General features: G+C 65.9%; 207 protein-coding genes, 3 tRNA genes, 1 pseudogene and 1 riboswitch (1 of these 212 cut by a window edge). Of the genes and pseudogenes, 111 read left to right on the top strand and 100 right to left on the bottom strand.

Annotated features, from left to right (window positions below):
- Positions 1-380, bottom strand: partial view of a DUF4399 domain-containing protein gene (locus JTE92_RS24935; protein ID WP_063241790.1) — the 5' portion only. It extends 46 nt beyond the left edge of the window; 380 of the gene's 426 nt are visible here — the first part of the coding sequence; its start codon is at positions 378-380; the stop codon falls past the left edge of the window.
- A gap of 835 nt (positions 381-1,215) precedes the next feature.
- On the opposite strand from JTE92_RS24935, the gene JTE92_RS30815 reads away from it, so the two are divergent.
- Positions 1,216-1,866, top strand: coding sequence for a formylglycine-generating enzyme family protein (locus JTE92_RS30815; RefSeq protein WP_371136932.1), 651 nt, complete (start codon positions 1,216-1,218; stop codon positions 1,864-1,866).
- Between the two features lie 12 nt (positions 1,867-1,878).
- On the opposite strand, the gene JTE92_RS24945 is transcribed toward JTE92_RS30815, so the two are convergent.
- Entirely contained in the window at positions 1,879-3,930 is a 2,052-nt protein-coding gene (locus tag JTE92_RS24945) for a protein kinase domain-containing protein (RefSeq protein ID WP_063241788.1), read from the bottom strand.
- Between the two features lie 427 nt (positions 3,931-4,357).
- On the opposite strand from JTE92_RS24945, the gene JTE92_RS24950 reads away from it, so the two are divergent.
- From JTE92_RS24950 to JTE92_RS24970, 5 genes are all read left to right on the top strand, one after another.
- Positions 4,358-4,627 carry a hypothetical protein gene (locus JTE92_RS24950; protein WP_063241787.1) on the top strand — a complete coding sequence of 90 codons (270 nt, stop codon included), beginning with the start codon at positions 4,358-4,360 and terminating at the stop codon, positions 4,625-4,627.
- Between the two features lie 43 nt (positions 4,628-4,670).
- Positions 4,671-4,940 (top strand): hypothetical protein, encoded by a 270-nt coding sequence (locus tag JTE92_RS24955; protein ID WP_063241786.1) that lies wholly within the window; start codon positions 4,671-4,673, stop codon positions 4,938-4,940.
- A 91-nt stretch (positions 4,941-5,031) separates the two neighbouring features.
- Positions 5,032-5,304 (top strand): hypothetical protein, encoded by a 273-nt coding sequence (locus JTE92_RS24960; protein WP_063241785.1) that lies wholly within the window; start codon positions 5,032-5,034, stop codon positions 5,302-5,304.
- A gap of 126 nt (positions 5,305-5,430) precedes the next feature.
- Positions 5,431-5,682, top strand: a complete 252-nt coding sequence (locus JTE92_RS24965) for a hypothetical protein (RefSeq protein ID WP_063241784.1) — start codon at positions 5,431-5,433, stop codon at positions 5,680-5,682.
- 862 nt (positions 5,683-6,544) lie between these two features.
- Positions 6,545-8,467 carry a DEAD/DEAH box helicase gene (locus tag JTE92_RS24970; RefSeq protein ID WP_063241783.1) on the top strand — a complete coding sequence of 641 codons (1,923 nt, stop codon included), beginning with the start codon at positions 6,545-6,547 and terminating at the stop codon, positions 8,465-8,467.
- A gap of 85 nt (positions 8,468-8,552) precedes the next feature.
- Here the strand turns inward: JTE92_RS24970 and JTE92_RS24975 are convergent, their stop codons facing one another.
- Positions 8,553-9,812, bottom strand: a complete 1,260-nt coding sequence (locus JTE92_RS24975; protein ID WP_063241782.1) for an SUMF1/EgtB/PvdO family nonheme iron enzyme — start codon at positions 9,810-9,812, stop codon at positions 8,553-8,555.
- Positions 9,813-9,953: 141 nt separating this feature from the next.
- The gene (egtD, locus tag JTE92_RS24980; RefSeq protein ID WP_063241781.1) at positions 9,954-11,060 is read right to left on the bottom strand and encodes an L-histidine N(alpha)-methyltransferase; all 1,107 of its coding nucleotides are present in this window, start codon (positions 11,058-11,060) and stop codon (positions 9,954-9,956) included.
- Positions 11,061-11,598: 538 nt separating this feature from the next.
- Between egtD and JTE92_RS24985 the strand changes: the two genes are divergently transcribed.
- The 4 genes from JTE92_RS24985 to ilvA all read left to right on the top strand — a co-directional run bounded on the left by JTE92_RS24985 (position 11,599) and on the right by ilvA (position 15,512).
- On the top strand, positions 11,599-12,303 hold the full coding sequence (locus tag JTE92_RS24985) for a TerC family protein (RefSeq protein WP_063241780.1): 705 nt from the start codon (positions 11,599-11,601) through the stop codon (positions 12,301-12,303).
- Positions 12,304-12,434: 131 nt separating this feature from the next.
- On the top strand, positions 12,435-13,229 hold the full coding sequence (locus JTE92_RS24990; RefSeq protein WP_063241779.1) for a thymidylate synthase: 795 nt from the start codon (positions 12,435-12,437) through the stop codon (positions 13,227-13,229).
- The gene (locus JTE92_RS24995; protein ID WP_063241778.1) at positions 13,226-13,726 is read left to right on the top strand and encodes a dihydrofolate reductase; all 501 of its coding nucleotides are present in this window, start codon (positions 13,226-13,228) and stop codon (positions 13,724-13,726) included. The genes JTE92_RS24990 and JTE92_RS24995 overlap by 4 nt, the downstream gene beginning before the upstream one ends.
- 214 nt (positions 13,727-13,940) lie before the next feature.
- Positions 13,941-15,512 carry a threonine ammonia-lyase, biosynthetic gene (gene ilvA, locus JTE92_RS25000; protein WP_063241777.1) on the top strand — a complete coding sequence of 524 codons (1,572 nt, stop codon included), beginning with the start codon at positions 13,941-13,943 and terminating at the stop codon, positions 15,510-15,512.
- A 70-nt stretch (positions 15,513-15,582) separates the two neighbouring features.
- Here the strand turns inward: ilvA and pmbA are convergent, their stop codons facing one another.
- On the bottom strand, positions 15,583-16,950 hold the full coding sequence (gene pmbA / locus JTE92_RS25005; protein ID WP_063241776.1) for a metalloprotease PmbA: 1,368 nt from the start codon (positions 16,948-16,950) through the stop codon (positions 15,583-15,585).
- A 57-nt stretch (positions 16,951-17,007) separates the two neighbouring features.
- On the opposite strand from pmbA, the gene yjgA reads away from it, so the two are divergent.
- Both yjgA and mog read left to right on the top strand, forming a co-directional pair.
- Entirely contained in the window at positions 17,008-17,622 is a 615-nt protein-coding gene (gene yjgA / locus JTE92_RS25010; protein WP_063241775.1) for a ribosome biogenesis factor YjgA, read from the top strand.
- Positions 17,619-18,266, top strand: a complete 648-nt coding sequence (mog, locus tag JTE92_RS25015; RefSeq protein WP_063241774.1) for a molybdopterin adenylyltransferase — start codon at positions 17,619-17,621, stop codon at positions 18,264-18,266. The genes yjgA and mog overlap by 4 nt, the downstream gene beginning before the upstream one ends.
- A 47-nt stretch (positions 18,267-18,313) precedes the next feature.
- On the opposite strand, the gene JTE92_RS25020 is transcribed toward mog, so the two are convergent.
- Positions 18,314-19,195: an AEC family transporter gene (locus tag JTE92_RS25020; RefSeq protein ID WP_063241773.1), complete on the bottom strand. Its 882-nt coding sequence runs from the start codon at positions 19,193-19,195 to the stop codon at positions 18,314-18,316.
- Between the two features lie 99 nt (positions 19,196-19,294).
- Positions 19,295-19,933 (bottom strand): oligoribonuclease, encoded by a 639-nt coding sequence (orn, locus tag JTE92_RS25025; RefSeq protein WP_063241772.1) that lies wholly within the window; start codon positions 19,931-19,933, stop codon positions 19,295-19,297.
- A gap of 96 nt (positions 19,934-20,029) precedes the next feature.
- Between orn and JTE92_RS25030 the strand changes: the two genes are divergently transcribed.
- The 3 genes from JTE92_RS25030 to JTE92_RS25040 are packed head-to-tail and all read left to right on the top strand — an operon-like array spanning position 20,030 to position 22,593.
- A complete protein-coding gene (locus JTE92_RS25030; RefSeq protein WP_063241771.1) occupies positions 20,030-21,277 on the top strand; it encodes a M48 family metallopeptidase in 1,248 nt (415 codons plus the stop codon).
- The gene (rsgA, locus tag JTE92_RS25035; RefSeq protein ID WP_063241770.1) at positions 21,274-22,233 is read left to right on the top strand and encodes a ribosome small subunit-dependent GTPase A; all 960 of its coding nucleotides are present in this window, start codon (positions 21,274-21,276) and stop codon (positions 22,231-22,233) included. Before JTE92_RS25030 ends, rsgA begins: the two co-directional genes overlap by 4 nt.
- A 54-nt stretch (positions 22,234-22,287) precedes the next feature.
- Positions 22,288-22,593, top strand: coding sequence for a putative signal transducing protein (locus JTE92_RS25040; protein WP_063241769.1), 306 nt, complete (start codon positions 22,288-22,290; stop codon positions 22,591-22,593).
- A gap of 36 nt (positions 22,594-22,629) precedes the next feature.
- Here the strand turns inward: JTE92_RS25040 and JTE92_RS25045 are convergent, their stop codons facing one another.
- Complete coding sequence (locus JTE92_RS25045) at positions 22,630-23,622, bottom strand: CobD/CbiB family protein (protein WP_063241768.1); 993 nt, start codon at positions 23,620-23,622, stop codon at positions 22,630-22,632.
- Between the two features lie 170 nt (positions 23,623-23,792).
- Positions 23,793-24,491: a pirin family protein gene (locus JTE92_RS25050; protein WP_063241767.1), complete on the bottom strand. Its 699-nt coding sequence runs from the start codon at positions 24,489-24,491 to the stop codon at positions 23,793-23,795.
- Positions 24,492-24,652: 161 nt separating this feature from the next.
- Here JTE92_RS25050 and JTE92_RS25055 point away from each other — a divergent pair, with 161 nt between their 5' ends.
- Both JTE92_RS25055 and gluQRS read left to right on the top strand, forming a co-directional pair.
- On the top strand, positions 24,653-25,573 hold the full coding sequence (locus JTE92_RS25055) for a LysR family transcriptional regulator (protein ID WP_063241766.1): 921 nt from the start codon (positions 24,653-24,655) through the stop codon (positions 25,571-25,573).
- Between the two features lie 10 nt (positions 25,574-25,583).
- On the top strand, positions 25,584-26,489 hold the full coding sequence (gluQRS, locus tag JTE92_RS25060) for a tRNA glutamyl-Q(34) synthetase GluQRS (RefSeq protein ID WP_063241765.1): 906 nt from the start codon (positions 25,584-25,586) through the stop codon (positions 26,487-26,489).
- Positions 26,490-26,519: 30 nt separating this feature from the next.
- Here the strand turns inward: gluQRS and JTE92_RS25065 are convergent, their stop codons facing one another.
- Positions 26,520-28,016, bottom strand: a complete 1,497-nt coding sequence (locus tag JTE92_RS25065; RefSeq protein ID WP_174544896.1) for a DEAD/DEAH box helicase — start codon at positions 28,014-28,016, stop codon at positions 26,520-26,522.
- 343 nt (positions 28,017-28,359) lie between these two features.
- Between JTE92_RS25065 and JTE92_RS25070 the strand changes: the two genes are divergently transcribed.
- The gene (locus tag JTE92_RS25070) at positions 28,360-28,497 is read left to right on the top strand and encodes a hypothetical protein (protein ID WP_167525713.1); all 138 of its coding nucleotides are present in this window, start codon (positions 28,360-28,362) and stop codon (positions 28,495-28,497) included.
- A gap of 683 nt (positions 28,498-29,180) precedes the next feature.
- Here JTE92_RS25070 and JTE92_RS25075 read toward each other — a convergent pair.
- The 3 genes from JTE92_RS25075 to rpoD all read right to left on the bottom strand — a co-directional run bounded on the left by JTE92_RS25075 (position 29,181) and on the right by rpoD (position 32,135).
- The gene (locus JTE92_RS25075) at positions 29,181-29,534 is read right to left on the bottom strand and encodes a DUF1428 domain-containing protein (RefSeq protein ID WP_063241763.1); all 354 of its coding nucleotides are present in this window, start codon (positions 29,532-29,534) and stop codon (positions 29,181-29,183) included.
- Positions 29,535-29,769: 235 nt separating this feature from the next.
- A tRNA-Ile gene (locus JTE92_RS25080) sits at positions 29,770-29,848 on the bottom strand.
- A 10-nt stretch (positions 29,849-29,858) separates the two neighbouring features.
- Positions 29,859-32,135: an RNA polymerase sigma factor RpoD gene (rpoD, locus tag JTE92_RS25085; RefSeq protein ID WP_063241762.1), complete on the bottom strand. Its 2,277-nt coding sequence runs from the start codon at positions 32,133-32,135 to the stop codon at positions 29,859-29,861.
- Between rpoD and JTE92_RS25090 the strand changes: the two genes are divergently transcribed.
- The gene (locus tag JTE92_RS25090; RefSeq protein WP_232353317.1) at positions 32,125-32,511 is read left to right on the top strand and encodes a hypothetical protein; all 387 of its coding nucleotides are present in this window, start codon (positions 32,125-32,127) and stop codon (positions 32,509-32,511) included. The two genes, rpoD and JTE92_RS25090, sit on opposite strands and share 11 nt — an antisense overlap.
- 92 nt (positions 32,512-32,603) lie before the next feature.
- On the opposite strand, the gene dnaG is transcribed toward JTE92_RS25090, so the two are convergent.
- The 3 genes from dnaG to JTE92_RS25105 form a co-directional block, all read right to left on the bottom strand.
- Entirely contained in the window at positions 32,604-34,424 is a 1,821-nt protein-coding gene (gene dnaG, locus JTE92_RS25095; RefSeq protein WP_063241760.1) for a DNA primase, read from the bottom strand.
- A 201-nt stretch (positions 34,425-34,625) separates the two neighbouring features.
- A complete protein-coding gene (locus JTE92_RS25100) occupies positions 34,626-35,075 on the bottom strand; it encodes a GatB/YqeY domain-containing protein (protein ID WP_063241759.1) in 450 nt (149 codons plus the stop codon).
- A 254-nt stretch (positions 35,076-35,329) separates the two neighbouring features.
- Positions 35,330-36,589 (bottom strand): BaiN/RdsA family NAD(P)/FAD-dependent oxidoreductase, encoded by a 1,260-nt coding sequence (locus JTE92_RS25105; RefSeq protein ID WP_063241758.1) that lies wholly within the window; start codon positions 36,587-36,589, stop codon positions 35,330-35,332.
- A gap of 156 nt (positions 36,590-36,745) precedes the next feature.
- On the opposite strand from JTE92_RS25105, the gene tsaD reads away from it, so the two are divergent.
- Positions 36,746-37,780 (top strand): tRNA (adenosine(37)-N6)-threonylcarbamoyltransferase complex transferase subunit TsaD, encoded by a 1,035-nt coding sequence (tsaD, locus tag JTE92_RS25110; protein ID WP_063241757.1) that lies wholly within the window; start codon positions 36,746-36,748, stop codon positions 37,778-37,780.
- Between the two features lie 66 nt (positions 37,781-37,846).
- Here the strand turns inward: tsaD and folE2 are convergent, their stop codons facing one another.
- From folE2 to JTE92_RS25130, 4 genes are all read right to left on the bottom strand, one after another.
- On the bottom strand, positions 37,847-38,650 hold the full coding sequence (gene folE2, locus JTE92_RS25115; protein WP_063241756.1) for a GTP cyclohydrolase FolE2: 804 nt from the start codon (positions 38,648-38,650) through the stop codon (positions 37,847-37,849).
- Positions 38,651-38,908: 258 nt separating this feature from the next.
- Positions 38,909-40,825, bottom strand: a complete 1,917-nt coding sequence (gene dxs / locus JTE92_RS25120; RefSeq protein WP_063241755.1) for a 1-deoxy-D-xylulose-5-phosphate synthase — start codon at positions 40,823-40,825, stop codon at positions 38,909-38,911.
- 43 nt (positions 40,826-40,868) lie between these two features.
- Positions 40,869-41,753 (bottom strand): polyprenyl synthetase family protein, encoded by an 885-nt coding sequence (locus tag JTE92_RS25125; RefSeq protein ID WP_063241754.1) that lies wholly within the window; start codon positions 41,751-41,753, stop codon positions 40,869-40,871.
- A complete protein-coding gene (locus JTE92_RS25130) occupies positions 41,750-42,061 on the bottom strand; it encodes an exodeoxyribonuclease VII small subunit (RefSeq protein ID WP_063241753.1) in 312 nt (103 codons plus the stop codon). Before JTE92_RS25130 ends, JTE92_RS25125 begins: the two co-directional genes overlap by 4 nt.
- A 390-nt stretch (positions 42,062-42,451) precedes the next feature.
- Between JTE92_RS25130 and JTE92_RS25135 the strand changes: the two genes are divergently transcribed.
- From JTE92_RS25135 to JTE92_RS25145, 3 genes are all read left to right on the top strand, one after another.
- The gene (locus JTE92_RS25135) at positions 42,452-43,555 is read left to right on the top strand and encodes an aromatic ring-hydroxylating oxygenase subunit alpha (RefSeq protein WP_063241752.1); all 1,104 of its coding nucleotides are present in this window, start codon (positions 42,452-42,454) and stop codon (positions 43,553-43,555) included.
- 170 nt (positions 43,556-43,725) lie between these two features.
- Positions 43,726-44,649 carry a DMT family transporter gene (locus JTE92_RS25140; RefSeq protein ID WP_063241751.1) on the top strand — a complete coding sequence of 308 codons (924 nt, stop codon included), beginning with the start codon at positions 43,726-43,728 and terminating at the stop codon, positions 44,647-44,649.
- Positions 44,650-44,715: 66 nt separating this feature from the next.
- Complete coding sequence (locus JTE92_RS25145; protein ID WP_063241750.1) at positions 44,716-45,570, top strand: sulfurtransferase; 855 nt, start codon at positions 44,716-44,718, stop codon at positions 45,568-45,570.
- A 23-nt stretch (positions 45,571-45,593) separates the two neighbouring features.
- Here the strand turns inward: JTE92_RS25145 and JTE92_RS25150 are convergent, their stop codons facing one another.
- The 4 genes from JTE92_RS25150 to polA all read right to left on the bottom strand — a co-directional run bounded on the left by JTE92_RS25150 (position 45,594) and on the right by polA (position 51,912).
- Positions 45,594-46,412, bottom strand: coding sequence for a ZIP family metal transporter (locus tag JTE92_RS25150; protein WP_232353318.1), 819 nt, complete (start codon positions 46,410-46,412; stop codon positions 45,594-45,596).
- Positions 46,413-46,605: 193 nt separating this feature from the next.
- A complete protein-coding gene (locus JTE92_RS25155) occupies positions 46,606-47,484 on the bottom strand; it encodes a dienelactone hydrolase family protein (protein ID WP_063241748.1) in 879 nt (292 codons plus the stop codon).
- Between the two features lie 123 nt (positions 47,485-47,607).
- Complete coding sequence (locus tag JTE92_RS25160) at positions 47,608-48,933, bottom strand: NAD(P)/FAD-dependent oxidoreductase (RefSeq protein ID WP_063241747.1); 1,326 nt, start codon at positions 48,931-48,933, stop codon at positions 47,608-47,610.
- Positions 48,934-49,095: 162 nt separating this feature from the next.
- Positions 49,096-51,912 (bottom strand): DNA polymerase I, encoded by a 2,817-nt coding sequence (polA, locus tag JTE92_RS25165; RefSeq protein WP_063241746.1) that lies wholly within the window; start codon positions 51,910-51,912, stop codon positions 49,096-49,098.
- Positions 51,913-51,916: 4 nt separating this feature from the next.
- Here polA and JTE92_RS25170 point away from each other — a divergent pair, with 4 nt between their 5' ends.
- From JTE92_RS25170 to JTE92_RS25185, 4 genes are all read left to right on the top strand, one after another.
- A complete protein-coding gene (locus JTE92_RS25170) occupies positions 51,917-52,864 on the top strand; it encodes an LOG family protein (RefSeq protein WP_232353319.1) in 948 nt (315 codons plus the stop codon).
- Between the two features lie 211 nt (positions 52,865-53,075).
- Positions 53,076-53,489 (top strand): hypothetical protein, encoded by a 414-nt coding sequence (locus JTE92_RS25175; protein ID WP_063241745.1) that lies wholly within the window; start codon positions 53,076-53,078, stop codon positions 53,487-53,489.
- Positions 53,490-53,631: 142 nt separating this feature from the next.
- On the top strand, positions 53,632-54,624 hold the full coding sequence (locus JTE92_RS25180) for a homoserine kinase (RefSeq protein ID WP_063241744.1): 993 nt from the start codon (positions 53,632-53,634) through the stop codon (positions 54,622-54,624).
- A 6-nt stretch (positions 54,625-54,630) separates the two neighbouring features.
- Positions 54,631-55,428, top strand: a complete 798-nt coding sequence (locus JTE92_RS25185) for a BPSS1780 family membrane protein (RefSeq protein ID WP_063241743.1) — start codon at positions 54,631-54,633, stop codon at positions 55,426-55,428.
- A gap of 87 nt (positions 55,429-55,515) precedes the next feature.
- On the opposite strand, the gene JTE92_RS25190 is transcribed toward JTE92_RS25185, so the two are convergent.
- Together JTE92_RS25190 and JTE92_RS25195 are read right to left on the bottom strand one after the other, a co-directional pair.
- The gene (locus JTE92_RS25190; RefSeq protein WP_116386808.1) at positions 55,516-56,628 is read right to left on the bottom strand and encodes an IS481 family transposase; all 1,113 of its coding nucleotides are present in this window, start codon (positions 56,626-56,628) and stop codon (positions 55,516-55,518) included.
- Between the two features lie 105 nt (positions 56,629-56,733).
- Positions 56,734-57,492, bottom strand: a complete 759-nt coding sequence (locus JTE92_RS25195; RefSeq protein WP_063240423.1) for an IclR family transcriptional regulator — start codon at positions 57,490-57,492, stop codon at positions 56,734-56,736.
- A gap of 178 nt (positions 57,493-57,670) precedes the next feature.
- On the opposite strand from JTE92_RS25195, the gene sauS reads away from it, so the two are divergent.
- The 3 genes from sauS (at position 57,671) to JTE92_RS25210 (ending at position 62,174) form a co-directional block, all read left to right on the top strand.
- Positions 57,671-59,128, top strand: coding sequence for an acylating sulfoacetaldehyde dehydrogenase (gene sauS, locus JTE92_RS25200; RefSeq protein WP_063240424.1), 1,458 nt, complete (start codon positions 57,671-57,673; stop codon positions 59,126-59,128).
- Positions 59,125-60,654, top strand: coding sequence for an acyl--CoA ligase (locus tag JTE92_RS25205; RefSeq protein WP_063240425.1), 1,530 nt, complete (start codon positions 59,125-59,127; stop codon positions 60,652-60,654). Before sauS ends, JTE92_RS25205 begins: the two co-directional genes overlap by 4 nt.
- 227 nt (positions 60,655-60,881) lie before the next feature.
- Positions 60,882-62,174, top strand: a complete 1,293-nt coding sequence (locus JTE92_RS25210; RefSeq protein ID WP_063240426.1) for an MFS transporter — start codon at positions 60,882-60,884, stop codon at positions 62,172-62,174.
- A gap of 520 nt (positions 62,175-62,694) precedes the next feature.
- Here JTE92_RS25210 and JTE92_RS25215 read toward each other — a convergent pair.
- The 3 genes from JTE92_RS25215 to JTE92_RS25225 all read right to left on the bottom strand — a co-directional run bounded on the left by JTE92_RS25215 (position 62,695) and on the right by JTE92_RS25225 (position 66,497).
- Positions 62,695-63,438, bottom strand: coding sequence for a hypothetical protein (locus JTE92_RS25215; protein WP_147318575.1), 744 nt, complete (start codon positions 63,436-63,438; stop codon positions 62,695-62,697).
- Positions 63,439-63,441: 3 nt separating this feature from the next.
- On the bottom strand, positions 63,442-63,978 hold the full coding sequence (locus JTE92_RS25220; RefSeq protein WP_063240427.1) for a PAAR domain-containing protein: 537 nt from the start codon (positions 63,976-63,978) through the stop codon (positions 63,442-63,444).
- Between the two features lie 170 nt (positions 63,979-64,148).
- Positions 64,149-66,497 carry a UvrD-helicase domain-containing protein gene (locus JTE92_RS25225; protein WP_063240428.1) on the bottom strand — a complete coding sequence of 783 codons (2,349 nt, stop codon included), beginning with the start codon at positions 66,495-66,497 and terminating at the stop codon, positions 64,149-64,151.
- Between the two features lie 265 nt (positions 66,498-66,762).
- Between JTE92_RS25225 and JTE92_RS25230 the strand changes: the two genes are divergently transcribed.
- Entirely contained in the window at positions 66,763-69,630 is a 2,868-nt protein-coding gene (locus tag JTE92_RS25230) for a valine--tRNA ligase (protein WP_063240429.1), read from the top strand.
- 122 nt (positions 69,631-69,752) lie between these two features.
- Positions 69,753-70,643, top strand: coding sequence for a UTP--glucose-1-phosphate uridylyltransferase GalU (galU, locus tag JTE92_RS25235; protein WP_063240430.1), 891 nt, complete (start codon positions 69,753-69,755; stop codon positions 70,641-70,643).
- Positions 70,644-70,753: 110 nt separating this feature from the next.
- Here galU and JTE92_RS25240 read toward each other — a convergent pair whose 3' ends face one another.
- From JTE92_RS25240 to JTE92_RS25265, 6 genes are all read right to left on the bottom strand, one after another.
- Positions 70,754-70,981, bottom strand: a complete 228-nt coding sequence (locus tag JTE92_RS25240) for a sulfurtransferase TusA family protein (RefSeq protein ID WP_029045528.1) — start codon at positions 70,979-70,981, stop codon at positions 70,754-70,756.
- A 40-nt stretch (positions 70,982-71,021) separates the two neighbouring features.
- On the bottom strand, positions 71,022-71,606 hold the full coding sequence (locus tag JTE92_RS25245; protein WP_063240431.1) for an NUDIX domain-containing protein: 585 nt from the start codon (positions 71,604-71,606) through the stop codon (positions 71,022-71,024).
- 73 nt (positions 71,607-71,679) lie between these two features.
- Complete coding sequence (locus JTE92_RS25250; RefSeq protein ID WP_063240432.1) at positions 71,680-72,711, bottom strand: threonine aldolase family protein; 1,032 nt, start codon at positions 72,709-72,711, stop codon at positions 71,680-71,682.
- A 22-nt stretch (positions 72,712-72,733) separates the two neighbouring features.
- Entirely contained in the window at positions 72,734-72,922 is a 189-nt protein-coding gene (locus JTE92_RS25255) for a 4-oxalocrotonate tautomerase (protein ID WP_063240433.1), read from the bottom strand.
- A gap of 53 nt (positions 72,923-72,975) precedes the next feature.
- Positions 72,976-73,752, bottom strand: a complete 777-nt coding sequence (locus JTE92_RS25260; RefSeq protein ID WP_063240434.1) for a class II aldolase/adducin family protein — start codon at positions 73,750-73,752, stop codon at positions 72,976-72,978.
- 140 nt (positions 73,753-73,892) lie between these two features.
- Positions 73,893-75,167 (bottom strand): YbfB/YjiJ family MFS transporter, encoded by a 1,275-nt coding sequence (locus tag JTE92_RS25265; protein WP_084254709.1) that lies wholly within the window; start codon positions 75,165-75,167, stop codon positions 73,893-73,895.
- Positions 75,168-75,310: 143 nt separating this feature from the next.
- Here JTE92_RS25265 and JTE92_RS25270 point away from each other — a divergent pair, with 143 nt between their 5' ends.
- The 3 genes from JTE92_RS25270 to JTE92_RS25280 all read left to right on the top strand — a co-directional run bounded on the left by JTE92_RS25270 (position 75,311) and on the right by JTE92_RS25280 (position 78,596).
- The gene (locus JTE92_RS25270; RefSeq protein ID WP_063240435.1) at positions 75,311-76,207 is read left to right on the top strand and encodes a LysR family transcriptional regulator; all 897 of its coding nucleotides are present in this window, start codon (positions 75,311-75,313) and stop codon (positions 76,205-76,207) included.
- Between the two features lie 101 nt (positions 76,208-76,308).
- Entirely contained in the window at positions 76,309-77,829 is a 1,521-nt protein-coding gene (locus tag JTE92_RS25275; protein WP_063240557.1) for an NfeD family protein, read from the top strand.
- Positions 77,830-77,831: 2 nt separating this feature from the next.
- Positions 77,832-78,596: a slipin family protein gene (locus JTE92_RS25280; RefSeq protein WP_063240436.1), complete on the top strand. Its 765-nt coding sequence runs from the start codon at positions 77,832-77,834 to the stop codon at positions 78,594-78,596.
- Positions 78,597-78,656: 60 nt separating this feature from the next.
- Here JTE92_RS25280 and alaS read toward each other — a convergent pair whose 3' ends face one another.
- Positions 78,657-81,290 carry an alanine--tRNA ligase gene (gene alaS, locus JTE92_RS25285; protein ID WP_063240437.1) on the bottom strand — a complete coding sequence of 878 codons (2,634 nt, stop codon included), beginning with the start codon at positions 81,288-81,290 and terminating at the stop codon, positions 78,657-78,659.
- 308 nt (positions 81,291-81,598) lie between these two features.
- Between alaS and JTE92_RS25290 the strand changes: the two genes are divergently transcribed.
- The 6 genes from JTE92_RS25290 to JTE92_RS25315 all read left to right on the top strand — a co-directional run bounded on the left by JTE92_RS25290 (position 81,599) and on the right by JTE92_RS25315 (position 87,584).
- Positions 81,599-82,819, top strand: coding sequence for a CaiB/BaiF CoA transferase family protein (locus tag JTE92_RS25290; RefSeq protein WP_063240438.1), 1,221 nt, complete (start codon positions 81,599-81,601; stop codon positions 82,817-82,819).
- Positions 82,820-82,944: 125 nt separating this feature from the next.
- Positions 82,945-83,400, top strand: a complete 456-nt coding sequence (locus JTE92_RS25295) for a DUF2214 family protein (protein ID WP_063240439.1) — start codon at positions 82,945-82,947, stop codon at positions 83,398-83,400.
- A 40-nt stretch (positions 83,401-83,440) separates the two neighbouring features.
- Positions 83,441-84,472: a tripartite tricarboxylate transporter substrate binding protein gene (locus tag JTE92_RS25300; protein ID WP_063240440.1), complete on the top strand. Its 1,032-nt coding sequence runs from the start codon at positions 83,441-83,443 to the stop codon at positions 84,470-84,472.
- Positions 84,473-84,954: 482 nt separating this feature from the next.
- Positions 84,955-85,416: a tripartite tricarboxylate transporter TctB family protein gene (locus JTE92_RS25305; RefSeq protein WP_063240441.1), complete on the top strand. Its 462-nt coding sequence runs from the start codon at positions 84,955-84,957 to the stop codon at positions 85,414-85,416.
- 13 nt (positions 85,417-85,429) lie between these two features.
- Complete coding sequence (locus JTE92_RS25310; protein ID WP_063240442.1) at positions 85,430-86,932, top strand: tripartite tricarboxylate transporter permease; 1,503 nt, start codon at positions 85,430-85,432, stop codon at positions 86,930-86,932.
- A 178-nt stretch (positions 86,933-87,110) separates the two neighbouring features.
- Positions 87,111-87,584, top strand: a complete 474-nt coding sequence (locus JTE92_RS25315) for an aminoacyl-tRNA deacylase (protein ID WP_063240443.1) — start codon at positions 87,111-87,113, stop codon at positions 87,582-87,584.
- 139 nt (positions 87,585-87,723) lie between these two features.
- Here the strand turns inward: JTE92_RS25315 and katG are convergent, their stop codons facing one another.
- Entirely contained in the window at positions 87,724-89,988 is a 2,265-nt protein-coding gene (katG, locus tag JTE92_RS25320; protein WP_063240444.1) for a catalase/peroxidase HPI, read from the bottom strand.
- A 333-nt stretch (positions 89,989-90,321) separates the two neighbouring features.
- Positions 90,322-91,206, bottom strand: a complete 885-nt coding sequence (locus JTE92_RS25325; RefSeq protein WP_063240445.1) for a LysR substrate-binding domain-containing protein — start codon at positions 91,204-91,206, stop codon at positions 90,322-90,324.
- Positions 91,207-91,374: 168 nt separating this feature from the next.
- Between JTE92_RS25325 and JTE92_RS25330 the strand changes: the two genes are divergently transcribed.
- The 4 genes from JTE92_RS25330 to JTE92_RS25345 all read left to right on the top strand — a co-directional run bounded on the left by JTE92_RS25330 (position 91,375) and on the right by JTE92_RS25345 (position 95,799).
- Positions 91,375-92,352, top strand: coding sequence for a Bug family tripartite tricarboxylate transporter substrate binding protein (locus JTE92_RS25330; protein ID WP_063240446.1), 978 nt, complete (start codon positions 91,375-91,377; stop codon positions 92,350-92,352).
- Positions 92,353-92,438: 86 nt separating this feature from the next.
- The gene (ggt, locus tag JTE92_RS25335) at positions 92,439-94,064 is read left to right on the top strand and encodes a gamma-glutamyltransferase (protein WP_063240447.1); all 1,626 of its coding nucleotides are present in this window, start codon (positions 92,439-92,441) and stop codon (positions 94,062-94,064) included.
- A gap of 168 nt (positions 94,065-94,232) precedes the next feature.
- Positions 94,233-95,093, top strand: a complete 861-nt coding sequence (locus JTE92_RS25340) for a PhzF family phenazine biosynthesis protein (RefSeq protein ID WP_063240448.1) — start codon at positions 94,233-94,235, stop codon at positions 95,091-95,093.
- 88 nt (positions 95,094-95,181) lie between these two features.
- Positions 95,182-95,799: a pyridoxamine 5'-phosphate oxidase family protein gene (locus tag JTE92_RS25345; RefSeq protein ID WP_063240449.1), complete on the top strand. Its 618-nt coding sequence runs from the start codon at positions 95,182-95,184 to the stop codon at positions 95,797-95,799.
- Here the strand turns inward: JTE92_RS25345 and JTE92_RS25350 are convergent.
- Positions 95,796-97,232, bottom strand: a complete 1,437-nt coding sequence (locus JTE92_RS25350) for a CoA transferase (protein WP_063240450.1) — start codon at positions 97,230-97,232, stop codon at positions 95,796-95,798. The genes JTE92_RS25345 and JTE92_RS25350 overlap by 4 nt on opposite strands.
- Before the next feature lie 256 nt (positions 97,233-97,488).
- Here JTE92_RS25350 and JTE92_RS25355 point away from each other — a divergent pair, with 256 nt between their 5' ends.
- From JTE92_RS25355 to JTE92_RS25385, 7 genes are all read left to right on the top strand, one after another.
- A complete protein-coding gene (locus JTE92_RS25355) occupies positions 97,489-99,246 on the top strand; it encodes a glutamine--tRNA ligase/YqeY domain fusion protein (protein WP_063240451.1) in 1,758 nt (585 codons plus the stop codon).
- Positions 99,246-99,482, top strand: a complete 237-nt coding sequence (locus JTE92_RS25360; protein ID WP_063240452.1) for an RNA-binding S4 domain-containing protein — start codon at positions 99,246-99,248, stop codon at positions 99,480-99,482. Before JTE92_RS25355 ends, JTE92_RS25360 begins: the two co-directional genes overlap by 1 nt.
- 60 nt (positions 99,483-99,542) lie before the next feature.
- Positions 99,543-99,926 (top strand): MAPEG family protein, encoded by a 384-nt coding sequence (locus JTE92_RS25365; RefSeq protein ID WP_063240453.1) that lies wholly within the window; start codon positions 99,543-99,545, stop codon positions 99,924-99,926.
- 3 nt (positions 99,927-99,929) lie between these two features.
- Positions 99,930-100,529 (top strand): YceI family protein, encoded by a 600-nt coding sequence (locus JTE92_RS25370; protein ID WP_063240454.1) that lies wholly within the window; start codon positions 99,930-99,932, stop codon positions 100,527-100,529.
- A gap of 100 nt (positions 100,530-100,629) precedes the next feature.
- The gene (locus tag JTE92_RS25375) at positions 100,630-100,938 is read left to right on the top strand and encodes a hypothetical protein (RefSeq protein ID WP_063240455.1); all 309 of its coding nucleotides are present in this window, start codon (positions 100,630-100,632) and stop codon (positions 100,936-100,938) included.
- A 151-nt stretch (positions 100,939-101,089) separates the two neighbouring features.
- Positions 101,090-101,638 carry a YaeQ family protein gene (locus tag JTE92_RS25380; protein ID WP_063240456.1) on the top strand — a complete coding sequence of 183 codons (549 nt, stop codon included), beginning with the start codon at positions 101,090-101,092 and terminating at the stop codon, positions 101,636-101,638.
- 73 nt (positions 101,639-101,711) lie between these two features.
- On the top strand, positions 101,712-102,059 hold the full coding sequence (locus tag JTE92_RS25385; RefSeq protein ID WP_018008195.1) for an FKBP-type peptidyl-prolyl cis-trans isomerase: 348 nt from the start codon (positions 101,712-101,714) through the stop codon (positions 102,057-102,059).
- A 138-nt stretch (positions 102,060-102,197) separates the two neighbouring features.
- Here the strand turns inward: JTE92_RS25385 and JTE92_RS25390 are convergent, their stop codons facing one another.
- Positions 102,198-102,518 (bottom strand): hypothetical protein, encoded by a 321-nt coding sequence (locus JTE92_RS25390; protein WP_063240457.1) that lies wholly within the window; start codon positions 102,516-102,518, stop codon positions 102,198-102,200.
- Positions 102,519-102,784: 266 nt separating this feature from the next.
- Between JTE92_RS25390 and JTE92_RS25395 the strand changes: the two genes are divergently transcribed.
- Positions 102,785-103,576: a gamma-glutamylcyclotransferase gene (locus tag JTE92_RS25395; protein ID WP_063240458.1), complete on the top strand. Its 792-nt coding sequence runs from the start codon at positions 102,785-102,787 to the stop codon at positions 103,574-103,576.
- A gap of 17 nt (positions 103,577-103,593) precedes the next feature.
- Positions 103,594-104,391 (top strand): ankyrin repeat domain-containing protein, encoded by a 798-nt coding sequence (locus JTE92_RS25400; protein WP_084254710.1) that lies wholly within the window; start codon positions 103,594-103,596, stop codon positions 104,389-104,391.
- A 247-nt stretch (positions 104,392-104,638) separates the two neighbouring features.
- Here JTE92_RS25400 and JTE92_RS25405 read toward each other — a convergent pair whose 3' ends face one another.
- Complete coding sequence (locus JTE92_RS25405) at positions 104,639-106,333, bottom strand: long-chain fatty acid--CoA ligase (RefSeq protein ID WP_063240459.1); 1,695 nt, start codon at positions 106,331-106,333, stop codon at positions 104,639-104,641.
- Positions 106,334-106,531: 198 nt separating this feature from the next.
- On the opposite strand from JTE92_RS25405, the gene trxA reads away from it, so the two are divergent.
- A complete protein-coding gene (trxA, locus tag JTE92_RS25410) occupies positions 106,532-107,377 on the top strand; it encodes a thioredoxin (RefSeq protein ID WP_063240460.1) in 846 nt (281 codons plus the stop codon).
- Between the two features lie 17 nt (positions 107,378-107,394).
- The gene (locus JTE92_RS25415; protein ID WP_063240461.1) at positions 107,395-107,772 is read left to right on the top strand and encodes a cupin domain-containing protein; all 378 of its coding nucleotides are present in this window, start codon (positions 107,395-107,397) and stop codon (positions 107,770-107,772) included.
- 31 nt (positions 107,773-107,803) lie between these two features.
- Here JTE92_RS25415 and JTE92_RS25420 read toward each other — a convergent pair whose 3' ends face one another.
- Positions 107,804-108,244 (bottom strand): bacteriohemerythrin, encoded by a 441-nt coding sequence (locus JTE92_RS25420; protein ID WP_063240462.1) that lies wholly within the window; start codon positions 108,242-108,244, stop codon positions 107,804-107,806.
- A 136-nt stretch (positions 108,245-108,380) separates the two neighbouring features.
- Between JTE92_RS25420 and JTE92_RS25425 the strand changes: the two genes are divergently transcribed.
- Positions 108,381-108,959: a P-loop nucleotide/nucleoside kinase family protein gene (locus JTE92_RS25425; RefSeq protein ID WP_063240463.1), complete on the top strand. Its 579-nt coding sequence runs from the start codon at positions 108,381-108,383 to the stop codon at positions 108,957-108,959.
- A 13-nt stretch (positions 108,960-108,972) separates the two neighbouring features.
- Here JTE92_RS25425 and tcdA read toward each other — a convergent pair whose 3' ends face one another.
- On the bottom strand, positions 108,973-109,887 hold the full coding sequence (gene tcdA, locus JTE92_RS25430; protein ID WP_084254711.1) for a tRNA cyclic N6-threonylcarbamoyladenosine(37) synthase TcdA: 915 nt from the start codon (positions 109,885-109,887) through the stop codon (positions 108,973-108,975).
- 237 nt (positions 109,888-110,124) lie between these two features.
- On the opposite strand from tcdA, the gene JTE92_RS25435 reads away from it, so the two are divergent.
- The 5 genes from JTE92_RS25435 to JTE92_RS25455 all read left to right on the top strand — a co-directional run bounded on the left by JTE92_RS25435 (position 110,125) and on the right by JTE92_RS25455 (position 117,311).
- A complete protein-coding gene (locus JTE92_RS25435; RefSeq protein WP_063240464.1) occupies positions 110,125-112,476 on the top strand; it encodes an AsmA family protein in 2,352 nt (783 codons plus the stop codon).
- A 338-nt stretch (positions 112,477-112,814) separates the two neighbouring features.
- Positions 112,815-114,005: an MFS transporter gene (locus JTE92_RS25440; RefSeq protein WP_063240465.1), complete on the top strand. Its 1,191-nt coding sequence runs from the start codon at positions 112,815-112,817 to the stop codon at positions 114,003-114,005.
- 158 nt (positions 114,006-114,163) lie between these two features.
- Positions 114,164-114,802 (top strand): pyridoxamine 5'-phosphate oxidase, encoded by a 639-nt coding sequence (pdxH, locus tag JTE92_RS25445; RefSeq protein WP_063240466.1) that lies wholly within the window; start codon positions 114,164-114,166, stop codon positions 114,800-114,802.
- Between the two features lie 212 nt (positions 114,803-115,014).
- Positions 115,015-116,256, top strand: a complete 1,242-nt coding sequence (locus JTE92_RS25450; RefSeq protein WP_063240560.1) for a class I SAM-dependent methyltransferase — start codon at positions 115,015-115,017, stop codon at positions 116,254-116,256.
- A gap of 20 nt (positions 116,257-116,276) precedes the next feature.
- Entirely contained in the window at positions 116,277-117,311 is a 1,035-nt protein-coding gene (locus JTE92_RS25455; protein ID WP_063240467.1) for a DUF72 domain-containing protein, read from the top strand.
- 7 nt (positions 117,312-117,318) lie between these two features.
- Here JTE92_RS25455 and msrA read toward each other — a convergent pair whose 3' ends face one another.
- The 5 genes from msrA to JTE92_RS25480 form a co-directional block, all read right to left on the bottom strand.
- Positions 117,319-117,861, bottom strand: coding sequence for a peptide-methionine (S)-S-oxide reductase MsrA (gene msrA, locus JTE92_RS25460; RefSeq protein ID WP_063240468.1), 543 nt, complete (start codon positions 117,859-117,861; stop codon positions 117,319-117,321).
- A gap of 127 nt (positions 117,862-117,988) precedes the next feature.
- The gene (locus JTE92_RS25465; RefSeq protein WP_063240469.1) at positions 117,989-119,530 is read right to left on the bottom strand and encodes a class I adenylate-forming enzyme family protein; all 1,542 of its coding nucleotides are present in this window, start codon (positions 119,528-119,530) and stop codon (positions 117,989-117,991) included.
- Entirely contained in the window at positions 119,527-120,780 is a 1,254-nt protein-coding gene (locus tag JTE92_RS25470) for an acyl-CoA dehydrogenase family protein (protein ID WP_063240470.1), read from the bottom strand. Before JTE92_RS25470 ends, JTE92_RS25465 begins: the two co-directional genes overlap by 4 nt.
- 78 nt (positions 120,781-120,858) lie before the next feature.
- Positions 120,859-121,677 (bottom strand): alpha/beta fold hydrolase, encoded by an 819-nt coding sequence (locus tag JTE92_RS25475; RefSeq protein ID WP_063240471.1) that lies wholly within the window; start codon positions 121,675-121,677, stop codon positions 120,859-120,861.
- Positions 121,674-122,744 carry a 2,5-dihydroxypyridine 5,6-dioxygenase NicX family protein gene (locus tag JTE92_RS25480; protein WP_063240472.1) on the bottom strand — a complete coding sequence of 357 codons (1,071 nt, stop codon included), beginning with the start codon at positions 122,742-122,744 and terminating at the stop codon, positions 121,674-121,676. Before JTE92_RS25480 ends, JTE92_RS25475 begins: the two co-directional genes overlap by 4 nt.
- Before the next feature lie 153 nt (positions 122,745-122,897).
- On the opposite strand from JTE92_RS25480, the gene JTE92_RS25485 reads away from it, so the two are divergent.
- Entirely contained in the window at positions 122,898-123,458 is a 561-nt protein-coding gene (locus JTE92_RS25485; protein ID WP_063240473.1) for a flavin reductase family protein, read from the top strand.
- A gap of 16 nt (positions 123,459-123,474) precedes the next feature.
- The gene (locus JTE92_RS25490; protein WP_063240474.1) at positions 123,475-123,912 is read left to right on the top strand and encodes a MarR family winged helix-turn-helix transcriptional regulator; all 438 of its coding nucleotides are present in this window, start codon (positions 123,475-123,477) and stop codon (positions 123,910-123,912) included.
- Here the strand turns inward: JTE92_RS25490 and JTE92_RS25495 are convergent.
- Entirely contained in the window at positions 123,909-124,394 is a 486-nt protein-coding gene (locus JTE92_RS25495; protein ID WP_063240475.1) for an Lrp/AsnC family transcriptional regulator, read from the bottom strand. The two genes, JTE92_RS25490 and JTE92_RS25495, sit on opposite strands and share 4 nt — an antisense overlap.
- Positions 124,395-124,541: 147 nt before the next feature.
- Between JTE92_RS25495 and kynB the strand changes: the two genes are divergently transcribed.
- The 3 genes from kynB to kynA are packed head-to-tail and all read left to right on the top strand — an operon-like array spanning position 124,542 to position 127,384.
- Positions 124,542-125,192, top strand: a complete 651-nt coding sequence (gene kynB, locus JTE92_RS25500) for an arylformamidase (RefSeq protein ID WP_063240476.1) — start codon at positions 124,542-124,544, stop codon at positions 125,190-125,192.
- 36 nt (positions 125,193-125,228) lie between these two features.
- Positions 125,229-126,485, top strand: coding sequence for a kynureninase (gene kynU / locus JTE92_RS25505; RefSeq protein WP_063240477.1), 1,257 nt, complete (start codon positions 125,229-125,231; stop codon positions 126,483-126,485).
- Between the two features lie 14 nt (positions 126,486-126,499).
- Positions 126,500-127,384 (top strand): tryptophan 2,3-dioxygenase, encoded by an 885-nt coding sequence (gene kynA, locus JTE92_RS25510; RefSeq protein WP_063240478.1) that lies wholly within the window; start codon positions 126,500-126,502, stop codon positions 127,382-127,384.
- 79 nt (positions 127,385-127,463) lie between these two features.
- Here the strand turns inward: kynA and JTE92_RS25515 are convergent, their stop codons facing one another.
- Positions 127,464-128,273: an IclR family transcriptional regulator gene (locus JTE92_RS25515; protein ID WP_029045474.1), complete on the bottom strand. Its 810-nt coding sequence runs from the start codon at positions 128,271-128,273 to the stop codon at positions 127,464-127,466.
- 224 nt (positions 128,274-128,497) lie between these two features.
- Between JTE92_RS25515 and JTE92_RS25520 the strand changes: the two genes are divergently transcribed.
- The gene (locus tag JTE92_RS25520; RefSeq protein WP_063240480.1) at positions 128,498-129,691 is read left to right on the top strand and encodes an acyl-CoA dehydrogenase; all 1,194 of its coding nucleotides are present in this window, start codon (positions 128,498-128,500) and stop codon (positions 129,689-129,691) included.
- 159 nt (positions 129,692-129,850) lie between these two features.
- Here the strand turns inward: JTE92_RS25520 and JTE92_RS25525 are convergent, their stop codons facing one another.
- A complete protein-coding gene (locus JTE92_RS25525; protein ID WP_063240481.1) occupies positions 129,851-130,492 on the bottom strand; it encodes a peroxiredoxin in 642 nt (213 codons plus the stop codon).
- A gap of 251 nt (positions 130,493-130,743) precedes the next feature.
- Here JTE92_RS25525 and JTE92_RS25530 point away from each other — a divergent pair, with 251 nt between their 5' ends.
- From JTE92_RS25530 to JTE92_RS25540, 3 genes are all read left to right on the top strand, one after another.
- Positions 130,744-131,070, top strand: a complete 327-nt coding sequence (locus tag JTE92_RS25530; protein WP_306431118.1) for an ElaB/YgaM/YqjD family protein — start codon at positions 130,744-130,746, stop codon at positions 131,068-131,070.
- A gap of 172 nt (positions 131,071-131,242) precedes the next feature.
- Positions 131,243-131,623 carry a phage holin family protein gene (locus tag JTE92_RS25535; protein WP_063240482.1) on the top strand — a complete coding sequence of 127 codons (381 nt, stop codon included), beginning with the start codon at positions 131,243-131,245 and terminating at the stop codon, positions 131,621-131,623.
- Positions 131,620-132,132, top strand: coding sequence for a DUF3318 domain-containing protein (locus tag JTE92_RS25540; RefSeq protein ID WP_063240483.1), 513 nt, complete (start codon positions 131,620-131,622; stop codon positions 132,130-132,132). Before JTE92_RS25535 ends, JTE92_RS25540 begins: the two co-directional genes overlap by 4 nt.
- Before the next feature lie 84 nt (positions 132,133-132,216).
- On the opposite strand, the gene JTE92_RS25545 is transcribed toward JTE92_RS25540, so the two are convergent.
- The 10 genes from JTE92_RS25545 to ybgC form a co-directional block, all read right to left on the bottom strand.
- Positions 132,217-132,292, bottom strand: a tRNA-Lys gene (locus JTE92_RS25545).
- A 67-nt stretch (positions 132,293-132,359) separates the two neighbouring features.
- On the bottom strand, positions 132,360-133,475 hold the full coding sequence (locus tag JTE92_RS25550; RefSeq protein WP_063240484.1) for a YeeE/YedE family protein: 1,116 nt from the start codon (positions 133,473-133,475) through the stop codon (positions 132,360-132,362).
- A 46-nt stretch (positions 133,476-133,521) separates the two neighbouring features.
- Positions 133,522-134,205: a 7-cyano-7-deazaguanine synthase QueC gene (queC, locus tag JTE92_RS25555; RefSeq protein WP_063240485.1), complete on the bottom strand. Its 684-nt coding sequence runs from the start codon at positions 134,203-134,205 to the stop codon at positions 133,522-133,524.
- Between the two features lie 137 nt (positions 134,206-134,342).
- Positions 134,343-135,101 carry a tol-pal system protein YbgF gene (gene ybgF / locus JTE92_RS25560; protein ID WP_063240486.1) on the bottom strand — a complete coding sequence of 253 codons (759 nt, stop codon included), beginning with the start codon at positions 135,099-135,101 and terminating at the stop codon, positions 134,343-134,345.
- Positions 135,102-135,119: 18 nt separating this feature from the next.
- On the bottom strand, positions 135,120-135,626 hold the full coding sequence (gene pal, locus JTE92_RS25565; RefSeq protein ID WP_063240487.1) for a peptidoglycan-associated lipoprotein Pal: 507 nt from the start codon (positions 135,624-135,626) through the stop codon (positions 135,120-135,122).
- Positions 135,627-135,641: 15 nt separating this feature from the next.
- Positions 135,642-136,994 (bottom strand): Tol-Pal system beta propeller repeat protein TolB, encoded by a 1,353-nt coding sequence (tolB, locus tag JTE92_RS25570; protein WP_063240488.1) that lies wholly within the window; start codon positions 136,992-136,994, stop codon positions 135,642-135,644.
- A gap of 206 nt (positions 136,995-137,200) precedes the next feature.
- Positions 137,201-138,259, bottom strand: coding sequence for a cell envelope integrity protein TolA (gene tolA, locus JTE92_RS25575; protein ID WP_063240561.1), 1,059 nt, complete (start codon positions 138,257-138,259; stop codon positions 137,201-137,203).
- Between the two features lie 93 nt (positions 138,260-138,352).
- Positions 138,353-138,796, bottom strand: coding sequence for a protein TolR (gene tolR, locus JTE92_RS25580; protein WP_063240489.1), 444 nt, complete (start codon positions 138,794-138,796; stop codon positions 138,353-138,355).
- Positions 138,797-138,854: 58 nt separating this feature from the next.
- Positions 138,855-139,538, bottom strand: coding sequence for a protein TolQ (gene tolQ / locus JTE92_RS25585; RefSeq protein WP_063240490.1), 684 nt, complete (start codon positions 139,536-139,538; stop codon positions 138,855-138,857).
- Positions 139,535-139,939 carry a tol-pal system-associated acyl-CoA thioesterase gene (ybgC, locus tag JTE92_RS25590; protein ID WP_063240491.1) on the bottom strand — a complete coding sequence of 135 codons (405 nt, stop codon included), beginning with the start codon at positions 139,937-139,939 and terminating at the stop codon, positions 139,535-139,537. The genes tolQ and ybgC overlap by 4 nt, the downstream gene beginning before the upstream one ends.
- A 154-nt stretch (positions 139,940-140,093) precedes the next feature.
- Positions 140,094-140,195: riboswitch (ZMP/ZTP riboswitch) on the top strand.
- Between the two features lie 133 nt (positions 140,196-140,328).
- On the opposite strand from ybgC, the gene glyA reads away from it, so the two are divergent.
- Positions 140,329-141,576, top strand: a complete 1,248-nt coding sequence (glyA, locus tag JTE92_RS25595; RefSeq protein ID WP_063240492.1) for a serine hydroxymethyltransferase — start codon at positions 140,329-140,331, stop codon at positions 141,574-141,576.
- 157 nt (positions 141,577-141,733) lie between these two features.
- A complete protein-coding gene (gene nrdR, locus JTE92_RS25600) occupies positions 141,734-142,198 on the top strand; it encodes a transcriptional regulator NrdR (protein ID WP_063240493.1) in 465 nt (154 codons plus the stop codon).
- Between the two features lie 16 nt (positions 142,199-142,214).
- Here the strand turns inward: nrdR and JTE92_RS25605 are convergent, their stop codons facing one another.
- From JTE92_RS25605 to JTE92_RS25630, 6 genes are read right to left on the bottom strand one after another with little or no spacing between them, the layout of a single operon-like run.
- A complete protein-coding gene (locus JTE92_RS25605; RefSeq protein WP_275440465.1) occupies positions 142,215-142,679 on the bottom strand; it encodes a type IV pilin protein in 465 nt (154 codons plus the stop codon).
- Complete coding sequence (locus JTE92_RS25610) at positions 142,676-146,293, bottom strand: pilus assembly protein (protein ID WP_084254712.1); 3,618 nt, start codon at positions 146,291-146,293, stop codon at positions 142,676-142,678. The genes JTE92_RS25605 and JTE92_RS25610 overlap by 4 nt, the downstream gene beginning before the upstream one ends.
- Positions 146,290-146,904 carry a pilus assembly PilX family protein gene (locus tag JTE92_RS25615; protein WP_169834841.1) on the bottom strand — a complete coding sequence of 205 codons (615 nt, stop codon included), beginning with the start codon at positions 146,902-146,904 and terminating at the stop codon, positions 146,290-146,292. Before JTE92_RS25615 ends, JTE92_RS25610 begins: the two co-directional genes overlap by 4 nt.
- A 12-nt stretch (positions 146,905-146,916) precedes the next feature.
- Entirely contained in the window at positions 146,917-147,741 is an 825-nt protein-coding gene (locus JTE92_RS25620; protein WP_063240497.1) for a PilW family protein, read from the bottom strand.
- Positions 147,714-148,304: a type IV pilus modification protein PilV gene (gene pilV, locus JTE92_RS25625; RefSeq protein ID WP_063240498.1), complete on the bottom strand. Its 591-nt coding sequence runs from the start codon at positions 148,302-148,304 to the stop codon at positions 147,714-147,716. Before pilV ends, JTE92_RS25620 begins: the two co-directional genes overlap by 28 nt.
- Positions 148,295-148,924: a GspH/FimT family pseudopilin gene (locus JTE92_RS25630; protein ID WP_063240499.1), complete on the bottom strand. Its 630-nt coding sequence runs from the start codon at positions 148,922-148,924 to the stop codon at positions 148,295-148,297. Before JTE92_RS25630 ends, pilV begins: the two co-directional genes overlap by 10 nt.
- A gap of 426 nt (positions 148,925-149,350) precedes the next feature.
- On the opposite strand from JTE92_RS25630, the gene JTE92_RS25635 reads away from it, so the two are divergent.
- From JTE92_RS25635 to JTE92_RS25690, 12 genes are all read left to right on the top strand, one after another.
- The gene (locus tag JTE92_RS25635; RefSeq protein WP_063240500.1) at positions 149,351-149,647 is read left to right on the top strand and encodes a hypothetical protein; all 297 of its coding nucleotides are present in this window, start codon (positions 149,351-149,353) and stop codon (positions 149,645-149,647) included.
- Positions 149,644-150,546, top strand: coding sequence for a PilW family protein (locus tag JTE92_RS25640; protein WP_063240501.1), 903 nt, complete (start codon positions 149,644-149,646; stop codon positions 150,544-150,546). The genes JTE92_RS25635 and JTE92_RS25640 overlap by 4 nt, the downstream gene beginning before the upstream one ends.
- Positions 150,540-151,115 (top strand): pilus assembly protein, encoded by a 576-nt coding sequence (locus JTE92_RS25645; protein WP_063240502.1) that lies wholly within the window; start codon positions 150,540-150,542, stop codon positions 151,113-151,115. The genes JTE92_RS25640 and JTE92_RS25645 overlap by 7 nt, the downstream gene beginning before the upstream one ends.
- Positions 151,112-152,911: a pilus assembly protein gene (locus JTE92_RS25650; protein WP_063240503.1), complete on the top strand. Its 1,800-nt coding sequence runs from the start codon at positions 151,112-151,114 to the stop codon at positions 152,909-152,911. Before JTE92_RS25645 ends, JTE92_RS25650 begins: the two co-directional genes overlap by 4 nt.
- A complete protein-coding gene (locus JTE92_RS25655) occupies positions 152,908-153,342 on the top strand; it encodes a type IV pilin protein (protein WP_063240504.1) in 435 nt (144 codons plus the stop codon). The genes JTE92_RS25650 and JTE92_RS25655 overlap by 4 nt, the downstream gene beginning before the upstream one ends.
- A gap of 1 nt (position 153,343) precedes the next feature.
- On the top strand, positions 153,344-153,880 hold the full coding sequence (locus JTE92_RS25660; protein WP_063240505.1) for a GspH/FimT family pseudopilin: 537 nt from the start codon (positions 153,344-153,346) through the stop codon (positions 153,878-153,880).
- Positions 153,881-153,943: 63 nt separating this feature from the next.
- Positions 153,944-155,059 (top strand): bifunctional diaminohydroxyphosphoribosylaminopyrimidine deaminase/5-amino-6-(5-phosphoribosylamino)uracil reductase RibD, encoded by a 1,116-nt coding sequence (ribD, locus tag JTE92_RS25665; protein WP_063240506.1) that lies wholly within the window; start codon positions 153,944-153,946, stop codon positions 155,057-155,059.
- Positions 155,060-155,108: 49 nt separating this feature from the next.
- On the top strand, positions 155,109-155,747 hold the full coding sequence (locus JTE92_RS25670) for a riboflavin synthase (protein ID WP_063240562.1): 639 nt from the start codon (positions 155,109-155,111) through the stop codon (positions 155,745-155,747).
- A gap of 246 nt (positions 155,748-155,993) precedes the next feature.
- Positions 155,994-157,115, top strand: a complete 1,122-nt coding sequence (gene ribBA, locus JTE92_RS25675; RefSeq protein ID WP_063240507.1) for a bifunctional 3,4-dihydroxy-2-butanone-4-phosphate synthase/GTP cyclohydrolase II — start codon at positions 155,994-155,996, stop codon at positions 157,113-157,115.
- Between the two features lie 97 nt (positions 157,116-157,212).
- Positions 157,213-157,710 (top strand): 6,7-dimethyl-8-ribityllumazine synthase, encoded by a 498-nt coding sequence (gene ribH / locus JTE92_RS25680; RefSeq protein ID WP_029045447.1) that lies wholly within the window; start codon positions 157,213-157,215, stop codon positions 157,708-157,710.
- A complete protein-coding gene (gene nusB, locus JTE92_RS25685) occupies positions 157,703-158,230 on the top strand; it encodes a transcription antitermination factor NusB (RefSeq protein WP_063240508.1) in 528 nt (175 codons plus the stop codon). The genes ribH and nusB overlap by 8 nt, the downstream gene beginning before the upstream one ends.
- 125 nt (positions 158,231-158,355) lie before the next feature.
- Positions 158,356-159,537, top strand: a complete 1,182-nt coding sequence (locus JTE92_RS25690) for a pyridoxal phosphate-dependent aminotransferase (protein WP_063240509.1) — start codon at positions 158,356-158,358, stop codon at positions 159,535-159,537.
- Between the two features lie 74 nt (positions 159,538-159,611).
- Here JTE92_RS25690 and JTE92_RS25695 read toward each other — a convergent pair whose 3' ends face one another.
- A complete protein-coding gene (locus tag JTE92_RS25695; RefSeq protein ID WP_063240510.1) occupies positions 159,612-160,688 on the bottom strand; it encodes a lytic transglycosylase domain-containing protein in 1,077 nt (358 codons plus the stop codon).
- Between the two features lie 669 nt (positions 160,689-161,357).
- Here JTE92_RS25695 and ubiD point away from each other — a divergent pair.
- Together ubiD and JTE92_RS25705 are read left to right on the top strand one after the other, a co-directional pair.
- Positions 161,358-162,887 (top strand): 4-hydroxy-3-polyprenylbenzoate decarboxylase, encoded by a 1,530-nt coding sequence (ubiD, locus tag JTE92_RS25700; protein WP_063240563.1) that lies wholly within the window; start codon positions 161,358-161,360, stop codon positions 162,885-162,887.
- A gap of 120 nt (positions 162,888-163,007) precedes the next feature.
- Positions 163,008-165,032 (top strand): acetoacetate--CoA ligase, encoded by a 2,025-nt coding sequence (locus tag JTE92_RS25705; protein ID WP_063240511.1) that lies wholly within the window; start codon positions 163,008-163,010, stop codon positions 165,030-165,032.
- 15 nt (positions 165,033-165,047) lie between these two features.
- Here JTE92_RS25705 and JTE92_RS25710 read toward each other — a convergent pair whose 3' ends face one another.
- Positions 165,048-165,701: a glutathione S-transferase family protein gene (locus tag JTE92_RS25710; RefSeq protein ID WP_029045441.1), complete on the bottom strand. Its 654-nt coding sequence runs from the start codon at positions 165,699-165,701 to the stop codon at positions 165,048-165,050.
- A 9-nt stretch (positions 165,702-165,710) separates the two neighbouring features.
- Positions 165,711-165,851: a hypothetical protein gene (locus JTE92_RS25715; protein ID WP_157096929.1), complete on the bottom strand. Its 141-nt coding sequence runs from the start codon at positions 165,849-165,851 to the stop codon at positions 165,711-165,713.
- A gap of 91 nt (positions 165,852-165,942) precedes the next feature.
- Between JTE92_RS25715 and JTE92_RS25720 the strand changes: the two genes are divergently transcribed.
- Together JTE92_RS25720 and JTE92_RS25725 are read left to right on the top strand one after the other, a co-directional pair.
- Positions 165,943-167,157: a polyhydroxyalkanoate depolymerase gene (locus JTE92_RS25720; protein WP_063240512.1), complete on the top strand. Its 1,215-nt coding sequence runs from the start codon at positions 165,943-165,945 to the stop codon at positions 167,155-167,157.
- A 100-nt stretch (positions 167,158-167,257) separates the two neighbouring features.
- Positions 167,258-168,160, top strand: a complete 903-nt coding sequence (locus JTE92_RS25725) for an aldose epimerase family protein (protein ID WP_063240513.1) — start codon at positions 167,258-167,260, stop codon at positions 168,158-168,160.
- Positions 168,161-168,182: 22 nt separating this feature from the next.
- Here the strand turns inward: JTE92_RS25725 and JTE92_RS25730 are convergent, their stop codons facing one another.
- From JTE92_RS25730 to JTE92_RS25740, 3 genes are all read right to left on the bottom strand, one after another.
- Positions 168,183-168,560: a DUF5594 family protein gene (locus tag JTE92_RS25730; protein WP_063240514.1), complete on the bottom strand. Its 378-nt coding sequence runs from the start codon at positions 168,558-168,560 to the stop codon at positions 168,183-168,185.
- A gap of 71 nt (positions 168,561-168,631) precedes the next feature.
- A complete protein-coding gene (locus tag JTE92_RS25735; protein WP_063240515.1) occupies positions 168,632-169,765 on the bottom strand; it encodes a CoA transferase in 1,134 nt (377 codons plus the stop codon).
- An 8-nt stretch (positions 169,766-169,773) separates the two neighbouring features.
- A complete protein-coding gene (locus JTE92_RS25740) occupies positions 169,774-170,787 on the bottom strand; it encodes a Bug family tripartite tricarboxylate transporter substrate binding protein (protein ID WP_063240516.1) in 1,014 nt (337 codons plus the stop codon).
- Between the two features lie 89 nt (positions 170,788-170,876).
- On the opposite strand from JTE92_RS25740, the gene JTE92_RS25745 reads away from it, so the two are divergent.
- Positions 170,877-171,896 carry a LysR family transcriptional regulator gene (locus tag JTE92_RS25745; RefSeq protein ID WP_116386810.1) on the top strand — a complete coding sequence of 340 codons (1,020 nt, stop codon included), beginning with the start codon at positions 170,877-170,879 and terminating at the stop codon, positions 171,894-171,896.
- A gap of 300 nt (positions 171,897-172,196) precedes the next feature.
- Here JTE92_RS25745 and JTE92_RS25750 read toward each other — a convergent pair whose 3' ends face one another.
- Positions 172,197-172,673: a hypothetical protein gene (locus tag JTE92_RS25750; protein WP_147318576.1), complete on the bottom strand. Its 477-nt coding sequence runs from the start codon at positions 172,671-172,673 to the stop codon at positions 172,197-172,199.
- A complete protein-coding gene (locus JTE92_RS25755) occupies positions 172,670-173,344 on the bottom strand; it encodes a hypothetical protein (protein WP_147318577.1) in 675 nt (224 codons plus the stop codon). Before JTE92_RS25755 ends, JTE92_RS25750 begins: the two co-directional genes overlap by 4 nt.
- Positions 173,345-173,705: 361 nt before the next feature.
- On the opposite strand from JTE92_RS25755, the gene JTE92_RS25760 reads away from it, so the two are divergent.
- On the top strand, positions 173,706-174,725 hold the full coding sequence (locus JTE92_RS25760; protein WP_198065748.1) for a toll/interleukin-1 receptor domain-containing protein: 1,020 nt from the start codon (positions 173,706-173,708) through the stop codon (positions 174,723-174,725).
- A 447-nt stretch (positions 174,726-175,172) separates the two neighbouring features.
- Here the strand turns inward: JTE92_RS25760 and JTE92_RS25765 are convergent, their stop codons facing one another.
- The 5 genes from JTE92_RS25765 to JTE92_RS25785 form a co-directional block, all read right to left on the bottom strand.
- A complete protein-coding gene (locus tag JTE92_RS25765) occupies positions 175,173-175,361 on the bottom strand; it encodes a hypothetical protein (RefSeq protein ID WP_063240519.1) in 189 nt (62 codons plus the stop codon).
- Positions 175,361-175,774 carry a hypothetical protein gene (locus JTE92_RS25770; RefSeq protein ID WP_063240520.1) on the bottom strand — a complete coding sequence of 138 codons (414 nt, stop codon included), beginning with the start codon at positions 175,772-175,774 and terminating at the stop codon, positions 175,361-175,363. The genes JTE92_RS25765 and JTE92_RS25770 overlap by 1 nt, the downstream gene beginning before the upstream one ends.
- Before the next feature lie 145 nt (positions 175,775-175,919).
- Complete coding sequence (locus JTE92_RS30820; protein WP_371136933.1) at positions 175,920-176,237, bottom strand: hypothetical protein; 318 nt, start codon at positions 176,235-176,237, stop codon at positions 175,920-175,922.
- Positions 176,238-176,656: 419 nt separating this feature from the next.
- Entirely contained in the window at positions 176,657-179,686 is a 3,030-nt protein-coding gene (locus tag JTE92_RS25780) for a plasmid replication protein, CyRepA1 family (protein WP_063240521.1), read from the bottom strand.
- A 100-nt stretch (positions 179,687-179,786) separates the two neighbouring features.
- The gene (locus tag JTE92_RS25785; RefSeq protein WP_147318578.1) at positions 179,787-180,764 is read right to left on the bottom strand and encodes a hypothetical protein; all 978 of its coding nucleotides are present in this window, start codon (positions 180,762-180,764) and stop codon (positions 179,787-179,789) included.
- A gap of 329 nt (positions 180,765-181,093) precedes the next feature.
- Here JTE92_RS25785 and JTE92_RS25790 point away from each other — a divergent pair, with 329 nt between their 5' ends.
- Positions 181,094-182,236, top strand: coding sequence for a tyrosine-type recombinase/integrase (locus tag JTE92_RS25790; RefSeq protein ID WP_063240523.1), 1,143 nt, complete (start codon positions 181,094-181,096; stop codon positions 182,234-182,236).
- Between the two features lie 127 nt (positions 182,237-182,363).
- Here the strand turns inward: JTE92_RS25790 and JTE92_RS25795 are convergent, their stop codons facing one another.
- The 5 genes from JTE92_RS25795 to JTE92_RS25815 all read right to left on the bottom strand — a co-directional run bounded on the left by JTE92_RS25795 (position 182,364) and on the right by JTE92_RS25815 (position 189,035).
- Complete coding sequence (locus tag JTE92_RS25795) at positions 182,364-183,119, bottom strand: SIR2 family NAD-dependent protein deacylase (protein ID WP_084254714.1); 756 nt, start codon at positions 183,117-183,119, stop codon at positions 182,364-182,366.
- Positions 183,120-183,189: 70 nt separating this feature from the next.
- The gene (locus tag JTE92_RS25800; RefSeq protein ID WP_147318579.1) at positions 183,190-183,891 is read right to left on the bottom strand and encodes a hypothetical protein; all 702 of its coding nucleotides are present in this window, start codon (positions 183,889-183,891) and stop codon (positions 183,190-183,192) included.
- A gap of 274 nt (positions 183,892-184,165) precedes the next feature.
- Positions 184,166-184,915 (bottom strand): c-type cytochrome, encoded by a 750-nt coding sequence (locus tag JTE92_RS25805; RefSeq protein ID WP_084254715.1) that lies wholly within the window; start codon positions 184,913-184,915, stop codon positions 184,166-184,168.
- A gap of 1,299 nt (positions 184,916-186,214) precedes the next feature.
- The gene (locus JTE92_RS25810; RefSeq protein WP_063240525.1) at positions 186,215-186,823 is read right to left on the bottom strand and encodes a response regulator transcription factor; all 609 of its coding nucleotides are present in this window, start codon (positions 186,821-186,823) and stop codon (positions 186,215-186,217) included.
- Positions 186,810-189,035, bottom strand: a complete 2,226-nt coding sequence (locus JTE92_RS25815; RefSeq protein WP_063240526.1) for a CHASE domain-containing protein — start codon at positions 189,033-189,035, stop codon at positions 186,810-186,812. Before JTE92_RS25815 ends, JTE92_RS25810 begins: the two co-directional genes overlap by 14 nt.
- Positions 189,036-189,319: 284 nt before the next feature.
- Between JTE92_RS25815 and JTE92_RS25820 the strand changes: the two genes are divergently transcribed.
- Positions 189,320-189,658: a helix-turn-helix domain-containing protein gene (locus JTE92_RS25820; RefSeq protein WP_232353320.1), complete on the top strand. Its 339-nt coding sequence runs from the start codon at positions 189,320-189,322 to the stop codon at positions 189,656-189,658.
- Positions 189,659-189,730: 72 nt separating this feature from the next.
- Here the strand turns inward: JTE92_RS25820 and JTE92_RS25825 are convergent, their stop codons facing one another.
- From JTE92_RS25825 to JTE92_RS25835, 3 genes are all read right to left on the bottom strand, one after another.
- Positions 189,731-190,057 carry a hypothetical protein gene (locus JTE92_RS25825; RefSeq protein ID WP_232353321.1) on the bottom strand — a complete coding sequence of 109 codons (327 nt, stop codon included), beginning with the start codon at positions 190,055-190,057 and terminating at the stop codon, positions 189,731-189,733.
- A 41-nt stretch (positions 190,058-190,098) separates the two neighbouring features.
- Positions 190,099-190,320: a hypothetical protein gene (locus JTE92_RS25830; RefSeq protein ID WP_063240528.1), complete on the bottom strand. Its 222-nt coding sequence runs from the start codon at positions 190,318-190,320 to the stop codon at positions 190,099-190,101.
- 814 nt (positions 190,321-191,134) lie between these two features.
- Positions 191,135-192,109, bottom strand: a complete 975-nt coding sequence (locus tag JTE92_RS25835; RefSeq protein ID WP_084254717.1) for a DNA-methyltransferase — start codon at positions 192,107-192,109, stop codon at positions 191,135-191,137.
- A gap of 277 nt (positions 192,110-192,386) precedes the next feature.
- Between JTE92_RS25835 and JTE92_RS25840 the strand changes: the two genes are divergently transcribed.
- Positions 192,387-193,127 carry a hypothetical protein gene (locus JTE92_RS25840; RefSeq protein ID WP_063240531.1) on the top strand — a complete coding sequence of 247 codons (741 nt, stop codon included), beginning with the start codon at positions 192,387-192,389 and terminating at the stop codon, positions 193,125-193,127.
- A 204-nt stretch (positions 193,128-193,331) separates the two neighbouring features.
- Here JTE92_RS25840 and JTE92_RS25845 read toward each other — a convergent pair whose 3' ends face one another.
- The 3 genes from JTE92_RS25845 to JTE92_RS25855 are packed head-to-tail and all read right to left on the bottom strand — an operon-like array spanning position 193,332 to position 196,608.
- Positions 193,332-194,411 carry a serine/threonine-protein kinase gene (locus tag JTE92_RS25845; protein ID WP_084254718.1) on the bottom strand — a complete coding sequence of 360 codons (1,080 nt, stop codon included), beginning with the start codon at positions 194,409-194,411 and terminating at the stop codon, positions 193,332-193,334.
- Positions 194,408-195,469, bottom strand: coding sequence for a serine/threonine-protein kinase (locus JTE92_RS25850; protein ID WP_084254719.1), 1,062 nt, complete (start codon positions 195,467-195,469; stop codon positions 194,408-194,410). Before JTE92_RS25850 ends, JTE92_RS25845 begins: the two co-directional genes overlap by 4 nt.
- Positions 195,466-196,608 (bottom strand): PP2C family protein-serine/threonine phosphatase, encoded by a 1,143-nt coding sequence (locus JTE92_RS25855; RefSeq protein ID WP_147318580.1) that lies wholly within the window; start codon positions 196,606-196,608, stop codon positions 195,466-195,468. The genes JTE92_RS25850 and JTE92_RS25855 overlap by 4 nt, the downstream gene beginning before the upstream one ends.
- A gap of 287 nt (positions 196,609-196,895) precedes the next feature.
- Here JTE92_RS25855 and JTE92_RS25860 point away from each other — a divergent pair.
- A tRNA-Gly gene (locus JTE92_RS25860) sits at positions 196,896-196,970 on the top strand.
- 75 nt (positions 196,971-197,045) lie between these two features.
- Entirely contained in the window at positions 197,046-197,843 is a 798-nt protein-coding gene (gene trmB, locus JTE92_RS25865) for a tRNA (guanosine(46)-N7)-methyltransferase TrmB (RefSeq protein WP_063240534.1), read from the top strand.
- A gap of 70 nt (positions 197,844-197,913) precedes the next feature.
- Here trmB and JTE92_RS25870 read toward each other — a convergent pair whose 3' ends face one another.
- From JTE92_RS25870 to JTE92_RS25880, 3 genes are all read right to left on the bottom strand, one after another.
- Positions 197,914-198,795: an undecaprenyl-diphosphate phosphatase gene (locus JTE92_RS25870; RefSeq protein ID WP_063240565.1), complete on the bottom strand. Its 882-nt coding sequence runs from the start codon at positions 198,793-198,795 to the stop codon at positions 197,914-197,916.
- Positions 198,796-198,885: 90 nt separating this feature from the next.
- On the bottom strand, positions 198,886-199,446 hold the full coding sequence (locus JTE92_RS25875) for a DUF1439 domain-containing protein (protein ID WP_063240535.1): 561 nt from the start codon (positions 199,444-199,446) through the stop codon (positions 198,886-198,888).
- Positions 199,447-199,499: 53 nt separating this feature from the next.
- Complete coding sequence (locus JTE92_RS25880; protein WP_063240536.1) at positions 199,500-199,805, bottom strand: hypothetical protein; 306 nt, start codon at positions 199,803-199,805, stop codon at positions 199,500-199,502.
- A 286-nt stretch (positions 199,806-200,091) separates the two neighbouring features.
- Here JTE92_RS25880 and JTE92_RS25885 point away from each other — a divergent pair, with 286 nt between their 5' ends.
- From JTE92_RS25885 to JTE92_RS25930, 10 genes are all read left to right on the top strand, one after another.
- Positions 200,092-200,874 (top strand): TetR/AcrR family transcriptional regulator, encoded by a 783-nt coding sequence (locus JTE92_RS25885; RefSeq protein ID WP_063240537.1) that lies wholly within the window; start codon positions 200,092-200,094, stop codon positions 200,872-200,874.
- Positions 200,875-200,988: 114 nt separating this feature from the next.
- Positions 200,989-201,642 (top strand): protein-L-isoaspartate O-methyltransferase family protein, encoded by a 654-nt coding sequence (locus JTE92_RS25890; protein ID WP_063240538.1) that lies wholly within the window; start codon positions 200,989-200,991, stop codon positions 201,640-201,642.
- A 13-nt stretch (positions 201,643-201,655) separates the two neighbouring features.
- On the top strand, positions 201,656-201,979 hold the full coding sequence (locus tag JTE92_RS25895; RefSeq protein ID WP_063240539.1) for a rhodanese-like domain-containing protein: 324 nt from the start codon (positions 201,656-201,658) through the stop codon (positions 201,977-201,979).
- A gap of 113 nt (positions 201,980-202,092) precedes the next feature.
- Complete coding sequence (locus JTE92_RS25900) at positions 202,093-203,598, top strand: TolC family outer membrane protein (protein ID WP_063240540.1); 1,506 nt, start codon at positions 202,093-202,095, stop codon at positions 203,596-203,598.
- A 622-nt stretch (positions 203,599-204,220) separates the two neighbouring features.
- The gene (locus JTE92_RS25905; protein WP_239477820.1) at positions 204,221-206,746 is read left to right on the top strand and encodes a type VI secretion system Vgr family protein; all 2,526 of its coding nucleotides are present in this window, start codon (positions 204,221-204,223) and stop codon (positions 206,744-206,746) included.
- Between the two features lie 72 nt (positions 206,747-206,818).
- The gene (locus JTE92_RS25910) at positions 206,819-207,634 is read left to right on the top strand and encodes a DUF4123 domain-containing protein (RefSeq protein ID WP_239477823.1); all 816 of its coding nucleotides are present in this window, start codon (positions 206,819-206,821) and stop codon (positions 207,632-207,634) included.
- Positions 207,621-208,244 carry a DUF3304 domain-containing protein gene (locus JTE92_RS25915; RefSeq protein WP_084254720.1) on the top strand — a complete coding sequence of 208 codons (624 nt, stop codon included), beginning with the start codon at positions 207,621-207,623 and terminating at the stop codon, positions 208,242-208,244. The genes JTE92_RS25910 and JTE92_RS25915 overlap by 14 nt, the downstream gene beginning before the upstream one ends.
- Positions 208,241-208,966, top strand: coding sequence for a DUF3304 domain-containing protein (locus JTE92_RS25920; RefSeq protein ID WP_232353322.1), 726 nt, complete (start codon positions 208,241-208,243; stop codon positions 208,964-208,966). Before JTE92_RS25915 ends, JTE92_RS25920 begins: the two co-directional genes overlap by 4 nt.
- Complete coding sequence (locus JTE92_RS25925; RefSeq protein ID WP_063240543.1) at positions 208,963-211,296, top strand: T6SS phospholipase effector Tle1-like catalytic domain-containing protein; 2,334 nt, start codon at positions 208,963-208,965, stop codon at positions 211,294-211,296. Before JTE92_RS25920 ends, JTE92_RS25925 begins: the two co-directional genes overlap by 4 nt.
- A complete protein-coding gene (locus JTE92_RS25930) occupies positions 211,293-211,430 on the top strand; it encodes a hypothetical protein (RefSeq protein ID WP_198065749.1) in 138 nt (45 codons plus the stop codon). The genes JTE92_RS25925 and JTE92_RS25930 overlap by 4 nt, the downstream gene beginning before the upstream one ends.
- Before the next feature lie 89 nt (positions 211,431-211,519).
- Here JTE92_RS25930 and JTE92_RS25935 read toward each other — a convergent pair whose 3' ends face one another.
- The gene (locus JTE92_RS25935) at positions 211,520-212,353 is read right to left on the bottom strand and encodes an META and DUF4377 domain-containing protein (RefSeq protein WP_084254721.1); all 834 of its coding nucleotides are present in this window, start codon (positions 212,351-212,353) and stop codon (positions 211,520-211,522) included.
- 312 nt (positions 212,354-212,665) lie between these two features.
- Between JTE92_RS25935 and JTE92_RS25940 the strand changes: the two genes are divergently transcribed.
- Positions 212,666-213,703 (top strand): glycosyltransferase family 4 protein, encoded by a 1,038-nt coding sequence (locus JTE92_RS25940; protein ID WP_063240567.1) that lies wholly within the window; start codon positions 212,666-212,668, stop codon positions 213,701-213,703.
- A gap of 1 nt (position 213,704) precedes the next feature.
- Here the strand turns inward: JTE92_RS25940 and waaA are convergent, their stop codons facing one another.
- From waaA to JTE92_RS25955, 3 genes are read right to left on the bottom strand one after another with little or no spacing between them, the layout of a single operon-like run.
- On the bottom strand, positions 213,705-215,003 hold the full coding sequence (waaA, locus tag JTE92_RS25945; protein WP_063240544.1) for a lipid IV(A) 3-deoxy-D-manno-octulosonic acid transferase: 1,299 nt from the start codon (positions 215,001-215,003) through the stop codon (positions 213,705-213,707).
- Entirely contained in the window at positions 215,003-216,148 is a 1,146-nt protein-coding gene (gene waaC, locus JTE92_RS25950; RefSeq protein WP_063240545.1) for a lipopolysaccharide heptosyltransferase I, read from the bottom strand. Before waaC ends, waaA begins: the two co-directional genes overlap by 1 nt.
- A complete protein-coding gene (locus JTE92_RS25955) occupies positions 216,129-217,514 on the bottom strand; it encodes a phosphomannomutase/phosphoglucomutase (RefSeq protein ID WP_063240546.1) in 1,386 nt (461 codons plus the stop codon). Before JTE92_RS25955 ends, waaC begins: the two co-directional genes overlap by 20 nt.
- A gap of 331 nt (positions 217,515-217,845) precedes the next feature.
- On the opposite strand from JTE92_RS25955, the gene JTE92_RS25960 reads away from it, so the two are divergent.
- Genes JTE92_RS25960 through JTE92_RS25975 form a run of 4 tightly spaced genes read left to right on the top strand, consistent with a single transcriptional unit; the run spans position 217,846 to position 222,723 of the window.
- Positions 217,846-218,985 carry a glycosyltransferase family 4 protein gene (locus JTE92_RS25960; RefSeq protein ID WP_063240547.1) on the top strand — a complete coding sequence of 380 codons (1,140 nt, stop codon included), beginning with the start codon at positions 217,846-217,848 and terminating at the stop codon, positions 218,983-218,985.
- Complete coding sequence (locus JTE92_RS25965; protein WP_063240548.1) at positions 218,985-220,304, top strand: sugar transferase; 1,320 nt, start codon at positions 218,985-218,987, stop codon at positions 220,302-220,304. The genes JTE92_RS25960 and JTE92_RS25965 overlap by 1 nt, the downstream gene beginning before the upstream one ends.
- A gap of 20 nt (positions 220,305-220,324) precedes the next feature.
- Complete coding sequence (locus JTE92_RS25970; protein WP_063240549.1) at positions 220,325-221,467, top strand: glycosyltransferase; 1,143 nt, start codon at positions 220,325-220,327, stop codon at positions 221,465-221,467.
- Positions 221,464-222,723 (top strand): lipopolysaccharide biosynthesis protein, encoded by a 1,260-nt coding sequence (locus JTE92_RS25975; protein WP_063240550.1) that lies wholly within the window; start codon positions 221,464-221,466, stop codon positions 222,721-222,723. The genes JTE92_RS25970 and JTE92_RS25975 overlap by 4 nt, the downstream gene beginning before the upstream one ends.
- Positions 222,724-222,966: 243 nt before the next feature.
- On the opposite strand, the gene JTE92_RS25980 is transcribed toward JTE92_RS25975, so the two are convergent.
- A complete protein-coding gene (locus JTE92_RS25980) occupies positions 222,967-225,000 on the bottom strand; it encodes a hypothetical protein (RefSeq protein WP_147318581.1) in 2,034 nt (677 codons plus the stop codon).
- 104 nt (positions 225,001-225,104) lie between these two features.
- Positions 225,105-225,522, bottom strand: a pseudogene (locus JTE92_RS25985) (transposase); the annotation flags it as partial.
- Positions 225,523-225,710 lie beyond the last annotated feature (188 nt).

Here is a 225,710-nt window from a genome sequence, read left to right on the forward strand (position 1 = left end):
AACGGTATGTGCTTGGCGTCGCCCATCAGCAGTTGCAGGGTGTGCTTGCCCGGCGGCAGTTCGATGCGCGCATCGGTCTCGCCCGCGCCGAAGTGCAGGTGGTTCCGGTCGTTCGGGATTTCCTTGTCCAGCGGCGGCAGCTCGACGTCGATCAACAGGTGGTGGTGGCCGCAGCGCGGCAGCTCGATGCCCTTGGGGCACACGCCCATGTTGCGCAGCCCCATGCGGATCCAGAACTTGCCGCCGGTGATCACCGTGCCGTCGTGCGGCCAGATGATGTAGGCCTCGGCATTGGGTGGAGCGGCTGTCGACAGGGACAGCGATGGCGCGGCGGCGAACACGGCAGCCGCCGCCAGGCGGAACAGGAATCGTCTGGACATACGCCCTCCCCGGAGATCTGCCCGAAACCCGATCACGTTGTCCCGTCAGCCCATTCTTGTTGCTTGTTGGCCAGCGCTCGGCGATTCGTCATTCAGGTTAGGACGCAAGCCCGGAAAATGCGACCCCGGCGAAGCGTGGCGGCTTTGCAATGCTTCGCCCGGGACACAGGCGCTGTGCTATCTTGAAGCAAGCCGGTCGAGGTCTCGGCAACACCACAATGCGCCCGCAGGGCATGTGCCGGCATGCAACGGGTTCGCTGCCGTCCGACGAGGTGTGAAGATGTGGCGCAATCTACCAGTCGTGCATCTGGCCGCGATGGCCGGGATTCTCGCCTCCACAGCCCTTTCCATGGGTGCGGCGTCTGCTGCGTCCGCGGACCCGCTGCTGCTGGCCGGCATCATGCCGAAGAATACCGACGAGCAGTACGAGCTCAGCTTCTGGGAATCGATCAAGAACAGCAACTACGCGAGCGACTACGAGGCATACCTGAAGCAGTATCCCAACGGGCGCTTCGCGGTGCTGGCCAAGGCCAGGCTCGAGCGGCTGCGTGCGTCGGCACCGGCGCCGGCACCGAAGGCACAGCAGCAGCCCGCGCCGCCACCCCGCTCCGGCACTTCCTCGGGCGGGCAGGTTTCGCGCGCGCCGGCTGCGTCGGCACCTGCTGCCCGTTCGGCGCCCGCTCCTGCTCCGGCTCCGCCCTCGGCGGCAGCGCCCAAGGCCGCCACCGCTGCCGGCGGCGCGGTCAGTGTTGCGCCACCGCCAATCCGCACCGGCGAAATTCGCGATTGCCCTGCCTGTCCGGTGCTGATCGCACTGCCCGGCGGCAGCTTCACCATGGGCAGCAACACCAGCGATCCGGCGGAAAGGCCGCCGCACCAGGTCACCATCAGCCAGCCGTTCGCGATCGGCCGCTTCGAAGTCACGGTCGAGCAGTGGAGTGCCTGTGTCGACGCCGGCGGCTGCCAGCGCGTGCCGACCATTGCTGAAAGCGCCAAGAACTCACCGATGCGCGATGTCAGCTGGGATGATGCGCAACAGTACGTGGAGTGGCTGAGCAAGACCACCGGCAAGGCCTACCGCCTGCCGACCGAGGCGGAATGGGAATACGCGGCGCGCGGCGGCACCGCCAGCGCGTTCTGGTGGGGCGACCAGATGCGCAAGGGCAACGCCAACTGCAAGGAATGCGGCGATCCGTGGAGCGGCGATGCGCCGGCGCCGGTGGGCTCGTTCGCCGCCAACCCGTGGGGCCTGCATGACGTCAACGGCAGCGTGTGGGAATGGGTCGCCGACTGCTGGCACAGCTCGTACAAGGGCGCGCCCGTGGACGGGCGCGCATGGAACGAGAACGCCTGCGGCGCGCGCGTGATACGTGGCGGCTCCTGGCGCGAAGGGGTCAGCTACATGGTGTCCTCCACGCGCTTCAAGTACAGCCCGAGCGTGCGGCAGTCGCAGAACGGCTTCCGCGTCGCGCGCGACATGAAATAGCGCGTGGCGCCGTCAGCGCGCACGCGTCGAAATCTGCACTACGTCCGCGCTGATGCGGTCGCTGCCATAGGTGCGCGCCATCTGCGCCAGCGGCCTTTCCAGCGCGCGCAGGTAATCCTGCTGCCCTTCCACCTCGGTGCGGCGCCCTTCGAACAGCGGCACCGGCGTCGTCAGCAGTACCACCAGCTCCGTGCCGAAGGGAGCCGACACGACCCAGGCGCCGCCTTCTCCGATCGTCGCCTGGTGGCCTGCGGGGGCCTGGTGGGCCGACACCCGGCTGCTTGGCACCATGTGCGCGACCTTGCCGTCGGCCGCGAAGTAGTCGACGTAGACATACGACTCCTGCGCCGGCGTACGCAGCTCCAGCACCAGCGGCGAGCCATCGGTCAGCTGCGAGCTCTTGCCGCGCAGCCGCAATGACGAGGCGCTGCCGCCTTCGCGATTGCCGGACCAGTATGGCGCGACCAGCTTGGCGACATCGCACTTGTCGGCGGCAAAGGGCTGGGTCTCGACGGTCACGCCCTTCACGCCCGGCAACGCCGCGAGCTGCTCGCGCAGGCGCGCCTGCCCCACGCTTTCGGCCAGGAAACCGCGCACGCGCAGCGTATGGGCTTTCTCACTGGCGCTGAGCAGCGAACACGGCACGGCGGCGAGCGCCCTGGTGACATCGGCCATGGAGAACACCGCGGGGCGCGCCGGGGCAGGCGTTACCGGCGTTGCCGCCGGCACCGGCGCGGATGGCGTGGCAGGCGCTTCCGCACGTGTCTCGGCGGGCGGCGCGGCGGGCTGCCGCTGCACATGCCAGGCGTAGTAGCCGATTGCCGACACCCCGGCAAGCACGGCGGCGACACCGCCGATCATCACCGGCGAGCGCTGCGACGGCGTGGTCATCGGCACCGCGCTCATGCCGTGCAGGAAGCGTGCGACGGTTGGCGTGCGCGTGGCGCGATCCAGCGACAATGCCTCGCGCATGGTCTTCCACTGCGTGCGGCTGAGCTGCGGCGGCTGCGGCGGCTTGACGCCCGCTTCGCGCGCCTGGTTGGCCGACATGCGCTGGTACGGGTGCTTGCCCGTGATCAGTTCGTAGGTCACGCAGGCCAGCGCGTAGATGTCGTCGCGCGGGTCGGGCTCGCGATGCTCGAACATCTCGGGGCTCGCATACGCCGGCGTCATGCCGCCCAGCGAACCGGGGTCGAACACGGTCCGGTCCGACTCGTCGGCCGGCGGCAGGAAGCCGCGCGCGATGCCGAAGTCGATCACCTTGACCTCGCCGCTGTCGGTCAGGAACACGTTGGCGGGCTTGAAGTCGCAATGCACGAAGCCGCGCTCGTGCGCATAGGCCAGTGCGTTGCCCATGCCGTTGATGATGGGCATGGCGCGCGCCATCGGCATGCCGCTGAAGCCGGGCGCCTTCAGCACATGGTTGAGCGAATTGCCCGACAGGTATTCCATGGTCAGGAAGACCACCGGCCCGTCGCGGTCGAAGTCGTAAACGGTGACGATATTCCGGTGCGCCAGCGTCTGTGCCTTGCGCGCCTCGCGCTGCAGCGCGATCAGAGACTTGGGGTGGCCGCTGAACTGCAGGTTCAGCACCTTGATGGCGATATAGGGCTTGCGGTCAGACGCTTCCAGCTTGCGCAGGTCGAGCGCCTTGTACACCGTGCCCATGCCGCCCACGCCCAGGCACTCTTCCAGCACGAAGCGGCCATTCAGCGTATCGCCCACGCCCTTGGCATGCGCCGCCGGCGGCAGCGTGCCGGCCTCGGGCGAGGTCGCGTAGAGCGAGCCTGTCTGCGGCCCGCTGGCCATGCGCGTGGCTTCGGTGACGCCCTCGTACCGGGTGGCGCTGCGGCGCTCGATGCGCCGCATCACTTCGGCATAGACCGCGGGCGGAAACGGGAAGCGCGTGTTTTCCTCGATCACCACGCGCGCCGCCTGGCTGGGCGAGGTGGGATCCTGGGCCAGCGCCGTCTCGAACGACGCAACGAATTCGTCGTCGGACAGACCGCCGTTCTGGAACTTGCGGATCAGGTCTTTGAGACTGGTCACGGCTCGCCCTGACATGGTTTTTCGGGCAGGGTCGCCCGCGCAGTGTGCAGTGCGAAGTTGCCCTGTCTTCGATGGATACTAGTGCGCACCCATGGCATGCGCAATCCGTGCGCTTGCGCCGCGCTGCCGGCACGCAACGCCGTGCGCATGCGGCGTCGGCGTGCGTCGGCCGCGATCGGCGCCGACTGTCGCTGCCGGGCCAACACCGGCGCCACAGGTGTTGGCCCGGCACCGCCATCCAAGGCGCTGCATCGGCGCGCGCGATCGGTGCCGCCAAGCCGACATGCAGTCAAAAAACCCCTTGTTTTCAGGTATTTGCGCGCGGCGCGCGCCGCTGGCCGCAGCGCTGGCACGCTCCCTGCGATATCCCAACCGAGCGCGACACCAACCCGATGCTCGAATCCAGACCCAAACGCAATACCTTCCGCCATTGGAGACCATCATGACCACGCTGACCATCAAGGACCTGTCCTCCGCCGAAACCCTGGACCGCAAGGGCATGCAAGCCGTGCGCGGCGGCATGACCTACATGCCGTTCGCCGCGGTGTACAGCCCGCTGAAGCTGTCGTTCGACAGCAGCATCACCGCCGTGCAGGAAATCGCGCAGATGCAGACCGTCACCAACATGAACGGCAATGGCTCGGCCTTCCTGGATCACGTCAAGTCCAACGTGCACACCAACCAAAACGCCACCAACAACATCTCGCGCTAAGCCCCAACGCTGCCAACGCATCCACCGAGACCCGGAGACCATCATGACCACGCTGACCATCAAAGACCTGTCCGCCGCCGAAACCCTCGACAGCAAGCGCATGCACGCCGTGCGCGGCGGCCTCGCCTACCTGCCCTTCGCGGCCGTCTATGCCCCGATCAAGCTCAAGCTCGACAGCAGCATCGACGCCACGCAGTCGATCGCGCAGATGCAGTCCGTCACCAACCTGAACGGCAACGGTTCGGCCTTCCTGGATCACGTCAAGTCCAACGTGCATACCAACCAGAACGCCACCAACAACATCTACGGCTGATCCAGCCACGGCCGCGGCGCGCGGTGGACCTATGCAACCCCCGCGCCAGCCGCCCCGGAACACTCATCGCATTGCCTGAAGGAGCACCATCATGTCATCGATCATCGTTCGCGACCTCGCCGTCAGCAAAGACCTCGACCGTGCCTCGCTGCGCGCCGTGCGCGGCGGCAATTCCTGGCTGACCCGCGGTATCGGCAACGTCGGCCCGCTGGCCAACGTCACCGTCAACGTCAACCAGAACATCGCCCAGCTGCAGAGCATCAATGTCAACACGCTCAACAACAGCTTCGTCGGCCACGGTGTCGGCCCGGTGAAGGTCGACGTCAACCCGTCGCAATGGGCCGGCAACTTCGCCGCGGTCTGAGCACCTGGGTATTACGGGGAGCGGCGGCAGGCCCGCGGCAAAGCACCGCGGGCCGACGCCTATACTGAAGCGGTTCCGCGGCCGCATGGCCGTGGCGCCGCGTAACCGGAAACAGCGGAGACAGCCATGGCAGTAATCGTCATCAAGGATTTGTCCGACAGCATGGATCTCGACCGGCAGGCCATGACCGCCATCCTGGGCGGCGGGCGCACTGCCGGCGGCCGGGGATGGCATGGGCTGCGGCGCAGCGGACCGGCGCGCATCGTCGATTACCCGGGCGGCCTGCCCGGCAATCGCCATGTGATGCCACGGGAGGTCCCGCTGGGCCGGCTGCCCCGAAAACCGGCAGGGCCGGCAGACAAGGGCACGGGCGGCTAAGCGCGGGCGGCAACGGGTAGAGAGAAAACGGTCGATCAAATGAAAAGCCCGCCAGTCACTGGCGGGCTTGGTTGCGGACGGGCCCGGACCTTCTGGGTCACGCGGTCAACAGTTCGGTCATTCTTTTGCCAGGCAGGCTTCCCATGATTCCGCCCATGACGCGGACGCCCATCCGGACCACCCGGAGAGTCGCAGGAAGACTGGCGCTTGGGGCAATGACCGCAATGCTTGCCGCTAGCAGTGGCGCAATGCCGCTGGAGGAGGTCAAAGCGGGAACGTTTTCGTCCGCCCCGTGCGGGCATCCTGTATGCTCGCGCCTCCAGTATAGGCAGGGGCCGCGGGCTTTCAACCCGGCTGGCGCCTGCGACGCGCCAGTGTGGCGCCTGCGACGCATGCAGGTGACGCCAGGCTGACATATCTGGTTACGCTTTCGCAGTGCAACAAAAATTTCCCACTCTGCTATAATCCGCGCCGTGAGTTTCGCAACTGTGAGATCCGCCAACCGCCCGGCACCAGCTTCACCTCAATGCCGCGGCGAATCCGCTGCCCTCCCAAGCTCTGTTTCCTCGCTGCCGGACGCCTAGTTGTTGTTTGCGCCAGCCGCCCAGCAGAACGCACCGCTCACCTGACGTCGCCTCGTCTCCGATCCTGTTGAACAGCCTTTAACCTTGAGCTGTTTGCCTGCCAGGGACATGGCCGGACCGCCCCGCGGAACCAGCCAACGCCCTGCCTGCCGCCGTACTGCCAGCTGTGTCTGTCGTAACGGCCTCACCGATTGGCGCCGAAGCCTTTTTAAGACTTTGCACTGCGCCCACCCCATTCTGCGATTCGGGGTGCCATGCATTTATTTGATCCTTACGACATGACCCAGCACGACATTCGTGCGGAGCAAGCTATTGCCTCCGCGACCGACGCTTCGATCACTTCCGACGCTGCCCAGATTATCGAGAGCCCGCTCGACAAGCTCGACGCCATGCTCAACGGCAACCCGGCAGCCGAAGCTGCGGCCGCCACGGAAACCACGCCGACTGAAAGCGGCTTTGCCAGGCTTGGCCTCGACGCGGCCATCCTGCGCGCGCTTTCCGAACTGAACTACAACACGCCGACCCCGGTGCAGGCGCAGGCCATCCCGGCCTTCCTGGCCGGCCGCGACCTGCTGGTGTCGAGCCAGACCGGCTCGGGCAAGACCGCCGCGTTCATGCTGCCCGCGATCCAGCGCATCAGCGAAATGCCGGCGCCGCAGCGCCCGACCGAGCCCGCCAAGCGCATGAAGGGCAAGCGCCCCCGTCCGTCGCCGGCCCAGCCCGCCCTGCTGGTGCTGACCCCGACGCGCGAACTGGCGCTGCAGGTGACCGAAGCTGCCGCCAAATACGGCCGCAACCTGCGCCGCATCGTCTGCGCCAGCATCCTGGGCGGCATGCCCTACCCCAAGCAACTGGCCGCGCTGGCCAAGATGCCTGACATCCTGGTGGCAACGCCGGGCCGCCTGCTCGACCATATCGACGCCGGCCGCATCGACCTGTCGGCACTGCAGATGCTGGTGTTCGACGAGGCTGACCGCATGCTGGACATGGGCTTTGCCGACGACATCGACGCCATCGTCAACGCCACCCCGGCTTCGCGCCAGACGCTGATGTTCTCGGCCACGCTGGATGCGCGCATCGCCCAGCTCGCCTCGCGCCAGCTGAAGGATCCGCAGCGCATCGAGATCGCCGCGGCCCGCGCCGACCAGAGCCATATCGAGCAGCGCCTGCACTACACCGACGACATGTCGCACAAGGAGCGCCTGCTGGACCACCTGCTGCGCGACGTCGGCCTCAAGCAGGCCATCGTCTTCACCGCGACCAAGCGCGATGCCGACTCGCTGGCCGAGCGCCTGTCCGACACCGGCTTTGCCGCCGGCGCGCTGCACGGCGACATGACCCAGGGCGCGCGCAACCGCACGCTGACCGCATTGCGCCGCGGCAACCTGCGCATCCTGGTGGCCACCGACGTGGCTGCGCGCGGCATCGACGTGCCCGACATCACCCACGTGGTGAACTTCGACCTGCCCAAGCAGGCCGAGGACTACGTGCACCGCATCGGCCGCACCGGCCGCGCGGGCCGCTCGGGCATCGCCATCAACCTGGTCAACCACGGCGACGTGTTCCAGTGGCGCCGCATCGAGCGCTTTACCAACCAGCGCATCGACGCTTCGGTGATCGAAGGCCTGGAGCCGCGCCGCTCGCCCAAGCCGCGCTCGAACTTCGGCGGCAAGCCGGGCGGCCGTGGTGATTTCCGTGGCAATGGCGGCGGCTACCGTGGCGGCGAACGCAGCTTCGGCGACCGCAAGTTCGGCGGCGGCGAGCGCAGCTTCGGTGACCGCAAGTTCGGCGGCGAAAGCCGCGGCTTCGGCAACCGCACCGAAGGCGCACGCCCGTTCGGCGATGACAACCGCGGCGGCTTCGGCAACCGTGAAGGCGGCTACCGTGGCCAGGGCGGCAACGGCGGCTACCGCAGTGCCAATGACGGCGCCCGTGGTTTCGGCAACCGCGAAGGCGGCCGCGAAGGCGGCCGCAGCTTCGGCGACGACAACCGCGGCGGCTTCGGCAACCGCGATGGCGCCCGCAGCTTCGGCGACGGCAATCGCAACAGCGGCGGCTACCGTGGCAACGGCGAAGGCCGCAGCTTCGGCAACCGTGACGGCAACCGCGGCTTTGGCGGCGGTTACGGTGGCAATGGCGGCAATGGCGGCAATGGCGGCAATGGCGGCAACCGCAACAGCCGCTCGCGCTACGAGCGTTGATGAGCCGGTGCGCTGAGCGCACCTTGCCGCCGGCAGCAAGAAGGGCACCCTCGGGTGCCCTTCTTGCATTCGCGCGGGACAGACGCTACAGCGCGCAGGTCCGGAAGCCGACGAACGCCAGGTCATCCTCCGGCATCAGCGCCCAGCGCGCCCGCGCATGGCGCAGCCGCGACGGACTGGCGAACGATACGCCGCGCACCGCCTGGTGCGTGCCGAAGCGGCCGACAAACTCGCCGTCCGACGGCGCCGCGGTGAAGCCCGCGTAAGGCTCATACGGCGTCGCCGTCCACTCGCGCAACGCGCCCCACTGCAGCCCGCGGTTCTGCGTGGCCGCCAGCTCCCATTCCGATTCCACCGGCAGGCGCCGGCCGGCCCAGGCACACCACGCCTGCGCTTCGAACAGCGTCACGTGGCGCACCGCCTCGTCGGGATTGAGCGTGCGCAGCGTGCCGAAGCGCTCCACCATCCATTGGCGCGAGTCCGGGTGGCGTGACCAGTAGCGCGGGGACGAGCGCTCCTGCGTCATCAGCCACTGGCGGCCCGACGCCGACCACCACACGGGCCGCTCGTAGCCGCCGTCTTCGATGAATTCCAGGAACTGCGCGTTGCTGACCGGCGCGACATCCATCTCAAAGGCCGGCACATAGGTCGGTTGCGGCGGCAGTTCGTCGGGCCACGCAAAGCCGTCCGCCTCGCTCCAGCCCAGCGTGAAGCGCCCGCCCGGGAACTGCAGCGTGCCGCCGTGCCCGGCCGGCCGGGCAGCGGCCGTGGAAGGCGCCGATTCCGCGGGCGCCATGCCCAGCGCCTGCAGCAGCGCGGCCAGCCCCTCGCCCTGCGCATCTTCATGGAACAGCGCGCGGCGGTACGGGTACAGGGTCAGGTCGTTGTCGTCGGGCAGCAATGCCACCCGGCGCAGCAAGCCGTCGAGCACCTCGGCGGCATAGCGCTTGACCACGGCCACGTCGGGCAGCGTGACCTCCCAGCGCTCGTCCGGGCCGATGCGGTCGGGATCGAACCATTCATCGGCGCCGTCGAGCAGCGAGGGCTCGGACGCCACCGGCACCGGCACGCCGCCGCGGTCGACCTGGCGCACGCCGCGCAGGCACCACCACTCGGCATGCCAGGCAACATGGCCCAGTGTCCACAGCGGCGGGTCGGCATCGTACTGGCGCGGCACATCCCAGGCGCGGCGGGTCTGGCCGAACGGTGCCAGCCATGCCAGCGTGCGGTTGCGCGTCTCGACCAGCGCCTGCGCCAGGCCTTCGCGCGGCAGCCGGCGCGGGTCGGACCAGGCCGCCTTGCCGCCGGTGAAATAGAGATCGGGAAGCATGGGAAAGCCGCTCATCGGAAGGTCCGCGCAGGGGGATTGGAGGTGGTGGCCGCACCGGCGTGCAGCCTGCAGCGCACGCCGGTGCGGCCATTATGACACCACCTGCCGGCCCGGCCCGAAGGCGGCCCGAAGGCAGCCCGAGCCTGTCCGGCAGCCTCAGCCGCGCGCGTGGAACACCGCGAACCAGCCGCGCGGATCGGTCCAGCAGACCGGGTCGTCAAACCCCGCGGCCTCGAGCAGCAGCGCGAAGTCGTCCTGCTTGTACTTGTACGAGTCTTCGGTATGGATGCGCTCGCCCGCGCCGAACTCGCGCGCGCCGCCGTCCCACTGCACGCGCACGTCGCGGCATGCCTCCAGGTGCATCTGGATGCGCGACGCCTCGCGGTCGAAGCTGGCCACGTGGCGCCAGTCCGCCAGCACGAAGTCGGTGCCGACGATCCGGTTCACGTTGCGCAGCATGTTGCGGTTGAAGGCGGCCGTGACGCCCAGCGCATCGTCATAGGCGGACACCAGCGCGGCCTCGTCCTTGTGCAGGTCGATGCCGATCAGCACGCCATCGCCGCGCCCGGCCGCGCCGCGCAGCCGCTGCAACAGCGCCAGCGCTTCCATCGGGGAGAAATTGCCGATGCTCGAGCCCGGGTAGAAAAACAACCGCCTGCCATGCCTCACGTTGCGCGGCAGGTCGAACGGCGCGCACAGGTCGGCGCCCAGCCCCAGCATCGGGATGCCAGGATGTTGCTGCTGTAGCGAGGACAGCGTCGCGCGCAGGAAATCGACCGAGATATCCAGTGCCACATACTGTGCCGGACGCAGGCTGCCGAACAGGCGCGCGGCCTTCTCGCAATTGCCGGCGCCCAGGTCCACCAGCACGCAGCCGCTGCCGGCGCGTGCCGCGATGGCGGGGGCGGCGCTGGCAAAGATGGCCGCCTCGGTGCGCGTCGGGTAGTACTCGGGCAGATCGGTGATCGCCTCGAACAGGCGCGAGCCGAGCACGTCGTAGAAGAACTTGGGACTGATCGCCGCCGGCTCGGCGCACAGCCCGGCCAGCAACTGCCGGCGCAGCGCGCCGCTGTCCTCGCAATACTGCTGCACGAACTCGGGCTGTGGCGGCGGCCGGTGCGCGTGGCCGTTGGCCAGTGCGACCAGCGCGGGCTGGGCGCCGGGCGCCGGCGACACGGCATGGCCGTTGTGGTGATGGTTGCGGGGAGTAGTCTGCGGGGTCTGCTGGGAAGAGGCGTTCGGCGGATTCGGGACAGCCGGCATGACGTTTCCTTGTGTGGTCGCGAATGGTTACTGCTTCACTGCGTATTCCCCAAGGCCGCGCTGTGCATGTCGTGCGCGCCGGTCTCCGCAACCCGCCCCTGTGCTGTCCGGTGCGCATCGGGCGGAGCCGAGCTTCAAGGATAGGTGCATCCGGCGGATTGCGCACCGTTGCATGTCCGGACGGGCATGATGCAGCACATGCAACGACTTGAGTCGGTATCTCCCCCAATGGGCCACACCGGCAACAGTTCGTTTATAATGCCGCCCAGCGCGGCCTCAGTGGCCCGCGACCCTCAAAGGGGAGTAGCTCCGGGGCCCGATGCCCTTAGCACAATCGTCATTCCGGGACTCGCGTCCCCGGTTGTGCTGACCGCCGGTGCGCATACCGCACCTGTGGTCGAGCAAGACCTTTGCAACCTGGACTTCATGGTTTGCAAAGGCGCCCCCATGCTCCCGTGCTCCACGAATCCAGGCGAACCAACGTTAAGCGTGCGCATCTGCGCTGTTTTATACCCTGATTTGTACCTGAGGAGAGTTCATGGAGTGGCTTACCGATCTGTTCACGATGCAGTTCCTGACGGCGCTGCTGTCGATTGTCGTCATTGACCTGGTGCTGGCCGGCGACAACGCCATCGTGATCGCACTGGCGGCACGCAACCTGCCGCCGCACCTGCAAAAGAAGGCCATCATCTGGGGCACCATCGGTGCCGTGGTGGTGCGCTCGGCCATGACGATCGGCGTGGTCTGGCTGCTGAAGATTCCGGGGCTGCTGCTGGTCGGCGGCCTGGCGCTGGTGTGGATCGCCTACAAGCTGCTCTCCGACGACAGCGGCGAAGAAGGGCACGGCGCGGGCGCCGCGACCCTGTGGGGCGCGATGAAGACCATCATCATCGCCGACGCGGTGATGGGCGTGGACAACGTGCTGGCCGTGGCCGGCGCCGCGCACGGCAGCTTCCTGCTGGTGGTGCTGGGCCTGCTGATCAGCATCCCCATCGTGGTGTGGGGCTCGAGCCTGGTGCTCAAGCTGATGGCGCGCTTCCCGGCCATCATCTACGTCGGCGCGGGCGTGCTGGCCTTCACGGCGGTCAAGATGATCGTGCACGAGCCGCTGGTCAAGGCCTTCTTCGAAGCCAACCCGGTGGTCAACTGGGGCCTGTACGTGCTGATCATCGGCGGCGTGCTCGGTGCCGGCTACCTGGTGCAGAAGCGCCGCGACCAGCAGGAGCCGGCCGGCAGCCACTAAGGCTTGCCGCCGCGCCGGGGCAGCCGCCCCGGTCCGCTGAAGGAAGGGCCGCCCGGAGGGGCGGCCCTTCTTGCTTTAAAATGCCTGCTTTGCGGGTCCAGCGCCCGCGTCACATCCCCTGCCCCGCGCCGATGAAACAGTATCTCGACTTCATGCGCCATGTGTACCAGCATGGCACCGACAAGGCCGACCGCACCGGCACCGGCACGCGCTCGGTGTTCGGCTACCAGATGCGCTTCGACCTGCGCGAAGGCTTCCCGGTGGTGACCACCAAGAAGCTGCACCTGAAGTCCATCATCCTGGAACTGCTGTGGTTCCTGCAGGGCTCGACCAATGTGCGCTGGCTGCAGGAAAACGGCGTCAGCATCTGGGACGAATGGGCCGACGAGAACGGCGAACTGGGCCCGGTGTACGGCTCGCAGTGGCGCTCGTGGCCGGCGCCGGACGGCCGCCATATCGACCAGATCTCCGACCTGATGGCGCAGATCCGCGCCAACCCGGACTCGCGCCGGCTGATCGTGTCGGCCTGGAACGTGGCCGATATCCCGCGCATGAAGCTGCCGCCCTGCCACGCGTTCTTCCAGTTCTATGTGGCCGACGGCAAGCTGTCGTGCCAGCTGTACCAGCGCAGCGCCGACATCTTCCTGGGCGTGCCGTTCAATATCGCCAGCTATGCGCTGCTGACGCACATGATCGCGCAGCAGGCCGGGCTGGAAGTGGGCGACTTCATCTGGACCGGCGGCGACTGCCATCTCTACAACAACCACTTCGAGCAGGTGCAGACCCAGCTGGGGCGCTCGCCGCTGCCGCTGCCGCGGCTGAAGATCCTGCGCAAGCCCGACAGCATCTTCGACTACCGCTATGAAGACTTCCAGCTGGACGGCTACCAGTCGCATGCCGCCATCAAGGCACCGGTGGCCGTATGACGATCCTGACCCTGGTTGTCGCCAAGGCCCGCAACGGCACCATCGGCCGCGACAACACGCTGCCGTGGCGCCTGCCGGAAGACCTCGCGCATTTCAAGCGCACCACCATGGGCGCGCCGGTGATCATGGGCCGCAAGACCTGGGACTCGATCGGCCGCCCGCTGCCGGGCCGGCGCAATATCGTGGTCAGCCGCAATCCGGACCTGCGCATCGAAGGCGCCGAAGTGGCAACGTCGCTGGAGGACGCGCAGCGCTTGTGCGTGGGCGCCGACCAGATCTTTCTGATCGGTGGCGCGCAGCTGTATGCCGAGGCGATGCCGAGTGCCGACAGGCTGGTCGTGACCGAGATCGATGCCGACGTGGAAGGCGACGCGTTCTTCCCGCCGATCGACCGCACGCAATGGCTGGAAACCGCGCGCGAGACGCATCATTCCGAGGCCAACGGCTTCGATTATGCGTTTGTCACCTATGATCGGCCGCCTTCGGAAGAGTCCTGAGCCGATGGCGGCGGCATTGACAAATCCCGCCGCATCGCCCAGAGTCTGTGCCATGGACCGCCGTCACTTCCCCATCGCGCGAATTATTCGCACCATTCTCCGAATGGTGGGTTAGCGCGCGTCCAGAACCAGTTTTCCGCAAACACCCGCCCTGCAGGCGGGTGTTTTGTTTTCCGGCTCCAGGGCAACCGACAACGAACCCCGGAGCCGCACCATGCATGCCACCGCCGAAGTCGCCGAAGTCGCCACCGACGACGCCGCATCCGACCATCACGCCTACCTGAAGCGCATCCTGACCGCGCGCGTCTACGATGTGGCGCGCGAGACCGAACTGGACTTTGCCAGGCACCTGTCCGCGCGGCTGCACAACAAGGTCTACCTCAAGCGCGAAGACACCCAGCCGGTGTTCTCGTTCAAGCTGCGCGGCGCCTACAACAAGATGGCACACTTGAGCCCCGAGGCACTGCGGCGCGGCGTCATCACCGCCTCGGCGGGCAATCATGCGCAAGGCGTGGCGCTGTCCGCGGCGCGGCTCGGCGTGCGCGCGCTGATCGTGGTGCCGACCACGGCGCCGCAGGTCAAGGTCGACGCGGCGCGCGCGCACGGCGGGCCCACCGTCGAGGTGGTGCAGGCCGGCGACTCCTATACCGATGCCTACCGTCATGCGATGCAGCTGCAGGCCGAGCAAGGGCTGACTTTCATCCCGGCATTCGACGACCCCGATGTCATCGCCGGTCAGGGAACCGTCGCAGCGGAAATCCTCAACGCGCACCGCGGCCCGATCCACGCGATCTTCGTGCCGATCGGCGGCGGCAGCCTCGCTGCCGGCGTGGCCACCTACGTCAAGGCGGTGCGGCCGGAGATCAGGGTCATCGGCGTGCAGACGGAGGACTCCTGCGCGATGGCGCAATCGATCCGCGCGGGACGGCGCGTCGAACTGGAGGAAGTGGGACTGTTCTCGGACGGCACCGCGGTCAAGCTGGTCGGCGCCGAGACCTTCCGGCTGTGCCGCCGCTACCTGGACGAGATCGTCACCGTCGACACCGACGCGCTGTGCGCGGCGATCAAGGACGTGTTCGAGGACACCCGCAGCGTGCTGGAGCCCGCCGGCGCGCTGGCGGTGGCCGCGGCCAAGCAGTACGCGGCGCGCGAGGGCCTGTGCAACCAGACGCTGGTGGCTGTGACCTCCGGCGCGAATATCAACTTCGAGCGCATGCGTTTCGTCGCCGACCGCGCCGAACTGGGCAACGCGCGCGAAGCCATGTTCGGCGTGACCCTGCCCGAAGCCTGCGGCGCGTTCCGCCGCCTGTGCGCACGCGTGGGCGACAGGCAGATCAGCGAGTTCACCTACCGGATTGCCGATGCGCACACCGCGCACGTCTTTGTCGGCATGCAGCTGCGCGCGGCCGGCGAGGCGACGGAGATCCTCGACACGCTGCACGCCGACGGCCTCCCGGCGATCGACCTGACCGCCGACGAGGTGGCCAAGGAGCACGTCCGCCACATGATCGGCGGCCGCTCGCCGCTGGCGCACGGCGAGCGCCTGTTCCGCTTTGAGTTCCCCGAGAAGCCCGGGGCATTGATGGCCTTCCTGTCGACGCTGGCGCCGGACTGGAACATCAGCCTGTTCCACTACCGCAACCAGGGCGGCGATACGGGGTCGGTGCTGGCCGGCATCCAGGTGAGCGACGGCCAGGCGCAGGCGTTCCGCGAGCGGCTGGCCACGCTGGGCTATCCGTGGCAGGAAGTCAGCGACAACGCGGCGTACCGCATGTTCCTCGCGTAAGGAAGGGGAAACGCAAGCGAGCCGCCCGCAGGCGGCTCGCCATGTCCGTCAGTTGCCGATCAGTCGCCGATCAGTTGCCGGCGATGGTCATCTGCTCGATCAGGATCGAGCCGGTTTCCTTGGTGCCGCGGATCAGCGAATCGGCGCCGATCGCGACGATCTGCCGGAACATCTCGGCCATATTGCCGGCAATGGTGATTTCCTCCACCGGGTACTGGATCACGCCGTTCTCGACCCAGTAGCCCGACGCGCCGCGCGAATAATCGCCGGTCACGTAGTTGACGCCCTGCCCCATCAGCTCGGTCACCAGCAGGCCGGTGCCGAGCTTGCGCAGCATCGCCGGGAAGTCGTCGCCGGGCTCGGTCAGGTTGCTGTGCAGCGTCAGGTTATGCGAGCCGCCGGCATTGCCGGTGGTCTTCATGCCGAGCTTGCGCGCCGAATACGTCGACAGGAAGTAGCCCTGCACCACGCCGTCGCGAACCACGTCGCGCTCGCGCGTACGCACGCCTTCTTCGTCGAACGGGGCGCTGCCCATCGCGCCCGGGGTGTGCGGCTGCTCGTGGATCTGCACGTGCGGCGCGAATACGGCCTTGCCCAGCGTATCGCACAGGAAGGTGGACTTGCGGTACAGCGCGCCGCCCGACACCGCCTGCACGAAGGCGCCCAGCAGGCCCGCGGCCAGCGGCGCCTCGAACAGCACGGGGCAGCGGCGCGTGGACAGCTTGCGCGCCTGCAGCCGCGCCAGCGCGCGCTCGGCCGCGTAGCGGCCGATGTCCTCGGGGTTGGCCAGTGCCAGCGGCGAGCGCTTGGACGAGTACCAGTCATCGCGCTGCATGCCGCCGCCGCTGCCGGCGATCGGCGCGCACGAGATGAAATGGCGCGAATACGGATAGCCGCCCGAGAAACCGCGCGTGGTCGCCAGCACGAACTGCGAATGCTGCGCCGACACGCTGGCGCCGTCGCTGTTGCGGATGCGCGGCGACACCGCGAAGGCGGCGGCCTCGGCGCGGGTGGCGATGTCGATGGCGGCCTCGGCATCGATGGTCCAGGGATGGAACAGGTCCAGGTCCTGCGGCGAGCGCTCCAGCAGTTCTTCCTCGGCCAGGCCCGCGCACTCGTCTTCCGCGGTGAAGCGGGCGATGTTGTAGGCCGCCTCGGCAGTGGCGCGCAGCGCGGCCGGCGAGAAGTCCGAGGTGCTGGCGTTGCCCCGGCGCTTGCCGATCATCACCGTCACGCCGACCACCTTGTCGCGGTTCTGCTCGATCGTTTCCACCTGTCCCTTGCGCACCGATACGGACAGCCCGCTGCCTTCGGAGATCTCCGTGGCGGCATCCGTCGCGCCCAGTTCGCGTGCCACACGCAGCACATCGGCGGCCATCTCGCTGAGCTGGGCCTGGGTGTAGGTGAAATGCGCGGTCTGTTCTGCGATCTGGTCCATGGGGGATCCGTGCCTGGGGGTCATCAAAAGTCCAAGCGGGAATCATAGCAAGATAAAATGCCGGTCATGACGCGAAATTCCCGTAATTCCCAAGGCTCGCGCTTCCCCGGCGCGTTTTCGCCGGAGCCCGAAGACGACGAACCGAAAAGCAAGTCGCAGCGCAAGCGCGACATGACCGCCCTGCAGGACCTTGGCGCCGAGCTGGAAAGCCTGGCCAAGGACCGGCTGGCGCGCGTGCCCATGCCCGAGACGCTGGCCGATGCCATCCACGAGGCGCGCCGCATCACCAGCCACGAAGGCAAGCGCCGCCAGATGCAGTACGTGGGCAAGGTCATGCGCGGCCTCGACGACGACGAGGTCGAGGCGATCCGCGCCGCGCTGGAAGGCTTCAAGGGCACCAGCAAGGCCGAGACCGCGCGCATGCACCTGATCGAGCGCTGGCGCGAGCTGCTGCTGGCCGACGATGCGGCGCTGACGCGGTTCCTCGGCGAGCACCCGGTCGCCGACGTGCAGTCGCTGCGCAACATCATCCGCAACGCACGCAAGGAGAAGGAGCAGGCCAGGCCGCCGCGCTACTTCCGCGAACTGTTCCAGGCCATCAAGGCAGCGCTCGACGCCAAGGACGGCGCTGCCTCCAGCGACGCAGCCCCTTCCCCGGAGCCCGAGGCATGACCCAGACCACGCAGTCCACGCAGCCGGTATCCCGCAACCATCCCGACGAGCTCGTCGTCGGCTTTGTCTCGGTCTCGGACCGCGCCTCGGCCGGCACCTACCAGGACGAAGGCATCCCGGCGCTGCGCGAGTGGTTCGGCCGCACGCTGACCTCGCCGTGGCAGGCGGTGGAGCGGCTGATCCCCGATGAGCAGGCGCAGATCTCGCGCACGCTGATCGAGCTGGTGGACGTGGCCGGCTGCGACCTGGTGCTGACCACCGGCGGCACCGGCCCGGCGCGACGCGATGTCACGCCGGAGGCCACGCTGGCGGTAGCCACCAAGGAAATGCCGGGCTTCGGCGAGCAGATGCGGCAAGTGAGCCTGCACTTCGTGCCTACCGCGATCCTGTCGCGCCAGGTGGCCGTGATCCGCGAGACCGCCAGCCGCGCCGCGCTGATCATCAACCTGCCCGGCCAGCCGCGCGCCATCCGCGAGACGCTGGAAGGCCTGCGCGATGCAGACGGCAAGCCGGTGGTGCAAGGCATCTTTGCCGCGGTGCCGTATTGCATCGACCTGATCGGCGGGCCTTACATGGAAACCGACGAGGCCGTGGTCAAGGCCTGGCGGCCTAAGAACGCCGTGCGCGCCAAGCCTGCGGGCTGATCTCCCGGCGAACGTCGTTCCCGCGCAGCGGGAACGACAGCAAGGACTCAGCGCAATCCCAGGTACAACCCCACCGGCACGAACACCACCGCGGCAATATTGCCGAGCAGCACGATCGACGCGACCTGGTCGGGCTCCTGCCGGAAATGGTCGGCGATCAGGAAGTTCAGCACCGCCGGTGGCAGCGCCGCGAAAACGAACAGCAGCCCGCGCTGCAGTTCTGTCAGCGGCACCCACTGCGCCAGCAGCAGCGCCACCGCGACGCCGGTCAGCGGGCATGCCACCGCGCCCACCACGCCCATGCCCCAGTTGCGCAGGCTCACGTCCTTCATGCGCACGCCCAGCGCGAACAGCATCAGCGGCACAGTGGCATCGCCCAGCAGCTTGACCGACTGGTAGACCGGGTCCGGCAAGGTGAACCAGGGCCGCGCCAGCGACAGCCCGACGCCGGCTACCGTGGCCAGCACCATCGGGTTGCGCGCGATCTGCGCCATCGACGCATGCCGGTTGACGATCTTCAGGCCGAGGGTGAAGTGCATCAGGTTCGACGCCGCGAACAGCGCCACCGCCGGGGCCAGCCCGGCGTGGCCGAAGGCAAAGACCGACAGCGGCAAACCCATGTTGCCGCAGTTGTTGAACATCATCGGCGGCACGAAGGTGCGGGGATCGACCTTGAGCAGCCGCGCCACCGCCCACGCCAGCACGCCCGAACCCAGCACCACCGCCACCGCGCAGGCCAGCAGCACCAGCTGGTCGGCCAGCACGAATTCCTTGCTGACAAAGGCCGATACGACCAGCAGCGGCGCGATCACATCGAGCGTGGCGCGGTTGATGCCGGCCATGTCCGGATGGGCCTTGCGCCCGTACAGCCACCCGACCAGGATGATCAGGATGACCGGCGTGATGATGGATACGATGCGCTCGAACATGGCAGGCTCGACGGGAGGTGCCCGGGAGGGCAGCGCGCGCCCCGTCGGTGGTGGTTGGTTGTTGTTGTCGGAGGCCGGGAAGCCGCTTGTTGCGCCGGCTTATTGTGCCGGGGTGTCGGCAGCCGGGGTGTCGGCAGCCGGAGCAGCGGCGGCCGGTGCGCCCGGCGGCGTGTGACGGATAAAGTGCGTGCGGTAGTAGCGCAGCTCTTCCACCGATTCCAGGATGTCGGCCAGCGCCGTGTGCAGCTGGCGCTTGACGAAGCCCTTGTGGATGACCGGCTCCCAGCGCTTGCACAGCTCCTTGAGCGTGGACACGTCCAGGTTGCGGTAGTGGAAGAACGCCTCCAGCCTGGGCATGTAGCGCGCCATGAAGCGGCGGTCCTGGCAGATCGAGTTGCCGCACATCGGCGACTTGCCGGCCGGGACCCAGCGCTTGAGGAAGGCCAGCAGCTCGGCCTCGGCCTGCTCCTCGGTCAGCGTGGACGCCTTGACCTTGTCGATCAGGCCGGAGCGGCCGTGGGTGCCCTTGTTCCAGTTGTCCATGCCGTCGAGCACGGCATCGCTCTGGTGGATCACCAGCACCGGGCCCTCGGCCAGGATGTTCAGTTCGGAGTCGGTAATGACGATCGCGATCTCGATGATGCGGTCGGTATCCGGCTGCAAGCCGGTCATTTCCATGTCCAGCCAGATCAGGTTGTGTTCGCTCTTGACGGACTTGGCGGCGGCGTGGGTGGTCATCGGGACTGCTGAGAAAGGGATTTGGGGAAGCGGCCGCGGCGGAGGCGGACACGAACAACTTATAATTCTCGCATATCCGTCCCAAGGCTCTTGCCGATGTTCACGATTGTCTTCCTCGCCGCGCTGGTGCTGATGGTGCTGACCAAGCTCTGGCTGGCCGCGCGCCAGGTGCGCCATGTGGCACAGCACCGCAACGCGGTGCCGGCGCGCTTTGCCGACACCATCTCGCTCGACTCCCACCAGAAGGCGGCCGACTACACCATCGCCCGCACCCGGCTGTCGATGCTCGAAGTGCTGGCCGGCGCCGCGGTGCTGATCGGCTTCACCATGCTCGGCGGGCTGCAGTGGCTCAACCAGGCCTGGCTGGAAACCTTCGGCCCGGGCTATGCGTATGGCGTGGCGCTGGTGGCCAGCGTGGCGGTGATCGGCGGGCTGGTCGACCTGCCCTTCTCGCTCTACGGCCAGTTCGGCATCGAGGAGCGCTTCGGCTTCAACAAGATGATTTTTGGCCTGTGGCTGGCCGACATGGTCAAGATGCTGCTGGTTGCGAGCGTGCTGGGCCTGCCGCTGCTGCTGGCGGTGCTGTGGCTGATGGAGCGCGCCGGCTCGCTGTGGTGGCTGTGGACGTGGCTGGTGTGGATGGGCTTCAACCTGTTCCTGCTGGTGGTGTTCCCGACCTTTATCGCGCCCCTGTTCAACAAGTTCGAGCCGCTCACCGACGAAGCGCTGCGCCAGCGCATCGAGGGCCTGATGCAGCGCTGCGGCTTTGCCAGCAAGGGCCTGTTCGTGATGGACGGCAGCAAGCGCAGCGCGCACGGCAATGCCTACTTCACCGGCTTCGGCGCGGCCAAGCGCATCGTCTTCTTCGACACGCTGCTGGCGCGGCTGTCGGGCGACGAGATCGAGGCGGTGCTGGCGCACGAACTCGGCCACTTCAAGCGCCGCCACGTGGCCAAGCGCATCGCGGTCACCTTCGCACTGAGCCTGGTGTTCCTGGCGCTGCTGGGCTGGCTGGCGACACGCACGTGGTTCTACACTGGCCTCGGCGTGGCGCCCAACCTGGGCGTGTCCAACCATGCGCTGGCACTGGTGCTGTTCTTCCTGACGCTGCCGGTGTTCACCTTCCTGCTCGGCCCGCTGTCGAGCCAGTCGTCGCGCCGCCATGAATTCGAGGCCGACGCCTTCGCCGCCGACCAGACCAACGCCGGCCACCTGGTATCGGCGCTGGTGAAGCTGTACAAGGACAACGCTTCGACCCTGACGCCCGATCCGCTCTACAGCGCCTTCTACTACTCGCATCCGCCCGCCGCGCAGCGGATCGACCGGCTGCTGGCGCACGCATGAGCCGCACCTCCCGACACCGCGGCGCCAATGCCGACACGAACGCCGAACCCGCGCTGATCATCGCCGCGCACGGCCGCCACTATGTGGTCGAGCTGGCCGACGGCACGCGCATGCATGCCTTCCCGCGCGGCAAGAAGAGCGACAGCGCCGTGGGCGACCATGTCAGCGTCGAGCGCGCCGCGGCCGACCAGTGCGTGATCACCAGGGTGCAGGCGCGCAAGAACCTGCTGCATCGCTCGGACCAGTTCAAGTCCAAGCTGCTGGCAGCCAATATCGACCAGGTCATCATCGTGCTGGCGACCGAGCCGGGCTTCTCCGAAGACCTGCTCGGGCGCGCGCTGGTATCGGCCGAGGCGCTCGAGATCCGGCCGCTGATCGTGCTCAACAAGACCGACCTGCCCGAGCGGCTGGACGAGGCGCGCCGGCGCCTGGCGCTGTACCGCGAGCTGGGCTACGACACGCTGGAACTGTCGGTGCGCGCCGACCCCGAACAGGCGCTGGCGGCGCTGCAGCCGCGGCTGGCCGGGCTGTCCAGCATCCTGATCGGCCAGTCGGGCATGGGCAAGTCGTCATTGCTCAACCTGCTGATCCCGGGCGTCGATGCGCAGACGCGCGAGATCTCGGCCAAGCTCGATTCCGGCAAGCACACCACCACCTTCACGCGGCTGTACCACCTGCCGGCGGACTGGGGCACGGTCGACGGGCGCCAGGGTGCGCTGATCGACTCGCCCGGCTTCCAGGAATTCGGCCTGTACCACCTGAGCGAAGGCATGCTGGAGCGCGCCTTCCCGGAGTTCCGGCCGCGGCTGACAGAGTGCCGCTTCTACAACTGCCACCACACCAACGAACCCGGCTGCGGCGTGCTGGCGGCGGTGGCATCCGGCGCGATCGCGGAGCGCCGCCACCAGCTCTACGCGCAGCTGCTGCACGAATCCAGCCAGCAGAAGCCGTGGTGAAACCCTGGCAGGGCCGTGGTAAGGTAAGCGCACCTGGGTAACCGGTGCGCCGCCATGAAACTGCTGCTGTCAGCCACCTCGCTCGTCCACGCCGCCCATTGCCAGAACGTCCTGCAGGCCGCCGGCATCCGGGCAGAGCTACGCAACACCTGGCTGGGCGGCGCCACCGGCGAGATTCCGTTCCGGGAAAGCGCGCCGCAGGTCTGGCTGGTCGATGACGAGATGGAAGCGCAGGCGTGGGCGGCGCTCAATGCCGCGGCCAACCCCGTGCCGGGACCGAGCTGGCAATGCCGCCACTGCAAGGAATGGCACGAGGCCCAGTTCGGCGCCTGCTGGCGCTGCGGCGCTGCGCGCGACTAGCCGGCAGCCGCTTTTACATACTTGCGCACGCCGGTATCAGCCCACCCACAGCGCCAGCGACACCATGGCAAGCAGCAGCATCCACAGCACCACCGCCCGCCATACCAGCCCGACAGCCGACTGCAGCGTGCGCACGCTTGGCTCGGCGCCGAATTCCGGCGCCGACGGCTCAGGACCGTTGTCCTCTTCCATGCCGGGCGCATAATCCACCGCCGGGCCGACCACGCTGGCGCGCAGCACCACGGTGGAGTCATCCTCGGCCAGCGGCGTGCCCAGGCGCACGCCCAGCGCCCCGCCGCCGCTGGCGAGCAGGATGCCGTTGACCGCATCGTTCCACTTGCGCGCATGGTTGCGCCACGCGTACACCGCATCCTCGAAATTGCCGACGATGGCAAAGCCGATCGCGGTCAGGCGCGAGGGGATCCAGTCGAGCAGGTAGAACGCGCGCGCGGCGAAACGGCCCAGCGCGGGGCTGCGCTCGGTCGACGGCTCGTTCCAGTGGCGGGCGAGGTATTCCGCGACGCGGTACAGCACCACGCCGCCGGGCCCGACCGGCACCAGGAACCAGAAGAACACGCCGAACACATGCCGGTGCACGGCGATGATCGCCGCCTCCAGCGTGTGCCGCACGATCTCGGTGACCGGCATCTCGACCGTGTCGAGGCCGGTCCACTCATGCAGCAGCGTGCGCGCGGTATGGACGTCGTCGCGGTTCAGCGCCTCGTGGATGTCGGTGAAGTAGTGGCTGAACTGGCGGAAGCCCAGCGTCAGGTACAGCACCAGCACGTTCCAGGCGAGGGTCAGCGCCACGCTGATCGAAGCCAGCAGGTAATGCACCACGACCACGGCCAGTGTCAGCGGCAGCACTACGGTAAACCAGGCCAGCGCGGCATCGCGGGGGCGGCCGGTGTCGAAGGCGTGCTCGGCGCGGTCGCCGAGTGCGCGCACGATCTCGTGGATCGGGTTGTTGCGGCCCAGGGCGCGGAACTGCTCGGCGATCAGCGCCAGGAGAATGGAAACAAAGGTCATCTTGGTACGGGTGTTCCAAGGGGGCGCGCCCGCCCGATGTGCCGGTGCAGGCGCAATGCATAGCGAGAAGATAGCACAGCGGTACCTGACCCTACCCGTTGCGATACAAAAAGCAAAAGCCCGCCGGTGGGCGGGCAGGACTTCCTCGATCGAATCTACGCGTGGCGGGGTCAGGGCAAATCGAACACCAGCACCTCGGCCTCATCGCCACCGGACAGCGCGACCTCGCCGACCGATTCCAGCCTGGCCGCATCGCCCGCTTCCAGCGCCGTCCCATTGACCAGCACGCGGCCGCGCGCCACATGGACATAGGCGCGGCGGCCCGGCGCGAGGGCCAGCGTGGCAGCCTCCTGGCCGTCGAACAGCCCGGCGTACAGGCGCACGTCCTGGTGCACTACCACCGAACCGCCGGCGCCGTCCTGGCTCGCCACCAGGCGCAGCTTGCCGCGCTTGTCGGCCGCCGCGAAGTGCTTTTCCTCGTAGCCCGGCTCGATGCCATTCTGCGCAGGCATGATCCAGATCTGCAGGAAGTGAGTCGTATCGTGCGCCGCGTGGTTGTACTCCGAGTGCCGCACACCGGTGCCGGCGCTCATGCGCTGCACGTCGCCCGGGCGGATCACGCTGCCGTTGCCCATGCTGTCCTTGTGCGCCAGCTCGCCTTCGAGCACGTAGCTGATGATCTCCATGTCGCGGTGGCCGTGCGTGCCGAAGCCCATGCCCGGCGCGACGCGGTCCTCGTTGATCACGCGCAGCGGCCCGAACTGCACATGCTGCGGATCGTAGTAGTCGGCAAACGAGAACGAATGATAGGACTTCAGCCAGCCGTGATCCGCATAACCGCGCTCTGCAGACTTTCTGATTTCAATCATTTTGATGGCCCTCCTAGGCCTACTTCCGTGTCGCCACCGGCAGCGGAACTGCTTGCAACCGTTTGGCGGCATGTATTGCGTTGTCGATGCTAGGAAGTTTAGGCCCCGACGCGTATATTTACGGGGACCACCTTAGAAGCATTCATTCAGTTTTTCTGAATATGCCACTCTCACTCGAATCCCTCGAAGTCCTGGACGCCATCGAGCGCAAGGGCAGCTTCGCCGCCGCCGCCCACGAGATGGGCAAGGTGCCCTCCGCGCTGACCTATGTGGTGCGAAAGCTGGAGGAAGACCTGGACGTGCTGCTGTTCGACCGGCGCCGCCACCGCGCCGAACTGACCCCGGCCGGACGCGCACTGCTCGACGAAGGCCGCCACCTGCTGCACGCCGCCGACGACCTGGCGCGCCGCGTCAAGCGGCTGGCCACCGGCTGGGAAGCCACGCTGACCATCGTGGTGGACGACCTGATCAATTTCCGCGCGCTGCTGCCGGTGATCCACGACTTCTATGCCGAGAACACCGCCACGCGGCTGCGCTTTGCCAAGGAAGTGCTGGGCGGTGCCTGGGACGCGCTGGTCAGCAACCGTGCCGACCTGGTGATCGGCGGCGCCTACGATGCGCCGAGCACGCAGGGCTTCCAGATCCGGCCGCTGGGCACGGTACCGTTCGTGTTCGCGGTGGCGGCGCACCATCCGCTGGCCACCGAGGAAGGCCCGCTCACCACCATCCAGATCGCCAGGCACCGCATCGTCGCGGTGGGCGACACCTCGCGCAACCTGCCGGCGCGCACCCATGGCGTGCTGGCCGGCCAGGACGTGCTGGTGGTGCCGACCATGCGCGACAAGCTGGAAGCGCAGATCCGCGGCCTGGGCTGCGGCTGGCTGCCGGCGCCGATGGCACAGCCGCATATCGAAAGCGGCGTGCTGCAGGTGCGCGAAACGGTCGAGGTGCGCGCCCCGGGCAACTTCAAGGTGGCGTGGCGCACCAGCAACCGCGGCAAGGCGCTGCAATGGTGGGCCGGCAAGCTGGAAGACCCGCGCCTGGCGCAGGCGCTGCTGCTGCAACCCGAACTCGCCGGCTGAGGGTGTCCGCATGGCAGTGACGGCTGCAATGTTTGCCGCGGCGGCCGGCTACCGCGGCCGCTTTGCCCCCTCGCCGACCGGCCCGCTGCATATGGGCTCGCTGGTCACCGCGCTGGCCAGCTGGCTGGATGCGCGCGCGCACGGCGGCCAGTGGCTGGTGCGCATCGAGGACATCGACATGCCGCGCTGCGTGCGCGGCGCCGACGAAGACATCCTGCAGACGCTGGCGCGCCTGGGCATGACGCCGGACGAGCCGCCGGTGTGGCAGAGCCGGCGCGAGGCGCACTACGCCGAAGCGCTGCGCCGGCTCGACGCCGCCGGACAGCTCTACCCCTGCGGCTGCTCGCGCAAGGAGATCGCCGACTCGCTGGTGCACGTGCGGGAGCGGCACCAGACGCTGGGCTACCCCGGCACTTGCCGCCACGGCCTGAACGGCAAGCTGCCGCGCGCGTGGCGCGTGCGCGTGCCGGATGGCCCAGCCGCCACGATCTGCTTCGACGACCGCTGGCAGGGGCGCCAGTGCCAGGACCTCGAAACCGAGCTGGGGGACTTCGTGCTGCGCCGGGCCGACGGACTATGGGCCTACCAGCTGGCGGTGGTGGTGGACGATGGCCTGCAGGGCATCACGCATATCGTGCGCGGCGCCGACCTGCTCGACTCGACGCCGCGGCAGATCCACCTGCAGCACCTGCTGGGCCTGCCCACGCCAAGCTACCTGCACGTGCCGGTGGTGGTCAACGAGATCGGGGAAAAGCTGAGCAAGCAGAGCGGCGCGCAGGCGATCGACACCGGCGCGCCGCTGGAGGCGCTGCGCCAGGCGGGCAGGCACCTGGGCCTGGCGAACAATGAAGGGAATGTGCAGGACTGGCTGGCGCGCGCCACGGAGGAGTGGCGCCAGCGCATGGCGGCGGCCTGACCTGCAGGCCGCCTCAGCAGGATCGCCCGATCAGGACTTGCGCGGCACGCCGCCCAGCAGCGCCGCGACCGGGCGCTTGGGCGCCTGGCGGCCACGGCTCAGCGCGGCGGCGATTTCCTCCGACGGCTTGACCTGCGAACTGCTGGCGCTGGGCTCGTACGGGCGCGAGAAGAACGGATCGTCGGACGGACGGAACACCTGGCGGCTGCCGCTGTGCTCGTGGCGGCGCGGCCGCTCCTCGTCGCCGTTGCCGCGCGCGCGGCGCAGGTCGCCGCGCTGGCGGCGGCGCTCCGCCTCGTCCTGGCGCGACTTCTCGCCGGTCGGGTCGAAGCCCTCCAGCTTGCCACGCGGAATGCTGCGCTTGATCAGCTTCTCGATGTCGGACAGCAGGCGCTCATCGTTGCCCGGCACGAAGATCGACAGCGCATCGCCGCTGGCGCCGGCACGGCCGGTGCGGCCGATGCGGTGCACGTAGTCCTCGGCGCTGTACGGCACATCAAAGTTGATCACGCACGGCATGTCGGGGATATCGAGCCCGCGCGCCGCCACGTCGGTGGCAACCAGCGCGTCGATGGTGCCGCTCTTGAAGCCGTCCAGCGTCTGCATGCGCTCGGTCTGGGTCTTGTCGCCGTGGATCGCGGAGGCGTTGATGCCCTCGCGCTCCAGGTGCCGCGCCAGGCGCGAGCAGCCGATCTTGCTGTTGACGAAGACGATGCACTGGCGCGACAGCCCCTGCTCGGCCCGCTGCTTGAGCAGATGCACCACCGCCGCCTGCTTGTGGCCATCTTCGACCTGGTACACGGTCTGGCGCACGTTCTCGTTGGTGGAGTTGCTGCGCGCCACCTCGATGGTGACCGGCTGCTTCAGGTAGCTGGCGGCCAGCCGCTTGATTTCCGCCGAGAACGTCGCCGAGAACAGCAGCGTCTGGCGCTGCGCCGGCAGCAGGTTGATGATGCGCTGCAGGTCCGGCAGGAAGCCCATGTCGAGCATCCGGTCGGCCTCGTCCAGCACCAGCATCTGCACCTGCGACAGGTTGACCGACTTCTGCTGCACGTGGTCGAGCAGGCGGCCCGGCGTGGCCACCAGGATTTCGACGCCGCGGCGCAGGGCATCGGTCTGCGGATTCATGTCGACGCCGCCGAACACCACCGTGCTGCGCAGGTCGGTGTGCTTGGCATAGCGGGCGACGTTGTCGTAGACCTGGTCGGCCAGTTCGCGCGTGGGCGTCAGCATCAGCGCGCGCACCGGGTGGCGCGCCGGCGAGGCGCTGGCGTTGGCCAGCGGCAGCAGGCGCTGGATGATCGGCAGCGCGAAGCCGGCGGTCTTGCCGGTGCCGGTCTGCGCGGCGCCCATCACGTCCTTGCCGAGCAGCACGACGGGAATGGCCTGCGCCTGGATCGGCGTGGGCGTGGTGTAGCCCTGGTCGGACAAGGCACGCAGGATGCGCGCGTCCAGGCCAAAGCTCTCGAAGGTCTGCACCGCGGTCTGCCCGGCGGTGGTGGGTTCTGGTGCGGTCGTAGTGGTCATGGGTATCGGTGTCTGGCGGGAGGCGAACCCGGCACAAACGGATACGCGTCTGGAACTCATCTCGCCCTGGCTCTCGGCTGGCACCGGAGCGGCGCCGGCGCGGCCACGCCGCGTGCATCGGGCTTGCGGCTTTTGACCAAGAGAATCAAAGACTTAAATTTTAGCATTTCTGCCCGCACAGTGACCAGCACGGCGCGGGCGTGCGGGCGCCGCGACGGGGTGCGGCCACGCTGGGGCGTTTTAAAGAAGCTGTCACATCGACGATGGATGATGCCGGCGGCACCGTAGACAAGGCGAGCCCGAACCGGCCGCGCGGACGCCACCTTCGACCACCGAGACCAATATGGACTTCGAGCAATTCCGCCAGACCTGCCAGCAATTCCTGCGCACTTCGAGCCAGTTCCTTGGCCTCGCCGCCGCCCTGCCCTTGCCGCCGCGGCCGGCGAGCCAGCCGGCCCCGCCTGCCCGGCAGGCGGCCTGACAGGGGATCCGCCGGACCGCCAGCACGGCATCCAGGTGACTCAATCGCCGCGGATGCCGTTGCCCCACTGGTCGAGGGGTGCTCGATGCCGAGTCGGTGGTGCTGGTGGCCCGCGAAGAGCCACGCCAGCTGCTGCGCGTCGAGGTTGCCGCAACGGAAAAAGCCCCGCGTGCCGGGGAGGGCAGCGGGGCCTGAGTGGTAGCGGAGCAACCTTTCGATTACCCACGCCGTGATCTTGTCTGATCGCGCCGAGGACCACATCACCCAAATGTGGGTTTATGTACGGCCCGCAACATAGCGCCGGACGGCGGCTCTGACGTCACCCGCAGAGCCTGTCGATCATCACCCGCACTCGCCTGGCCTGGAATCGGGGTTTTCTCCGAGCGGGTTTCCGCCAGCTTCCCGTCACGCCGCGCATGCGGTCTACTGGTATCACATTGACAGGGCATCGCCAACGCGGCGTATCGCCGCAGTCGATGAAGCACCAAGAGGTTCCAATGACCGGGAGACAGACCATGGTGACGAAAAAAGAAGACGCATTCGTACTGAAGAACCTTCTCGCCCTCGCAGCAGTGGAAACCGTGGGCGGCGCGATCGCCCTAAGCATGGTCTTCCACCTGATCTGATCTGAACCTGCCCGGACACCGCGCCGCCACGCCGGCGCGGTGTTGGTTGCCCCGGCGTTACTCGTCGACAATCACCTCGAAGCCGCCGTAGATCATCCGCTGGCCATCGAACGGCATCGGGTCCATCCCTTCCTTCAGGCGCGGGTCTTCCATCGCCGCCTTCATGCCGGTGTCGCGCTTCTCCTTTGACGGCCACACGATCCAGGAGAACACCACCGCCTCATCATCCTTGCGCTTGACCGCCATGGTGAAGGACGTCACCTTCCCCTCCGGCACGTCATCGCCCCAGCATTCCACCACCTTCAGCGCGCCGTACTCCTTGAACACCGCCGCGGCCTTCTGCGCCACCTGGCGGTAGGTTTCGCGATTGGCCTGCGGCACGGCCAGCAAGAATCCGTCGATATAGGACATGGATCTGACTCCTCTTCGGGTTGAACGGGTGCGAACGGGTCGCGTCCGAATACCTTAGGCCGTCGTTATGAGGGCCAAAGTTCCAGGTGCTTGCCCGCAGTCAGCGGCAGGTAGAGGTGTTCGGACCGGGGCTGGACTGGAGAACGAGGCGGCGTTGCCACATGTGGGGTTCTGGAAGTAACCCGCGAAAGCAAAAAGGGGTTACGGCGTTCACCGTAACCCCTTTTTGCAGCATTGGTGGGCCTCCCGTGAGTCGAACACGGCACCAACGGATTATGAGTCCGCTGCTCTAACCAGGCATGAGCTAGAGGCCCTTGGAAGCGTTTAGTTGCCTTCCAGGAAACTCTTCAGCTTGTCGGAGCGGCTCGGGTGGCGCAGCTTGCGCAGTGCCTTGGCCTCGATCTGGCGGATCCGTTCACGCGTGACGTCGAACTGCTTGCCGACCTCCTCCAGCGTATGGTCGGTGCTCATTTCAATGCCGAAGCGCATGCGCAGCACCTTGGCTTCGCGCGGCGTCAGCGAGTCCAGCACGTCCTTGACGACGTCGCGCATGGAGCCGTGCAGCGCCGCTTCGGCCGGGGCCAGCGTGTTGGTGTCCTCGATGAAGTCACCCAGATGGGAGTCGTCGTCGTCACCGATCGGCGTTTCCATGGAGATCGGTTCCTTGGCGATCTTCATGATCTTGCGGATCTTGTCTTCCGGCATCTCCATCTTCTCGGCCAGCGTTGCCGGATCCGGCTCATTGCCGGTTTCCTGCAGGATCTGGCGCGAGATGCGGTTCATCTTGTTGATCGTCTCGATCATGTGCACCGGAATGCGGATGGTGCGTGCCTGGTCGGCGATCGAGCGCGTGATGGCCTGGCGGATCCACCACGTCGCGTACGTCGAGAACTTGTAGCCGCGGCGGTATTCGAACTTGTCCACCGCCTTCATCAGGCCGATGTTGCCTTCCTGGATCAGGTCGAGGAACTGCAGGCCGCGGTTGGTGTACTTCTTGGCGATCGAAATCACCAGGCGCAGGTTGGCCTCGGTCATCTCGCGCTTGGCTTCGCGGGCACGACGCTCGCCCTCGGCCATCTTGCGGTTGACGCCCTTCAGCTCCTTCAGCGGCAGCACCACGCGCGACTGCAGGTCGATCAGCTTCTGCTGGAGTTCATGCACGGCCGGCACGTTGCGCTCGACGATGGCGCTGTAGCCCTTGCCGTCGGCCACCACGGTGCTGATCCACTCGAGGTTGGTCTCGTTGCCCGGGAAACGGGCGACGAATTCCGAGCGCGGCATGCCGCACTTGTCGACCACGATATTCAGGATCGAGCGCTCGAGCTTGCGCACTTCGTCCACCTGGCCGCGCAGCGTGTCGCACAGGCGCTCGACATTGCGGGCGGTGAAGCGGATGCCCATCAGTTCGGCCTGGATGGCTTCCTGCGCCTTGACGTAAGGCTTGGACTTGTAGCCCTCCTTCTCGAAGGCACGGCGCATCTTGTCGAACTGCTCGGCGATCACGCGGAATTTCTCCAGCGCGTTCTGCTTCAGCTCTTCCAGCTGGCGAGCGGAGGCGCCGGCGCCGGCATCGCCTTCGTCGTCATCGTCCTCGTCGCCTTCCTCGTCGCCTTCCTCGTCACCTTCCTCGTCGTCGTCGGACGCCGCGGCCGGGGCCGCGGGTGCTTCAGGGGCTTCGTCGGCGTTCGGGTCGATCAGGCCGTCGACGAACTCGTCGATCTTGATCTCGTCGTTGGCCACGCGCTCGGCGTGGGCCAGGATCTCGGAGATGGTGACCGGGCAGGCCGAGATCGCCATCACCATGTCCTTCAGGCCGGCTTCGATGCGCTTGGCAATCTCGATCTCGCCCTCGCGGGTCAGCAGCTCGACCGTGCCCATTTCGCGCATGTACATGCGCACCGGGTCGGTGGTGCGGCCGAACTCCGAATCCACCGTGGACAGGGCCGCCTCGGCCTCCTCCTCGGCTTCTTCCTCGCTGGTGGCGGACGGCGCGTTGTCGTTGAGCAGCAGCGTCTCGGCATCCGGCGCCTGTTCGTAGACAGCGATGCCGATGTCGTTCAGCGTCGCGACCAGCGTGTCGATCGTTTCCGAATCGACCATGTCGTCCGGCAGGTGATCGTTGATTTCCGCGTAGGTCAGGTAGCCGCGCGACTTGCCGAGCTTGATCAGCGCCTTGAGCTTCTGGCGACGCAGTTCGAGCTCCTCTTCGGTCCCCTGCTGGGTCGAGGCGAACTCCTTGAGCAGGGCCTTTTCCTTGGCCTTGCGGTCCTTGGCCTTCTGCTTCTCGGTCTTCGGCGCGGCCGCGGGCGTCGCGGCGCGCACGTCGTTCTCGTAAAACTCTTCAGTCACGTCGTCTGTTGTGCTGTCGTCGTGCTGCATCTCGGCCTTTGGCTTGCGGCCGCGCTTTTTCGGCTCCGGCTTGATTGCCGGGGCAGCGGGACGCTCGGATGCAACGGATGCAGGGGTCGCGGTGCGCGCCTTGGATGCCGTCGCGGTGCTGTCCGCCTTGGCGGCTCCGCTCCTGGCGCCGGCTGCTGCCGCTCGCTTGCTCTCGACTTCGGTCTTCTGCTGTTTCGCCACGGTGATACTCTTGCCTTTCACTGGTGCAGACACGGCAACCTTGCCGCTCGTACTGGCGCCCTCGCGTGCCGAAGTCGAGGCCTGTGTTTCCTTGGATGTGCGAGTCCTGGCAGGAGTGGTCACGGCGGGCGCTTGCGCGCTACGCACTGACTTGGATGGCGCAGACCGGGCTGGTGTCCTGACTGGCGCGGTCGATGTCTTCGCCGCCGTCGTTTTTGCAGACGCCTTGCCGCTCCCTGATTGGGGAGCCTTCGTTGTAACCTTTTCGGTTGCTTTGGCCTTTGCCATTGGCACGCTCACTTTCACCAGAACTGGGAAGAAAGATTTCGCAATCCAAACCGGCTATTGTAGCACGCCACGGATAGCCGGCTTCCTGTCAGGTGAGGTTTTCACCTGAAAAATCAAGGCTTAAGCTCGGCGATGCCGGCCTGGCCCCTCATCCAACGCCTGATACTGCCTCCAGGTTGATAGCCGTTGCACCATGGCGCTTCAGCCAAGTTGACGCCGCCGGTGGATCTCGCCCACCAGCCAGCGCATGCGCTGCTTGGCCGCCTCATCGGCGGTCCCCGCCACCACTTCAGCCTGAAGCATGTCGAGTTCGCGCCGCAACGGCTCGGCCAGCAGCTTGGTGATGGCGGCATCGAACTCCTGCGTGGCAGGCGCCTCTTCAATCTCTTCCTTCAGCACGGCGGTGCGCGCGGCAGCATACATCTCGGCGTACGGCGACTGGGCAAGGTGCTCGCTGAATGCCGCGAAATTCACCTCGCCCTGCAGGCCGTCGCACGCTGACACGAGGTGAGTCAGCACTTCGCTCTCTGCCCCCATGCCGCCCTCGCCATCCAGCAGCAGGGCACGCGCGTCGTCATCGAGCCGCGCCGACAGCGCCGGATAGCACATCAGCAGCTGGATCACGCGCTGCTCCAGGCCCGTCGGCGCCTGCCGCCTTGCCCGCGGGCGCGGCTTCTCGAAACGGCCCACCCGGGCCGGATCGCTGCGCAGGCCGCAGATGGCCTCGATCTCGGCAGGTGTCGTACCCGTAGCATCGGCAAGTTCGCGCACAATCTGTAGCCGCAGGCCGCCAGCCGGCATCGCCTGCAGCAGCGGCTTGGCCTCGTACTGGGCGCGGGCGCGACCCTCTGGCTGGCGCAGGTCAAGCTCCTCGGTCACCGACTGCAGCAGGAAGCGCGACAGCGGCATGGCGTTGCGCACCTGCGTGGCAAAGGCCTCGGTGCCCTCTTCACGCACATAGCTGTCCGGATCGTGCTCGGCCGGCAGGAACAGGAAGCGGATGGTCTTGTTGTCCGCCACATGCGGCAGGCAGGCTTCGAGTGCCCGCCGCGCCGCACGGCGGCCGGCGGCATCGCCATCGAACGAGAACACCACGGCGTCGGTCTGGCGCAGCAACTTCTGCACGTGCACGGGGGTGCACGCCGTGCCTAAGGTAGCGACGGCATTGGCAAAACCGAGCTGGGCCAGTGCCACGACGTCCATATACCCTTCGACCACCAATACGTAGCCGGTTTCCCGGATGGCATGGCGCGCCTCGAACAGCCCGTAGAGTTCGGTCCCCTTGCTGAACAGCGGGGTTTCGGGCGAGTTCAGGTACTTGGGCTCGCCCTGCCCCATCACGCGGCCGCCAAAGCCGATCACGGCCCCCTTGGTGTTGCGGATGGGGAACATGATGCGGTCGCGAAAGCGGTCATAGCGCCGCGGCTTGCCGTCGGGGTCGCGCTTGTCGCTTTCGATCAGCAGGCCGGCCTCGACCAGCGGTGCGGCGATATTGTCGTCGCGATAGCTGCCGAACACCGCTTCCAGCCCTTGCCAGTCGTCTGGCGCATAGCCCAGGCCGAACTGCGCGGCGATCTCGCCGGTCAGCCCGCGCCCCTTCAGGTACTGGATCGCCTGCGGCGCGGTGCGCAGCTGGCGGCGGTAGAAGTCGGTCGCGCGGGACATGGCGTCTGACAGCGCCACCGAGCGCGACTGCTGCTCGGCGCGCTGGCCCGGCGGCAGGCGGTCGCGCTCTTCCGGCACGGTCATGCCGACCGACTGGGCGAGCTCACGCACCGCCTCCGGGTAGGACTGCCCGGAATATTCCATCAGGAAACCGATGGCCGAGCCATGCGCGCCGCAGCCGAAGCAGTGGTAGAACTGCTTGGTCGGCGAGACCGTGAAAGATGGCGATTTCTCGTTATGGAAGGGGCACAGCCCCATGAAATTCGCGCCGCCCTTCTTCAGCTGCACATACTTGCCCACCACATCGACAATGTCGACACGGTTGAGCAGGTCCTGAATAAAGGATTGCGGAATCACCCGACTGACCGTCCTGAGGCTTGGCCGTCCCGCGACGGGAGGCAATTTCTAGGAATGCGTGACCGGTACGACGCCCGGTTGCTTATCGGAATATTGTAGTGCAGCGCGTCCAGGCTGCCCGCAATGTTATCAACTCCGTGCATCTACGCCGAACCCCAGGGATTCGGCGCGCATCATACTCATAACTGATTAAATCAGCATTTACTTCGGAGCTAGCGCGGCCTTGACCAGCGCCGACACGGCGGTCATGTCGGCACGGCCGGCGAGCTTGCCCTTGAGCACGCCCATGACCTTGCCCATGTCCTGCGGGCCGGCCGCCCCGGTGGCGGCAACCGCCAGTTGGACCTCGGCGGCGACTTCCGCCTCGGACAGCGCGGCGGGCATATAGACCTTCAGCACCTCGACTTCGGCCAGTTCCTTGTCGGCCAGATCGTTGCGGCCAGCCTGCTGGAACTGGGAGATCGAGTCCTTGCGCTGCTTGATGAGCTTCTCGACCACGGCCAGCACGGCGGTATCGTCAAGCTCCGTGCGCTCATCGACCTCGCGCTGCTTGATCGCGGCCAGCAGCAGTCGGATGGTGCCGAGGCGCTCCGTTTCGCGGGCACGCATGGCGTTCTTCATGTCTTCGCTGATACGGGCTTTGAGGGACATCGTGATCTTCCAGAAAGTGGGCGGACACTCACAGGTGGTGGCAAGAGCCGCTCGCTGCAAGGCCAATAACGCAAAAACCCGCCGAAGCGTGCGCCACAGCGGGTTGGTGCAAGCGCGAGGCCCGGTTCGGTACAGCTTCGATTTTCGGGATAGCGGCTTTACGAAGTTCTCGATTGTATCACCAAGCCCGGAGCGCCGAAGTGGCGCTCAACACACACTGAAAAAGCGACGTCCGGGGCTCAGCCAAACCGGGATCAGGCCACTGACTGCCCGGCGGCCGCGCTGCGGCTGGCCTCCGCCACCGCCTTGCCTGCCGCGACGGCGGACGCCCAGGCCCACTGGAAGTTGTAGCCGCCCAGCCAGCCGGTCACGTCCACCACCTCGCCAATGAAGTAGAGCCCTGGCACCTCCCGCGCCATCATCGTGGTCGAGGACAGGGCGCGCGTATCGACGCCGCCGATCGTCACTTCGGCCTTGCGGTAGCCTTCGGTACCCGACGGCACGATGCGCCAGTCGTTGAGCGATGCGCCAAGCTTGCGCAGGCCCTTGTCCGTGACATCGTGCAGCGGCATGGCGGCATCGACGCCGGCGGCCGCGCACCATGCATCGGCCAGCCGCGCCGGCAGCCGCTGCGCCAGCAGGTTGCCAAGGTGCTTGCGGCTGCCGCTTTTCTGCTCCAGCAGCCATGCCGCGGCGTCTTCGCCGTCGAACAGGTCGATGGCGATCGGCGTGCCCGGCTTCCAGTAGCTCGAGATCTGCAGCACCGCCGGCCCGGACAGCCCGCGGTGGGTCCACAGCAGGTCTTCGCGGAACGCGCCGGCCGCCTTGCCGTTGCCGGTGGCGACATCCACTTCCAGCGACACCCCGGCCAGCGGCGCGAACGGGGCCCAGTCCTTGCCGTCGAAGGTCAGCGGCACCAGCGCCGGCCGGGTTTCGACGATGCCCAGCCCGAACTGGCGGGCGATGCGGTAGCCGAAGTCGGTGGCGCCGATCTTCGGGATCGACAGCCCGCCGCTCGCCACCACCAGTGCGCCGGCGCGGATCATGCCGGTGGAGGTCAGCAACACGAAGTCATCGCCCTCGCGGCGGACTTCCGCCACCGCACAGCCGGTCTGCCAGCGTACGCGGCCGGTGTCGCATTCGGCGCGCAGCATGGCGATCACGTCCTCCGCGCTGTCATTGCAGAACAGCTGGCCGCGATGCTTTTCATGCCAGGCGATGCCGTGGCGGCGCATCAGGTCGAGGAAGTCCTGCGGGGTATAGCGCGCCAGCGCCGAACGGCAAAAGTGCGGATTGGACGACAGGTAGTTGGTTGGTCCCGCCTGCAGGTTGGTGAAATTGCAGCGGCCGCCGCCGGAGATGCGGATCTTCTCGGCCAGCCTGGTGGCGTGATCGACCAGCACCACGCTGGCGCCGTTCTGGCCGGCGACGGCGGCGCACATCATGCCGGCCGCGCCCGCGCCCAGCACGGCCACGTCGTACCGGCCCGTCCGGGTTCCCGTCGCCCCGCTCATTGCTCGCCTCGCCAATCCATCTGTTGCCACCGCTCAAGAAAGGGCAGATTGTAGCGAAAAGCGCGCGGCGCCCCGCTGTGCTACCCTGCGCGCTTCCTGCAACCTGTTGTTTCAACGTCCGTTTCGCCTTTTTCGGCGGCGTTCGGCTTCTTTCCCATGCTTGTCCTCGGCATCGAATCTTCCTGCGACGAAACCGGGCTGGCCCTCTACGACACCGAGGCCGGCCTGCTGGCGCATGCCCTGCATTCGCAGATCGCCATGCACCGCGACTACGGTGGCGTAGTCCCCGAACTCGCCTCGCGCGACCATATCCGCCGTGTGCTGCCGCTGCTCGAGCAGGTGCTGGCCGACGCCGGCCGCACCCGCCGGGACATCGACGCCATCGCCTTCACCCAGGGGCCGGGCCTTGCCGGCGCGCTGCTGGTCGGCGCCTCGGTGGCCAATGCACTGGGCTTCGCGCTGAACGTGCCGATGGTCGGCGTGCACCACCTGGAGGGCCACCTGCTGTCGCCGCTGCTGACGCGCGAGCCGCCGCCGTTCCCGTTCGTGGCGCTGCTGGTGTCCGGCGGACATACCCAACTGATGGATGTGCGCGGCGTCGGCGACTACACGCTGCTGGGCGAGACGCTGGACGATGCCGCGGGCGAGGCCTTCGACAAGACCGCCAAGCTGCTCGGCCTGGGCTACCCTGGCGGGCCGGAAGTGTCGCGGCTGGCCGAGTTCGGCACGCCGGGCGCGTTCGCGCTGCCGCGGCCGATGCTGCATTCGGGCAATCTCGATTTTTCCTTCGCCGGGCTGAAGACCGCGGTGCTGACGCAAACCCGCAAGCTGTCCAATACCTGCGAGCAGGACCGGGCCAACCTGGCGCGGGCCTTTGTCGATGCGATCGTCGATGTGCTGGCGGCCAAGTCGTTCGCCGCGCTGAAGCAGACCGGCCACAAGCGGCTGGTGGTGGCCGGCGGCGTCGGCGCCAACCGGCAGTTGCGTGAGCGGCTGGACCTGCTCGGCAAGCAGCGCAAGGTTGAAGTCTATTATCCGGACCTGGCGTTCTGCACCGATAACGGCGCGATGATCGCGTTTGCCGGCGCGATGCGGTTGCAGGCGGCGCCTGAGCTGGCGCGGCGCGAGTATGGCTATGGCGTGACGCCGAGGTGGGACCTGGCGGATATCCGGCTGCCGTCCGCAGCCTGACGGCTCTCTCGCCAAGGAAAAAGCCACCGCATGCGGTGGCTTTTGCTATTTCAGCGACCAACAGGATCAGCTCACCCGCTTGTCCCGCTCGATCACCGCATACGCGCTGTGGTTGTGGATCGACTCGAAGTTCTCGGCCTCCAGCACATAGGCCACGATGCGGTCATCCGCATTCAGCCGCATCGCGATATCGCGCACCAGGTCCTCGACGAACTTGGGGTTCTCGTACGCACGCTCGGTGACGAACTTCTCGTCGGGGCGCTTGAGCAGCCCCCACAGTTCGCACGATGCCTCTTCCTCGGCCATCCGCACCAGCGCTTCCACCGGCAGTTCTCCGGCCAGTTCCACGTCCATCGTGATGTGCGAGCGCTGGTTATGCGCGCCATACTGCGAGATCTTCTTCGAGCACGGGCACAGGCTGGTCACCGGCACCATCGCCTTCAGGAACACGCGCGCCTGGCCGTTGCGCACTTCGCCGGTCAGCGTGACCTCGTAGTCCAGCAGCGACTGCACGCCCGACACCGGCGCGATCTTGCTGATGAAGTACGGGAAGGTGACCTCGATGCGGCCCGCCTCGGCTTCCAGCTTTTCCAGCATCTTGTCGAGCAGCAGGCGGAAGCTGGCCAGTTCCAGCGGCGCGCGCTCTTCTTCCAGCAGCGCGACGAAGCGCGACATATGCGTGCCCTTCTGGTCCGCCGGCAGGTGCACGTCGAGATTGAAGGTACCCACGCTCGGCACGATGCCGGCCGGGGTCTTCAGGGTCACGGGATATCGCACGCCCTTGACACCGACACGCTGGATGGGGATCTGGCGGGTGTCGAGGCTCGACTGGACGTCGGGCATCACGAAGGCGGGATTGATGTCATTCATCTAACGGTTTCCTCCAGGGCTGCGCCAGGGGACGGCGCTGACCCTTACGGTCGCGGCATTTTCGCAGTCCATCCATGCCGCGCAACGAGTGTGAAACCACGGGCCCCGGCACAAGGCGCGCCGACCCGCAGCTGCGAACACAAAAAGGGGGAGTTTAAGGGAATTCGGGCGCACTCGTTGCCGAGGGCCGAATCCCCTTGCCCGGCGCGGGTGATCCCGGCCACCCGCCGGGATCACGCCGGAACACGCCGAACGTGGTCAGGCCACGCGCGAAGCGACAGTAACCTTGGGCTGGTCCAGGCCGAAGCGCTGCCGCACCGAGCGCTCGATGCCGGCCGCGTCGAGCCCGCACTGCTGCAGCAGGTAGGCCGGGTCGCCATGGTCGACGAAGCGGTCGGGCAGGCCCAGCACCAGCACCGGGATATCGATGCCGGCTTCGGCCAGCGCCTCAAGCACGGCGCTGCCCGCGCCGCCCATCACGCTGCCCTCTTCCACCGTGACCAGGAAGTCGTTCCCGGCGGCCAGCCGCTTGACCAGCTCCACATCGAGCGGCTTGACGAAGCGCATGTCGGCAACGCTCGCATCCAGCGCCTCGGCCGCGCCCAGGGCCGGATGCAGCATCGAGCCGAAGGCCAGGAAGCCGACCCGCTGGCCGGCGCGCGCAGCGCCTTCGCGGCGCACCACGCCCTTGCCGACCGGCACGCCGGCCAGTTCGGCGGCGATCGCCGCGCCCGGGCCGGAGCCGCGCGGATAGCGCACCGCGGTCGGGCAAGCCTGGTGGAACGCCGTGGTCAGCAGCTGGCGGCACTCGTTCTCGTCCGACGGCGTCATCACCATCATGTTGGGGATGCAGCGCAGGTAAGCGATATCGTAGGCACCCGCATGGGTGGCGCCGTCTGCGCCGACCAGACCGGCGCGGTCCAGCGCGAACACCACCGGCAGGCCCTGCAGCGCCACGTCGTGGATCAGCTGGTCATAGCCGCGCTGCAGGAAGGTGGAGTAGATCGCCACCACCGGCTTCAGGCCCTCGCAGGCCAGGCCGCCGGCGAAGGTCACCGCGTGCTGCTCGGCGATGCCGACGTCGTAGTAGCGGTCCGGGAAGCGCCTCTCGAACTCGACCATGCCCGAGCCTTCGCGCATCGCCGGGGTAATGCCGACCAGGCGCTTGTCGGCGGCGGCCATGTCGCACAGCCATTCGCCGAACACCTGCGTATACGTCTTGCGCGCCGGCTTGGCGGCCGGGCGGATGCCCTCGGCCGGGTTGAACTTGCCCGGGCCGTGGTACAGGATCGGGTCGGCCTCGGCCAGCTTGTAGCCCTGCCCCTTCTTGGTCACCACGTGCAGGAACTGCGGGCCGGCGCCTTCCAGCGCGCGCTCGCGGATATTCTGCAGCGTGGGCACCAGCGAGTTCAGGTCATGGCCGTCGATCGGGCCGATGTAGTTGAAGCCGAATTCCTCGAACAGCGTCGCCGGCACCATCATGCCCTTGGCGTGTTCCTCGAAGCGCTTGGCGAATTCCAGCACCGGCGGCGCCACCGACAGCACCTTCTCGATGCCCTTCTTGGTGGCGGCATAGAACTGGCCGCTCAGCAGCCGGGCCAGATGGCGGTTGAGCGCGCCCACCGGCGGCGAGATCGACATGTCGTTGTCGTTGAGCACCACCACCAGCGGCAGGTCCTTGTACACGCCGGCGTTGTTCAGCGCCTCGAAGGCCATGCCCGCGGTCATGGCGCCGTCGCCGATCACCGCCACCGAGACGCGTTTTTCGCCCAGCGTGCGCGCGCCCAGCGCCATGCCCAGCGCGGCCGAGATCGAGGTCGACGAATGCGCGGTGCCGAAGGTGTCGTACTTGCTCTCGCTGCGGCGCGGGAAGCCCGAGATGCCGCCCCACTGGCGCAGCGTGCCCATGCGCTCGCGGCGTCCGGTCAGGATCTTGTGCGGGTAGCTCTGGTGGCCCACGTCCCACACCAGCCGGTCATCGGGAGTGTTGAAGACGTAATGCAGCGCGATGGTCAGTTCGACCGTGCCGAGGTTCGAAGAGAGGTGCCCGCCGGTCTGCGAGACCGATTCCAGCACGTAGGCGCGCAGCTCTTCGGCCAGCGTCTGTAGCTCGCGCCGGTCCAGCTTGCGCAGGTCTGCGGGGGCGTCGATCTTCTTGAGGAGTGCGTAGGTCATGATTTCCGTTCGGCCGCCGGTTTCTTTCGTCCGGCTCGTCATTTCAGTGTGTGCGCAGCACGATCAGGTCCGCCAGGCCGGCCAGGCGGGCCGCGCGGCTGCCGAAGCCGGCCAGCGCCGCATGTGCCTCGGTGCGCAACGCCCCGGCCAGGTCGCGCGCCGCTGCCAGCCCCATCAGCGACACGTAGGTCGGCTTGTCGTGCGCGGCGTCCTTGCCGGCGGTCTTGCCCAGCGTGGCGGTATCCGCGGTGACGTCCAGAATATCGTCAACCACCTGGAACGCCAATCCCACCGCCGCCGCATACTTGTCCAGCGCGGCCAGCCCGCTGGCGTCGATTTCGCCACACAGCGCGCCCATGCGCACGCTGGCCCGCAGCAGCGCACCGGTCTTCATCCGGTGCATGGCCTCGAGCGCGTCGCGCGTCATGGCGCGGCCCACGTTCTGCAGGTCGATCGCCTGGCCGCCGGCCATGCCGGTCGAACCCGATGCCTGCGCCAGCTCGGCCACCAGCTTCAGCCTTGCCATGGTGGGCAGTACTTCGGCGCCGGCCAGCACGACAAAGGCCTGGGTCTGCAGCGCATCTCCCACCAGCAGCGCGGTGGCCTCGTCGTAGGCCTTGTGCACGGTAGGCCGGCCGCGGCGCAGGTCATCGTCGTCCATGCACGGCATGTCGTCGTGGACCAGCGAGTAGGCATGGATCATCTCCACCGCGCAGGCCGCGGCATCGCAGGCCGCGGGATCGGCCCCGCTGACCTCGCCGGCAGCGTGCACCAGCAGCGGCCGCACGCGCTTGCCGCCGCTCAGTGCAGCATAGCGCATGGCTTCGTGCAGCGTATGTGGCACGGTGTTGGCATCGGGCAACACTGCCTGCAGCGCGGCTTCGGTACGGGCGCCCTGCGCCTGCATCCACTGGGCGAAATCGGTCATGCCTCCTCTCCCCCCTGTACTCCCTGCGCATCGTTGGCGCCGTTGCCTTCGCCGGCGAGCGGCTTCAGCACCTCGCCTTCCAGCACCCTGACCTGCTGCTCGACGCGCTCCAGCTTCTGCTGGCAGTAGCGCACCAGCTCGGCACCCCGGCGGTAGGCCGCCAGCGATGCCTCGAGCGGCAATTCGCCGCTCTCCATGCTGGCCACCAGGGTCTCGAGCTCGGCCATCGCCGCTTCATAGGAAGCGGGCGGCGCGGAGGCCGTGGTGGTGTCTTCGGTCTGGACCGCAGCGGTCGTCGTCTTTGGCATGTAGGGCCCTGAAAATATGGCGCCGGGGGAAAACCCGGATGGGGAAGCCCGGATTTTACGCCAAAGCCGGCGCTTGCCCCATCCTTGAGCATGCGCGAGCGGACAGCAACGGGGTGGCGACGGAGTGCCTCCGGGACATATGTGACTTGTGCGCTCGGGTCGTCTTTCCGAATGCGCCCGGTACGGCACCCCGATGACGACCCGGGTCGACTTTTTCGCTAAAAAGGCAAAAAAATCAGTCCCTTAACTTTTTGGGTCGGGTACAATCCCCCGTTCGCCGCAGGGGTCCGATGGAATGCTTCCAACCCGCGGCCGTGTTTCCCAAATCGATTCAATTTTCGATGGTTGGGTTGTTCACTGCTTTCACCTGTTCATCTGGGAGTGGGGATAATGTCCAATCTCAGCACCGCGCTCAAGCTGGCGCCGGCTGATACGCAACTGCCCGTCGGCGTCTACTTCGACGAAACGCTGCATCAACAAGAACTGGAACTGCTGTTCAGGCAAGGTCCGGGCTACGTCGGCCACGAACTGATGGTTCCCGAGGTCGGCGACTACCACACGCTCAAGGCCGAGGACGAGGGGCGCATGCTGGTGCGCAACGCCGCCGGTGTCGAGCTGATGTCCAACGTGTGCCGCCACCGCCAGGCCATCATGCTCAATGGCCGCGGCAACAAGCAGAATATCGTCTGCCCCCTGCACCGCTGGACCTACGACCTCAAGGGCGAACTGCTCGGCGCGCCGCATTTCGACCAGCAGCCGTGCCTGCACCTGAAGCGCTCGCCGCTGCAGAACTGGAACGGCCTGCTGTTCGACGGCAAGCGCGACGTGCGCGCCGACCTGGCCAGGCTGGGCGTGGCGCAGGACCTGAACTTCGACGGCTACATGCTCGACCACGTCGAGGTGCACGACTGTGATTACAACTGGAAGACCTTCATCGAGGTCTACCTGGAGGACTACCACGTCGTGCCGTTCCACCCGGGGCTCGGCAGCTTTGTCTCGTGCGACGACCTGAAGTGGGAGTTCGGCGAATGGCACAGCGTGCAGACCGTGGGCCTGCATGCCGGCCTGAAGCGCCCCGGCAGCCCGACGTACCAGAAATGGCACGACGCGGTGCTGCGCTTCAACAATGGCGTGCTGCCCAAGCACGGCGCGATCTGGCTGACCTACTACCCCAACATCATGGTGGAGTGGTACCCGAACGTGCTGGTGATCTCGACGCTGCACCCGCTCGGTCCGCGCAAGACCCGCAATGTGGTGGAGTTCTACTACCCCGAGGAAATCGCGCTGTTCGAGCGCGAGTTCGTCGAGGCCGAGCGCGCCGCCTATATGGAAACCTGCATCGAGGACGACGAGATCGCCGAGCGCATGGACGCCGGCCGGCTGGCGCTGATGAAGCGCGGCACCAGCGAGGTCGGGCCGTACCAGTCGCCGATGGAAGATGGCATGCAGCACTTCCACGAGTGGTATCGCCGCGCCATGTCATACCAGGGCTAGTGCGATAACCGCACGGCTTGCGCCATCACGGACTGCCGCGGCGGTCCGTTTTGCTTTTTGGCCCGATGTGCGCTGATAGAATCATTGCTCCGCAATGCCGCGCGGCGCCGCCGTCCGTGCCTTTCGCAAGTCCCCCGCAATACCACGCCACTCCACGCTCCGCCCCCACCATGCAATCGCTCTGGATGCTGTTCGCCGCCTTCTCGTTCTCGTTGATGGGGGTGGGCGTCAAGCTGGCATCCGACCTGTACACCACCGGCGAGATCGTGTTCTACCGCGGCCTGATCAGCGTGGTCATCATGTGGGCGCTGCTGTCGTCGCGCGGCGTGCCGGTGCGCACCCCGTACATGCTGTCGCATATCAAGCGCAGCGTCTTCGGCGTCACCGCGCTGATGCTGTGGTTCACCTCGATCACGCTGCTGCCGCTGGCGACCGCGATGACGCTGAACTACATGTCGCCGGTGTGGATCGCGCTGATCCTCGGCGCCAGCGCCGCCCTGGCCGGCACCGCCGGCAATGCCGACCGGCGCCTGGTGCTGGCGATCCTGCTGTCCTTCGCCGGCGTGATCTGCCTGCTGCAGCCCTCGGTCGGCAAGGACCAGCTGACCGGCGGCCTGGTCGGCCTGATCTCCGGGGTCTTTACCGCACTGGCCTATGTCGAGGTTCGCCAGCTCGGCCAGCTGGGCGAGCCCGAGGGCCGCATCGTGTTCTATTTCTCGCTGGTCGGCATGATCGCCGGCCTGGCGTGGATGCTGATCAGCGGCGTCAGCCCGCATACCTGGTATGGCGTGGGCCTGCTGCTGGCCATCGGCATCCTGGCGACGCTGGGCCAGACCGCGATGACGCGCGCCTACAAGCGTGGCAACACCCTGCTGACCGCCAACCTGCAATATGCCGGCATCGTCTTTTCCAGTGTCTGGGGCATGCTGATCTGGTCCGACCAGCTCAACTGGCTGTCGTGGCTGGGCATGGGGCTGATCATCGCCAGCGGCATCGCCACCACGCTGATGCGCGCCCGCCAGGGCACCGACGCCAAGCCGACGCCGGCCACCCCGGTCAAGTCGCCGGAGGCCGAGGTGCATCCCGAGGTGTAGCATCCCGAGGTGCAGCAATCCAACATGCTCTCATTCCCTTCGCTCGCTACAGGATTCAGGATTCCCATGCAGAAACCGCTGATTTCCGTCACCGCACTGCAGGCGCTGCTGGCCGGCAACGGCCGCTGCGTCGTGATCGACTGCAGCTTCGACCTGGCCAGCCCCGCCGCCGGGCGCGAGGCGTACTACGCCGGCCACCTGCCAGGCGCGTTCTACCTGCACCTGGACAACGAACTATCGGGCCGCAAGACCGGCAGCAACGGCCGCCACCCGCTGCCCGACGCCGACGACTTCGTCGCACGGCTGCAGGCGCTGGGCGTGGAAGACGACACCCCGGTGGTGGCCTACGACGCGCAGGGCGGCATGTTCGCCGCGCGCCTGTGGTGGCTGCTGCGCTGGATCGGCCATGACGAGGTCGCGGTGCTGGATGGCGGCAAGGACGCCTGGGTCAAGGCCGGCATGCCGCTGGAGCATGAGGCCACCCCGGAGCCGGAGTTTCCCGGCAAGATTTCGCGCCGCGAGTCGCTGGTGCCAACGGTGGATGCGGCCGCCCTGCTCGACAACCTCGACCGCGCCGCGCTGCTGGTGGTCGACGCGCGCGCGCCCGACCGCTTCCGCGGCGAAAACGAAACGCTGGATCCGGTCGGCGGCCATATCCCGGGCGCGGTCAACCGCTTCTTCAAGGACAACCTCGACGCCGAGGGCCGCTTCAAGTCGCCGGAAACACTGCGCGCGGAATTTGGCGCAGTGCTGGGCCGGCATGCGTCCGCGCAGACGGTGATGCAGTGCGGTTCCGGCGTCACGGCGTGCCACAACCTGCTGGCGCTGGAAGCGGCCGGCCTGGGCGGCGCGGCGCTCTACCCGGGCTCGTGGAGCGAATGGTGCGCCGACCCGGCGCGCCCGGTGGCGACCGCCACCTGACGACCCCGACCTGGCGCTCCGGCTCAGTGTGAGTGTGACGTTGCCACCGGCGCGGCGCCGCCGTGCCCGTGGCCGTGCCGCTCGTGCACGCCGTTGGTGATAAAGACGATCGCCGAAATCCCCGCGGCCACCAGCACCACCTGGATCGCCGACTCGCGCCAGCGCGGCTTGCGCTGCATCTGCGGCATCAGGTCGCTGACGGCGATATAGAGGAAGCTGCTGGCGGCGATCACCAGCACGTAAGGAATCCAGCCGCTCATCTCGTCGAGCAGGAAATACCCGACCAGGCCGCCGGCGATGGCCGCCACGCTCGACAGCAGGTTGAAAGCGAAGGCGCGCGCCTTGGAGAAGCCGGCGTTGAGCAGCACGATGAAGTCGCCCACTTCCTGCGGGATCTCGTGCGCGGCGATCGCCAGCGCAGTGACCACGCCGATATGCGGGTCGGCCAGGAAGGCCGCGGCGATCACGATGCCGTCGGCAAAGTTGTGGAAGGTATCGCCCACCAGGATGGTCAGGCCGCTGCGCCCCGCTTCTTCGCGGTCATGGCCGTGGTGGTGGTGGTGCCCGTCGCCCTCGTGGTGGTGCGAGTGGCGCAGCAGCGAGATCTTCTCCAGCAGGAAAAAGCCCAGCAGCCCCGCCAGCAGCGTGCCGAACAGCGCGCGCGGGTCGGCGCCGGACTCGAACGCCTCCGGCAGCGAATGCAGCAGCGCGGTGGCAAGCAGCACGCCCACCGAGAAGCTCACCATGCGCTCGACCACGCGCGACGCCACCGTCAGCGACAGCAGCGCCGCCCCGAAGATGCTGCCCACGCCCGAGATCGTGGCGGCGAGCAGGATGTACACAAGCGTCGAATGGATGATGGGCTCCCAGGTGGCGACGCTGCCGGCCTTTCGGCCATCCGTTCAGCAGCCACGCCGTTCCGCCCGCATTGCGCCGGGCGGCTAACGCAACAATGTTGCAATAACTCAAAGGCCGCATTGTACGTATCCGCCGGGACTTTGCAATCCTGCTGTCGGCCGGGTCACCCCGAAAGGATCACGCCACGCCGTGCTGCTTGAACCAGGCCAGGCATTTCTGCCAGCCATCCCTGGCATCGGCCTCGCGGTAGCTCGGCCGGTAGTCGGCGTGAAAAGCGTGGCCCGACTCGGGATAGACGACAAAGCGCGAAGCCTTGGCGGCCGGGGCGGACGAAGCCGCCAGCGCCGCCTTCATCTTCTCCACATGCTCCAGCGGGATGCCGGTGTCCTTGCCACCGTACAGGCCGAGCACCGGCGCGTGCAACTGGCCGACAAGGTCGATCGGGTTCTTCGGCTTGAGCGGCGTCGGCTCCGGCGACAGCTGGCCGTACCAGGCCACGGCAGCCTTGAGTTGCCGGCTGTGCGCCGCGAACAGCCAGGTGATGCGGCCGCCCCAGCAAAAGCCGGTGATGCCGAGCCGCGACACGTCGCCGCCATTGGCGCCGGCCCAGGCCACCGCGGCGTCGAGGTCGCCCATGACCTGGGCGTCCGGAACCTTGGCGATCACCTCGCGCTGCAGTTCCTGGATGGAGCCGAAGCTCTGCGGGTCGCCCTGGCGCGCGAACAGTTCGGGCGCGATCGCCAGGTAGCCGAGCCTGGCGAAGCGCCGGCAGATATCGGCGATGTACTCGTGCACGCCAAAGATCTCGCTGACGACCAGCACCACCGGCAGGTTCTTCTTGCCTTCCGGCTGGGCGCGGTAGACCGGCATGCTGAAGCCGCCGGACGGAATCGTGACCTCGCCGGCGGTCAGGCCGGCGAAATCGGTCTTGATCGCTTGCTGGGCCATCACCGGCAACGCGGCGGCCGCAAAGGCGGAACCGAGCGCGGTCTTGACGAAGCCGCGGCGGTCGAAGGTCTGGCCGGGGACGAGGCTTTCCACTTCAGGTTTGAGCATGCATGTCTCCAGGAACGTGGGTGGCTGGCGCGCCAAAAATCGCCAGCCACCGATTCTAAGCAGACATGACGCGTCGTGCTCATGCCTGCACGACATTCCCCTCAGTGCCGCCTCAGTGCCACCTCAGTGCAATTTCACCCGCGGGCTGGTCTTGCTGCGCAGCCAGTGCGACACCGTATCCAGCGCCATGCCGACCGCGCCGTGCAGCGCCATCACGTGCATCCGGTACAGCGAGGTGTACATGACCCGCGCCATCAGCCCTTCGATAAACATCGAGCCGCCGATCAGCCCGCCCATCAGGCTGCCCACCGCGCTGAAGTGCCCCAGCGACACCAGCGAGCCGAAGTCCTTGAAGGTGAACGACGGCAGCGGCTTGCCTTCGAGCCGCGCACACAGCGCCTGGTAGAGGAAGGTCGCCTGCTGGTGCGCCGCCTGCGCGCGCGGCGGCACCGAGGCCTGCTTTTCCGGCCACGGGCAGCTGGCACAGTCGCCGAAGGCGAAGATGTCGGGATCGCCCTCGCTCTGCAGCGTCGGGCCGACCACGATCTGGCCCTGGCGGCTGGTCGGCAACCCCAGCGTGGCCAGCACCGCCGGCGCGGTAATGCCCGCGGCCCACACCGTCAGGTCGGCATCGATGGTCTTGCCGCTGGCGGTCAGCACGGCCTGCGGCGTGACCTCGGTGACGCGCTCGCTGGTAAAGACATCGACATCGAGCTTTTTCAGCAACTTGGCGGTCTCTGCCGAGACGCGCTCCGACAGCGCCGGCAGGATACGCGGGCCGGCCTCGATCACATGGATGCGCACGTCGCGGCGCGGGTCGAGGCGGTGCAGGCCATAGGCGCTGAGCACATGCGCGGTGTTGCGCAGTTCGGCCGACAGTTCGACGCCGGTGGCGCCGGCACCGATGATGGCCACGTCCACGCGCGGGCGGCCGTCGTCGCCCATGCGCCCGCGCCCGTTCTGCGCGCGCACGCAGGCGGCGATCAGGCGCTTGCGGAAGCGTTCCGCCTGCGCCACGGTATCGAGCGCGATGGCATGTTCGGCGGCGCCGGGCACGCCGAAGAAATGGGTGACGCAGCCGATCGCCAGCACCAGCGTGTCGTACGGCAGCTCGCGCGCGGGCAGCAGTTCGGCACCGTCCTGGTCGTAGCAGGCCGATACCGCGATGATCTTGCGCGTGCGGTCGATGCCGGTCAGCTCGCCCTGCTGGAACTCGAAGTGATGCCAGCGCGCCTGCGCCGCGTATTCGAGCTGGTGCGTGTTCGGATCCATGCTGCCGGCGGCAACCTCATGCAGCAGCGGTTTCCAGATGTGGGTGGGCAGGCGGTCCACCAGGACCACTTGCGCCGTTCCCTTCTTGCCAAGCTTGTCGCCAAGCCTGGTTACCAGTTCCAGCCCTCCTGCCCCGCCGCCGACGACAACGATGCGGTGTGCCTTTGCTTCTGTCATGGTCTACCCGATGCGTATTGTGAAATCCGTGCCTGAGGCATGGCCACAGTCTGCTGCATTGCAGCATGCATGGCAAGCCGCATAGCCTGACTCAGCAGTCGCTTCAATCGATACCACCATGCAGCGGCGGGCGGAGGTTGTCAGTTCAACTTCAGTGCGGCTTCAGTGCGCTTCTTCCCAGTTGGCGCCGCTGCCCACCTCGGCCACCAGCGGCACGCGCAACTGCGCCACCGTGCACATCAGCTCCGGCAGGCGCGCCTTCACCAGCTCCAGCTCATGCTCGGGCACTTCCAGCACCAGTTCATCGTGCACCTGCATGATCTGGCGCGTCTGCAGCCCGTCGCGCTCCAGCCAGCCCTGCACCGCGATCATCGACAGCTTGATCAGGTCGGCGGCCGTGCCCTGCATCGGCGCGTTGATGGCGGCACGCTCGGCGGCCTGGCGGCGCGGGCCGCTGCCGCCGTTGATATCCGGCAGCCACAGCCGGCGGCCGAACACGGTCTCGACATAGCCTTGCTCGCGCGCGGTCTGCCGGGTTTCTTCCATGTAGTGCGCCACGCCCGGGTAGCGCATGAAGTAGCGGTCGATATAGTGCTTGGCCGCCTCTCGCTCGATGCCCAGGTTGCTGGCCAGCCCGAACGCGCTCATGCCGTAGATCAGGCCGAAGTTGATGACCTTGGCATAGCGGCGCTGCTCGCTGCTGACCGCGTCGCGCGCCACGCCGAAGATCTCGGCGGCGGTGGCGCGGTGGATGTCCTCGCCATTGGCGAAGGCGCGCAGCAGGTTCTCGTCGCCCGAGATATGGGCCATGATGCGCAGCTCGATCTGCGAGTAGTCGGCCGACACGATCACGCTGCCCGGCTCGGCGATAAAGGCTTCGCGGATGCGGCGGCCTTCCTCGGTGCGCACCGGGATGTTCTGCAGGTTGGGGTCGGTCGATGCCAGCCGGCCCGTCACCGCGGTCGCTTGCCCATAGCTGGTGTGCACGCGGCCGGTGCGCGCATTGACCATCCTGGGCAGCTTGTCGGTGTAGGTGGACTTGAGCTTGGCCAGGCCGCGGTAGTCGAGCAGCAGCTTGGGCAGCGGGTAGTCCTCGGCCAGCTTCTGCAGCACCTCTTCGTCGGTCGACGGTGCGCCGCTGGCGGTCTTCTTCACCACCGGCAGCTTCATCTGGTTGAACAGGATCTCGCCGATCTGCTTGGGCGAACCCAGGTTGAACGGCTGGCCCGCGGCCTCGTAGGCGGACTGCTCCAGCGCCAGCATGCGCTGGCCCAGCTCGGCGCTCTGCGCGGCCAGGCGTTCGGCGTCGATCAGCACGCCGTTGCGCTCGATCTTCTGCAGCACCACCGAGACCGGCATCTCGATCTCTTCGTACACGCGGCGCAGCCCTGCGGCGGCTTCCACCTGCGGCATCATCTTGCGGTGCAGGCGCAGCGTCACGTCGGCGTCTTCGGCGGCGTACTCGGTGGCGCGCGCCAGGTCGATCTGGTCGAAGCAGATCTGGCCGGCACCCTTGCCGCACACTTCTTCGTAGGTGATGGTCTTCAGGCTGAGCAGCCGCTCGGCCAGGCTGTCCATGCCGTGGTTGCGGTGCGAGGCCAGCACGTAGCTCTGCAGCATGGTGTCGTGCGCCACGCCGCGCAGCGTCACGCCGTGGTTGGCGAAGACGTGGATGTCGTATTTCAGGTTCTGGCCGAGCTTGGGGCGGCTGGCGTCCTCGAGCCAGGCGCGCATGCGCTCCAGCACGAATTCGCGCGAGAGCTGGCCATGCTCGGGCAGGCCGGCCACGTCGGGGCCGCGGTGCGCCACGGGGATGTAGCAGGCTTCGCCCGGCGTCGCCGACAAGGAGATGCCGACCAGCTGCGCCTGCATCGGGTCGAGCGAATCGGTCTCGGTATCGATCGCCACCAGCGGCGCGGCCTCGATGCGCCGCATCCAGTCGTCCAGCACGCCCTGGGTGGTGACCGTCTCGTAGCGGATCTCGGTCGGCGCACTGTCTTCTGTTGCCTGGACCGCACTGCCTGCGGCTGCCGCCGGCGCATCGAACAGGCCGCCCTGCGACGGCGCCGCGGCCGCGCGGGCGCGGGCCTGCGCGCGCGCGTCGGGCAAGCGTTCGCCCGTGGCTTCGCGCAGCCAGGTCTTGAAGCCGTAGCGCTGGAAGAAGTCGACCAGCTTGTCCTTGTCCTCGCCGGTCTCGCGCAGCGCATGGAAGTCAGCCACGGACTTGCTCAGGTCGCAGTCGGTCTTGACCGTCACCAGCCGGCGCGCCATCGGCAGCCAGTCGAGCGTGTTGCGCAGGTTCTCGCCGACCACGCCCTTCATGCCCGGCGCGGCGGCCATCACGCCGTCGAGCGAGCCATGCTCGGCCAGCCATTTGACCGCGGTCTTGGGACCCACCTTGGGCACGCCGGGGACGTTGTCGACCGCATCGCCAATCAGCGACAGGTAGTCGATGATGCGCTCGGGCGGCACGCCGAACTTGGCCGCCACGCCCGGGGGATCGAGCACTTCGCCGCTCATGGTGTTGACCAGCGTGACCTGGTCGTTGACCAGCTGCGCCAGGTCCTTGTCGCCGGTGGATACGACCGTACGCACGCCCTGCTCGGTGGCCTGGCGCGACAGCGTGCCGATCACGTCGTCGGCCTCGACGCCGTCCACCACCACGATCGGCCAGCCCAGCGCGCGCACGGCCTCGTGGATCGGCTCGATCTGGCGGGCCAGGTCTTCCGGCATGGACGGGCGGTGTTCCTTGTAGGCCGGATACATGTCGTCGCGGAAGGTCTTGCCCTTTGCGTCGAACACGCAGGCGCTATACTCTGCCGGGTAATCGTTGCGCAGCTTGCGCAGCATGTTGATCATGCCGTAGATTGCCCCTGTGGGCAGACCCTCTCCATTCCTCAGGTCCGGCAGTGCGTGATAAGCGCGATACAAATAGCTCGATCCGTCGACGAGCAAGAGTGTTTTTGGACTATCCGACATTCCCATGGACTCAAAATTGACTGGTGCCGCTGCGGGCGGTGCGTCGACCGCCCCCCTCGCTGATCCGGATGTTTCCGATATCTCCGGTGATACCGTACAACCCCCGCCGGAGGCCGCTTCCGAACACGCGGCGGCGGTAGCTGCCGCGGCCGATGCTGCGGCCGCTGGCCATCCGCCCGAAGTGGCAGCTGAAAAAGCCGCCGCCGCCGCCGCGCGCGCCAATCCGCGCAAGATGATCCCCAGCCTGCGTGCGCTGGCCGACGAAGACCGCGCTACCGCAAAGAAGGCGCGCGCATCGTGGCAAATGTTCACGATTATGGCAGAGTTCATCGAGGCGACCGAGTACCTTTCGGAGATCCGCCCGGCCGTGTCGATCTACGGCAGCGCGCGCCTGCGCGAGGATTCGCCCTACTACCAGCGCACCATCGAGATCGCGCGGCTGTTCTCCGATGCCGGCTTTGCCGTCATCTCCGGCGGCGGCCCCGGCATCATGGAAGCGGCCAACAAGGGCGCGCACGCCGGCAAGTCGGCCAGCGTGGGCCTGAACATCGAACTGCCGCACGAGCAGCAGGGCAATCCGTACCAGGACATTGCCATGCGCTTCCGCCACTTCTTCACGCGCAAGGTCACCTTCGTCAAGAACTCGGACGCGTTCATCGTGATGCCGGGCGGCTTCGGCACGCTGGACGAGCTGGCCGAGGTGCTGACGCTGGTGCAGACCGGCAAGTCGCGCTCGGTGCCGGTGGTCATGTTCGGCAGCCGCTTCTGGAAGGGCCTGCTGGACTGGTTCCGCTTCACGCTGCTGCCGATGGGCCTGATCGCCGAACACGACCTCGACCTGATGAAGATCGTCGACGAACCGCATGAAGTGCTCGAAGCGGTCTACGACTACTACGAGCGCCGTGGCGGCGACAAGCCGATCCCGCCCAAGGAAGAGATGTTCTACCTGTAAGCGCGCCGCCCCAAGCCACGCGTCCGGCACACCGGGCGTTGCGCGGGTGCGCCGCGGGGCACGGGCCGGCCTCCGGGCACGGCAGAATTGCTAGAATGGAACCTGTCCGTTCTGCCAAGCCCGGCGCCGCCGGGTTGCAGCCAACCGCCGCATGCCGCGGCGCCGCCCCTTATTGCCCTTATGGCGCGGCGACGCCGCACAGGAGCCCCTGATGACCTCCCGTTCCACCCGGTCGTGCCGTTCTGCCCGGCCCGAAGACCCCCTGCCCGCAGGCCTGCGCCTGGTGGCCGCAGCCGTCGCCGCATTCGCGCTGGCGGCGCCCGTGCTGGCCCAGGGCAACCAGGAAAGCAGCGCACTGACGCAGCAGGAACTGAACCAGATCAACAACCAGCCGATCGCGCCGGCAGCCAAGACGCAGCTGAACCAGCCGCGCCAGCCGAGCTTCCAGCTCAACGAGCGCGACGGCACGCAGGTGCGCGAGTACCGCGACAAGGGCCGGGCTACCGATATCCAGGTCAAGTCCGGCTTCGGCACCAGGTACGAGATGAGCAAGCCGGAGGACAGCTCGCCGCGGATCCGCGAGCACGATGTCAACCGCGTGCCCTCGGTCAACCTGAAGTTCTGACCACGCAAGCGCCCTGCCGCAACGGCGGCGGGACGCTGACCCACGGCCCGGCGTGAGCGGGCCGCGCCGGCCCTCCGGCAGTCATGCCGCGGCGGCGGCCCTGGTTTTGCCGCCGCTTTCCGATTCGCTTCACACAACGAGTATGGCCGTATTCACCACGGTCTCGCAGGACGAGATCGCCAGCTGGCTGCTTGATTTCGACCTTGGCGAAGTGCGCGAACTGCGCGGCATCGCCTCGGGCATCGAGAACAGCAATTTCTTCCTTACCATGGAGCAGGATGGCCAGGCACGCCAGTACGTGCTGACCATCTTCGAGCGGCTGTCGTTCGCGCAGCTGCCCTATTACCTGCACCTGATGGCGCACCTGGCCGAGCGCGGCATCCGCGTGCCGGCGCCGATCCCCGCGCGCGACGGCGAGATCCTGCGCCCGCTCAAGGGCAAGCCCGCCACCATCGTCACGCGCCTGCCCGGCGCCTCGCAGCTGGCGCCGGACGCGCAGCACTGCGCCGAGGTGGGCGACATGCTGGCGCGCATGCACCTGGCCGGCCAGGACTACCCGCGCCGCCAGCCCAACCTGCGCAGCCTGGCCTGGTGGCAGCAGACCGAGCCCGAGGTCCTGCCCTTCCTCGATGCCGGCCAGCGCGCGCTGCTGCAACAGGAAATCGCCCATCAGGCCGCGTTCTTCGCCAGCGCGGACTACGCCAGCCTGGGCGAAGGCCCCTGCCACTGCGACCTGTTCCGCGACAACGTGCTGTTCGAGGAAGACGGCAGCGGACGCCACCGTCTCGGCGGCTTCTTCGATTTCTACTTTGCCGGCAACGACAAGTGGCTGTTCGACCTGGCGGTCACCGTCAACGACTGGTGCATCGACCTGGCCAGCGGCGAACTCGACCACGCGCGGGCGCAGGCAATGCTGCGGGCTTATCATGCGGTCAGGCCGCTGACCGGCACCGAGGCCGCGCACTGGCAGGACATGCTGCGCGCCGGCGCGCTGCGCTTCTGGGTGTCGCGGCTGTGGGATTTCTACCTGCCGCGCGAAGCCGACATGCTGCAGCCGCACGATCCCACCCATTTCGAACGCATCCTGCGCCGGCGCCTGGACGCCAGTCCCGCGCACCCGCTCCCCTGGATCTGATCCGTCATGCAACTACTGGAAGTTCCTGCCAAGGAAGGCTACGTCTGGTTCCGCCAGGGTATCTGGCTGTTCCGCAAGAATCCGCTGACTTTCCTGATGCTGCTGTTCATCTACCTGATCGCCGCGCAGCTGGCCATCGTGGTGCCGCTGATCGGCATCATCGCGCTGCTGGTGGTCACGCCGGGCCTTTCGGTCGGCGTGATGACCGCGTGCCGCGACGTGATCCAGAACAAGCGCGTGCTGCCCACGGTGCTGCTGGCGGGCTTTCGCGCCAACGGCAAGGAAGCGACGCGCAGCCTGCTGGTGCTGGGGGGCATCTACGCCGGGCTGGTGTTCGTGCTGGGGCTGATCGCCGGCTCGGTGGTCGACATGAGCGCGCTGGTGCCGATCGTGCTGAAGGAAGAAGCGCCCTCGGCCGAAGCGGTGCGGCAGCTGTACTACGCGATGATGATCGGCGCGCTGCTGTACACGCCGATCGCGATGATGTTCTGGTTCGCGCCGCTGCTGGCGGCCTGGCACGGCGTGCCGCCGGTCAAGGCGCTGTTCTTCAGCTGGACCGCGTGCTGGCGCAACCGTGGCGCGTTCTTTACCTACATCGTGCTGTTCGCGATGCTGCTCGTGGCGATCCCGTTTTTCCTGGAAGCGGTGTTCAGCGCGTTCGGGGCGGAGACGGTGCTGTCGTTCCTGGTGACGCCGTATTCGCTGCTGATGCTGGCGATCTTGTATTGCTCGTTCTATGCGACGTACCGCGGTTGCTTCAACGTGACGCCGCCGGGCGTGGAGCCGACGGCGCCGGCGGTCTAAGGCCCCTGCCCCTCTCCCGCAAGCTGTATAGACCGGGGACATGGGTAACACATGTGCCGGGACATGGGTAACAGTCCAGTCATCAGTTTAGTCGGCCTGCTGTAGGTCTATTGTGGCCACCTTTTGATGGCAGAAGTAGACGTCAAAGGTGCCGTCCAGATCCACGCGAGGGCGCAACGCTACGGGCGTTCCGATCAAGGCTCGTCCGACCCGGAACGTCTTTCCTCGGAAGCAGATGCGCCCACCGTCGCCTACCTTTCGCACGATGTCATCGCTGCCGTACTCGATGGGCGGGAGTTCGTGCGGCATCGCCCGTGGACTAGGCGCATAGCGGCTTGCGGGTGTCTCCATATCCAGCGCGTGGTGTGGGCGCTTGAAGTTGTACACGTGGCGCCAATGGCTGAAGTGATGCTGCGCATCATCCAGATCCCGGAAGCGCTGGTTGGCCAGCAGCTCTGCCTGCATGGTTCGATGGAAGCGCTCGTCCTTACCGTTGGTCTGAGGATGGCGAGGTCGGCTATGACTGAGCCGCACGCCCAGGCGAATCAGCCAAGCGCCCAACGTGGTAAGTGCCCGGGGCACCGGAGAACCCCAAGGTGGGCCATTGTCTGCATTGATCCGCTCGGGCAGCCCGTAGCGCGCGAACGCGTTCTCTAACGCTTCCTGTACGGATTCAAACTGTTCGTTGCCCAAGGCCCTGAGCAGCACATTGAAGCGGGAGTGATCGTCCAAGACTGTGAGCGGATGGCACCGCTGCGTGTCGGTGGCGAAGTGGCCTTTAAAGTCAATTTGCCATAGTGCATTGGGCCGGTCGTGCTCGAAGCGCTGCCATGCTGTAGCGGCCGCACTGGCGGCCGGATCGATCAAGCCATGGCGGCGCAGCACCCAATTGACTGTGCTGGGAGCGATTTGGACGCAGTGGTCACGTTCCAGCACGCGTGCGATCTTGCGGGCGCCCCAAGCCGAATGTTCGGCTCGTATCGCTAGCACGCTCTCTTCGACTGCCGCTGGAGTTCGGCCGGGAGAGCTATGTGGCCGCCGAGTTCGGTCGTCCAGATCTTCTCGGTTCAACCACTTGTAACCGGTCTTGCGACTGATGCAGAAGCGGCGGCAAAGCTCCGCAATATTGGCGTCCGCCTGGCGTGCCAGGCGGACGAACTCTTCTCTTTGCTGCTTCACGGTGATTTGGCTCCAGGGCAACGTTGTCCTCCCGCTGACTAAGCGGGAAAAGTGTTACCCATGTCCTGGCACACCTGTTACCTTTGTCCCCGGTCCATACAGCAAGCGGGAGAGGGCGCAAACCCCCTACTCCCCAAACGTCTTCACCATCGCGTCCGCCGCCATGCGCAGGTCGGGCACGAATCCCATCAGCCGGTCCATCGTCATCCGCGCCAGCGGCGCCTGCACCGCGATCGCCGCGCACGCGCGGCTGCGGTTGCGCATCACCGGCACCGCCACCGCGATCATCCCCTCAAGGTTTTCCTGGTTGTTGATGCCCAGGCGCCGCCGCCGCGTCTCTGCCAGTTCCGCATGCAGTGCGGCAGCGTCGGTGATGGTACGGGCCGAATGCGCCCGCAGCGGCAGGTTTGCCACCAGACGCTCGCGCTGCGCGCATGGCAGGAACGCCAGCAGCAGCTTGCCGCTGGCGGTGCAATGCAGCGGCACGCGCGAGCCCGGCTGCAGGTGCATGCGCAGCGGCCATTGCGTTTCCACCCGGTCCAGATAAACCACGTCGTCGCCCGACAGCATGGTCAGGTTGCAGGTCTCGCCGACCTTGTCGACCAGCTGCTGCAGGATCGCGTGGCGCGCCGCGGCCGGCCCCGCCTGCATCAGCACGTTGACCGCAAGCTGGCGCACGCGTGACGAACATTCGTAGCCAGGGCTGCCCGCCGTGCGCGATACCAGCCAGGTGCTTTCCAGCTGCTTGAGGATGCGGTGCACGGTCTGCTTGGGCAGTCCGATCTCCTCAACGATGGCGCACAGCGGCATGGGCCCGTCGGCGGCGGACAGGATCTCCAGGATGCGGAAGGCGCGCACCGCGGCGGCGTTCGAGTGATTGCTCATGGGTGCAATTTAGCGGATTCCGGGACGCCATGGCGTCCCGAAAACTGCGTTACCGGTTGCAGCCCGCAGCTGTGCTCGCGAAAGCGCACAAATTGGGACGGCATGCCTGTCCGGGTTCACTAGATTCGATCCGGGGCCGCCACGGCGGACCCACCCGATCCAACCCCGGAGCCGATCCATGAGTGTGCAACTACTGCAGCGCCAGCAGTCCCATTCCACCGATGTGCCCGTGCAGGAATATCCGGCAGACCACGCGGTCGATGCGATCGTGGCGCGCGCCCGGCAGGCGCAGCGCGCGTTCGCGCGGGCCGGCCAGGCCACCGTCGACACCGCCGCGGCCGCCGTCGCGTGGGCCATCATGGAGCCCGCGCGCAACCGCCAGCTGGCCGAGCGGGCCGTGGCCGACACCGGCCTTGGCAACGTCGACGACAAGATCCGCAAGAACCATCGCAAGACACTGGGCCTGCTGCGCGACCTGCACGGACGCAAGACCGTCGGCGTGATCGCGCGTGACGCGGCCACCGGCATCACCGAGATCGCGCGGCCGGTCGGCGTGGTCGCCGCGATCACGCCGTCGACCAACCCCGGGGCGACGCCTGCCAACAAGATCATCAACGCGCTCAAGTGCGGCAACAGCGTGGTGGTGGCGCCCTCGCCCAAGGGACAGGGCACGTGCGCGCTGCTGCTGTCGTTCATCCACGCCGAATTCGCGCGTGCCGGCCTGCCCGCCGACCTGGTGCAGATGCTGCCCGCGCCGGTGTCGAAAGCCTCCACCGCCGAGTTGATGCGCCAGGCCGACCTGGTGGTGGCCACCGGCTCGCAGGCAAACGTGCGCATGGCCTACACCTGCGGCACGCCGGCGTTCGGCGTCGGCGCTGGCAACGTGGCGGCCATCGTCGACGCCGGCGCGGCGCCGGGCGATGCGGCGGCAAGGATCGTCCGCTCCAAGACCTTCGACAACGCCACCAGCTGCTCGTCGGAGAACAGCCTGGTGATCCTCGACGCGGTCTACCAGCCCATGCTGGAAGCGCTTGCCGCCGTCGGCGGCGTGCTGCTGACCGCCGAGGAAAAGGCGCGGCTGCAGGCGCTGATGTGGCGGCACGGCAAGCTCGCCGGCGACATGACCGGCCAGAGCGCGCCGCGCATTGCCGAACTGGCGGGCCTGGCACGCGTGCGCGCGCTGCAGCCGACCATGCTGCTGGTACCGGAGACCGGCGTCGGCAGCGACTATCCCTTCTCCGGCGAGAAGCTTTCGCCGGTGCTGACGCTCTATCGCGCCGCCGATTTCGACGCCGCCGTGGCGCGCGTGGCGAGCCTCTACGACTACATGGGCGCGGGCCACTCGGTCGGGCTGCATACGGCCGATTCCGGGCAGGCGCTGCAACTCGGGCAGGAACTTCCGGTGGCGCGCGTGATCGTCAACCAGGCGCACTGCTTCGCCACCGGCGGCAATTTCGACAACGGCCTGCCGTTCTCGCTGTCGATGGGCTGCGGCACCTGGGGCGGCAACAACTTCTCCGACAACCTCGGCTGGCGGCAATACCTCAACATCACCCGCATCGCCGAACCCATTGCCGAGCACGTGCCCGACGAGCGCGAGCTGCTGGGCGACTATTTCGCGAGGGTCGGCCAATGAACGCGCGCATCCGACCCGAAGTGCTCGACACCGTGGCCACGCTGCTGGCCGCCCGTGCCGCGCAAGTCCCCGACAAACCCTACCTGCTGTCTCCCGACAGCGGCCGCGCGCTCAGCTTCGGCGCACTGGCCGCCGACGCCGATGCGCTCGGCCGCCGCTACGCCGAGGCTGGCCTCGCCAGCGGCCAGACGGTGTCGGTGTACCTGCCCAACGGCGAGCAGACCGCGCGGCTGCTGCTCGGCACCATGGCGTGCGGGCTGGTGGCCAATCCGCTCAACCTGCTGTGCCAGCCGGCGCAACTGCGCTACATCCTCGGGCACTCCGACACGCGGATCGTTTTCACCTCGCCCGAAGGCGAAGCCACGATCCGCACGGCGATGGCCGAAGCCGGCGTGGAGGTGCCGGTGGTGGTCACCGCGCCGGACGACAGCGCCTTGCCCGCGCTGCCGGCGCTGCAGCCCGGCGCCGCTCCCCTTCCGCCGCCGCAGCCACACGATCCGGCGCTGCTGATGTACACCTCCGGCACTACCGGCACGCCCAAGGGCGTGCTGCTGACCCACCGCAACCTCGCCGCCAACGGCGCCAGCGTCAGCCGCGAGCATGCGCTCGGCGCGGGCGATCGCGTGCTGGCCACGCTGCCGCTGTACCACATCAACGGGCTGGTGGTGACCGCGATCGCGCCGCTGGTGCATGGCGGCTCGGTGGTGATGCCGATGCGCTTCTCGGCCAGCGCGTTCTGGCACGACATCGCCCGCCATGGCTGCACCTGGCTCAACGTGGTGCCGACCATCATCGCCTACCTGCTCAACGATCCCGCCGGCCGCGCGCCGGCCGGCGTGCGCTTCTGCCGCTCCGCTTCCGCCGCGCTGCCGCCCGAGCACCACCGCGCGTTCGAGCAGCGCTTCGGCATCGGCGTGATCGAGACCATGGGCATGACCGAGACCGCGGCGCCGGCCTTCAGCAATCCGCTCGATCCGCAGCAGCGGCGCATCGGCAGCATCGGCCGGCCCTCCGGCACGCAGGCTCGCGTGCTGGGGCGCGACGGGCAGCCGCTGCCCGACGGCGAGATCGGCGAGATCGTGCTGCAAGGCGAGAGCGTGATGGCGGGCTACTACAAGGCACCCGAGGTCACGCGCGCGGCCTTCACGCCCGACGGCTGGCTGCGCACCGGCGACCTCGGCTACCGCGATGCGCAGGGCTATTTCTACATCACCGGCCGCGCCAAGGAACTGATCATCAAGGGCGGCGAGAACATCGCCCCGCGCGAGATCGACGAAGCGCTGCTGCGCCATCCGGGCGTGCTGGAAGCGGCCGCGGTGGGCGTGCCCGACCCGGCCTACGGGCAGGAGATCGTCGCCTTCGTCGTCAGGCGCGAAGCCGTGGCCTGTGACGACGCGGCGCTGCGCGCGCACTGCCTGCGCGAACTGGGCCGCTACAAGACGCCCAAGGAATTCCGCTTCATCGCGGAATTGCCGCGCGGGCCCTCCGGCAAGGTGCAGCGGCTGAAGCTGCTGGACCCTGCCTGACCTGACGCATCGTCCTTTCCCACCCCTCGCCAAGGAGCCCGCTCACCCGCCACCACGACATCCGGAGACACGAACAGAGACATAAAGCTGATTGCTCAAGGACGGGGCAGCGCAGCCAGCACTTACCACTGGCGCGCCTCGGCGAACCGCAAGCGCATGGCGATGGATCATGCGCCGGCCGCCGCCCCGCTCATGCCACGCGCGCCCGCCGCGCATAGGAGGTGGTTATGCAGCAACGCATCAAGACCCGTCACATGATCCTCGGCGTCATGTGCCTGATGTATTTCATCGCCTATATCGACCGCGTCAACATCTCGGTCGCCGCCCCGCTGATCCGTGAGGAGATGGGGCTCACGTCCTCGCAGCTCGGGCTGGTGTTCTCGGCCTTTGCCTATCCCTATGCCGCCATGCAGATCCTGGGCGGCTGGATGTCCGACAAGTTCGGGCCCAAGAAGGTGCTGATCGTGCTGTCGCTGATCTGGGGCGTGGCCACGGTGCTGACCGGCTTTGCCGGCAGCGTGATGATGCTGGTGGTGCTGCGCTTCGTGCTGGGCATCGGCGAAGGCGGCGCGTTCCCGACCGCCACGCGCGCCTTCACCTACTGGATGCCGGTGGCCGAACGCGGCTTCGCGCAGGGCATCACGCACAGCTTCGCGCGGCTGGGCGGCGCGATCACGCCGCCGATCGTGCTGGCCATCGTCGCCGCGGCGGGATGGCGCGAGGCCTTCGTCGTGCTGGGTGCGGTGAGCCTGGGCTGGACCGTGCTGTACGCGCTGACGTTCAAGGACACGCCCGACAAGCACAAGCGCGTCACCCCGGAAGAACTGCAGGAAATCGGCTACCGGCGCGGCGATTCGCAGCAGGCAGCCAAGGCGCCTACGCCGTGGCGCCGGCTGTTCCGCCGCATGTGGCTGGTGACCTTCGTCGACTTCTGCTACGGCTGGTCGCTGTGGGTCTACCTGACCTGGCTGCCGTCGTACCTGAAGGAAGCGCGCGGTTTCGACCTGAAGCAGCTGGCGCTGTTCACCGCGCTGCCGCTGATGGCCGGCGTGGTCGGCGATACCCTCGGCGGCGTGCTGTCGGACCGCATCTACCGGCGCACCGGCAACCTGCGGCTGGCGCGCGGCGCGATCCTGTTCGTCGGGCTGGCCGGCTCGCTGATGTTCATCGCGCCGATGACCTTTACCGCCGATGCCGTCAACGCGGTGATCCTGCTGTCCCTGTCGTTCTTCTTCCTGGAGCTGACCAATGCCGTGCTGTGGAGCCTGCCGCTGGACATCGCCGGCAAGTACGCCGGCACCGCGGGCGGCATGATGAACACCGGCTTCGGCCTGGCCGGCATGGTGTCGCCGGTGGTGTTCGGCTACCTGATCGAGCGGACCGGCAGCTATGACCTGCCGTTCATGATCTCGGGGGCGTTGCTGGGCGTCGGTGCGGTGGCGTCGCTGTTCATCAATCCCTTGCTGACCGTGGACAGCCCCGAACCCAAGGCCGGCGAGGTGCGGCACGCGCTGTCCTGAGCCGGCGAGTGGCGCTGGCCCGGCCGGCGTCGCTGCCATCGCCCTCCAGCGCGGTGATCACGCCTTCGCCAAACTTGTTGTGGAACACCGACTGGCCCACACAGAAGCCGGTGCCCGCCTCGCGTTTGGCGTCGGTATGTGGCGGTTGAACCAGGCGGGCAGAACTCAAGGAACGGTGCCCTTATACACGGGCACCGGTATATCCCATTTCCTTATACTCCCGTGTACCGACCTATCGCATATGACATTCACATGTTCACCGGCACGCCCTCGGTGTTTGTCTAACCATGCCGATCTCAATGGAACGGCACAGCGAGGCACTAACGTCTTTGCATTCGGATCAACGACCACGTAATTGCTACCGTGCTCGGCATTCCATTTCCTTACAAAGGCACGCGCCTCTTCCCTCACTTCATACAGCCCCTGCACATCAGCGCGGGTTCTATCCGTATCGATGACTGTCCCGGGTAAGTTTTGAGCCGTGGCGCACCCTGCCCCTAATAGAAACAGGCCCAAAGCCCTATTCAATCGCGATGACCCCAACATACTTGCCCTCAGCATCGAGTCGATTGGAAATCAAATATTTGTACAGGCTTTCCCACATCTCCAGCTGGTACACCGTCACACAGCCCTCCGACAAATGGCCAACATGCACAAAATTGCTGTAATTGGTGGGAGCATACTCCACGAGGAACCACACCGTGTGGTAATTAACGCCGTAGAATGCTGTTGCACCGGCGTTTCCGGCCGCCTCCGGGGCGCGAATCTTGTAAGTCCCCTTTGGTAGTGGTTTTGAATGTTTGATCCCTATTTCACGTCGTGTTTGCGGGTCAAACTCCATGAAGTCGACATCCGAATCCAGAGTAATCGTTGCCTTTTTGCCATCAAAATAAAGCACCGCAAGTAGTTGGTTACTTGAATCACCCCTCTTGTCGGAGCGGAGCAATTTTCTACCCTGTATTTTTGCAACCAATTTCGCGCCGGCGCCGCGCCGCGCGGAAATCAAGCATCTTTCTTTGTATTCACCCTTGAGGCTCGCGCGCTTTCCTTTGTAGCGCCCTTCAAGGACCGTAAAATAATAGCGGCCGTCCTTCTCCCCAACCCCGGATACCCTCACGAATTCCGGGACCGTGACAATCCTGTCATCAACACGAATCGCAAGCCATCCGCCCTGGTCAATTGATTTCGTGTAAAGCAGCTTGTGAAATGAATCCTGAACACTTCCGCTGTTGCTATTACTTGTTCCTGTCGGTCTTTGAGGCATGCTTTATCCCTCAAAGTGACCAAGATGGACGATGAGGGGCTCGGGCTCGACGGTGTAGTAGCGACGCGTTCTTCCTTGCTCATCGGTGATGCCGCGCACCATGGTTCCGTCTTTGAATTCAACGGTGTACGGCATCGCCGCAAGGATTTCGCCTGTATCGTGGTCCTTGAGAATGAATTGCTCGTCGTAATCGCCATAGCCATAAGAGCAATCAGAACCATTCGCGGCAGGCTGAGCGCCTGCGCCTTTGCGATTAACCTCAATGGTAAAGTCCATTTGCGAGTGAATTACGACGGGGCGCGTTTGGCATCTGCAATAGACGCGCGCACCGCTCACCAGCACTTGTTTTCCATCTATGTCGAAGGCGGGATAACAGTCGTTCTTGACCGTACCGCCCACCTTGCATGCCGGGCAGGTCGCATAGTCCCCTTCGACACCAATGGTCGTGTCATGGTGGAACACACTGCGGCCAGTAGCTATGAGCGCTCCGCCTGTACTGGTGTGGTCGCCATTCTTCAGCGCAAAGCGCATATCAGCCATGCAAGCTCTCCCGTTTCGACACAAGGAATCGGCCCCTATCAAGGGGCCGGCAGTGACGGACGGATGTAAATCCTCCGACGCAAACGAGAGTGTCAGATGGTGCGCTAAAGCGTTATCAGAGGCATCCTAAATTTGCCCGGGAAACTTCCAAACCTCCCTCCGTCGGCCACTCAGTCGATCGCATCCAGCTTCGCCACCGACAGCGCCAGCCACTTGGCGCCGTGGCGCTTGAACTTGATGTTGGCGCGGGCGTCGTTGCCTTCGCCCTCCAGCGCGGTGATCACGCCTTCGCCGAACTTGTTGTGGAACACCGACTGGCCCACGCGCAAGCCGGTGCCCGCCTCGCGCTTGGCGTCGGCATAGCCGTTGCCCTTGTCCATGCCGCCGGTCGGGCGCGTGCCGGTGTAGGGAACATCTTCCGGCTTGCGGAACCAGTCGCGGCCCCAGGCGTTGTCGCGTTCCTGGCGGCGTACGCCGCCATAGCTCTGCACCGCGGGCGTCAGCCACTTGAGCGCTTCCTCGGGCAGTTCCTCGAAGAAGCGCGAACGCACGTGGTACTTGGTCTGGCCGTGCAGCACGCGGCTCTGCGCGAACGACAGGAACAGGCGCTTGCGCGCGCGCGTGATCGCCACGTACATCAGGCGGCGTTCTTCTTCCAGCCCGTCGGGATCCATCATGCTGTTCTCGTGCGGGAACAGCCCTTCTTCCAGCCCGGTGATGAAGACCACGTCGAACTCCAGCCCCTTGGCCGCGTGCACGGTCATCATCTGCACCGCGTCCTGGCCGGCCTGGGCCTGGTTGTCGCCGGCCTCCAGCGAGGCATGCGTCAGGAACGCAACCAGCGGCGTCATCACCACCGGCAGCGCCTCGGGGTCGAGCACCTGCTGGGACTGGTCGCCGTCGGCCAGCACCGGCGTGGCGGGGGCGCGATCCGCGGGGATCACCGCGGCGAGCGCATCCAGCCCGTAGCCCTCTTCCACCACGAAGGCCTGCGCGGCGGTCACCAGTTCCTGCAAGTTCTCGATGCGGTCCTGGCCCTCCTTCTCGCCCTGGTAGTGGGTGATCAGGCCGCTGGTGTTGATCATGTACTCGACGGTCTCGGCCAGCGTCATGCGGCGGGTGTCGTCGCGCATTTTGTCGATCAGGCGCGTGAACGCGGCAAGCTTGCTGCCGGCCGCGCCGGGCACGTAGGCCACGGCCTCGGACAGCGCGCAGTCATACTGGCGCGCCATGTCCTGCAGTACCTCCAGCGAGCGCGCGCCGATGCCGCGCGCCGGGAAGTTGACCACGCGGCCGAAGGCGGCATCGTTGCGCGGGTTCTCCAGCAGCTGCATATACGCCAGCGCGTGCTTGATTTCGGCGCGCTCGAAGAAGCGCAGGCCGCCATAAACGCGGTACGGGATGCCGGCGGAGAACAACGCGTGCTCGATCACGCGCGACTGCGCGTTGCTGCGGTACAGGATGGCGATCTCGGCGCGGCTGGCGCCCTGTGCGATCTGGTCGCGGATTTCCTCGATGATCCAGCCCGCTTCCTGGCCGTCGGAGCCGGCCTGGTACACGCGCACCGGCTCGCCGTGGCCGGCGTCGGTGCGCAGGTTCTTGCCCAGGCGGCGCGCGTTGTGCGAGATCAGGTGGTTGGCCGAATCCAGGATATGCCCGTGCGAGCGGTAGTTCTGCTCCAGCTTGATCAGCCGGCGCACGCGGAACTCATGCTCGAAGTCGCGCATGTTGCCGACGTTGGCGCCGCGGAAGGCGTAGATGCTCTGGTCGTCGTCGCCCACGGCGAACACCGCCGCCGGATTCTGCGTGCCATGGCCGGCCAGCAGCTTGAGCCACTGGTACTGCAGCACGTTGGTGTCCTGGAACTCGTCGACCAGCACATGGCGGAAGCGGTGCTGGTAGTGCTGGCGGATGGCGTCGTTGTAGCGCAGCAGCTCGTAGCAGCGCAGCAGCAGCTCGGCGAAGTCGACCACGCCCTCGCGCTGGCATTGCAGGTCGTAAGCGGCGTAGAGATCGACGAAGCGCTTGTTGAAGTCGTCGTTGGCCTCGACGTCGGCCGGGCGCAGCCCCTGCTCCTTGGCGTTGTTGATGAAGTACTGCAGGTTCTTGGCCGGGTACTTCTCGTCGTCGACGTTGAGCGACTTGAGCAGCCGCTTGAGCGCCGAAAGCTGGTCCTGGCTGTCCAGGATGGCAAAGGTCTGCGGCAGCCCGGCGTCGCGGAAATGCGCGCGCAGCATGCGGTTGCACAGGCCGTGGAAGGTGCCGATCCACATGCCGCGGGTGTTGATCGGCAGCATCGACTGCAGCCGCGTCTGCATTTCCTTCGAGGCCTTGTTGGTGAAGGTCACCGCCAGGATGCCCGCCGGCGAGACCCGGCCGTTCTGCAGCAGCCAGGCGATGCGCGTGGTCAGCACGCGGGTCTTGCCGCTGCCCGCGCCCGCCAGGATCAGCGCCGGCTCGTCGGGCAGGGTGACGGCGGCAAGTTGTTCGGCATTGAGGTTGGCGAGCAGGTCGGACATCGGAGGGGCCTTGTGGAATGGCGCCAATTATACCGATGGGCCCTGTCCGATCCGTCACATCCGAGGGACGAAAACTGCCCTGCATGCGGACGTGCGCAGGCCCTGGCCAGCCTTTCCGGGCCGGGGCCACTGTCTTCAAAATAGGCAGCGACCGGCCCGCCCCCGTATAATTTGAGGTTTCACTGGCGCAAGGCCGCCAGGCGCAGGCTGCCGCACCCCGCTCCAGCCCTGCGACGCATCCAGACGCCAACCTCGACATCCCAGCATGACCGCCCAAGACCAATCGCTTGCCAAGAGCTTCGAACCCGCCGCCATCGAGGCGAAATGGGGCCCCGAGTGGGAGAGCCGCGGCATCGCCAAGCCGACCTTCGACCCTGACCGCCCGGACTTCGCGATCCAGCTGCCGCCGCCGAATGTGACCGGCACGCTGCACATGGGCCATGCCTTCAACCAGACCATCATGGACGGCCTGGCGCGCCATGCGCGCATGCTGGGCGCCAATACGCTGTGGGTGCCGGGCACCGACCACGCCGGCATCGCCACCCAGATCGTGGTGGAGCGCCAGCTCGAGGGCCAGGGCGTGTCGCGCCATGATCTCGGCCGCGAGAAATTCACCGAGAAGGTGTGGGCCTGGAAGGAAGAATCGGGCTCGACCATCACCCGCCAGGTGCGGCGCATGGGCGCGTCGATCGACTGGAGCCGCGAGTACTTCACCATGTCGCCGGAGATGTCGAAGGCGGTGACCGAAGTGTTCGTGCGCCTGTACGAACAGGGCCTGATCTACCGCGGCAAGCGCCTGGTCAACTGGGACCCGGTGCTGGGCACCGCCGTGTCGGACCTGGAAGTCGACAGCGTCGAGGAAGAAGGCTCGCTGTGGCATATCCGCTATCCGCTGGTCGAGGCTGACGCCAAGGGCGGCCTGACCCACCTGACCGTGGCCACCACGCGCCCGGAAACCATGCTGGGCGACGTGGCCGTGATGGTCCACCCCGAAGACGAGCGCTATGCGCACCTGATCGGCAAGTCGGTGCACCTGCCGCTGACCGGCCGCCAGATCCCGGTGATCGCCGACGAATACGTCGACCGCGAGTTCGGCACCGGCGTGGTCAAGGTGACCCCGGGCCACGACTTCAACGACTACGCCGTGGGTCAGCGCCACAACCTGCCGCAACTGTCGATCCTGACGCTGGACGCGAAGATCGTCGCCGATGCGCCGGCCGCGTACGCCGGCCTGGACCGCTTCGACGCGCGCAAGGCCATCGTCGACGACCTGGACAAGCAGGGCCTGCTGGCCGAGGTCAGGAAGCACAAGCTGATGACCCCGCGCAGCGAACGCACCGGCAGCGCGATCGAGCCGATGCTGACCGACCAGTGGTTCGTCGCCATGAGCAAGCCGGCGCCGGCAGGCACCTTCCAACCCGGCCGCTCGATCGCCGAGGTGGCGCTGGAAGCCGTGCAGAGCGGCGAGATCAAGCTGGTGCCGGAGAACTGGATCAGCACCTACAACCAGTGGCTGGGCAATATCCAGGACTGGTGCATCTCGCGCCAGCTGTGGTGGGGCCACCAGATCCCGGCGTGGTACGACGATGCCGGCAACTGCTTCGTCGGCCGCACCGAAGAGGAGGCGCTCGCCAAGGCAAAGGCCGCGGGCAGCACCGGCGCGCTGCGCCGCGAGGAAGACGTGCTCGACACCTGGTTCTCGTCGGCGCTGGTGCCCTTCTCCTCGCTGGGCTGGCCCGAGGAAACCCCGGAGCTGAAGCACTTCCTGCCGTCGTCGGTGCTGGTCACCGGCTACGACATCATCTTCTTCTGGGTGGCGCGCATGGTCATGATGACCAAGCACTTCACCGGCAAGGTGCCCTTCCATACCGTCTACGTACACGGGCTGGTGCGCGATTCGGAAGGCAAGAAGATGAGCAAGTCCGAGGGCAACACGCTCGACCCGGTGGACCTGATCGACGGCATCGACCTCGACACGCTGCTGACGAAGCGCACCACCGGCCTGCGCCGCCCCAAGGACGCGCCCAAGATCGAGAAGAAGACGAAGAAGGAATTCCCGGAGGGCATTCCCGCCTTCGGCGCCGATGCGCTGCGCTTCACCTTCGCCTCGCTGGCCACGCTGGGCCGCAACATCAACTTCGACACCGGCCGCTGCGAGGGCTACCGCAACTTCTGCAACAAGCTGTGGAATGCGACCCGCTTCGTGCTGATGAACACCGAGGGCCATGACTGCGGCATGGGCCCGTGCAACCACGACTGCGGCCCGGACGGCTACCTGCACTTCTCGCAGGCCGACCGCTGGATCGTGTCGCTGCTGCAGCGCGTGGAGGCCGACGTCGAGAAGGGCTTTGCCGAGTACCGCTTCGACAATATCGCCAACGCGATCTACAAGTTTGTCTGGGACGAGTACTGCGACTGGTACCTGGAGCTGGCCAAGGTGCAGATCCAGAACGGCACCGAAGCCCAGCAGCGCGCCACCCGCCGCACGCTGCTGCGCGTCCTGGAAACCGTGCTGCGACTGGCGCACCCGATCATCCCGTTCATCACCGAAGAGCTGTGGCAGAAGGTGGCCCCGCTGGCGGGCCGCGCCAGGGGCGACGGCAGCGAGACCATCTCGCAGCAGCCCTACCCGCTGGCGGCCATCGCCAAGATCGATGAAGACGCCGAGCAATGGGTCGCGCGCCTGAAGGAAGTGGTCGATGCGTGCCGCAACCTGCGTGGCGAGATGAACATCTCCCCGGCGCAGCGCATCCCGCTCTATGCCGAAGGCGACAGCGAATTCCTGAAGGCGGCCAGCGCACATATCCAGGCGCTTGCGAAACTTTCCGAGGTGCGCGTCTTCGAAGACGAGAGCACCCTGCAAGCCGAAGGCGCCGGTGCCCCGGTGGCCATCGCCGGCGGCAACCACCTGCTGCTGAAGATCGAGATCGACGTCGCCGCCGAGCGCGTGCGGCTGTCCAAGGAGATCGAACGCCTCGGCGGCGAGATCGGCAAGTGCCGCGGCAAGCTCTCCAACGAAAGCTTTGTCGCCAAGGCGCCGCCCGCGGTGGTGGCGCAGGAGACACAGCGCCTCGCCGATTTCGAGCAAACGCTGGCCAAGCTGCAGGGCCAGCTGCAACGGCTGCCGGCCTGACCGGCAGCCGATGACGCCCCTGCCAGTCTGGTTCCTGTCCGGCCTCGTCGGACGGAACCGGACAGACGGCGCCGGCCATGGCTGGCAGGGTTATGAACCAGCATCTGAGAGGTACACCTGATATGGAAAATCGCGTCACCAAGGCCGTCTTCCCGGTCGCGGGCCTGGGCACCCGCTTTCTGCCAGCCACCAAGGCCAGCCCGAAGGAAATGCTGCCGGTGGTGGACAAGCCGCTGATCCAGTACGCCGTGGAAGAAGCCATGGCCGCCGGCATTACCGAGATGATCTTCGTCACCGGCCGCTCCAAGCGCGCCATCGAGGACCATTTCGACAAGGCCTTCGAACTGGAAGTCGAGCTGGAAGCCAAGAACAAGCAGGCGCTGCTGGACGTGGTGCGCTCGATCAAGCCCGCCAACGTGGAGTGCTACTACGTGCGCCAGCCCGAGGCACTGGGCCTGGGCCACGCGGTGCTGTGCGCCGCCAAGCTGGTCGGCGACACCCCGTTCGCCATCATGCTGGCCGACGACCTGATCGACGGCAACCCGCCGGTGATGAAGCAGATGGTGGATACCTACAACCACTACAACTGCTCGGTGCTGGGCGTCGAGGAAATCTCGCCGGAACAGAGCCGTTCCTACGGCGTGATCGATGGCCGCGAGTGGGACGAGGGCGTGATCAAGGTGTCGGGCATCGTCGAGAAGCCGGCGCCGGAAGACGCACCGTCGAACCTGGGCGTGGTCGGCCGCTATATCCTGACGCCGCGCATCTTCGACCACCTGCGCGAACTGAAGCCCGGCGCCGGCGGCGAGTTCCAGCTGACCGACGCGATCCAGTCGCTGCTGGGCCAGGAGCAGGTACTGGCGTACCGCTACCAGGGCCGCCGCTATGACTGCGGCAGCAAGCTGGGCTACCTGAAGGCGACCGTGGAGTTTGCGCTGAAGCACCCGGAAGTGGGCGCCGAATTCAGCGCCTACCTGGAGTCGCGCGAGCACCTGACGCGGCCGAACAGCTGAGCGTTCGCCTCGCCCTAGAGAAAAAAAGCCGCTTTCGAGCGGCTTTTTCTTTACCGTCGTTCCCGCCTGCGCGGGAATGACATGAAGGCTTATCGGAGGTCGACGCAAATTTACCGCCGGCGCATGTAGAACACGAACACCTTGTCGACTTCCGAATGCGACAGCAGCTCGTTGCCGGTCTGCTTGGCAAAGGCCTGGAAATCGCGCGTCGCACCGGGATCGGTCGCCAGCACTTTCAGCACTTCGCCGCTGGCCATATCGGCCAGCGCCTTCTTGGTGCGCAGGATCGGCAGCGGGCAATTCAGGCCGCGCGCATCCACTTCTTTCTGGAACTCCATTCGTCTCTTCCTTCTGTTTCAGGGGCTATTCGGGTGGCTATCACCAGCGGTATTGTAGCGAAGCCCCGACCTGGCTGAAGTCATGCGGGCGGCGCGGGTCGGAGATGTCCTCGCCGCTCTGCCGGTCGAAGAAGCGCACCGGATAGCCGCGCGCGGCCAGCCAGTCGGCCACGGCGAAGCCGGTGCCTGCCGACCACACGCGCACGTCCTCGGGCGCCACCAGCTTGTATTCGGCCAGCTCCTCGGACAACTCGACGGTGCCGCTCGCCTTGACGTGATAGGCGATGATCAGCTCGTTCTTGCGCATGAACTCGTAGACGCCGATCAGCGAGACCGACTCGGTGTCGAGGTTGGTCTCTTCCTTCAGCTCGCGTGCCACGCCCAGCTCGGGCGGCTCGTCGCGCTCCAGGAACCCCGTCACCAGCGCAAACATCTGCTGCGGCCAGGCCGCGTTGCGCGCCAGCAGCAGCTTGTCCTGGTACTCCACCACCGCGGCCAGCACCGGCAGCGGGTTGTTCCAGTGCACGAAGCCGCATTCATGCTGCACGCAGGCGTGGCGTTCGCGCCCGGACAACGGCAGCACCTCGAGCGGCGCGCCGCATTGCGGGCAGAATCGGTATTGCATCTGGGGCTCCTCTAGGGGTCTCGTTATCAGTATGATCGCGCTGCCGCGTTCAGGCACCTGTTCGGGCACCCGTTCAAGCCGCGCACGCCGCGCGCATGTCGGCGGCGAGCGCCTCCACCGTCTGCGGCTGCAGGTCCCACGCACACATGAAGCGGCAGCCGCCGGCGCCGATGAAGGTATAGAAGCGCCAGCCCTGCGCGCGCAGTGCCTCGATCGCCGGTAGCGGCAGCTCGGCGAAGACGGCGTTGGACTGCGTCGGGAACATGATGCGCACGCCGGGGATGTCGGCAATGCGCTGCTGCAGCAGTTGCGCCATCGCGTTGGCATGGCGCGCGTTGGCGAGCCACACATCGTTCTCGAGCAGGCCCAGCCACGGCGCCGAGATAAACCGCATCTTCGACGCCAGCTGCCCGGCCTGCTTGACGCGGTAGGCAAAATCCTCGGCTAGGCGGCGGTCGAAGAACACCACCGCCTCGCCCACCGGCAGGCCGTTCTTGGTGCCGCCGAAGCACAGCACGTCGACGCCGGCGCGCCAGGTGATCTCGGACGGATGCACGCCCAGCGACGCCACCGCATTGGCAAAGCGCGCGCCGTCCATATGCACGCGCAGCTGCCGGCGCTTGGCGATGGCCGCGATCGCGCGCACCTCGTCCACGCTGTACACCGTGCCGACTTCGGTCGACTGCGTCAGCGACACCACCTTGGGCTTGGGGTAGTGGATATCCGAGCGGCGCGTCACCAGCGCCTCGATCGCATCGGGCGTGAGCTTGCCGTTCTCGCCGGGCGCGGTCAGCAGCTTGGAGCCGTTGGAGAAGAACTCCGGGCCGCCGCACTCGTCGGTCTCGATATGCGCCAGCTCGTGGCAGATCACCGAGTGGTACGACTGGCACAGCGCCGACAGCGCCAGCGAGTTGGCCGCCGTGCCGTTGAACACGAAGAAGACTTCGCAATCGGTCTGGAACAGGTCGCGGATGCGGTCGCAGACCTTCTGCGTCCAACTGTCGTCGCCATAGGCCTGCTCGTGGCCGCTGGCGTTGGCTTCCAGGAAGTACTTGAGCGATTCCGGGCAGAAGCCGGCGTAATTGTCGGAGGCGAAGTGCTGCATGGTGTTCAGGCCGTTCAGTGCCTTACTTCTTGTCGGCCCAAAGCTCGCCGCCGGTGGCCCAGTTCTCGCGCTTGACGTCGGTGATGATGATGTCGACGGCCGAGGCCGAGCAGCCCAGCGTCTCGCAGGTGACGCGGGTCACTTCCTCGACGAACTTGCGCTTCTGCTCGATGGTACGGCCTTCAAACATTTCGACGTGGAAAGTCGGCATGCAATGCTCCTTGTGATGATTGGTGTTCTGGAAATTCGCTGGGGACGTGAAGATCAGTCCCGGTAGGAAGGATCGATTCTATCGAGTTTGCGCAGCAGCGCGGGCCACTCCATCACGCCCTCGATGGCGCCGTTGTCGAACAGCTGGCCGGATGTCTTGTGCGCGACCGCCTCATCCGGCTGCACCAGGGCGCCGCCCGCCTGCGCGGCGATCTGGATCTCGCAGGCCTTGATCAGCGTCGCCATCAGCACGTAGGCCTCGGCCACGGTGCGGCCCACGGTCAGCGTGCCGTGGTTGCGCAACAGCATGGCCGGATGCTCGCCGAGCGATGCGGTCAGGCGTTCGCCCTCGGCAGGCGTGAAGGCCAGGCCCTCGTAGTCGTGATAGGCCATGCGGCCGTAAAAGCGCATCGCATGCTGCGACAGCGGCAGCAGGCCGGCGGCCTGCGCCGACACCGCGATGCCGGCGGTGTTATGCAGGTGCATCACGCACATCGCGTCGGGCCGGGCCGCGTGCACGGCGGCGTGCAGCGCGAAGCCGGTGACGTTGACCGGGTGCACCGTTTCGCCGACCACCTCGCCGCGGCTGTTGATCTTGACCAGGTCGCCGGCGCGGATCTCGTCGAAGGCAAAGCCGAACGGGTTGATCAGGAAATGGTCGGGCTCACCGGGCACGGTGGCCGAGATATGGGTGTAGATCAGGTCATCCCAGCCCGCGCGTGCGGCCAGCCGGTAGGCGGCGGCAAGGTCGACGCGCACGCACTGCTCTGCGGCGGAGACAGGCTGCGGGGAGGCGCCCGCGGCACGCGCGGGCTGCAAGGCAAAAGACATGGGGCTCGCTCCTGCGCCGCCCGGTCTCGCGTGCCGGGGTCGGCCCCGGCCTTCTGTGCTGCGCCACGGGGCTGCGGCGCACGCGCGGCAGCCGCGATGCGTGGCGCGTCAGGCGGCAAAGGCGATACTGTAGCGCACCTTCACGATCCGCTCCGCGCGGGCGCCAGCGGCCAGGCGCGGCGCATCCATGCGAACACCAGCGCGCCCGCCAGCAGCGCCGCCGCCGCGCACGCCAGCGAACTGGCGAAGCCGCCGGTACGCGCCACGAGCGCGGTCGCCAGCGGCGGGCCGGCGATCTGGCCGAGGCCGTACGACGCGGTCATCAGCCCCATCAGTCGCGGCGCGTGCGGGCCCCACAGGCGCCGGGCCTCGCGCATGGCGAAGGCCACCAGCGCGGTGAATGGCAGGCCGGCCAGCAGGCTGCTGAGCGCAAAGCCCGCCACCGTCGGCCACAGCACCGCGATCGCCACCCCCAGCGCCTGCATGCCGTAGGAGAGCGTCAGCAGCTTGCGGCTGTCATGGGCCATGCTCACCCGCGTCGCCAGCAAGGCGCCGAGCGCCACGCCGGCGCCGAAGATCGGCCAGAACAGGTCGGCCCAGACCGTGCCCGGCAGCGCCTCGCGCGCAATCACCGGCAGGAACGTGGCGGTGATGATGTAGCCGAAGCCGGCCAGGCCGTAGGCCAGCGTCAGGGCCCAGGTCTGGGCGTCGAGCCGCGCGGCGGCACCGGCTGGCGCCGCGGCGCCAGCCGGTGCCTGGCCGGCGCCAGCGGCGACCGGCGTGGCCACGAAAATGCGCCACACCAGGGCCACCAGCACCGCGGCCAGCACCGTGAAGGCCAGCCAGCCATGGTCGGCATGCCAGCCCGCGCCAACCATGCCGGAGGCGCCGAGGCCCGTGGCGACGATGCCCAGCCCCGGCCCGCAGAAGATCAGCCCGCCCAGTTCCGGCTTGCCCAGTTCAGCCAGCCGTTGCAGGCACCAGCCGGCGGTATAGACCAGCACCACCGCGCTGGCCACGCCGGCGGCGAAGCGCCACAGCGACCACGCCGGCATGCCGCCCGGCAGCGCCATGCCCAGCGTCAGCAGCACTGTCGCCACCAGCCCCCAGCGCACCATGCGCAGGGCGTCGGGGCGGATAACCATGCACAGCGCGGCGCCAAGAAAGTAGCCGATGTAGTTGACCGTCGCCAGCCAGCCGCCCTGGTGCAGGTCGACGATGCCGTCGTGCAGCATCATCGGCAGCAAAGGCGTAAAGGCGAAGCGGCCGATTCCCATCACCACCGCCAGCGACACCAGGCCGGCCACCGCCACCGCCACCGGGCCGGCATGACGAATGCCGGGCTGCTCGGCTTGCATCGGGCTGGCAGCGCCGGCGGCGGCCTGGTCGGGGTCAAGGCTGTGGAGCTTGGACATTGGCTCTGGCTGTAGAGGCAGCGGTTGCATGGCAATCCCTGTATGCTACGCTGGGCAAACCATCCCTAAAAATGAATTATAAAGATGCAATGCATCCCTGATAGAGATGGATGTCCTCGGATCACGTTCCGGAGCCCATAGCCATGGACCTGGCCGCACTTGAGATCTTCCGTGCCGTCGTCGAAGCCGGCGGCATCACCCGCGCGGCAGAGCGGCTGCACCGCGTGCAATCCAATGTCACCACGCGCATCCGCCAGCTGGAGCAGTCGCTCGGTGTCGAATTGTTCGTGCGTGACGGCCGGCGCATGGTGCTGACGCCGGCGGGACAGACCCTGTTCGACTACGCCTGCCGCATCCTGCAGCTGACCGAGGAAGCGCGCCAGGCGGTGCAGCCGGCACGTCCGAGCGGCCGCCTGCGCATCGCCTCGATGGAGAGCACCGCCGCCAGCCGGTTGCCCAATGTGCTGGCCGCGTACCACCAGGCGTGGCCCGAGGTGCAACTGGAGCTGGTGACGCTGCCGACCCGGCAAGCGCTCGATGCACTGGCGCGCTTCGAGGTCGATTGCGCCTTTGTCGCCGAGCCGCTATCCGAGCCGGGACTGGAAGCCATTCCGGCCTTCGAGGAAGAGCTGGTGGTGATCGCGCGGGCGGGTCATCGCCCGATCCACGCCTCCTCCGACCTGGAAGTGCCGACGCTGCTGGCGTTCGAGCCCGGCTGCAACTACCGCGCGCGGGTCGAGGCCTGGTATGCCGGCGGCGACACCGCGCCGCCGCCGCGTGTGCTGGAACTGGGCTCCTACCATGCCATCGTCGCCTGCGCGGCGGCCGGCATCGGCGCCGCGATCGTGCCGCGCTCGGTGCTGGGCCTGTACCGCGACCTGCCCGCGATCAGCCAGCACGGCCTCGGCGCCGCCGGCCGCGTGCGCACCCTGCTGGCCTGGCACCCGGCCATGGCGAGCGCGGCCCTGCATGCGCTGGCAGACGCCCTGGGTACGCAGGCGCCCGGCCCCGCCGGCAAGCCGGAACTGGCAGCCGCCTGAATGGCCGGACACCGGGCGCGGCGACCATCCCGTGCAAGATGTGGCCGGTGGTCTACACTGGAAATGGCACCACCACCGCACCCTGTGTGCCCGCCCACGTGATGAAACCTGCCACCGTGCCCCCGCGGGCCCTTCGGCGTCTGCCTCACTGGCTGCTGGCCGGCCTGGCCCTGGCGTGCTGCCTTGCCGGGCTGGCCGGCCTCCTCGCCAGCGCCGTCGCCGTGCCGCCCGCCCGCGCCGCGCCACCGTCCGGGGCGTCCGCCCCGGCTGCGGGCGCCGTCGCGCCGGTCTACGCGATCCCGCTCAAGGGCGCGGTCGGCCCGGCCAGCGCCAGCTTCGTGCTGCGCAGCATGGCGCGCGCCCGCGACGCGGGCGCCCAGCTGGTGGTGCTGGAGATGGACACGCCGGGCGGGCTGGATGCGTCCATGCGCGAGATCATCCAGGCGATCCTGGCCTCGCCGGTGCCGGTCGCCACCTACGTCTATCCGGGCGGCGCGCGCGCCGCCAGCGCCGGCACCTACATCCTCTATGCCAGCCATGTCGCGGCGATGGCGCCCGGCACCAACCTGGGCGCGGCCAGCCCCGTGCAGATCGGCATTGGCGGCCCGCAGCGCCCCGACGCCGTGCCCGGCGCAAACCCGGCATCGGCCCCCGCCAGCGAGCCCTCCACCGCCGACACCATGGCCCGCAAGCAGATGCACGACGCCTCCGCCTATATCCGCGGCCTGGCGCAACTGCGCGGGCGCAACGCCGAGTGGGCCGAGCGCGCGGTGCGCGAGGCGGTCAGCCTGTCCGCCGACGAGGCCCTGGCGCAGCGCGTGATCGATGTGGTCGCGTCCGACCTGCCCGCGCTGCTGCGCCAGATCGACGGCCGCCAGCTCACCGCCGGCGGCAAGGCCAGCGTGCTGCACACCCGCGATGCGACGGTGGTCGACATGGAACCGGACTGGCGCAGCCGCTTCCTGGCGGTGATCACCGAACCCAGCGTGGCGCTGATGCTGCTGATGATCGGCATCTACGGGCTGATCTTCGAGTTCTCCACGCCGGGCATGATCGTCCCCGGCGTCGCCGGCGCGATCTGCCTGCTGCTGGCGCTGTTCGCGCTGCATATGCTGCCGGTCAGCTACGCCGGCCTGGCGCTGGTGGCGCTGGGCATTGCCTGCATGGTGGCGGAGCTGTTCCTGCCGAGCTTCGGCGCGCTGGGCCTGGGCGGCATCATCGCCTTCGCCTTCGGCGCGGTGATGCTGATCGACACCGACGTGCCGGGCTTCGGCGTGCCGCTGCCGATGGTGGCGATGCTGTCGGCCATGTCGGCGGCATTGCTGCTGGGCATGTCGGCCATGCTGATGCGCTCGCGCAAGCGGCCGGTGGTCAGCGGCGCCGACACGCTGATCGGCAGCCGCGGCGAGCTGCTGGAAGACCTGCGCGACGAGGGCTGGGCCACGGTGCGCGGCGAGAACTGGCGCGTGCGCAGTGCCAGCCCCATGGCGCGCGGCACACCGGTGGTGGTCACCGCACGGCATGGCCTGATCCTTGACGTGATCGCCGCCGGCAACGCGCCGGGCGCTCCGGCTCCACCCCGACCGACCCAACCCCAACCGACCCCAGACAAGGGAGCCTGACCATGGCCTTCGGATTCAGCTTCGGCGGTTTGATCTTCCTGTTGGCGCTGCTCATCATCGCGGCGTTCCGGGTGCTGCGCGAGTACGAGCGCGGCGTGGTCTTCATGCTCGGCCGCTTCTGGAAGGTCAAGGGCCCGGGGCTGGTGCTGGTCATCCCGGCGGTGCAGCAAATGGTGCGGGTGGACCTGCGCACGATCGTCATGGATGTGCCGTCACAGGACGTCATTTCACGCGACAACGTCTCGGTGCAGGTCAATGCCGTGGTGTACTTCCGCGTGGTGGATCCGGAGCGCGCCATCATCCAGGTCGCGAACTTCCTCGACGCCACCAGCCAGCTTGCGCAGACCACGCTGCGCTCGGTCCTGGGCAAGCACGAACTGGATGAAATGCTCGCCGAGCGCGAGAAGCTCAATCTCGACATCCAGCAAGCGCTGGACGCGCAGACGGACGCCTGGGGCATCAAGGTATCGAACGTCGAGATCAAGCATGTCGACCTGAACGAAACCATGGTCCGGGCCATCGCGCGGCAGGCGGAAGCCGAACGCGAGCGGCGCGCCAAGGTGATCCATGCCGAAGGCGAGCTGCAGGCTTCCGAGAAGCTGCTGGAAGCGGCGCAGATGCTGGCGCGGCAGCCGCAGGCGATGCAGCTGCGCTATATGCAGACGCTGACGCAGATCGCCGGGGACAAGAGTTCGACGATTGTGTTTCCGTTGCCGATGGATTTGCTGACGACGCTGCGGAATGCTACGGGGAACGCCGAGAAGTAGAAAATCAGAAGGGGCGCCAGTGGCGCCCCTTCTTCATCGGCTTGCGGTACGGTCAAGCCATCAGACCTTCGCTGCCACCCACTCGCCGACACCCGCCAGTGCCTGCGGCAGCTTGCCCGGCTCGGTGCCGCCAGCCTGCGCCATGTCCGGCCGTCCGCCGCCCTTGCCACCCACCTGCTGGGCAACGAAGTTCACCAGCTCCCCGGCCTTGACCTTGCCGGTCGCATCCGCCGTCACGCCGGCGATCAGGCTGACCTTGCCGTCGGCCACGGCCGCCAGCACAATGGCCGCGCTCTGCAGCTTGTCCTTGAGCTTGTCCATGGTCTCGCGCAGCGTCTTCACGTCGGCGCCGTCGAGCTGGGCCGCCAGCACCTTCAGGCCCTTGATGTCGACGGCCTGGGCAGCCAGCTCATCGCCCTGCGACGCCGCCAGCTTGCTCTTCAGGCGCTCCAGCTCCTTCTCCAGCGCGCGCACCTGGTCCTGCACCTGGCCGATGCGCGGCACCAGCTCGGACGGCTGCGCCTTCAGCACGGCGGCGGCTTCATTCAGCTTCGCATCCAGGCTCTGCAGGTAGTGCAGCGCGTTGTCGCCGGTGATCGCTTCCACGCGGCGGATGCCGGCCGCCACGCCGCCTTCCACCACGATCTTGAACAGGCCGATATCGCCGGTGCGGTGCACGTGGGTGCCGCCGCACAGTTCCTTCGACGTGCCGATCGACAGCACGCGCACGTCGTCGGCATACTTCTCGCCGAACAGCGCCATCGCGCCGCTCTTGACGGCATCGTCGAACGGCATGATCTCGGCGTGCGTATCTTCGTTGCGCAGGATCTCGGCGTTGACGATCTCTTCGACCCGGCGGATCTGGTCTTCGGTCAGCGCCGCATTGTGCGAGAAGTCGAAGCGGGTCTTGTCCGCATCCACCAGCGAGCCCTTCTGCTGCACATGCGTGCCCAGCACTTCGCGCAGGGCCTTGTGCATCAGGTGCGTGGCCGAGTGGTTGCGCACGGTGCGCGCGCGGCGCAGCGCATCGACCTGGGCCGACACGGCGTCGCCCACCTTCAGCGCGCCGCCTGCCAGCGTGCCCTGGTGGCCGAACACGTCGGCCTGGACCTTGGTGGTGTCGGCCACGGCGAAGACCGCACCATTGCCGTCCACGGCCTTGAGTACGCCCTGGTCACCGGCCTGGCCGCCGGACTCGGCGTAGAACGGCGTGTTGTCCAGCACCACCACGCCGGTCTGGCCCGGCTGCATGGTGTCGACCGACGCGCCGTCCACATACAGCGCGGTGATCAACGCCCGCGGCAGCTCCAGCTTTTCGTAGCCATGGAACACGGTCTTGTCGCCCGTGTACTCCAGGCCGGCGGCCATCTTGAACTTGCCCGCGGCACGCGCCTGCTCGCGCTGGCGGCTCATGGCGGCGTCGAAGGCGGCCTCGTCCACGCCGATTTCCTGCTCGCGGCACACGTCCTGCGTCAGGTCCAGCGGGAAGCCGAAGGTGTCGTGCAGCTTGAAGGCCAGTTCGCCATCCAGCGTCTTGCCGCCCTTGAGCTTCAGGTCGGCCAGCGCGGCGTCCAGGATCGACATGCCGTTCTCGATGGTCTCGAAGAAGCGCTCTTCCTCGGCCTTCAGCACTTCGGTCACGCGCGACTGGGCTTCGGCCAGTTCCGGATAGGCCTCGCCCATCTGCGCGACCAGGTCCGGCACCAGCTTGTGGAAGAACGGGGTCTTCTGGCCCAGCTTGTAGCCGTGGCGGATGGCACGGCGCACGATGCGGCGCAGCACGTAGCCGCGGCCCTCGTTGCCGGGGATCACGCCGTCGACGATCAGGAACGAGCACGCGCGGATATGGTCGGCGATGACCTTCAGCGAGTTCTGGTTCAGGTTGTCGATATGGGTCTCGCGCGCGGCGGCCTTGATCAGTGCCTGGAACAGGTCGATCTCATAGTTGCTGTGCACGTGCTGCAGCACCGCGGCGATGCGCTCCAGGCCCATGCCGGTGTCCACGCAGGGCTTGGGCAGCGGCGTCATGTTGCCCTGCTCGTCGCGGTTGAACTGCATGAACACCAGGTTCCAGATCTCGATGTAGCGGTCGCCGTCTTCCTCCGGCGATCCCGGCGGGCCGCCCCACACGTCCGGGCCGTGGTCGTAGAAGATTTCCGAGCACGGGCCGCACGGGCCGGTGTCGGCCATCTGCCAGAAGTTGTCCGAGGCGTAGCGCGCGCCCTTGTTGTCGCCGATGCGCACGATGCGCTCGGTCGGCACGCCCACTTCCCTGGCCCAGATGTCGTAGGCCTCGTCGTCTTCCGCGTAGACCGTCACCCACAGCTTCTCGGCCGGCAGCTGGTAGGTCTTGGTCAGCAGTTCCCATGCGTACTGGATGGCTTCGCGCTTGAAGTAGTCGCCAAACGAGAAGTTGCCCAGCATCTCGAAGAACGTATGGTGGCGGGCGGTGTAGCCCACGTTCTCCAGGTCGTTGTGCTTGCCGCCGGCGCGCACCGAGCGCTGCGACGAGGTCGCGCGGCTGTACGGGCGCTTGTCGGTGCCCAGGAACACGTCCTTGAACTGCACCATGCCGGAATTGGTGAACAGCAGCGTCGGGTCGTTCGCCGGCACCAGGCTGGACGAGCGGACCACGGTATGGCCCTTCGATTCGAAGAACTGCAGGAACTTGCTGCGAATGTCTGAGACTTTCATGGGATGGCGGACGCTCCCGCGGCTGGGCCGGGCGCGACGAGTCAGTTTTGGATTTGCAAACCGTTGATTATACGGGCAAGGCAGCACCAGCAGGGCATGCCCGGCCGGCCGCCCGCCTTGCCATGGGGCCGGCCGGCTATCGCCCAAATCCAGCCGCAAAGAGCGGCCTATGAATCACTCCATGGCACGCCTGCGCGAGCCCCGGTGGTACAGTGCAGGCAACCCGCATCGCCCCGCCCGAGACCGGGCGCCGGCAGCCGGATTTCCGATCCTTCCCCCCTGCCCTACCTCTGCATTCCAATACCGCCATGGGAGCCTTAAGCCATCTCCGCGTCCTCGACCTGACCCGTGTCCTTGCCGGGCCCTGGTGCGCCCAGAACCTTGCCGACTTCGGCGCCGATGTGATCAAGATCGAGCGCCCCGGCGCCGGCGACGACACCCGCACCTGGGGCCCGCCCTGGCTCAAAGACGAAGACGGCCGCGACACCGCCGAGGCCGCCTACTACCTGGCCGCCAACCGCAACAAGCGCTCGGTCACCTGCGACATCAGCACGCCCGAAGGCCAGCAGATCGTGCGCGACCTCGCCGCGCAGAGCGACGTGGTGCTGGAGAACTACAAGGTCGGCCAACTCAAGAAATACGGGCTGGACTACGAGTCGCTCAGGCAGGTCAAGCCCGACCTGATCTACTGCTCGGTCACCGGCTTCGGCCAGACCGGCCCGTACGCCGCGCGCCCCGGCTATGACTTCATCATCCAGGGCATGGGCGGCTTCATGAGCCTGACCGGCGAGCGCGACGACCTGCCCGGCGGCGGCCCGCAGAAGGCCGGCGTGGCGATTTCCGACCTGATGACGGGCCAGTACGCCACCATCGCCGTGCTGGCGGCGCTGGCGCATCGCGAGCGCACCGGCGAAGGCCAGTACATCGACATGGCGCTGCTGGACGTGCAGGTGGCCATGCTGGCCAACATGAACACCAACTACCTGGCCAGCGGCGAGGCGCCGCGCCGCTGGGGCAATGCGCACCCCAACATCGTGCCCTACCAGACCTTCCAGGCCGCCGACGGCTGGATCATCGTCGCGGTGGGCAACGACGGGCAGTTCCGCAAGTTCGTCACCGACGGCGGCATGCCCGAACTGGCCGACGATCCGCGCTTTGCCAAAAACCCGCAGCGCGTGGCCAACCGCGACGTGCTGGTGCCGATCCTGGCCGAGATGGTGCGCCCGCGCACCCGCGCGCAGTGGATCCGCGACCTGGAAGCCGCGGGCGTGCCGTGCGGCCCGATCAACACGCTCGACGATGTGTTCGAGGACGACCAGGTCAAGGCGCGCGGCCTGCGCGTGGACCTGCCGCACCCCAGCGCCGGCGAGGTCAAGCTGGTCGCCAGCCCGATCAAGATGAGCGCGACGCCGCCGCAGGCGCTGCGCCACCCGCCGCTGCTGGGCGAGCACACCGACACGGTGCTGGCCGAGACCCTGGGCTACAGCGCCGGGCAGATCGCGGCACTTCGCGCAAAAGGTGTGCTGTAAGATTCTCCTGCTGCGTGTGGCAGGCCAGTCCTGCCGCAGGTGCTTTCCGGAAGTTCAGTCCCCACTGAAGTACTTTCCCCGGGCCCGCGCTCCCGCGCGGGCCTGCGCAAAGCAAAGGAGAACCCATGCTGACCGACGCCATCCTGGCCTTCCTGCATTTCCTTGCGATCTTTGTCCTGATCACGCTGATGGCCGCCGAGGCTGTGGCGCTGCGCCCGGACCTCACCCCGGCCACCGTGCGGCGCCTGTCGCTGTACGACCTGTTCTATTTCCTGTCGGCGGTCCTGGCGCTGGCGACCGGCCTGCTGCGCCTGTTCTACGGCGCCAAGGGCGTCGACTTCTACCTGCACAACCCGTGGTTCCACGCCAAGATGGGCGTGTTCGTGCTGATCGCGCTGTGCTCGCTGCCGCCGACCCTTGCCATCGCGCGCTGGCGCAAGCAGGCGCGCAGGCTGCCCGATTACGTGCCGCCGCCGTCCGAGATCAAGGCGGCGCGGCGCTGGGTCATGATCGAATCGCACCTGGTGATCCTGCTGCCGCTGTGCGCCGTGATGATGGCGCGCGGCATCGGGGCCCGCTAAGCATCCCGCCAGGAATTTCAATCCCTCTGTCCTCCGCAACATGCTGAAGAAACTGCTTGCCGCCGCGCTGAGCGCGGCGCTGATGCCCGCCGCCGCCATCGCGGCCACCAACACGGCCACCAACGCGACCACCAACGCGGCCACCAACGCCTACCCCACCAAGCCCGTCCGCTTCGTGGTGCCCTATCCCGCCGGCGGCCCGCTCGACACCGTGGCGCGCGCCATCGGCGACAGGCTGCGCGACAGCCTCGGCCAGCCCGTGGTGGTGGAAAACAAGCCGGGCGCCGGCGGCAACCTGGGCGCGGACTACGTCGCCAGGCAGCCGGCCGATGGCTACACCATCGTCATGGGCGCGGTGGCCACGCATGCCATCAACCCGACGCTGTTCAGCAAGATGCCGTATGACCCCGTGAAAGACTTCGCGCCGGTCACGCTGGTCGCCGACGTGCCCAACGTGCTGGTGATGCACCCCGGCAAGGCCGCCGAACTGCACATCAACAACGTGCGCGACCTGGTCGCCTATGCGCGCAAGAACCCGGGCAAGCTGGACTACGCCTCGGGCGGCAACGGCAGCGCCGGGCACCTGTCGGGCGAGCTGTTCAAGAGCATGGCGAAGATCAGCATGGTCCATATCCCCTACAACGGCGCGTCGCCCGCACAGCTGTCGGTGCTGTCGGGCCAGACCGACCTGATCTTCGACAACCTGGCTTCGGCGTCGGCCAATATCAGGGCGGGCAAGCTCAAGGCCTTCGCCGTGACCACCGCCGGCCGCGCGGCCGCGTTCCCCGAGCTGCCGACCATTGCCGAGGCCGGCAAGGGACTGGGGCTGGAAGGCTTCGATATCTCGACCTGGTTCGGCGTGTTCGCGCCGGCCAATACGCCGCGCGAAATCGTGGAGAAGCTGAACCACGAGATCGTTGCGATCCTGAAGACGGACGACATGAAGGCGCGCCTGGCCCGCATCGGCGCCCAGCCGGCGCCGACCACGCCGGAGCAGTTCGGGGCGTTGGTGCAGAAGGAGCTGAAGAAGTATGCGCAGATCGTGAAGGTGTCGGGGGCCAAGGTCGATTAAAGACAAGTCCTCGCAGCACCAACGGTTCCGGGTGCGCCCAAGCCGCCCGAAGTGGCCTGAGCAGGGTGTTCTCCCTTTTCCCTCAGGCCCCTCGGCGCTGCCTCTCCAGGCTGCGCCTTGCATCACATAGGGTTCCTTGCCGGAACCTTTCAAACCTTACAGGGCTTTCAGGCCGGCACCCCCGCGGAAGCTGCCGTACGGATGCGCGTGCTGCCCGGGTGATAGCGCAGCGCTATCTGCCGCCTCGCCCGCCAGCCCGCCTCCAGACTGGCTTTGCAGACCGGCCAGGCGCCTTTTAAGCGCCATCCCACTAGGGGATACCCGAACCATGACCCTGTTTGCAGACATCTGAAAGGTAGCTGAAAGGTCGCCCCCTTAACTTCCACCCTGCCCGCTGGAGGGCCCTTCGTTGCAGACCGCATTGACGCGGCGCAACAAAGGGTCAACCGTAGATTTCAAGCGTCTTATCGAGGAGATTCACTTTGCGCATACGTAGCCAAAAGGACTTCGCCTCCGGCCTGATGTTCATCCTGGTCGGATTCGGCTTTTCCTGGGTCGCACGCGGCTATTCCATGGGAACCGCCGCAAAAATGGGACCGGGATACTTCCCGTTCTGGCTCGGCATCGTGCTCGCCCTGCTGGGCGCGCTGGTGCTGTGGGGCTCGCTGTCTTCCAAGGCGGAAACAGACCAGCTGGCCCGCTGGGATATCAAGACGCTGCTGTGGATTCTCGGCTCGGTGGTGCTGTTCGGCCTGCTGCTCAAGCCGCTCGGCATGGTGCTGTCGGTGCTGGTGCTGGTGCTGGTGTCGTCGATGGCCAGCCACGAGTTCAGCTGGAAGGGTGCGATCCTGAACGCCATCATCCTTGTGCTGATCAGCCTGGGGGCGTTCGTATACGGCATCAACCTGCAGATGCCGGTGTGGCCGGCTTTCCTGGCAAGCTAAGGAGGCCGCCAACATGGAACTACTCACTAACCTGGGCCTGGGCTTCTCCACCGCCCTGACCTTCCAGAACCTGGCGTACGCCTTCCTCGGCTGCGTGCTGGGGACGCTGATCGGCGTGCTGCCGGGCCTGGGGCCGCTGGCCACCATCGCCATGCTGCTGCCGGTGACCTACACGCTGCCACCGGTGGCCGCGCTGATCATGCTGGCCGGCATCTACTACGGCGCCCAGTACGGCGGCTCGACCACCGCCATCCTGGTCAACCTGCCGGGTGAATCGTCGTCGGTGGTGACAACCATCGATGGCTACCAGATGGCAAGACGAGGACGAGCGGGGGTGGCGCTTGCCACCGCCGGCCTGGGCTCGTTCTTTGCCGGCTGCGTGGCCACCATGATCCTGGCCGCGTTTGCCGCACCGCTGTCTGAACTGGCCTTCAAGTTCGGCCCCGCCGAGTACTTCTCGCTGATGGTGCTGGGCCTGATCGGCGCCGTGGTGCTGGCCTCGGGCTCGCTGGTCAAGGCCATCGCCATGATCGTGCTGGGCCTGCTGCTGGGCCTGGTGGGTACCGACGTGAACTCGGGCGCCGCGCGCTTCTCGTTCGACGTGCCGGAACTGACCGACGGCCTCAACTTCGTTTCGGTGGCAATGGGTATCTTCGGCTTCGCTGAAATCATCGCCAACCTGGAACAGAAAGAGCAGCGCGAGACCTTCACCGACCATATCACCAACCTGTTCCCGACCAAGGAAGACTTCAAGCGCATGTTCCCGGCCGTGCTGCGCGGCACCGCACTGGGCTCGGCGCTGGGCATCTTGCCGGGCGGCGGCGCCTCGCTGGCTTCGTTCGCGGCGTATTCGCTGGAGAAGAAGACCTCCAAGTACCCGCAGGAATTCGGCAAGGGCGCGATCGAAGGCGTGGCCGGTCCGGAATCCGCCAACAACGCGGCTTCGCAGACCTCGTTCATTCCGCTGCTGACGCTGGGCATTCCGCCCAACGCGGTGATGGCGCTGATGGTGGGTGCGATGACCATCCACAACATCCAGCCCGGCCCGCAGGTGATGACCAGCAACCCGGCGCTGTTCTGGGGCCTGATCGCCTCGATGTGGATCGGCAACCTGATGCTGATCGTGCTGAACCTGCCGCTGATCGGTATCTGGGTGAAGCTGCTGAAGGTGCCTTACCGCTACCTGTACCCGGCCATCCTGACGTTCTGCTGCATCGGCGTGTACTCGGTCCAGAACACCACCTTCGACGTGTTCCAGACCGCGGCCTTCGGCGTGGTGGGCTACCTGTTCATCAAGCTGCGCTGCGAACCCGCTCCGCTGCTGCTCGGCTTCGTGCTGGGGCCGATGATGGAAGAGAACTTCCGCCGCTCGCTGCTGCTGTCGCGTGGTGATTTCACCGTATTCGTGACGCGTCCGCTGTCGCTGGGCCTGCTGATCGCCGCTGCCGTGCTGGTGATGGTCGTGGCAATGCCGTCGATCAAGGCCAAGCGCGAAGAAGCGTTCCAGGAAGAATAAGCAGGACTTGCCGCCGGCCTGCGGGCCGGCTCGCAATGCAACACTGGGGGGCACCGCGAGGTGCCCTTTTTTTGTTGCCGGGAATTGACACGGTGGCACGCCTCCACCGGGCCCGCAGCGACCTATAGTATTAGCACCCGGACAACTGTCGCGATGAGCGCGTCGGAGGTTTGAGATCATGACCATGGCTAATACGCTGGCGAAATGCCTGAGCACGAGGCACAGCCAGTTCGACACCGTTCGGCACCCCTACAGCCTGAGCAGCATGGCCACTGCACACGCTGCACACATTCCCGGAGACCGCCTGGCCAAGACCGTCCTGCTGGAAGACGACAGCGGCTATGTCGCCGCGGTGATTCCCTCCACGCACCACCTGAAACTGGCGGAGATCCGCGAGCAGACCGGCCGCAACCTGTCGCTGGCGCACGAGGATGGCGTGCGCGAAGTGTTCAGGGACTGCGACCACGGCGCGATCCCGCCGGTCGCCATGGCGTATGGCACGCAGACCTGGCTGGACGACAGCCTGCTGGCGCATGCCGACGTCTATTTCGAAGCGGGCGACCACCAGGAGCTGGTGCACATGAGCACCGACCAGTTCATGGAACTGATGGCCGATGCCAAGCGCGGACACTTCGCGCACAGGATGATGTAGGACGCAAGGCCATATCATCGCGGCCGGCGCATGCCGGCCGTTTTTTTTGCGCCGCCGGTCGGTGACGGCGCACGAACGCGGACCCCGGCACGGCATGGCACCGTGACGGAATCCGCGCTGGCAGCTCAGGCAACAGGCATCAATCCAGCAGGTCGAAGCGGTCGAGGTTCATCACCCTGGCCCAGGCCGCAACGAAATCCCTGACGAACTTTTCCTGCGCATCCGCGCTGGCATAGACCTCGCAAAGCGCGCGCAACTGCGAGTTCGAACCGAACACAAGGTCGACACGCGTGCCGGTCCACTTCTTGTCGCCGGTCTTGCGGTCGCGTCCTTCGAACAGTTCGCGCTCGTCCGACAGCGGCTTCCATTCCAGCCGCATGTCGAGCAGGTTGCGGAAGAAGTCGTTGGTCAGCGTTTCGGGGCGGTCGGTGAGGACGCCATGCGCATCGGGCCCGGTATGCACGTTCAGCACGCGCAGGCCGCCGATCAGCACCGTCATCTCGGGCACGGTCAGCGTCAGCAGCTGCGCCTTGTCGATCAGCAGGTGCTCCGGCGGGATGCTGTACTTCGCCTTGACGAAGTTGCGGAACCCGTCCGCCTTCGGCTCGAGCGCCGCCATCACGTCGACGTCGGTCTGTTCCTGCGACGCATCGGTGCGGCCCGGCGAGAACGGCACGGTGACCTTGTGGCCGGCCTTCTGTGCCGCCTGCTCGATGGCCGCGCCACCGGCCAGCACGATCAGGTCGGCCAGCGAGATCTTCTTGCCGCCGGATTGCGCGCCGTTGAACTCGGCCTGGATGCCTTCAAGCGCCTTGAGCACCTTGCCCAGTTGTTCGGGCTCGTTCGCGGCCCAGTCCTTCTGCGGCGCCAGCCGGATGCGCGCGCCATTGGCGCCGCCCCGCTTGTCCGAACCGCGGAAGCTCGATGCCGAGGCCCAGGCGGTCTGCACCAGCTGCGACAGCGGCAGGCCTGACGCCAGCACCTTCTGCTTGAGCGCGGCGACATCCTGGTCGTTGACCAGCGGATGGTCGACCTTCGGCACCGGGTCCTGCCAGAGCAGCTCTTCCTGCGGGACTTCCGGGCCCAGGTAGCGCGCGAGCGGCCCCATGTCGCGGTGGGTCAGCTTGAACCAGGCGCGGGCGAAGGCATCGGTCAGTTGGTCCGGATGCTCCAGGAAGCGCCGCGAGATCTTCTCGTATTCGGGGTCGAAACGCAGCGACAGGTCCGTGGTCAGCATCGTCGGCCGCAGTTTCTTCGACGGATCGAACGCATGCGGGATGGTCTCGCCGGCGTCCTTGGCAACCCACTGGTTGGCGCCCGCAGGGCTCTTGCTCGGTTCCCAGTCGTGGCCAAACAGGTTTTCCAGGTAGCTGTTGCCCCATTGCGTCGGCGTCTTGCTCCAGGTCACCTCCAGCCCGCTGGTGATGGTATCGGCGCCCCTGCCGGTGCCGAAGCTGCTCGACCAGCCCAGGCCCTGGAGTTCGAGATCCGCGCCTTCCGGTTCGGCCCCGACGTTGTCCGCCGGTCCGGCACCGTGCGTCTTGCCGAAGGCATGCCCGCCGGCGATCAGCGCGACGGTTTCCTCGTCATTCATGGCCATGCGCGCGAAGGTCTCGCGGATATCGTGCGCCGCGGCAAGCGGGTCCGGGTTCCCCTCCGGGCCTTCCGGGTTCACATAGATCAGGCCCATCTGCACGGCGGCCAGCGGGTTCTCCAGGTTGCGGCCATGATCGGTGCGGCTGGCCTCGGCGCCATGCATGTCCTCGTCGGCAACCAGCACGCCGGCGTCGTCGTACTTGCCCGCGGCACCCTTGCCATAGCGCACGTCACCGCCGAGCCAGGTCTTTTCATCGCCCCAGTACACGTCGCCGTCAGGTTCCCAGGTGTCTTCGCGTCCGCCGCCGAAACCGAAGGTCTTGAAGCCCATGGTCTCCAGCGCGACGTTGCCGGTCAGCACCAGCAGGTCGGCCCACGAGATGTTCTGGCCGTACTTCTGCTTGATCGGCCACAGCAGCCGGCGCGCCTTGTCCAGGCTGACGTTGTCCGGCCAGCTGTTGAGCGGCGCGAAACGCTGCTGCCCGCGCCCGGCACCGCCGCGGCCGTCGCCGATACGATAGGTGCCGGCGGCGTGCCACGCCATGCGGATGAACAGCGGGCCGTAGTGGCCAAAGTCCGCCGGCCACCAGTCCTGCGAATCGGTCATCAGCCCCGCCAGGTCCTTCTTCACCGCGGCCAGGTCCAGCTCCTTGAACGCCTTGCGGTAATTGAAGTCCGGGCCCAGCGGGTTGGACTTGGCGGAATGCTGGCTGAGCAGGTCCAGCCGCAGCTGCTTTGGCCACCACTCGCGATTGGTCGTACCGCCGCCGGCGGTATGCGTGAAGGGACACTTTGCTTCGTTAGACATACGTTCTCTCCTTATGGGGACGTACTGCATACGCCTGCCGCGATGGCGTCAGCGGTCGCTCGATTGCGTGTTGTTGCCCGATAGCTTTCTGACTTCTTCGATCCCGCTCCGGCGCTACCCGCCGGACGTTCCTGCAACGCAGTCCGGCTGGTTGCCGCCGGTGCGCAGACGCGCCGGTGTGACGATCCGGGCGCGTGCGGGGGCAAAGCCGCGTTGGTCTGACTTCCGCGGCGGGTGTCCGCAACCAAAATATATGCACAGCTCGGCCCGAGGAGAATGCGATTCTGTCTATCTGGCCGATAGACCGCGCTTATGGCGCCGGCGCGACCTGCATCAGGCGCCAAACAGTTCGCCGCACGCCGCCCGCACTGCCGCCGTCACCTGCCCGCGCCCGTGGTCGCGCCGCTCCAGCATGCCGATGTGGCGCATGACTGGCTCGCCGTTGACCAGCAGCGGCAAGATGCGCAGCGCCTCGTCGTCGTGCCAGCGCGCGCGCCGCAGCAGCGGCACCACCGTCACGCCCACCTCCTGGCGCACCAGCTCGACCAGCGCCTCGATGGCGTTCAGTTCCAGGAACTCATTGACCTTCAGGTGCGCGCGGCGCAGCGCGCGCTCGACCAGCACGCCGGTGCGCTGGCTGCGGTCGAAGCGCAGGTAGGGGTTCTGCGCAAGCGCCTCGCGCGCATCCCGGCCGGGACTGCCGCGTGCCGCGATCGCCACCAGCGGCTCCTGGTATAGCGGCGTCCAGCGCAGCGTGCCGGGGATCCGCGTGGCGCCTTCCACTAGGATCGCCGCGTCGAGCTCGCCGGCCTCGACCTGTGCCGCCAGCTCGATCGACTTGGCGCCGACCAGGCGCACGTCGAGCGCCGGGTAGGTGCGCTTCATGCGGGCCACCGCGTGCGACAGGCCGCCCATCACCGACACCACCGCGCCCACGGCCACGGCACCGGCCATGGCCTGGTCCGATGCCAGCGGCAGCCGCATCTCGTCATACAGCGCGAGCAGGCGCCGCGCCTGCGGCAGCAGCGCGCGGCCATCGGCATTGAGCACCGCGACGCGGCCGTTGCGGTCGAACAGCTCACGCCGCAGCTCGCTTTCCAGCGCGCGCATCTGCAGGCTGACAGCAGCCTGGGTCAGGGCCACCTGCCCGGCCGCTGCGGCGAAGGAGCCCTGTTCGGCTACGGCGACGAAAGTACGGAGGAATCGGATAGTGCTCATCGGTGCCCGTGCGCAAGGCTGGCGAAGCCGCGCGGATACTTAAGTTTTTCTTGTGACATCGGAAAGAAATATTAGCTTTCTTTGTGACCGGCGGCGCGGAATAATTAAGCGGGCTCTTCAATCCCTGCCCGCTTTATACAGGTCCCAAGCCTGACTCCGGAGACACGCATGAAATCCTGGCTGCGCCTCGCCGGCATCGCCGCCGCCTGCGGCATGTGCCTGGCCGCCACGCCCGCACTGGCCGACAACTATCCCGGCAAGCCGATCCGCCTGATCGTGCCCTTCCCGGCCAGCGGCGCGACCGACCTGCTGGCGCGCGCCATTGCCCAGAAGGTGGGCGCCAACATCGGCCAGCAGATCGTGGTGGACAACCGCCCCGGCGCCGGCGGCGCGATCGGTTCCGACATGGCGGCCAAGGCCGCGCCGGACGGCTACACGCTGCTGATCGCGACCACCAGCACGCACTCGATCGGCCCGTACATCAACACCCGCCTGCCGTACAACACCGAGACCGACTTCACCCCGGTCGGCCAGGTGGCGATCGCCACCAACGTGCTGGTGGTGCCGAACACCCTGCCGGTGAAGAATGTGCACGAACTGGTCGACTACGCCAGGAAGCATCCCGGCGAGCTCAACTACGCCTCCAGCGGCAATGGCACCGTGGTGCACCTGACCGCCGAGGCCTTCAAGGCGCAGGCCGGCGTGTTCATCACCCACATCCCCTACCGCGGCACCGCGCTGGCCGTGCCCGACCTGATCTCGGGCAAGGTGCAGGTGCTGTTCGACAGCATCGTCTCGGGCCTGCCGCACGTGAAGGACGGCAAGCTCAAGGCACTGGCGGTGACCAGCGCGAAGCGCTCGCCGCTGGCACCGGAGATCCCCACGGCCAGCGAGTCGGGACTGCCCGGCTTTGAGTCGGATACATGGTTCGGCATCTATGGGCCCAAGGGGATGCCGGCGGACATCGTCAATCGCCTGAATGCCGAGTTCAACAAGGCCATCCAGTCGCCCGAGGTCAAGGAGCGCCTGGGCAAGCTGGGCGCCGAGCCGGTCGGTGGCACGCCGGCGCAGTTTGCCGCCATGGTGAAGAAGGACAGCGCCCGCTGGGGCAAGCTGATCAAGGATCGCAAGATCACGGCAGAATAAGGGCGCAAAGAGCGCCAATGAGGCCGGCGCCGCTCGCCGATCACCGATAAGAGGCCCGGCCGCTTCCTGAAACGACAGACAACGCCATGCAGAACTTCAACTGGACCAACCCCTATCCCTCCGTGCGCATCCCGCTGTTTGCGCGCAACGTGGTGTCGACCTCGCACCCGCTGGCCGCGCAGGCCGGCCTGCGCATGCTGCTCAAGGGCGGCAATGCCGTCGATGCCGCCATCGCCGCGGCGGCCGCGATCACCATCGTCGAGCCGGTCTCGTGCGGCCTGGGCAGCGATGCCTTCGCCATCCTGTGGGACGGCAAGGAACTGCATGGGCTGAACTCGTCGGGCGTGGCCCCGGCCGCCTGGAACCCGGAGTACTTCAGGAACAAGTACGGCACCGACGCCAACGGCCTGGCCAACCGCCCGATCCGCGGCTGGGACTCGGTCACCGTGCCCGGCGTGATCGCCGGCTGGGCGGCGATGCACGAGCGCTTCGGCAAGCTGCCCTTCGCCGACCTGATGGAGCCGGCGATCGAGATCGCCGAGCGCGGCTACGCCGTGCCGCCGGTGGTGGCGCACAAGTGGGCCGCCGCGGTGCCCGAGCTGAAGGACCAGCCGGGCTACGCCGAGACCTTCATGCCCAACGGCCGCGCGCCGCTGGTCGGCGAGAAGTTCACCATGAAGGCCGCCGCCGAGACGCTGCGCAAGATCGGCGAGACGCGCGGGCGCGCCTACTACGAAGGCGAGATCGCCGAGAAGATCGCCGCCTTCAGCCAGCAGTGCGGCGGCGCGATGACGCTGGACGACCTGCGCAACTATCGCCCCGACTGGGTCAAGCCGATCAGCCAGGCCTACCGCGGCTACGAGCTGCACGAGATCCCGCCCAACGGCCAGGGCATCGCCGCGCTGGTGGCGCTGGGCATCCTCGGCCAGTTCGACATGGCCTCGATCCCGGTCGACTCGGTCGATTCACAGCACCTGCAGATCGAAGCGATGAAGCTGGCCTTCGCCGACCTGTACCGCTACGTGGCCGATCCGCGCAGCATGGAGGTCACGCCCGAGCAGATGCTGGACGACGCCTACCTGAAGTCGCGCGCGAAGCTGATCGACATGCAGCGCGCCACGCATTTCAACTTCGGCATGCCCAAGGTGGGCGGCACCATCTACCTGACCGCCGCGGACGAAAACGGCATGATGGTCTCGTTCATCCAGTCAAACTACATGGGCTTCGGCTCGGGCGTGGTGGTGCCGGGCACCGGCATCAGCCTGCAGAACCGCGGCGTGGGCTTCTCGATGGATCCCAAGTCGGCCAACGCCGTGGCCGGCGGCAAGCGCCCGTTCCACACCATCATCCCGGCCTTCCTGACCAGGGACGGCCACCCGGTGATGAGCTTCGGCGTGATGGGCGGCGACATGCAGCCGCAGGGCCATCTGCAGACGGTGGTGCGCATGCTGGACTACAACCAGCAGCCGCAGGCCGCATGCTGCGCACCGCGCTGGAAGGTCAACCGCGATTTCACGCTGGACGTGGAAGGCACCATGGACCCGGCCACGGTCGAAGGCCTGAAGGCGCGCGGGCACCAGTTGAAGTCGGTGGACGATCCGTACATGGACTTCGGCTCCGGCCAATTCATCTGGCGCCTGTCGGACGATCCGGAGCAAGGTTACGTGGCGGCCAGCGACAGCCGGCGCGACGGGCAGGCGGTGGGTTTCTGAGCCCGCCGGCCTGGACTGCCAACGACATGCAAGACGCCCCGAAAGGGGCGTTCTTGCTTTCCGCCCCCCATCCCGCAACTGGCCCGCTCGCGATCGCGGCAACTGTTCATGGCGCGCGCGCCACGGCTCCGTACACTGTTTCCCCGACAAGCCTCCGGAGCCTGCATCATGCCCACCTACGCCTTCCGCCTGCTCAACGTCTTCGCCGAGTCCACCTTCGGCGGCAATCCCCTGTGCGTGTTCGAAGACGCGCGCGGCATGGACGAGGCCACCATGCAGGCGCTGGCGCTGCAGTTCAACCTGTCGGAAACCACCTTCATCCTGCCATCGGACAACGCCAGCGCGCGCGTGCGCATCTTCACGCCCGGCTATGAGATGCGTTTTGCCGGCCACCCCACGCTGGGCACCGCGCACGTGGTGCGCGAACTGGCCGGCACCGGCGACACGCTGACGCTCGAATTCCTCGCCGGCGTGGTCCCGGTGACGGCGCAGGACGATGTCTGGACCTTCACCGCGCCGCACAGCGGCATGCCGAAGACCGCCCCGGCGGGCCTGCCCGATGCCGAACTGGCAAGCCTGCTCGGCCTGCAGGAAAGCGACCTGCTGGTGTCGCCGCTGTGGGTGGACACCGGCGCCGACCAGCTGCTGGTGGCCGTGAACAGCACCGATGCCGTGCGGCGCGCCAATCCCGACAGCGCACGGCTCGACATCTGGCCGCAGAGCAGCCTGGGCCGCAAGACCGCTTACGTGTTCGCCTTCGATCCCGGGCAGCCGGGCCGCGTGCTGTCGCGCTATTTCTTCACCAAGCAGGGCGGCGGCGTGGCCGAGGACCCGGGCACGGGCTCGGCCTGCGCCAACCTGGGTGGCTGGCTGCTCGCCACCGGCCGGGCGCTGCCGGCCGAATACCTCATCGACCAGGGCGAGGCCGTCGGCCGTCCCTGCCGGTTGCGCCTGTCGGTCGGCGCGGGCGGCGCGATCCGCGTGGGCGGCCGCGTGCTGGAGATCGGCCGCGGCACCGTGACGCTCTGAGCGCACGGCGCGTCACGATGCCGCCCCGCCGGCTGCGCTACATTGTCGGCTTGCCCCGCCAATCTTCCCGCCCTCGCCCCGATCCGCCATGACCTCGCACGCCATCACCTCCCTGGCCGAACTGGAAGCGCTCTACGCCCAGCCCGCGGCGCCGTCGCTGTCAAAGGAAGTCGACTACCTGCATCCGCACTACCGCGCCTTTATCGAGGCCGCCCCGTTCTGCCTGCTGTCGACGGTCGCCGACGACTGGGCCGAATGCTCGCCGCGCGGCGACATGCCCGGTTTCGTGCAGGTGCTGGACGAACACACGCTGCTGCTGCCCGACCGGCGCGGCAACAACCGCATCGACAGCCTGCGCAATATCGTGGCCGATCCGCGCGTGGGCCTGCTGTTCGTGATCCCCGGCGTGAACGAGACCATCCGCGTCAACGGCCGCGCGCAGATCAGCGTCGACCCGGCGCTGATCGCGCGCTGCGTGGTCGACGGCAAGGCGCCGACCACGGTGCTGGTGATCACGGTGCAGTCGGTGTTCTTCCAGTGCGCCCGCGCGCTGATCCGCTCGCGCCTGTGGGCCGCGGATGCGCAGGTCGCGCGGCAGTCGCTGCCGAGCAACGGCGAGATCCTGGCCACGCTGAGCGAGAACGCCATCGACGGCGCCGCCTATGACCGCGACCTGCCCGAACGGCAGCGTAATTCTCTGTACTAGCGTGGCAGCCACTCCGGCGCATGCGTGCCGAGCGGCTCGGACGGCAGCGCCCAGCGCGCCGGCGTCCCGGACAGCTGCGCCGCGTGGCGCACCACGGTCAGCATGCCGAAGCCGGACGGCACCGCTTCGAGCAGGTCGGCGACATCGTCGATCTTCTGCTCGGGCGCCTTCAGCCCCTGCGGCACCCGCCCCAGCCCGCGCAGCCACTGCCCCACCTGCGCCAGCGACACGCGCACGTGCCAGCTGCCGCCTTCCAGCGCGCGCCGGTGCAGCGCGGCCATCGCGCCGAATGCCAGCAGGTAGCCCGCGGCATGGTCCAGCACCTGCGCCGGCAATGGCCGCGGGGTGTCGCTGCCGGCCGCTTCGGCCTCGGCGTGGTTGAAACCGGTGGCGGTCTGCACCAGCGAATCGAAACCGCGCTTGTGCGCCCACGGCCCGACGTGGCCGTACGCGCTCAGCGACACATAGACGATGCCCGGCCGCGCCCGCGCCGCGGCTTCCGGGCCCACGCCCAGTTCGGCCAGGCCGCCGGGCCGGTAGCCCTGCACCATCACGTCGGCGCCGTGCAGCAGCTTGTGCAGCGTGCGCTTGTCGTCGGGATCGCGCAGATCGAGCTGGCAGCTGCGCTTGCCGCGGCCGGTGTCGATCACCAGCGGCGCGATCGACGGCAGGTGCGCGGCGGTCACCAGCAGCACGTCCGCGCCATGCGCGGCCAGCGTGCGACCCGCCACCGGGCCGGCGATGATGCGGGTGAAATCGAGCACGCGCACCCCTGACAGCGGCTGCGCATCGGGGGATGCGGGCGCCGCCAGCGGCTGCGGCGGCGCGTCGCCGATGCGCTCCAGCGTCACCGGCGGCAGGCCGCGCAGCGCCGCGGCCTGCGGATGGCGGTCCCATTCGTCGAAGCTGCGCAGCGCAGCGACCACCAGCCCGGCATCGGAGGCGGCGGTTTCGAACGTCTCGGCTTCCCGCTTTTCCAGCGCCGCCTGCACCGCCGCCTTGTCATAGGCGCAGCCCAGCAAGCGCAGCACGCCGTCGCGGTGGTGCGGGAAATTGGTGTGCAGCCGGACCCAGCGGCCGTCGCCGCAGCGGTAGATCCCGGCGATCTTGTCCCACAGCTCGGGCGCGGGGCCACCGTCGACGCGCAGGTAGCGCTCGCTGCGGAACTCGGCGATGGCATGGCGCATGTCGACGCTGACGTCCTGCCAGCGGCCGCTGCGTCCTTGCCACAGCGTGGCGGCGGCCAGCGCCGATGCGGCCAGGCTGGCCTGCGCCGCGGTCCCCACGGCAAAGCTCGAAGGCAGCACCGGCTCGGCGCCGTCCAGGCGCAGGTGGGCCAGCGCCTCGGCGGGCAGGCCGGCATCGCGCCACAGCGCGGCAACGACATCGTGGGGCATGGGCGGCACTTGTGCCGCATCGGGATGGGCGTTCATGGACGTTCCTGCTGCGATGGACGACAGCCGGCCATGGCCGGCACGGGTCTCCATGCTACTCCGGCGCGTCACTTTCGGTGCGGCCAACCCGCGCCGGCAACGGACAAGACCACAAATGAGCCGATGCTCACGGCGTGCGGCGCCGCCGGCACGGTAAAATCCCGGTATTGGCATTCCGCCACGCAATCTGACGACCCGACCGGCCACCGAATCGATCCAACCCATCGATCCATCCGGCCGGCCAACCGGCGCCACCATGAGCCACGACAACAAGCCTACCGACAGCACCCCAGCCGCCTCCAACTTCCTGCGGAGCATCATCGACCAGGACCTCGCCGCCGGCACCTACGCCGGCCGCCAGGACAAGCAAGGCGAGCCGCTGCCGACCGTCATCACCCGCTTCCCGCCGGAGCCCAACGGCTACCTGCATATCGGCCATGCCAAGAGCATCTGCCTGAACTTCGGGCTGGCGCGCGACTACGGCGGCCGCTGCCACCTGCGCTTCGACGACACCAACCCGGTCAAGGAAGACACCGAATACGTCGATTCGATCATCGACGCCGTGCACTGGCTCGGCTTCTCCTGGGACAGCGAAGGCAAGGACGGCCAGAAGCAGCCGCACCTGTACTACGCCAGCGACTACTTCGACCAGCTCTACGCCTTTGCCGAAACCCTGATCGAGCGCGGCGCCGCTTATATCGACAGCCAGTCGGCCGAGCAGATCGCCGCCAGCCGCGGCAACTTCTCGGAGCCGGGCAAGCCCTCGCCCTACCGCGACCGCACCGTCGAGGAAAACCTGCAGCTGTTCCGCGACATGCGCGCCGGCAAGTACGCCGACGGCGAGCACGTGCTGCGCGCGAAGATCGACATGACCGCGCCCAACATCGTGATGCGCGACCCGGTGCTCTACCGCATCCGCCACGCGCATCACCACCGCACGGGCGACAAGTGGTGCATCTACCCGATGTACGACTTCACCCACTGCATCTCGGACGCGCTGGAAAATATCTCGCACTCGCTGTGCACGCTGGAGTTCGAGAACAACCGGCCGCTGTACGACTGGGTGCTGGAGCACCTGCGTGACGCCGGCGTGTTCCGCGACCCGCTGCCGCACCAGTATGAGTTCGCGCGCCTGAACCTGACCTACGCCATCACCAGCAAGCGCAGGCTCAAGCAGCTGGTGGACGAGAACCGTGTCGACGGCTGGGACGACCCGCGCATGCCCACGCTGGTCGGCGTGCGCCGCCGCGGCTATACGCCCGAATCGATCCAGCTGTTCTGCGACCGCGTCGGCGTGGCCAAGGCCGACAGCTGGATCGACATGAGCACGCTCGAAGGCGCGGTGCGCGACGACCTGGACGGCCGGGCCGCGCGCGGCGTGGCCGTGCTGGACCCGCTCAAGCTGGTCATCGACAACTACCCCGAGGGCCAGAGCGAGGAATGCTCGGCCCCGGTCCATCCGAAGAAGCCGGAACTGGGCAAGCGTGTGTTCCCGCTGTCGCGCGAGTTGTGGATCGAGCGCGAGGACTTCAACGAGACCCCGCCCAAGGGCTATTTCCGCCTGTTCCCGGGCAACAAGGTGCGGCTGAAGTACGGCTACGTGATCGAGTGCACCGGCGTGGACAAGGACGCTGACGGCAACGTCGTCGCCGTGCATGCCAGCTACCTGCCCGACACCAAGAGCGGCACGCCGGGCGCCGACAGCGTCAAGGTCAAGGGCGTGATCCACTGGGTCAGCGCGGCGCACGGCTACGAGGCCGAAGTGCGCCTGTACGACCGCCTGTTCAGCGACCCCAACCCGGACGCCGGCGGCAAGAACTTCCTGGACGCGCTCAACCCCGATTCCAAGAAGGTGGTCACCGCCTACCTGGAGCCGGGCCTGCGCGAGGCGCAGCCGGAAGACCGCTTCCAGTTCGAGCGCCACGGCTACTTCGTTGCCGACCGCACTGATTCGCAGCCGGGCAAGCCGGTCTTCAACCGCATCGTCGGGTTGAAGGACAGCTGGGGCAAGTGATGGGCAAGGCAACTCCGGTACAGAGCATCACCTTCCCGCTCGAGGGCGAGTTCATCGCCCTCAACGACCTGCTCAAGCTGGCCGGCGTGTGCGACAGCGGCGGCGCCGGCAAGGCGCTGGTCGCCGCCGGCGAAGTCTCGGTGGACGGCGCGCCCGAATCGCGCAAGACTGCGAAGATTCGCGCCGGCCAGGTGGTTGGCCTGGCGGGCATCGAGATCCGCGTGGTCGCCGCCTGACCGCGCTACCGGCCGCAGCGGCCGCCGGGCCGCTGCGGCGCTGTAACAAGGACCGAAACCATGCCGATCGCGTTCTGGTGCGTCTTGCTGGCCGGCGTGCTGCCGCTTGCCACGGTAGCCATCGCCAAGGCCAGCGGGCCCGGTTTCGACAACCATGACCCGCGCGGCTGGCTCGACAAGCAGTCCGGGCGCGCGCGGCGCGCGGACATGGCGCACCGCAACCATTTCGAGGCTTTTCCCTTCTTTGCCGCGGCGGTGCTCACCGCAAGCTTTCTGCAAGCGCCGCAGGCGCGCATCGACGAGCTGTCGATGGTCTTCATCCTCGCCCGCATCCTCTACACCGTGTGCTACCTGACCGACCGGGCCACGCTGCGCACACTGTGCTGGACCATCGGGTACCTGTCGGTGGTGGGGATTTTCCTGCTGCCGGTGTTCGTGCACTGAGCCATGGCAGCACCCGTTCGTCGGCTGGCCGCCGTGGCGATCGCCATGCTGGGCAACGCCGGCGCCAGCGCCGCGCCGGTGGAATACACGCTCGACCCGGTCCACACCTCCGTCTATTTCGGCGCCAGCCATTTCGAGCGCAGCTCGGTGCGCGGGCGCTTCGGCAAGATCGACGGGCGCATCGTCTACGACGCCGACAGCGGCGCCGGCGCGATCGACGTGACCGTCGACCTGGCCTCGGTCGACACCGGCAACCGCACGCTCGACGGCGTGCTGCGTTCCGCACAATTCTTCGATATCGCGCAGTTTCCCCTGGCGCGGCTGCGCGCCGATCGTTTTATCAGCGACGGCGGCCGGCTTGTGGCGGTGGAAGGCGAGCTGAGCCTGCACGGCGTCACCCGTCCGGTCCGGCTGCAGGCCGAGCGCTTCCGCTGCGGCGAGATCACGCTGTTCGGCGTGTCTCGGCAAGTGTGCGGCGGCGACTTCCGCGCCGAAGTGCCGCGCAGTGCCTTCGGCATGACCCGCTTCCTGCCCGATGCGGGTGACATCGTGACGCTCCATGTGGCGGTCGAGGCATCGCCGGCGAGCAGCCCCGCGCGCTAGCCCAACGCGTCACCTGCCGGAAAGGTTTCTCTTGTAGAATCAGCGCTTTGCCCAATCCCTGCCACGCCCGCCGCGTGTGCGGCAACGCGAGACAGAGACCATGTTCGAGATCCATTCCGGCGACATCGTCGCGGCCGCCCTGGCCGCCGCTGGAGCCTGCCTGCTGTGCAGCATTCCAGGCGATTTCCTGCGCCGCTTCCCGCTGTGGGCGGTGCAGACCTATGGCCGCGGCGCCCTGCTGATGCCGTTCCTGGCCATGATGGTCGGCACGTGGCTGTTCCGCCTCGGCGTGGCCGGCCAGCTCGATACCGACGCCGGCCAGGCGCTGGTGGTGGCTGCCGGCTTCCTGACCACGCTGCTGCTGTCGGCCCTGCTGCGCTTCTACCTGAAGGAATACCGCAAGCGCTGAGGCGCCTCCGGCCTGCATCCCGGCCGGCCATTTGTGCCGGCTGGCCCACCTTGCCCTGCCCGCGCGCGTACGGCTGCGCCGCCGAATCGCGTATGATGCGGCCTTTCGCGCTCCGCGCCGCCGTGCCGGACGCAGCCGCACATCTTTCTCCATGGCGCTCAAGTCCACCATCTTCAAAGCCGAACTGGCCGTCTCCGACATGGACCGGCCCTACTACGGCAGCCACAGCCTCACCATTGCCCAGCATCCGTCCGAGAACGACGCGCGCATGATGGTGCGCGTGCTCGCCTTCGCCTGCGAGGCCACCGAAACGCTGGCATTCACCCGCGGCCTGGACGAGCCGGACGAGCCCGACCTGTGGGACAAGCGCCTGACCGGCGACATCGCCCACTGGGTCGAGCTGGGCCAGCCCGACGAAGCGCGCCTGAAGCGCGCCGCCGCCCGCGCCGAGCGCGTGACCGTCTACACCTACAGCGGCGCCAGCGCGCGCGAGTGGTGGAAGGGCATGGCGGGCAAGGCCGGCAAGCTGCGCAATGTCACCGTCTACAATGTCCCGACGGAAGCGGTCGACGCGCTCGCCGCGCTGGCGCAGCGCGCGATGCGCCTGTCGGTGACGATCCAGGACGGCGATATCTGGGTCGCCGACGACGACCGCAACGTGCAACTGCAACTGGACGTGCTGCAGCGCGCCCAGGATTGAACGAGGCGGCCACCGCCGCGCTCCCGATTCACCTCGACTGGTCCCTGCCAGTTTCTATCGGAAGGAAATCACCATGCAAACCACGCCCTCTGGCCTGCAATACGAAGACACCACCGTCGGCTCCGGCGCCGAAGCCACCGCCGGCAAGCACGTCACCGTGCACTACACCGGCTGGCTGTACGAAAACGGCCAGGCCGGCCGCAAGTTCGATTCGAGCAAGGACCGCAACGATCCGTTCGTGTTCCCGCTGGGCGCCGGCCACGTGATCCGCGGCTGGGACGAAGGCGTGCAGGGGATGAAGGTCGGCGGCGTGCGCCGCCTGGTGATCCCGGCCGACCTCGGCTACGGTGCGCGCGGCGCCGGCGGCGTGATCCCGCCGAACGCGACGCTGCTGTTTGAAGTGGAACTGCTGGCGGTTTAACGGCCGTCGCTCCCGCGCAGGCGGGAGCCCCGTGTCTTTATTCAGCGCATGCGCTGGCTGAAAGACGCTGGGTTCCCGCCTGCGCGGGAACGACAACCGAGCGTTGTATCAGATATCGGGCGCCGTTCCCAAGGCGCCTCAGAACCCGATGGCGGCGTTGCCGACATCGACCCGGACCTTGTCGCGGTCCAGCAGCCGCGCCGCATGGCGCGCATAGTCCTGCGCCCAGGCAGGATCGCCGGAGAAGCGCGACTCCCCGGAAAACTTGGCGACATTCAGGATCTTGTCGATCACCAGCACCTTGCCGACCGGGCTCGACGCCTGGCAATCCAGCTCGGTGTACTCCCGGTCGAACCAGCGCCACGCCGCATCCTCGCCCACCGCGGCCAGCTCGTCCGCGCCGATCGTGAAGTCATACTCCTTGCCGCTACCGAACACCACCGTAAGCGTACGCGCCATCGCAGGTTCCTCCTGGTCGGATTGAGGCTCCCATTGTAAAGACTGCCCGCCACTGCGGGCCAGCAAAACGCCCCCGGCTGACCGCGGACAAGCGTGCGCGGTCACGGCTCGATCCCGATCACGCCGGGTGGCAAGGCCGCCACGCGGCGGCGACCGTTGCCTAACGCCCACACCAATGCCTCCGCCTCAGGCATTTCCGGGAAAAACTGGCACTTATGTCATTTCCCCCACCTGCCCGGGACGTTGCTTTGATTTATGCTTGCAGCATGGCCATTACGCGACAGGACCTCGAATCCGACCGGCTGCGCACCTCGCTGTGCAGTACCCCGGTCGCGTCCTCGCTGTTGCCCGAGCACGTGCTGGAGCAGTCCCTCTGCGACGCGCTGGCATGCAAGCCCGATGATCCCGCGCTCGGCGGCGATGTCTGGGTGTTCGGCTATGGCTCCCTGATCTGGAACCCGATGGTGGTGCACACCGAGCGCCGGCGTGCGACCGTGCATGGCTACCACCGCGGCTTCTACCTCTACTCCCGCATCAACCGCGGCACCTGGGACAACCCGGGGCTGGTGCTGGGCCTGGATCGCGGCGGCTGCTGCCACGGGATGGTGTTCCGGATCCCCAGCCACGTGGTCGAGCAGGAATTCCGCGTGCTGTGGCGGCGCGAGATGCTGACGGGCGCCTACCACCCGCGCTGGCTGCGCATCCGCACCGGCGGCAATGGCCATGGCGATGGCGATTGGGGGCCGGAGCAGCGCGCCCTGGCCTTCGTCATGAACCGCGCGCACGAGTCCTACGCCGGCCGGCTGCCGGACACCAGCGTGGTCGAGCGGCTGCGCCACGCCGCCGGGCTGTACGGCCCGGCGCGCGAATACCTGCAGCAAACCCTGCTGGGGCTGGCCACCAACGGCGTCGACGATCCCTACCTGGGCCGGCTGTGGCGCCAGGTCCAGGCGGACGATGCCGCCGACGCCGAAAGTGCCGCCGCCAGGGCCGGCACCGCCGGCACCGGCATGGACGATACCCCACCCTCGCCGGCCCGGCCTCGCGAAACCGTCTGAGCCCAGGAGCTCCCGCCATGACGCGCCCCGCCGTCCGCAGCCGCAGACAAGCACTCCATGAGATGCTGGGGCTGATGGGCTTGCTGGTTGGGGGCAGCCTGCTGGCGGCGCAGGGCGGCCAGACTTTGCCCGCACGGCCCAGGGCGGGCGCGGCCACCGAGAGCGGCGCCGCGCGGCCGCGCGCCACGGCGCGCGTACCGCTGCGCAGTGAAGGCCTGAGCGCGCTCGACCGCAACCTGATCACCGCCGCCGGCATCGGCGACCAGGACATGGTGGCGCGCCTGCTGGCCGCGGGAGCCACCGCGCGCGCGGCCGACGAACGCGGGCGCAGCGCGCTGCAGGCCGCCGTGCAGAGCCACCACGTCGAAGTCGCGCGGATGCTGATGCTGGCCGGTGCGGACGTGAACCACAAGGACGCCGACGCCAACAGCCCCTTCCTGCTGGCCGCCGCCAGTGGCCAGGCCGAGATCGTCCGGCTGGCGCTGGCGCATGGCGCGGACCTGGGCAGCACCGACCGCTACGACGGCACCGCGCTGATCGTCGCGAGCCAGCAGGGCCATGTGGAAGTGGTGAAGCTGCTGCTGAAAGCCGGCATTGCCGTCGACCACGTCAACAACCTAGGCTGGACGGCGCTGCTTGAGGCGGTGGTGCTGGGCGATGGCAGCACGCGCTACGAGGAAACGGTGCAGCTGCTGCTGGATGCCGGCGCCGACGCCAACCTGGCAGACCGCGAAGGCGTGACGCCGACCCGCCACGCCCGCGAGCGGGGATACAAGACGATGGTGAAGATGCTGATGCGGGTGCGGGGGCATTGAGCCTCGCCCTGGGGCGGTTCGGACGCCAATTGGGTGCTCCCTCTCCCGCGCGCGGGAGAGGGTTGGGGTGAGGGCCGGGCGCTGGCCGGAGCCACCATGCTGGACAAAACCGTTGGCCTTGCTTGTTGTGGTTCCTCGCTAATCCACCCCTCACCCCGGCCCTCTCCCCGTGAGGGGGGAGAACACCTTGCTGAGGCTAGTTCGGGCGGCTTTGGCGCATCCGAAACCGTTGGCTTCGCTATTTGCCCTAGACTGCCGCCCGCGCGTTCTCGCTCTCCTGCAGTTGCCGCCACATCACCTTGCCGGTCCCAGACTTGGGCAGCGCGTCCACGAACTCCACCACCCGCGGGTACTTGTACGCGGCCATGTTCTCCTTGGCCCAGTCGATGATCTCGTCCGGCGTAGTCTTGCCCCTGGCATGGGCGCGCAGCACCACCACCGCCTTGACGGTCTCGCCGCGGTACGGGTCGCGCGTGCCGATGATGCAGGCCTCCTGCACGTCCGGATGCTTGTACAGCAGGTTCTCCACCTCGGCCGGCCAAACCTTGAAGCCCGACGCGTTGATCATGCGCTTGAGGCGGTCGGTGATGAAGTAGTAGCCCTCCTCGTCCATGCGCCCCAGGTCGCCGGTGCGGAAGAAGGTCTTGCTCTCGAACTCGAGGAAGGACTCGCGCGTGGCGTCTTCCTTGCCCCAGTAGCCCTTGAACACCTGCGGGCCGCTGACGATGATCTCGCCGATCTCGTTGGGCGGCAGTTCCTTGAGCGTGACCGGGTCGATCACGCGCGCGTCGGTGTTGAAGGTCGGCACGCCCAGGCACTGCAGCTTGGGCCGGTCCGACGGGTTGCTGTGCGTCGGCGCCATGGTCTCGGACAGCCCGTAGCCTTCCAGGTAGTTCAGCCCGAACTGCTCGCGCAGCCGTTCGGCCACGGCCTGCGGCATGGCCGCGCCGCCACCGCCGATATAGCGCAGGCTCGACAGGTCGAACTGTGCCAGGTTGGGGCTGGCCAGGAAGTCGATCACCATGGTCGGGATATTGGTCCAGTGCGTGACCTGGTAGCGCGAGATCAAACGGCCGGCCACCTCGCGGTCCCAGCGCGGCAGCATCACCACGGTGGCGCCGCTGTAGATCGGGCCGTTCATGCCGTACTGCATGCCGGTGACGTGGAACAGCGGCAGCACCGACAGGATCACCGATTCGGCGCCCGAGCCCGACCAGGTCGCGCCGCCGACGATGTTGTGCATGACCGAGCGGTGCGTATGGATGCAGCCCTTGGGAAAGCCGGTGGTGCCGGACGTGTACGGCATCACGGCCATGTCGTCCGGCCCGGCCGTATGCGGCCCCGGCTGCAGGCCGGCGCCCAGCGCCTCGGCCCATGCGGTCGCGCCGGCGGGCAGCGCGTGCGGCGTTGTCAGCCACGCGGGCGGTGCGTCTTCGGGGTGCTCGTGCGCGGGCGGCAGCGCGTCGGCGTACTGCGTCACCAGCAGGTGCTGCAGGCGCTCGGCCGGCGCCAGTTCCGCCACGGCCTGGTCCACGCCGGCGGCCAGGTCGGCCGTGCAGATCGCCACGCGCGCCTGCGCATCGGTGACGTAGTGCTTGAATTCCTCGGCGCGGTTCATCGGGTTGACCGGCACCACCACAGCATCGGCGCGCAGGATCGCGTAGTAGCTGACGATGAACTGCGGGCAGTTCTGCATGTACAGCAGCACCCGCTCGCCCTTCTTCACGCCCGCCTTCTGCTGCAGCCAGCCGGCCAGCGCGGTGGCCTGCGCTTCCAGTTCGCGGAAGGTGATGGCGTTGCCGAAATAGCGGATCGCCGCCTTGTCCGCATAGCGGAGCGCCGACACTTCCAGGTTGTACCAGAGCGACGTCTCGGGCAGCACGATGGCGGTCGGCAGGCGCTTTGGCCAGAACTGGAAATGCGGACGGACTGGGTTCTGCATGAAACGTCTCCTGTGCGTCGGTCTTCGGACCGGGTCTGTCGGTATGGTCAAGGACTATAACTGAACGATCGTTCTATTTTCAACCGGTGACTTTCCCCAACGCCGGTGTGCGGCTACGGCGGGCGACTACGGGCAGCCGTTGTATTTGGCGCCTTCGCCCTCACAATAGATAGATCTCCGCCTCTTTCAGGACTGTTCATGAGCGACGTCAACCTGCAGAATTTCGAAACCGAAGTGATCGACGCCTCGCACCAGGCGCCGGTGCTGGTCGATTTCTGGGCGCCCTGGTGCGGCCCCTGCCGCACGCTGGGCCCGATGCTGGAACGGCTGGAGGCGGAAGCGGCAGGCAGCTGGAAACTGGTCAAGGTCAATGTCGACGAGAACCAGGAACTGGCCGCGCATTTCGGCGTGCGCAGCATCCCCCATGTGGTGGCGATCGCCGACGGACAGGCCGTGGACCAGTTCACCGGCGTGCTGCCGGAGTCGGGGCTGCGCGAGTTCCTGGGCCGGCTGGCGCCGGGCCAGGCCAGGTCGCCGCTGGCCGAGGCGCAGGAACTGGCCGCCGCCGGCAACCGCGACGGCGCCGAGACCCTGTTCGCCGACGCGATTGCCGCGGACCCGGAATCCGACGCCCCGCGGCTGGCCTATATCGGCTTCCTGCTGGACGGCAATGACGTCGGCCGGGCCAGGGCGGAATTCGCGGCGCTGTCGCCGCGCGCCGGGCAGGAAGATGGCTATGGCGCCCTGCGCACGCGCATCGAAGCCATGGAAAACGCCGCCGGCCTGCCCGATGAGGCCACCCTCACCGGCCGCATCGCCGCCGATCCGCGCGACCTCGCGGCCCGGCTGGACCTGGCGCGGCTGATGATCGCGCACCAGCAGTACGAGCCGGCGCTGGAACAGCTGCTGGCGATCGTGCGCACCGACCGCGGCTTCGAGGACGATATCGGCCGCAGGACCATGCTGTCGGTATTCGAGATGCTGGCCGACCGGCCCGAGGTGGTGTCGCGCTGGCGCCGCCAGTTGAGCACATCGCTGAACTGAGCGGGGAGCCAAGCGCCATGTCCACGCCCCGCCTGGTCGATTTCAGGACCGAACCCGCCCCGACCCACGACCGCCCGCGGCCCGACCGGCTGGTGTCGGGCAACCCCGACCGCACCACCTGGACGCACTACAGCGCCGGACACGGCGATTTCGATTGCGGCATCTGGGCCTGCGAGCCCGGCGCGTGGCGCATCGCCTTCCCGGCGGGCAAGGAAGAGTTCTTCCATGTGATCAGCGGCCGCATCCGCATCAGCGACGAGGCTGGCGAGGCCCGCGAATTCGGCCCGGGCGATTCCTGCGTGATCCCGGCGGGCTTCACCGGCCTGTTCCAGGTGCTGGAGCCGGTGCGCAAGTATTTCGTCGTGATCGACCGCGACGCGGCGCGGCCTGCCTGAGCCCGGCCGGCTTCGGCCGGCTTCAAGCGCCTCAGGCCGCCTCAGCCGGCCCTTCCACCAGCGTGAAGCCGTTCTCGCGCATATGCTCGACCATCATCGCGTCCATCGACTTGACGTGATGGTCGAACCAGCCTGACAGCTCGGACACCAGCCGGCGGCCCAGCCCGAATTCGCCGTCGGACTGGACCTTGTCGCGCACGGCGACGGCCACGGCCAGCACCTGCTTGTGCTCGCCCGCGTGGCAATGGCGCGGACCGAAGCCCATCGCCTCCATCCACTGTTCTTCCTGCGCGAAATGGTGGCGCGTATGGTCGATCCACTCGTCCATCGCGGCCAGGAAGCCGGCATCGTCGGCACTGGCCACCGCGGCCAGCAATTGCACGAACTCGGCGTGGGTGGCATCCGTGACCGGTTCGCCAAGGTGAAGATCTTCGGGCAGGCCGGCGGAGGAGAGCTGGTCTTTGGCGTCCATGGGGAGCGGCGGCAATCGCGGGGAAATCGTGTGGAAAACGGCAAGGATACCGAATCGACGCGGCCCGGACCTGATCTTGCGCAAGCCGGGCGGGTATGCTGTGGGGTATGCGCCCCGCCCGCCACCCCTATCGCCCATGCCACGACTGATCTTTTTCTGCGGCCATGCCGGCACCGGCAAGACCACCCTCGCTCACCGCCTGATCGGCCCGCTGATGCAGGCCACCGGCGAGCCCTTCTGCCTGCTCGACAAGGACACGCTGTACGGCCGCTACAGCGCCGCGGCCATGGCCGCCATTACCGGCGACCCCAACGACCGCGACAGCCCGGCCTACCTGGACCACCTGCGCGACCCCGAATACCAGGGCCTGCTCGATACCGCGCGCGAAAACCTGGCACTGGGCATCAGCGTGCTGGTGATCGGCCCGCTGTCGCGCGAGATTCGCGCCCACCTGCTGAACGATCCGGAATGGCTGCAGGTGCCGCAAGGCACCACCGTCCGCATCGTCTGGGTGCACCTGCCGGAAGACGAGGCGCACGCGCGCATCATCCGGCGCGGCAACCCTAACGACGCCTACAAGCTGCAGCACTGGGACGCGTACCGCACGCGGCGCTTCATGCCGAGCGCGGACGAATATCCCGAACTGATCTTCTTCGACAACCTGGCGCCGGGCGAGGCCGAGGTCGACGGCCTGCTGCGCGCGTTGAGCGCCTGAGCGACGGGCGGCTTCAGCCGCGCGCGATCGCGCCGATCGCCGCCGATGCCGCGACGAAGCCGAACACGGCCGTCACCGCCACCGACGAGCCGAAGCCCGCACAGGCCAGCCCCTGCGGCCCGCTCGCAGCCGCATGGCCGCCGTGCCCGCCGTGCCCATCGTGCGGCGGCGCCTCGTCGATCTCGCAGGCCTGCTGCTCGGGCTCCGGATACTGCAACGGCTCGTCGGAATAGACCGCGGCAATGCCGAACTTCTTCTTGGGATCGCGCGTGAAGCCCCACTGCTTGCGCAGCCCGGCGCGCACCTTGGACAGCAGCGGGTCCTGGATCGTGCGCGCCAGGTCGTCGATGCGCACGCGCGTGGGATCGACCTGGCCGCCGGCGCCGCCGCAGGTGATCACCGGCACGCCCTGGCGCCGCGCCCAGCCGAGCATTTCGGTCTTGACCCGCACGGCGTCGATGGCGTCGATCACGTAGTCAAAGCCGGCGCCGAGCAGCGCGGGCACGTTGTCGGTGGTGACGAAATCGTCGACCTGCGTCACCCGGCAGCGCGGGTTGATGGCAACGATGCGCTCGGCCATGGCCTCGACCTTGGCGCGCCCGTAGGCATCGCCCAGCGCGTGGATCTGCCGGTTGGTGTTGGACAGCGCGATATGGTCGAGGTCGATCAGCGTGATGCGGCCGACCGCGTTGCGCGCCAGCGCCTCGGCGGCCCAGCTGCCCACGCCGCCGATGCCGACCACGCACACATGGGCCGCCTCCAGCCGCGCCAGCCCGGCGGCGCCATACAGCCGCGCGACGCCGCCGAAGCGGCGGTGGTAGTCATCGTCGGCCGGACTTTCGTGGGTCAGCGGCTCGGGCAGGCCAGGCAGATGGCCGGGGAGGTCACCGGGAAGGTCGCCGGGCAAGGGGTGTGCGGCATCGTTCATGCTGAGGGCTCTGGAGCGTGGGGACGAGGCGGCGGCGGCCGGGGCCGCGCCGGCAGAAAAATCCGGCATTCTCCGGCGGCGATGTCAGCCAACCCCCGACAAAGACGGGAAGCGCGCAACTATACAATAGACCTGCAGTGGTCCGTTCGCCGCCCCACGCAAGCCCAGGCAGGCCCAGGCAAGCATCGGGGCCAGCCGGTCCCAGCGGACCCGCCCCGCCATAGAGGAGCCCGCCTCATGCCCGTGCGCCGCAAGGTCGTCCTGTGGAGTGTGCTGACACCGATCGCGCTGATCGCGCTGCTGGTGGTCCTGTTCCTGACCTTCGACTGGAACCGCGTCAAGCCCTGGCTCAACGACAAGGTTTCCGAGGCCATCGGCCGTCCCTTTGCCATCAACGGCGACCTGACCGTGACCTGGCGCCGCGGCGAAGGCGAGACCGGCTGGCATACGCTGGTGCCGTGGCCGCGGTTGTCGGCACGCGACATCACCATCGGCAATACCGACTGGGCGAAACAACCCAACCTCGCCACCGTACGAGAACTGATCTTCGTGCTGCGGCCGATCCCGCTGCTGGCGCACCAGATCGCGGTGCCCACCATTGTGGTCGACAGCCCGGCGGTATGGCTGGAGCGGCTGGCCGATTCCCGCAACAACTGGACGCTCGAGTTCGGCCCCAAGAAAGGTCCGTCGAAATGGGAGCTGGATATCGGCGAGGTGGTGCTGGCGCGCGGCAACCTGGCGCTGTCCGACCAGTTCAAGAAGATCGAGCTGCAGGCACAGCTCGACACCATCGGCGACAACCCGCTCTATGACAAGGCGCGCGACGGCGCGCTGGTCGGCCCGCAGGCGTCCGCCGTGCCGCCCGGACCGCCGGCCAGCGCGGCCGCGGCATCTGCACCATCCGCACCTTCTGCGTCGGCCCCGCCTGCGTCCGGGCCGCCCGCCTCGGCCACCGCCGGCACCGACCGCTACGGCTTGCGCTGGAAAGCCACCGGCCGCTACAACGATGCCACCATCAATGCCAGCGGCAAGGCAGGCACCGTGCTGAGCCTGCGCAATACCGATGTGCCCTTCCCGTTCCTGGCCGATGTGCGCGTGGGCACCACCCGCGCGGTCGTCGAAGGCACCGTGACCAACCCCGCCCACCTGGCCGCGCTCGACGTCCACCTGACGCTGGCCGGCGACAGCATGGCCAGGCTGTACGCGCTCACCGGCGTGGTGCTGCCGTCGACCCCGCCTTATGAAACCCGCGGCCGGCTGATGGCCACGCTGCGCAAGGAAGGCTCGGTCTACGAGTACCAGAAATTCACCGGCCGGGTCGGCGGCAGCGACCTGTCCGGCACGCTGACCTTCACCAAGCGCGAGCCGCGCCCGCTGCTGGCCGGCACCCTGCTGTCGAACCAGCTGCGCTTCGTCGACCTGGCGCCGCTGATCGGCGCCGACGCCAAGCCCGGGCGCCCGGCCAAGGACAGCGCGGTGCGGCAGCCGCCCGACAAGGCATTGCCGGTGGCGCCGTTCCATACCGAACGCTGGGACAAGATCGATGCCGACGTGCACTTTACCGGCAAGCGCATCATCCGCGACGCGGACTTGCCCATCACCAACCTGGTCACGCACCTGAAGATGCAGGATGGCGTGCTGTTGCTCGACCCGCTCAACTTCGGCGTAGCCGGCGGCAACCTGGTGTCGACCGTGCGCCTGGACGGCAAGCGCGAGCCGATGGGCGCGGTGGTCGACATGACCGCCCGCCACATGAAGCTCAAGCAGCTGTTTCCCACCGTCGACCTGATGCGCGCCAGCATCGGTGAACTGAACGGCAGCGCCAGGCTGTCGGCCACCGGCAATTCGGTGGGGGCGCTGCTGGGATCGTCCAATGGCGAGGCCAAGCTGCTGGTAGAGAACGGCACGGTCAGCAAGTTCATCCTGGAAGCGATCGGCCTGAACGTGGGCAGCCTGGTGATCAACAAGCTGTTCGGCGACAAGCCGGTGCAGATCAACTGCGGCGTCAGCGACTTTGCCTTTACCAACGGCATCGCGCGCGCACGCACCTTCGTGCTCGATACCGACGATGCCGTCATCGAGACCACCGGCGGCATCGACCTGCGCAACGAGCGGCTGGCACTGACCATCCACCCGGACTCCAAGGGCCTGCGCATCTTTTCCCTGCGCTCGCCGCTGTACGTGGGCGGAACCATGAAGAAGCCGACCGTCAGCCCCGACATCGGCGTGCTGGCGCTGCGCGCCGGCGGCGCGCTGTCGCTGGCGCTGCTGGCGCCGGTCGCCACCGCGGTGCTGCCGCTGGTGGACCTGTCGCCCGGCGGCGACAGCAACAAATGCGCCGCACTGCTGGCCGACCTGCGCAAGCGCCCGGTCGCGCCGCCTCCCGGCAAGACCTACAAGGATCCAAGGACGGGCGGCACCGCGGGCATGACCGCCGGCAAGCCGATCCCGCCGGAAACGCCCGGCACCGCGGCACAGGCCGAGGCGCAGGCCGGCCGGCCCGCACGCGCTGAGCGCCCCCCGGCCGAGCGCGAAGCACGCAAGCCATTGCGCCCGGACAACGACGCGGCGCTGTACAAGGGCGGTTGAGCCGACGGGCACCACCGTCACTTTGCCGGGGAGTGTCGCCGTGTCGCGACATGTCTGCAGTTGTCTGAAGCGAAACTGCAACACTTCCGCCTGCTGCGGCATCCCGTCGCAGATTGCCGTTGTAACCCGCCCACATGCGGCGCATAATTAAACGGCCATTTACAAGAAGTTTAAGCATGGCAAGCATCGGATGCGAGGCGGGCTCGCCCGTTCGCATCCTTCGGAAGGCGCGGCTACGGCCGCCCTTTGTTTCCGCTTGTTTCCGTTCTTGTTGTCCGCCTCGGCACGGCCGCCGGCCGCCTGCGAGCGCGGAACCTCAACGCCACTCGCCCGCCCCCATGTCGCTGCCGCACGCCGCCGTCCCGCCGATCACCTGGCTGATCGCGCTGACGGTGTGCAACCACGTGGCCTTCAACGCCAGCCGCGTGGTGGTGTCGCTGTTCGCGATTTCCCTGAAGGCTTCCACCGTCACGCTCGGCGTGCTGATGTCGCTGTATGCGCTGCTGCCGATGCTGCTGGCCATCCGCGCCGGCAAGCGCATCGACGAGATCGGCCCGCGCAAGCCCATGACCGCCGGCTCGCTGATGGTGGTTGCCGGCACGCTGCTGCCCGCGGTGTGGCATGAACTGGATGCGCTGTACCTGTCGTGCGCGCTGATCGGCGTGGGCTTCATGCTGGTCCAGGTGGCCATGCAGCTGCTGATCGGCCAGGTCTCGACCAACGACACGCGGCTGCGCAACTACACCTGGCACGCGCTCGGGCTGTCGGTGTCGGGCACGCTGGGGCCGGTGGCGATGGGCTATGTCATCGAGCATGCCGGCTTCCGGCCCGCTTTTGCCTTGCTGGTCGCGGTGGCGCTGGTCGGCCAGGCCGGCCTGCAGTGGGTGCGGCCGCGGCTGCCCGCGCAAGGCGGCAATGCGGGCCGCATCGCCATCGAGGACGGCAGCCGCCGCTCCACGCTCGACCTGCTGCAGTATCCCGAGCTGCGCGCCGTCTTTGTCGCCAGCGCGGTGCTGTCGGCGGCCTGGGACCTGCACGCCTTCCTGATCCCGATCCAGGGCTCGCGCATCGGGCTGTCGCCGTCGTCGATCGGCTGGGTGCTGGGCGCCTTTGCCATGGCGACGCTGCTCATCCGCGTAGCGATGCCGGTGGTGTCGCGCCGCCTGTCGGAGTGGAAGATCATCCGCACCGCGCTGCTGGTAGGCGCGCTGGCCTACCTGGCCTACCCCTTCGTCACGCACTTCTGGCTGATGTGCGGGCTGGCCTTCGTGCTCGGGCTGGCGCTGGGCAGTGCGCAGCCCAATGTCATGAACATCCTGCACACGGTGTCGCCGCACGGACGCGCCGGCGAGGCGCTGGGCCTGCGCTCGGCGGTGCTCAATACCAGCCAGGTGGTGTGGCCGCTGACCTTCGGCGTGGTCGGCACGGCACTCGGCATGCTGCCGATCTTCCTGTCGATGGCCGGCGCAATGGGCGCGGCCGGATACTACTCGCGGCGCCAGGGACGCCGGGCACTGCCACCGGCATGAACGCCGGCGCGCGCCGCCACCCGTGGTGACGCCGCCGGCACGCCTTGCCGGCGCGCAAATGCGGCCCCCGGCGCATTCGCTATACTCGAATCAGCCGGACCTGCGCCCTCGCCCCCGGGCTCGCCGCGTATCCCGACCGATTCTCCGATGATTGCGACATGACTCAACTCGCCGACCTCCGCCGTACCTATGTCCTGGGCTCGCTGTCCGAAACCGACGTAGCCCCCGACCCGATGAGCCAGTTCAAGCGCTGGTTCGACGAGGCGGTCACGGCCAAGCTGCCCGAACCCAACGCCATGACGCTGGCCACCGTCGGCGCCGATGGCCAGCCTTCCGCGCGCATCGTGCTGCTCAAGGGCATCGACGACCGCGGCTTCACCTTCTTCACCAACTACGAGAGCCGCAAGGGCCTGGACCTGGCGGCAAACCCCCGCGCCGCGCTGCTGTTCCACTGGGTGCAGCTGGAGCGCCAGGTGCGCGTGGAAGGCATCGTCGAAAAAGTTGCCGACGACGAGAGCGACGCCTATTTCGCCTCGCGCCCCCTCGGCTCGCGCGTAGGCGCGTGGGCTTCCGAACAAAGCCGCGAAGTACCCGGCCGCGACGTGCTGGAACAGCGCGAACTGGAATACCGCAGCAAGTTCGGCGACAACCCGCCGCGCCCGCCGCACTGGGGCGGCTACCGGCTGGTGCCGACCGCAATGGAATTCTGGCAGGGGCGCCCTTCGCGCCTGCATGACCGCATCGTCTTTCGTGTCCAGCCGGGCGGCGCCTGGCAGATCGTGCGCCTGTCGCCCTGACGCGCTGGCCACGGAGGTCCGAACGGGTCTGTCCCGGGGGCTTCCCGAGGGTGCGCTGCACTGCCTGCGGAATTCGACTAAAGTGAGACTGGCGTCGCTTGGTGCTTCTTGCCCAAGCGCTCGCGACGGACTCGGGTCAAGGCTCGGGGCAGTACCTGCCTTGTCCGGAGGATCGGTCGAGCGTGTGCCGCAACCATCGGGAGGTAATGCGCATGTTTTTCAAGCAAGCCCTGGAAAAGCAACTCGACAACTGGATCGCCGACCTGCGTGACAATGCCAACCTGCCGGTCTGCTTGCGCCTGTGGAATGGCGCCGAGTATGCACTTGGTCATTTCGACAAGCCGCAGGTCACGCTGACCGTGCGCGAGGCCGCAGCACTGCCGCTGCTGCTGACGCCAAGCCTGGACAACCTGGGCGAGGCCTACGTACAGGGCAAGATCGACTTTGACGGCAGGCTGGCCGACATCATCAAGGTCGGCTACGGCCTGTCGTCGGCCGCCACGCGGCGGGCCGGCGGCGCGCTGGCCAAGGTGGCGCAGCATTTCTCGCACACCAGGCAGGCAGACAAGAAGTCGATCCAGTACCACTACGACGTCTCCAACGACTTCTACAAGCTCTGGCTCGATCCCAACATGGTGTATTCGTGCGCCTATTTCGAAAACGGCGACGAGGACCTGGCGACCGCGCAGCTGAAGAAGATCGACCATATCCTGACCAAGATCCGGCTGCAGCCCGGCCAGACGCTGCTGGACATCGGCTGCGGCTGGGGCGCGCTGGTGCTGCGCGCCGCGCAGAAATACGGGGCGCGCTGCGTGGGCATCACGCTATCGCAGAACCAGTTCGACCTGGCCACCGAGCGCGTCAGGGCGGCAGGGCTGTCCGACCGCGTCGAGATCCGGCTGCAGGACTACCGCGACACCACCGGCACCTTCGACCGCATCACCAGCGTCGGCATGTTCGAGCACGTGGGCAAGGACAACCTGCCCGGGTACTTCCGCCGCATGCGCGAACTGCTGGCCGATGACGGCTACGCGATGAACCACGGCATCACCTCGCCCGATCCCGACAACGGCCAGACGCCGATGGACGGCGCCGAGTTCATGGACCGCTACGTGTTCCCGCAAGGAGAGCTGCCGCACATCGGGCTGGTGCTGAAGACGCTGGAGCAAGGCGGCCTGGAAGCGCTCGACGTGGAACTGCTGCGCCGCCACTACGCGCAGACGCTGCGCCACTGGGCCGATAATTTCGAGGCCAAGGGCGAGACCATCCGTGATATGGTCGGCGAGAAGAAATACCGCATCTGGCGCGTGTACCTGGCCGGCTGCTCGCATGCCTTCGAGACCGACAAGATGTCGATCTACCAGGTGGTCTGCCACAAGGCGGGGATGTCGTCGGCCACTGTGCCCTGGTCGCGCCGCTATATCTATGAGCAGCCCATCGGCCGCAACGACTGAACGAACCCGATACCGACCGATTGACCGAAGACCTGTTTGGCGGGCTGCCCGTGCCCGCCCCGCAACAAGCCCCCGCCTCTCCCGCAAAGTCCGTCCGTGCCCAGGGCGTGCAACCCGCGCCGGTGGACGAGGCATTGCGCGCGCTGTCGACGCGCCTGCCCGCCAACCTCTGCTTCGGCACCTCATCTTGGGCGTACCCGGGCTGGAACCAGCTGGTCTACGACGGCGAATACGGCGACAGCATGCTGTCGCGCAAGGGACTGGCCGCGTACTCGCGCCATCCGCTGCTGCGCGCGGCGGGGATCGATCGCGGCTTCTACGGGCCGATCCCGCTGGCGGACTACCTTTCCTACGCGGCGCAAGTGCCGGACGGCTTCCGCTTCGTGGTCAAGGCGCCAGCCAGCGTCTGCGACGCCTGGCTGCGCGGCTCGGACGGCGCCGGCCGGCTCGCCAATGCGGCGTTCCTGGACGTGGAGATCGCCGCGCGCGACTTCATCGCCCCGGCCACCGCCGGCCTCGGCAGCAAATGCGGGCCACTGCTGTTCCAGCTGTCGCCGATGGGCAGCCTGGCGGACAGCGGCGTGTTCCTGGAGCGGCTCGACGCGTTCCTGGGCGCGCTGCCGCCGCTGGACCCGTCCATCACGCCGCATGCCTGCTATGCCGTCGAGCTGCGCGACCCGGCGCTGCTGACGCCGCGCTATATCAAGCTGCTGCGCCGCCATGGCGCGCGCTTCTGCCTGTCCGCGCGCGACCGGCTGCCGGCGGTGCCGCGCCAGGCCGCGGCGCAGGCCGTGATGGATGAAGCCGGCCCAGGGCCGCTGCTGCTGCGCTGGATGCTGCATGCCGGCCGGCCGTACGCGTATGCCGAGAAGCTGTACCAGCCGTTCGACCGCATCGTCGACGACGATCCCGGCACGCGCGACGCCATCGCCGAGGTGGTGGCGCGCACCGTACGCGCCGGCCAGCCCGCCATCGTCATCGTCAGCAACAATGCCGAAGGCTGCGCGCCGCTGAGCATCGTGCGGCTGGCCGAGGCCATCGCCGCACGGCTGTAGGCGTCCGCTACACCCGCAGCTTCGCGGCGAACTGCTTGCGGAACTTGGCCAGCTTGGGCGAGATCACGAAGGCACAGTAGCCCTGGCTCGGGTGGTCCTGGAAGTAGTTCTGGTGGGCCTCTTCCGCGCGCCAGTACGGCTGCTCGGGCTCGACCTGGGTCACGATCGGGGCATCGTAGACCTTGGCCGCGGCCAGCTCGCGCATCACGTACTCGGCCACGGCGCGCTGCGCTTCCGAATGCGTGAAGATCACCGAGCGGTACTGCGGCCCGATGTCGTTGCCCTGCCGGTCCGGCGTGGTCGGATCGTGGATGGCAAAGAAGATCTCGACGATCTCGCGGAAAGTGATCACGGACGGGTCGAAGGTGACGCGCACCACTTCGGCGTGGCCGGTTTGGCCCTCGCACACCTGCTGGTAGGTCGGGTGATCCACATGGCCGCCGGTATAGCCCGACTCCACCGCGACCACCCCCTTGACCTGCTGGTAGACCGCCTCCAGGCACCAGAAGCACCCGCCGCCCAGCGTGGCCGTATCCAATCGTTGTTCCATGTGCGCCGCTCCCTTGGCTGGTCTATGTCTATGGTTGTCCGGTGTTACGGACCTCAAGCATAAGCGCAGACGGGCGCGCGCGCATCGGCCATGCGGCTGGACTGCCGGGTCAGCCGTGTCAGCCATGTCAGTCGCCTTGGCGTTGCGATTCCAGCAGCGCCCGCAGCTGGGGCTTCATCACCTTGCCCAGCGCGCTGCGCGGCAGGTCGTCGAGCAGCACCACGTCCCGCGGCAGCTTGAAGCGGGCGATACGGGCCGCCAGCGCCTCGCGCACCGGCGCCGGGGCCAGCGGCGCGCGGTCGGCGCCCGGCGCCGGCACGATCACCGCCACCGGCACCTCGCCCCAGCGCGCGTCGGCCACCCCCACCACCGCGCACTCCTGCACGCCGGGCAGGCCGAGCAGCACATTCTCGATCTCGGCCGGATAGATGTTCTCGCCGCCGGAAATGATCATGTCCTTGCTGCGGCCGACCACCTCGATGCAGCCGTCGGCATCGCGGTGGGCCAGGTCGCCGGAGCGGAACCAGCCGCCGGGCAGGCCGTCGTCGGGCTGGTTCCAGTATCCGGCCATGACATTGGGGCCCTGCACCCATAATTCGCCGACTTCGCCCTGCGCCACCTCGGCGCCGTCGGGCCCGGCCAGCCGCACGGCCACCTCCGGCACCGGCCAGCCGGCATAGCCGGGCCGCGCCATGGCGTCTTCCAGCTTCAGCGCGACCGACACCGGTCCGGTCTCGGTCGCGCCATAGACCTGGCCGAGTGGCACACCGCGCGCGTGGAACGCGTCGATATACGACCGGGGGATCGTCGCGGAGCCGGCCATCACGCCGCGCAGCGGCGACAGGTCGGCGCCGTCCCAGCCGGGATGCTCCAGCACCGCGCGCAGCGTGGCCGGCACCATCAGCGCCAGGCTCGGGCACGCTTGCGCGACCGACGCCAGCCACGCGCCGGGCGCGAAACGGTCATGCAGCGTCACCTGCGCACCGGCCAGCAGCGCCGGCAGCGTCTGGATGCACAGGCCGCCGACATGGAAGGTCGGCAGCACCGACAGCACGTGGTCGTCCCGCGTCATGCCGTGCGCCCACCAGCTGGCGCGCGCATTGGCCAGCAGCCCGGCCTGCGTATGCACCGCGCCCTTGGGCTTGCCGGTGGTGCCCGAGGTGTAGGCCAGCAGCAGCGGCGCGTTGCCGGCAACGTGCGGATAGCTGGCAACGCGCGGCGCCGGGTGATCGACGATGCGATCCAGATGCGCCAGCCGGCACTGGCCATCGCCGGCTTCCTGCGCCAGCGCGGCATGCGCGTCGTCGTGGCACAGCAGCGCCAGCCGCGCATGGCCGGCGATGGCGTGCAGCTCGGCCGCGGCGAGCCGGTAGTTCAACGGCACGAACATCGCCCCGACCCGCGCGCAGGCGAACAGCAGCACCAGCTGCAATGCATGGTTCAGGCACAGCGTGCCGACCCGGTCGCCGGGGCGGATGCCCCAGGTGGCCACCAGGTGCGCGCTGGCCAGCTCCACACGGCGCCACAGCTCGCCGTAGCTGAACGTGCGACCGAGATAGTGCAGCGCGGGCCGCTGCGGCGCCGCATCGGCGTGCGCCCACAGCAGGGCCGGCAGCGTGCCGGGCCCGGCGTCGCCGCAAAGGGACGGGCCACTGCGGGCGCCGCTCATTCGTCGCGCTCGCCGGATTCGTACAGCGTTTCGCGGCCCATGCGGTCCAGGATCAGTTCGGCGGTCCACGGCAGCATCAGCGCGCCGCAGCGCGAGTCGCGGTACAGGCGCTCCAGCGGCAGGTCCTTGAGCATCGACTGCCCGCCGCAGGTGCGGATCGCCAGCCGCGCGATATCGTTGGCGCCTTCCATCACGGTGTAGTGCGCGGCGTACAGGCGCAGGCGCTCGTCCTTGGAAGGGTTCGGCTTCGCTTCATGGATCACGCGCCAGAAGATCGAGCGCATGTTCTCCAGCTGGATGCGCATCTGCGCCACCGCGATCTGCTTGGTCGGGTACATGCGGCGCTTGACCGGCGGCTGGCCCGGCACCTCGCCGCGCAGGTACTGCACGGTGAAGTCGTAGGCGGCCTGCGCCACGCCGAGGTAGGTCGGCGACAGCGTGAAGAACATGGCCGGCCACGTCTGCGCGGCGCGGTAGTAGACCCCGCGCGGCATCAGCTGCTCCTGGTCGGGCACGAACACGTCCTTGAGCAGCAGCGTGCGCGAGACCGTGCCGCGCATGCCCATCGGGTCCCATGCGCCGGTGACGGTGAGGCCGTCGGCCTTGCCCGGCACGGCGATATAGAGGGTATCGCGCATGTCGGGATGGTGGTCGCCGCGGTCCTCGGTGCAGAGGATGCCGTAGTAATCGGCCGCGCCCGACAGCGACGCGAAGATCTTGCGGCCGTTCAGCACCCAGCCGCCTTCGACCTTGCGCGCGGTGGTGCCGAACGGCGCCTTGCCGGCGGCCGCGGCCGAGCCTTCCGAGAACGGCTGCGCGTAGACCGCGCCGTCGCGCACCACGCGCGCGAAATGCAGCGCGCGGCGGGCCTCGTGCTCGGCGCGCTGTCCGGGCGTCATCTCGATGCCATCGGACAGCGTGCCGGTCCACATGGTCGAGCAGATATGCATGTTGTACGTCAGCGCCGTGGCGCCGCAGAAGCGGCCGATCTCGGCGCCCACCATGCAGTAGGTGGCAAAGTCCGCGCCCTCGCCACCGAAGGCTTCCGGCACGCACAGCGCCAGCAGCCCGGCTTCGCGCAGGTCATCGTAGTTGGCGAAGGGAAAACTGGCCTCGCGGTCCCAGGTGGCGGCGCGCGCGGCGAAGCGTTCGCGGCCCAGGCGGTTGGCCAGCGCCAGCAGGCGCGCCTGGCGCGGGGTGAAATCCGCCGTACCGACGGCGGGAATGAAGTCGAGCTGGCCGGAAGGCATGTCGCGGTCTCCTTGGCGCCGGCCGCTAGGAAGCGGCGCCGTTGTTCTGGTTTTCTGGTGCTGCGGGACCGGCGCGCGTCAGCGCACCGGGAAATGCCGTTGCAGGAAAGCGAGCACGGGCGCGTTGAAGGCCGCGGGCCGCTCCATGCAGGCCAGGTGGCCGACATCGGGCAGGCAGTGGTATTCGGCGCCGGGGATGCGCTGCGCCATGCGCTGCATCACCTCGGGCGAGGCGTTGGTGTCGTGCTGGCCGGCCAGCGCCAGCACCGGCACGGCGATGTGCGGCAGCGCGTCGCGCTGGTTGAAGCGCACCAGCGCGCCCAGCGCGGCGCGGTAGGCGGGCGCGGGCACGGCAGCCATCACGCTCGTGGCGAAGGCCACCGCGGGCGCCTCGGCGTCCGGCGCCACCATCGTGCGCACCAGCCCCGCCGCCATCTCGGCCATGCTCTTGCCGGCGTCCAGCGGCGCGGTGCGCGCGGCGACGAACTCGCGCTGCCACGGCCCGTCGCCCTTGCCGAACGCGGGCGAGGTGCCGGACAGCACCATGCCGTCGACCAGCGCCGGCGTGGCGGCATACGCCTGCTGCGCCACCATGCCGCCCATGCTGTGGCCGAGCAGCACCACGCGCCGGCCGGCCTCGCGCTCGGCCTGCAGCAGCGGCGCCAGCGCGCGGGCCAGGCCGTCGAAGTCATAGGGATCGATCATGGCGCTGTCGCCATAGCCGGGCATGTCCCACGCCAGCGCGCGGTAGCCGGCCTGCGCCAGCGCTTCGCCCTGCGCCGGCCACGCGGCCTTGCCGCCGCCGATGCCGTGCAGCATCACGACCGCGACCGGGCCCTCGCCCCATTCCAGCGTGGCGATACCGTTGCCGTGCTTGCGGAGGACCGGGGCGCTCATGCCGACACCTCCACCAGCTGGCCTGCCTCGACTTCATTGCGGCCATCGAGCGAGACCGTGCAGTTGCGCAGCGGCAGGTCGAAATGGCCCAGCGTATGGCGGCCCGCCACCTCGTTGGCGCCGGTGGAGAACAGGAAGTTGCCGCCGAACGCGCGCAGCTCGGTGCCGTTGCAGTCGCGCTTGTCGTAGAACGTCAGCGCATCCCAGCGCGCCGTCCGGTTCAGGCCCCAGCCGACGTGCGAGACCGCATACGCGTCGCGCGTGCCCTCGCGGTCGGCCCAGGCCTGGTAGTAGCCGCGCATCATGTCGGCGTCGACGCCCTGCCCTTCGACGCCGACGATGTAGTCGTCCTCGATATGGCAGACCACGGTGTCGCGCAGGTAGGTCTTGAAGGTCAGGTTGACGTCGCCCGGCGCCAGCACCAGCGTGCCGTTGACCTGGCGGCTGGCCGGGAACGCCAGGCACAGGCCGCCCGGCCAGTGCGAGACCTGCCCCGGCTTGCTGCAGAAGCCCCAGACGCCGCCCACGCGGGCGTCGGCCAGGCCGATGCGCAGCTCGGTGCCGGCGGCGGAATGCACGCGCATTGCCTGCGCGCCGCGCAGGCGCTTCATCGCGGCGCGCACGGTGCCTTCCAGCGCCGGGTCGGGCTGGCAGCGCTCCAGGATCTCCGGGTGTTCGTTGCTGACCATCAGCATGCGCGGCACCACGCCGTCGGCGCCGCGCAGGATCAGCGGCAGCTCGGGCGCATGCAGCAGGCCTTCGACGGTGCAGTCGAGCACCAGGTGGCAGCGGGACAGCGCGGCCACGACCGGGGCGAGGTGTTGCAGGGCATCGCTGGCGCCGGTCGAGCGTACCGGCGCCGGCGCGCTGAGTGCCGGCGTCGGCACCTGGATCCGCACCGGCGTGGCGCCCAGCGACTGCACCGCCAGTTCGGCCAAGGCCACGTTGACAGGGCGGGATTGCGACTCCGTTACAATTCCAACGACTTCCGCGCCCTGCAGGGCACAGAGTTCCAGGGTGCGCCGGAACGCCGCCAGCCAGCGGTGTTCGATCTGCTCGATGAGCATGTCTTGTCTCCTGCCTGTTATCGTGGCGGCATGCGCCGCACTGTTTTTGCGCCTCGACCGACACCCGCTGCAGGGCGGCGTGTCAGCGGACTTGGTTGAAGTCCCTGGCGCGAATAATATATATGAAATTTCATGAACTCCAGTGGAGCCCCCATGGGCATGCCTGAGGCCCAGCCACGGATCGCCAACGCCGCCGCCGCACCGGACTTCGATGCGCAGCATTTCCGCCGCACGCTGTCGCAGTTCGCGACTGGCGTGACGGTGATCACCACGCGCGCCAGCGCCGAATCGGTCGCGGCCGGCGCGCCGCCGTTCATCGGCATCACCGCCAGCTCGTTCAACTCGGTGTCGCTGGACCCGCCGCTGGTGCTGTGGAGCATGGCCACGCGCGCCAACAGCCTGCCGATGTTCCGCGACGGCACCCACTACATCATCAATGTGCTGTCGTCGTCGCAACTGGACCTGTGCCAGCGCTTCGCCACACTGAAGGGCGACCGTTTCGCAGGCGTCGACTACCGGCTGTCGGCCACCGGCCTGCCGATCCTGGCCAATGCGCTGGCCTGGTTCGAATGCCATAACCGCAGCCGCTACGACGAGGGCGACCATGTGATCTTCGTCGGCGAGGTGGAGCGCTGCGGCGTGCTCGAAGGCCCGGACGGCCCGCTGGTGTTCCAGGGCGGGCAGTTTTCCACCACCAGTCCGCTCGAGCCCTGAGCGCGCGCGGCCCATCATGGCGGACCAGCCTTTCGTCGACGGCTACCTGGCCTACCTGCTGGCCCGGGCCAGCCACCTGATTTCCGGCGAATTCCACCGCGAGGTCGAGGCCCGCGGCCTGTCCGTGCCGGAATGGCGCGTGCTGGCAACGCTGGCCGACCGCGATGACTGCACCATCGGCGCGCTGGCCGAAATCACGCTGACCAAGCAGCCCACGCTGACCAAGCTGGTCGACCGCATGGCCGCCGAGGGGCTGGTCAGGCGCACCGCCGGCACCACCGACCGCCGCCATGCGCTGATCTCGATCACGCCGCACGGGCTGGCGCTGGCCCGGCCGCTGCTGGAACGCGCCGCGCAGCATGAGCGCGCGGTGCTGAACGATTTCGGGCCCGAGCAGGGGGCGCAGCTCAAGGAAACGCTGCGGCAGCTGATCGCGCTGCACACGCAGCGCTAGGCGCCTTCCCCGCCCGCCTTCAGGATCGCCAGCGGCGAGCTGTCGGTCTTGATCCGCTGCAGCACGATGTTCGAGCGGATATCCATCACGCCCTTGGTGCGGTACAGCCGGTTCACGATGAAGTCCGAGTAGTGCTTCAGGTTGCGCGCCTGCACGCGCAAAATGTAGTTGCTGTCGCCGGTGATGATGTATGCCGACAGCACCTCGGGCCACGACTGCACCGCGGCGATAAAGGTGTCGTGCCAGCCCTCCACGTCATGGCGCATCGACACCTGCACAATGGCCTCCAACTCAAGCCCGAGTTGCTCGGCATCGAACCAGGCGCGGTAGCCGCCGATCACCCCCGACTCTTCCAGCAGCCGCACGCGGCGCAGGCATGCCGAAGGCGACAGCGCCACCCGATCGGCCAGGTCCTGGTTGCTGATGCGGCCGTTCTCCTGCAGGCAGGTAAGGATGCGCAAATCGATAGGATCGAGGGTCATTCGAATTTCCTGCGATGTTTTTTTAGATCTTCGAATTTTATGCGAAAGATGGCGTGCATGACCGCTCATTTCGCAAGCCTCTTCCCGGCAAATTTGTCTAATATGCCGACATCGAGGCAGACAACGACGGCACCGCCGCCCCATGACATGACCGCCCCCAGACAAGACCCGCGCCGGCTGTGGGACATCAGCCCGCCGCTATCCCCGGCCACCCCGGTGTGGCCCGGCGACACCCCCTTCCAGCAGGCCCCCGCCTGGCAGATGGACGAACACTGCCCGGTCAATGTCGGCCGCATCACGCTGTCGCCGCACACCGGCGCCCACGCCGACGCGCCGCTGCACTATGCCGCCGATGGCGCGCCGATCGGCGACGTGCCGCTGGCGCCGTACCTCGGCATCTGCCGGGTGATCCACTGCATCGGCGCAGCGCCGGTGGTGGAGCCGCGCCATGTCGAACATGCCCTGCAGGACCTGCCGCCGCGCGTGCTGCTGCGCACCTACCGTCAGGCGCCGCTGGCGCAGTGGGACCCTGCTTTCTGTGCCGTCGCCGCCGACACCATCGCGCTGCTCGCTTCGCATGGCGTGCAACTGGTCGGCATCGACACGCCTTCGCTCGATCCGCAGGCATCCAAGACCATGGACGCGCACAACGCCGTGCGCCGGCATGGGCTGGCGATCCTGGAAGGCATCGTGCTGGATGACGTCGCCGAAGGCGACTATGAGCTGATCGCGCTGCCGCTGCGCTTTGCCGGGCTCGATGCCAGCCCGGTGCGCGCCGTGCTGCGCAGCCTGGACTGAACGCTTCAAAACTTCACACATACCCACCATCAAGACATGACGACCATTGACCGCGAGCACTGTCTGCAGCTCGACCAGCAAGACCCGCTGCGCCCCCTGCGCGAGCAATTCGCCCTGCCCGAGGGCGTGATCTACCTCGATGGCAACTCGCTCGGCGCCCGCCCGCGCGCCGCCGCCGCGCGTGCCGCCCAGGTGGTGGCCGAGGAATGGGGCGATGGCCTGATCCGCAGCTGGAACACCGCCGGCTGGTTCGAACTGCCGCAGCGGCTGGGTAACAAGCTCGCGCCGCTGGTCGGCGCCGGCGAGAATGAAGTGGTGGTGACCGACACCACCTCGATCAACCTGTTCAAGGTGCTGGCCGCCGCGCTGCGCGTGCAGCAGACGCGCGATCCGGCGCGCAAGGTGATCGTGTCCGAGGCCAGCAACTTCCCGACCGACCTCTATATCGCCCAGGGCCTGGCCGACCTGCTGCAGCAGGGCTACTCGCTGCGTCTCGTCAACTCGCCGGCCGAGATCGACGCCGCCGTCGGCGCCGATACCGCGGTGCTGATGCTGACGCACGTCAACTACCAGAGCGGCGAGATGCTCGACATGGCCGCGCTGACCGAACTGGCCCATGCGCGCGGCGCGCTGACCGTGTGGGACCTGTGCCACTCCGCGGGCGCCGTGCCGGTCAACCTGAAGGCGTCCGGCGCCGACTACGCCATCGGCTGCACCTACAAGTACCTGAACGGCGGCCCGGGCTCGCCCGCGTTCGTGTGGGTCGCGCCGGCGCTGCGCGATGCGTTCTGGCAGCCGCTGTCGGGCTGGTGGGGCCACGCCGCACCGTTCGCGATGGAACCGCAGTACCGACCGGTCGAAGGCGTGCGCCGCTTCCTGTGCGGCACGCAGCCGGTCACGTCGCTGGCGATGGTCGAGTGCGGGCTGGACATCTATGCCCAGACCAGCATGCAAGTGCTACGCGCCAAGTCGCTGCTCCTGACCGACCTCTTTATTGAACTGGTGGAAGCGCGCTGCGGCCACCATCCGCTGACGCTGGTCACGCCGCGCGAGCACGCGCGCCGCGGCAGCCAGGTGAGCTGGGAACATCCGGAAGGCTATGCCGTGGTGCAGGCGCTGATCGAGCGCGGCGTCATCGGCGACTACCGCGAGCCGCGCATCGCGCGCTTCGGCTTCACGCCGCTGTACACCAGCTTCACCGAAGTCTGGGATGCGGTGGAAATCCTGCGCGATGTGCTGGACAGCGGCGCGTATCGCGATGCGCGCTTCCAGGTGCGCGGCCAGGTGACCTGATCGGGAGTTGCATCATGAGTGAAATCAAGGGATGCCCCTTCTCGGGCGCGGCGAGCGTATCGCAAACGGCAGCGCAGGGCGATGACTGGCATGGCGCGCAGATGGATTTTGCCAGGGACATGAGCTATGGCGACTATCTCGGCCTGGACCAGATCCTGAGCGCGCAGCACCCGCTGTCGCCGGATCACAACGAAATGCTGTTTATCGTGCAGCACCAGACCACCGAGCTGTGGATGAAGCTGATGCTGCACGAGCTGCGCGCCGCGCGCGAATCGGTCAAGGCCGACAGCCTGCCGCCGGCATTCAAGATGCTGACACGCGTGTCGCGCATCATGGACCAGCTGGTGCAGGCGTGGAACGTGCTGGCGACGATGACGCCGCCGGAGTATTCGGCGATGCGGCCTTACCTGGGGATGTCGTCCGGCTTCCAGTCGTACCAGTATCGGGAAATCGAATTCATCCTCGGCAACAAGAATGCGGCCATGCTGAAGCCGCATGCGCATCGGGCCGAGCATCTGGCGCTGGTGGAGATGGCGTTGAAGACGCCCTCTCTTTATGACGAAGCCATCCGCCTGATGGCGCGGCGCGGGTTTGCGATCGATGCGGAATGCGTCGAGCGCGACTGGACGCAGCCTGCCGGCTACAACGCTTCGGTTGAGGCGGCCTGGCTGGAGGTCTATCGCAATCCTTCCGCCCACTGGGAACTGTATGAACTTGGCGAAAAGTTCGTCGACCTGGAGGATTCGTTCCGGCAATGGCGGTTCCGGCATGTGACGACGGTTGAACGCGTGATCGGGTTCAAGCGTGGCACGGGCGGCACCGAGGGCGTCAGCTATTTGCGGAAGATGCTGGATGTGGTGTTGTTTCCGGAGCTGTGGAGGTTGAGGACGGATCTTTGATCCCTGGTCCTCGCGTTCCGGGGATTGCGGGCCTGTCATCTACCCGATGACAGGCCCTGAGACGCCCGGCAGAAGCCAACTAAACCCCGTCCGACAACCTGCCAGCCAGCGCCACCAGCGCCGGCGCCAGCGTCCGGTGGAACACCTCTTCCTCCACGGCCCCATATGAAGCGCTGCAACTCAGCATATGCAGATCCTTCTCCCCGACGGGCCGAAACGCCACCGCGCAGGCATGAATCGCCGGATGCCAATCCCGGAATGACGACGCATACCCGCGCTGCTGCGCATCGGCCAACGCCACCCGCGTCGGTCCTTCCTGCTGCTTCCACTGCTCGGGAAACGCCTGGCTGAACTCGGCCAGCACCCGATCCCGCCGCGCCGGCGGCAGCGCCGCCAGATATGCCCGTCCCATCGAACTGGACACCAGCGACAGCCGCGAGCCCACCCCCAGCCCCAGCATCACGCCGGCGTCGTTGCGGATCGATTCGAGGTAGATCACCTCCATCCGCTCACGCTTGCCAAGCGACACCGACACGCCGTACGACTGCGCAAACGCCAGCATATGCGGCCGCGCCAGCGCCACCACGTCGGACGCCGACAGATACGCATACCCCAGCGCCAGCACCCCGGCATCGAGCGCGTACTTGCCCAGGCTGTCGTCGTAGCGCAGGTAACCCAACTGCACCAGCGTGCCGGCCAGCCGGCTGACCGTGGCTTTGGGAAACCCGGTGCGGCGCACGAAATCCTGGTTGCCAAGCATCGCCTCGCCGGTACGGAAACAGCGCAGCAGCTCCAGCCCGCGCGCCAGCGCGGTGACGAAATTGGGATCGCTCTCCCGCACCGGCGTGTCTGGCGTCGGTGCGTCGTTCGAAAGTGACGGACTGTTCAAGATGTGCTCCTCTCTGATCGGCGGTTGTCCGCTCATCGCACAAGGCATCGGTGGCTTGGGGTTTTGCCTGTTGCACGGCAAACCCATTGCGATATACTAATTCAACGGAACACAGTTCCGCAATGCGGAACCGAAAAATCCTCCGCAAGATCCACCGAACCCGATACTCCGGAAGCATCCGCGCCAGTCGCCCCGCTTCCACCGCGCCACCGAAGGAGACCTGCATGGCTGCCAACGCCGAATTCCACTGGGCCGATCCCCTGCTGCTCGACCAGCAACTGACCGCCGACGAACGCGCCGTGCGTGATGCCTCCGCGGCGTACTGCCAGGACAAGCTGATGCCGCGCGTGCTGCAGTCGTTCCGCAACGAGAAGACCGACGTCGAGATCTTCCGCGAGATGGGCGAACTGGGCCTGCTCGGCCCGACCATCCCCGAGCAATACGGCGGCCCCGGCCTAAACTACGTCAGCTATGGCCTGATCGCCCGTGAAGTCGAGCGCGTCGATTCGGGCTACCGCTCGATGATGAGCGTGCAGTCGTCGCTGGTGATGGTGCCGATCTATGAATTCGGCACCGAAGCGCAGAAGCAGAAGTACCTGCCCAAGCTGGCCACCGGCGAGTGGATCGGCTGCTTTGGCCTGACCGAGCCGAACCACGGCTCCGACCCGGGCTCGATGGTCACCCGCGCCAAGAAGGTCGACGGCGGCTATGAGCTGACCGGCGCCAAGATGTGGATCACCAACTCGCCGATCGCCGACGTGTTCGTGGTCTGGGCCAAGCTGCAAGGCGAAGACGGCAAGGAAGACATCCGCGGCTTTATCCTGGAAAAGGGCTGGAAGGGCCTGTCGGCACCGGCCATCCACGGCAAGGTCGGCCTGCGCACCTCGATCACCGGCGAGATCGTGCTGGACCAGGTGTTCGTGCCGGAAGAGAACATCATGCCGGGCGTGAAGGGCCTGAAGGGTCCGTTCACCTGCCTGAACTCGGCCCGCTACGGCATCGCCTGGGGCGCGCTGGGCGCCGCCGAATTCTGCTGGCATACCGCACGCCAGTACACGCTGGACCGCAAGCAGTTCGGCCGCCCGCTGGCCCAGACGCAACTGGTGCAGAAGAAGCTGGCCGACATGCAGACCGAGATCACGCTGGGCCTGCAGGGCTGCCTGCGCCTGGGCCGCATGAAGGACGAGGGCACCGCCGCGGTGGAAATCACCTCGATCATGAAGCGCAACTCGTGCGGCAAGTCGCTGGACATCGCCCGCGTGGCGCGCGACATGCTGGGCGGCAATGGCATCTCGGACGAGTTCGGCGTGATCCGCCACGTGGTGAACCTGGAAGTGGTCAACACCTACGAAGGCACGCACGACATCCACGCGCTGATCCTGGGCCGCGCCCAGACCGGCCTCCAGGCATTCTTCTGAAGCCTCCGTAACCAGCGCTTTACGAACAGGACGGAAAAAGGCCCGGCTGCAAAGCCGGGCCAAGCACACTACCAAGGAGACGACGAGGCTGCCCCCGTCGATAAAACACCTGTTCTGGACGCCGGCCCCGCAACATGCGGGGCCGCGTCCGTTTGATCGTCATGCCTTGCCGGGTTGCGGCGTCAGCCGCAGGTATGGCCGCACGGCCGTATAGCCCTTCGGGAATTTTTCGCGGATGACAGCCTCGTCCTTCAGCGAGGGCACGATCACCACGTCGTCGCCATCCTGCCAGTTGCCGGGCGTGGCCACGCTATGGCTGTCGGTCAGCTGCAGCGAGTCGATGACGCGCAGGATCTCGTTGAAGTTGCGCCCCGTGCTGGCCGGGTAGGTGATGATCAGGCGCACCTTCTTCTTCGGGTCGATGATGAACAGCGAGCGCACCGTCAGGGTCTCGCTGGCGTTCGGATGGATCATGTCGTACAGCTGCGAAACCCTGCGGTCGCCGTCGGCAAGGATCGGGAAATTGACCGTGGTCGACTGGGTCTCGTTGATGTCGCGGATCCAGCCGTGGTGCGATTCCACGCCATCGACCGACAGCGCGATCGCCTTGACGCCGCGGCGCGCGAACTCGTCCTTCAGCTTGGCCGTGAGGCCCAGTTCGGTGGTGCACACCGGTGTGTAGTCGGCGGGGTGCGAGAACAGCACGCCCCAGCCGTCGCCGAGCCACTCGTGGAAGCGGATGCGGCCCTCGCTCGAATCCTGCTCGAAGTCCGGGGCGATATCGCCGAGACGCAATGCCATGTTCAGATCTCCTGATTTCGAAGTGGAACCAGAGTATCCCGATTGATATCCAACCCAAACGAATATAAAGTCACTACAAAATCACTCGTCGTCATATAGACATTTTCTGACAGTCTTTTCGCGCGCTTTCGGGCATGCTGGCAATGGCCTCGCCGATACCGGCGCTGAGGCGCGTGGCCTTGAAACCACCGTCGCCCGCCACATATGCTAAGTATCAGACAGACAATGCCGTTAGCCTCGGAGCGTAGAAAATGTCAGAATCCGCACAAACCGAACCAACCGCCCGCAACCAGGAGAAACTGATGAGCGATGTCAAGACCGTACTGTCCGACGCCGAGGAGCTGCTGAAGCAAGCCGCTTCGACCACCGGCGAAAAAGCCGCCGAACTGCGCGAGCGCGGCATGGGTCTGCTCAAGCAAGCCAAAGAAAAAGCCCAGGACCTGCAGGATGCCGTCGTGACCAAGAGCAAGGCAGCCGCTCGCGCCACCGACGACTACGTGCACGACCACCCGTGGCGCGCCGTGGGCGTGGCGGCCGGCGTGGGTCTGCTGGTCGGTCTGCTGCTGAACCGCAAGTAAGCGGCTGAAGTCCCGGTGCGGCGCCAGTTGCCGCACCCGAGCGGCAACCCGGGCGAGGCGCGGGTTGCCAGAGGCCCGGGGGCCCGCACAGCGGCGCCCGGCCCCGTCCGCAGAAAGGCACGCCCGGCCAGGCCGGCGTGCCGCTTTCACGCCGGAGCCGCCGAGCGAATCCATGAGCGAACCCACCCCCTCTCCCAAATTGCTGGAATCCGTGCGCAACCTCCTCAACTCGGTGGTTGCCATGGTCCAGACCCGACTGGAACTTGCCAGCGTCGAATTCGCCGAGGAACGCACGCGCCTGATGAAGGTCGCGCTGCTGGCCTGCTTCGGGCTGGTGTTCTTCGGCATCGCGCTGGTCACCTTTACCGCGCTCGTCGCCATCCTGTTCTGGAACAGCTACGGCTGGCAGGCGCTGGGCGTGCTGGTGCTCATCTACCTGCTGCTGTGCGCCGGCTGCCTGGCGTACGCGCGCAACCTGGTGCGCAACGCCCCGCCGATGTTCGAGGCCACGCTCGCCGAAATCGACAAAGACCGGGAGATCCTGCGCCGATGACCACCCTGGAACCCGACGAAGGCGCCAAGGAGCGCAACCGCCGCGAGCATGCCCGGCCTGTCCGCTTCACGCAGGAAGTCCGTTTGCCACTCGAGGTGCGCAAGGAGCTGCTGCTCACGCGCGCGGCGCTGGAACGCCACGACTGCGTGCAGGCGCTGCACCAGGTACGCGGCGGCGCGCGCCGGCTGGGCAACATCGCCAGCTGGCTGCCGCGCATCGCGCGGCCCGGCTCGTGGATGAAGGTGGCGGGCGTGACCAAGGACTACCCGCTGCTGAGCACCGCGGTGACGCTGGCGCTGCCGCTGCTCCGGCGCACGCCGGTGCTGCGCTGGACCTGGAAGCTGTCCAAGGTCGGCCTGGCGGCTGGCGCGGCATACTGGGTCTACAACACCTGGCGCGATGCCAGACGGCAGGCAATTCCGCCTGCCACCGCGCCGGACACCACGGCTTCCCCGGCACCGGGCGCGGCTCCGGCCGACACCGGCTTCCGCGACCCGCTCGTCCCCTGAGCCTCGGGATAGAGGCTGTTTTCCGAACGGGAGGTAAACGACAAAGGCCTGCGCAATGCGCAGGCCTTTGTGTACTTCGAATGCTGGTGGGTCGTGCGTGACTCGAACACGCGACCAACGGATTAAAAGTCCGCTGCTCTACCGACTGAGCTAACGACCCGAAAAAACAGAACCGCGATTATAGTGACACACTTCTCGGCGTGTCAAGGGTTCGCCGCGTGCGGTGTTCACACCATACGTTCCAGCCGCCACATCTGGTAGCGGAACGCCAGCACCGCGCCCAGCAGGATGCCGGCCAGCGCGATAAACGACCCGATCGCCAGCGTCGAGACGCCCGACAGCCCCTGCCCCACCGTGCAGCCCAGCGCGGTCACGCCGCCCGCGCCCATCAGGATGCCGCCGACCATATGGTTGGCCACGTCCTCGGCATTGCCGAAACCTTCCCAGCGGAACGTGCGCGTGGCCAGCGCATAGACCGCCGCGCCGGCGATCACGCCGAACACGCTGACGATGCCGATGGTCAGCACCTTGCTCTTGTCGCTGAACAGCATCAGCCAGTCGAGCGTATAGGCGTAAGGCGCGACGAAGCTCAGGCTTTCCATGCGGCCGGAGTTGGTCGACACAAACAATTCTTCGAGCGTATTCGGATCCTCGGCAACGTAGCCCAGGTGGCCCGACACGTACCACATCGCCACGATGATCAGCCCGACGCCGATGCCGCCGAGCAGGTTGTCGAACGAGCGGAAGCCGCGGCCCGCCAGTGCCCACACCACCAGCACCCCGCCCAGCAGCAGCCCGAGGCCAAGCTGCAGCGCGCCGCGCGCCACGCCCGAGCCCTGCGCCAGCAGCGACGGCAGGTCCTGCGTGGTCGGCAGCGTGAGCGCCACCGCGTCGACGGTATTGACGCGCACCACGCCGAACAGGCCACGCAGCGTCATGTACGCCGACAGCCCCAGGAACACGAACACCACCAGCGACTTCAGGTTGCCTGCGCCGATGCGCACCAGCGTCTTGCTGCCGCAGCCCGATGCCAGCACCATGCCGAAGCCGAACATCAGCCCGCCCGCCAGCGCCGACAGCCAGCCCAGCTTGCTGGCGGTGTAGATGGTCTTGGTCGGGTCGACCGCGCCGGTCCAGGCCAGCACGCCGGTGCCGATCATGGCCACCCCGATCGCCAGGCCCCACATGCGCGCGCGGGTCCAGTCGCCCATGTTGACCACGTCGGAGACCGCGCCCATGGTGCAGAAGTGCGTGCGCTGCAGGACCGCGCCGAACAGGAAGGTCAGGACGAACGTGCTCAGCAGCACGGTGCGCGAGAGCGCGGCAAGGTCGATTTCAGGCATGTCGTTGGGAGGGGGACGGCTTCTGGCGGCGTTCGGTTCGGTATGTTCAGGCAGCGCCCTGGTAGCGGGTCGGGTCGGGCACGCCGGCGGCCTCGAAGCCGGCGCGGCGGATGCGGCACGAGTCGCACACCCCGCAGGCGCGGCCGTCGTCGTCGGCCTGGTAGCACGACACCGTCAGGCCGTAATCGACGCCCAGGCCGATGCCGGCGCGGATGATCTCGGCCTTGGTCATGTCGATGATGGGCGCGTGCACGCGGAAGCGGTCGCCCTCGACGCCCGCCTTGGTGGCGAGGTTGGCCAGGGTTTCGTAGGCGGCGACGTACTCGGGCCGGCAATCGGGGTAGCCGGAGTAGTCCACCGCATTGGCACCGAAGAACAGGTCGCGCCCGCCCACGGCCTCGGCCCAGCCGAGCGCCAGCGACAGCATGATGGTGTTGCGCGCCGGCACGTAGGTGACGGGGATGCCGCCGGTGGCGCCGTCGGTGGGCACTTCCAGCGCGTCGTCGGTCAGCGCCGAACCGCCGAAGCGGCGCAGGTCGAGGCCGACGATTTCGTGGCGGGTAGCGCCCAGCGCCGCGGCCACGCGCTTGGCGGCCTCCAGTTCGGACGAGTGGCGCTGGCCATAGCGCATCGACAGCGCGTAGGTCTCGAAACCCTGGGCGCGGGCCATGGCAAGTACGGTGGCGGAGTCGAGTCCGCCGGAAAGCAGGACGATGGCGCGTTTGGTCATGGTGCGGGGGGCGCACCGGGGGCGGCGCGCAAGAACATTCAGGCGAATCGCATATTCTAGCGCGACAAACGAAAAAGGCCCGCCGAAGCGAACCTTGGCGGGCCTTGCAGCAGCGGGCGGCGCGCTGGCGCCGACGCTTACTTCAGCGTCTTCAGCCGGTTGCTCGCCGCCTGCGCGCCTTCGGTGCCGGGATACTTGGCCACCACCTGCTCCAGCGTCTTGCGCGCGGCCGCCTTCTGGCCGGACTCGAGCTGGTTGTTGGCAATGGCGATCATCGCGTCCGGCACCTTGGGGTGTGTCGGGTTGGCGTTGACCATGTTCTGCAGCACGAAGGTGGACCCCTTGTAGTCGCGCTGCGCATACAGCGAGTTGCCGAGCCAGTACTGTGCCAGCGGCAGGTACGGGCTCTGCGGGTACTTCTTGACGAACGCCGAGAACGAATTCCCGGCGCTCTTGAAGTCGCCCGCCTGGAACTGCTTGAGCGCGGCATCGTACTCGGGCTTTTCGCCCGGCTGCGCCACGCCTTCGCGGCCTTCGACCGTGACCTGTTGCGGCTCGAATTTCTTCAGGCGCCCATCGAGGTCGGCGTAGTAGTCCTTCTGCTGCTTCTGCAGCGTGTCCACCGTGTTCTGCAGCACTTCGTTCTGGCCGCGCAGCCGCGCCACTTCCTGGCGCAGGCCCTCGAGCTGGTTCTGCATGTCGAGCGTGGTGCGGCTGTTCTGCTCGATGCGCTGCGTGGCGGTCGCCTGGAACGCATTGAACTGGTCGCGCAGGTTGATGACCGCCTTGCGTGCCTCGTCATCGTCGAACACACCGGCCTGCGCCTGCGCGAGCGGGAGCATGCCGCCGCCGGCGACGGCGGCAAGCAACAACAGGGTGGAAACGCGTGCTTTCATGGAGGGTCAGTCCGCAGATCAGTAGTTGATGTCCGCGCGGCGGTTTTCCGCCCACGAGGCTTCATCGTGGCCGGTGGCCTTGGGCTTTTCCTTGCCCAGGCTCACGGCTTCCATCTGGCCGTCGGACACGCCCATCGAGGCCAGCGAACGGCGCACGGCTTCGGCGCGCTTCTGGCCCAGCGCGAGGTTGTACTCGCTGGTGCCGCGCTCGTCGGTATTGCCCTGGATCAGGATCTTGCGGCCCTTGTTGCTGCCCAGGTACTTGGCGTGCTCGGTCAGCATGCCCTGGTAGTCGGACTTGACGGTGTAGCTGTCGAAGTCGAAGTACACGCTGCGCTTGGCCAGCGGGCTGTTCGGGTCGTTCAGCGGATCGGCGGCGGTCACCGGCGTGACGGCGCGCGGGTCCGCACCCGTGCCGGCCTTGCCGGCGCCAGTGGCGGTGTCGTCCAGCTTGACGCCGGAGCTGCAGGCGCCCAGGGCCAGCAGTGCGGCGACGGCAAGGGTTTTGCTCATCAGTTGGGGCATGGTGAATGACTCCTGTTATTGCATGAAAGGACCCCAGGACGGCTCGCGAACATCGCCGGACTGGAGGGACAGAACCTGCCGGGTACGCCCGTCAGTGGACACCGCCGCCAGCACCGCGCGACCGCCCACGCGGGTGGCATAGAGAATGTACTTGCCGTTGGCGGCGAAGCTCGGGGCCTCGTCGTTGGCCGTATCCGTCAGCGACGTCACGTCGCCGTTGCTCAGGTCCTGCAGTTGCAGCTTGAAGCCGCCCGCGCGCGAGATGTACGCCAGGTACTTGCCGTCCGGCGAGACGCGCGGGCTTACGTTGTAGCTGCCCTTGAAGGTGACACGCTGCGCGCCGCCGGCCTCTTCGCCGCCGGCGGGCATGCGATAGACCTGCGGCGCACCGCCGCGGTCGCTGGTGAAGTAGATGCTGCGGCCATCGGGCGAGTACTGCGGCTCGGTGTCGATGGCGCTGCTGCGCGACAGGCGGCGGATGCCCGAACCGTCGGCGTTCACCTGGTAGATCTGGGTATTGCCGTCGCGCGACAGCGCCAGCGCCAGGCGCTGGCCGTCAGGCGACCACGACGGCGCGCTGTTGTTGCCCTTCTGGTTCGACACCAGCGTGCGCTTGCCGCTGGCGAGGTCGTGCACGTACACCACCGGCTTCTTGGCTTCGAACGAGACATAGGCCACGCGGCGGCCATCCGGCGACCACGACGGCGAGATGATCGGCTCGTTGCTGCTCAGCGCCACCTGCGAGTTCTGGCCGTCCGAGTCAGAGATCAGCAGCTGGTACTTGCCGCCCACCTTCGACACGTACGACAGGCGCGTGGCAAACACGCCGCGCTCGCCCAGCAGCTTTTCATAGATGTAGTCGGCGATCTTGTGCGCGGTCACGCGCAGCTGGCCCTGGTTGACGGTGAAGGCCAGTCCGCCCAGGCTCTGGCCCTTGACCGTGTCGTACAGGCGGAAACGCACCTCGTACTGGCCACCGCCGGCCGGGGTCACGCTGCCGGCGACGAAGGCGTCGGCGCCGCGCGACTTCCAGCTGCCCAGGTCGACATTGGCGGATTCCGCCACCGTGGCGCCGCCCGGGTCGACATTGCGCAGGCGGCCGCTGCGCGCCAGGTCGGCGCGAATGATCGCGGTCAGGTTCTGCGGGGCCTGGGCCTCGCCCTGGAAATTGGCGGTAGCAACCGGGATCTGGCTGGAGCCGACCCCGGAGATCTCAACGTTGAGCTGCGCGTGCGCGGCGCCGGCGGCCACGGTCAGTGCCGCGGCCAGCCAAGCCATCAGCGCGCGGCGTCCCGCCCGGTGGGCGGCTCGTTGGTTTGCATGGTGCCGCCTCTCGGACAGCCAGTTGGGGGCCCAAAGCTTTCGCATGCTGCTCCTCAGTCGATTTCAAGATTCGTCGGGCACGGCAGGAATCAGGCAGTCGGCAACACGGGCAGGACCGCGCATGGCGCATCCCCGTTGTGCGTGCGGTCTGCACACTGCCGGCTGCGTCAGGCAACCTGCCATGGTAGCGATGGGACTGGAAGCCGGCGATGAAGGTTGCATTATGTTGCAAATCATGGCGTGCCGGTCACTCAGTCCTTTGGCCGGAAGGTAATGGTAAAGCTGGCTGGCGCCTTGCCGTCCTCGTCGCGCGGCAGCGGGTCGGAACGCTCGACCGCGCGCAGCACGGCGTTGTCCCACGACGAATTGCCGCTGGACTTGGACAGCCGCGCCGACATCAGCGAGCCGTCCGGTGCCAGCCGCACCGATACCACCGCGCTCGGGTTGGCTGCCAGGTCTTCCGTGAACACGATATTCGGCTTCACGCGGCGGCGCACGCGGTCGGCATAGCCCGGCGACGCCTTGCCGCCGCCACCGGCGCCCGCGCCGGTCGTGCTGCCCACGCCACCGCCACCGGCACCGCCGCCGGCCAGCGCCTGCAGGCGCGCCAGCTCGCTCTTGCGCTGTGCATTGGCAGCCGCCTCCGCCTGCGCCCTGGCCTTGGCATCGGCCTGTGCCTTGGCCTTGGCATCGGCCTGTGCCTTGGCCTTGGCATCCGCCTGCGCCCTGGCCTTGGCGTCCGCGGCTTCCTTGCGCTCGCGCTCGGCCTGTTCCTTGCGATCCTGCTCCTGCTGCGCGGCCTTTTTCTTCGCGTCTTCCTTGCGCTGCGCTTCCTTGCGCTCGGCCTCCTTGCGTTCGGCTTCCTTGCGCGCCGCGTCCTTGCGAGCTTCTTCCTTCCGCGCCTCTTCCTTGCGCGATGCCTCCTTGCGCTCGGCCTCCTTGCGGGCCGCTTCCTTGCGCTCGGCTTCCTCGCGCGCGGCGGCCTCGGCCTGGCGCTTCTTCTTCTCGAGCGCGATGTCGGCGTCTTCCTCGACCTTGCTCTTCACCTGCGGCGCCGGCGGGGCGGGCACCGGGCGCGGCTGCACCACCGGCTGGGGCTCGGGCTCGCGTGGCGGCGGCGGCGGTGCGGTGGCAGCGGGAATCTCCTCCCACAGCTCGGCCTCGGCGCCGACCGGCGTGCTGCTCTGCCAGTGCACGCCGTAATACAGCACGATGCCCAGCAGCAGGTGCATGACGAGCGCGAGCAGGAAGGAACGCATGGTTCCCCGCTCTTTCACCGGCTGGTAGGGAGAGGCGGCGACGGTATTCATCAGGCGCAACGGCAATCGCAATGGCTGTCAGTCGGGCGCATCAATGCGGCATTCGATACGGGTTCAACGCGGGTTCAACGCAAGTTCAACGCGTCAGGAAGTCTTGGACTTGACCATCAGGCCCACGCGCTTGACGCCGTCGGCCTTCAGGACCGACATGACATCGAGCACGGCTTCATACTTCACCGAACGGTCGGCGGCGATCACCACCGGCTGGTCCGGGTTCTCGTTCTGGCGCTGGTGCACGAAATCGAGCAGGCCCTGCTTGTCGAGCTTGCGCTCGAAGGCATTGCCGGCGCTGTCCTGGCCACGCGCGGTCAGGTCGCCGTTCTCGTGCACGGTGACGACGATCGGCGGCGCCTTCTGCTGCGGCGTGGCGTTGGCCACGGTGGGCAGGTCCACGGTGGCGGGGCTCACGATCGGCGCTGCCACCATGAAGATGACCAGCAGCACGAGCATGACGTCGATATAGGGCACGACATTGATGTCGGCGCTTGCCCGGCGGCGCGAACCGCCGCGGCGCTGAATGGCTGCCATTGCAGGACTCCTGGAAACGACGGGGGCCGGTTAGCCGTGCCGCCCGTGCTGGATTCGGTTAGCGGGTCTGCCGCTGCAGGATGTTCAGGAATTCTTCCATGAAGCTCTCGAACCGGATCGCGATGCGGTCGATCTCGGTGGCATAGCGGTTGTAGGCAATCACGGCCGGGATGGCCGCGAACAGGCCGATTGCCGTCGCCACCAGCGCCTCGGCAATGCCGGGCGCCACCGCCGCGAGAGTTGCCTGCTGCACATTTGACAGCCCGCGGAACGCGTTCATGATCCCCCACACCGTGCCGAACAGGCCGATATACGGGCTCACCGAGCCGACCGACGCCAGGAACGGCAGGTGCGATTCGAGCACGTCCATCTCGCGCTGGTAGGCGGCGCGCATGGCGCGGCGGGCCGCGTCGAGCAGCGCGCCCGAATCGTTGCTGCGCTCGCGCGCCTTCAGGAACTCGCCCATGCCGGATTCGAAGATCCGCTCCAGCGCGCCGGTGTTGTGGCGGTTGTTGACGGCGCTGTTATATAGCGCCTGCAGGTCGCCGCCGGCCCAGAAGTCGCGCTCGAACCCCTCGGTCTGGGTACGCGCCGAGCGCAGCGCCAGGTGCTTGCGGAAGATATAGGTCCACGAAAACAGGGACATGACGAGCAACAGCGCCATCACGGCCTGTACCAGCAGGCTGGCGTGGAGCACCAGCGTAACGATCGACATGTCTTGCGTGACGGTCACGGGATTCATCGTGCGGTCTTGATAATGGCTAGGACGGGGGCGGGAATCGGGGCGGGACGGAAAGTGCTTCGATCGACACACCCGACGCGGATGGCGCCGGATGCAAGCATCACCTCGCCACGCCAGGCTTCCTGCGCGAACTGGACCGAGGCCGGGCCAACCCGGTCGATGCGCGTGCGGATCTCGAGCTGGTCGTCGAGGCGGGCGGGTGCATTGTAGTCCACCGCCGTACTACGGACGATGAAGACCACGCCGGCTTCGTCGGCCAGCGCCTGCTGCTCGATACCGAGCGAACGCAGCCACTCGGTGCGGGCCCGTTCGAAGAACTTGAGGTAGTTGGCGTAGAACACTACGCCGCCCGCGTCGGTGTCTTCCCAGTACACCCGCAGGGTCCAGACAAAGTTTGTCATGGCCGCGATTGTAACGGAGAGCGAACGCGGTTTCGTGTAAACCCGCAGTACGAGTTTGCAACAGCAAGTTGCTGGCCAGCCCTTGACCAGCCTTGGCTGGCGGGTTGACGGCTTGCAGCGGGCGCACTCTACGCGCTACACTGCGCGCAACCATTCCACCTTGCGCGACTGGCGAAGTCAGTGGGTACTACCACGAGGAAGCGCAAGTTCTCTGGCGTGTTGTTGCACACGCCTGCCGCTCGCCTGGGCAGCGAATGGGAAGCAGGGTGCGCCCTGCGCCGACGGCTGCAAAGTGCCGCCAGCGCCGGTCGCCGCTAGCCTTCCCCGCGCGCCCTGACCGATGCTCCCGATGCTTGAATCGGATTCCCTTTTTTCAGACGAGTCTCGCCATGTTCGAACGCAGCCGTTTCACGATCGACCAGATCGACCCTGAGGTCTTTGCCGCCATCCAGAAGGAAAACCAGCGCCAGGAAGACCACATCGAGCTGATCGCCTCCGAAAACTACACCTCGCCGGCCGTGATGGCCGCGCAGGGTTCGCAACTGACCAACAAGTATGCCGAGGGCTATCCCGGCAAGCGCTACTACGGTGGCTGCGAGTTCGTCGACATGGTCGAGCAGCTCGCCATCGACCGCGTCAAGCAGCTGTTCGGCGCCGAAGCCGCCAACGTGCAGCCCAACTCGGGCTCGCAGGCCAACCAGGGCGTGTACTTCGCCGTGCTCAAGCCGGGCGACACCATCATGGGCATGAGCCTGGCCGAAGGCGGCCACCTGACCCACGGCATGGCGCTGAACATGAGCGGCAAGTGGTTCAACGTGGTCAGCTACGGCCTGAACGCGCAGGAAGACATCGACTACGACGCGCTGGAAAAGCTGGCGCAAGATAAGAAGCCCAAGCTGATCATCGCCGGCGCCTCGGCCTTCGCGCTGCGCATCGACTTCGAGCGCATCGGCAAGGTGGCCAAGTCGATCGGCGCCTACTTCATGGTGGACATGGCCCACTACGCCGGCCTGATCGCCGCGGGCGTCTACCCGAACCCGGTGCCGCACGCCGACTTCGTCACCACCACCACGCACAAGAGCCTGCGCGGCCCGCGCGGCGGCGTGATCCTGATGAAGGCCGAGCATGAGAAGGCCATCAACTCGGCGATCTTCCCCGGCATCCAGGGTGGCCCGCTGATGCACGTGATCGCCGGCAAGGCGGTGGCGTTCAAGGAAGCGCTGACGCCCGAGTTCAAGGAATACCAGCAGCAGGTGGTGAAGAACGCCGCCGTGCTGGCCGAGACCCTGATCGCGCGCGGCCTGCGCATCGTCTCGGGCCGCACCGAAAGCCACGTGATGCTGGTCGACCTGCGCGCCAAGAACATCACCGGCAAGGACGCCGAGCGCATCCTGGGCGAGGCGCACCTGACGGTGAACAAGAACGCGATTCCGAACGACCCGGAAAAGCCCTTCGTCACCTCGGGCATCCGCGTTGGCTCGCCGGCCATGACCACGCGCGGCTTCAAGGAAGAAGAGGCGCGCATCGTCGGCAACCTGATCGCCGACGTGCTGGACAACCCGCACGACGCCGCCAACATCGCCAGCGTGCGCGAGCAGGCCGCTGCCCTGACCAAGCGTTTCCCGGTCTACGGCTGATGCTTCCAGGCCACCCGCGAGGGTGGCCGGCAGCCCCGCATGCCGCGCCCTGCCCCATGACGCGGGCGGTCCGGCTTGCGGGCCTAGCCAACCCGCCTCGCCTGCGCAGGACACCCACGCGGTACAGGCGACGGCATTCAACTGAAGGTGGTCCGGCATGAAATGCCCCTTTTGCGGTCATTCCAATACCCAGGTGCTCGACACGCGCATGTCGGAAGACGGCGATGCCGTGCGCCGGCGCCGCCGCTGCGAGTCCTGCGACCGCCGCTTCACCACCTATGAGCGGATCGAGCTGTTCTTTCCCGCCATCGTCAAGAAAAACGGTTCGCGCGTCGACTACGCGCGTGCCAAGCTGAAGGATTCGATGCGCCTGGCGCTGCGCAAGCGCCCGGTCTCGGCCGAGGCCATCGATGAAGCCATCACCCGCATCGAGGAAAGGCTGCTGTCGCTGGGCGAGAAGGAAATCGCCAGCAGCCAGGTCGGCGAGCTGGTGATGCGCGAGCTGCGCAAGCTCGACAAGATCGCCTATATCCGGTTTGCGTCGGTGTACCGGAGTTTCGAGGACGTTTCCGAATTCTCCGATGTGCTCGCCGAAGTGACCGCGGGCAACAGCAAGCGCTGAGCGCCCTGCCCCACCGTCAACGTTCCCAGCAGTTCTGCAGATAAGCGGCGGGATTCGCCCCGACCGCGTTCAGCCGCGTGCCCGCCTGGTCCAGCAGGTAGGTGCCGCAGGCATCCGCCGCATCGGCCGGCACGGCCTGCAGCACATAGCCGTTCGCCGTCAGCGAATTGGCCACCAGCGAGATGTTGTAGCGCACCCGGTTGCTGTCGCGCGGCGAGGTGCGGAACGCCGCCGGCAAGGCAAACGCCGCCCCGGCGCTGTCCTGGTCATAGCGCCCGTTGACCGAGCGGAAGCGCTCCAGCTGCTGCGCCGCCTCGGTCATCATGCCGCGCGCATCGGTGCGGTAGCCGCGCCGCACATGCTCGGTGTAGTTGGGGATGGCGATGGCGGCGAGGATGCCGAGGATCGATACCGCGACCATCAGCTCGATCAGCGTCATGCCGCCCATGGTCCGCACGCGGCGGCTACGGTACCCGTTCATTGCGAGATCTGCCTCCACGACAGCCGGTTGCGGGCGATATTGCCTTTCTCCACCACGCTGATGACATCGCCCGTGGTGGCGCTGGCGACCTTGAGGTGGTCGCTGCCGCCGCTGCCCCCGGTAAAGATGGTCGAGCCGAAGTTGCCCTGCTGCGCGATGCCCGATACCACCAGCACCTTGTCGTTGACCTTGATGTTGTCGTCGCCGTCGACCTTGCCGTCGCCGTTGACGTCGAGCACCGCGTACGGCAGCGCGGCGCCGGTCAGCGCGGCAAAGTCGAGCAGGTTGGAACTGATGCCGCCGACGCACTCGTCGGTCGACGGCGTCAGCGTGGTGACGACCAGCCGCTCCGCGTCTGTCTTCGGCTTGACCACCACGCGCTCGCCCTGCGTCAGCAGATCGATGTACCAGCCGCGCCGGGTGGTGTAGTCGACCGCATTGCTGCTGAGCGTCAGGACGGGACGCGACACCCCATCCACGATCGTCGAACCCAGCGCCAGCGTCTGCGCGCGCAGGTCGCTGCGCGTCGCCGCGGCAGCATTGTTGTCCCACACGCCGTAGACCGAGTTGTAGCCGGTGGCCGCGGTATCGGCGGCATCATGGAAGCGGCCGGTGCCGAAGGTCAGCAGGAAGCCTTTCTTCGGATCCTTGGGATTGACCAGCGCGGTCGGCGCGGCGGTGATCGGCTGAGCCGTGCCCGCGGCGCTTTGCGCGGTGAACAGCGGCGCGCCCCGCGTGGTGCCCATGCGCGCGCTCCACGCCGCCGGGTTGTCGCCCGAGAGGTCGAATTTCCACAGCCGGCCTTTCAGGTCGCCGGCGTAGACCGCCTGGATGGTCAGGTTGTCGTCGTAGACCACTTCCGGACTGCCCAGTCCGTTGTTGTTGCCGGTGACGGCGGTCTCCTTCGCATCGGCATAGATCTTCTGGATGCCATTGCCGGCAAACGGGTTGGCCAGGTCGACGATATACAGCACCGCCTTGCCCGTGCCGCTCTCGTAGCCGTTGCCGAATATCGCCACCCACTTGCCACTGTTGACGCGGCCGATCACCGGCGTGCCGAAGGTATAGCCCAGGTCATTGTCGTTATCGGCGGCGATCTCCCACATGACCTTCTTCTCGTCGAAGGCCGACGGGTCGGTCACGTCGAGCGCAAACATGCCCTTGCCGCCGGCGCCCATGCCGCCGACCAGCACCGTGCGCCAGCTCGCCGTGCTTTCGCTGCCGCGGCGGATGTAGGCGTCGCCGGCGCTGGGTGTGGCATCGACGAGGAAGCGGTGGATATAGTCCGGCGAGGCCAGCGCCTTGACCGAATTGGCGCCGACGATGGCCTGATTGGGCACGTAGGCAAACTTCTCCTCCCCGGTCAATGCATCAAAGCCATGCAGCATGCCGTCATTGGCGCCGACGTAGATCATCGCGCGCCGGTTGTTGCGGTTGTTGGCGAGGAAGCCGAAGTAGCTGTTGCCGCCGTCGGCATTCAGGTAGTCATAGCCGGCGTCGGCCGCCTTCACGTAGATCGGCGACGAGTTGACGATGTCGCCCAGCACATTGGAGACCGACGTGCCGGCACCGTTGTCGGTGACGCGGTCGCGGTACTTGCCGCCATTGCGCTTTTCCAGCGAGGTGTCGCCGCGCAGGTAAGCCACGATGGTCTTGTCGCCGCCGAGCGCGGCCTTCTGCGCGCTGGAAAGCGAGGTGTCGGAGTCGCTGGACCACCTGAACGGCTTGCCCGCCGGCGCCGTACCCGGCGACCACGTATAGATCTTGCGCGACGCCGCGGCCGGCATCTGCTGGTAGGCGTTCCAGTTCTGGATCGAGAAGGTACGGTCGGCGGCGTTGAAGCTTCGCGACTGCAATTCCCCGGTCCACGCGCCAGAGCGGAAGCGCGTCAGGAACAGCGCGGTATCGGTGTTCAGCGTGGTCGCGTTGGTCGCCGCCGAAGAAGACGAACCGCTGCGCGAGGAGATCTGGGTGAGCGCGTTGTTCAGCGCCGCGGCCAGCCCGGAGGCGTCGCCCGCGCTGTAGTTGTCGGCGCGCGTATTGACCGCCGCGTGCCAGAGATCATCGATCTTGCTCTGATCGCTCGATGGCCTGGGCCACGAGATGGTGCCGGCTTTCAGCTTGGCCAGGATGGCATCGAGCACATCGTCGCGCGACGCATTGGGGTTGCCCGGCTGGTTGTTGGGATCGGACTCCAGAGATCCCTTCACGCCCAGGCCCAGGGTGAACGTGACCAGATGCTGCCAGAACGCTTCGTCGCGGGCGTTGGTCGGCACGCGGTTCTCGGTCGTGCGCAGGTCGTTGACCCAGTACTTCATCGCCACGTCGGCGAGCGTATTGGAGTAGGAATCCTTGTACGGCGTCACCGGTTGGTACTGGTATGCGGTGCCTGACACCGGCGAGATCCTCGGGCCCTTGCTGCTGTCGACATCCCCGACCGAGCTGCTGTCCGTGTAGTAGCCGTCGGTGGACAGGATGTGGTAGCTGGCGCGGCAAGCGCTCTCCTTGGTGCCGCCCGGCTCGGTCCAAGGCTGCGCATTGTTCTGGAAGTACTTGCCTACGGCTTCCATCCCGCCGAGCAGCGGTGTGCCGTTGGCGGCGATATTCAGGCTGTAGAAATCCTGGTAGAACGCCGGCTTGTTGGTGGTGGTGTCGAACGGAACCACAGGGCGGCGGATGCCGGCGTAGGACGAAGTGCCCGACCTGGTTTTGTCGTTGATGGTGGTAAAGCCGACGCGGATGGCCTCGTTCTGGCCGGAGAACGCCTGCCCTACCGCGGCGCGCATGGCCAGAATACGCGAGCGATAGTACTGGAACCAGTTGGCGAAGTTCTGGATTTCCTCGGCATATGTGCAACTGGTCGGCGCGGCGCAGTCTGAGCGCTTGCCGTTGTGGGGAAAGGTCAGGTCGGTCTTGATCTCATAACGCTTGAAGCAGTCCAGGTCCGACGTGGTCTTGTTGCAGTTGCTCAGGGCAGGATCGTATCGATAGTAAAGCGCCGGATAGAACGTTACGGTCTTCCTGGAGAAGCTCCTGCCATCGTTACTGAGCCAGTACGCCTCGACCGTCTTGTCGGCGGTGAGGTCGATCGAGCCTCTGCCCGTCAGCATCGGGTTGTAGTAGGCCTGCTTCGGGTTCGCATTGACCAGCTTGCTGGCCGGGTCGAACCAGGGCCGGTAGGTGACGTCCGGGTTGTAGTAAGAGACGTTCAGTGCCGCGGTACGGTAACGCGCCGCCGCGAGCGAGTTGCTGCTGAAGTTGACCACCGAGGCGTTGGCGCCGGAATAATAATCGTCATCCGAATCGTTTGAGTAGACCCGGCCGCCGGATGGCAACGGGAAGGCATAGATCAGCCAGTTGCCGCCACTTGGGGTCAGGTCCCAGTTCGATTCCGTCCCGTTCGGCGACAGGCTTTCGGGCGTGATCTCGAACATCATCGAGCCGGAGTCATCCAGCGTGAACATCACGTTCGGCGCCACCGACGTACTGAAGATCAGCGGCTGCTGCGACACCGCCGCATGGCCGGCCGACAGCGGCGACAGCGCGACTGCGCATGCCACCATGGCAGCGACACGCTTGCGGAACCTCTTGCCAAATGCCGTCATTGCCGTCATTGCCGTACCTCCGACTGGAGCGTGACTTGCGTCCCGGGGCTGATGCCTGTACCCAGCGCGGTGACGCGGTAGTGGATGTTGATCGCCATCCCGGTCTGCGTATTCCTGACCCGGGACGGTTTGCGGATCTCTTCGATAAAGCAGCGCGGAGCGGCCGCCGCCTCGCGCAGCGTCACGCCGTCGCTGGCAGGGATGACGATGACATTGGTATTGGGCTCGGCATTGACGCTGGTGTCCCAGTTCGAAGGCACCTCCCAGAACTGGCGGCCATTCGCGTCGAGGTAGCCGAGCTTGCGCTCGCCGCTGCTGTCGAGCGGCGGCGCTGCCGGATTCGCGATCGCACTCATATCCTTGCGATACATGCGGTTGAACAGCGCCGCCGGCTGGCCGCTCACCACCACGCCTTCGCAAAAGCGCAGGCCCAGTTCCGCCGCCTGGAATGCCACCTGGTGATCGCGGTTGTTGCCTGCCAGGCGCTCGTCGAACAGGCTGCCGCGCATGCTCCATACGGTCAGCATCGACACCACCACGATGATCACCAGCGCCACCACCAGCACCACGCCACGCGCGCGGCGCCTGCGCAGCGGCGGCCTGCCCCCTTGTCTGTCCATGCGCTGGCTCATCTAGCCCACCCGGTTGCGCAGCGCAAAGCTGCTGGTAAAGCGCCGCCGCAGGCGGCCGTCGGCGATGTTCTGCACGTTGTCTGCACAATCGCGGTAAGTCGTGGCGACATCCGCATTGACCGGGCTGGGATCCGCCACCAGCAGGCATACGCGAACGCTGACCACGCGGCTCCAGTCGGGCGCCGCCAGCGCGCTGGCCGGCTGGTATTGCGTGACGTTGGCGGAGTCGGCGTCCTGCGCCACGCCATAGCTAAGCTGCAGGTCCTGGACGTTGTCGAGGATCGGCTCGGCACGCGACGCAGCCATCGTCGCGCCATCGGAGCCGCGGCACATCAGCGTGTTGCCGGTCACGTAGAAGGCGTTCTCCACCACGCCGCGTGCCACCGGGACGGCGCGGCCGTTGCAGTCGGTGACGCTGGCCAGCGAGCCGTCGATGCGCTGGTAGCGCACAGTGATCGCATCCGCATTGGCGTTCGCGGGTGCCACGCAGGCGCCTGTGCCGACGTCGGCGAGCCCGCCCTCGCAACCCAGCACGGGCGCGCCATCGAAGGTGACCGGGCGCGCGCTCAGCAACGACAGGTCAACGCGGCCAAGCCCGGCCAGGCGCAACTGGTCGCCGAGGACCGACAGGGCCCAGCGCGCGCCGTCATCGGCGCTGCGCAGGCCTTCCTGCGTGCGCGTGCTGCGCTGCGTGGTCAGGTAGAACGCGGTGATCGACCCCAGCAGCAGCAGGCTCAGCACCAGCGCAATCATGATTTCCACCAGCGAGCGTCCGCGGCTCGCGATGCGGCGCCGGATCAGGGCCGGAGCGTGACGGTCGCGCATGTGACTCCCCTGGTGTCAAACCCGGCCAGCGTGGCGAAATAAGCGTTGGCCGCCGCGGAGCAATCCACGGCGGCAATGTTCGATGCGGGATCCTTCCAGTACAGCTCCAGCCGGTAGCTGACAAAGCCGGCCGGCACGGTGCCGGCCGGTGCCGCGACTGCGGGGGAAGTCCATGCCGCCACGCCTGCGCCGGGCAGTTGCGCCGACAGCGCGCGCCACCATTGCGAGACGTCCCACGCGGCATACTCCGCCCCGTCGCACGCGACCCGGCTGCAGTCCCTGGCGGGCGCGGCGGGAGGCTGCACCGCCAGTGCATCCAGGTAGGCGTTGGCACCTTCGGGCACGCCTTCAGCCAGGCCTGACGCATTGGCGCGGATACGCTCGGACAAGTCGGTGGCCGCATCGACGATGGTGTAGCGCGCGCTGGCCCCGGAGCGGTAGCGCAGCGACGCCGCCTGCAGCGACATCATGCCGATCAGCACGATCGCGACCAGCACCATGGTGATCAGCACCTCGATCAGGCTGGCGCCGCGCTGGCGCACTGCGGACCGGTTCAGCTGCATGCCGCCGTCCTCTGGTCGATACGTCCGGCATGCGACACGCAGATATTCAGCACGCGCGCATCCGACCCGGACGACGCCACCCGCAGGGCGAGCGCGCCATCGGCCGACAGGAAGCCACGGGCGCTGACCTGGATCGCCTGCACCGGCGCGGCCAGCAGCAGCGACAAGCCATTGCCGGCATCGCGCATGCGGATGATCTCTTCGCCGGCCGCACGTACCTGGTCGTTGTCGGTGTCCTGGAACACGAGCCAGCGGCCGCCCCAGTCAGCCTGCGCATCCTGCGCGCAGACAGTGCTGGTCGCCGTGGTCGCCCGGCAGATCGTCACCGGCACGTTGCGGCGAATCGCTTCGCTGCGCGCCAGCGAAAACAGCCCCGCGACCTCGGCCGCCGCGGCATCGGCGCGCGCGCGCTCAAGGAAGCGCTGGAACGATGGGATGGCGATCGAAGTCGTGATCGCGATCAGCGCGATCACGACCATCAGTTCGATCAGCGTAAAGCCGGACTTGGCCGGGCGCGCGCGCAGTGGAGCGCGTGCGCCGTCGATGCCCGCGCAATGCGCGCGGGCAAACGGCGAACGCCCTCCACACCCGGCCGCGCGGGTGCGAATCGGGCTGCCCATGTCAGCGCAACCGGCTGACTGGCAAGCCTTGCTGCCAAGCTCGTGAAACGACCCTGCTCATGATGACCCCCGGAAGAAATTCCGTCTGGCGACGGGTGCCTCTCTGCGGAAGCACGCCATTGCCACACCCGACTGCGTTCTTTTGATTTTGTCAGCCTGCCGTGGCGGCAGGCGTGAGCCAGAAGACTGTGGATCAAGTTCCGGCCAAAGCAATACCCCGCCATAGTGGGGAATTCAAAATGCAGTGTCAATACCACTTGGCAAGGACACGATTCTCATTTGTCGCCGGCGGACAACGCTGCGATGCATCGCTGGCGACCGGTTCACCGCGGTCTTACCAAATTTTGCGCATTCACATCTGGCGTCTACAAACCGCAGCGCGGCGGCGGGATACGGTTGAGGTACCGAAACGCCCTGACGCGCGCCATGCACCATCGCTTCGCCCTGCCCTTTCGCCTGCCCTGCCGCCTGCCCAGCCGCCCGCCCCGTTGCCTTCCTCCAGGTGGCACCGTCCACGGCTACATCCTGTTCGAATCGCTCTGCGGACTGGCGATCTTCACCGCCGGCCTGGCATCGCTCGCGATCCTGGGGCCGACGGGGCTCGGCTGGCAGCGCGCGCTGGATCAGGCCAGCCATGACACGCGCAGGACGGCGGAATGGGCCGAGCTGGCGCCATGGCCGGCCGGATCGCCGCTGAACCGCGCCGGCGCGGAACTGCCATGAGAACGCAGCCGATGCGCCGCCATGGCCTGGGCTTCTCGCTGACCGAAGCCATGGTCGGCCTGGCGCTCGGGCTGATCGTCGCCGCCGTCGCCACGGCGGCATGGCAGGTGGCACTCTCCGCCTACCGCAGCGCGGCGGAGCGCGTCCTGCTGGAGGAGCGCGGCCAACGCACGCTCGCCATCCTGGCCGCGCTGCTGCGCCAGGCCGGCTGGCATGCCGGCACGCTCGACGCGTCAGCGCCGCCCGCCGTCAGCGGCGCCGACGACTGCGGGCAGCCAGGCATCGCCGAGGTGCCGACGTGCGCCCGCCACGGTGTCGCGCACAGCGATGTGCTGCTGGTGCGGTTCAGCGGCCAGGGGCAGTCCGGCGACGCGAGCCAGCCTGACGAGACCATGATCGATTGCAGTGGGTATCCGCTGGCCGCACGGGTGGCCGGGGCCGGCAGCGCCACGGATTTTGTCGCGGCAAACATGCTCTATGTAGCCGCCGCCACGGACGGCGAGCCGCAGCTGCTATGCCGCTACCCGTCCCGCCGCAATGGCCAGGTCGACGGGCACGGCTGGACGTCGGGGGCACTGGTCCGTGGCGTCGCCTCGCTGCAGCTGCGCTTCGGCATAGACATGGATGGCGACCGTCAGCCTGACGCGTTCCTGCCTGCGGCACGGGTCCAGGCCATGGGTGCGCACGCATGGCAGCGCGTGCTGGCGGTGCAGGTCGCGCTTGCGCTGCAGGGCGAGCAGCGCGGCATTCCCCGCGACGCCGGCGTGAAGGCGGGCGCTGACGATGCCCTGGCCGACCTGCAGGCAGCGCCAGTCGACACGCACCGCGCCAGCCGGCGCGTGTTCGCCACCACGGTCCGCCTGCGCAACGCCCCGCGCTGCGAGGAGACGCTATGCTGAGGCCGCACGCCATGACGCAGGCCGGCGGCATCACGCTGCTGTTCGCGGCAACAATGCTGCTGCTGGTCGCCGCCACCGCGGCGGCCATGCTGCAAATGCTTCTGGCAGGCCGGCAACTGGCGGCGGCCGGCCGCGATCGCGAGATCGCGTTCCGGGCAGCAGAAGCCGCCCTGCTCGAGGCGGAGGCCGAACTGCTCGCCGCCGCCGGTGGCAGTGACGACCGCTTCGGCCAGTGGCCCGCCGCAGGCGAATGCGGCCGCGGCGCACAGGCAGCGCTGTGCAACACTGCGCATGCGGGCACGCCGGTATGGCAGCCGTGGCTGCATGGCCTGGCTACGGGCCTGGCGCTTGGCGTGCCGGCAAGCGGCGTTGCCGTCGTGCCAGGAGCCACCTTGCCGGACGCCTTTGCTGGTTCGTACACGGCGCCGCGCTACGTTGCCGAGCTGCTCGACGACGGTCCCGTGCTCGACGAAGGCTGGCCGGCCTTGCCGCGGCTGCGCATCACCGCCGTCGGCTTCGGCCGCTCGCCCGCGGTACGGGCCGTCGTGCAGAGCATCGTGCAGCCATGAACTTGCGCACCGCCCTCCTGCTTGCCTGCGTGCTCGCGCTGCTGCCTGGCCTGGCGGTTGCGGCCGGCAACGACAGCGCTGCCGGCCGGCTCCCGCTCGCCTACCAGATCGAACCCGGCGCAAGACCCTGGACTGGCCGGTTGCGTGCAGTCGGCTGGCAACCCTCGCTCGCCGGCACTGGTGATGACCGCCAGCCGCTGTCCGGCCTGTGGGAAGCGGGTGCCTTGCTGGATGCCCGGCAACCCGCATCGCGCAGGATCTACACCTCGCTGCCGGCCGCCATGCTCCGGCCAGAGCGGCTGGTGTCGCTTCAATGGCCCGACCTTGACGATGCCACGCGCGAGCGACTCGACATCCAGCAACTGGCCTGGCTGCGCGGCGACAATGCCAATCCCGCGCTGCGCCCGCGCGAGACGCGGCTGGCGAGCGCACCTGGCGCGCGCGTGCTGGTGGTCGCGCCGCCGGCGTGGCAGCCGGGACAGCCTGGCCATGCTCCCTTTCGCGTGCGCCATGCACAGCGGCCGCACATGGCATGGCTCGGCACCGTCGATGGCCAGGTGCACGGCTTCGATGCCGTCACCGGCGAGGAGCGTGCCGTCTACCTGCCGCGCACGCTGCTGCCGCTTGCCGCCACCATGGCCGAGTCCAAGGCACCGGTCGCGCCCAATCCTTGCCCCCGCCCGGAAAGCGGCGACGCCGTCGTCGAGGGTGCCTGGCGCACGCTGCTGCTGTGCGCGTTCCGCGGCGGGCCGGAAGATATCGCCGGGGTGTTTGCGCTGGACATCACCGAACCGGACGCCGCGCCGCCATTGCGATTGCTGTGGGAACACGCCGCCACGCCGGCCTTGCCGCTTGCCGGCATCGGGCCGGTTCGCGCGGCCGCGCTAAGCGACGGCCAGGCGCAGCGCTGGCATGCCATCGCACTGCTGGCGCCGCCGGCGGAGCCCGGGCTGGCGCTGCTGCCGCTCGACACGCCAGCGGCGCCATGGCGCATGCTGCGCGTGGCCAGGCAAGGCTGCGACGGCAAGCCATCGACGGCCGCGCTGCGCGCCGTGACCGTGGCAACGGCGTTCGATGGCACGGCGCTGGCTGCGTACGCCACCGATGCTGACGGCCAGCTGTGGCGCTTTGCGCTGGGCGATGTCCTGCGGCAGCAGCCAGCACCGCCGGCCACTTGTTTGCACCGCCTGCGCGGCGGGGTCGTCTTTGCCGAACCGGCCCCGCCGGTGGTGCTGGGCACGCCGGCGCAACCACTGGTGGTTTATGCCGCCGGCAACGAACTGGCCGCCGTGGCCGATGGCCCCCATGCCGCCAGCCGGCCCGCCAGCATCGAAGTGCGCGCACAAGGGGCAGGCTTTGTCCTCCAGGCCGCACCGGGCCAGGCGCAAGCGGTGGGCTGGCATCTCGTCCTGCCCGATGCCGGGGAACAGGTCGAGCGCCTCAGCCTGGCCTCGCCGGGTTACCTCGTCGTCGTGACACGCCTGCCGGACGGCAGGCAGCGGACCTACCTGGTGCTGGGTGCCACTGGCGAGTCAGTCGGCCGCAAGGCGGACGGCGCGCCGGTGCTTCCCTTTGTCACCGGGCAGGTCGGCGAAGACCCGCCGGTCCTCACCCGTGAGGCCCTGCCGGGAATGACACCCCAGGCCGGCAGCGCCGGCCGCGAGGTCCACGCGCTGGCGCTATGGGCAGTGGAGAACGGCGTGGCAACGCGCCTTGCTCGCGTGGTGGCAAGCCGTCGCACCGGCCGGCTGGCATGGCGCGAACTGGCGGGTCCGGCCAAGGAGACGGCACCATGAATCCGCGCGGCTTTTCCCTGATCGAGCTGATGGCCGCGGTGGTGATCGCCGCGCTGCTGGCCTCGCTGGCCGTGCCGGCCTGGCACGAGCATCTGCGCCGCGGCTGGCGCGCCCAGGCACGCGCCGAACTGATTTCTGCCTTGCTGGAACTGGAACGGCACGCCGCGGGAGCCATGAGCTTCGCCACGCAGCCCGGAGCCGACACCGCGGCCGGCGACTGGCCGCGCCCGGTGCCCGCGACCGGCCAGGCACGCCATGTCATTTCGGCAACGCCCTGCCCGGCGGCGGGCCTGGATACCTGCGTCGAACTGCGCGCCACGCCGCGCCAGCCCGACCGGCAGTGCGGCGTGCTGATCCTGCGCAGCACTGGTCAGTGGCTGGCTTGGCCCGAGAACGTCGACCGGCCCGGCCCGTTGCCGGCGGAGTGCTGACATGCCACGCGTTGCTCGCTGCGCCGGCATGAGCCTGGCCGAGCTGCTGGCCTGCCTCGCCATCCTGGCGGTGCTGGCCGCCACGGCCTGGCCATCCTTCAGCGCACTGCTGGCACGCCAGGCCGTGGACCAGGCCGCCGACCGGCTCGCCGCGTCGCTGGCGCTGGCGCGCTCCACGGCCATGGCCCGCCGCATCGAAGTGACGCTACAGCCGCTGGACGGGCAACCCGGCCTGGACCGCGGCTGGCAACTGCTGGCCGGATCCGGCCCGGATGCGACGCCGCTGGCGGTAGTCGAGCCCGCCGCGTCCTGCCTGCGCGTGGCGCTGCGGCAGACCGGCCGCGACAGCCATACGATGCGATTCACAGCTGTGGGATACTCTCGGTCTGAACAAGGCGGCTTCCAGGCGGCCACCTTCGCGCTCAGCTGCCGCGGCGCGCAGCGCCAGGTGCGCCTTGGCGCCCAGGGCCGCATCCGGCTCTGCACGCCGGGCCGCGACAGCGATTGCGACGCGGCGGACGGCCCGGAACCGCCGTAACCCTGGAACCCCGGACAGACTCTCCTCCCATCCACCGCAAACCGGCCACGAGCTACAGGCGCCATGTTTTCCGATAAAGACCACGCCGCCATGCAACAGGCCCTCGCGCTCGCCGCGCGGGGCATGTTCACCACCACGCCCAATCCGCGCGTCGGCTGCGTGCTGGTCAAGGACGGCCAGGTCATCGGCCAGGGTTACACCCAGCCGGCCGGACAGGACCATGCCGAAATCCAGGCGATGAAAGACGCGCTGTCGCGCGGGCTGGATCCGGACGGCGCCACCGCCTACGTCACGCTCGAGCCGTGCAGCCACTTCGGCCGCACGCCGCCATGCGCCGATGCGCTGGTGCGCGCCGGCGTGGCGCGGGTGGTGGCGGCCATGGAAGACCCGAACCCCTCGGTATCCGGAAGCGGCCTGCAGCGGCTGCGCGATGCCGGCATCGACGTGCGCTGCGGACTGCTGGAAAAGGAAGCGCGCGATCTCAATATCGGCTTCGTGTCGCGCATGACGCGCGGGCTGCCGTGGGTGCGGGTCAAGGTGGCGGCGTCGATGGACGGCGGCACCGCGCTGCATGACGGCACCAGCCAGTGGATCACCGGCCAGGCGGCGCGCGACGACGGCCATGCCTGGCGCGCGCGTGCCTGCGCGATCCTGACCGGCATCGGCACGGTCCGCGACGACGACCCGGCCCTGACCGTGCGCGCGCTCGCCACGCCACGCCAGCCGCAGCGGATCCTGGTCGATTCGCGGCTGGAAGTGCCGCTCGACGCAAAGATCCTGACGCCGGACGCCGGCGAGTTCGCCAAGCCGGTGCTGGTGTTCTGCGCGGTGGAGGACCGCGAACGCCAGCGGGCGCTGGAAGCGCGCGGCGCCGAAGTGGTAGTGCTGCCCAACCCGCACGGCAAGGTCGAGCTGCCCCGGATGCTGCAGGAACTGGGCCGGCGCGGCATCAACGAATTGCACGTCGAAGCCGGCTTCAAGCTCAATGGCTCGCTGGTGCGCGAACACTGCGCCGACGAGCTGCTGATCTACCTGGCGCCCAAGCTGCTCGGCGACGCGCAGGGCATGTTCAACCTGCCGCCGCTGGGGCGGCTGCAGGATGCCGCGCAGTTCCGCTGGCATGAAATCCGGCAGATCGGCGATGACCTGCGGCTGATCGCGCGCCGCAACGACGCCTGACCTCCTGATCGCCTACCCCCCCAGATTGACCAAGACAGAAGACACCACCATGTTCACAGGCATTGTCGCGGCCGTCGGCCGCATTGAAACCGTAACCCCGCTGGGTGCCGCCGATGCCGGCGTGCGCCTGCATATCGCCGCCGGCGGCCTGGACCTGTCCGATGTGATCATCGGCGACAGCATTGCGATCCAGGGCGCCTGCATGACGGTGATCGCCATGGGCGCGGACAGCTTCGACGTCGAGGTCTCGCGCGAGTCGCTCGACAAGACCGTCGGCCTGGAGCGCGCCGGCCGCGTCAACCTGGAAAAGGCGCTGCGCCTGGCCGACCGCCTCGGCGGCCACCTGGTCTCCGGGCACGTCGACGGGCTGGGCGAAGTGGTGCATTTCGCGCCCGTCGGCGAATCGCATGAGCTGCGCATCCGCGCGCCGCGCGAGCTGGCCCGCTACCTTGCCTACAAGGGCTCGGTGGTGGTCAACGGCGTCTCGCTGACCGTCAACCGCGTAAGCGACGAGGCCGACGAGGCCGACGAGCCCGGCGGCTGCGTGTTCTCGATCAACCTGATCCCGCACACGGTCGAGGTCACCACGCTGCAGGAGTTGCAGCCCGGCGCCCGCGTGAACCTGGAAATCGACCTGATCGCGCGCTACGTGGAGCGGATGCTGTCCACGGCCGACGCCGGCAAGTAAGTCCCGGAGTTCGCCCAGCCCCCCTTCCCCGCACCGCGCCGCACTTTCCCGCGGCGCGGCCGCCCGCGCAGCCTGCCTTGGCGTACAATAGCGGGCTTGACTGGGCACCCTGCCGGGCGTATATGCCAAGGCCGGCGGGCCCGACGCCCCGCCTCAGTCCGGCCGCCTTCCGACGCGGCCACCGTTCCCGTCCGCCTTATTCGCGGCATTTCGCTCGTTTCGCCTCAATTTGCCGTCCTGCACGCCATGACAATCGCCCGTACCGAAGACATCATTGCCGACATCCGTGCCGGCCGCATGGTCATCCTTGTCGACGAGGAAGACCGCGAGAATGAAGGCGACCTGGTGCTGGCTGCCGACTTCGTCACGCCGGAAGCGATCAACTTCATGGCCAAGCATGGCCGCGGCCTGATCTGCCTGACGCTGACCGCCGAGCGCTGCCGCCAGCTGGACCTGCACCCCATGGTCAGCCGCAACGGCACCCAGCACGGCACCAACTTCACGGTGTCGATCGAGGCCGCCGAAGGCGTGACCACCGGCATCTCGGCCGCCGACCGCGCCCGCACCGTGCAGGCCGCGGTGGCCCGCGACGCCAGGCCGGCCGACCTGGTCCAGCCCGGCCACATCTTCCCGCTGACGGCCCAGCCCGGCGGCGTGCTGATCCGCGCCGGCCATACCGAGGCCGGTTGCGACCTGGGCGCGCTGGCCGGCCTGACGCCCGCCGCCGTGATCTGCGAGATCATGAAGGACGACGGCACCATGGCGCGCCTGCCCGACCTGATCGAGTTCGCGCAGGAGCACGACCTGAAGATCGGCACCATTGCCGACCTGATCCACTACCGCAGCCGCACCGAGAGCATCATCGAGCGCGTCGGCGAACGCGACATGCAGACGCCGTACGGCACCTTCCGCAGCATCGCCTACCGCGACAAGCCGACCGGCCAGGCCCACCTGGCACTGGTGCGCGGCACGCCGACGCCGGACCAGGAAACGCTGGTGCGCGTGCACGAGCCCTTCTCGGTGCTGGACCTGCTGGAAGTGAAGTCCACGACGCACTCGTGGAGCATCCCGGCGGCGATGCAGGCCATCGACCAGGCCGACAGCGGCGTGATCGTGCTGCTGAACTGCGGCGACACCGTCGAGCAGCTGTTCACGCAGTTCACCGCACTCGACGCCCCGCAGACCCGCCCCCGCCGCAAGCCGGACCTGCGCACCTACGGCATGGGCGCGCAGATCCTGAAGGATGTCGGCGTCGGCAAGATGCGCGTGCTCGCCGCCAAGCAGCGCATGCCCAGCATGACCGGCTTCGACCTGGAAGTGACCGGCTACCAGCCCATGAACGAGCCGATGAATGGCCAGGCCGACTGAGCCTTCCCGGACTAAGCTTCCCCCAATAGCTTCCCCCAAATACCCCGGCCGCGGCGCCACGCCGCCGCGGCCGCCCCGAAAACTGGAGAACTGAACAATGGATCACGGCTTCTACCCCAGCAACCTCGACGGTGAAGGCCTGCGTATCGGCATCGTGCAGGCGCGCTTCAACGAGCCGGTCTGCGCCGAACTGCTCGAAGCCTGCGTGGCCGAGCTGGAAAAGCTCGGCGTCGAAGGCGAGGACACCCTGGTGGTGACCGTGCCCGGCGCGCTGGAAGTGCCGCTGGCACTGCAGAAGATGGCCGAGAGCGGCCAGTTCGACGCGCTGGTCGCGCTCGGCGCCGTGGTGCGCGGCGAAACCTACCACTTCGAGCTGGTCTCGAACGAATCCGGCGCCGGCATCACCCGCGTCGGCCTGGATTTCAACGTGCCGGTCGCCAACGGCATCCTGACCGTCGATACTGACGAGCAGGCCCATGCCCGCACCCGCGAAAAGGGCCGCGACTGCGCCCGCGCCGCGGTGGAGATGGCCAACCTGGTCGATGCGCTGGACTCGCTGCGCGGCCAGGAAGACGATGAGGACGATGATGAGTGATACGTCCAACGCCCCCGGCAATGCGGGCGGCAATGACGGCGGCAAGCCCGCCGGCAACAAGGCCGCGGCCCGCACCGAAGCCAAGGCACCGCCCAAGAGCGCGCGCCGCCGCTCGCGCGAGCTGGCGCTGCAGGGCCTGTACCAATGGCTGCTGAACCGCAACGACATCGGCGCGATCCAGGCCCACCTGCATGACGCGCAAGGCTTCAACAAGGCCGACCGCGAGCACTTCGACGCGCTGCTCAATGGCGCCGTGCGCGAAGAGGCCCGCCTGACCGCCGCGTTCGAGCCGTTCCTGGACCGCACCGTGGACGAGCTGTCGCCGGTGGAGCGCGCCGCGCTGCTGGTCGGCAGCTACGAGCTGGTGCACTGCATCGACATCCCGTACAAGGTCGTGATCAACGAAGCGGTCGAACTGACCAAGACCTTTGGCGGCGTCGAAGGCTACAAGTACGTCAACGGCGTGCTGGACAAGCTCGCCGCCCAGGTGCGCGCGGCCGAGGTCGCGGCGCGCCGCTGAGCCAGGCACCCGCGCCGGCCGGCACGACAGCCGGCCAGGCCTGACGAAACACCCGCCGCGGCGGGTGTTTTCGTTTATACGTATTCTTTTTACTGAACGGGCCCCGCCCGCCTCTCCCCATCGCCATGGACATGCAACGTCTTGCCACCGCCGCCCGCGTCGCCAACATCAATGCCTTTCACGTGATGGAACTGGCCAAGCAGGCCGCCGAACTCGAGCGCGCCGGCCGCCATATCGTGCACATGGGCATCGGCGAGCCGGACTTCACCGCCGCCGAGCCGGTGGTGCGCGCGGCCGAGGCGGCGATGCGCCGCGGTGTCACGCAATACACCGGCGCGCTGGGCATCCATCCGCTGCGCGAGGCCATTGCCGGCTATTACAGGACGGCCTACGGCCTGGACCTCCCGGCGCGCCGCGTGATCGTCACGGCGGGAGCTTCCGGCGCGCTGCTGCTGGCGTGCGCGGTGCTGGTCGAGATCGGCGCCGAGGTGCTGATGCCCGATCCCAGCTACCCGTGCAACCGCCACTTCGTCGCCGCCTTCGACGGCGCGGCGCGCATGATCCCGAGCGGGCCGGCCGAGCGCTTCCAGCTCACCGCCGCGCAGGTCGAGGCCAACTGGCGCGGGCAGACCCGCGGCGTGCTGCTGGCCACGCCGTCCAACCCGACCGGCACCTCGATCCTGCCCGACGAGCTCGGCCGCATCCTGCAGGCGGTGCGCGCACGCAACGGCTTCGCCATCGTCGACGAGATCTACCAGGGGCTGTCGTACGACGCGGCGCCGGTCTCGGCGCTGAGCCTGGACGACAACGTGGTCACGGTGAACAGCTTCTCCAAGTACTTCAACATGACCGGCTGGCGGCTGGGCTGGCTGGTGGTGCCGGATGCGCTGGTCGAGGCCTTCGAGAAGGTCGCCCAGAACCTCTTTATCTGCGCCTCCGCCGTGGCACAGTACGCGGCGCGCGCCTGCTTCACCCCCGAGGCGCTGGCGATCTACGACGAACGCAAGGCCGAGTTCCGCCGCCGCCGCGACCTGATCGTGCCGGCGCTGGAGGCGCTGGGCCTGCGCGTGCCGGTGCGCCCGGACGGCGCCTTCTACGTCTATGCCGACTGCCGCGGCGTCAACCACCCGGCCGCCGGCGACGCCGACCGGCTGACCCAGGCGATGCTGCACGACGCGGGCGTGGTGATGGTGCCGGGGCAGGATTTCGGGCCGCATACCGCCAGCGACTACATCCGCATCTCGTATGCGACCTCGCGCGCGAACATCGAGGAAGCGATGACCCGGCTGGCCAGGCTGTTCCGCTGAGGCGCCAAGGGGCGCCAGGCAAAGAAAAAGCACCCCGCGGGGTGCTTTTTCTTTTGAGACCCGGACGCCAAGCCTCAGGCGTTGTTCGAGCCGTTGCTGGCTTCCAGCTTCTCGGTCGGTGCGACATGCTCGGCCGGGGCCTTGCCGTTGCCGCCCGCCTTGCCGTTGTCGGCCGGCGCCGCGCGCACGCCGATCAGCTGGCGCAGGCGGGCACGCTCGGCCAGCACCTTGGCGCCGTAGCCGCCATCGGTCGCCGTGGTGGCGCCGACGTAGTACTTCAGGCCGCCCTCGAGCGAGCCGGCGCGGGCGATGCAGTCCTTCAGCACCAGCGCACCGATCTTGATATTGGCGTACGGGTTCAGCGCCGCGGCGACGCCGCCCACGGCCTCGTACTTGTCCTGGTGGACCTTGGTCATGACCTGCATCAGGCCCTGCGCGCCCATGCCGCTCTCGGCGTACGGGTTGAAGCTGGACTCGATCGCGATCACGCCCAGGATCAGCAGTGGGTCGATGCCGACCTCGCGGCCGGTCAGGTAGGCTGCCTTGACCAGTTGCGCGGTGGCCTGCGCCGCCACGCGGTACTTGCGGGCGATGTAGTCGGCCACGGCCGCCTGCTCGCGTGCGGTGCCGAGCGTGGCGGTATTGCGGGCGTCCACCGCCACGCGCGTGACCGGGATCCGCTCGGCCAGGTGCGCGACCGATGGCACCTTGGCGCCAACTGCCGAGCCCCATTCGTCCACGCCGGACACGGTCGGCAGGCCCGTCTTGCCATAGGCCAGCTTGGCCGCGGCGACGTCCGCCGTGCTTGCCGGCACGGCGAGGCGGGCCACGTCCGTGGCGGCCACGGCAGGCTCCGACGGCATGGCGGCATTGACCAGCACCGCGGGCGCCTCATCGCCGGCCAGCAGCGCGGCCGCCATGGTGCGCCATTCCTGGCTTACCGACAGCGACACGGCCGAAGCCACGGACACCACGCCAAGGCTGTTCAGCGCGTACTTCAGCGTTGTGCGGCCACCGCGCAAGGCGCGGCCCGCGACCGGATGCGCGAGACGGACCTGCAATGCCCGTCTCACTCCGGGTACCGGCTGGCGGAGGCGAACCTGCAAGGCGCGTCCGATGCCGGGAAGATGAAGGGTTTTCCAACCGCTCATGCTTACCTCCATCCGTTGCCCGCTTCGCATGCCAGACTGCGGCATACGCCCGATCTCAACGTACTCAAGTAAGGATGCCGCGCCGTCCAGCAGTGACGGCCAAGCATCTGTTGGCAGGCGCTCCCCATGCGCCCAACTGGAAACAGGGTCGACTCTGGGGGAGCCCACCCTGCCACGACTAATCTCGACAACCGTAAAACGCTCCGGCTCCCTGCCGGAGGCAACCGCCTCGGCCCGCCATTGCATCGGGCCGGTACCTCGGTCTGTTGATCTGACTGGAGCGAATCGTGCGATCCCCCGCACTTTTTCTATGTGCACCCCTTGACACAAGGGTGAAATCTATGTTGCGACGCAACACTCCATCAGCAAGACCGGATTGTAGGAACGGTGTTATACCTCGTCAAGAATAAGAATAACGATTCACACTACTTTTGGTTATTTGTAACAAGCCTTATCTTGTCGTGCACGCATCACTCGCGGGCCCGCAAACGTAGTCCTGGCCTAGCCTCGCAGACGTTGACGCCACGCTTGCAACAACAAAAAACTTACAATTTCCCCCACCCCGATTTGCTGATTTTTTTGCCGGGGCGCCGGTGAATGTGTATCGTCACCGACCTGGATGCTGCCTTGGGCGGGCCGGACATGGCCCGCACCACAACCGAATTCACTATGCAATACAAAGACTTGCGCGACTTTATCGGCCAGCTCGAGCAGATGGGCGAACTTCGCCGCGTCTCCCGCCCGGTCTCGCCCATCCTGGAAATGACCGAGGTCTGCGACCGGCTGCTGCGCGCCGGCGGCCCCGCCGTGCTATTCGAGCGGCCCGCCGGCGCGGGGGCCGGTGACGGTATCTATAGCGTCCCGGTACTGGCCAATCTGTTCGGCACGACACACAGGGTCGCACTCGGCATGGGCGCCGAATCGATGGAAGACCTGCGCGACATCGGCCGCGTGCTGTCAGCCCTGAAGGAACCTGAGCCGCCGCGCGGACTGCGCGAAGCCGGCAAGCTGTTTACGCTCGCCAAATCTGTGTGGGATATGGCACCAAAGCGCGTCAGCAGCCCGCCCTGCCAGGAGGTGGTCTGGGAAGGCAACGACGTCGACCTGGCGCGCCTGCCGATCCAGACCTGCTGGCCCGGCGACGCCGCGCCGCTGATCACCTGGGGCCTGGTCGTCACCAAGGGCCCGCACAAGAAGCGCCAGAACCTGGGCATCTACCGCCAGCAGGTGATCGGCCGCAACCAGGTCATCATGCGCTGGCTGGCGCACCGCGGCGGCGCCCTCGACTTCCGCGAGCATGCGCTGGCCAACCCCGGCCAGCCGTTCCCGATCGCGGTGGCGCTGGGCGCCGACCCCGCCACCATCCTGGGCGCGGTGACGCCGGTGCCCGATACGCTGTCGGAGTACCAGTTCGCCGGCCTGCTGCGCGGCAGCCGCACCGCGCTGGCCGGCTGCGTGACGCCGACCCTGTCCGAGCTGAGCGTGCCGGCGTCGGCCGAGATCGTGCTGGAAGGCCATATCCAGCCGGACCCGAACCACCCGTCCGGCTACCAGCATGCGCTGGAAGGCCCGTTCGGCGACCACACCGGCTACTACAACGAGCAGGACTGGTTCCCGGTGTTCACCATCGACCGCATCACCATGCGGCGCGACCCGATCTACCACTCCACCTACACCGGCAAGCCGCCCGACGAGCCCGCCGTGCTGGGCGTGGCCCTGAACGAGGTGTTCGTGCCGCTGCTGCAGAAGCAGTTCCCGGAAATCACCGACTTCTACCTGCCGCCGGAAGGCTGCAGCTACCGCATGGCGCTGGTGCGGATGAAGAAGCAGTACGCCGGCCATGCCAAGCGCGTGATGTTCGGGGTCTGGAGCTTCCTGCGCCAGTTCATGTATACGAAGTTCATCGTGGTGGTCGATGACGATGTCGACGTGCGCGACTGGAAGGAAGTGATCTGGGCCATCACCACGCGCGTCGACCCCAGCCGCGACACGGTGCTGGTCGACAACACGCCGATCGACTACCTGGACTTCGCCTCGCCGGTGTCGGGCCTGGGCTCCAAGATGGGCATCGACGCCACCGACAAGTGGCCCGGCGAGACCACGCGCGAATGGGGAACGCCGATCGCCATGGACGCGACGGTCAAGGCCAGGGTCGACACCATGTGGGAAAGCCTGTTCGACCGCCCCGCGGGCACCTGACCGGCAATCGCCGCCATCCCCGGCTATCATGTCACGCTGATGCCGGGGTGCCGCCACAGGCGCCCGGGATCCCATCGCCCACCATCCAATGCCCGCGACAGACGGGCCCAAGGAGGAGACATGCGCAGCACTGCCCCTTTGACCGAAGGGAACCTGATGTGGACGCCGTCCGAGGCGTTCCGCGACGGCAGCCAGGTCGCCGCCTTCATACGCTGGCTGCGCGCCGAGCGCGGCCTCGCCTTCGATGACTACGACAGCCTGTGGCAGTGGTCGGTCACCGAGCTGGAAGCCTTCTGGGACGCGGTGCGCGCCTATTTTGACGTCCGTTTCGACACGCCGGCGGCGCAGGTGCTGGACCGGCGCGTCATGCCGGGCGCACGCTGGTTCGAGGGCGCCACGCTGAACTACGTGCAGCAGGTGTTCCGCCACGCCGGCACCGGCGCGGCCCGCGAGCGCACCGCCATCCGCTACGCGGGCGAGGCGCAACCCCTGGCGGAAATGAGCTGGGCGGGGCTTGAAGCGCAGGTCGCCTCGCTGGCGCATGCGCTGCGCCGGATGGGCGTGCAGCGTGGCGACCGCGTCGCCGGCTACCTGCCCAATATCCCCGCCACCATCGTCGCCTTCCTGGCCACCGCCAGCCTGGGCGCGGTCTGGTCCGGCTGCGCGCCCGACATGGGCCAGGTGGCGGTGATCGACCGCTTCCGCCAGATCGAGCCCAGGGTGCTGATCGCCGTCGACGGCTACCGCTACGGCGGCAAGGCCTACGAGCGCGGGCCGGTAGTGGCGGACCTGGTAGCCGCCCTGCCCTCGCTGACCGACCTCGTGCTGGTGCCGCAAATCGGCGCCAACGTACCGGCGCTTTCCGGCGTACGCACCCACGCGTGGCCTGACGTGCTCGCGCACGACGTGCCGCTGGCGATCGAACCGGTGCCCTTCGACCATCCGCTGTGGATCGTCTATTCCTCCGGCACCACCGGCATGCCCAAGCCGATCGTGCATGGCCACGGCGGCATCGTCATCGAGCAGCTCAAGCTGATGGCGTTCCACAACAACCTCGGCCCGGACGACGTCTTCCACTGGTACAGCAGCAGCGGCTGGATCATGTGGAACGCGCAGGTCGCCGGCTTGCTGCTCGGCACCACCATCGCGCTCTATGACGGCAACCCGGCCTGGCCCGACGCCGGCGTGCTGTGGCGCTTTGTCGACGATGCGGGCGTGACCATGTTCGGCGCCGGCGCGGCATTCTTCACCAGCTGCATGAAGGCCGGCATCGAGCCCGCGCGCATCGCCGACCTGTCGCGGCTGCGCGCGCTGGGCTCGACCGGCTCGCCGCTGCCGGTCGAGGCCTACGACTGGATCTACCGCCATGTGCGCGAAGACATCTGGCTGGTGCCGATGTCGGGCGGCACCGACTTTGCCGGGTCGTTCGTGGCGGGTTGCCCGCTGCTGCCGGTCTATTCGGGCGAGATGCAGTGCCGCTGCCTCGGCGCCAGGGTGGAAGCGTTCGACGACAACGGCCAGCCGCTGGTCGACCAGGTCGGCGAGCTGGTCTGCACCGAGCCGATGCCGTCGATGCCGCTGTACTTGTGGGGCGATGCCGGCGGCAAGCGCTACCGCGACAGCTATTTCGACACCTATCCCGGCGCCTGGCGGCACGGCGACTGGATCAGGATCACAAAGCGCGGCGGCGCGGTGATCTACGGGCGCTCGGACGCCACCATCAACCGCCACGGCATCCGCATGGGCACCAGCGAGCTGTACCGCGTGGTGGAAGACCTGCCGGAAGTGCTCGACAGCATGGTGGTCGACCTGGAATATCTGGGCCGGGAATCGTACATGCCGCTGTTCGTGGTGCTGCGCGAAGGGCTGGTGCTCGACGACGCCCTGCGCGACACCCTGCGCGCGCGCATCCGCGAGGCGCTGTCGTCGCGCCACGTGCCCAACGAGATCGTGCAGGTGCCGGGCGTGCCGCGCACGCTGTCGGGCAAGAAGATGGAAGTGCCGATCAAGAAGCTGCTGCTCGGCCATGCGCCCGCCGGCATCGCCAACCGCGATGCCATGGCCAACCCGGATACGCTCGACTGGTACTTCGACTACGCAGCGCGATTCCTCAAGGCGCGGCAAGCCGAGTCGGCCACGGCATAGGCGCGGCGGCGGCCGCTAGAACTCGACGTCCAGTTCGCTGATCTCGTCGGGTTCCGCGCGCGCCGCCGCGATCCATTCCTGCAGTTCCGGCATCGCCAGGATCTGCTTGCAGTAGGCGACAGGCTCGGGGTCGAGCATCACGCCGTAGGTGACAAAGCGCGTCACCACCGGCGCGTACATGGCGTCTGCCATGGTGCGCTGGCCAAACAGGTAAGGCCCGCCGTAGCGCGTCAGGCACTCGGTCCAGATAGCGGTGATGCGGTCGATGTCCGCCTGCGCGCGCGACCACACCTTCATCCCCGGGAAATTTCCCTTCAGGTTCATCGGCAGCGCCGAGCGCATCGCCGCAAACCCGGAGTGCATCTCGCCGCAGATGGCGCGGCAATGCGCGCGCGCGGCGCGGTCCTCGGGCAGCAGCCCGGCCTTGGGACGGATCTCGTTCAGGTATTCGGCGATGGCGAGCGTGTCCCACACCGTCACGCCCTGGTGGCGCAGGCAGGGCACCAGGATCGACGGCGACAGCAGCAGGATTTCGGCGCGCGCGGCGGCGTCGTCCGGCGGGATCAGCACTTCCTCGAACTCCAGGCCGGCAAAGCGCGCCAGCAGCCAGCCGCGCAGCGACCACGACGAATAGGTCTTGCTGCTGATGGTGAGTGTGGTCTTGCTCATCACGCCTCCTTAGCGGCGCACCAGGATGGTGCGCTGGTGCGGCACCGTGCGGCACCAGCCTGATGCCTGCGCCCCGGCACACATCATCAGGCGATGCCCCGCCGGTGCGGCGGGCGCAGCCTGCACAACTTTGCGCAGGGATCGCTGCATTGCGCGTGGCACCGCGCAAAGCGCATGCCAGGCGCGCGCCAATGGCATATATATTGCGGCATGGGGACACCAGAACCACGGGGGCCCAGCCATGCTGTACTGCGCGTACCAGACTTACGCGGACATCATACTGCCGGCATGTACGCTGGCGGAACTGGCCGCGGCAACACTGGCCGCCCATCCCAGGGCGGGCGGTTTCGATGCCGTACGCACGCTGCGCGCCGCCTGCGAGATCGTTGCGCTCGGGCGCCTGACGCACCATCGCCCGGCCTTCGGCATCGACAGCGCGATGGTCGCCGGCCAGCCGGTGCCGGTCAACGAGGAAGTGGTGCTGCGCACGCCGTTCTGCTCGCTGCTGCACTTCCGCCGCCACGGCATCGGCGGCCAGCCGCGCGTGCTGCTGGTGGCGCCGATGTCCGGCCACTTTGCCACGCTGCTGCGCGGCACCGCGCAGACCATGCTGGCCGACCACGACGTCTATATCACCGACTGGCACAATCCGCGCGATATCCCGCTGATGGCCGGGCGCTTCGGCTTCGATGAATTCGTGCAGCACCTGATCCACTTCCTGCAGGCGCTCGGCGGCGGCACGCACGTGGTGGCGGTGTGCCAGCCCACCGTGGCCGCACTGGCGGCGGCGGCCATCATGGCCGAGGACGGCGATCCCGCCCAGCCGCCCAGCCTGACGCTGATGGCCGGCCCGATCGACGCGCGCGTCAACCCCACCAAGGTCAACGAACTGGCCACCAGCCAGCCGATCGACTGGTTCGAGCGCACGCTGATCGGCATGGTGCCGCTGCGCTTTGCCGGCGGCATGCGGCGCGTCTACCCTGGCCATGTGCAGTTGCTGGCGTTCATGAGCATGAACCTGGAGCGCCATGAGCAGGCGCTGCGCGAACTCTACGCTCATCGCGAGCGCGGCGAGCACGACAAGGCCGACGCCATCCGCGACTTCTATGTCGAATACTTCGCCACCATGGACCTGACGGCGGAGTTCTACCTGGAAACCGTCAGCCTGGTGTTCCAGCGCTTCCTGCTGGCGCAGGGGCTGCTCGACGTCGCCGGACGCCGCGTGTGCACGCGCGCCATCCGCCGCACCGCGCTGCTCACGGTCGAGGGCGAGCGCGACGACATCTGCGCCATCGGCCAGACCGTGGCCGCGCAGGACCTCTGCCAGAGCCTGCGGCCGTACATGCGCATGCATCACGTGCAAACCGGGGTCGGCCACTACGGCGTATTCAACGGCAAGCGCTGGGAAACGCAGGTGTACCCGCTGGTGCGCAATACCATCTACACGAGCAGCTGAGCCTTCCGAGCCTTCCGAGCCGTCCGCCCGGTCGCGCTCTGGGCATTGCACTGGCTTATCATGGCGGCTGCTCGCGCCGGGTGCGGCGCCCAGGACCACCATGCCATTGCTCCAGACACAAGACTTCCAGGGCCAGACGCTGGTCCGGATCGGCGCTGCCGACAACTTCCTGCTGCTCGCCCCGCAATACGGCGGGCGCCTGGTGCGCTGGGTGCACCAAGGCGAGGACATTCTCTACTGGCCCGACAACGCTGACTGGACCCGCCCGGCCAAGGTCCGCGGCGGTAATCCGCTGCTGTTTCCGTTTATCGGCCGGCACTTCGTGGATGGCGTCGCCGGGCAGTGGCGCGACCGGCAAGGCACCGTGCACACGCTGGCGCAGCATGGCTTTGCGCGCGACCTGCCGTTCGAGGTCAGCACGATCGATTCAGCCCGGTCGATCACCATGACGCTGCGCGACAGCGCGCAGACGCGGCCGGGCTACCCCTATGCCTTCGTGTTCGACGCGGTGTACGCACTGTTGCCCGACGGGCTGGAGGTGACGCTGCGCACCACCAACACCGGGGACCAGCCGCTGCCCTGCTACCCCGGCCACCACTTCTACTTTGCGCTGCCGCACGCGCAGCGTGCCGCGTCGACGCTGGCCTTGCCGCCCGCCGATCGCGTGCGCCAGTTGCCCGACGGCGCGCCCGGTCCGGCCGAAGCGGGCGAGCCTGCCTACCATCTAGACGACCCGCGCCTGCAGGACACCTACCACGTCTTCCACGACGCTGCCGGCGCCATGCTGTCGACGCCGGTGCGCGCCATCGCCTTCGAACTCGACGTTGCCGGCAGCGTGCATTGGCACGCCGTTACCACGTGGTCCGAAAGCGAACAGTCTGATTTCTATTGCGTGGAACCGTGGGTGGGATTGCCCGATGCGATCCACCACGGCCAGGGGTTGCGCCGGCTAGCGCCGGGCCAGTCGGAAAGCGCCGTGTGCCGGCTGCGCGTGACGGCCTGAGCCAAGTCGGGCGGGCGGCGCCTCAGTGCTCGAAGTCCAGCCCGCCGATCAGGATGGCCGGATCCGCCTGCGACAACGAGCCAAAATCGATGCCGCGCGGCTCCTGCCATGCGCGCAGCTTGCCGGGCAGCGCCGCCAGATAGCCGGCGAAACGCGCCTCGCCACCGGCGGCAAACAGGCGCTGCACTTCCAGTCCATCCCACGCCAGCGTGACGTCGAGCGGATGCGCATGGCGCCTTAATTCCGCCGGCCCGTCGCCCGTCATGCGCAGGCGTGGCGGGTGGTTCGGGGCCTCGGCGGGCAAGGCATGCAACTGCACGCGCCGGAGCTGCCTGCCGATGGCATCGGCGATGCGGGGCAGGCATTCCGCTTCAAAGCGGGCGTAGAAGTCCGTGGTCAAGGTGGGGGCGTCCTGACGTTGCGAGTCGAAGGCGCCGGTTGCCCGATATGGCGCGCCGGCGCTGCCAGCCACTATACGCCGCCGCGCGCGCCAGCGGACGACCGGTACACCTGGAAGCCCAGCCCCGGCGACAGTACCCCGGTCTCCCCCTCCTCCAGGTTCACGGCCCGCAGGCTGCCATTCGCCATCGACTCCGCCGCAAACTCGGCGATGTTGCGCAGCCGGGCCGCGGGGATGCCGCCCGCGCTGAGCCGCGTTTCCAGTTCCGCCGCCGTGCTGCCGGCCACGGCCCGCGCAATCGCCTGCTTCAGTGCGGCCGGGTCACGCGAGCGCACGAAGGCAGGCAAGGCGCCGGCATCTAGCGGTGTGTCAAAAAGCGCCGGATCCCGCGCAAGTTCGCCCAGGCCGAGCGCATCCAGCAGCGCCAGCAACTGCCTCGGCGTGTTGGCGCCGATGGCAAGCCAGCCGTCCTGCGTGCGAAAGAAATCCGCAGACGGGCTGCCCGAGTAGCCCTGGTTGCCTTGCCGGACCGGCACCGCACCGGTGGTCATGGCATCGCAGGTCATCGGGTACATCAGCTGCATGCCGGCGGTTGCCATCGACACATCGAGCAGCATGCCGTGCCCGCTGCGCTCGCTCTCGCGCACGCCCGCCAGGATCGCAAAGGCCGCCAGCATGCCGGTGGCCGAATCGATCACGGGGAAGCCCGTCTTCAGCGGCGGATCGCCTTCGCTGCCGCCCATCCACGCCATGCCGGTGGCGGCCTGCACCACGTGGTCGTACGCCGGCCGGCCGTGCCAGTCCGGCGCGCCGCGGCCAAACCCGGAGATGCTGCAATAGACCACGCGTGGATTGCGCGCGCGCACCGCCTCGTAGCCCAGGCCGAAGCGCTCAAGCACGCCCGGCCGCAGGTTGTCGACAAAGACATCGCAGCGGCTGGCCAGCGCCAGCGCGTGCTCGCGCGCGGCCTCTTCCGAAAGATCCAGCGCCAGCGACGACTTGCCGGCATTGAGCGCGACAAAGGCGGCATGGCCTCGTCCCGCGCGGCGCATCACGTCGCCGCCGCCGGCGTGTTCGACCTTGGTGACCTGCGCGCCCAGCTGTGACAGCAGGAACGTGGCGAACGGCCCGGCAATCACGTGCGAGAAGTCGAGCACGCTGATGCCGGACAGCGGCACAAAGGCGGTATGTTGGGTAAGCGTCATGGCGGGCCTTATTCGAGGGTGATGCGGTTCTTGTCGATGACGCGGCGCATGCGCGCGGTCTCGTCGGCGACCACCCGCGAGAACGCCTCGGGCGTCGGCGTCGGCGCGAGCGCCGCGCCCATCTCGGTGTAGAGCCGGCGCAGGCCGGGATCGGCCAGCGCCTTCAGGATCGCCGCGTGCAACTGCGCCACGATCGGCGCCGGCAGGCTGGGCGGCGCCCACACGCCACTCCACGCATCGAGGTCGAGATCCTTGCGCCCGAGCGCCTCGTTCAGCGTCGGCACCTGCGGGAGAACTGCGGCGCGGCTGGCCGACGTCACCGCCAGCGCGCGGACCTTGCCGGCGGCAAGCTGCGGCAGCGCCGTCGTCGCCACGGGGAAGCCGAACTGCGTATCCCCTTTGAGCAGCGACGGCACGATCTCCACCGAGCCTTTGTACGGCACGTGCACCACGTCGATCCCCGCGGCCGCGGCAAACGCCGCGCCCGACACATGCGCCGCCGAACCTATCCCGCCGGAAGCGTAGTTCAGTGCGCCGGGCGCCCGCCGGGCCGCCGCAACGAGGTCGGCCACGGTCCGATACGGCGAGCCGGCGCCGACCACCAGCACCGCCGGGCTGACGCCGACGCGGATGATGTGGGTGAATGCCGAGGGATCGAATTTCGCGCCCGGCTGCAACAGCTTCTGCGTGACGTGGGTGGAAGCGCCGAGCATCAGCGTGTAGCCATCGGCAGGCTGCTGCGCGACGAACTCGGCCGCAAGGATGCCGCCGGCACCGACCTTGTTCTCGACCACGACCGGCTGGCCGAGTTGTTGCGCCAGCACCTCGGCCAGCTTGCGGGTCTGGATGTCGGGACCGCCGCCGGCCGCGTAGGGCACCACCAGCCGTATCGGCCGGCTGGGATACGGCTGCGCCGCGCGGCTCGCCCCGGGCAGGCCCAGCGCGCCGGCGGCCGGCAGGGCCAGCATCGACTTCAGCAGCAGGCGTCGCATGGGGCTGCGCCCGCCGGGATTGGTTTGCATCGCGGTCTCCTCACTGGTTTGACCCGATTGTCCGGCCCGGCATCATTCGAAACAATTATCCAGTTTTGATGGAGTCATCACGATTCGTTATGAGCAAAGCGCCTTCCGCACCCGCGTCGCCAAACCGCATCGACCGGCTGCGCATCCGTCACCTGCGGCTGCTCGACCTCGTCGCCCGCAGCGGCTCGCTGACCGCGGCAGGCGAGGCGCTGCACATCAGCCAGCCCGCCGTCACCAAGATGCTGCAGGAACTGGAGCAGGCCTTCGGCTGCCGGCTGATCGAACGCACCACGCGCGGCGGGCGCCTGACGGCGGCCGGCGAACGCGCACTGGAGCGGCTGCGCGTCGTGCTGGGCGCGATCGATGCCGCCGGCGAGGCGCTGCAGGCCAACCCTGAAGTGCCGCTGGTGCGGCTGGGCATGCTGCCGCTGGTGGGCGTCGAGGTCCTGCCGAAAGTGGTCGCGCTGCTGCGCAACCAGGGCACGCTCCCGCGGCTGGCCGTGCGCGAACAAACCGTGGGCGGCCTGACCGCGCTGCTCGGCAACGGGGAACTGGACTGCGTGATCGGGCGGCTGCAGAAGGAAGAGGTCACCCAGTTCCAGGCGCGGCTGCACATCACGCCGCTGCGGGATGAATACCTGGCCGTCGCCTGCGCACCCGACCACGTGCTGGCCCGGCGCCGCGATACCAAGCTGGCCGACCTGCACGCCGGTCCGTGGATCCTGCCGCCGCGCGGCACCCACACCCGCGACGTGTTCGAGCAACCCTTCCTCAATGCCGGGCAATTGCCGCCGACGCCGCATATCGAATCGGCCTCCTTCCACAGCAACCTGGCCATGACCGCCGCTGGCGGCTTTCTTACGGTGGCGCCGGCAAGCGCGCTGGCGCCCTATGTGGCGATGTCGATGGTGCGGGAAGTGCGGCTGCGCACGCCGTTTGCGTCGGGCCGCCTAGTCTTCATTACCCCGGCGGAGTCTGAGAGTCCGCCCGCCGTGGCCGCGCTGCGGCAGGCGCTGGAGACGGTCGCCGGGATCGAACCCGCACCGCCGGCACGCAAGCCGGTGCAACGTGCCGGCCGCTCACGCCCTGCCCCGCCCAGCGGGGGATGAGTGGCATAAAAGACACCCCCACAATGGCCCAGCATGCCGCCCGGCTTGCACTCCCTTGCCGATCCCGCATAGAATCACGGCTCCGCGGGCGTCGTATAATGGCCATTACCTTAGCTTCCCAAGCCGCAACGGCTTGACCAAACCCACTGTTCATGCGGGTTACACACGCGAGTTTTCGCGGATGTTCATTATCCCCACCGAATCTGCGCGTTTTCGCGCGATGCCAGTTCCGCCCCCACTCAGCATCAGGAAAAGCCATTGATATAGGGGGTGGAATTACGGTGCACATCGACGCGACTGTTAGCGCCGAGCCTTGTATCGAGAAACTGCCTCTTCCGCTTGTGTCTGCGCATTATAGATGCTGAGCGCACAAAGCCCAGAGCCGGTGATCGAGACAGCAAGCAATATGGCATCTGTTACCGAGGGATTTTTCCAATCCCCCGCCCACGCCGCCATGGATATTGATAGAAATATAAAACCCCAAAGCAAGGCAACGTGAAAGCCAAGCCGCAGCCTCCAGTAATCCGGCCATTGCTGAAGTATGCCCTCCTTGTCTTTTTCAGGAAAGAGTAGCTTCCGCCCAGCGGTCAATGACCAAACAAACAACGCTGCCGGAACCGCGATGACCCACTTAAGCTGATCATCAGATATCCGTATCCCACTTATGAGGTGCGAAACTTGGTCCGAAAAGGTAGCCCTCAGTAAAACGCCAATAACCACAACAAGCATTTCCGGGCCCACAAAGAAAAATCTCAAAAATTCGGCCACTCGCTTCATGGATGCCTCATATCTCTTTCCACACTTGTTCTGCGAAAGTGTTTCTCCGCCTCCGCGGCCAAATCATCAGGTACAGGCTCCTTTGAAAACAAGAAGGCCTTTTGCGTATCAGAAGTTCTGATGACAACCTCCTCACCATACTGATCCCCAACCACACGCCCGGATCCGTAACCGTCCGCTGCCATCAGAATGGCCGCATCGCCAATGGCAACTTCCCTGTCGGGCTCATATGTATGATCCTCAAGAATCTTCGATACCAGTTTCGCGATATTGGTAGCAAGACCCTTTACGCCCTCCTGTGACTCTTTGACCGTTACTTCCGAGGCATTCCGTTCTTCTATGTAACGATTCAATGATCCCCACAGTCGCCCAAACAGTGGATTAGGGGGATGGACGCGCGCCGATATTTCCCGAATCCGATCGAGAGATTGTAACTTCACCCCAAAGGCGCGATAATCTGACACAGCCTCTATAGAGCAACCCACAAAGAAATTGTCATACGTCGCCTCGATTACTTCCTTAAAGCGCCTACTGAATGTATCCGCCTCGATGTGATTCCATACGTGCATATAAGCGATGCCGGAATATTCGGGAAGATAAACAAAATTAGCGCTGGCAATAAGAAGATTCGGCGCAATCGCCTCGACCTCTGATCTCGTGGAGGTATCCACGACAGTCACGTGCCCTTCGTCAGAATACTTTGACAACCGACCGAAAACAAATGGCAATCTTTCCGTCCGTCGGTCCACGACACTGGTAATAGTCCACCTTGACTTTCCAACCATTATCGTGCCCGCATTCACTATCGCATTCATTAGGCGAACCTGATCGAGAGTGCCCTGCTTAATTACTCTGCCGAGATAATAACGCCCTCGTCTTTCCATGCTTTCTTTAACCCCAGTTCTCCAAGACCAACAGAGTGCATCATGAGGCAGTTTCGTGCAACCCCCTGTTTGCAAGGCTCTTGCGAATCGGAAAGCAACGCGCGGCAGCGGTCCCTCATGCCCGGAACGACGCGCGCGCAAGTGGCAAATGCGCGACAATACGGAATCACGATTCCACGAGGAGATTCGGGTGACCACATTGGTTTTCTCATACGCGCACGCAGACGAGGGGCTGCGCAATGAATTAGAAAAGCACCTGTCCGGGCTCCAGCGCCTGGGATTGATTCAGACGTGGCATGATCGCCGCATCATAGCGGGCCAGGATTTCGCCGCTGAGATTGATTCTCATTTTGAGGCTGCGGACGTAATCCTCTTGTTAATCAGCCCGGATTTTATCGCGTCCGAGTATTGCTACAACATCGAGATGACGCGTGCGCTCGAACGTCACCAGCGGGGCGAGGCAGTGGTTATTCCAGTGATCCTCCGTCCGTGTCACTGGCACGCACTGCCCTTTGGGAAGTTACTGGCCGCCACTATCGACGGAAAGCCGGTTACGCATTTCCCCAGTTGGGATGACGCGTTTTACCAGGTGGCAGAAGCCATTAAGCGCGCCATTGCAACGATAGCTGAAAGGGCGCCCGCTACTGGTGGTGCACCAGCGGCCCTTACGACAACGGTGATACCCACTGCGACGCAAACGGATATGGCTACTGCTCATGCGCCGCGCTCCAGCAATCTACGAATCCGGCGCCATTTCACAGATCGTGACCGCGACCAGGCGCGAAGGGACGGATATCAGTCCGTCTCGGGCTATTTCGAAACGTCCTTGGCGGAGTTGAAGGAGCGCAACCCTGACATCGATATCCATTTCGAGCGCACAACGACACAGGCGTTTGAGGCCTCGATCTACGTCGAAGGCAAACGCGAGTGCCACTGCGGCGTATGGCTGGGCACCAGCAGCATCATGGGCGGCGATATTGGCTTCAGCTTTGGCGGCGTCACGCCCAACAGCTTCAACGAGACCATCTCCCTTACTGATGACGGTTACACCATGGGATTTCGTCCTCTCGGGATGGCTTTTTACGGCGCTCATTCCGAGGCGTTACTGACGCCAGAGGGTGCGGCCGAATACCTGTGGAGCATCTTTATTCGCCCGCTACAGCCGTAGCAACTGCGCAGGTTCGCAATCGGCAGCGGAGCCACTCCTCCCTGTCACAAGCGGTAAGCGGGTACCGATGAAACGCGACGGAGTCGCACTCGGGTGTTTGATACCTGTGGCGACCCTCACCTGCGAGCCCACTTCAACATGCCGCACTCTCACCACCGGACCCTGCCGATTCAGCGGACTCTTGGTGCCGCTCGCAGCTAGCGCGTCCGTTCAGCAATCGCCCCGGCTGCCCGCAGCATTCGCATGTTCGGGAAGAAAGAGCAGCGGACATCGCCACGATACCTGCAGTTATATCGTCGCCACCTCGATATCGGAACCGCAGGATGCCAAGCTTCGCCTTAATCTGTAAGGCGACCACTTCCGGCATCTGTTGCAACCCTGCTCTGACACGCCACGGTGAAATTCGCTTACCGGAAACACTTACTATCCATCGGGTACGTAGCCTTTCTAACTGCCGCTGGCGGATCCTTCATCGGGCCGCGCCGGCGGCTCGATGAAGCCATACTTACGCAGCAATTCCTCCGGCGTCATCGGCTCCGACCACTCTCCATTGCGCTCCTGTTCCAGAATTTTCTGAGCCAGCTCATGCGACACCCCGAACTCTTCGTTGGCGTCGTCCCCCTTGTCGGTCGTCATCAGAAGTTCTCCGCCCAGCGCTCCCAATAGCCGGGTTCGTCGTGGTGGGCATTTCTCGTAGCCACGCTGAGTTGCAGCGCCCAGAAGCGCATCTTGGGAAGCCGCAGCGTTCCGTCGTCGTGCTCGAGGAAGTTTTGCAGCTTGCGGTAGGCCGGCAACTCCCGATCGAACGGCGTCGCGATGTAGATCGAGCCTCGGTAGCTCGCCATCGCGTTGTCCTTGGCAATCTCGCCGCACGCGCTCCAGGCGTAGCCGTTGGCCATCAGCCAGTCGATGACGGCCTGGCGCGACGGGTTATCCTGCCAGCGCTCCGACACGCGCGCGCCGGCCTGGTCCTCGTAGAACGTCAGGTACAGGACACCGCGCCCCTCCCTGCGGGCGATAGCGTCGATGTGCTCGATTTGCTGGGGCATCGATGCTCTCCTTTCTTGGTGTGACCGAGCGGAAGGGCATCGCGTGATTACGTCGTGAGGCAACCTCGCCGTGGTCACGCGCCTGGTCGGTCGTTGTGCCGACGCTAGGCCATTGAGTCATTTGGCGCTTTTGCGTCGCAGGTCCTCATTTCTTCGGCGGAAACTCCTCCTTTGCTTTGATCAGTTGATAGTACGTGCTCGCCCCCGCCTTCGTCAGCTTCACCTCCTCGATGAACCTCTGAATGATGTCCTTGCGGGTAACGCCCTTTACACCAATCATCCGCTTGTAGATTTCCGTAGCCACCACCATCTTGGTCGGCGCTGCAGATGCCTCCTTCTCCTGCTTGGCAGCAACCATCTGCAGCCACTCCGCGTTCGGGCTGCTGCCCTCCTTCTTGACCTCAAGCTTCTGATCTTCCTGCTTCGGAGTCACGGGGTTCACCGCGTCCGGCTTCGGGGCAATAGCGCCAGCCGTCACAACAGCCGCTGGCGGCTTCTCCTGTCCAACAGTTGCCTTGTCAGCGCTGGCGTCTTTAGCGTTCGGGGTTCCGACTGCCTTGGAATTGGTCATGATCGGGGCTCCTGATGTTTGGAGCCCCCACTGTCCGGCGAACCTTCGGGACAGACAACAGGAGCAGGGTTCAGCACTTTTTCCTGTTCCGGCATAGGGTTCACGGGGCAACAGTGATAGTTTTCACGTCACCGCGACGCATACGCGCTCTAACCTATTGTTTTTAATGGATTTTTAAGCCACACCATTAGCTTAAATAGCCCGGCGACGGGAACAGCCCGGAGCCCATCCTCCGGGCGGCAGATAACTCGCGCGTATATCAATAACAAAAAAATAGTTATCTATTCAACCAGCCATAGATGTGGGCTATCTCAGGCAATCGCTGGTTGCCGTTGAATGGCCGTGGCTCCGTCGGCGTCCTTGACGACCAAATCCCAGTCCCCTGTTTCGGGATTCCACGCGCCAGAGGCCTCCTTGAAGCAGCGACGGTAGTGATCGCTGTATGCCTGGAGCTGTTCGAGGCGATCGAGGTCAAGGCCATACGAGTAGACCTTCTTCTTCCCGTCCACATACCGCACTTTTGGCTTGCTGAACTTCAAGCCAATAAGCCTAAGAAAATCGGATAACTGCGACATGGGTTTCGACCGCAAATCTTCCCGCACGCTGACACCGAGGACGAGACCGATATTCACCACCTCCGCCTCCACAACCCTAATGAACGTCTGCAGGTATTCGGCGTCGAACCGGCCCATCGTGTTGAATGCTCCCGCTTCATCCACCACATCCGCTACGCGGAAGAGTTTTTTCAGCAGATCGCACTTGCGTTGGTATCCGTTCATATCGACGGTCGCTTTGCCCTGTTCAGCGAACCTGACCCACAGGCGCTGCGCGTTCGACGCGGTAAAAAATGAAAACAAGCGCACGCTTTCCCGGTACCGCCCATTGCCGTCGAGCGATACCAGTTCAGGGGGGACGTCCTTGACACCATAGAATTGCGCGATGCGAAAGCGCTGGAGTTGCCTTTGCTCATCGAGCGACGCATCCAGCTTGTCCTTGAGCGCCTTGTACTCTCCAGTCGTGATCCGCTTTGCGTTGGCAACGCCGTCGAACTCCCGCTTCTTGACAATCCCGCGAGCGGTCTTGAGCTGCTCTTCCAACGGCTTCAGATCGGCCCCGGACGGCTCAACCTCGACCACTTTCCAACCCTCGGATTGCTTCAGGGCGGTAAAGTGCTTGCGCGCGTTGTTGATGGAAGCGTTGCGCATCGACATCACCTGAGCATACACGTCAAGCAACTTGCTATCCGTATCATAGTCGGGAACTCCCTCCGGAGTGTAACCCCGAAGCAACTCGGGCAAGACACCATTGGCGAGAAGGCTGCTGCGAATCGCATCAACCTCGTACTCGAAGAACCGAAGTGCTGCCGATACCCACACGTGCTGCTCCTTCATGTTCCGGACGCGGGCAAGCTGCTGATCCATGTCGAAGTGGGTTGTAATCCCTACCCCGAAGAACCCGAAAACATGCGTAAACCTGTTGGCTTCCACATTGACCGAGATATCGATGCCCGTCCCCAGCGCGGGCGAGACAATCAGAACATCACAGTCGGCCACCGCATCACTGATTGATTTGATAAAGCCCTGCACTTCCCGATCACTGGAGTTTTCAGAGGTGATCAATTGAATGCGCCGTTGCACCCCGAACCTCTGATGCAGGGCTTCGGTAATGGTCTTCGCCTCGTCCTTCGAATTGCACGCCACGTACTGCTTACCGCCCGCTGCAACGGCATCGATCACCTTCCCAATCAGCTGTTCGCGGCTGTGATACATGTACAGAGTGTGATCGTCGGACTTGCGGAAGCTGTTCAAGTAGACGTAGCTCGGCCCTTTGCCCGACCTAAGGGTGTCAGTGACATTGACGGTCAGCCACCCCAAGTCCGCATCACTCAGCACCACACGCTTTGCTTGCTGTACGTAGTGGTTCAGCAAGTGAAAACATGCCTCGCGCTTGCCGTTCAGGGTGCTGGACGTGACGTGTGAGTACACCTGCTCGCTCTCATCGATCAGGATGACGTCGAATTTGTGGCGCTGCGGATTGAGCTTCGGTAAGCTATCCAGACATACCGCGTAGTGCCTTTTCACAAGATCGAGGTCTTCGTAATCCCCGATCTTGTCAAGGTAGCAACGCAGGCCAAGACGCTGTGCCAGCGATTGAAGTAAGGCTTGACGGTGACCAATCAGCAGCACTGACAGTCCTTCAGCCTTCAGCTGCGCGACAAGCTGATGAAGCCACTCCGTCTTACCGGTTCCCTTGGGGCTGCGAACGAAGGTAACACCATCACGCGCAATGGGCGAGCCGATATCGCTACCCTCGCGAGGTCCATTTCCTTGCTTGGGAGCCAAATACCGACTATCCCGGCTGTAAATTCCTGCGCCTTCCGTCATTTGGCGATATTCTGGGGGAGCGTCGGCATCCAGCCACTCGAACGGATGTTCTTCGTGTGCCAGTTCATGCAACGACCCTTCAAACCCGCTGAAGTCGAACGAAAGAAGCTCCTCGCGCTTGTTCCCAGGCGGCCAGAAGGTGCGGGCGCAAGCGCTGCAATACACCCCGTTCTGCCTGCGCTTTGATGTAACAACCATCGCGCTTGCGTGTTTGTCGTCGTGCTTCGGACAGAAGACGCGCGTACCGCTCGTCAGATCAGCAAGCGACCGCTGTCCGTGGTGCGCCGTTGTGACGACCTCGTCCCCGGACAATGCGTCTGACGACCGCCAAGTCGTCTGGCGGTCGTCCTTCACCGTCCTGTTTTTCGGCTGATCGTCGTAGGCGTCACCGTCGCCCAACTCGATCAGGTACCGGACCTGCTCCGGCGGCAGTGTCTTGCCTACGAAATGGACATCGCATGCCTCAGCTCCGAAGAACATGCGGCACGCATCGTTGCATGACCTGTCCCCGCCGAACTTGCGAATGATTCCAGTATATGCCGCACGCATATGCTTCTCGTCGGTGATGGGTGCCTCCATCACAAAGACGATGCGGAACCTGTGTGCGTCGGGCCGGTGGCTCACGGTCGTATAGATGAAGGAGCCGAACCGCTGAAAGAATGTCGATTGCAACGCGGCGTCAACAGTCGTTCCAGAGTCGATATCGACCGCCAACACCTGCATGCAGTGGAAATTGCTCGACTTGCGGGAGTTGCGGTGCTGGGCACAGAAGGCGTAGCCAGAGCGAATGCTATCGATCAGTTCAGCCACCGTGAGGTCGCGGCTCTCGAACCGCTTGGTGAGAGCCGCCCATGCGGCCTTATCGTCGTTTGCGGGCTTGTTCTTGACGGTGCGATTGATAGCGATCTTGAAGGTTGCAGAGGCGGCTGGTTGATGTTGGGACGGAGGTTGGTTCATTGCCTATTTCTTTGTAGGATTGGAAGCCAGCCACGCAGTGAGCAGTAGCATGCTGATGCTCACACCGAATGGCTTGGCGGTTGAGGACCCCGAATTCGACTTACGGCTGCATCTGGCAGAGGTCCTCGAGTTCCCGCATGAAATAGGTCAACTCACCCCAATCGTTACGCGCCAAGATCACATCAGCTTTCCGTTGCTCAGCTGGTGCTTCGCTACAGGCGTTCATCACCGGAAAGTGGTCCGGGCCTTTTCCCGTCGGCTGATAGGTAGGCATCTCGTCGGCAAAGTACGAGCGCGCCACAGCCCAGAACGCGCGGTCACATACCGAGCAATAGATGCCGTCCGTTCCACGCTCGGGGGAGGCGAGCGTTACAGCCATTGGCTGCGTATCCTCGTGGTGCGGGCAATACACCAGCTCGTTCTCGTCATGGGCGCAGAGAGGCCAAACGGCCCCGTGCGCACCACGGATCGGCTCTTCCCAGGAAAGCGTGGGCTGGTATTGCGCTTCGCCACCATCCTGCTGACAAAGCGCCTCGACGTCAGAGATGCGACTCAGATTGCCGATCTTCTTGACCAAGCTGGAAAGATCGCGCACGTCATGGCCGCACCGCGAGCACGCAATCGGCCCCACGGACTCAATGAAAACTTCGCAGACCCGCTGAATCACGCCACAGTTGCGACAAAACAAGGTGTGCTTACCTGCAGGCGGCAGCAGTTCCGCGCCTTCACTGTACTTCGCAGCATCAAGCTCACGGCACGGACAAACCCCGGACGAACAATAACTTGCCGCGTGCTCAGGAAGGCCGGGCGTCAGCGAGAAGGGCGTGTTAGCGGAAGGGCGTTGCGAATTCACCATCATGATTTCCTCGAAAAGTAAGGATCGATGGCATCGCACGATGCAGCGCAATGTATGGACGCCATCGATCAGGCACTGCCTTAGCAGTGCGACGGATCGAGGTTTTTCCCATTGCATCCGGATATCCCGGATCGGACAGCTCAAGACGCTGTGTCCGTGGCGATCACACTCACCTTCGCCCGCAGGGTGGGAAATTCGCCGGCGCTCGGCCTGCGAATCCATGTGCTTGCTACCCCGTAAAGCGCAACTGTATTGATACCCCCCTCTCCGGTCAAGCGGCAGCAAGACCATGTAAACATCCCCATCCGGCCAGGCCACTTCGACGTCGCCCCCCCCCACGAATGCCCATCAGACCTGCCAGCCAAGGCCAGCAACGCCTTTTACAATAGGCGGAGCCGTCCGCGCACCCCTCAGGTTTGTAGCTCACTGCAGACCGCTCTATGGGCTCGGAATGGGATCAGATTTTGGGGATACTGGGACGAGGGAAGCTGTTGACCTACCCGCGCGAATGACCGGAAGGTGTCCATATCAAGACTTTTCAAGGACACCGCATGACCCTACTACGACGCAACAACAGCAAGAACTGGTACTACCAGTTCCAGATCAACGGCAAGAAGTTCTTCGGCACCACCGGCACGCCGAACAAGACGAAGGCAGCACAGGTTGAGCGCGAGATGCGCAATCGCGCTCACAGCGAAGCATTCCTCGGGGAGGCCGAGACCATCACCCTCAAGGACGCCTTGGAGAAGTACCTGGAGACCCGCAAGGGCACTGCCTACTACGCCGGTATGTGTTCCGGGGTCCGAAAGGCAATGGGCTACAAGCTCCATCCCAAGACCAAGGCGAAACTTCCCTGCTACGGCCTCGATCCGGACATGTTGCTGCACACGCTCCAGACCCGCGATATCGACCAACTTGTGGCCCGGCGCAAGTCCGAGGGCGACAAGCCTGCCACCATCAAGCACGAGATCGGCCTGATTCGCGCGACCATGAACGAGATGGCAAAGCTGGGCTACAAGGCAAATAAAGACATCGTTTATCCCGCGCTTAAAACCGCGTATAGGCTTCGATATCTCGATTCCAACGAAGAAGCGGCGTTATTGCGCGAGCTCGATCCCAACGCCGTCAGAGCGGGTTTAAAGCCGATTGAGGAGCGAACATCCGAGATGCATAGGAACGTGCAGGACAACTATGACCTGACGGTGTTCTTGCTCGACACGGGATGCCGGTACTCCGAGGTTGCTAACATCCCGTGGTCGGCAATCGACATGGCGGCGGGCACCATCAGCCTGTATCGCAGCAAGGTGCGAAATGAGGATGTCCTGCACATGACCACCCGCCTGCGGGAGATTTTGGAACGGCGATTCAGCCAGCGCCGGCATGACCAGCGCTACGTGTTCGAGGACCGAAACGGTCATGAACGCGGCTACAGCAGTAAGTCAATCAAGAAAGCCATCGACCGCGCCGGCCTGAACGAACCCACCGTGGTAAAGGAACGCGGTGGCCGTGTCACCCTGCACACCTTGCGACATACGTTCGCTAGCAAACTCGTGCGGGCGGGGGTTAGCCTCTATGAGGTGTCTGTTCTTCTGGGGCACAGTGACCCGAAGATGACACAGCGCTATGCTCACCTGAGCCCGAATCAAGCTAGTAAGAAGGCCGCAGGGTTGATTGACTCGATGCTGGCGGCGTAGAGAAATAGGTGCGATTGGATCATTTAGCAAGGTGCGTAATTCCTGAGCATTCCGTCCCTTGCTGTCACGCCCGCACTGCCCCTGCCAGTGCGGTGAGCATATCCAGAGCGCCACCTCGCAGCACGACTCAACGTGCATCGCTGGCCGGCTCATCTTGCGGGTTGATTCGGATCATCCGATGCGCCACCCGCTCGCCAAATCGCCGGACGGTCGGGATGGCTTCGCCAGCACCGATCTCAATGACGAGAATCCCCTCCCGTACCTTGCACCACGCATCAAGCCGATCCCGGTCTTCAATGGTCGGTCCGTAGACCCACGTGTCGTCATCGAACATTAAGATATGTGGGCGTGCTAGTGCCCCACAAGCTGGACACCTCGGCGGGGCATTCCTGAGCAAGCAACGCTCATTGCTCACTACCGGCCAGAAGGCCTCGGCGGGCCACACTTTCCCATTGCAGCCATCCAGGCATTGCAGCATGTGGATTGAACCATGGCATTCGTGCACGCATCCGGCTTCGAAGCCCGCGCGTTGAAAGTGCCCGTCCACGTTGCTAGTAAAGACGCGGTAGCCGTCTCGCATCGACGTTGCCAAGTCCCTCAGGATACCGAATCCGGCGTGGGGGACTGCTCTCCGATAGAGCTTGAGTCGTTGCCCGTAGAAGCCCCATGCTTGTTCTGGTCGAGAACGGAATGCCTCAGGCGTAGCGATGTCGTAGAACCCGATCCGATCATGTTTCAGCGCTGGGTATACGCGCCAGAAGCCATCCGGACCGCGAAAATCCGGCAATCCGGAATCGACCCCCATACCTGCCCCTGCCGTAATGATGATGGAGGTAGCTTCTCGCACCCAGCGAGCAGCGGTCAGCAGTTCAATATTGTCCATAAGTATTACAGCAAATACTGCTGCCTGCTCCCGTTTATGGTGATCAGCAAACTCTCTCGCCAATATGAGACTAACGGAAATGCGACACTCGAGGCATGGCGTCCATCTTGGCTCGAAGTGTCGATTTTTTAGCCTCCCACTCCTCCATCTGCCGGGTTTTCTCATCACTGGAAAGCGAATCCCAATCCGGGGTAACCGACTTGAACGAAGGATTATGCTCTTGGAGATACATCATCTGCTTGGTCGCTTCATGGAAGGGCCTTTCGTACAAATCGTACAGGCTATCGCGACGAGCCTGTTCACGATCAGACGGCACCCACGCGAAATGATTACCACAACGCCCATACATACGGGCGACGCTATAATTCACTGCTGCCAATCCCAAGCAGTATGCCCAGTTGATTTGAACCAACGACAAGTAATCGTGCCCATGGAGAATTGCTTTATCCGCAAACACCGAATGCATCAATCCAAACCAATTGAACGATGCTGCAAGCCAAAACATTCCTTCGCGACTATCTGGGCTGATGATGGCAAAAGCAAAAAACGATAGAAGTAGCGTGATTGCCCAGTACATCAACAGGGCAAAGCAAGCACGATACGACTTCCAGAATTTGACCTCGTCCTCGCACGACGCTGATGGCGACTCTTCTGCGGCTCCCTTCACCTTCAACCAGAAATAGTAGGGCAATGAACAGATGCCAATTACCATCCAGGTCAGCCAGACCGTCCGCAACAAGCTTAGGATAGGATTACATTGAGAATCGCTCATAGTTCACTCCTACAAGTCTTGATCGTCGAGAATTGTCCCCAAAAGCAAGAAAGGTGAGCAGCGGTTGACCACTCACCTCTCAAAAGCCGCAACTACGTGTTATCCGCGTTGTCGCTGATCAGGTTGCCGTTCAGCGGCACGTACCATTCGATCCACGGGGCCATCAATGCAGAATCGGCTCGTCGATGCCATGATGAATTCTGGCGTTGTCGAGCAGCATCCAGTGGCGCTTGCCTGGCTCGCCATTCTGCGCGACCTGTTCCAGCAGCCAGCCTCAGTCTTGTTTGGCGACGCTTACCATGTAGTCAACCGCAGCGATGACGTCGGCGTCCGGCCCGGCATAGCCTCCCTTCGGCGGCATCACACCCTTCCCCTTCAGGGCAAAGCTGCGAACGACATCCGTGCCTTCTCTCAGGCGCGGCGCCCAGGCGGCCTTGTCGCCCAACTTGGGTGCGCCAGCAACACCGGACGCATGGCAGGCGGTGCAGACTTGCTCGTAGACCTTCTTGCCAGTCTCGATCGATGCCGTTGCAGGCGCCGGTGCAAGCGCGGCCACAGGAGCGGTAGCAAGGGTTGCGCTAGATCCGGATGCCGCGGCTACACCACTTGTGGCCGGTACGCAGTTGCCTTTGACTTTCATGCGCAAAGTCCCCTCCATTACACCTTCATACTCCATGTGGCTTGCCTCTGTGCGAGTGAATTTCCCCACAAAACTGGGGCTATTATCACCCACTATCATGGTTGTACCGACTACACGATCTGTGATTTCGAATTTCGCCCCATCAACTTTATATACCGCTTGATAACGAACGGGCCTATTCCCTGGAGAAAAAATGATGTGATTTACCTGTCCCGATTGATGGAACATAAAATCCTCAGTAGCACCAGTTCGATCACCATCAATTTCCAGATCGCACTTCCAATGAACCCCCATGATTACTGATGATTCAATTTTCTCACCACACGCCCCTAAGGTCGCCATCATCGATAGCGCTATCAGCCCTGAAAATGCATACTTGAGCATTTTTTGCTTTCACATTGTTAGATTCTGTCGATCCCAGAGAATTATGAAAACTCTCTCTACATACTCCAGCGAGACCGCACGGATTTTCGAGAAAAATTCTCTTATACTAAACAAACAACAGAAAATACCACCCTTGACATAATCTTTCAGCGCACGTCGATTCCATCATCTGGATACACCAAATCTACCTGCACAGCCACACGCACAGTAGCCCCCACTTTCAGACACGCCGGCAGATCCACATCAAACAGTCTTCCCACATATATAACCTGATGGCGACACTTCCCCCGCTTTGCGGGTTGAGGCGCAGAATAGGGACTACCATTCCAATCGTAGCTTGGCGCTGGCGATGCATCGACCACAACCGCGCTGTCCAAAAACTGATTGTCGGCCCAAGCGATGGCAGGAACAGCGCAAATAAGCACGATTGAGAACGCCATTCCCACGTATTTCGCAGCAAGATTTAGCCACTCACATCGACGCATTCAGCATTTCCCCAATCTAGTATGATAAGTCTCTAGGAGAAGCACGCTGCCGGGATCCTTCTAATGGAATCGTTGATCCGGGCAGTTCTTTCGTATTCAGACATGCCTCCACTGCTCGCCAGACCACGCAGTAATCTAGCTCTAGCTTGGCAATCCGGGGGTTGCTTTTAGAGACTGCGCCACTCGCAAAGCAACGATAAAGGGATCATTACTTTCTGGAGCATTATCTACCTTACTGCAGGCTGCGGCAGCCAGTGCAGTCGCACCCACAAATAAAACGGCGCCATACCGATAATTTCGCATTGAACTCAATCTCACAGTTTCCCTAATGGAATCCCATGATCCTACTTAAAATATTTAAGCAAGGGCACTGTGGGATGTACGCGACCTATTGCGGCAACTACGGTAGTATGCTGCGGCCTTCCTCGAGTTGATGAAATATCGGATGAAGTGCTTTAATACTTGACATCAAGAACGAAGTTCGTACACCTGCCATGCTGTTCCTTCTTAGCTTTATATTTGGCGTCGGCCTATATTTTTACGCGCTGAGGCACAACAGAAGCAAATACTGGGGGCCCGTGGTTATGCTTCTTCAAGCCCTCTTGCGACTCTACGACGAGATGAAAGGTGGATTCTCAGATGTAGAGATCTTTGTCTACTCGATCGCGCTGACCCTAGCTCTATACTGGCTCATCGGGCAGATGAGTGCGGCAATGACGAAATGTCAGCATTGCAAGAAGCTTACCGTTGCTGAGAATGGCAAATGCCAGCATTGCGACCAGCCGGTTGACATGCAGCACCGAGTAGAATAAGGCTAATCGGCCAGTAGTTTCATCCGTACCAACTCGGCGACCGATGCCACCTCTAGTTTTTCGAAACCCGATGCCCGATAGGCTTCCACAGTTCGAAGCGAGAGGCCCAAATCCTCTGCAATTCGCTTGTTTATCAGACCATCAGCAACGCGTTCGCAAACCTCCCGCTCACGAGGCGTCAGTTTGTTGAAACGTGCCTTTGCTTCATCAATCTGATGCCGGGCTGCCTGCCCATCCCGGCAGACACGGACAGCCTTTTGCAGACTGTCGATCAATACCTGCTCGTCAATCGGCTTTGTCAGAAAGTCGACTGCGCCGCTCAGGAATGCGCGGCGGCACTGAGCCACGTCGCCGTGCCCAGTGATCATAATGATGGGCAGCCTGCACCCCGTAGCGACAAGGCGCTCCTGCACTGCAAGGCCGCTGATGGCCGGCATCCGAATATCCAGTACTAGGCAACCAAGTTCATCCCCTCGGAACTGCTCAAAGAACTCGGATGGGTGGGCGAACGCCTTAACGTTCATACCCACTGACCGCAGCAGCAGGGACAAGGAATCGCGGACGGCGTCATCGTCGTCCACCAAGTAGACCACTGGGCTATCGGCCTGCATCACCTGATTTCTCCGTTCTCATTGCCGGCAGGAAGAGAATAAACTCCGCGCCCTGCTCCACTTCACTGCTTTCGATCAACTTGCCGCCATGCATCTCTGCAATGGACTGGCAGATGGTCAGCCCCAGACCCATCCCATTTGCCTTGGTGGTCTGGAATGGGTGGAACAATTTCTCGCGTACTAGCGAAGAAATGCCCGATCCGTTGTCTTTGACACTGAGATATACCATGCTGGCATCGCTCTCGATCACGAGAGTTAGCCTTCGCTCTCCATCGGGCTGATTTTCCATTGCTTCGAGAGCATTGCGGACGAGATTCAGCACGAGCTGCTCAACCTGCACGCTATCGCCATCGACGTACGGAAGCTCCGAAGGTGCCACGACCTCAGGAACAATCGCATGCGTCCGTAGCTCCGATTCGGTCAGCGTCAGTACGTTCTGCACGACTTGTCGCATATCTAGTGGTTGCCTACTGACGGGCCGCTTGCTGACGAAGGCTCGGAGCCGCTTGATGATCTCCCCGGCGCGCTTGGCCTGCTCGGTCGTGGATCGCATTGCGTGCTCGACCATGTCGTAATCCACCTCCGCTTCTCGCAACAGGCGCAAGCATGCCTGGTTATAGCTGAGGATCGCGGTAAGAGGCTGGTTCAATTCATGCGCAATTCCCGATGCCATTTCGCCCATCGAATGCAGACGTCCAACGTGTGCAAGTTCGCTCTGATGGTCCCGCAAACGCTGCTCACTTGCCTGCAATGCTTCCAGCGCACGTGTCCGCACTGGCCCCATATCCCGCAGGACAATAACAGCGCCACTGAGTACCTGCTCCTGGTCAAAGAGCGGAGACGCCGAGCCTTCGACGAGCACCCTCTCCGCATTTTCCCGCACGAGGTAGCTATGATCCGGTAGCTGGACCGCAGTCTGCTGCAACAGACATTCGAGGAATGGGCTCGACTGCATCTGACGGGCAAGGTCATATCCAATCGGCAGAACGTCGTCAATGGAGCTACCGACGATTGCGTTCTGCGATTTCGCCAGCAACACCTCGCAGACCGGGTTCGCATACTCAACCACCCCATTCCTGTCTACCGTAAGAACCGCGTCGGCAATGGACTGAAGGATGACCATGGCTCGCTCCCTCTCACGGAACATGCGTTGCTCCACTTCGAGGGCTTTGGATTTGGCCACCTTCCTCTGCCTCAAGATCACAAGGCTCAGTGCGGTAATGGCGAGCGATGCAACCAGCGTAAGCACAGTCGGCAGCGGTCGTATCACTTCCAGACCTACTTGCCGCCGAGTCTCAAACTCGAAGGGCTGGGATTCGCTGGGCAGGCTTCTCTCAAAAACAAACTCTGGGAAGACTGATCGGATTAGCCGGCTGCGCGGTTCTGGATCGATTCTATCGATGCTGCCGTCCTCGCTGTTGCGGTCATACCCACGGTGATAGAGCCGCATGGAAAACCACTTGGACGGCAGTTCATCGCGACTCAAGAACTTGTTCGTGTGAATGAGCATCGATACTACCCGCGTCGCTTCCGCATACCTTGCGGGCAAGTCAGACGACGGAGAGCGGGAGGAAAAGATTGCCTTGAAAATGAGATATCCTCGCCCGCCTTCGAATAGATCGAAGGGAGCAGATACCGCGGGCCGACCCGTCCTGATTGTCTCGTCAATCGCGGCGTGAAATTTCCTGTCCGCGTAGACATCCAGTCCAAGGACAGATTTGGCACCCTCGATGGCGGGCTCCATGAAGGTGATTGGGTAGTAGAAGGGTCTGGGGGAAGCAGGCCGCCAGTTTCGTTCGCCGCTGAAGCCGAAATCTTTGATGCGGTAGTCCCTGTCAATGTGAGTCCGCGCCCAACGCTCAAACCCCCGGACAGCACCGAACTCGACCCTGGGCTGCAGCTCAATCGTATAGATATGCTGGTAGCGATCCAGCATTTCCTTGGCATAGCTGCGGGTAGCTAGGGGCTTCAGGCCAGGAAACGTACTTAGTAGCGCCTCAATCCCGGCTAGCACCGCCTCGTTCTGATCTAGACGTTGCCGGACGATTTCGTATATGGACTCGGATTCGCGCTGGAACTCAGTCCGCAAGCGTCCTACCTCCGAAACCGCGAGCACACCGATAGTCACGAGCGACACGGCAAGCCATGCCGCTAGCGCGAGCCATATTGTGCGCATGTCGATTCCGGCGATCTGACGTTGTTGGGCGGCCATGTGCGATCTGCTAAACAGGGGCAAATCGCAATTTTATGCATCTCTTGACAATGGACTGCCGCGAGGAACCGGCCTGCTACGGCCTATATCCTCGGGCTGCCGCCCCATCGCGGCCAGTCGCCGTCCAGCAACTTACCTCAGATCGAATACAAATTCGACCATATTCTTTCTAATTCCAATTGGGATGTTCATCAGAGATGGAATGGACACCACTATTGTGTCCTATGCCTACTCGATCAACACTCCCCGGCGAAGACGCTCAGGACGCAGCTATAGCGGCCCGCGTGGGATCAGCCATTGCCGAGCTACGACGTGCTCGCGGCCTGACACAGGCCAAGCTGGCGGAGATGATCAACTTGGAGCAGGAAGCGATCAGTCGCTGGGAGCGAGGCACACGGGTTCCAACGTTATACCGCCTTCAGCAGCTCAGCGACGCATTGGAATGCACGGTGGACGACCTATTGCGGCGCGGCTCGCGGCATATCGACGACCAGACTGCCGTGGTATCACATGCCTTGAAGGGGCTGGGGCCAGATGAGCGAGCGCTCGTGATTAGCTTTGTTCAGCAGTTCACGGAACTGCTGCGATCCAAGCATCCGGCACGCAGCCAGCGTCGCAAGTGAATGCTCACATGGAGTCCCAGGGATTCTGCTGCTAGTGCTTGCTGTGAGAATCGGTCTGGAATTCGTCGTCAATCAATACTCATCAGGCAGAAGCAGTGTGGTAACGCTCCGATCCGCTTCAGTGATGATCCAGACCCGCACGCCGGCGATGTCATACGCGGACAGGATGCACCAGCCGTGCTCGACTGCCAAGTCGTTCGCTTTCACGTCCTCGGCAGGCACCAAGCCCCAATCACCACGGGCGTGCCGTGCGAGATACGGAACCGGGCCGATTGAACACTGAGCCAGGTGGGACATCACACCTCGTGTTGCAACAATCTGCCCGAGGGGAAAAAGCGAACCTCGGCTGCCGCCGGACTTCGGCGAAATCTTCGAGGGTCGATTTTTGGCGGAAGACATACTGTACTCGTCCTTGTGAGAGTGGCCACTCACACGGGTACCTACTGACCTTGCCGGCTGTAGGCAATCCAGATCCGCTGCACCATTTCTCCGGCCAGTTCCCCTGCCTCGAAGCCGGCGATGTCCTCGCACAGCAAATGCAACCGGTCTATGAACTCAGCGCAGGAGAGATTGACCCCGAAGTGTTCGCCCACAATCTCCGCAAGCGCCAATTCTTGGTCTGCGGACAATGCGGGAACGCGGGAAATGGATGAGGTAGCCATCCGGGCACCTTCCTACGACCACACCGGACAGCACAACAACCACAGTGTGTAGCCCCACCGTCGAGGGGAAGTGAACACAGTGCGTAGTACCGCAGAATCACTGCAGAAAAAAGCCCGTTGTCCGGTCCAGGCATTTGCGGCCGGCCCTGCCTGCATGACACGTCAACGTCCGTCCGTCAAACCGTAAAGAAAAAACGATGAGCATCTACTCGATTCCAGGCGGCGAAATCCATGTTGGCTCGCTGCCCAGCGGAGATCTGACTGTCAGGGGATATGGCTGCGATGCTGCGATAAGCCTGGCGCGCAGCGTTGCCGGCCAGCACTTCGGCAAGTGGGAGCCAAGGTATCAGAACTGGATAGTTCCCGCCCGCAATAGCTTTTCTTTGAAGAGGGACCTAGCGTCGAAGACTACGCAAGTTTCGTAACGTCCAACCGACTTATAGCTACTCCAGATTCGGTGCACCATGTCGCCGGGGAGGCTGCCTGCATCTAAGCCGGCGATGTCCTCGCACAGTAGATGTAGCCGGTCGAGAAAGTCGGCATAGGAAAGGCCAGACCCGAAGGATTCGCTCACCATCTCCGCTAGTACTTGCTCTTGGGCCGGAGATAGCGCGGAAGGGCAGCGATCGGGCGGAGTAGTCATCCACCCAGCATCCACGCCGCCCAAGTATTAGGCAACGAGCCGCAACTCGACCAATGCAGCGTGTTCAGCAATCCGCTGCAAAAAAATCCCAGGGAGCCGGATCAGGCGCGAATCGATGGCACTCGCACTGTAAGCAGACCACTTCCGAGTCGCCCCTGGTAGCGTTCGTGATTACTCTCCGAACCTAAACTTGCTAGCCTCCAAGTACTCGTCGACCAGCTCCATTGCGATCCAGCGCCGCTGAAGCTGCTCGGCCACAGATCCTGCCGTGTTCGATCCAGCGAAAGGATCTACCACGACATCCCCCTCATCAGTCAGCAATTTGATGAAGAACTCCGGCAATGCAGCCGGGAACCGCGCCGGGTGAATCTTGATGCCCGCCTCTTTGCATCGCCGGGTATAAACATCGTTTGCGGCATTATTGCCCAACACCAGCATCTCCGATGCGATCTGTTCCTCGACTACATTCGTCGGGATAGAGCCTCCGTTGGCGATTTTATCGAACGAGGCATTGATGTTATGGCCTGAGGGCCGTGTTGTAGTCTTGACCCCTTTCTTGGCAAGTCGAAGCATATCGGCGCTGTAAGGCCGGAGCACCTTCCGATTGTCCGCTTTCGGAAATGGGGTCTTCGAAAACCACCAGACGTACTCGACGGAATCTCGAATACGAACACGCCTGACCGTCACCCACTCCGCCGGAACCGGCATCTTGGCGGGGTTGTACCAAAAGCATTCTTGGGCCAGATGAAAACCGATCTCTTCTACGAGCGCGATCATCAACTTGAAATGGTACAGAGATCGCGTTGGGTATTTCGGGTTGTAGCTTCCACCAATGTTCAGCACAAAGCTACCGTCATCCGCAAGAACTCGAAATATTTCCTTCGCGAACGTGAGGAACCACTCAACGTAATCGGCCTTGCTGACGTTGCCATACTCCTTCTTGAAATGCAAAGCATATGGCGGAGACGTGAACACCAGGTTGACCGACCCATCGGGCATCTTAGCAAGGTGCTCTCGCGAATCGCCTAGGTACGCCGCTCCATACTCGGTCTTGTAGAAAGGCTTGCGACGCGGCAGCAATACCTTCGGATGTTCATAAGCGCTAGCGAACAGTGTGGATTGGGGTAGGTCTACAGCGCTATTCATTTCAGCAAAGTGGTCTGATTCTGGTTATCATGTGCAGCAAGCACATTGTAACAAAAAGTTGACATTGTCAACCAATTCTTCCTCACCTCCAGCCCTGTCCGAATGGATCTCTCAAGCGGAGGCCGCACGTCTGCGCGGCGTTTCCAGACAGGCAATCGCCAAGCTCGTCGCCAACCAGCGGCTCGCCGCCCTCGAGGTCGGCGGGCGAAAGCTCGTTAGGCGCGATGACGTGCTCTCTTTTGAACCAATCCCCGCCGGCAGGCCCAAGGCTTCATGAATGGCTGAATCCACCTTTGCGACCATACAACACCTGCTCGCTGAATGCTCAGAGGATGAACGTCATGCCCTGTTCCAGGCGCTCAGAGCCGACCACCAGATCCATCAGCTCGAGCAGACCTTTGGGGCTCGCGCCGAGGTAATCTTAGAGGCAATCCACCGCGCACCTGAGCTAACACGACGCATGTTACGCGGCGTCATTGCAGATGCAGCCTTCGCTCAATCGGTAGTTCCGGCGCTTGCCCAGCGCGGATGGCGCGATGACACCCCAGACGGGAATCACGCTTTCGACCACAGACTACGCGACACTGTCGGTGCGGTTACGGTGCAAGTCAAGCTGCAGCGGAGCGAACGGGGACAACCTGTTGTGACTAACGGCAGACGGTTTGGGCTAGCTGCCGGAATGTACATGGTAGAACCGCAGCGCACGCGCACAGGGAAATCCCTTGATGGCAACGGCGAGGAAACCAAGACGCGCCCCTACCGCTACGGGGAGTTCGATATTCTAGCAGTTTCGCTACAACCGTCTTGCGGCGACTGGGGGGCGTTCCGATACACCTTGGGAAATTGGCTCCTTCCTGGTGCCGGCCCCAACGAAATCGCAACCTACCAGCCGGTAGCGATGAGGCCAAATGAGGATTGGACTGACGATTTCGACGTAGCCGCGGGCTGGCTCCGAGCTGGGATGGTCAAGCGGATTGGCAACACCAACCAGGTTGAGGACCTACTGTCCCGGCAGTAGTCAAGTTGGCCCAGCTTGGCGCAGGCAATGGCCTGCGCCAGCTTCCGGATCACCAAGGCCCACAAATGCCACCGCCCCGCGCGGCGCTGATCGTCGCTGCCACTCCCCGATCCGAACTACCTTTCGTCAGGCGCGCCTCGATCAACCTCAGTTTCGGGTAAGGCGATCTACAGTCGCTGAAACTGTCCACTCGATGCACGAATACTACGCCAGAGGTTTCTGCACAAGGACTATAGGGTGAGCTCGATCCGCGCCACCACCAGCATATTTTGCTAGCACAACCTTGTCCCCTTCCTTTGGTCGTTCGCCGTAGACACTCGACATATTAAAGAAAATATCCTTCGCACCACATTGTATGAATCCCCACGCCCCGTAGCGAATCTCCCTTACCGTACCAACAAGCCGTTGATCGACCGGATAACACAACAATCCGCACATATCAACCAATTGGTCTGCAGTTGGTCTGGCTCCCGGATCCTTCGTCAAGCATGCCAAAATCAGACGCGTAAGCTCTGCTGACAAAGGCGCAAACTGCGGATTGGAGGACAAGAACTTCGGAAATTGAGGAGGGGCAGCCTCCAGAATCTTTCCAACCGCCCGCAGGCCTGCACCAAATGGCAGATCGCCAGTCAGAAACCGGTACATCATTGCACCAAGTGACCAAATATCAGCTGGGCGACCAGCTGAACGGGGCGTGTCAATAGCTTCAGGAGCCATATATGGCAAAGCGCCGACTGCGGTTGCATTGGTGGATAATGTCGACTCGCCTTTCTCAGCTGCATCCGCCAACTCTTCGTCAGCCATTTTAGCAATACCGAAGTCTGTAATCTTTACTTCTTCTAATTTATATCCTCCTGTTGCCATTGCGTTCGTAGGCTTCAGATCTCTATGCCATACTCCCGCGTGATGCGCGGCCGCCACACCCTTTCCAAGATGGTGAAACAGCCTCGCGGCCAGATATGGGTCGACGTATCCAGTATGCTGGAGAAGCGCGGCCTCAAGATCTTGGCCCTCAATAAATTCCTCTACAAGATACTGCCCCCCATCAGACTCAAGATAATCTAATGTCTTGGCGACATTGGGGTGATTGACCTTTGCCGCGACGACAGCACTGCGCTTGAATCTTTTAAGTGCCGAATTATTCTTTGGAGTTTTCAATGCGACGTCACGACTTAGAGCAAGATCAAACGCCCTATATACGTGCTGCATCCCCCCCTCCCCCACGTGCATCTCAATTCGATAGCGACCGTTGATGATATCGCCACTGCCATGTGGACCAGTCATAGCACTATCTCCGGATGCGAAACATCAAATGTAATGAAGGCTCTTTCATTGGCTCTGCGATGCGCATCTCCTAAGGAGACCACACATGATCCAGGCAGGGTATCGCCAACGTTGGGGCGACGATTATTGATTGCCACCTCGCCTGATGCAGCACTTACAACAAAATCGAGTCCGTTGTAATTTATAGCGATGGCCCCCACGCCCTTCAATTCGAGATTGACCGCCCTATTATTCGCGTTCAAATACCGGGGACTACCCCCATACACAGCTAGTGCTTGATGCTTGTCCCTGAGAAGATAGCGCATTAGGACGTCAGTTACTGCTCCCATTGAAGGGCGGTCATCTGCAGTCGGTGCAAGGCAAGCATCTAGTACGTCGCACAAGTGCTGGTCAATGCCGAGTGGAAGTGCGGAAAAATACGATCGCCCTGCTGAGCGAGGGGGAATTGCGCATAGCTCTTCAGGCAAATCCCCTGTCGCAAGATAAAGAGCTGTAGCGCCAAAGGCGTACACATCTACGGCTTGTGTGAACGTTGCCTGCATCGCATAAAGCTCGGGAGCACCAAATCCCTGAGTTCCCACAAAGCCACGCGTCATGGCCGCCGGCCCACTATCGCGAGCCAAGCCAAAGTCATAAATCTTTAGAATTCCCTCCGAATCCATTTTCATATTATTTGGCTTGATGTCGCGATGTATGACACCTGCCGCATGTATATCCCTGATACCCGCGGAGATTTGCCAAATAACCTGAAGAAATGAGTCGAGAGCAAGCTTTTTGAAACGGTCATCGAACAAATCGACACCAGCAATGAATTCCTGGACAATCCCCAAGGCGTCCCCATCCAGTTTCAGCACGTCGTAGACCTGAACAACATGCTTCGAGCGCATCTTCAAAAGAGCCTGAAGCTCATCGATTATGCGTCGACGCTGTTTCGGGTCCTTGAGCACCTTAATCGCGACAGGCCTCTCTAAATGAGAGTCGTTGCAAAACAAGACTGAGCCCATTCCACCATTTGCGACAACGCCAGTTGAAACATATCTTGCCGGGAGAGTTATCATTTTTTTTCATTATTTTGGAATTCAATGATAAGTTGAGGTTTTTCGGCATCCTCAACCTTTGCGCCAGACTCCTTCTGCTTTGGTGTATCAGTCTGTTTGCTAGCCTTTTGGACTTTTACATTTTTCTCTTTTTTCGGGTTACCAGGGTCGCGCTGTTTTCGTGTGCGCGGCTGCTTTGCCGCAAGGGGCTTCGACAACGAAAGGTCGCTTTCAGCGATATATGTCTCTTTTCTGCCCCCGTCAGAGCCTGGCTTGTGGACAATTTTTACTTGCCCCACTGAGACCATTTGCAGTTCACCGTGTGGATCCCAAAATTCAAGTATGTTTTCGGCCCCATCCCCCAACTCAAGGAGCTTCGTTGCTTCAAATGGGCAGAACACTGCGCCACTTGCGTTGTCGTGCCCACCCCGCCATCGCGCAACGTCCACCAAACGCTTAATACCTATCGCCGGCTCAGGAGAATTAGCAAGAATTTCTGTTATAAAATCCTTATAGACACTATGCAGTCCGTCGGAAGAAAGGAGCATCTGATCCGTATCTCGATATTCCAAACTACCAGTGTGTGCTTCGAGATCCGGCCCCACGCCAATGAACTGAAGCAACTGATTTCTGCCAGCCAAACTGCCCCCATGAGGAAGCTGACCTTCAAGCGTGTCGTCGATGGTCAACTGCTCGAGTTCATTGTGCGTCTTACGGTAAATGCGACTGTCGCCTACATTGACCCAATGCAGCTTTCCCGGTTCGCACAATAGGACGGCTGATAATGTCGCCCCTCCACGTGAACGATAAAGCTCGAAAACTATTCGATTTGCCTCAACTGCCGCGTATCGCAATTGTTCATTCAAAGCAAGGGCAGATCCGCGAATCTCCACAAATGCCGTCATAAAGCCCGCCAAGGCAGTGGCCCCGCATATGGCCCCATCAGCCATCCCCCCCATGCCATCGCACAACGCGATGACAAAGTATCGGCGCCCATTCGGGTCCATACCTTTCAGCACGGCAACCCGATCTTGGTTTTCTTGTCTAACTACCCCAACATCGGTAGTAATCGCGATAGAGGACTCGCCGACACGGCGCACAGCCGCACCAGCTGTCTTTCGAAGCAACCATGCGGTGAGCGAGGTCCTGATTTGCTCCATTTGCATATGTCGTTTTTTGTGTATCCGTGGTGGTTGTGTCGTGAGGTTTGCCTGTCGTATCACGCCCTGTAGCCTTCGGCAGCTAGTTTCTCGAGCCTCTTTAGGGCTGGCTCGGCACAACCCTCTTGTGGATTTTACGCCTCCTACATGAGCTACAGCATGCACGAAGAGTCTCGAATCCGCTATGCCTTGACAGCGTGCTACTCGCCGCTGGATACACTTTCGCATGCAGCGTACACATCACACGCTTGCACAAACCCGGGAATCCCGCATAGAATCACGGCTCCGCGGGCGTCGTATAATGGCTATTACCTTAGCTTCCCAAGCTAAAGACGTGGGTTCGATTCCCATCGCCCGCTCCACCTCAAGTCGAGACAAGCCGCCTTTGCCACCGTTAACACTGTTACGGTGATCTGCCCGGCGGCTTTTTTGTTGCCATGCTTCCCCAAGACCCCAGCACCGGACCGACGCCGGCCGATGACGCCGCGCCGGTGGACAACGCCCAGCAGCCGTCCGCCCCTTCCGCCCCCTCCCCTGCCGATCCTGAAGGCGTTGCGCATCCGCGCCGCATCCGCTCGTTCGTGCGCCGTGCCGGGCGGACCTCGACCGGGCAGCAGCGCGCCATCGACGAAGTCGGTCCGCGCATGCTGGTGCCGTATGCGCCGCACCCGCTGGACTGGGAAGCCACCTTCGGCCGCCACGCGCCGTCGATCCTGGAGATCGGCTTCGGCATGGGCGAGACCACCGCGCACATCGCGGGGCTGCGGCCGCAGGACAATTTCCTGGGTTGCGAGGTGCATGAGCCCGGCGTCGGCGCCCTGCTCAAGCTGATCGCCGAGCGCGGCCTGGAGAACATCCGCATCCTGCAGCACGACGCGGTCGAGGTCATCGCCCATATGCTGACCGACGACAGCCTGGACGGCGTGCATATCTATTTCCCGGATCCGTGGCACAAGAAGCGCCATAACAAGCGCCGGCTGGTGCAGCCGCCGCTGGTGAAGCTGCTGGCGGCGCGGCTGAAGCCGGGTGGCTATATCCACTGCGCGACCGACTGGGAAGAGTATGCGCACCAGATGGTCGAAGTGCTGGCGGGCGAGCCGCTGCTGGAAAACACCTCCAGTACGCCGGACGGCTTTGCCGAACGGCCGGACTACCGGCCGGTGACCAAGTTCGAGCGGCGCGGCGTGCGGCTCGGGCATGGGGTGTGGGACGTGGTGTTCCGCAAGCGGGCCTGAACGCAGGCGCCAGGCGCAAACAAAAAAGCGTGGCATTGGCCACGCTTTTTTGTTTGCCCGGTGCCCCCGCTTATGCGTGCCAGGACACCAGCCCCGAGTAAGCGGTGAACAGCACCACAATGCCAAATGCAATGCGATACCACGCAAATGGCTTGAAATCATGCGTGGCAACAAAGCGCAGCAGCCAGCGCACGCACAGGAACGCGGACAGGAAGGCGAAGATAAAGCCGACGGCGAAGATGCCGAGGTCGTCGCCGTCCAGCAGCGCGCGCGCCTTGTACAGCTCATAGACCGTCGCGCCGAAGATCACCGGGATCGCGAGGAAGAACGAGAACTCCGTCGCCACCTGCCGCGACAGCCCGAACAGCATGCCGCCGATGATGGTGGCCCCCGAGCGCGAGGTGCCCGGCACCAGTGCAAAGCACTGCGCCAGGCCCACCTTGAGCGCATCGCGCCAGTTCAGGTCGTCGACCGATTCGATGCGCGGCGCGCCCGCCTTGGCCGCTTCCAGCAGCGCATTGCCCTGCGGATGCGAGACCGTGCCGCGGCGCGCGTCGCGCCATTCGGCCAGCAGGATCACCACGCCGCCGACGATAAAGGCCAGCGCCACCGAGATCGGGTTGAACAGGTGGGCCTTGATCCATTTGCCGAAGATAAAGGCCAGGATGATCGCCGGCGCGGTCGCGATCACCACGTTGATGGCAAAGCGCTGCGCCTTCGGCTCCGACCCCAGGCCGCGCACCACGCTGCCGATGCGTGCCCGGAATTCCCAGCAGACCGCCAGGATGGCGCCGAACTGGATCACGATCTCGAAGACCTTGCCCTTTTCGTCGTTGAAGTCGAGCAGTTGGCCCGCCAGGATCAGGTGGCCGGTACTCGAGATGGGAAGGAACTCGGTCAGTCCTTCGACAATGCCGAGGATCACGGCTTTCAGGGCAAGTGCGATTTCCATGCGGAACGGAGAAACGTTGTCATCGGCGTTGCCCGGCATGCGCCGGACCGCCTGGTTTGTTGTTCGAGCGCCCGGATAACCCGAGGGCGATCAGGGGCGGTTGACCTTGACGTTGATGCCGTCAGGCAAAACGGTGATTGTACCGGGCTCGACTTGCGCGCCGGCGACGCGCAGCTGGTCTTCCCGGAACGTATAGAGCGGATAGCCCTGCAGCAACTGCTCGGCCAGGATGCCGCCCAGCGCATTGAGCTGGCGCGAGAACTGCGCCGGCATGCCCTGCACGTCGAAACGCTGCACTTCAGGGTCCTGCAGCACCACCGAGCGCGTCGGCGCGTCATAGCGCAGCCCGCTGTCCAGCGCGAAGCGCCCTGTCAGCGCCTGGCGGAAGAACAGCTTGTTGTCGATGACGGCGTCGAATTGCACGTTGACGCGGTTGCGCACCGAATCAAGCGTCAGCTGCGGATTGGTGAGCTGGATATCGAACAGCTCCATATAGCGCTTGTTGAACGGGAACTTGCGCTCCAGCGCCGCCTGCAGCTGGCTTTGCGAGAACGTGTACTCGTTGCGGAACGCGCCGCAGGCGGCGAGGCCGGCGGCCAGCGCGGCCGCGCCAGCGACGGCCAGCCAGCGCCGTCGGGAAGTCCGGATCATGTTGCCTCCGAGTTCAGGAGTGGATGGCGGGCGCGCCGGCACGGTGGCCGATGTCACCCGCGCGAGCCGGGCCGTGCAGGCGCGGCCTGCGGCGCGGTCAGGATTTCGAGTCGGGTCAGCCAGTGCAGCGCGGCTTCGCGCGAGTCGCCGCACATTTCGGCCGAGGGCTTCAGGCCGGCGCAGAACGCCGGCCGGTCGGGGCGGCCGAACACCGCGCAGCGCATGTCGGGCAGCAACTGCGCGCACGGCACGCCCGCGGGCTTGCCCTCGGGCATACCCGGCAGGGCCGAGGCAATCGAGGGGGCAATGCAACAGGCGCCGCAGCCAGCGCGGCAGGAAAGGTGTGACCGGCAACTCATCGCAATGGTTCAGGAAACGCCGCGGCACGCCATGGCAAGCAACGCGGCTGACATCAAGGCGCCATTGTGCCCCAAGGGCCGCCATCCTCCTGTAAGAAAAGGAAAACGCCGCGTGCGCGATCGCACTTGCCCTGCACCGGACACCGCACCGCACGCGCACCTGGCATCACATGTCTCGGATCCGCCTCGGTGTGAACCCTAGCCCGCCCCGACCGCGCTTGACCCTCACAAGGCGCTACCCTACATTACTGACCCACAAGTTATTAACATCCAGCCCAGCCTCAACGTGCCCCGCAGTCCTCGCAAGACACCCGTGAAAACACCCGCCGAACCGCACCAGGAAGCCGATGCGCCGCGCTGGAGCCGGCGCAAGGCCGCGCGCCCGCAGGAGCTGGTGGCGGCGGCGCTCGACCTGTTCGTGGAACGCGGCTACGCGGCCACGCGCCTGGAAGACGTGGCGGCTGCCGCGGGCGTGTCCAAGGGCACTGTCTACCTGTACTTCGCCAACAAGGAAGAGCTGTTCAAGTCCGTGGTGCGCGCAAACCTGGTCCCGGCCCTGTCGCGCGGCACCGAACTGGTCGACCGCTATGAGGGCAGCACGCCGGAACTGCTGCGCGAACTGCTGCGCGGCTGGTGGGGCCTGATCGGCGCCACGCCGGTGGCGGGGCTGACCAAGCTGATCATGGCCGAGTCGGCCAACTTCCCCGACATCGCCCGCTTCTATAACGAAGAGGTGATGGTGCCGGGCGACGAACTGTTCGCCAGGGTGCTGGCGCGCGGCGTGGCGCGCGGCGAGTTCCGCCCGATGCCGGCCAACCCCACCACCACGCTGATCTGCGCCCCGCTGGTGTTCCTGATGCTGTGGCAGCGCGCGCTGCGCGCCACCTCTGAAAAAGACATCGACCCCGAGGTCTTCCTCGACCAGTTGCTCGACACGCTGCTGTTCGGCCTGACCACCGGCGCGGCGCGCGAGCGGCCGCTGCCGCCGCAGCAAGGCCCCTACGTGTGGGAGCGCATCCGCGACGAGATGCTGGCGCAAGATGCCGGGGGGGAGGCCAGCGCGGAATGAACCCGACGGCGCCCGCAAGGTTAAAATAACGGGTTAGACAAGACTGTCCGGCCGTGGGCACCGCGCGGCCGGCGCACAGAACGACAGCGGTTGGCCTTGGTAAGGAATGGCAAGATGGATCTCGAAAAAGCCCGATTCAACATGATCGAACAGCAAATCCGCCCGTGGGACGTGCTGGACCAGGAAATCCTGGACCTGCTGGCGGTGGTCAAGCGGGAGCAGTTCGTCCCGGCCGCGTACGCCTCGCTGGCGTTCGTCGACATGGAGATTCCGCTGCCCGCCGGGCAGAACATGCTGCCGCCGCGGGTAGAGGCCCGCATCCTGCAGGACCTGGCCGTGCGCAAGCATGAAAACGTGCTGGAAATCGGCGCCGGCTCCGGCTACATGGCCGCCCTGCTGGCCAACCGCGCGCGCCACGTGCTGACCGTGGACATCGTGCCCGAGCTGGTCGAGCTGGCCCGCACCAACCTCGCCAACGCCGGCATCACCAACGTCGACGTCGCCGAAGGCAATGCCGCCGACGGCTGGGCCGCCGCGGCGCCGTACGACGTGATCTGCATCTCCGGCTCGCTGCCGGCGCTGCCGCAGTCGATCCTGTCGCAGGTCAAGGTGGGCGGCCGCATCGCCGCCTTCGTGGGCGAACTGCCGGTGATGGAAGCACGCCTCATCACGCGCGTGTCCGAGACCGAGTACCAGGTCGTCAACCTGTTCGAGACCGCGGTCAAGCCCCTGCAGGGCGCGGCCCGTCCGTCGCAGTTCCAGTTCTGAGGACCGTTCCATCATGCAGGTGATCAAGCCGACCGAACTGGCCCAGTGGCTGGCCGATGCCAGCCGCGCCAGGCCGGTCCTTCTCGATGTGCGTGAAGGCTGGGAGGTGCAGACCTGCGCCATGCCCGGCATCACCCATATCCCGATGCGCGACATCCCGGCCCGCGCCGCCGAACTGGATGAGGACGCAGACATCGTCTGCATCTGCCACCACGGCATGCGCAGCATGCAGGTGGCCGCGTTCCTGGAGCGCCAGGGCTACGCCAGGGTCTACAACCTGACCGGCGGCGTCGACGCCTGGGCCAGCGAGGTGGACCCGGCCATGCCGAAGTACTGAAGCGAGGCGCGGCCTGGCCACGCGGGCCGGCCGCTTTCGCTCGCACTGCAAGCAGCATTCCGAAGAAGAAACGACCGTAGGCCGCGGCCAGCGCCCGGCAACCTGGAGGTGTCATGACGTTTGCGCCCAACGCCCTGCCCGGAGCGATCCGGACACGCCTGGCGATCGCGGCTACCCTGCTCGCCCCGCTGCTTGCCCTGCTGCCCGCGGCACCGGCAGGCGCGGCCGACCTGCTGCAGGTCTATCGCGATGCGCAATCCAATGACGCGCAGTTCGCCAGCGCCCGCTCGCAGCTGCTCGCCACGCGTGAGCGGCTGCCGCAGGGCCGCGCCGGGCTGCTGCCGCAGGTGATCGGCACCGCGGGCGCCAACCGCACCAAGCTCGACCAGACCGCCTCGCTGCCGATCAATGGCTCGCCCGGCGCTTCGGGCACGCGTTTCTTCAACAACAACAACTGGCAGTTGCAGCTGAGCCAGCCGCTGTTCCGCTGGGACCGCTGGGAAACCTACAAGCAGGGCGAGCTGGCCGCGCTGGCGGGCGAAGTCACCTTCCACCAGGCCGAGCTCGACCTGATCACGCGCGCCGCGCAGGCCTATTTCGACGTGCTCGCCGCGCAGGACAACCTGTACCTGGCGCGCGCGCAGAAGAAGGCGATCGGCGAGCAGCTGGAACAGGCCAAGCGCAACTTCGAGGTCGGCACCGCGACCATCGTCGATGCCAACGACGCCCAGGCGCGCTTCGACCTGGCCACCTCGACCGAGATCGCCGCGCAGAGCGACCTGGAGATCCGGCGCGCCACGCTGCAGCAGATCACCGGCAAGCCGGTCGACGAACTGATGGGCCTGCGCTCCGAGGCGCCCATCCCCGGCCCGCAGCCGCCCGACGTCAACGCCTGGGCCGCGCAGGCCGAGACCAGCAACCCGCAGGTCAACCTGGCCGGCTACAACCTGGAAACCGCGCAGCGCGAGACCAACAAGGCCAAGGCCGGGCACCTGCCGTCGGTCGACCTGGTGGCGTCGTACGGCTTCAACAACCAGACCGGCAGCGCCACGCAGGCGATCTCGACGCACTACAACGCGTCGCAGATCGGCGTGCAGCTGACCATGCCGATTTTCTCCGGCGGCCAGATCCAGTCGCGCGTGCGCGAGACCATCGCCCTGGCGGACAAGGCCGCGAGCGACCTGGAATTCGCGCGCCGCACGGCCGCGCAGACGGCGCGGCAGACCTATTCCGGCGTATCCAACGGCCTGGCGCAGGTCAAGGCGCTGGAAGCCGCCGAGCGCTCGGCGCAGAGCGCGGTGGAATCGAACCAGCTGGGTTATGAGGTCGGCGTGCGCATCAATATCGATGTGCTGAACGCCGAGGCGCAGCTGTTCTCCACGCGGCGCGACCTGGCCAGGGCGCGCTATGACACGATCATGAACGGCTTGCGGCTGAAGGCTTCCACCGGGGTGCTGCAGGAAGCGGATGTGGTCCAGATCAATACGCTGCTGACTTCGGTGCCGGGGTCGATGTACACGCTGCCGGTGCCGGCGCAGGCCGGCGGCAAGGCGCCGGCAAAGGCGGCCACCGCGGATCGCCGCGGTGTGCGGCGCGATGGCGGAACGCCGCGCTCCTGATCCCACTGACATGATGCAAACGGGCCGCAACTGCGGCCCGCTAGATTGCTGACAAAGGGGAAATGCCAGGCTGTTCGCTCCCCTCTCCCGCTTGCTTGCGGGAGAGGGGCTGGGGGAGAGGGCAGGCGCATGGCAAGCACCGTGACGTCTCACTTCGTGGCAACGCCTGCCCTCTCCCCCGCCCCTCTCCCATAAATGGGAGAGGGAAGACAACATTCGCCGCCTTTGACGTTGTCAGCAGCCTCACGGGCCGCAACTGCGGCCCGCTTTCTTTCTGTGGTGAGGCGGGCCACGTCGGCCATCTTTTCCATCCCCTCCCGCCTGCGCCCCAACCACCATCGACAACTCGTCCGCCAGCGACGCCCGGTATGACGCTGGCGCCCTGGCGGCGCGCGCCTTCCTGCAACAGACGCCGGCAAGAGGTTGCCACGGCGTGGCGGGAGATCTCCGCACACCGGCATTCGTTCGTCTCCGCGTTATAGCGCAGGTGCCATACGTTAATTCAGATTTTCTTAAATCTAAATTAGATAAATAACAGGTATTTTCGGATTGATCCTATATCCGGCTGGACGCCGCCCGCATAAGACTTTGCGCCGTATTGATGTGACTTGGTGCGGGCGTAATGAGCGCCCCGCAGAATAGCCAATCCCTGGCTGTCGGTGGCAGCCACCAATCCATTTTCCGGGAGCGCGTTTGCATGGGTAGCCGATCGCCGTTTTCGTATCGTACCGTCACCGTTTCCGGTGAGGGACTCCCGGAATTGCTGGACCAGCCGCTGCTGGTATTTTCCCGGCTGTCCGGCACCGAGGGCCTCAATGCTCTGTTCGAATACGAACTGGAACTGAAGACGCCCGATGAACGCAATGTTCTGTATGGCCCTGCGGGCAATCTGGACCTGGAAGCCATGCAGGGCAAGGAACTGACCGTCACCATCGAACTGGACGGCGCCGGCAGCGGCCTGGCGGGTGGCATCGGCAAGGGGAAGCGTGAAATAACCGGCCTGGTAACGGAGGTACGGGGCCCCTTCCATGAGAACGAACGCATCCTGTATCGCCTGACGCTGCGCCCGTGGCTTTGGCTCGCCACGCTCACCAGTACCTTCAAGCGGTTCCAGAACATGAACGTGCTGGAAATCGTGGAGGCGGTGCTGAGCAACTACACCTTCCCGGTCGAGCGCCGTCTGCTGGATATCCAGTACCCCAAGCGGGAATATCAGCTACAGCCTGGCGAGACGGACTACCAGTTCGTGCGCCGCCTGCTCGCGGAGTGGGGAATTTCGTTCTTCTTTGAACACTCGAACGGCCATCACCGCATGGTGCTGACCGACGGGAACGGCGCCTTCAAGGCCATTCCCAGTCCCGCCTATCACACCATCAGTTGGTATCCGTCATCGGACCGGGTGGATGAGGAACACCTCTATCAGTTCGAGACGCACGACCGGCTGACCACCGGCAAATGGGCGCACGGCGATCACGACTTCAAGCAGCCGCGCGCTGATATGAACGTGTCCGCCGAAGATCCGCGCGACACCAGCCACGCCACCCACGAACGGTACGCCTGGCCGGGTGACCATGCCGAGCCCATGGCCGGCAGCGATGCCCGCCAGGAAGGCGACATGCTCGCGCGCATCCGCATGGAAGCCATCCGGCAGCACGGCCACCGCGTGCGCGGCAAGGGGAATGTGCGCGCCATGGCGCCCGGCCACACTTTCAAACTAGCGCGCTTCCTCCGCAAGAAGTCCAACTGCGAGTACCTGATTCTGGACGCGCGCCTGCTGATCGAGGACGTGGGCGAGTTTGCCGGCAGCCGCCAGCAATGGCGCTGCGAGGTCGAATTCGAGGCGCAGCCCACCCGTGAAATCTTCCGGCCCGAATGGGTCAAGAAGCCCCATATCGGCGGCTATCACATCGCCAGGGTTACCGGTCCGGCCAATCAGGAAATCTGGTGCGACAAGTTCGGGCGGGTCCGCTGCGAGTTTGCCTGGGATCGCTACGGCAATGACGACGAGAACAGTTCCTGCTGGATTCGCGTGTCCAACTTCGCCTCGGGCGACCGCTTCGGCAACACGCACCTGCCGCGCATCGGGCAGGAGGTTATCGTGGCCTACCTGGGTGGCGACCCGGACCGGCCCATCATCGTCGGGGTGGTCAACAACCAGTTGAACCTGCCGCCATGGGACCTGCCGAACCAGCTTGCCCTGTCCGGCTACCAGAGCAAGGAACTGTTCGGCGAGGGCCGCAACCACACGCTCTACGACGACACGCAGGGCCAGCAGCAGGTGCAGGTCGCATCGGACCACCGGAGCAGCTTGCTGGCGCTCGGCCACAACGTCCGGGTGAACGACTGGGAGGGCCGCAAGGACAAGCGGGGCGAGGGGTTCGAATTGCGCACCGATGCGCATGGCGCCGTGCGCGCCGCACTTGGCATGCTCGTCACGACCTTCTCGCGCCTGAACGCCGAGGGCAACGCCATAAACGTGCGCGATGTCGTGCAGTTGCTGGAAAAGGCGCAGGATATCGCCACGACCATGGGCGCGAAGGCCACCGAAGCCGAAGCGCAGGATGGCGAGCAGCCAGCGGTTGCCAAAAAGCTTGAGACGCAAGCCGAACAAATCAGGGGCGGCGGCGCGTTGAAGGAATTCACCGCACCCCACCTGGTGTCGGCGAGCCCCGCCGGCATCGTCTCCACCGCCGCCGGCTCGACCCATATCGCCAGCGGCGACGACACCGCATTGACCACCGGGGAACACCTGTCGGTCACCACTGGCGGTGGCTTCTTTGCCAGCGTGCGCAAAGCGCTGCGCCTGTTCGTCTATGAGGCCGGCATGAAGCTGGTCGCCAACATGGGCGACATCGACCTGCAAGCGCTGAAGAACAACATCAACCTGCTGGCAAAGCTCAAGGTCACGCTGACCGCCGACGAGATCACCATCCAGGCCAGGCAGAAATTATTGCTGGCAGGCGGCGGCAGCTACCTGCGCCTGGACGGCAACATCGAGCATGGCACCAACGGCAAGTTCACCGTCCACGCCGCCAGCAAACAGCTGACCGGGCCGAACAGCATCCCCACCGAACCGAGCCCCAGGCAGGTCTGCCTGGAATGCCTGCTCAAGGCGGCCAAACGCAATACCGCCCTGCTGCTGCGCTGACAGGGATCGCTGATGGCTGCCGAACGAAACCCTGTCTGCATCTATGCGCTCGCTGACGGCGCCCAGCATCCGTTGCTGATCGGCGACCTGATGCGCGAGGCCAGCGAGCACCGCAACGTGTACGCCGGAATGCCCGAGGAAGACGCCGGCGACGCCTCGCTGTTCCTGGCGCTGATTGCCAATGCCGATGAGCGCTGGCTTGCCAAGCTCGATGAACTCGACGTGCAGGCGCCCTGCATGAGCCTGATCTGGAGCCGCGTCGGCATTGACGCGCTTGCTACACACCTGCGCCAGTTTCTGATTGCCGACCTTGGCGATGGCCTGAACGCGATGGTGCGCTACTTCGACCCGCGCAACCTGCGCACGGCCATGCGCCTGTGGGGCGAGGACACCACGCGCAAGCTGATGGCTCCCATCCTGCAATGGAAGTATCGCGGCCATGAACCCGAATGGAAGCGCATCGATGGTCCGCTGCATGGCCAGCAGGTCCAGACGGAGCCGGTTGCCATCACGCTTGACCAGCAGCAGGTTGATCATCTTGCCGCGCATTCCGAGCCCGACGAAATGCTGGCGGGACTGGTTGAAGACGGCACCGTGCCTGGCGACGGCCCCTATCTGCCGCGCTTTCTGGATTTCATCGAGCGCTACAAGCGTGTGGCGGCCTGGCAGCTCGCCAAGCCCGCCGATCGCGTTGGGTACTGCCAATACTCTTACCGGTATGGCGCCGGCTTCGATCAGGACCCCGAGGTGCGCCGCGCGTTGGAACAGCGCATACGCCAGGGCGAGACCTTCGCAGTCTGCATGGAACGTGTTCCCGATTACGTGTGGAACCGTGTGATTGCCAGGCAGGCCAATCAGCAAACGGAGAACGACAATGACAACGACTAGCTTGCGTGGGAAGCGCATGCAGCCATGGCTCGCCGTGCTGGTGTTGCTGGGCGCGCTTGGAGCCCTTTCGGCATGCTCGGGAGAATCGCGCGGTGACTTGGCGGCTAGAACCAGCGTTGGAGATAAGACGGAGCAAATCAATCCCGGCGGCGTTCGCGGCCTGAACTACTCGCCCGATGCTATCTATAGCTATTACGTCACCGGTCCCAGAGGAATGAATGGAGGCGGTCCGAATATCAGTCCAGCGGGCAAAAACAGGCCATCCGGTGGAGGCGCGGAGAGGTGCTGTATCGGCATTCCCCAGCCATGGAAGCCAGACACGCAACTGCACATTGAGTGGGAGCGCGACCGCAAGCCCTTTGACTACAAGGACAGAAGCGGCCTGGCGGTGCTGACCGCAACCGTGACCGTGCCCGAATATGGCCCGGATACCTATGGCTTCTGGGCAATTTTCCTGCCGGGAGACCGTGTCAAGGTGATGGTCATGGACGGCAACGCGAATGGCCACAACTCTGTCAGAACGAAGCCCGCTGATGACGACCCTTTCATTGTCCAGGGGGTACGTGACGAAGCCCTGACCCAGCAAGCACTGAAGAGGTTTCAACAATGAGCGTATTCCGCCTGCCCAATGCCATGCCGGAAACGGATAAGGGTCGCCTTCCTGAGGGAAAGCGGGCCTACGAGAACGGCAAGGCCACCGTGAACGATCCCCTTGGTTCTCGTGGCTTGAGCCGAAAGTGCATGCAGCCATGGCTCGCCGGGCTGGTGTTGCTGGTCGCGCTTGGAGTCCTTTCGGCATGCTCGGGAGACTCACGCACTGATCTGACGGCAAAAACCACCGCTGGAGTGGAACAGGAGCACATCAGTCCCGGCGGTGTTCGCGGCCTGAACTATTCCCGTAACTACATCCATCACTTCAGCGTCACTGGGCCGCGAGGCATGAACGGGGGTGGTCCGAACATCAGTCCGGCCAGCAAGAGCGGACCATCCGGTGGAGGCGCAGAGAGGTGCTGTATCGGGATTCCCCAGCCCTGGCAGCCCAATACAAAGCTAAGAATCGAGTGGGAACGCGACGGCAAGCCCTATGACTACAAGGATAGGAGTGAATTCGAAGTTCTAACTGCCACGGTTACCGTTCCCGAATATGGACGGGATACCTACGGGTTTTGGGCCATCTTCCTGCCGGGAGATAGGGTCAAGGTCATGGTCATGGACGGCAATGCGAACGGCCACAACTCTGTCAGAACGAAGCCCGCCGAAGATGACCCATTCGTCGTCCAAGGCGTACGGGATGACGCCCAAACCAAGGAGCTACAGGAGAGGTACCGATGAGCGTCTTCCGATTACCCAATGCCATGCCGGAAACGGATGAGGGTCGCCTTCCCGAAGGGAAGCGCGCCTACGATTTTGGCAAGACGACGGTGAACGATGTGCTTGGGGCCTGTGAACAGACCATCCACATCAACCTGTTCTTCGATGGCACCAACAACAACGATGATGCGAAGACTCCTGCCCGCTGGCGGGATTCGACCCACAACACGCACACGAACGTGGCGCGGCTGTTCAATGTCTGCAAAGACCAGCCTGAGAGCGGCATATACAAATTCTACCTTGCCGGGGTCGGCACGCTCTTCCCCGAACTGGGCGAAGACACCTATAGCAGTATCGGCAAGGCCTTTGCCAGCGGCTTTGCCAAGCGTTGCGCCTGGGGTTACACGCGCGTGCTGAATGCGTTGCACCAAGCAATGGTTCCGGGAGACGACAAGGGTCTCATCAAGGATGACGAAGCAAGAAGAATATGTGAAAAACTCGACTGGAACTTGGGCTCCTCCCTGCTCACCACCAAAGAAAAGCATCTTGGCAGCCTGCACGAGTCCCTTGTCCAACAGTGCAAGCGCAATCGCCTCATCAAGAAGGCCTACATCAACGTGTTCGGATTTTCGCGCGGCGCGGCGGGTGCGCGGGTGTTCGTCAGCAAGCTGATCAATGGCTGGGCCAAGGGCGGGAAGCTTGTTGGCAAAATCGACTATGAAGTCAACTTCATGGGCCTCTTCGATACTGTGGCCTCGGTCGGGCCGCCTGAGTCGTTCCAATCTGCCGTGAATCTTGAATTCTTCGACGGACACTTCTGGGCAGCAAGTGGAAGTGCCCTGAACATACCGCCCCAGGTTCGGCGGTGCGTGCATTTCTTTTCCATGCATGAACAACGCATGAGCTTTCCGCTGGACTCCATCCGGAAGGGGCAGAGCTACCCGGCGAGCGACAGCAGGTTGCTAGAAGCTCCCTATCCGGGCGTGCATTCGGACGTAGGCGGCAGCTACGCGCCGGGCGATCAGGGCAAGTCGGTCAAGGGCGAGGGACACAGGCTGGGCAAGATTCCCCTGCACGATATGTATATCGAAGCCCTCAAGGCAGGGGTTCCCCTGCGGCGGACAGACGCCAAGAACGATGAAGACAGGATGGATGCAAACAACCTTCAGGATTTCATCATCGACCCCGCCGTCGCCAAGGCCTTCAACGACTGGCGCTCTGCACTGCCAGCCATCGACAGCCTAGAAAAAGCTCTGGAATTCGGCCTGCGCCAAAGCCTGCAATGGCGCACCCTGCGCGCGCGCTGGCATACCGGCACCTACATCACCAGCCAAGGGTTCTATCGCCATTGCGCCGACCCGGCCAACAAGCGCGAGGACAGCAAGACGACCCAGCAATTACGCACGGAAGCTGACAAGGCGAAGGAGAACGATTCTGTCATTCGGAAGCTTCAGCAGGACAACATCCTGCTGAAGCTTCAGGTCCAGCGACTCAGGGACCGAGCGATGTTTCGCCAAACGACTTCGCAGGGCATGGCCGATCTGGCCGAGCGCCGAGCATTGGAGGCCAGGATCGCCGCAAACGATACCGCCATCGCTGCGCGCGAGAAAGAGCTGATGGCGAAGGCGGCGGGAAAAAGCCCGGCCGACTGCCGCCCTGGAGAAGGTGCCAACGAGCTGGTTACCAATGACCGCACCGACCTGCTTGAATCCGCGGAGGAATTCCAGTTGCTGCTGGGATGTCTGCACCCCGAACTCCAGCCAGGCCTGAATGTACGCAAGGAGATTCTGGCGCGTCTGGTGCTTACGCCAGGCGGGGCAGCGGCGTTGGCCACCAAGGGATTCAAGCAGCTGGCGATCCCCCGCGCGGAGCGGCCACACACCGATTCCAGGCTGCTCGTGATGGTCGATGGCGACATGCTGACTAAAATTGCTGCGATCATGGATTACGCGCCCATTGATGACGTGTTGGTGGAGCCTGCGCCGGAGATGATCCCGTACCTGAAATCCACGACCTCGGCCAAGGCCGTGGACGACTTTGCCCTGCGCGAGAAGGCAGCCATCGAGTTGTTCGACAACTACATCCACGACAGCCGCGCCTGGTTCCGCGTGCCTCACTTCCACGAGTACGCACCGGGCGGCTACGGATGGGCGCGGACGTTCTTTGTTGGCGACAGCAATGCCATCCGACACCTCGGCATGAAAGCAAAGGGGGTGTTGGACTATCGGCAAGATACCGCCCGGGCCGTCGAGCGCGAAGTCGATGCCGCCAGGGACAGGGCGATTCGGGTAGCGGGCGACGCGACAGGACGGACCCTGTCTAACCAAGATGACTTGATGTTGCAGAAATGACGATGCGGAACTGGAAAGAAATCATTGGCTACGGCCTTGCTGGAGTGCTGTTCGGCGCTGCGCTAGCGCTTGGCTTGGAAGCTACTTTCTACCTGGAAGACTTCGAAGCAGGCATCTCGCTAAATCGCGTGTAAGCACGAGGTAAGACATGACAGCGCCCTGGCACCGACCTTCCATCACAACCGCCAGGGCGGCACCAAGGTGTTCCAAATCCTGGGGCGTGCTACTGCGCCCGCGTCCGCGACTCCACCTTCAGCAACTCCCACCGTATCGCCGACGCATCCGCTGGCGGGTTCGGCACCTGGTATTCGCGCACGCGCAGCTTGTACGAAACCCCCTGCTCGAAATCCAGCCCCTCGATCGGCCCGTACCAGAGCTGCCACGGCGAATCCGGCGACTCGCGCCAGCGGTAGCACATCATCTTGCCGACGCCCGAACACTCCACGCGCTGCGAATCGATATAGACGATCTTCTCCACGCCGCCCGCGGCAGCGCTCGCGCCGCGCCTGCCCACGCCCTCGCGCTCGGCAAACTGCAGCAGGTCGCCGCTGGCGGTCTTCCACACCACCTGCCGTCCGCTGCTGACCGCCGAGGACGGCTGCGTGCCGACGGTGGTAAATGACCCCTCCATCGCCTTGAGCAACGCCGACTCCAGTTCCATGCGCGGCGGCGGGCAGGCCATACGCGTGCCGGCGACACGATCGAAGCGCACGCCGGTGTCGGTCTTGCCGTAGCTGCCGGTAAAGCGGTTGCAGCCGCTGGTGCCGCTGACCGTGCCCTGCGCGGCATCGATGCCATCGCTGAACTCGAAGATGATGGGCTGGCCGTTGTCGCCATGCGGGATGTCGCGCAGCGTGCCGTCGGCCTGCTGCCAGCGCACCAGTTCCCAACGGCTGGGACCGGATGGCTGCGTCTGGTTGAGGTTGGCGCCGGCGCTGGGCAGATTCGGGGCCGGCGCGGTGGCGCAGGCGGCAAGTGTGGCGGCGGCAGTGGCAAGCGCAACGGCCGCGCTGCGCAGGCCGATGTTCCTGCATTTACCGCGAAGGAATGTCTGCATATCGGTGAGCTCCTGTAACTTGGGCGGGAACGCCGCTGTGCAAGCGATTGACGCTCGCACGGCAGCGTCCGCGCTTCATGCTGGCTTAGAGCCTGGCGGATTCATGCAAGTTTCAGCATTGCCGGCTGCACAATGCTGCCGTCTAGTGTAACGTGCGCCCCATGTCTCGCCGCGGCCGGATGCCGGCCGCGGCCTTTCGTGTCCCGGAGTGCCCCCAGAACACCTCGGATCGCCCAGATCGCCTTGCCCACCACCACGCATCCCTCGCCTTCCGGCCGCAATATCTGCTTCCTGACCGGCACGCTGAACGCCATGGCCGGCGCGGAACGCATGACGGCAACGCTCGCCAATGCGCTGGCCGCGCTCGGCCATAACGTGACCATTCTGAGCCTGTGGGACCAGGCCAGCCAGTTCGCGCTGGATCCGCGCATCCGGCATGAAGCGCTGTTTGCGCAACGGCCTTCGTTCAAGCGGGCTTACCTGGCCACCGTGGCCGGCATCCGCCGCCATTGCCGCGCGCACCGGACCGAGGTGCTGGTGCAGGTCGACACCATGCTCGCGCTGTTCGTGCTGCCCGCCACCGTTGGCCTGGGCCTGCACCATATCGCGTGGGAGCATTGCCACTTCGACCAGGATCTCGGCAAGCCGGCGCGCAAGCTGGCGCGGCGGCTCGCGGCACGCTTCTGCCGGCAGGTCGTGGTGTTGACGGAACGGGACCGCCAGCGCTGGCGCGAAGCGCTGCGGCCGCGCAGCGATATCGTCTGCCTGCCAAACCCGCTGCCGTTCCCGATGCCGCCCGAACCGGCGCCGCGCACGCAGAAGACGGTGCTCGCCATGGGCCGGCTGGTTGCGGCCAAGGGGTTCGATGTGTTGCTGCATGCCTGGCAGCAGGTCGCCGCGCAGGCACCGGGATGGCAATTGCTGATCCACGGCGAGGGCGAGGAGCGCCCTGCACTGACCGCGCTGATCAATGAACTGGGCTTGCAGGACCGCGCCAGCCTGCCGGGCATCTGCCACGATCCGCAGCAAGCTTATGGGCGCGCGTCGGTGTTCTGCCTGAGTTCGCGATACGAGGGCTTCGGGCTGGTGCTGATCGAAGCCATGGCGTTTGGCCTGCCCATCGTCTCGACCGATTGCGAAACCGGCCCGCGCGAACTGCTCACCCCCGGACAAGACGCGCTGGTCGTCCCGACCGGCAACGCCAAGGCGCTGGCCGAAGCCCTGCTGAGCGTGATCCGCGACCCGGACGGCGCCAACCGCCTGGCTGATGCCGGCCGCCGCAAGGCAAGTACGTTCGCACTGGAACGCATCGCCCTGCAGTGGGATGCGCTGGTCAAGGCGCAGCCGTAGCTCAGTTTTCCAGCACGGGCGCCAGCGCCGCCAGCGTGCGCACGGTAGCGCCGCGATGCAGCCCCGCAAAGGTCTGCGCATGCGCCCGCATATCCGCCAGCCGCGCGCGGTCCGCCAGCACGCTGCCGGCGGTGCGCACCAGCTCATCGGCATTGTCCACGCGCAGGCACGCGCCCGCGGCAATGGCGTCTTCGGTCGCCTGCGCAAAGTTGAAGGTATGCGGGCCGATCAGCACCGGCGTGCCGACCGCGCACGCCTCGATCAGGTTCTGTCCGCCCAGCGGCAACAGGCTGCCGCCGATAAAGGCGAGGTGCGATGCGGCGAAGTACATCGCCATCTCGCCCATCGAGTCGCCCAGCAGGATATCCGCGTCCACGGGCACCGTCTCGCCATCGAGATCCAGCGCACTGCGCCGCGCCACCGAGAACCCCGCGCGCGCCGCCATCGCCGCCACTTCATCGAAGCGCTGCGGATGGCGCGGGATCAGCAGCAACGCCGGGCGCGGCACGTCGCCGGCCAGCGCCTGCCAGCGCGCGAAGGCGTCGAGCAGCAGCGGCTCCTCGCCCTCGCGGGTACTGGCGGCAGCCAGCACCAGGCGGCCACCAGTACCCGCGAGGACCTTGCGCAGCCGCTCGCCCAGCGCCATGCCCGCCGGCGCCGGCTGCATGTCGAACTTGAGGTTGCCGGTGATCTGCACCCCCGGCACGCCCAGCGCGCGAAAGCGATCGGCATCGCCAGCGGTCTGCGCCAGCACACCCGCAAAGTCGCGGTACATCGCCGCAGCCGCGCGCCCGAAGCGCGCCGTGCGCCGGAAGCTGCGCGGCGACAGGCGCGCATTGACCAGGTACAACGGCACGCCCGCCTTGCGCGCGCCGTGCACAACATTGGGCCACACCTCGGTCTCCATCAGCATCCCCGCCTCGGGCCGGAAATACCGCAAGAACCGCCGCACCAGCCATGGCAGGTCATATGGCAGGTAGCACTGCAGAATGCGCGGCTCGTTGCCGAACAGCTGCGCGCCGGTCTGGCGCCCGGTCGGCGTCATGTGCGTCAGCAGCAGGCGGTGGCTCGGATAGGCGCGGAGCAAGGACTCGATCAGCGGCTGCGCGGCACGGGTCTCGCCCACGGACACGGCGTGGACCCACAGCCATGGCCCCTGGTTCGGCAAGCTGCCATACACGCCCAGCCGCTCGCCGACATGATGCAGGTAGCCGGGCTCCTTGCGCGCGCGCCATGCCAGCCGCAACAGCGCCAGCGGCAGCGCCGCCACCCACAGCAGGCTATAGATCAGGCGCAGCATCAGGCAGCCACCCCGCGCACGCGGCAGGCGGCCTCATGGACATCATCGACCGATGGCACCACGCCGTCGTCGCCGACGTTGGCGATGCGGCCGGACCAATACCCTTCCGTCTTCCAGCGCCACGTCGCGGTGTAGATTTCCACCGTCGGCCGGCACAGCGCCGCGGCGATATGGACCAGGCCCGTATCGACTCCGATCACCACTTCGGCCCGGTTGATCAGGCCAAAGCCCTGCATCACCGAGAACTTCGGCAGCACGCGGGCCTGCGGCACGCCCGCGGCGATCTCTTCGGCGGCCTGGCGCTCCTTGTCGTTGCCCCACGGCAGCAGCATCGCCAACCCTTCTGCGGCCAGGCGGTTGCCCAGCGCATGCCAGTTCTGTACCGCCCACTTCTTGCGCGCCCCCGCGGTCGCGTGGAAGCAGACGGCATAGCGCGCCGGCAGGTCTGCCCACAACGGATCGTCGACATGCAGCGACTGCGCCGCCGGCCCGAAGAACTGCGGCGGCTCCGCCGGCGCGATCCCGGTCAGCGCCGCACCCAGCAGGCGCGAGCGCTGCACCGAATGGGTCTGCCGCGGCACGCGCACCGCATCGGTGTACAACAGGCGCGCCGCCGGCTCATAGCCCGAGCCCTGCGTCGCATTGCCCAGCCCGATGATCGGCGCACCCGGCGCACGCGCCGCCACGCGCGCCACCACCGCGGTCTTGAGCAGGCCCTGGCTTTCGATCACGGCGTCGTAGCGCTCGTGGCGCAAGGCGTCGCGCACGGCGCCGATTTCCTGCCAGGTCGCGCCCTGCAGGATGCGCTTGCGCCAGCGCCGCAGCGCGAACGGGATCACCCGCCGCACCTCCGGCAACAGGCGCACCAGCTCCACGTAGCCCTCTTCCACCACCCAGTCGATCTCGGCACCGGGCCAGCGCGCGCGCAGGTCGTGCACCAGCGGCATGTTGTGCACCACGTCGCCGAGCGACGACACCTTGACCAGCAGGATGCGCGGCTTGTCCGGCAGCGTAAGCGGCAGCGCGAACGGCACCGCGGCCGGCATGGGCTGCGCCACGCCGGCCGCGCCGACTGCATCCGGCGAAGGTGGCGATGCCGGCGATGTCCGCGGCACCGCCGTGCGCTCAGAACGGGAGTTGAGCATCCGGTTTCTCGGCCAGGATCACACGCTTGAACTCGGCCTGGATGCGCGCCAGCGCGGCGTCGTTGTCCGCCTCGAAGCGCATCACCACCACCGGCGTGGTGTTCGACGGACGCGCCAGCCCGAAGCCATCGGCGTATTCCACGCGCACGCCATCGATCTTGTTCACCTCGCGCGCGCCTTCGAACTTCGCGTTCGCCTTGATCTTGTCGAGCAGCGTGAAGGGCTCGCCTTCCGCGCACCTGAGCTGCAGCTCCGGCGTATTGTTGGCGTTCGGCAGCGCGTTCAGCACCGCGCTCGGATCGGCGTGGCGCGACAGGATCTCCAGCAGGCGGGCGCCGGTGTACAGGCCGTCGTCAAAACCATACCAGCGGTCCTTGAAGAACACGTGGCCGCTCATCTCGCCGGCGATCGGCGCGCCGGTCTCCTTCAGCTTGGCCTTGACCAGCGAATGGCCCGTCTTCCACATCAGCGGCTCGCCGCCGTGCTCGCGGATCCACGGGGCCAGCTTGCCGGTGCACTTCACGTCGTAGATCACCTGCGCACCCGGATTGCGCGACAGGATCTCCTCGGCAAACAGCATCAGCTGGCGGTCCGGGAAGATCACCTGCCCGTCCTTGGTCACCACGCCCAGGCGGTCGCCATCGCCGTCGAAGGCCAGGCCGAGCTCGCAATCGGTCTCGCGCAGGGTCTTCATCAGGTCCTGCAGGTTCTCGACATGCGCCGGATCGGGGTGGTGATTGGGGAAGTTGCCGTCGACGTCGCAGAACAGCTCGGTCACTTCGCAGCCCAGGCCGCGGAACAGGTCGCCAACGAAGGCGCCGGCCACGCCGTTGCCGGCATCGAGCGCGATCTTCATCGGGCGGGCGAGCTTGACGTCGCTGGTGATGCGGTCGAGGTACTTCTGGCGCACATCGACCTTCTGGTAGGTGCCTGCGCCGCTGGTAAAGTCGCCCGCCTCGATACGCTGGCGCAGGCCCTGGATCTGCTCGCCGTAGATGGCCTGGCCGGCGAGGACCATCTTGAAGCCGTTGTAGTCGGGCGGGTTGTGGCTGCCGGTGACCATGATGCCCGAGGTGGCACGGACGCCATCGAGCTCGACGTTGGTGCCGAAGTAGACCATCGGCGTGGCGACCATGCCCAGGTCGATCACGTCCAGGCCGGCTGCGCGCAGGCCCTCGACCAGGCCACCGATCAGGTCAGGCCCCGAAAGCCGCCCGTCGCGGCCGACCACGATGGACTTCTCACCCAGCTCCACAGCCGCAGAGCCGAACGACAGTCCGATCTGGCGTGCGACCTCGCGCGTGAGCGTTTTGCCCACGATGCCGCGGATGTCATAGGCTTTGAAGATAGAGGGATCGATTTGCATGTGGCTTCCTGTCAGTCTTGTCGGGCACGCCGCACACCGCGAGGGCGCGCCGACGATACCGGAGAGGGCTCTTGGAAAGAACCAAAGGGGGGTATTTTGCCGGATTGCGCGACTGGCGGGCGGTATAATCGCGGCAATATACCCGACAAGCGCAATTTTCAGCGTCTGTCCTACACCTGAGGCTACACATTGCCGCCCGCCCGGCCGCGTCTTGCGCCGTCCGGACATATCGGCCACGTAAGCGATCGCCCGACCACCCTGAGCCTGCCATCAGTCACCGGCATCTTCAGGTCCTGTGGCGGTTACAGCCCGGCAAATTTCGTAAGCAAACTTGACCACCGCCGCACAGCCCTCGCCGCGCCTGCGCATCGCCTATCTGATCACCAATTCGGAGATCGGCGGGGCGCAGTCGCATGTTGCAGACCTGGTGCAGGCGGCACCGGCCGATGCCGACATCGTCCTGCTGGCCGGCGGCGACGGACCGCTGCTGGACCTCGCCAGGGGCGCCGGCGCGCAAGTCATCCGGCTGGCGCGGCTGGACAACGCGCTCTCGCCCCTGCGCGCGGTGAGTGCATTGCGGGAACTGCTGCAAGCCCTGAAACAGGCGCGGCCCGACCTGATCCATGCGCACAGCGCCAAGGCCGGCGCGCTGGGGCGGATCGCGGGGGCGCTCCTTGGCATTCCGGTGGCCTACACCGTGCACGGTTTTGCCTTCAAGCCACAGGCCCCCACGCGCCAGCGACTGGCAGCACGCGTTGCGGAATGGCTGCTCGCACCGCTGACCAGCCGGCTGATCTGCGTGGCCAAAGCCGAACAGCGGCTGGCGCAGGCACTCCCGATCCCTGCCCGCCGTATCGCCGTCATTCCCAACGGGATCGCCGACACCGCTGTCCGCGCCGCGCCTGCCGACCCGATGCGCCGCATCGTCATGGTCGCCCGCTTCGCGGCGCCCAAGCGGCCCGACATCCTGATCCGCGCCTTCGCCCACGCGAACCTCCCCGACTGCGAGCTGGTGCTGGCCGGGGACGGACCGCAACGCGCCGCCATGGAGGCGCTCGCCGCGCAACTGGCGCCGGGACGCGTGACCTTTCCGGGCAATGTCGCCGACATCGCGGGCTTGCTGGCCTCGGCACAGGTGTTCGTGCTGGCTTCGGACCACGAAGGCTTCCCGTTGTCGGTGCTCGAAGCGATGCGGGCCGGGCTGCCGGTGATCGCGTCGGACCTGCCCGGCATCCGGGAACAGATCCAGGACCCACGGCATGGCCTGCTGGTCGCCGGCAATGACGCCAACGCGTTTTCCGCTGCGCTGGCGCGCCTTGCGGGCGATGGCGCATTGCGGGCCGAACTCGGCACCGCCGCGCGCCGCCGGTGGGAACAGTGCTATGGGTTGGACCGCATGACCGAGGCAACGTGGCAAGTCTATCGCGATGCCCTGGCCAGACTCCCCGCCACCGCGCGGGTGCCGACATGATGAACGCCAAGACCGACAACCTGCGCCGCCACGCCTTGCGTGGCCGCATCGGCGGCTCCGAAACCATGCGCCGGGTCAGCCGGATGCTCGCCTGGGCAGTGCTCGGGCTATCGCTATTCGCGCTCAGCGCGGTCTTTGCCGAAGCCGCGCACCGCGCCGGCCTGGTCACCTACGTCTTCACGCGCACGCTGCTGTGGTCGGTGGCGCCCTACCTGGCGGCGTTCATGCTGCTCCACCGCTCGCTGCACCTGCCGGCGATGGAAGGCAACAGCCTGGTCGGGCTGGCCGTGACACTGCCCTTTGCCGGCTTGCTGTTTGGCTTCGCGGCCTTCCATATTGAGTATTCGCGTGGGGCCTTGCTGCTGTCGTATCTCATTACGCTGGGCTGGATCTGGGCGGGTTATCGCCGCTACGTGCATAACTACGTGCCGTTGTTCGGATACACCGACCCGCATACCCTGGCCCAGCTCGAAGGCATTCTCGCCATGCCCGGCGCGGCACCGGCGGCGCGCATGCGGTTTGAACCGGTCGGGTCGCTGGAGGATGCGGGGCATTTTGACGGGCTGATGGTGGATCGCAGCGTGACTGGCGATCCGGAACGCACCCGGCTGCTTGCGCATTACAAGATGAGCCATGTGCGGATGTATTCGGTCGAGCGGGTTGGGGAAATGCTGACCGGGCGGGTTGGGCTGGCGCATATTGATGAAAACTTCCTGGATGACTACGCCGCCCACTATCTGTATGGGTATCTGAAACGTGTGGTCGATATCGTGGCAGTGCTGTGCCTGGCACCGATTGCCGTGCCCCTGGGTCTTGCCGTGGCACTCGCCATCCGCATGGAAACGCCCGGCGGCGCCATCTTCCGGCAGGAACGCGTCGGCCTCTTCGGCAAGCCGTTTATCATGCTCAAGTTCCGCAGCATGGGCGTCGACGCCAGCGCGCCGGCCCAGTTCGCCGTGCGGCGAGATCCGCGCGTCACGCGTGTCGGGCGCATTATCCGCAAGTACCGCCTCGATGAAATCCCGCAACTGTGGAATGTGCTGGCCGGCCACATGAGCCTGATCGGCCCGCGGCCAGAGCAGGCGCCAATGGTCGACCGGTTCTCGGCATCGATCCCCTACTACCCTTACCGGCACTTGGTGCGGCCCGGGCTGTCCGGGTGGGCGCAGGTACAGCAAGGCTATGCCGGCAGCCATGCAGAGACCGTGACCAAGCTCAGCTATGACCTGTATTACGTCAAGCATTGCTCGGTGGCGCTGGATCTGCTGATTGGGGTGAAGACGTTGCGGACGTTGGTAACGGGGTATGGGGCAAGGTGACGAGTTCAGCCATCCCGCGAATGCGCATTCTCCTTCTCTGCACCGGACTGAAAACTGGCGGCGCCGAACAGCAGGTGGCCGGGTTGGCACAGGCGTTCGTGCGGGATGGGCATGACGTGGCAATCGTGAGCCTCACCCCCGGCTGCGAAGTAACGCTGCCTGCGAGCGCCACGGTCGTGCACCTCAACATGCGCAAGACCGTCACATCGATGGTGCGCGCACTGCGGCAGCTGAACCGGTTTGTCAAACAATGGCAGCCGCAAGTCATCCATGCCCACATGGTGCATGCCAACCTGCTGGCACGCATGCTCGCGGCGGTAACAGCGGCGCCGCCGGTCATCTGCACGGCGCACAGCGCGCGCGAAGGCGGCCGGCTGCGCATGTTGGCCTACCGCCTGACCGACAACCGGGCGGCGTTGACCACACACGTCAGCGAGGCAGGACGGCAGGCCATGATTTCAGCCGGCGCCGTGGCGCCAGAGCGCATTCGCGTTATGCCCAACGGCATCGACACCGCTCTCTTCCGTCCGGATCCGGCACAACGGCAGGCTAGGCGTTCAGCGCTGGGCGTGAACGCAAACACACGGGTCGTCATCAACGTTGGCCGACTGGTGCCCGAGAAGGCCCAGCATGTTTTGCTCGAAGCCATTGCGCGATTGGTGCGCAAAGCAGACTCCGCTAAGTCATCGGCAGACTTGCGCTTGTTCATCGTCGGCGAAGGTCCCGTGCGAAGCGCCCTTGAAGCGTCCATCGGCCGCCTCGGGCTTCAGGGCGTTGTCACCTTACTGGGCATGCGCCAAGACGTACCTGCGTTGCTGAATGCCGCCGACGTGTTTGCGTTGTCGTCGGATATCGAAGGCATGCCGCTGGTCATTGGCGAAGCGCTGTCCAGCGGGTGTGCAGTGGTGGCGACAGACGCGGCCGGTGTAGCGGAACTGCTCGGCAATGCCGGCAAAATCGTACCGCGCGGTAATGCAGAAGCATTGGCTGACGCGCTGGACCGAGCCATGGCGTCCGGCGTCGGCACATACGAGGAGCAGACGGCCCGACGACAGCGCATTGTGGAGAAGTTCAGCCTCGAAGCAGTCGCCCGGCAATGGGTCGATTGCTACGCCGGACTGGCCGGCGTAACAGGCAACAGCATACCGAAGCCTCCCCGATGAGACGACAGGTTGCGAGCAATCTCGCATGGATGCTGACGGAGCGCGGCATGCAGGTCGCGGGCGGCATCGGCATCGTTGCCATGCTGGCACGAGGGCTGGGGCCGGAGGGTTTTGCGCATTTTCAATATGCGCAGGCCGTGGTGTATATAGCGGCGTCGGTAGCGCTGATCTGCGGCGGTGAGGTGGTGATTCCGCGGCTGGTGGCGAACACGGATCCGGTGGCGCAGCATCGGTTGGTGGTGCATGCATTTGGGTTGAGGTTTGGGGCGGGGGTGTTGGCGTATTTGATGATTGGCGCCTTCATGCTTGCAACCAGGCAAGGGCCGGAGACATGGATACCAGCCTTGATACTCGGAATCACCGTCATGCTGCGCGAGCCGTCCGGCATCGTGACGGCATGGATGCAGTCCCATACGCACACACGGCCAAACGCTGTCATCAATATTTCTTCACTGATCGTCAAGGCCGCTGCTGTCGGGTTGTTATTCTGGCTCGGCAACCAGAGTGTGCCCGTCTACGCGGCAGCCATTTCGGTCGAACCCATTCTTGCAGCATTGCTTCTGGCGCAGTTCTACCTGTCCCGCGCACCCACGGCGCACGTCAGCGCGGATGCCGCCCTGGCAAGGGAGCTCTTCAGTAACGGCACGCTGTTCTGGGTCAGCTTCATGCTGATGATGGGCTCACGCCGCGTGGACCAGCTGCTGCTCAAGCCCTTTGTATCGCTGTCCGAATTCGGCGCCTATGCGGCAACCATGCAGATACTGGACAACTTCGTGATGGTCGCCAGCATCTTGGCCGCAGGCATCGCGCCGATGTACGTGTATGCGCAGCCGACATTGGCTCAGGCTCGTCGGAATATCGGGCGAATTGCGTGTGGCATGGTAGTGGTTGGCATCACCGGCTGCGCCATGATCGCCCTATCTGCGCACTGGATTATCCAACTGCTGTACGGCTCAGCGTTCGCATCTGCCGCTGAGCTGTTGCAGCTTGCGGCAATGGTTTCCGCGCTCGTGTTCGCGGACGTTGCTCTCACGCTGCTACCCGTCTATATGCGCCGGCCGCAGTTGGTAGCCCTCAAATGGGGCGTTGTGTTTGCCACCACTATCGTTGTGGACAGCATCGCAATCCCGCACCTCGGGGCGCGCGGAGCCATTCTCGGATATGCGGTGGCCAATCTGCTCGCCATTGCGTTCGGCATCACAATCTGGCTGCGTCAGGCACAAGGGACACCCGCTCAGCACAGGGCAAAGGTATGAACCAACGTAGCCATGGCTGCTTTCTGACTGGGACGCTGAATGCTATGGCGGGGCCGAAGCGGATGACTGAGGTTATCGCTAATGCGCTGGCCGAAAGCGGGCATACCAGCAGCATTCTGAGCCCGTGAGACAGGGAGTTGCTTTCCGCTGCATCCTGCTGTGCGGCATGAGGCGCTGTTCGCCGAACAGCCGTCGTGCAGCCACCGATCGGAGACCACGATGATGCGTCTGAGGGGAACCGGCCTATCTTGGCTGTGCCGACGTAAGTGAAACCAAGTCACACCATGCGTTGGCCCGCTTAGAGACGATCAGTTCGTATGTTGCAGCGGGATCGGCTGTCGGCAGATTTACAACCCCCCTCGGCGCCACCTCGAAGTGCGCAACCTTCCCGCCTCCTGCGTTGAGCTGAACATCTACGCCGTCAGAGCCCGGGCATGGCGCCGCGACTGACAAGGCCAACTCGCTTGATACTCCAGAGAAGAACGCGCGCGTGGGCTTCTTTTCCCCCGGATGAATTTCGATTCTGCCGCCAGGCTCGTATTCGAACTTTCCCCACTGATCGCCAAGTTCAAGCTCTGAAGTCATTGCAAGCTTGAACATCAAATTGCCGTAGGTCTGCCGCCAGTCCGGGTGGCGCTTATAAAAATCATCAAGAAGAATTTCGACTTCGGATAATGTGTAGGGCCGAGTTTTTTCATAGATGTAAGCCGTCACGTCGTCCGTAATTGCGTACTTCCCTTCCAAACGCTTATACGCGGCGCCTATGCCTCGTCCTGACAGAATGGCCTGCGCCGGGATCGTGATAACCGTCTGCATTCCTTCTGGGAGATGTGTCGGAATTGGATCCGCCACAACTGCATAGCGCGCCATGAAGGGCGCGACGCTGAGGCCCTGAACCAGATCGACGTGTGAAGTGTCTACGTCCTTTCCAGCGAGTTGCTCTTTAGAAGCACTCAACAACACATCGCGGTTGAGGGTCATGCTAGATGCAAACACGGTAAACGTTTCGCCGGGCTTCATTATTTCGTTGAGCTCATATACGAGCTGCTTGTAGACTTTCTCGTATCCGATTTGATTGTTGTAAGCTGGCCTCGGGAGGCCCGCCCATTTGGTTCGCGAGTCGATTCGATAAACAGATGCAACAAACACAAATACAGCAGGAAGAGCAACACAGACAATGGCGCCACGCATCGCCTTTGGATTACTCGAAAGAATCTGCCACACGCCGCAACAAATCAAGAGATATACCCAGAACGCTAGCGGAAGGTAATGATGCGGTCCAAATCCTTGGGTTCGGGTAAAAAGAGAAAAAAGCAAAAATATATTTGCATTGATGAAAATCACCTCGGCACGCTTCAATGCGCTCTTGAAGATGAAAAGCTGACCCATTAAGGCGAGTGCAAGATAGAGCACGCCAAAGTGAGCCCCGAAATCATGAAGATGTTCGAAAGGAGGTCTCTGATATGCAATGTAGATAGAGGAATAGCTTGTCTTCAATATGGATTGAACTAGGCCGCCCTGTGCAATCAACAGGCACGTCAGCGCGAACATCCCCGCGACCGCAAAGTTGGCCGCAGTCCTAAGGAACGCTTTCCCCCAAGCTTCTTCGCTCTCGATTCGGGCCAACACCATGCAGTAAATTGGGGCCGTTAAGATGAAAGCAATGATCGAGAACGCGTACCACCGACGCATGAGAAACGGCATCCAGAGCAAAAGCCCAAATAAGATTGCCATGCCTGGCCTGACCCGCTTGCCGAAGCCCGCAGTTCTCACAATAACGAACGCAAGGACAAAAGGAATCAACCCGGCTATGTCGACCCAACCCATGAGCGTCGGCGCCCAGTAGGGAACATAGCAGGCAGCGATGATGGCGGCCAAAACGAAGGCCAGAGTAGGTTTTTCATCATCACGCAAAATTAGGCTTGCCGCTTTCGCTGAAAGCAACACGACCGGCAAGAGGTACGTCAGCGTCGCACCCAAAATATAGCCATACCGATCGTAGCCAAAGACTAAGCTAAATGGCAGAAGCAATGCGGCGGGAAGAGAATTGTAGTCGCTTGCCCAAATTTCCCCCCGCAACTGTCGAGCCCAGTCGCCGATGTTCTGGGTAAACTGCATAGACGACTTCCAGTAGGCGATCCAGTAATTTCGAAAGTCGTTAACGTAAAGATGATGCTCACCATGCAAGTAGAGGGCAACATGAACCGTCGCCATCGCCGCAAATAAAAGTGCAAACAAAACTACTGCAGGGCGATTAATTTTTAGTACTGGCGACATCAATAGTTTTCCTTAACAGGCTGCTGAAGTACTTATCGCGCAAGCGATGAAGCTTCCCCCGTAAGGTCGGGGATGTTATTTTCTCAAAATTCCGGAACTGGGCGTCATCGCATCGAGTTTTTCCGCGTTTTGTCACCCATTTCCGATCTCATTACCGCGATTACTGCAACTACCGATTGTCCCACTGAGCGCATACGCACGAGGTTGTAGGCGCATGCTAAGCACAAGCATTTGGTCGACCTTCTTTAATCCGAACACCATTACCTAGCGCACGCGCCCCACGGTCTTCGCCCATCCAAAGCATTGCTCGATCAGCTCGCGTTTCTGCTGCGAGATGGCATAGCCAGCGCCGCAAGCATTGGCATCGGGAACGGCCGAGCACCGCCTCGGGGTGTTTTGCATCACGTGAGGCGCCACTTTCATCTCAAGGCAAGCCCCAATGGACTCATGCGCGTCATAGCCCGTGTCCGCACCCACGGTGACTTCCCCATCCAGGTTTTCCGCCCCCTGCCTGGCATCGGAGCTTGGCATCGAGGCAACGGACTCGAGCCGGAGCGCCAAGCGGTATATGCGACGCGCGGTGGGCAGCGAACATGTGAGAGCCCTTCGCTTATTAGCGACGAGGGCTGTCAGTCTATCAAGTCATGCGCGCGGGGTGTCGTCTTTGCGGCCGTTGAAGGCGGGAAGTTGGCGGCGGGTTCGATCTGGCT

The organism is Cupriavidus oxalaticus, assembly GCF_016894385.1.
Classification (GTDB): domain Bacteria; phylum Pseudomonadota; class Gammaproteobacteria; order Burkholderiales; family Burkholderiaceae; genus Cupriavidus; species Cupriavidus oxalaticus.

What these genes read in the sequence shown, in the direction of transcription:
- orn (WP_063241772.1), bottom strand. Translation starts at nt 19,933, where the DNA reads ATGACCACCCACGCCGCCGCCAAGTCCGTCAAGAGCGAACACAACCTG.
- JTE92_RS25380 (WP_063240456.1), top strand. Translation starts at nt 101,090, where the DNA reads ATGGCGCTCAAGTCCACCATCTTCAAAGCCGAACTGGCCGTCTCCGAC.
- JTE92_RS25325 (WP_063240445.1), bottom strand. Translation starts at nt 91,206, where the DNA reads ATGAGCACTATCCGATTCCTCCGTACTTTCGTCGCCGTAGCCGAACAG.
- JTE92_RS25715 (WP_157096929.1), bottom strand. Translation starts at nt 165,851, where the DNA reads ATGCAGCGATCCCTGCGCAAAGTTGTGCAGGCTGCGCCCGCCGCACCG.
- JTE92_RS25920 (WP_232353322.1), top strand. Translation starts at nt 208,241, where the DNA reads ATGAGCGTATTCCGCCTGCCCAATGCCATGCCGGAAACGGATAAGGGT.
- JTE92_RS25425 (WP_063240463.1), top strand. Translation starts at nt 108,381, where the DNA reads ATGCCACGACTGATCTTTTTCTGCGGCCATGCCGGCACCGGCAAGACC.
- JTE92_RS25640 (WP_063240501.1), top strand. Translation starts at nt 149,644, where the DNA reads ATGAGAACGCAGCCGATGCGCCGCCATGGCCTGGGCTTCTCGCTGACC.
- pdxH (WP_063240466.1), top strand. Translation starts at nt 114,164, where the DNA reads ATGACTCAACTCGCCGACCTCCGCCGTACCTATGTCCTGGGCTCGCTG.
- JTE92_RS25795 (WP_084254714.1), bottom strand. Translation starts at nt 183,119, where the DNA reads ATGGACAATATTGAACTGCTGACCGCTGCTCGCTGGGTGCGAGAAGCT.
- JTE92_RS25310 (WP_063240442.1), top strand. Translation starts at nt 85,430, where the DNA reads ATGGAACTACTCACTAACCTGGGCCTGGGCTTCTCCACCGCCCTGACC.
- JTE92_RS25615 (WP_169834841.1), bottom strand. Translation starts at nt 146,904, where the DNA reads ATGGACAGACAAGGGGGCAGGCCGCCGCTGCGCAGGCGCCGCGCGCGT.
- JTE92_RS25925 (WP_063240543.1), top strand. Translation starts at nt 208,963, where the DNA reads ATGAGCGTCTTCCGATTACCCAATGCCATGCCGGAAACGGATGAGGGT.
- JTE92_RS24995 (WP_063241778.1), top strand. Translation starts at nt 13,226, where the DNA reads ATGACGATCCTGACCCTGGTTGTCGCCAAGGCCCGCAACGGCACCATC.
- JTE92_RS25485 (WP_063240473.1), top strand. Translation starts at nt 122,898, where the DNA reads ATGGGCATGCCTGAGGCCCAGCCACGGATCGCCAACGCCGCCGCCGCA.
- JTE92_RS24970 (WP_063241783.1), top strand. Translation starts at nt 6,545, where the DNA reads ATGACCCAGCACGACATTCGTGCGGAGCAAGCTATTGCCTCCGCGACC.
- JTE92_RS25915 (WP_084254720.1), top strand. Translation starts at nt 207,621, where the DNA reads ATGACAACGACTAGCTTGCGTGGGAAGCGCATGCAGCCATGGCTCGCC.
- JTE92_RS25790 (WP_063240523.1), top strand. Translation starts at nt 181,094, where the DNA reads ATGACCCTACTACGACGCAACAACAGCAAGAACTGGTACTACCAGTTC.
- katG (WP_063240444.1), bottom strand. Translation starts at nt 89,988, where the DNA reads ATGTCTAACGAAGCAAAGTGTCCCTTCACGCATACCGCCGGCGGCGGT.
- JTE92_RS25535 (WP_063240482.1), top strand. Translation starts at nt 131,243, where the DNA reads ATGAGCGAACCCACCCCCTCTCCCAAATTGCTGGAATCCGTGCGCAAC.
- JTE92_RS25055 (WP_063241766.1), top strand. Translation starts at nt 24,653, where the DNA reads ATGCCACTCTCACTCGAATCCCTCGAAGTCCTGGACGCCATCGAGCGC.
- JTE92_RS25905 (WP_239477820.1), top strand. Translation starts at nt 204,221, where the DNA reads ATGAGCGCCCCGCAGAATAGCCAATCCCTGGCTGTCGGTGGCAGCCAC.
- JTE92_RS25355 (WP_063240451.1), top strand. Translation starts at nt 97,489, where the DNA reads ATGAGCCACGACAACAAGCCTACCGACAGCACCCCAGCCGCCTCCAAC.
- JTE92_RS25420 (WP_063240462.1), bottom strand. Translation starts at nt 108,244, where the DNA reads ATGGACGCCAAAGACCAGCTCTCCTCCGCCGGCCTGCCCGAAGATCTT.
- JTE92_RS25965 (WP_063240548.1), top strand. Translation starts at nt 218,985, where the DNA reads ATGAACGCCAAGACCGACAACCTGCGCCGCCACGCCTTGCGTGGCCGC.
- JTE92_RS25725 (WP_063240513.1), top strand. Translation starts at nt 167,258, where the DNA reads ATGCCATTGCTCCAGACACAAGACTTCCAGGGCCAGACGCTGGTCCGG.
- tolR (WP_063240489.1), bottom strand. Translation starts at nt 138,796, where the DNA reads ATGGCAGCCATTCAGCGCCGCGGCGGTTCGCGCCGCCGGGCAAGCGCC.
- JTE92_RS24950 (WP_063241787.1), top strand. Translation starts at nt 4,358, where the DNA reads ATGACCACGCTGACCATCAAGGACCTGTCCTCCGCCGAAACCCTGGAC.
- JTE92_RS25780 (WP_063240521.1), bottom strand. Translation starts at nt 179,686, where the DNA reads ATGAACCAACCTCCGTCCCAACATCAACCAGCCGCCTCTGCAACCTTC.
- alaS (WP_063240437.1), bottom strand. Translation starts at nt 81,290, where the DNA reads ATGAAAGTCTCAGACATTCGCAGCAAGTTCCTGCAGTTCTTCGAATCG.
- ubiD (WP_063240563.1), top strand. Translation starts at nt 161,358, where the DNA reads ATGCAATACAAAGACTTGCGCGACTTTATCGGCCAGCTCGAGCAGATG.
- JTE92_RS25705 (WP_063240511.1), top strand. Translation starts at nt 163,008, where the DNA reads ATGCGCAGCACTGCCCCTTTGACCGAAGGGAACCTGATGTGGACGCCG.
- JTE92_RS25490 (WP_063240474.1), top strand. Translation starts at nt 123,475, where the DNA reads ATGGCGGACCAGCCTTTCGTCGACGGCTACCTGGCCTACCTGCTGGCC.
- JTE92_RS24945 (WP_063241788.1), bottom strand. Translation starts at nt 3,930, where the DNA reads ATGTCAGGGCGAGCCGTGACCAGTCTCAAAGACCTGATCCGCAAGTTC.
- JTE92_RS25800 (WP_147318579.1), bottom strand. Translation starts at nt 183,891, where the DNA reads ATGAGCGATTCTCAATGTAATCCTATCCTAAGCTTGTTGCGGACGGTC.
- JTE92_RS25400 (WP_084254710.1), top strand. Translation starts at nt 103,594, where the DNA reads ATGACGCGCCCCGCCGTCCGCAGCCGCAGACAAGCACTCCATGAGATG.
- JTE92_RS25850 (WP_084254719.1), bottom strand. Translation starts at nt 195,469, where the DNA reads ATGATAACTCTCCCGGCAAGATATGTTTCAACTGGCGTTGTCGCAAAT.
- JTE92_RS25175 (WP_063241745.1), top strand. Translation starts at nt 53,076, where the DNA reads ATGACCTCCCGTTCCACCCGGTCGTGCCGTTCTGCCCGGCCCGAAGAC.
- tcdA (WP_084254711.1), bottom strand. Translation starts at nt 109,887, where the DNA reads ATGAACGATGCCGCACACCCCTTGCCCGGCGACCTTCCCGGTGACCTC.
- msrA (WP_063240468.1), bottom strand. Translation starts at nt 117,861, where the DNA reads ATGGAACAACGATTGGATACGGCCACGCTGGGCGGCGGGTGCTTCTGG.
- JTE92_RS25890 (WP_063240538.1), top strand. Translation starts at nt 200,989, where the DNA reads ATGGATCTCGAAAAAGCCCGATTCAACATGATCGAACAGCAAATCCGC.
- JTE92_RS25065 (WP_174544896.1), bottom strand. Translation starts at nt 28,016, where the DNA reads ATGACCACTACGACCGCACCAGAACCCACCACCGCCGGGCAGACCGCG.
- ilvA (WP_063241777.1), top strand. Translation starts at nt 13,941, where the DNA reads ATGCATGCCACCGCCGAAGTCGCCGAAGTCGCCACCGACGACGCCGCA.
- JTE92_RS25980 (WP_147318581.1), bottom strand. Translation starts at nt 225,000, where the DNA reads ATGTCGCCAGTACTAAAAATTAATCGCCCTGCAGTAGTTTTGTTTGCA.
- JTE92_RS25140 (WP_063241751.1), top strand. Translation starts at nt 43,726, where the DNA reads ATGCAATCGCTCTGGATGCTGTTCGCCGCCTTCTCGTTCTCGTTGATG.
- JTE92_RS25735 (WP_063240515.1), bottom strand. Translation starts at nt 169,765, where the DNA reads ATGACGCTTACCCAACATACCGCCTTTGTGCCGCTGTCCGGCATCAGC.
- ribH (WP_029045447.1), top strand. Translation starts at nt 157,213, where the DNA reads ATGGATCACGGCTTCTACCCCAGCAACCTCGACGGTGAAGGCCTGCGT.
- JTE92_RS25020 (WP_063241773.1), bottom strand. Translation starts at nt 19,195, where the DNA reads ATGTTCGAGCGCATCGTATCCATCATCACGCCGGTCATCCTGATCATC.
- JTE92_RS25955 (WP_063240546.1), bottom strand. Translation starts at nt 217,514, where the DNA reads ATGCAAATCGATCCCTCTATCTTCAAAGCCTATGACATCCGCGGCATC.
- yjgA (WP_063241775.1), top strand. Translation starts at nt 17,008, where the DNA reads ATGCCGGTCATGACGCGAAATTCCCGTAATTCCCAAGGCTCGCGCTTC.
- JTE92_RS25240 (WP_029045528.1), bottom strand. Translation starts at nt 70,981, where the DNA reads ATGGAGTTCCAGAAAGAAGTGGATGCGCGCGGCCTGAATTGCCCGCTG.
- JTE92_RS25845 (WP_084254718.1), bottom strand. Translation starts at nt 194,411, where the DNA reads ATGACTGGTCCACATGGCAGTGGCGATATCATCAACGGTCGCTATCGA.
- JTE92_RS25105 (WP_063241758.1), bottom strand. Translation starts at nt 36,589, where the DNA reads ATGAGCGGGGCGACGGGAACCCGGACGGGCCGGTACGACGTGGCCGTG.
- JTE92_RS25855 (WP_147318580.1), bottom strand. Translation starts at nt 196,608, where the DNA reads ATGGAGCAAATCAGGACCTCGCTCACCGCATGGTTGCTTCGAAAGACA.
- JTE92_RS25280 (WP_063240436.1), top strand. Translation starts at nt 77,832, where the DNA reads ATGGCCTTCGGATTCAGCTTCGGCGGTTTGATCTTCCTGTTGGCGCTG.
- JTE92_RS25470 (WP_063240470.1), bottom strand. Translation starts at nt 120,780, where the DNA reads ATGCCTTCCGGCCAGCTCGACTTCATTCCCGCCGTCGGTACGGCGGAT.
- JTE92_RS25975 (WP_063240550.1), top strand. Translation starts at nt 221,464, where the DNA reads ATGAGACGACAGGTTGCGAGCAATCTCGCATGGATGCTGACGGAGCGC.
- JTE92_RS25610 (WP_084254712.1), bottom strand. Translation starts at nt 146,293, where the DNA reads ATGACGGCAATGACGGCATTTGGCAAGAGGTTCCGCAAGCGTGTCGCT.
- JTE92_RS25295 (WP_063240439.1), top strand. Translation starts at nt 82,945, where the DNA reads ATGCTGACCGACGCCATCCTGGCCTTCCTGCATTTCCTTGCGATCTTT.
- gluQRS (WP_063241765.1), top strand. Translation starts at nt 25,584, where the DNA reads ATGGCAGTGACGGCTGCAATGTTTGCCGCGGCGGCCGGCTACCGCGGC.
- JTE92_RS25220 (WP_063240427.1), bottom strand. Translation starts at nt 63,978, where the DNA reads ATGGCTGATATGCGCTTTGCGCTGAAGAATGGCGACCACACCAGTACA.
- JTE92_RS24990 (WP_063241779.1), top strand. Translation starts at nt 12,435, where the DNA reads ATGAAACAGTATCTCGACTTCATGCGCCATGTGTACCAGCATGGCACC.
- JTE92_RS25450 (WP_063240560.1), top strand. Translation starts at nt 115,015, where the DNA reads ATGTTTTTCAAGCAAGCCCTGGAAAAGCAACTCGACAACTGGATCGCC.
- JTE92_RS25530 (WP_306431118.1), top strand. Translation starts at nt 130,744, where the DNA reads ATGTCAGAATCCGCACAAACCGAACCAACCGCCCGCAACCAGGAGAAA.
- JTE92_RS25805 (WP_084254715.1), bottom strand. Translation starts at nt 184,915, where the DNA reads ATGCTCAAGTATGCATTTTCAGGGCTGATAGCGCTATCGATGATGGCG.
- JTE92_RS25145 (WP_063241750.1), top strand. Translation starts at nt 44,716, where the DNA reads ATGCAGAAACCGCTGATTTCCGTCACCGCACTGCAGGCGCTGCTGGCC.
- JTE92_RS25375 (WP_063240455.1), top strand. Translation starts at nt 100,630, where the DNA reads ATGTTCGAGATCCATTCCGGCGACATCGTCGCGGCCGCCCTGGCCGCC.
- JTE92_RS25935 (WP_084254721.1), bottom strand. Translation starts at nt 212,353, where the DNA reads ATGCAGACATTCCTTCGCGGTAAATGCAGGAACATCGGCCTGCGCAGC.
- polA (WP_063241746.1), bottom strand. Translation starts at nt 51,912, where the DNA reads ATGTCGGATAGTCCAAAAACACTCTTGCTCGTCGACGGATCGAGCTAT.
- JTE92_RS25195 (WP_063240423.1), bottom strand. Translation starts at nt 57,492, where the DNA reads ATGAGCAATCACTCGAACGCCGCCGCGGTGCGCGCCTTCCGCATCCTG.
- JTE92_RS25440 (WP_063240465.1), top strand. Translation starts at nt 112,815, where the DNA reads ATGTCGCTGCCGCACGCCGCCGTCCCGCCGATCACCTGGCTGATCGCG.
- JTE92_RS25655 (WP_063240504.1), top strand. Translation starts at nt 152,908, where the DNA reads ATGAATCCGCGCGGCTTTTCCCTGATCGAGCTGATGGCCGCGGTGGTG.
- JTE92_RS25815 (WP_063240526.1), bottom strand. Translation starts at nt 189,035, where the DNA reads ATGGCCGCCCAACAACGTCAGATCGCCGGAATCGACATGCGCACAATA.
- rsgA (WP_063241770.1), top strand. Translation starts at nt 21,274, where the DNA reads ATGAGCCGCACCTCCCGACACCGCGGCGCCAATGCCGACACGAACGCC.
- JTE92_RS25155 (WP_063241748.1), bottom strand. Translation starts at nt 47,484, where the DNA reads ATGCTCAAACCTGAAGTGGAAAGCCTCGTCCCCGGCCAGACCTTCGAC.
- JTE92_RS25180 (WP_063241744.1), top strand. Translation starts at nt 53,632, where the DNA reads ATGGCCGTATTCACCACGGTCTCGCAGGACGAGATCGCCAGCTGGCTG.
- JTE92_RS24975 (WP_063241782.1), bottom strand. Translation starts at nt 9,812, where the DNA reads ATGAGCGGCTTTCCCATGCTTCCCGATCTCTATTTCACCGGCGGCAAG.
- nusB (WP_063240508.1), top strand. Translation starts at nt 157,703, where the DNA reads ATGAGTGATACGTCCAACGCCCCCGGCAATGCGGGCGGCAATGACGGC.
- JTE92_RS25520 (WP_063240480.1), top strand. Translation starts at nt 128,498, where the DNA reads ATGGCTGCCAACGCCGAATTCCACTGGGCCGATCCCCTGCTGCTCGAC.
- JTE92_RS25265 (WP_084254709.1), bottom strand. Translation starts at nt 75,167, where the DNA reads ATGTCCAAGCTCCACAGCCTTGACCCCGACCAGGCCGCCGCCGGCGCT.
- JTE92_RS25250 (WP_063240432.1), bottom strand. Translation starts at nt 72,711, where the DNA reads ATGCAGCACTTCGCCTCCGACAATTACGCCGGCTTCTGCCCGGAATCG.
- glyA (WP_063240492.1), top strand. Translation starts at nt 140,329, where the DNA reads ATGTTCGAACGCAGCCGTTTCACGATCGACCAGATCGACCCTGAGGTC.
- JTE92_RS25360 (WP_063240452.1), top strand. Translation starts at nt 99,246, where the DNA reads ATGGGCAAGGCAACTCCGGTACAGAGCATCACCTTCCCGCTCGAGGGC.
- JTE92_RS25630 (WP_063240499.1), bottom strand. Translation starts at nt 148,924, where the DNA reads ATGGGCAGCCCGATTCGCACCCGCGCGGCCGGGTGTGGAGGGCGTTCG.
- JTE92_RS25130 (WP_063241753.1), bottom strand. Translation starts at nt 42,061, where the DNA reads ATGCCAAAGACGACGACCGCTGCGGTCCAGACCGAAGACACCACCACG.
- JTE92_RS25875 (WP_063240535.1), bottom strand. Translation starts at nt 199,446, where the DNA reads ATGATCCGGACTTCCCGACGGCGCTGGCTGGCCGTCGCTGGCGCGGCC.
- JTE92_RS25045 (WP_063241768.1), bottom strand. Translation starts at nt 23,622, where the DNA reads ATGACCTTTGTTTCCATTCTCCTGGCGCTGATCGCCGAGCAGTTCCGC.
- JTE92_RS25205 (WP_063240425.1), top strand. Translation starts at nt 59,125, where the DNA reads ATGAACGCGCGCATCCGACCCGAAGTGCTCGACACCGTGGCCACGCTG.
- JTE92_RS25740 (WP_063240516.1), bottom strand. Translation starts at nt 170,787, where the DNA reads ATGCAAACCAATCCCGGCGGGCGCAGCCCCATGCGACGCCTGCTGCTG.
- JTE92_RS30815 (WP_371136932.1), top strand. Translation starts at nt 1,216, where the DNA reads ATGGGCAGCAACACCAGCGATCCGGCGGAAAGGCCGCCGCACCAGGTC.
- JTE92_RS25895 (WP_063240539.1), top strand. Translation starts at nt 201,656, where the DNA reads ATGCAGGTGATCAAGCCGACCGAACTGGCCCAGTGGCTGGCCGATGCC.
- trxA (WP_063240460.1), top strand. Translation starts at nt 106,532, where the DNA reads ATGAGCGACGTCAACCTGCAGAATTTCGAAACCGAAGTGATCGACGCC.
- JTE92_RS25750 (WP_147318576.1), bottom strand. Translation starts at nt 172,673, where the DNA reads ATGAAGCGAGTGGCCGAATTTTTGAGATTTTTCTTTGTGGGCCCGGAA.
- JTE92_RS25940 (WP_063240567.1), top strand. Translation starts at nt 212,666, where the DNA reads ATGGCCGGCGCGGAACGCATGACGGCAACGCTCGCCAATGCGCTGGCC.
- JTE92_RS25475 (WP_063240471.1), bottom strand. Translation starts at nt 121,677, where the DNA reads ATGAGCGCCCCGGTCCTCCGCAAGCACGGCAACGGTATCGCCACGCTG.
- JTE92_RS25480 (WP_063240472.1), bottom strand. Translation starts at nt 122,744, where the DNA reads ATGCTCATCGAGCAGATCGAACACCGCTGGCTGGCGGCGTTCCGGCGC.
- JTE92_RS25810 (WP_063240525.1), bottom strand. Translation starts at nt 186,823, where the DNA reads ATGCAGGCCGATAGCCCAGTGGTCTACTTGGTGGACGACGATGACGCC.
- pal (WP_063240487.1), bottom strand. Translation starts at nt 135,626, where the DNA reads ATGCCCCAACTGATGAGCAAAACCCTTGCCGTCGCCGCACTGCTGGCC.
- JTE92_RS25435 (WP_063240464.1), top strand. Translation starts at nt 110,125, where the DNA reads ATGCCCGTGCGCCGCAAGGTCGTCCTGTGGAGTGTGCTGACACCGATC.
- JTE92_RS25260 (WP_063240434.1), bottom strand. Translation starts at nt 73,752, where the DNA reads ATGTCTTTTGCCTTGCAGCCCGCGCGTGCCGCGGGCGCCTCCCCGCAG.
- JTE92_RS25230 (WP_063240429.1), top strand. Translation starts at nt 66,763, where the DNA reads ATGACCGCCCAAGACCAATCGCTTGCCAAGAGCTTCGAACCCGCCGCC.
- waaC (WP_063240545.1), bottom strand. Translation starts at nt 216,148, where the DNA reads ATGCTCAACTCCCGTTCTGAGCGCACGGCGGTGCCGCGGACATCGCCG.
- nrdR (WP_063240493.1), top strand. Translation starts at nt 141,734, where the DNA reads ATGAAATGCCCCTTTTGCGGTCATTCCAATACCCAGGTGCTCGACACG.
- JTE92_RS25345 (WP_063240449.1), top strand. Translation starts at nt 95,182, where the DNA reads ATGACCTCGCACGCCATCACCTCCCTGGCCGAACTGGAAGCGCTCTAC.
- egtD (WP_063241781.1), bottom strand. Translation starts at nt 11,060, where the DNA reads ATGCCGGCTGTCCCGAATCCGCCGAACGCCTCTTCCCAGCAGACCCCG.
- JTE92_RS25270 (WP_063240435.1), top strand. Translation starts at nt 75,311, where the DNA reads ATGGACCTGGCCGCACTTGAGATCTTCCGTGCCGTCGTCGAAGCCGGC.
- JTE92_RS25135 (WP_063241752.1), top strand. Translation starts at nt 42,452, where the DNA reads ATGTCCAATCTCAGCACCGCGCTCAAGCTGGCGCCGGCTGATACGCAA.
- JTE92_RS25880 (WP_063240536.1), bottom strand. Translation starts at nt 199,805, where the DNA reads ATGAGTTGCCGGTCACACCTTTCCTGCCGCGCTGGCTGCGGCGCCTGT.
- queC (WP_063240485.1), bottom strand. Translation starts at nt 134,205, where the DNA reads ATGACCAAACGCGCCATCGTCCTGCTTTCCGGCGGACTCGACTCCGCC.
- ggt (WP_063240447.1), top strand. Translation starts at nt 92,439, where the DNA reads ATGCAGAACTTCAACTGGACCAACCCCTATCCCTCCGTGCGCATCCCG.
- tolQ (WP_063240490.1), bottom strand. Translation starts at nt 139,538, where the DNA reads ATGAATCCCGTGACCGTCACGCAAGACATGTCGATCGTTACGCTGGTG.
- JTE92_RS25840 (WP_063240531.1), top strand. Translation starts at nt 192,387, where the DNA reads ATGGCTGAATCCACCTTTGCGACCATACAACACCTGCTCGCTGAATGC.
- pmbA (WP_063241776.1), bottom strand. Translation starts at nt 16,950, where the DNA reads ATGGACCAGATCGCAGAACAGACCGCGCATTTCACCTACACCCAGGCC.
- JTE92_RS25690 (WP_063240509.1), top strand. Translation starts at nt 158,356, where the DNA reads ATGGACATGCAACGTCTTGCCACCGCCGCCCGCGTCGCCAACATCAAT.
- JTE92_RS25075 (WP_063241763.1), bottom strand. Translation starts at nt 29,534, where the DNA reads ATGTCCTATATCGACGGATTCTTGCTGGCCGTGCCGCAGGCCAATCGC.
- JTE92_RS25710 (WP_029045441.1), bottom strand. Translation starts at nt 165,701, where the DNA reads ATGAGCAAGACCACACTCACCATCAGCAGCAAGACCTATTCGTCGTGG.
- JTE92_RS25215 (WP_147318575.1), bottom strand. Translation starts at nt 63,438, where the DNA reads ATGCCTCAAAGACCGACAGGAACAAGTAATAGCAACAGCGGAAGTGTT.
- waaA (WP_063240544.1), bottom strand. Translation starts at nt 215,003, where the DNA reads ATGCTGCGCCTGATCTATAGCCTGCTGTGGGTGGCGGCGCTGCCGCTG.
- JTE92_RS25830 (WP_063240528.1), bottom strand. Translation starts at nt 190,320, where the DNA reads ATGGCTACCTCATCCATTTCCCGCGTTCCCGCATTGTCCGCAGACCAA.
- pilV (WP_063240498.1), bottom strand. Translation starts at nt 148,304, where the DNA reads ATGCAGCTGAACCGGTCCGCAGTGCGCCAGCGCGGCGCCAGCCTGATC.
- JTE92_RS25635 (WP_063240500.1), top strand. Translation starts at nt 149,351, where the DNA reads ATGCACCATCGCTTCGCCCTGCCCTTTCGCCTGCCCTGCCGCCTGCCC.
- JTE92_RS25385 (WP_018008195.1), top strand. Translation starts at nt 101,712, where the DNA reads ATGCAAACCACGCCCTCTGGCCTGCAATACGAAGACACCACCGTCGGC.
- ybgF (WP_063240486.1), bottom strand. Translation starts at nt 135,101, where the DNA reads ATGAAAGCACGCGTTTCCACCCTGTTGTTGCTTGCCGCCGTCGCCGGC.
- JTE92_RS25050 (WP_063241767.1), bottom strand. Translation starts at nt 24,491, where the DNA reads ATGATTGAAATCAGAAAGTCTGCAGAGCGCGGTTATGCGGATCACGGC.
- ybgC (WP_063240491.1), bottom strand. Translation starts at nt 139,939, where the DNA reads ATGACAAACTTTGTCTGGACCCTGCGGGTGTACTGGGAAGACACCGAC.
- JTE92_RS24960 (WP_063241785.1), top strand. Translation starts at nt 5,032, where the DNA reads ATGTCATCGATCATCGTTCGCGACCTCGCCGTCAGCAAAGACCTCGAC.
- JTE92_RS25405 (WP_063240459.1), bottom strand. Translation starts at nt 106,333, where the DNA reads ATGCAGAACCCAGTCCGTCCGCATTTCCAGTTCTGGCCAAAGCGCCTG.
- JTE92_RS25770 (WP_063240520.1), bottom strand. Translation starts at nt 175,774, where the DNA reads ATGCCCCAGCAAATCGAGCACATCGACGCTATCGCCCGCAGGGAGGGG.
- JTE92_RS25125 (WP_063241754.1), bottom strand. Translation starts at nt 41,753, where the DNA reads ATGACCGATTTCGCCCAGTGGATGCAGGCGCAGGGCGCCCGTACCGAA.
- JTE92_RS25745 (WP_116386810.1), top strand. Translation starts at nt 170,877, where the DNA reads ATGAGCAAAGCGCCTTCCGCACCCGCGTCGCCAAACCGCATCGACCGG.
- JTE92_RS25300 (WP_063240440.1), top strand. Translation starts at nt 83,441, where the DNA reads ATGCTGAAGAAACTGCTTGCCGCCGCGCTGAGCGCGGCGCTGATGCCC.
- JTE92_RS25030 (WP_063241771.1), top strand. Translation starts at nt 20,030, where the DNA reads ATGTTCACGATTGTCTTCCTCGCCGCGCTGGTGCTGATGGTGCTGACC.
- JTE92_RS24955 (WP_063241786.1), top strand. Translation starts at nt 4,671, where the DNA reads ATGACCACGCTGACCATCAAAGACCTGTCCGCCGCCGAAACCCTCGAC.
- JTE92_RS25415 (WP_063240461.1), top strand. Translation starts at nt 107,395, where the DNA reads ATGTCCACGCCCCGCCTGGTCGATTTCAGGACCGAACCCGCCCCGACC.
- JTE92_RS25210 (WP_063240426.1), top strand. Translation starts at nt 60,882, where the DNA reads ATGCAGCAACGCATCAAGACCCGTCACATGATCCTCGGCGTCATGTGC.
- JTE92_RS25465 (WP_063240469.1), bottom strand. Translation starts at nt 119,530, where the DNA reads ATGAGCGGCGCCCGCAGTGGCCCGTCCCTTTGCGGCGACGCCGGGCCC.
- kynA (WP_063240478.1), top strand. Translation starts at nt 126,500, where the DNA reads ATGAGTGAAATCAAGGGATGCCCCTTCTCGGGCGCGGCGAGCGTATCG.
- galU (WP_063240430.1), top strand. Translation starts at nt 69,753, where the DNA reads ATGGAAAATCGCGTCACCAAGGCCGTCTTCCCGGTCGCGGGCCTGGGC.
- folE2 (WP_063241756.1), bottom strand. Translation starts at nt 38,650, where the DNA reads ATGAATGACATCAATCCCGCCTTCGTGATGCCCGACGTCCAGTCGAGC.
- kynB (WP_063240476.1), top strand. Translation starts at nt 124,542, where the DNA reads ATGACCGCCCCCAGACAAGACCCGCGCCGGCTGTGGGACATCAGCCCG.
- JTE92_RS25330 (WP_063240446.1), top strand. Translation starts at nt 91,375, where the DNA reads ATGAAATCCTGGCTGCGCCTCGCCGGCATCGCCGCCGCCTGCGGCATG.
- tolB (WP_063240488.1), bottom strand. Translation starts at nt 136,994, where the DNA reads ATGCGAAAGCTTTGGGCCCCCAACTGGCTGTCCGAGAGGCGGCACCAT.
- JTE92_RS25900 (WP_063240540.1), top strand. Translation starts at nt 202,093, where the DNA reads ATGACGTTTGCGCCCAACGCCCTGCCCGGAGCGATCCGGACACGCCTG.
- JTE92_RS25650 (WP_063240503.1), top strand. Translation starts at nt 151,112, where the DNA reads ATGAACTTGCGCACCGCCCTCCTGCTTGCCTGCGTGCTCGCGCTGCTG.
- JTE92_RS25225 (WP_063240428.1), bottom strand. Translation starts at nt 66,497, where the DNA reads ATGTCCGACCTGCTCGCCAACCTCAATGCCGAACAACTTGCCGCCGTC.
- JTE92_RS25605 (WP_275440465.1), bottom strand. Translation starts at nt 142,679, where the DNA reads ATGAACGGGTACCGTAGCCGCCGCGTGCGGACCATGGGCGGCATGACG.
- JTE92_RS25275 (WP_063240557.1), top strand. Translation starts at nt 76,309, where the DNA reads ATGAAACCTGCCACCGTGCCCCCGCGGGCCCTTCGGCGTCTGCCTCAC.
- JTE92_RS25290 (WP_063240438.1), top strand. Translation starts at nt 81,599, where the DNA reads ATGGGAGCCTTAAGCCATCTCCGCGTCCTCGACCTGACCCGTGTCCTT.
- JTE92_RS25760 (WP_198065748.1), top strand. Translation starts at nt 173,706, where the DNA reads ATGCGCGACAATACGGAATCACGATTCCACGAGGAGATTCGGGTGACC.
- JTE92_RS25365 (WP_063240453.1), top strand. Translation starts at nt 99,543, where the DNA reads ATGCCGATCGCGTTCTGGTGCGTCTTGCTGGCCGGCGTGCTGCCGCTT.
- JTE92_RS25765 (WP_063240519.1), bottom strand. Translation starts at nt 175,361, where the DNA reads ATGACGACCGACAAGGGGGACGACGCCAACGAAGAGTTCGGGGTGTCG.
- sauS (WP_063240424.1), top strand. Translation starts at nt 57,671, where the DNA reads ATGAGTGTGCAACTACTGCAGCGCCAGCAGTCCCATTCCACCGATGTG.
- JTE92_RS24985 (WP_063241780.1), top strand. Translation starts at nt 11,599, where the DNA reads ATGGAGTGGCTTACCGATCTGTTCACGATGCAGTTCCTGACGGCGCTG.
- JTE92_RS25645 (WP_063240502.1), top strand. Translation starts at nt 150,540, where the DNA reads ATGCTGAGGCCGCACGCCATGACGCAGGCCGGCGGCATCACGCTGCTG.
- JTE92_RS25340 (WP_063240448.1), top strand. Translation starts at nt 94,233, where the DNA reads ATGCCCACCTACGCCTTCCGCCTGCTCAACGTCTTCGCCGAGTCCACC.
- JTE92_RS25720 (WP_063240512.1), top strand. Translation starts at nt 165,943, where the DNA reads ATGCTGTACTGCGCGTACCAGACTTACGCGGACATCATACTGCCGGCA.
- JTE92_RS25255 (WP_063240433.1), bottom strand. Translation starts at nt 72,922, where the DNA reads ATGCCGACTTTCCACGTCGAAATGTTTGAAGGCCGTACCATCGAGCAG.
- JTE92_RS24965 (WP_063241784.1), top strand. Translation starts at nt 5,431, where the DNA reads ATGGCAGTAATCGTCATCAAGGATTTGTCCGACAGCATGGATCTCGAC.
- JTE92_RS25870 (WP_063240565.1), bottom strand. Translation starts at nt 198,795, where the DNA reads ATGGAAATCGCACTTGCCCTGAAAGCCGTGATCCTCGGCATTGTCGAA.
- JTE92_RS25825 (WP_232353321.1), bottom strand. Translation starts at nt 190,057, where the DNA reads ATGTCTTCCGCCAAAAATCGACCCTCGAAGATTTCGCCGAAGTCCGGC.
- JTE92_RS25315 (WP_063240443.1), top strand. Translation starts at nt 87,111, where the DNA reads ATGACCATGGCTAATACGCTGGCGAAATGCCTGAGCACGAGGCACAGC.
- JTE92_RS25495 (WP_063240475.1), bottom strand. Translation starts at nt 124,394, where the DNA reads ATGACCCTCGATCCTATCGATTTGCGCATCCTTACCTGCCTGCAGGAG.
- ribBA (WP_063240507.1), top strand. Translation starts at nt 155,994, where the DNA reads ATGACAATCGCCCGTACCGAAGACATCATTGCCGACATCCGTGCCGGC.
- tsaD (WP_063241757.1), top strand. Translation starts at nt 36,746, where the DNA reads ATGCTTGTCCTCGGCATCGAATCTTCCTGCGACGAAACCGGGCTGGCC.
- JTE92_RS25170 (WP_232353319.1), top strand. Translation starts at nt 51,917, where the DNA reads ATGGACTCAAAATTGACTGGTGCCGCTGCGGGCGGTGCGTCGACCGCC.
- JTE92_RS25040 (WP_063241769.1), top strand. Translation starts at nt 22,288, where the DNA reads ATGAAACTGCTGCTGTCAGCCACCTCGCTCGTCCACGCCGCCCATTGC.
- JTE92_RS25785 (WP_147318578.1), bottom strand. Translation starts at nt 180,764, where the DNA reads ATGGATTCGCAGGCCGAGCGCCGGCGAATTTCCCACCCTGCGGGCGAA.
- dxs (WP_063241755.1), bottom strand. Translation starts at nt 40,825, where the DNA reads ATGACCTACGCACTCCTCAAGAAGATCGACGCCCCCGCAGACCTGCGC.
- JTE92_RS25350 (WP_063240450.1), bottom strand. Translation starts at nt 97,232, where the DNA reads ATGAACGCCCATCCCGATGCGGCACAAGTGCCGCCCATGCCCCACGAT.
- JTE92_RS25395 (WP_063240458.1), top strand. Translation starts at nt 102,785, where the DNA reads ATGGCCATTACGCGACAGGACCTCGAATCCGACCGGCTGCGCACCTCG.
- JTE92_RS25540 (WP_063240483.1), top strand. Translation starts at nt 131,620, where the DNA reads ATGACCACCCTGGAACCCGACGAAGGCGCCAAGGAGCGCAACCGCCGC.
- JTE92_RS25245 (WP_063240431.1), bottom strand. Translation starts at nt 71,606, where the DNA reads ATGCAATACCGATTCTGCCCGCAATGCGGCGCGCCGCTCGAGGTGCTG.
- ribD (WP_063240506.1), top strand. Translation starts at nt 153,944, where the DNA reads ATGTTTTCCGATAAAGACCACGCCGCCATGCAACAGGCCCTCGCGCTC.
- JTE92_RS25550 (WP_063240484.1), bottom strand. Translation starts at nt 133,475, where the DNA reads ATGCCTGAAATCGACCTTGCCGCGCTCTCGCGCACCGTGCTGCTGAGC.
- mog (WP_063241774.1), top strand. Translation starts at nt 17,619, where the DNA reads ATGACCCAGACCACGCAGTCCACGCAGCCGGTATCCCGCAACCATCCC.
- JTE92_RS25620 (WP_063240497.1), bottom strand. Translation starts at nt 147,741, where the DNA reads ATGCGCGACCGTCACGCTCCGGCCCTGATCCGGCGCCGCATCGCGAGC.
- trmB (WP_063240534.1), top strand. Translation starts at nt 197,046, where the DNA reads ATGCTTCCCCAAGACCCCAGCACCGGACCGACGCCGGCCGATGACGCC.
- JTE92_RS25670 (WP_063240562.1), top strand. Translation starts at nt 155,109, where the DNA reads ATGTTCACAGGCATTGTCGCGGCCGTCGGCCGCATTGAAACCGTAACC.
- JTE92_RS25525 (WP_063240481.1), bottom strand. Translation starts at nt 130,492, where the DNA reads ATGGCATTGCGTCTCGGCGATATCGCCCCGGACTTCGAGCAGGATTCG.
- JTE92_RS25390 (WP_063240457.1), bottom strand. Translation starts at nt 102,518, where the DNA reads ATGGCGCGTACGCTTACGGTGGTGTTCGGTAGCGGCAAGGAGTATGAC.
- JTE92_RS25930 (WP_198065749.1), top strand. Translation starts at nt 211,293, where the DNA reads ATGACGATGCGGAACTGGAAAGAAATCATTGGCTACGGCCTTGCTGGA.
- JTE92_RS25835 (WP_084254717.1), bottom strand. Translation starts at nt 192,109, where the DNA reads ATGAATAGCGCTGTAGACCTACCCCAATCCACACTGTTCGCTAGCGCT.
- kynU (WP_063240477.1), top strand. Translation starts at nt 125,229, where the DNA reads ATGACGACCATTGACCGCGAGCACTGTCTGCAGCTCGACCAGCAAGAC.
- JTE92_RS25695 (WP_063240510.1), bottom strand. Translation starts at nt 160,688, where the DNA reads ATGAGCGGTTGGAAAACCCTTCATCTTCCCGGCATCGGACGCGCCTTG.
- JTE92_RS25660 (WP_063240505.1), top strand. Translation starts at nt 153,344, where the DNA reads ATGCCACGCGTTGCTCGCTGCGCCGGCATGAGCCTGGCCGAGCTGCTG.
- JTE92_RS25070 (WP_167525713.1), top strand. Translation starts at nt 28,360, where the DNA reads ATGGACTTCGAGCAATTCCGCCAGACCTGCCAGCAATTCCTGCGCACT.
- JTE92_RS25100 (WP_063241759.1), bottom strand. Translation starts at nt 35,075, where the DNA reads ATGTCCCTCAAAGCCCGTATCAGCGAAGACATGAAGAACGCCATGCGT.
- JTE92_RS25185 (WP_063241743.1), top strand. Translation starts at nt 54,631, where the DNA reads ATGCAACTACTGGAAGTTCCTGCCAAGGAAGGCTACGTCTGGTTCCGC.
- JTE92_RS25970 (WP_063240549.1), top strand. Translation starts at nt 220,325, where the DNA reads ATGCGCATTCTCCTTCTCTGCACCGGACTGAAAACTGGCGGCGCCGAA.
- JTE92_RS25370 (WP_063240454.1), top strand. Translation starts at nt 99,930, where the DNA reads ATGGCAGCACCCGTTCGTCGGCTGGCCGCCGTGGCGATCGCCATGCTG.
- tolA (WP_063240561.1), bottom strand. Translation starts at nt 138,259, where the DNA reads ATGAATACCGTCGCCGCCTCTCCCTACCAGCCGGTGAAAGAGCGGGGA.
- JTE92_RS25160 (WP_063241747.1), bottom strand. Translation starts at nt 48,933, where the DNA reads ATGACAGAAGCAAAGGCACACCGCATCGTTGTCGTCGGCGGCGGGGCA.